At 62.2% G+C, this 229,538-nt stretch carries 210 protein-coding genes and 1 tRNA gene (2 of these 211 cut by a window edge); 67 read left to right on the top strand and 144 right to left on the bottom strand.

Annotation, left to right across the window (positions count from 1 at the left end; translation table 11 throughout):
- The 23 genes from purF to PAQ31011_RS16255 form a co-directional block, all read right to left on the bottom strand.
- Positions 1-1,315: the 5' portion of an amidophosphoribosyltransferase gene (gene purF / locus PAQ31011_RS16365; protein WP_150576807.1), read on the bottom strand. It extends 206 nt beyond the left edge of the window; the window shows 1,315 of its 1,521 coding nt (coding positions 1-1,315); the start codon lies at positions 1,313-1,315; the stop codon falls past the left edge of the window.
- Positions 1,316-1,370: 55 nt separating this feature from the next.
- The gene (locus PAQ31011_RS16360; RefSeq protein ID WP_150576806.1) at positions 1,371-2,315 is read right to left on the bottom strand and encodes a CvpA family protein; all 945 of its coding nucleotides are present in this window, start codon (positions 2,313-2,315) and stop codon (positions 1,371-1,373) included.
- Position 2,316: 1 nt separating this feature from the next.
- The gene (locus PAQ31011_RS16355; protein ID WP_150576805.1) at positions 2,317-3,291 is read right to left on the bottom strand and encodes an SPOR domain-containing protein; all 975 of its coding nucleotides are present in this window, start codon (positions 3,289-3,291) and stop codon (positions 2,317-2,319) included.
- 113 nt (positions 3,292-3,404) lie between these two features.
- Positions 3,405-4,703 carry a bifunctional tetrahydrofolate synthase/dihydrofolate synthase gene (gene folC / locus PAQ31011_RS16350; protein ID WP_150576804.1) on the bottom strand — a complete coding sequence of 433 codons (1,299 nt, stop codon included), beginning with the start codon at positions 4,701-4,703 and terminating at the stop codon, positions 3,405-3,407.
- Positions 4,704-4,925: 222 nt separating this feature from the next.
- Positions 4,926-5,801, bottom strand: a complete 876-nt coding sequence (accD, locus tag PAQ31011_RS16345) for an acetyl-CoA carboxylase, carboxyltransferase subunit beta (RefSeq protein ID WP_150576803.1) — start codon at positions 5,799-5,801, stop codon at positions 4,926-4,928.
- Positions 5,802-5,952: 151 nt separating this feature from the next.
- Positions 5,953-6,777, bottom strand: a complete 825-nt coding sequence (gene trpA / locus PAQ31011_RS16340) for a tryptophan synthase subunit alpha (protein ID WP_150576802.1) — start codon at positions 6,775-6,777, stop codon at positions 5,953-5,955.
- Positions 6,731-7,603 (bottom strand): DNA-methyltransferase, encoded by an 873-nt coding sequence (locus tag PAQ31011_RS16335; protein ID WP_150576957.1) that lies wholly within the window; start codon positions 7,601-7,603, stop codon positions 6,731-6,733. Before PAQ31011_RS16335 ends, trpA begins: the two co-directional genes overlap by 47 nt.
- A gap of 108 nt (positions 7,604-7,711) precedes the next feature.
- Positions 7,712-8,926: a tryptophan synthase subunit beta gene (gene trpB / locus PAQ31011_RS16330; RefSeq protein ID WP_150576801.1), complete on the bottom strand. Its 1,215-nt coding sequence runs from the start codon at positions 8,924-8,926 to the stop codon at positions 7,712-7,714.
- A 66-nt stretch (positions 8,927-8,992) separates the two neighbouring features.
- Complete coding sequence (locus PAQ31011_RS16325) at positions 8,993-9,667, bottom strand: phosphoribosylanthranilate isomerase (protein ID WP_150576800.1); 675 nt, start codon at positions 9,665-9,667, stop codon at positions 8,993-8,995.
- A complete protein-coding gene (gene truA, locus PAQ31011_RS16320) occupies positions 9,664-10,464 on the bottom strand; it encodes a tRNA pseudouridine(38-40) synthase TruA (RefSeq protein WP_150576799.1) in 801 nt (266 codons plus the stop codon). Before truA ends, PAQ31011_RS16325 begins: the two co-directional genes overlap by 4 nt.
- A 119-nt stretch (positions 10,465-10,583) precedes the next feature.
- Entirely contained in the window at positions 10,584-13,616 is a 3,033-nt protein-coding gene (locus PAQ31011_RS16315; RefSeq protein ID WP_150576798.1) for a motility hub landmark protein FimV, read from the bottom strand.
- A 200-nt stretch (positions 13,617-13,816) separates the two neighbouring features.
- Complete coding sequence (gene asd, locus PAQ31011_RS16310) at positions 13,817-14,947, bottom strand: aspartate-semialdehyde dehydrogenase (RefSeq protein ID WP_072617453.1); 1,131 nt, start codon at positions 14,945-14,947, stop codon at positions 13,817-13,819.
- Positions 14,948-15,007: 60 nt separating this feature from the next.
- A complete protein-coding gene (gene leuB / locus PAQ31011_RS16305; RefSeq protein ID WP_150576797.1) occupies positions 15,008-16,075 on the bottom strand; it encodes a 3-isopropylmalate dehydrogenase in 1,068 nt (355 codons plus the stop codon).
- A 33-nt stretch (positions 16,076-16,108) separates the two neighbouring features.
- On the bottom strand, positions 16,109-16,759 hold the full coding sequence (leuD, locus tag PAQ31011_RS16300) for a 3-isopropylmalate dehydratase small subunit (protein ID WP_150576796.1): 651 nt from the start codon (positions 16,757-16,759) through the stop codon (positions 16,109-16,111).
- Between the two features lie 119 nt (positions 16,760-16,878).
- Positions 16,879-17,007, bottom strand: coding sequence for an entericidin A/B family lipoprotein (locus tag PAQ31011_RS16295; protein ID WP_023596599.1), 129 nt, complete (start codon positions 17,005-17,007; stop codon positions 16,879-16,881).
- A 55-nt stretch (positions 17,008-17,062) separates the two neighbouring features.
- Complete coding sequence (gene leuC, locus PAQ31011_RS16290) at positions 17,063-18,472, bottom strand: 3-isopropylmalate dehydratase large subunit (protein ID WP_150576795.1); 1,410 nt, start codon at positions 18,470-18,472, stop codon at positions 17,063-17,065.
- A 284-nt stretch (positions 18,473-18,756) separates the two neighbouring features.
- Positions 18,757-20,058, bottom strand: a complete 1,302-nt coding sequence (gene gltA, locus PAQ31011_RS16285; RefSeq protein WP_150576794.1) for a citrate synthase — start codon at positions 20,056-20,058, stop codon at positions 18,757-18,759.
- Positions 20,059-20,087: 29 nt separating this feature from the next.
- A complete protein-coding gene (locus PAQ31011_RS16280; protein WP_039399170.1) occupies positions 20,088-20,360 on the bottom strand; it encodes an FAD assembly factor SdhE in 273 nt (90 codons plus the stop codon).
- A 10-nt stretch (positions 20,361-20,370) separates the two neighbouring features.
- A complete protein-coding gene (locus PAQ31011_RS16275; RefSeq protein ID WP_039368514.1) occupies positions 20,371-21,075 on the bottom strand; it encodes a succinate dehydrogenase iron-sulfur subunit in 705 nt (234 codons plus the stop codon).
- A gap of 12 nt (positions 21,076-21,087) precedes the next feature.
- Complete coding sequence (gene sdhA / locus PAQ31011_RS16270; protein ID WP_150576793.1) at positions 21,088-22,863, bottom strand: succinate dehydrogenase flavoprotein subunit; 1,776 nt, start codon at positions 22,861-22,863, stop codon at positions 21,088-21,090.
- Positions 22,864-22,866: 3 nt separating this feature from the next.
- The gene (gene sdhD, locus PAQ31011_RS16265; protein ID WP_150576792.1) at positions 22,867-23,232 is read right to left on the bottom strand and encodes a succinate dehydrogenase, hydrophobic membrane anchor protein; all 366 of its coding nucleotides are present in this window, start codon (positions 23,230-23,232) and stop codon (positions 22,867-22,869) included.
- Between the two features lies 1 nt (position 23,233).
- Positions 23,234-23,647, bottom strand: a complete 414-nt coding sequence (gene sdhC, locus PAQ31011_RS16260) for a succinate dehydrogenase, cytochrome b556 subunit (protein ID WP_039399176.1) — start codon at positions 23,645-23,647, stop codon at positions 23,234-23,236.
- 219 nt (positions 23,648-23,866) lie between these two features.
- The gene (locus PAQ31011_RS16255; RefSeq protein WP_425495111.1) at positions 23,867-24,727 is read right to left on the bottom strand and encodes a GntR family transcriptional regulator; all 861 of its coding nucleotides are present in this window, start codon (positions 24,725-24,727) and stop codon (positions 23,867-23,869) included.
- 350 nt (positions 24,728-25,077) lie between these two features.
- Between PAQ31011_RS16255 and PAQ31011_RS16250 the strand changes: the two genes are divergently transcribed.
- The 7 genes from PAQ31011_RS16250 to PAQ31011_RS16220 all read left to right on the top strand — a co-directional run bounded on the left by PAQ31011_RS16250 (position 25,078) and on the right by PAQ31011_RS16220 (position 33,961).
- Positions 25,078-26,061, top strand: a complete 984-nt coding sequence (locus tag PAQ31011_RS16250) for a malate dehydrogenase (protein ID WP_150576791.1) — start codon at positions 25,078-25,080, stop codon at positions 26,059-26,061.
- 228 nt (positions 26,062-26,289) lie between these two features.
- Complete coding sequence (locus tag PAQ31011_RS16245; RefSeq protein WP_150576790.1) at positions 26,290-26,664, top strand: hypothetical protein; 375 nt, start codon at positions 26,290-26,292, stop codon at positions 26,662-26,664.
- 47 nt (positions 26,665-26,711) lie between these two features.
- Positions 26,712-27,206, top strand: a complete 495-nt coding sequence (locus PAQ31011_RS16240) for a hypothetical protein (RefSeq protein ID WP_150576789.1) — start codon at positions 26,712-26,714, stop codon at positions 27,204-27,206.
- Between the two features lie 241 nt (positions 27,207-27,447).
- Positions 27,448-30,156, top strand: coding sequence for an aconitate hydratase AcnA (gene acnA / locus PAQ31011_RS16235; protein ID WP_150576788.1), 2,709 nt, complete (start codon positions 27,448-27,450; stop codon positions 30,154-30,156).
- 381 nt (positions 30,157-30,537) lie between these two features.
- Positions 30,538-32,034, top strand: a complete 1,497-nt coding sequence (locus PAQ31011_RS16230) for a DNA-3-methyladenine glycosylase 2 family protein (protein ID WP_150576955.1) — start codon at positions 30,538-30,540, stop codon at positions 32,032-32,034.
- Positions 32,031-32,618: a methylated-DNA--[protein]-cysteine S-methyltransferase gene (locus PAQ31011_RS16225; RefSeq protein ID WP_150576787.1), complete on the top strand. Its 588-nt coding sequence runs from the start codon at positions 32,031-32,033 to the stop codon at positions 32,616-32,618. Before PAQ31011_RS16230 ends, PAQ31011_RS16225 begins: the two co-directional genes overlap by 4 nt.
- Positions 32,619-32,782: 164 nt before the next feature.
- Positions 32,783-33,961, top strand: a complete 1,179-nt coding sequence (locus PAQ31011_RS16220) for a DUF2863 family protein (protein ID WP_150576786.1) — start codon at positions 32,783-32,785, stop codon at positions 33,959-33,961.
- A 62-nt stretch (positions 33,962-34,023) separates the two neighbouring features.
- Here PAQ31011_RS16220 and trmB read toward each other — a convergent pair whose 3' ends face one another.
- Entirely contained in the window at positions 34,024-34,710 is a 687-nt protein-coding gene (gene trmB, locus PAQ31011_RS16215) for a tRNA (guanine(46)-N(7))-methyltransferase TrmB (RefSeq protein WP_150576785.1), read from the bottom strand.
- Positions 34,711-35,221: 511 nt separating this feature from the next.
- Here trmB and PAQ31011_RS16210 point away from each other — a divergent pair.
- Positions 35,222-35,878 carry a BspC domain-containing protein gene (locus PAQ31011_RS16210; protein WP_150576784.1) on the top strand — a complete coding sequence of 219 codons (657 nt, stop codon included), beginning with the start codon at positions 35,222-35,224 and terminating at the stop codon, positions 35,876-35,878.
- Between the two features lie 124 nt (positions 35,879-36,002).
- Here PAQ31011_RS16210 and PAQ31011_RS16205 read toward each other — a convergent pair whose 3' ends face one another.
- From PAQ31011_RS16205 to yaaA, 3 genes are all read right to left on the bottom strand, one after another.
- Positions 36,003-37,631, bottom strand: coding sequence for a hypothetical protein (locus PAQ31011_RS16205; RefSeq protein WP_150576783.1), 1,629 nt, complete (start codon positions 37,629-37,631; stop codon positions 36,003-36,005).
- Between the two features lie 313 nt (positions 37,632-37,944).
- A complete protein-coding gene (locus PAQ31011_RS16200; protein ID WP_150576782.1) occupies positions 37,945-39,093 on the bottom strand; it encodes a M14 family metallopeptidase in 1,149 nt (382 codons plus the stop codon).
- A 65-nt stretch (positions 39,094-39,158) separates the two neighbouring features.
- The gene (gene yaaA, locus PAQ31011_RS16195) at positions 39,159-39,938 is read right to left on the bottom strand and encodes a peroxide stress protein YaaA (protein WP_150576781.1); all 780 of its coding nucleotides are present in this window, start codon (positions 39,936-39,938) and stop codon (positions 39,159-39,161) included.
- A gap of 58 nt (positions 39,939-39,996) precedes the next feature.
- On the opposite strand from yaaA, the gene PAQ31011_RS16190 reads away from it, so the two are divergent.
- Together PAQ31011_RS16190 and PAQ31011_RS16185 are read left to right on the top strand one after the other, a co-directional pair.
- Positions 39,997-40,509 (top strand): putative toxin-antitoxin system toxin component, PIN family, encoded by a 513-nt coding sequence (locus PAQ31011_RS16190; protein WP_150576780.1) that lies wholly within the window; start codon positions 39,997-39,999, stop codon positions 40,507-40,509.
- Positions 40,510-40,661: 152 nt separating this feature from the next.
- The gene (locus tag PAQ31011_RS16185) at positions 40,662-41,849 is read left to right on the top strand and encodes a pyridoxal phosphate-dependent aminotransferase (protein WP_150576779.1); all 1,188 of its coding nucleotides are present in this window, start codon (positions 40,662-40,664) and stop codon (positions 41,847-41,849) included.
- Positions 41,850-41,927: 78 nt separating this feature from the next.
- On the opposite strand, the gene PAQ31011_RS16180 is transcribed toward PAQ31011_RS16185, so the two are convergent.
- Positions 41,928-42,575 carry a glutathione S-transferase family protein gene (locus tag PAQ31011_RS16180; protein WP_150576778.1) on the bottom strand — a complete coding sequence of 216 codons (648 nt, stop codon included), beginning with the start codon at positions 42,573-42,575 and terminating at the stop codon, positions 41,928-41,930.
- Between the two features lie 429 nt (positions 42,576-43,004).
- On the opposite strand from PAQ31011_RS16180, the gene PAQ31011_RS16175 reads away from it, so the two are divergent.
- The 7 genes from PAQ31011_RS16175 (at position 43,005) to PAQ31011_RS16145 (ending at position 50,335) form a co-directional block, all read left to right on the top strand.
- A complete protein-coding gene (locus tag PAQ31011_RS16175) occupies positions 43,005-44,570 on the top strand; it encodes a 3-hydroxyacyl-CoA dehydrogenase (protein ID WP_174990156.1) in 1,566 nt (521 codons plus the stop codon).
- Positions 44,571-44,585: 15 nt separating this feature from the next.
- On the top strand, positions 44,586-45,365 hold the full coding sequence (locus tag PAQ31011_RS16170) for an oxepin-CoA hydrolase, alternative type (RefSeq protein WP_150576777.1): 780 nt from the start codon (positions 44,586-44,588) through the stop codon (positions 45,363-45,365).
- Between the two features lie 156 nt (positions 45,366-45,521).
- Positions 45,522-46,277 carry a histidine phosphatase family protein gene (locus PAQ31011_RS16165; RefSeq protein ID WP_150576776.1) on the top strand — a complete coding sequence of 252 codons (756 nt, stop codon included), beginning with the start codon at positions 45,522-45,524 and terminating at the stop codon, positions 46,275-46,277.
- 137 nt (positions 46,278-46,414) lie between these two features.
- Positions 46,415-47,524 (top strand): phosphotransferase family protein, encoded by a 1,110-nt coding sequence (locus PAQ31011_RS16160; protein ID WP_150576775.1) that lies wholly within the window; start codon positions 46,415-46,417, stop codon positions 47,522-47,524.
- 82 nt (positions 47,525-47,606) lie between these two features.
- Positions 47,607-48,836, top strand: coding sequence for an acyl-CoA dehydrogenase family protein (locus PAQ31011_RS16155; RefSeq protein ID WP_150576774.1), 1,230 nt, complete (start codon positions 47,607-47,609; stop codon positions 48,834-48,836).
- Between the two features lie 265 nt (positions 48,837-49,101).
- On the top strand, positions 49,102-49,794 hold the full coding sequence (locus PAQ31011_RS16150) for a glutathione binding-like protein (protein WP_150576773.1): 693 nt from the start codon (positions 49,102-49,104) through the stop codon (positions 49,792-49,794).
- 205 nt (positions 49,795-49,999) lie between these two features.
- The gene (locus PAQ31011_RS16145; RefSeq protein ID WP_150576772.1) at positions 50,000-50,335 is read left to right on the top strand and encodes a YegP family protein; all 336 of its coding nucleotides are present in this window, start codon (positions 50,000-50,002) and stop codon (positions 50,333-50,335) included.
- Between the two features lie 8 nt (positions 50,336-50,343).
- On the opposite strand, the gene PAQ31011_RS16140 is transcribed toward PAQ31011_RS16145, so the two are convergent.
- From PAQ31011_RS16140 to PAQ31011_RS16130, 3 genes are all read right to left on the bottom strand, one after another.
- The gene (locus PAQ31011_RS16140) at positions 50,344-51,363 is read right to left on the bottom strand and encodes an RICIN domain-containing protein (RefSeq protein WP_150576771.1); all 1,020 of its coding nucleotides are present in this window, start codon (positions 51,361-51,363) and stop codon (positions 50,344-50,346) included.
- Positions 51,364-51,425: 62 nt separating this feature from the next.
- Positions 51,426-52,484 carry a hypothetical protein gene (locus PAQ31011_RS16135; protein ID WP_150576770.1) on the bottom strand — a complete coding sequence of 353 codons (1,059 nt, stop codon included), beginning with the start codon at positions 52,482-52,484 and terminating at the stop codon, positions 51,426-51,428.
- 70 nt (positions 52,485-52,554) lie between these two features.
- The gene (locus tag PAQ31011_RS16130) at positions 52,555-56,502 is read right to left on the bottom strand and encodes an RHS repeat domain-containing protein (RefSeq protein ID WP_174990155.1); all 3,948 of its coding nucleotides are present in this window, start codon (positions 56,500-56,502) and stop codon (positions 52,555-52,557) included.
- Positions 56,503-57,109: 607 nt separating this feature from the next.
- Between PAQ31011_RS16130 and PAQ31011_RS26450 the strand changes: the two genes are divergently transcribed.
- On the top strand, positions 57,110-57,385 hold the full coding sequence (locus PAQ31011_RS26450; RefSeq protein ID WP_174990154.1) for a hypothetical protein: 276 nt from the start codon (positions 57,110-57,112) through the stop codon (positions 57,383-57,385).
- Between the two features lie 128 nt (positions 57,386-57,513).
- Here the strand turns inward: PAQ31011_RS26450 and PAQ31011_RS16125 are convergent, their stop codons facing one another.
- Positions 57,514-58,494, bottom strand: coding sequence for a hypothetical protein (locus PAQ31011_RS16125; RefSeq protein ID WP_150576768.1), 981 nt, complete (start codon positions 58,492-58,494; stop codon positions 57,514-57,516).
- A gap of 167 nt (positions 58,495-58,661) precedes the next feature.
- Positions 58,662-59,117, bottom strand: a complete 456-nt coding sequence (locus tag PAQ31011_RS16120; RefSeq protein ID WP_150576767.1) for a MaoC family dehydratase — start codon at positions 59,115-59,117, stop codon at positions 58,662-58,664.
- Between the two features lie 337 nt (positions 59,118-59,454).
- Between PAQ31011_RS16120 and PAQ31011_RS16115 the strand changes: the two genes are divergently transcribed.
- Entirely contained in the window at positions 59,455-64,143 is a 4,689-nt protein-coding gene (locus tag PAQ31011_RS16115) for a dermonecrotic toxin domain-containing protein (RefSeq protein ID WP_150576766.1), read from the top strand.
- 29 nt (positions 64,144-64,172) lie between these two features.
- Here PAQ31011_RS16115 and PAQ31011_RS16110 read toward each other — a convergent pair whose 3' ends face one another.
- The 23 genes from PAQ31011_RS16110 to PAQ31011_RS16000 form a co-directional block, all read right to left on the bottom strand.
- Positions 64,173-64,646, bottom strand: a complete 474-nt coding sequence (locus tag PAQ31011_RS16110; RefSeq protein WP_150576765.1) for a DUF1178 family protein — start codon at positions 64,644-64,646, stop codon at positions 64,173-64,175.
- Between the two features lie 80 nt (positions 64,647-64,726).
- Positions 64,727-65,317 (bottom strand): NUDIX domain-containing protein, encoded by a 591-nt coding sequence (locus PAQ31011_RS16105; protein WP_150576764.1) that lies wholly within the window; start codon positions 65,315-65,317, stop codon positions 64,727-64,729.
- A gap of 79 nt (positions 65,318-65,396) precedes the next feature.
- A complete protein-coding gene (locus tag PAQ31011_RS16100; protein ID WP_039403639.1) occupies positions 65,397-65,708 on the bottom strand; it encodes a DUF2818 family protein in 312 nt (103 codons plus the stop codon).
- A gap of 25 nt (positions 65,709-65,733) precedes the next feature.
- Positions 65,734-67,203 (bottom strand): NADH-quinone oxidoreductase subunit NuoN, encoded by a 1,470-nt coding sequence (nuoN, locus tag PAQ31011_RS16095; RefSeq protein ID WP_150576763.1) that lies wholly within the window; start codon positions 67,201-67,203, stop codon positions 65,734-65,736.
- 20 nt (positions 67,204-67,223) lie between these two features.
- Positions 67,224-68,705: an NADH-quinone oxidoreductase subunit M gene (locus PAQ31011_RS16090; RefSeq protein ID WP_150576762.1), complete on the bottom strand. Its 1,482-nt coding sequence runs from the start codon at positions 68,703-68,705 to the stop codon at positions 67,224-67,226.
- An 18-nt stretch (positions 68,706-68,723) separates the two neighbouring features.
- Complete coding sequence (gene nuoL / locus PAQ31011_RS16085; RefSeq protein WP_150576761.1) at positions 68,724-70,775, bottom strand: NADH-quinone oxidoreductase subunit L; 2,052 nt, start codon at positions 70,773-70,775, stop codon at positions 68,724-68,726.
- 13 nt (positions 70,776-70,788) lie between these two features.
- Complete coding sequence (gene nuoK / locus PAQ31011_RS16080) at positions 70,789-71,100, bottom strand: NADH-quinone oxidoreductase subunit NuoK (protein WP_023596640.1); 312 nt, start codon at positions 71,098-71,100, stop codon at positions 70,789-70,791.
- A 9-nt stretch (positions 71,101-71,109) separates the two neighbouring features.
- Complete coding sequence (locus PAQ31011_RS16075; protein WP_039399233.1) at positions 71,110-71,745, bottom strand: NADH-quinone oxidoreductase subunit J; 636 nt, start codon at positions 71,743-71,745, stop codon at positions 71,110-71,112.
- A gap of 80 nt (positions 71,746-71,825) precedes the next feature.
- Positions 71,826-72,317, bottom strand: a complete 492-nt coding sequence (gene nuoI, locus PAQ31011_RS16070) for an NADH-quinone oxidoreductase subunit NuoI (protein ID WP_046291526.1) — start codon at positions 72,315-72,317, stop codon at positions 71,826-71,828.
- A gap of 23 nt (positions 72,318-72,340) precedes the next feature.
- Positions 72,341-73,405, bottom strand: a complete 1,065-nt coding sequence (gene nuoH, locus PAQ31011_RS16065; RefSeq protein ID WP_039399237.1) for an NADH-quinone oxidoreductase subunit NuoH — start codon at positions 73,403-73,405, stop codon at positions 72,341-72,343.
- The gene (gene nuoG / locus PAQ31011_RS16060; RefSeq protein WP_150576760.1) at positions 73,406-75,718 is read right to left on the bottom strand and encodes an NADH-quinone oxidoreductase subunit NuoG; all 2,313 of its coding nucleotides are present in this window, start codon (positions 75,716-75,718) and stop codon (positions 73,406-73,408) included. It abuts the gene before it with no gap.
- A 29-nt stretch (positions 75,719-75,747) separates the two neighbouring features.
- The gene (nuoF, locus tag PAQ31011_RS16055; protein WP_150576759.1) at positions 75,748-77,040 is read right to left on the bottom strand and encodes an NADH-quinone oxidoreductase subunit NuoF; all 1,293 of its coding nucleotides are present in this window, start codon (positions 77,038-77,040) and stop codon (positions 75,748-75,750) included.
- Positions 77,037-77,537, bottom strand: a complete 501-nt coding sequence (nuoE, locus tag PAQ31011_RS16050; protein WP_039399242.1) for an NADH-quinone oxidoreductase subunit NuoE — start codon at positions 77,535-77,537, stop codon at positions 77,037-77,039. The genes nuoF and nuoE overlap by 4 nt, the downstream gene beginning before the upstream one ends.
- Positions 77,538-77,707: 170 nt before the next feature.
- Positions 77,708-78,961: an NADH-quinone oxidoreductase subunit D gene (locus tag PAQ31011_RS16045; RefSeq protein WP_150576758.1), complete on the bottom strand. Its 1,254-nt coding sequence runs from the start codon at positions 78,959-78,961 to the stop codon at positions 77,708-77,710.
- A 9-nt stretch (positions 78,962-78,970) separates the two neighbouring features.
- On the bottom strand, positions 78,971-79,570 hold the full coding sequence (locus PAQ31011_RS16040) for an NADH-quinone oxidoreductase subunit C (RefSeq protein WP_150576757.1): 600 nt from the start codon (positions 79,568-79,570) through the stop codon (positions 78,971-78,973).
- Positions 79,571-79,582: 12 nt separating this feature from the next.
- Positions 79,583-80,062 carry a NuoB/complex I 20 kDa subunit family protein gene (locus PAQ31011_RS16035; RefSeq protein WP_010807413.1) on the bottom strand — a complete coding sequence of 160 codons (480 nt, stop codon included), beginning with the start codon at positions 80,060-80,062 and terminating at the stop codon, positions 79,583-79,585.
- Between the two features lie 48 nt (positions 80,063-80,110).
- Positions 80,111-80,470, bottom strand: a complete 360-nt coding sequence (locus PAQ31011_RS16030; protein WP_150576756.1) for an NADH-quinone oxidoreductase subunit A — start codon at positions 80,468-80,470, stop codon at positions 80,111-80,113.
- 130 nt (positions 80,471-80,600) lie between these two features.
- Positions 80,601-80,685, bottom strand: a tRNA-Leu gene (locus PAQ31011_RS16025).
- 142 nt (positions 80,686-80,827) lie between these two features.
- The gene (secG, locus tag PAQ31011_RS16020; protein WP_150576755.1) at positions 80,828-81,196 is read right to left on the bottom strand and encodes a preprotein translocase subunit SecG; all 369 of its coding nucleotides are present in this window, start codon (positions 81,194-81,196) and stop codon (positions 80,828-80,830) included.
- A 100-nt stretch (positions 81,197-81,296) separates the two neighbouring features.
- Positions 81,297-82,064, bottom strand: a complete 768-nt coding sequence (tpiA, locus tag PAQ31011_RS16015) for a triose-phosphate isomerase (RefSeq protein ID WP_150576953.1) — start codon at positions 82,062-82,064, stop codon at positions 81,297-81,299.
- A 191-nt stretch (positions 82,065-82,255) separates the two neighbouring features.
- On the bottom strand, positions 82,256-83,269 hold the full coding sequence (locus tag PAQ31011_RS16010; RefSeq protein WP_150576754.1) for an NAD(P)H-quinone oxidoreductase: 1,014 nt from the start codon (positions 83,267-83,269) through the stop codon (positions 82,256-82,258).
- A 431-nt stretch (positions 83,270-83,700) separates the two neighbouring features.
- Positions 83,701-84,099: a response regulator transcription factor gene (locus PAQ31011_RS16005; protein ID WP_150576753.1), complete on the bottom strand. Its 399-nt coding sequence runs from the start codon at positions 84,097-84,099 to the stop codon at positions 83,701-83,703.
- 282 nt (positions 84,100-84,381) lie between these two features.
- Positions 84,382-86,355: a sensor domain-containing diguanylate cyclase gene (locus tag PAQ31011_RS16000; RefSeq protein ID WP_150576752.1), complete on the bottom strand. Its 1,974-nt coding sequence runs from the start codon at positions 86,353-86,355 to the stop codon at positions 84,382-84,384.
- 334 nt (positions 86,356-86,689) lie between these two features.
- Between PAQ31011_RS16000 and mutS the strand changes: the two genes are divergently transcribed.
- Both mutS and PAQ31011_RS15990 read left to right on the top strand, forming a co-directional pair.
- Positions 86,690-89,404, top strand: a complete 2,715-nt coding sequence (mutS, locus tag PAQ31011_RS15995) for a DNA mismatch repair protein MutS (protein ID WP_246179610.1) — start codon at positions 86,690-86,692, stop codon at positions 89,402-89,404.
- Positions 89,405-89,453: 49 nt separating this feature from the next.
- Positions 89,454-90,881, top strand: a complete 1,428-nt coding sequence (locus PAQ31011_RS15990) for a hypothetical protein (protein ID WP_150576751.1) — start codon at positions 89,454-89,456, stop codon at positions 90,879-90,881.
- 194 nt (positions 90,882-91,075) lie between these two features.
- Here the strand turns inward: PAQ31011_RS15990 and PAQ31011_RS15985 are convergent, their stop codons facing one another.
- A complete protein-coding gene (locus tag PAQ31011_RS15985; protein WP_039399261.1) occupies positions 91,076-91,603 on the bottom strand; it encodes an FKBP-type peptidyl-prolyl cis-trans isomerase in 528 nt (175 codons plus the stop codon).
- Positions 91,604-91,668: 65 nt separating this feature from the next.
- On the opposite strand from PAQ31011_RS15985, the gene PAQ31011_RS15980 reads away from it, so the two are divergent.
- Positions 91,669-92,889, top strand: coding sequence for a ribosomal protein uL16 3-hydroxylase (locus tag PAQ31011_RS15980; RefSeq protein ID WP_246179609.1), 1,221 nt, complete (start codon positions 91,669-91,671; stop codon positions 92,887-92,889).
- Positions 92,890-93,068: 179 nt separating this feature from the next.
- Positions 93,069-93,326: a hypothetical protein gene (locus tag PAQ31011_RS26445; protein WP_072617452.1), complete on the top strand. Its 258-nt coding sequence runs from the start codon at positions 93,069-93,071 to the stop codon at positions 93,324-93,326.
- Between the two features lie 114 nt (positions 93,327-93,440).
- Here the strand turns inward: PAQ31011_RS26445 and PAQ31011_RS15970 are convergent, their stop codons facing one another.
- The 10 genes from PAQ31011_RS15970 to PAQ31011_RS15925 form a co-directional block, all read right to left on the bottom strand.
- Positions 93,441-94,232, bottom strand: a complete 792-nt coding sequence (locus PAQ31011_RS15970; RefSeq protein WP_150576748.1) for an MBL fold metallo-hydrolase — start codon at positions 94,230-94,232, stop codon at positions 93,441-93,443.
- An 8-nt stretch (positions 94,233-94,240) separates the two neighbouring features.
- Complete coding sequence (gene bamC, locus PAQ31011_RS15965; RefSeq protein ID WP_150576747.1) at positions 94,241-95,383, bottom strand: outer membrane protein assembly factor BamC; 1,143 nt, start codon at positions 95,381-95,383, stop codon at positions 94,241-94,243.
- 51 nt (positions 95,384-95,434) lie between these two features.
- Positions 95,435-96,352, bottom strand: a complete 918-nt coding sequence (dapA, locus tag PAQ31011_RS15960; protein ID WP_150576746.1) for a 4-hydroxy-tetrahydrodipicolinate synthase — start codon at positions 96,350-96,352, stop codon at positions 95,435-95,437.
- Positions 96,353-96,394: 42 nt separating this feature from the next.
- Entirely contained in the window at positions 96,395-97,003 is a 609-nt protein-coding gene (locus PAQ31011_RS15955) for a class I SAM-dependent methyltransferase (protein ID WP_150576745.1), read from the bottom strand.
- Positions 97,000-98,202: a tryptophan--tRNA ligase gene (locus PAQ31011_RS15950; RefSeq protein ID WP_046291512.1), complete on the bottom strand. Its 1,203-nt coding sequence runs from the start codon at positions 98,200-98,202 to the stop codon at positions 97,000-97,002. Before PAQ31011_RS15950 ends, PAQ31011_RS15955 begins: the two co-directional genes overlap by 4 nt.
- 26 nt (positions 98,203-98,228) lie before the next feature.
- On the bottom strand, positions 98,229-98,894 hold the full coding sequence (locus PAQ31011_RS15945) for a site-2 protease family protein (protein WP_150576744.1): 666 nt from the start codon (positions 98,892-98,894) through the stop codon (positions 98,229-98,231).
- 97 nt (positions 98,895-98,991) lie between these two features.
- Complete coding sequence (locus PAQ31011_RS15940; protein ID WP_046291510.1) at positions 98,992-99,618, bottom strand: L-threonylcarbamoyladenylate synthase; 627 nt, start codon at positions 99,616-99,618, stop codon at positions 98,992-98,994.
- Between the two features lie 12 nt (positions 99,619-99,630).
- Positions 99,631-100,464, bottom strand: a complete 834-nt coding sequence (locus PAQ31011_RS15935) for a 3',5'-nucleoside bisphosphate phosphatase (RefSeq protein WP_150576743.1) — start codon at positions 100,462-100,464, stop codon at positions 99,631-99,633.
- Between the two features lie 196 nt (positions 100,465-100,660).
- Positions 100,661-101,551 carry an alpha/beta fold hydrolase gene (locus tag PAQ31011_RS15930; RefSeq protein ID WP_150576742.1) on the bottom strand — a complete coding sequence of 297 codons (891 nt, stop codon included), beginning with the start codon at positions 101,549-101,551 and terminating at the stop codon, positions 100,661-100,663.
- A gap of 134 nt (positions 101,552-101,685) precedes the next feature.
- A complete protein-coding gene (locus PAQ31011_RS15925) occupies positions 101,686-102,582 on the bottom strand; it encodes a ferritin-like domain-containing protein (protein WP_150576741.1) in 897 nt (298 codons plus the stop codon).
- 49 nt (positions 102,583-102,631) lie between these two features.
- Between PAQ31011_RS15925 and PAQ31011_RS15920 the strand changes: the two genes are divergently transcribed.
- The 3 genes from PAQ31011_RS15920 to PAQ31011_RS26440 all read left to right on the top strand — a co-directional run bounded on the left by PAQ31011_RS15920 (position 102,632) and on the right by PAQ31011_RS26440 (position 104,954).
- Positions 102,632-103,156 (top strand): gamma carbonic anhydrase family protein, encoded by a 525-nt coding sequence (locus PAQ31011_RS15920; RefSeq protein ID WP_046291507.1) that lies wholly within the window; start codon positions 102,632-102,634, stop codon positions 103,154-103,156.
- A gap of 267 nt (positions 103,157-103,423) precedes the next feature.
- Positions 103,424-104,359, top strand: coding sequence for an Hsp33 family molecular chaperone HslO (hslO, locus tag PAQ31011_RS15915; protein ID WP_150576740.1), 936 nt, complete (start codon positions 103,424-103,426; stop codon positions 104,357-104,359).
- 145 nt (positions 104,360-104,504) lie between these two features.
- Positions 104,505-104,954, top strand: coding sequence for a hypothetical protein (locus PAQ31011_RS26440; RefSeq protein ID WP_174990152.1), 450 nt, complete (start codon positions 104,505-104,507; stop codon positions 104,952-104,954).
- Positions 104,955-105,069: 115 nt separating this feature from the next.
- On the opposite strand, the gene ftsB is transcribed toward PAQ31011_RS26440, so the two are convergent.
- From ftsB to PAQ31011_RS15870, 9 genes are all read right to left on the bottom strand, one after another.
- On the bottom strand, positions 105,070-105,495 hold the full coding sequence (gene ftsB, locus PAQ31011_RS26960; RefSeq protein ID WP_150576739.1) for a cell division protein FtsB: 426 nt from the start codon (positions 105,493-105,495) through the stop codon (positions 105,070-105,072).
- Between the two features lie 73 nt (positions 105,496-105,568).
- Positions 105,569-106,852: a phosphopyruvate hydratase gene (eno, locus tag PAQ31011_RS15905; RefSeq protein WP_039399287.1), complete on the bottom strand. Its 1,284-nt coding sequence runs from the start codon at positions 106,850-106,852 to the stop codon at positions 105,569-105,571.
- A gap of 411 nt (positions 106,853-107,263) precedes the next feature.
- A complete protein-coding gene (kdsA, locus tag PAQ31011_RS15900; protein WP_150576738.1) occupies positions 107,264-108,118 on the bottom strand; it encodes a 3-deoxy-8-phosphooctulonate synthase in 855 nt (284 codons plus the stop codon).
- A 32-nt stretch (positions 108,119-108,150) separates the two neighbouring features.
- Positions 108,151-109,809, bottom strand: a complete 1,659-nt coding sequence (gene pyrG, locus PAQ31011_RS15895) for a CTP synthase (RefSeq protein WP_039399291.1) — start codon at positions 109,807-109,809, stop codon at positions 108,151-108,153.
- Between the two features lie 302 nt (positions 109,810-110,111).
- Positions 110,112-110,942 (bottom strand): alpha/beta fold hydrolase, encoded by an 831-nt coding sequence (locus tag PAQ31011_RS15890; RefSeq protein ID WP_150576737.1) that lies wholly within the window; start codon positions 110,940-110,942, stop codon positions 110,112-110,114.
- Positions 110,943-111,186: 244 nt separating this feature from the next.
- Positions 111,187-114,018 (bottom strand): DNA internalization-related competence protein ComEC/Rec2, encoded by a 2,832-nt coding sequence (locus tag PAQ31011_RS15885; RefSeq protein WP_150576736.1) that lies wholly within the window; start codon positions 114,016-114,018, stop codon positions 111,187-111,189.
- A gap of 44 nt (positions 114,019-114,062) precedes the next feature.
- On the bottom strand, positions 114,063-114,920 hold the full coding sequence (locus tag PAQ31011_RS15880) for a TatD family hydrolase (protein WP_150576735.1): 858 nt from the start codon (positions 114,918-114,920) through the stop codon (positions 114,063-114,065).
- A 206-nt stretch (positions 114,921-115,126) separates the two neighbouring features.
- Positions 115,127-115,852, bottom strand: coding sequence for a lipoprotein-releasing ABC transporter ATP-binding protein LolD (lolD, locus tag PAQ31011_RS15875; protein WP_046291499.1), 726 nt, complete (start codon positions 115,850-115,852; stop codon positions 115,127-115,129).
- Positions 115,845-117,098, bottom strand: a complete 1,254-nt coding sequence (locus tag PAQ31011_RS15870; protein WP_150576734.1) for a lipoprotein-releasing ABC transporter permease subunit — start codon at positions 117,096-117,098, stop codon at positions 115,845-115,847. Before PAQ31011_RS15870 ends, lolD begins: the two co-directional genes overlap by 8 nt.
- Positions 117,099-117,280: 182 nt before the next feature.
- Here PAQ31011_RS15870 and PAQ31011_RS15865 point away from each other — a divergent pair, with 182 nt between their 5' ends.
- Positions 117,281-118,360, top strand: coding sequence for a regulator (locus PAQ31011_RS15865; RefSeq protein ID WP_150576733.1), 1,080 nt, complete (start codon positions 117,281-117,283; stop codon positions 118,358-118,360).
- Positions 118,357-120,054, top strand: a complete 1,698-nt coding sequence (recJ, locus tag PAQ31011_RS15860; RefSeq protein ID WP_150576732.1) for a single-stranded-DNA-specific exonuclease RecJ — start codon at positions 118,357-118,359, stop codon at positions 120,052-120,054. Before PAQ31011_RS15865 ends, recJ begins: the two co-directional genes overlap by 4 nt.
- On the opposite strand, the gene PAQ31011_RS15855 is transcribed toward recJ, so the two are convergent.
- The 4 genes from PAQ31011_RS15855 to PAQ31011_RS15840 form a co-directional block, all read right to left on the bottom strand.
- Positions 120,032-120,634 carry a hypothetical protein gene (locus tag PAQ31011_RS15855; RefSeq protein ID WP_150576731.1) on the bottom strand — a complete coding sequence of 201 codons (603 nt, stop codon included), beginning with the start codon at positions 120,632-120,634 and terminating at the stop codon, positions 120,032-120,034. The two genes, recJ and PAQ31011_RS15855, sit on opposite strands and share 23 nt — an antisense overlap.
- Positions 120,635-120,645: 11 nt before the next feature.
- Complete coding sequence (locus tag PAQ31011_RS15850) at positions 120,646-122,781, bottom strand: TonB-dependent siderophore receptor (RefSeq protein ID WP_174990151.1); 2,136 nt, start codon at positions 122,779-122,781, stop codon at positions 120,646-120,648.
- Positions 122,782-123,011: 230 nt separating this feature from the next.
- A complete protein-coding gene (locus tag PAQ31011_RS15845) occupies positions 123,012-123,935 on the bottom strand; it encodes a helix-turn-helix transcriptional regulator (RefSeq protein WP_150576729.1) in 924 nt (307 codons plus the stop codon).
- Positions 123,936-124,049: 114 nt separating this feature from the next.
- Entirely contained in the window at positions 124,050-124,946 is an 897-nt protein-coding gene (locus PAQ31011_RS15840) for a LysR family transcriptional regulator (RefSeq protein WP_150576728.1), read from the bottom strand.
- A 218-nt stretch (positions 124,947-125,164) separates the two neighbouring features.
- On the opposite strand from PAQ31011_RS15840, the gene PAQ31011_RS15835 reads away from it, so the two are divergent.
- The 4 genes from PAQ31011_RS15835 (at position 125,165) to lysS (ending at position 128,637) form a co-directional block, all read left to right on the top strand.
- Positions 125,165-125,386 (top strand): hypothetical protein, encoded by a 222-nt coding sequence (locus tag PAQ31011_RS15835; RefSeq protein WP_150576727.1) that lies wholly within the window; start codon positions 125,165-125,167, stop codon positions 125,384-125,386.
- A 102-nt stretch (positions 125,387-125,488) separates the two neighbouring features.
- A protein-coding gene (gene prfB, locus PAQ31011_RS15830; protein WP_174990150.1) for a peptide chain release factor 2 occupies positions 125,489-126,593 on the top strand; the annotation gives its coding sequence in 2 pieces (ribosomal slippage) (positions 125,489-125,560 and positions 125,562-126,593; 1,104 coding nt in all).
- A 3-nt stretch (positions 126,594-126,596) separates the two neighbouring features.
- Entirely contained in the window at positions 126,597-127,076 is a 480-nt protein-coding gene (locus tag PAQ31011_RS15825) for an Ivy family c-type lysozyme inhibitor (RefSeq protein ID WP_150576725.1), read from the top strand.
- 16 nt (positions 127,077-127,092) lie between these two features.
- Complete coding sequence (gene lysS / locus PAQ31011_RS15820) at positions 127,093-128,637, top strand: lysine--tRNA ligase (protein ID WP_150576724.1); 1,545 nt, start codon at positions 127,093-127,095, stop codon at positions 128,635-128,637.
- A 96-nt stretch (positions 128,638-128,733) separates the two neighbouring features.
- Here lysS and PAQ31011_RS15815 read toward each other — a convergent pair whose 3' ends face one another.
- The 3 genes from PAQ31011_RS15815 to PAQ31011_RS15805 all read right to left on the bottom strand — a co-directional run bounded on the left by PAQ31011_RS15815 (position 128,734) and on the right by PAQ31011_RS15805 (position 131,873).
- The gene (locus PAQ31011_RS15815; RefSeq protein WP_150576723.1) at positions 128,734-129,876 is read right to left on the bottom strand and encodes a hypothetical protein; all 1,143 of its coding nucleotides are present in this window, start codon (positions 129,874-129,876) and stop codon (positions 128,734-128,736) included.
- 119 nt (positions 129,877-129,995) lie between these two features.
- Positions 129,996-130,598 (bottom strand): hypothetical protein, encoded by a 603-nt coding sequence (locus tag PAQ31011_RS15810; protein WP_150576722.1) that lies wholly within the window; start codon positions 130,596-130,598, stop codon positions 129,996-129,998.
- A 60-nt stretch (positions 130,599-130,658) separates the two neighbouring features.
- Positions 130,659-131,873, bottom strand: coding sequence for a glycosyltransferase family 87 protein (locus PAQ31011_RS15805; protein WP_150576721.1), 1,215 nt, complete (start codon positions 131,871-131,873; stop codon positions 130,659-130,661).
- 348 nt (positions 131,874-132,221) lie between these two features.
- Between PAQ31011_RS15805 and PAQ31011_RS15800 the strand changes: the two genes are divergently transcribed.
- Entirely contained in the window at positions 132,222-132,932 is a 711-nt protein-coding gene (locus PAQ31011_RS15800) for a glycine zipper 2TM domain-containing protein (RefSeq protein ID WP_150576720.1), read from the top strand.
- 142 nt (positions 132,933-133,074) lie between these two features.
- Here the strand turns inward: PAQ31011_RS15800 and iscX are convergent, their stop codons facing one another.
- From iscX to PAQ31011_RS15745, 11 genes are all read right to left on the bottom strand, one after another.
- Complete coding sequence (iscX, locus tag PAQ31011_RS15795; protein ID WP_039399317.1) at positions 133,075-133,269, bottom strand: Fe-S cluster assembly protein IscX; 195 nt, start codon at positions 133,267-133,269, stop codon at positions 133,075-133,077.
- Positions 133,270-133,319: 50 nt separating this feature from the next.
- Positions 133,320-133,661, bottom strand: a complete 342-nt coding sequence (gene fdx / locus PAQ31011_RS15790) for an ISC system 2Fe-2S type ferredoxin (RefSeq protein ID WP_039399319.1) — start codon at positions 133,659-133,661, stop codon at positions 133,320-133,322.
- A 22-nt stretch (positions 133,662-133,683) separates the two neighbouring features.
- Positions 133,684-135,561, bottom strand: a complete 1,878-nt coding sequence (gene hscA / locus PAQ31011_RS15785; protein WP_150576719.1) for a Fe-S protein assembly chaperone HscA — start codon at positions 135,559-135,561, stop codon at positions 133,684-133,686.
- 86 nt (positions 135,562-135,647) lie between these two features.
- Complete coding sequence (gene hscB, locus PAQ31011_RS15780; protein WP_150576718.1) at positions 135,648-136,178, bottom strand: Fe-S protein assembly co-chaperone HscB; 531 nt, start codon at positions 136,176-136,178, stop codon at positions 135,648-135,650.
- Positions 136,179-136,273: 95 nt separating this feature from the next.
- Complete coding sequence (locus tag PAQ31011_RS15775; RefSeq protein WP_174990149.1) at positions 136,274-136,504, bottom strand: DUF3565 domain-containing protein; 231 nt, start codon at positions 136,502-136,504, stop codon at positions 136,274-136,276.
- Positions 136,485-136,808 (bottom strand): iron-sulfur cluster assembly protein IscA, encoded by a 324-nt coding sequence (iscA, locus tag PAQ31011_RS15770; RefSeq protein WP_039399326.1) that lies wholly within the window; start codon positions 136,806-136,808, stop codon positions 136,485-136,487. Before iscA ends, PAQ31011_RS15775 begins: the two co-directional genes overlap by 20 nt.
- 29 nt (positions 136,809-136,837) lie before the next feature.
- Positions 136,838-137,245, bottom strand: coding sequence for a Fe-S cluster assembly scaffold IscU (iscU, locus tag PAQ31011_RS15765; protein ID WP_150576717.1), 408 nt, complete (start codon positions 137,243-137,245; stop codon positions 136,838-136,840).
- Between the two features lie 18 nt (positions 137,246-137,263).
- Positions 137,264-138,487 (bottom strand): IscS subfamily cysteine desulfurase, encoded by a 1,224-nt coding sequence (locus tag PAQ31011_RS15760; RefSeq protein WP_150576716.1) that lies wholly within the window; start codon positions 138,485-138,487, stop codon positions 137,264-137,266.
- A gap of 31 nt (positions 138,488-138,518) precedes the next feature.
- Complete coding sequence (iscR, locus tag PAQ31011_RS15755; protein WP_039399331.1) at positions 138,519-139,046, bottom strand: Fe-S cluster assembly transcriptional regulator IscR; 528 nt, start codon at positions 139,044-139,046, stop codon at positions 138,519-138,521.
- Positions 139,047-139,162: 116 nt separating this feature from the next.
- Positions 139,163-141,271 carry a site-specific recombinase gene (locus PAQ31011_RS15750; RefSeq protein ID WP_150576715.1) on the bottom strand — a complete coding sequence of 703 codons (2,109 nt, stop codon included), beginning with the start codon at positions 141,269-141,271 and terminating at the stop codon, positions 139,163-139,165.
- 221 nt (positions 141,272-141,492) lie between these two features.
- The gene (locus tag PAQ31011_RS15745) at positions 141,493-141,969 is read right to left on the bottom strand and encodes a low molecular weight protein-tyrosine-phosphatase (protein WP_174990148.1); all 477 of its coding nucleotides are present in this window, start codon (positions 141,967-141,969) and stop codon (positions 141,493-141,495) included.
- A 331-nt stretch (positions 141,970-142,300) separates the two neighbouring features.
- On the opposite strand from PAQ31011_RS15745, the gene PAQ31011_RS15740 reads away from it, so the two are divergent.
- Positions 142,301-143,005, top strand: a complete 705-nt coding sequence (locus PAQ31011_RS15740) for a lysozyme inhibitor LprI family protein (protein ID WP_150576949.1) — start codon at positions 142,301-142,303, stop codon at positions 143,003-143,005.
- 520 nt (positions 143,006-143,525) lie between these two features.
- On the opposite strand, the gene uvrB is transcribed toward PAQ31011_RS15740, so the two are convergent.
- On the bottom strand, positions 143,526-145,613 hold the full coding sequence (gene uvrB / locus PAQ31011_RS15735; protein ID WP_150576714.1) for an excinuclease ABC subunit UvrB: 2,088 nt from the start codon (positions 145,611-145,613) through the stop codon (positions 143,526-143,528).
- A 343-nt stretch (positions 145,614-145,956) separates the two neighbouring features.
- Here uvrB and PAQ31011_RS15730 point away from each other — a divergent pair, with 343 nt between their 5' ends.
- Complete coding sequence (locus PAQ31011_RS15730) at positions 145,957-147,156, top strand: amino acid aminotransferase (RefSeq protein ID WP_046291481.1); 1,200 nt, start codon at positions 145,957-145,959, stop codon at positions 147,154-147,156.
- A 251-nt stretch (positions 147,157-147,407) separates the two neighbouring features.
- Entirely contained in the window at positions 147,408-148,649 is a 1,242-nt protein-coding gene (locus PAQ31011_RS15725) for a polyhydroxyalkanoate depolymerase (protein WP_150576713.1), read from the top strand.
- 113 nt (positions 148,650-148,762) lie between these two features.
- Here PAQ31011_RS15725 and PAQ31011_RS15720 read toward each other — a convergent pair whose 3' ends face one another.
- On the bottom strand, positions 148,763-149,401 hold the full coding sequence (locus tag PAQ31011_RS15720) for a TetR/AcrR family transcriptional regulator (protein WP_150576712.1): 639 nt from the start codon (positions 149,399-149,401) through the stop codon (positions 148,763-148,765).
- 104 nt (positions 149,402-149,505) lie between these two features.
- Between PAQ31011_RS15720 and rsxB the strand changes: the two genes are divergently transcribed.
- Together rsxB and nth are read left to right on the top strand one after the other, a co-directional pair.
- The gene (gene rsxB, locus PAQ31011_RS15715) at positions 149,506-150,414 is read left to right on the top strand and encodes an electron transport complex subunit RsxB (RefSeq protein WP_150576711.1); all 909 of its coding nucleotides are present in this window, start codon (positions 149,506-149,508) and stop codon (positions 150,412-150,414) included.
- 123 nt (positions 150,415-150,537) lie between these two features.
- Positions 150,538-151,182 (top strand): endonuclease III, encoded by a 645-nt coding sequence (gene nth / locus PAQ31011_RS15710; RefSeq protein WP_150576710.1) that lies wholly within the window; start codon positions 150,538-150,540, stop codon positions 151,180-151,182.
- A gap of 134 nt (positions 151,183-151,316) precedes the next feature.
- Here the strand turns inward: nth and PAQ31011_RS15705 are convergent, their stop codons facing one another.
- Both PAQ31011_RS15705 and PAQ31011_RS15700 read right to left on the bottom strand, forming a co-directional pair.
- A complete protein-coding gene (locus tag PAQ31011_RS15705) occupies positions 151,317-151,910 on the bottom strand; it encodes a malonic semialdehyde reductase (RefSeq protein ID WP_150576709.1) in 594 nt (197 codons plus the stop codon).
- A gap of 171 nt (positions 151,911-152,081) precedes the next feature.
- Complete coding sequence (locus PAQ31011_RS15700; RefSeq protein ID WP_150576708.1) at positions 152,082-153,032, bottom strand: DMT family transporter; 951 nt, start codon at positions 153,030-153,032, stop codon at positions 152,082-152,084.
- Between the two features lie 167 nt (positions 153,033-153,199).
- Between PAQ31011_RS15700 and PAQ31011_RS15695 the strand changes: the two genes are divergently transcribed.
- Positions 153,200-153,631 carry a DUF1841 family protein gene (locus PAQ31011_RS15695; protein ID WP_039399351.1) on the top strand — a complete coding sequence of 144 codons (432 nt, stop codon included), beginning with the start codon at positions 153,200-153,202 and terminating at the stop codon, positions 153,629-153,631.
- Positions 153,632-153,762: 131 nt separating this feature from the next.
- Here PAQ31011_RS15695 and PAQ31011_RS15690 read toward each other — a convergent pair whose 3' ends face one another.
- Together PAQ31011_RS15690 and PAQ31011_RS15685 are read right to left on the bottom strand one after the other, a co-directional pair.
- Positions 153,763-154,164, bottom strand: coding sequence for a c-type cytochrome (locus PAQ31011_RS15690; RefSeq protein ID WP_150576948.1), 402 nt, complete (start codon positions 154,162-154,164; stop codon positions 153,763-153,765).
- 46 nt (positions 154,165-154,210) lie between these two features.
- Positions 154,211-154,525 carry a c-type cytochrome gene (locus PAQ31011_RS15685; protein WP_370855785.1) on the bottom strand — a complete coding sequence of 105 codons (315 nt, stop codon included), beginning with the start codon at positions 154,523-154,525 and terminating at the stop codon, positions 154,211-154,213.
- Between the two features lie 332 nt (positions 154,526-154,857).
- On the opposite strand from PAQ31011_RS15685, the gene PAQ31011_RS15680 reads away from it, so the two are divergent.
- The 4 genes from PAQ31011_RS15680 to PAQ31011_RS15665 all read left to right on the top strand — a co-directional run bounded on the left by PAQ31011_RS15680 (position 154,858) and on the right by PAQ31011_RS15665 (position 158,648).
- Positions 154,858-155,700, top strand: a complete 843-nt coding sequence (locus PAQ31011_RS15680) for an AAA family ATPase (protein WP_046291474.1) — start codon at positions 154,858-154,860, stop codon at positions 155,698-155,700.
- A 13-nt stretch (positions 155,701-155,713) separates the two neighbouring features.
- Entirely contained in the window at positions 155,714-156,889 is a 1,176-nt protein-coding gene (locus PAQ31011_RS15675) for a vWA domain-containing protein (RefSeq protein WP_150576707.1), read from the top strand.
- Positions 156,890-157,027: 138 nt separating this feature from the next.
- Entirely contained in the window at positions 157,028-158,224 is a 1,197-nt protein-coding gene (locus PAQ31011_RS15670) for a benzoate/H(+) symporter BenE family transporter (RefSeq protein ID WP_150576706.1), read from the top strand.
- 79 nt (positions 158,225-158,303) lie between these two features.
- A complete protein-coding gene (locus PAQ31011_RS15665) occupies positions 158,304-158,648 on the top strand; it encodes a DUF2322 family protein (protein WP_150576705.1) in 345 nt (114 codons plus the stop codon).
- A gap of 137 nt (positions 158,649-158,785) precedes the next feature.
- Here the strand turns inward: PAQ31011_RS15665 and PAQ31011_RS15660 are convergent, their stop codons facing one another.
- The 5 genes from PAQ31011_RS15660 to PAQ31011_RS15640 form a co-directional block, all read right to left on the bottom strand.
- Positions 158,786-159,628, bottom strand: a complete 843-nt coding sequence (locus PAQ31011_RS15660; RefSeq protein ID WP_150576704.1) for a class I SAM-dependent methyltransferase — start codon at positions 159,626-159,628, stop codon at positions 158,786-158,788.
- A gap of 116 nt (positions 159,629-159,744) precedes the next feature.
- Positions 159,745-160,281: a DNA-deoxyinosine glycosylase gene (locus tag PAQ31011_RS15655; protein WP_150576703.1), complete on the bottom strand. Its 537-nt coding sequence runs from the start codon at positions 160,279-160,281 to the stop codon at positions 159,745-159,747.
- Positions 160,282-160,286: 5 nt separating this feature from the next.
- Positions 160,287-160,883: a chorismate--pyruvate lyase family protein gene (locus PAQ31011_RS15650; RefSeq protein WP_150576702.1), complete on the bottom strand. Its 597-nt coding sequence runs from the start codon at positions 160,881-160,883 to the stop codon at positions 160,287-160,289.
- Positions 160,884-161,107: 224 nt separating this feature from the next.
- Positions 161,108-162,994, bottom strand: a complete 1,887-nt coding sequence (htpG, locus tag PAQ31011_RS15645; protein WP_150576701.1) for a molecular chaperone HtpG — start codon at positions 162,992-162,994, stop codon at positions 161,108-161,110.
- A 291-nt stretch (positions 162,995-163,285) separates the two neighbouring features.
- Positions 163,286-164,731, bottom strand: coding sequence for an aminotransferase-like domain-containing protein (locus tag PAQ31011_RS15640; protein ID WP_150576700.1), 1,446 nt, complete (start codon positions 164,729-164,731; stop codon positions 163,286-163,288).
- 280 nt (positions 164,732-165,011) lie between these two features.
- Between PAQ31011_RS15640 and PAQ31011_RS15635 the strand changes: the two genes are divergently transcribed.
- The 5 genes from PAQ31011_RS15635 to PAQ31011_RS15615 all read left to right on the top strand — a co-directional run bounded on the left by PAQ31011_RS15635 (position 165,012) and on the right by PAQ31011_RS15615 (position 168,925).
- Complete coding sequence (locus PAQ31011_RS15635) at positions 165,012-165,380, top strand: DUF2917 domain-containing protein (protein ID WP_150576699.1); 369 nt, start codon at positions 165,012-165,014, stop codon at positions 165,378-165,380.
- Positions 165,381-165,422: 42 nt separating this feature from the next.
- A complete protein-coding gene (locus tag PAQ31011_RS15630; protein ID WP_150576698.1) occupies positions 165,423-166,109 on the top strand; it encodes a VOC family protein in 687 nt (228 codons plus the stop codon).
- A gap of 69 nt (positions 166,110-166,178) precedes the next feature.
- Entirely contained in the window at positions 166,179-167,075 is an 897-nt protein-coding gene (locus PAQ31011_RS15625; RefSeq protein WP_150576697.1) for a DMT family transporter, read from the top strand.
- A 141-nt stretch (positions 167,076-167,216) separates the two neighbouring features.
- A complete protein-coding gene (locus tag PAQ31011_RS15620) occupies positions 167,217-168,407 on the top strand; it encodes an aminotransferase-like domain-containing protein (protein ID WP_150576696.1) in 1,191 nt (396 codons plus the stop codon).
- Between the two features lie 62 nt (positions 168,408-168,469).
- Positions 168,470-168,925 carry a RidA family protein gene (locus PAQ31011_RS15615; protein ID WP_039399369.1) on the top strand — a complete coding sequence of 152 codons (456 nt, stop codon included), beginning with the start codon at positions 168,470-168,472 and terminating at the stop codon, positions 168,923-168,925.
- Positions 168,926-169,081: 156 nt separating this feature from the next.
- On the opposite strand, the gene PAQ31011_RS15610 is transcribed toward PAQ31011_RS15615, so the two are convergent.
- Positions 169,082-170,359, bottom strand: coding sequence for an MFS transporter (locus PAQ31011_RS15610; protein ID WP_150576695.1), 1,278 nt, complete (start codon positions 170,357-170,359; stop codon positions 169,082-169,084).
- Positions 170,360-170,490: 131 nt separating this feature from the next.
- On the opposite strand from PAQ31011_RS15610, the gene PAQ31011_RS15605 reads away from it, so the two are divergent.
- Positions 170,491-171,411, top strand: a complete 921-nt coding sequence (locus PAQ31011_RS15605) for a LysR substrate-binding domain-containing protein (RefSeq protein WP_150576694.1) — start codon at positions 170,491-170,493, stop codon at positions 171,409-171,411.
- 32 nt (positions 171,412-171,443) lie between these two features.
- On the opposite strand, the gene PAQ31011_RS15600 is transcribed toward PAQ31011_RS15605, so the two are convergent.
- The 8 genes from PAQ31011_RS15600 to PAQ31011_RS15565 form a co-directional block, all read right to left on the bottom strand.
- Positions 171,444-171,896 carry a CopD family protein gene (locus PAQ31011_RS15600; RefSeq protein ID WP_039399375.1) on the bottom strand — a complete coding sequence of 151 codons (453 nt, stop codon included), beginning with the start codon at positions 171,894-171,896 and terminating at the stop codon, positions 171,444-171,446.
- An 11-nt stretch (positions 171,897-171,907) separates the two neighbouring features.
- The gene (parC, locus tag PAQ31011_RS15595; protein ID WP_150576693.1) at positions 171,908-174,244 is read right to left on the bottom strand and encodes a DNA topoisomerase IV subunit A; all 2,337 of its coding nucleotides are present in this window, start codon (positions 174,242-174,244) and stop codon (positions 171,908-171,910) included.
- A 254-nt stretch (positions 174,245-174,498) separates the two neighbouring features.
- Positions 174,499-175,455 carry a lytic transglycosylase domain-containing protein gene (locus PAQ31011_RS15590; RefSeq protein ID WP_150576692.1) on the bottom strand — a complete coding sequence of 319 codons (957 nt, stop codon included), beginning with the start codon at positions 175,453-175,455 and terminating at the stop codon, positions 174,499-174,501.
- Positions 175,436-175,843: a DUF4399 domain-containing protein gene (locus PAQ31011_RS15585; protein WP_150576947.1), complete on the bottom strand. Its 408-nt coding sequence runs from the start codon at positions 175,841-175,843 to the stop codon at positions 175,436-175,438. Before PAQ31011_RS15585 ends, PAQ31011_RS15590 begins: the two co-directional genes overlap by 20 nt.
- A gap of 162 nt (positions 175,844-176,005) precedes the next feature.
- The gene (locus tag PAQ31011_RS15580) at positions 176,006-177,985 is read right to left on the bottom strand and encodes a DNA topoisomerase IV subunit B (protein WP_150576691.1); all 1,980 of its coding nucleotides are present in this window, start codon (positions 177,983-177,985) and stop codon (positions 176,006-176,008) included.
- Between the two features lie 315 nt (positions 177,986-178,300).
- Positions 178,301-180,232 carry an ATP-binding cassette domain-containing protein gene (locus PAQ31011_RS15575; RefSeq protein ID WP_150576690.1) on the bottom strand — a complete coding sequence of 644 codons (1,932 nt, stop codon included), beginning with the start codon at positions 180,230-180,232 and terminating at the stop codon, positions 178,301-178,303.
- A 126-nt stretch (positions 180,233-180,358) separates the two neighbouring features.
- The gene (locus PAQ31011_RS15570) at positions 180,359-180,838 is read right to left on the bottom strand and encodes a GNAT family N-acetyltransferase (RefSeq protein WP_150576689.1); all 480 of its coding nucleotides are present in this window, start codon (positions 180,836-180,838) and stop codon (positions 180,359-180,361) included.
- Between the two features lie 151 nt (positions 180,839-180,989).
- Entirely contained in the window at positions 180,990-181,223 is a 234-nt protein-coding gene (locus tag PAQ31011_RS15565; RefSeq protein WP_046291456.1) for a hypothetical protein, read from the bottom strand.
- A 146-nt stretch (positions 181,224-181,369) separates the two neighbouring features.
- Here PAQ31011_RS15565 and PAQ31011_RS26435 point away from each other — a divergent pair, with 146 nt between their 5' ends.
- Positions 181,370-181,525, top strand: a complete 156-nt coding sequence (locus tag PAQ31011_RS26435; protein ID WP_174990146.1) for a hypothetical protein — start codon at positions 181,370-181,372, stop codon at positions 181,523-181,525.
- Positions 181,526-181,841: 316 nt separating this feature from the next.
- Here the strand turns inward: PAQ31011_RS26435 and PAQ31011_RS15560 are convergent, their stop codons facing one another.
- Positions 181,842-182,357, bottom strand: a complete 516-nt coding sequence (locus PAQ31011_RS15560; RefSeq protein WP_150576688.1) for a hypothetical protein — start codon at positions 182,355-182,357, stop codon at positions 181,842-181,844.
- A gap of 184 nt (positions 182,358-182,541) precedes the next feature.
- Here PAQ31011_RS15560 and PAQ31011_RS15555 point away from each other — a divergent pair, with 184 nt between their 5' ends.
- From PAQ31011_RS15555 to PAQ31011_RS15545, 3 genes are all read left to right on the top strand, one after another.
- The gene (locus PAQ31011_RS15555) at positions 182,542-182,742 is read left to right on the top strand and encodes a hypothetical protein (protein WP_150576687.1); all 201 of its coding nucleotides are present in this window, start codon (positions 182,542-182,544) and stop codon (positions 182,740-182,742) included.
- A gap of 165 nt (positions 182,743-182,907) precedes the next feature.
- Entirely contained in the window at positions 182,908-184,626 is a 1,719-nt protein-coding gene (locus tag PAQ31011_RS15550; RefSeq protein ID WP_150576686.1) for a glutamine--tRNA ligase/YqeY domain fusion protein, read from the top strand.
- A 215-nt stretch (positions 184,627-184,841) separates the two neighbouring features.
- Entirely contained in the window at positions 184,842-185,864 is a 1,023-nt protein-coding gene (locus tag PAQ31011_RS15545) for an urea transporter (protein WP_150576685.1), read from the top strand.
- Between the two features lie 307 nt (positions 185,865-186,171).
- Here PAQ31011_RS15545 and PAQ31011_RS15540 read toward each other — a convergent pair whose 3' ends face one another.
- On the bottom strand, positions 186,172-187,668 hold the full coding sequence (locus PAQ31011_RS15540; protein WP_150576684.1) for a cryptochrome/photolyase family protein: 1,497 nt from the start codon (positions 187,666-187,668) through the stop codon (positions 186,172-186,174).
- A gap of 91 nt (positions 187,669-187,759) precedes the next feature.
- On the opposite strand from PAQ31011_RS15540, the gene PAQ31011_RS15535 reads away from it, so the two are divergent.
- Positions 187,760-188,224 (top strand): hypothetical protein, encoded by a 465-nt coding sequence (locus PAQ31011_RS15535; protein WP_150576683.1) that lies wholly within the window; start codon positions 187,760-187,762, stop codon positions 188,222-188,224.
- Between the two features lie 292 nt (positions 188,225-188,516).
- Here PAQ31011_RS15535 and PAQ31011_RS15530 read toward each other — a convergent pair whose 3' ends face one another.
- The 9 genes from PAQ31011_RS15530 to PAQ31011_RS15490 all read right to left on the bottom strand — a co-directional run bounded on the left by PAQ31011_RS15530 (position 188,517) and on the right by PAQ31011_RS15490 (position 200,723).
- A complete protein-coding gene (locus tag PAQ31011_RS15530) occupies positions 188,517-189,026 on the bottom strand; it encodes an MgtC/SapB family protein (protein ID WP_150576682.1) in 510 nt (169 codons plus the stop codon).
- 36 nt (positions 189,027-189,062) lie between these two features.
- Positions 189,063-190,193, bottom strand: coding sequence for a DNA polymerase IV (dinB, locus tag PAQ31011_RS15525; RefSeq protein WP_150576681.1), 1,131 nt, complete (start codon positions 190,191-190,193; stop codon positions 189,063-189,065).
- A gap of 148 nt (positions 190,194-190,341) precedes the next feature.
- A complete protein-coding gene (locus PAQ31011_RS15520; RefSeq protein WP_425495110.1) occupies positions 190,342-191,142 on the bottom strand; it encodes a hypothetical protein in 801 nt (266 codons plus the stop codon).
- A 127-nt stretch (positions 191,143-191,269) separates the two neighbouring features.
- Positions 191,270-192,400, bottom strand: a complete 1,131-nt coding sequence (locus tag PAQ31011_RS15515; RefSeq protein ID WP_150576680.1) for a CaiB/BaiF CoA transferase family protein — start codon at positions 192,398-192,400, stop codon at positions 191,270-191,272.
- A gap of 113 nt (positions 192,401-192,513) precedes the next feature.
- Positions 192,514-193,797: a CaiB/BaiF CoA transferase family protein gene (locus tag PAQ31011_RS15510; protein ID WP_150576679.1), complete on the bottom strand. Its 1,284-nt coding sequence runs from the start codon at positions 193,795-193,797 to the stop codon at positions 192,514-192,516.
- Between the two features lie 3 nt (positions 193,798-193,800).
- On the bottom strand, positions 193,801-195,846 hold the full coding sequence (locus tag PAQ31011_RS15505) for an aconitase family protein (RefSeq protein WP_150576678.1): 2,046 nt from the start codon (positions 195,844-195,846) through the stop codon (positions 193,801-193,803).
- A gap of 136 nt (positions 195,847-195,982) precedes the next feature.
- A complete protein-coding gene (locus PAQ31011_RS15500) occupies positions 195,983-197,059 on the bottom strand; it encodes an ABC transporter substrate-binding protein (RefSeq protein WP_150576677.1) in 1,077 nt (358 codons plus the stop codon).
- Between the two features lie 222 nt (positions 197,060-197,281).
- Positions 197,282-198,265, bottom strand: coding sequence for a LysR substrate-binding domain-containing protein (locus tag PAQ31011_RS15495; RefSeq protein ID WP_246179603.1), 984 nt, complete (start codon positions 198,263-198,265; stop codon positions 197,282-197,284).
- A 658-nt stretch (positions 198,266-198,923) separates the two neighbouring features.
- Positions 198,924-200,723, bottom strand: coding sequence for an ABC transporter permease (locus PAQ31011_RS15490; protein WP_174990144.1), 1,800 nt, complete (start codon positions 200,721-200,723; stop codon positions 198,924-198,926).
- A 332-nt stretch (positions 200,724-201,055) separates the two neighbouring features.
- Between PAQ31011_RS15490 and PAQ31011_RS15485 the strand changes: the two genes are divergently transcribed.
- From PAQ31011_RS15485 to PAQ31011_RS15475, 3 genes are read left to right on the top strand one after another with little or no spacing between them, the layout of a single operon-like run.
- Positions 201,056-202,165 (top strand): ABC transporter ATP-binding protein, encoded by a 1,110-nt coding sequence (locus PAQ31011_RS15485; RefSeq protein ID WP_150576676.1) that lies wholly within the window; start codon positions 201,056-201,058, stop codon positions 202,163-202,165.
- Between the two features lie 59 nt (positions 202,166-202,224).
- On the top strand, positions 202,225-203,019 hold the full coding sequence (locus PAQ31011_RS15480; protein WP_150576675.1) for a thymidylate synthase: 795 nt from the start codon (positions 202,225-202,227) through the stop codon (positions 203,017-203,019).
- Positions 203,016-203,504: a dihydrofolate reductase gene (locus PAQ31011_RS15475; protein WP_039399412.1), complete on the top strand. Its 489-nt coding sequence runs from the start codon at positions 203,016-203,018 to the stop codon at positions 203,502-203,504. The genes PAQ31011_RS15480 and PAQ31011_RS15475 overlap by 4 nt, the downstream gene beginning before the upstream one ends.
- A 56-nt stretch (positions 203,505-203,560) precedes the next feature.
- On the opposite strand, the gene PAQ31011_RS15470 is transcribed toward PAQ31011_RS15475, so the two are convergent.
- The 5 genes from PAQ31011_RS15470 to PAQ31011_RS15450 all read right to left on the bottom strand — a co-directional run bounded on the left by PAQ31011_RS15470 (position 203,561) and on the right by PAQ31011_RS15450 (position 208,036).
- A complete protein-coding gene (locus PAQ31011_RS15470; RefSeq protein ID WP_150576674.1) occupies positions 203,561-205,000 on the bottom strand; it encodes a sensor domain-containing diguanylate cyclase in 1,440 nt (479 codons plus the stop codon).
- 206 nt (positions 205,001-205,206) lie between these two features.
- A complete protein-coding gene (gene speD / locus PAQ31011_RS15465; RefSeq protein WP_150576944.1) occupies positions 205,207-205,647 on the bottom strand; it encodes an adenosylmethionine decarboxylase in 441 nt (146 codons plus the stop codon).
- Position 205,648: 1 nt separating this feature from the next.
- On the bottom strand, positions 205,649-206,938 hold the full coding sequence (locus PAQ31011_RS15460) for an MFS transporter (protein WP_150576673.1): 1,290 nt from the start codon (positions 206,936-206,938) through the stop codon (positions 205,649-205,651).
- A gap of 6 nt (positions 206,939-206,944) precedes the next feature.
- On the bottom strand, positions 206,945-207,685 hold the full coding sequence (locus PAQ31011_RS15455; protein WP_150576672.1) for a coproporphyrinogen III oxidase: 741 nt from the start codon (positions 207,683-207,685) through the stop codon (positions 206,945-206,947).
- 75 nt (positions 207,686-207,760) lie between these two features.
- Positions 207,761-208,036: a radical SAM protein gene (locus PAQ31011_RS15450; protein WP_174990143.1), complete on the bottom strand. Its 276-nt coding sequence runs from the start codon at positions 208,034-208,036 to the stop codon at positions 207,761-207,763.
- A gap of 378 nt (positions 208,037-208,414) precedes the next feature.
- On the opposite strand from PAQ31011_RS15450, the gene PAQ31011_RS15445 reads away from it, so the two are divergent.
- Positions 208,415-209,149 carry a helix-turn-helix transcriptional regulator gene (locus tag PAQ31011_RS15445; RefSeq protein ID WP_150576670.1) on the top strand — a complete coding sequence of 245 codons (735 nt, stop codon included), beginning with the start codon at positions 208,415-208,417 and terminating at the stop codon, positions 209,147-209,149.
- Positions 209,150-209,249: 100 nt separating this feature from the next.
- On the opposite strand, the gene PAQ31011_RS15440 is transcribed toward PAQ31011_RS15445, so the two are convergent.
- From PAQ31011_RS15440 to pmbA, 6 genes are all read right to left on the bottom strand, one after another.
- Positions 209,250-209,963: an ABC transporter ATP-binding protein gene (locus tag PAQ31011_RS15440; protein ID WP_150576669.1), complete on the bottom strand. Its 714-nt coding sequence runs from the start codon at positions 209,961-209,963 to the stop codon at positions 209,250-209,252.
- Entirely contained in the window at positions 209,960-210,760 is an 801-nt protein-coding gene (locus tag PAQ31011_RS15435) for an ABC transporter ATP-binding protein (protein WP_150576668.1), read from the bottom strand. Before PAQ31011_RS15435 ends, PAQ31011_RS15440 begins: the two co-directional genes overlap by 4 nt.
- An 18-nt stretch (positions 210,761-210,778) precedes the next feature.
- Positions 210,779-211,654 (bottom strand): branched-chain amino acid ABC transporter permease, encoded by an 876-nt coding sequence (locus PAQ31011_RS15430; RefSeq protein ID WP_150576667.1) that lies wholly within the window; start codon positions 211,652-211,654, stop codon positions 210,779-210,781.
- A 13-nt stretch (positions 211,655-211,667) separates the two neighbouring features.
- Positions 211,668-212,549 (bottom strand): branched-chain amino acid ABC transporter permease, encoded by an 882-nt coding sequence (locus PAQ31011_RS15425; RefSeq protein WP_150576666.1) that lies wholly within the window; start codon positions 212,547-212,549, stop codon positions 211,668-211,670.
- Between the two features lie 127 nt (positions 212,550-212,676).
- Positions 212,677-213,828 (bottom strand): ABC transporter substrate-binding protein, encoded by a 1,152-nt coding sequence (locus PAQ31011_RS15420; protein WP_150576665.1) that lies wholly within the window; start codon positions 213,826-213,828, stop codon positions 212,677-212,679.
- Between the two features lie 218 nt (positions 213,829-214,046).
- Positions 214,047-215,405, bottom strand: a complete 1,359-nt coding sequence (pmbA, locus tag PAQ31011_RS15415; RefSeq protein ID WP_150576664.1) for a metalloprotease PmbA — start codon at positions 215,403-215,405, stop codon at positions 214,047-214,049.
- A 115-nt stretch (positions 215,406-215,520) separates the two neighbouring features.
- On the opposite strand from pmbA, the gene yjgA reads away from it, so the two are divergent.
- Together yjgA and mog are read left to right on the top strand one after the other, a co-directional pair.
- Positions 215,521-216,126 (top strand): ribosome biogenesis factor YjgA, encoded by a 606-nt coding sequence (yjgA, locus tag PAQ31011_RS15410; protein ID WP_150576663.1) that lies wholly within the window; start codon positions 215,521-215,523, stop codon positions 216,124-216,126.
- Positions 216,126-216,746 (top strand): molybdopterin adenylyltransferase, encoded by a 621-nt coding sequence (gene mog, locus PAQ31011_RS15405; protein ID WP_150576662.1) that lies wholly within the window; start codon positions 216,126-216,128, stop codon positions 216,744-216,746. Before yjgA ends, mog begins: the two co-directional genes overlap by 1 nt.
- 97 nt (positions 216,747-216,843) lie before the next feature.
- Here the strand turns inward: mog and orn are convergent, their stop codons facing one another.
- Positions 216,844-217,461: an oligoribonuclease gene (gene orn / locus PAQ31011_RS15400; RefSeq protein ID WP_150576661.1), complete on the bottom strand. Its 618-nt coding sequence runs from the start codon at positions 217,459-217,461 to the stop codon at positions 216,844-216,846.
- A gap of 102 nt (positions 217,462-217,563) precedes the next feature.
- On the opposite strand from orn, the gene PAQ31011_RS15395 reads away from it, so the two are divergent.
- Both PAQ31011_RS15395 and rsgA read left to right on the top strand, forming a co-directional pair.
- Positions 217,564-218,811 (top strand): M48 family metallopeptidase, encoded by a 1,248-nt coding sequence (locus tag PAQ31011_RS15395; protein ID WP_150576660.1) that lies wholly within the window; start codon positions 217,564-217,566, stop codon positions 218,809-218,811.
- Positions 218,808-219,749 (top strand): ribosome small subunit-dependent GTPase A, encoded by a 942-nt coding sequence (gene rsgA / locus PAQ31011_RS15390; RefSeq protein WP_150576659.1) that lies wholly within the window; start codon positions 218,808-218,810, stop codon positions 219,747-219,749. Before PAQ31011_RS15395 ends, rsgA begins: the two co-directional genes overlap by 4 nt.
- 111 nt (positions 219,750-219,860) lie before the next feature.
- On the opposite strand, the gene PAQ31011_RS15385 is transcribed toward rsgA, so the two are convergent.
- The 6 genes from PAQ31011_RS15385 to rpsP all read right to left on the bottom strand — a co-directional run bounded on the left by PAQ31011_RS15385 (position 219,861) and on the right by rpsP (position 224,216).
- Positions 219,861-220,799, bottom strand: coding sequence for a CobD/CbiB family protein (locus PAQ31011_RS15385; protein WP_150576943.1), 939 nt, complete (start codon positions 220,797-220,799; stop codon positions 219,861-219,863).
- A gap of 159 nt (positions 220,800-220,958) precedes the next feature.
- Positions 220,959-221,474 carry a CoA pyrophosphatase gene (locus PAQ31011_RS15380; protein ID WP_246179601.1) on the bottom strand — a complete coding sequence of 172 codons (516 nt, stop codon included), beginning with the start codon at positions 221,472-221,474 and terminating at the stop codon, positions 220,959-220,961.
- Positions 221,475-221,871: 397 nt separating this feature from the next.
- Complete coding sequence (gene rplS, locus PAQ31011_RS15375; RefSeq protein WP_039399440.1) at positions 221,872-222,261, bottom strand: 50S ribosomal protein L19; 390 nt, start codon at positions 222,259-222,261, stop codon at positions 221,872-221,874.
- 103 nt (positions 222,262-222,364) lie between these two features.
- Positions 222,365-223,135 (bottom strand): tRNA (guanosine(37)-N1)-methyltransferase TrmD, encoded by a 771-nt coding sequence (trmD, locus tag PAQ31011_RS15370; RefSeq protein ID WP_039399442.1) that lies wholly within the window; start codon positions 223,133-223,135, stop codon positions 222,365-222,367.
- Positions 223,136-223,195: 60 nt separating this feature from the next.
- Complete coding sequence (gene rimM, locus PAQ31011_RS15365; protein WP_246179600.1) at positions 223,196-223,837, bottom strand: ribosome maturation factor RimM; 642 nt, start codon at positions 223,835-223,837, stop codon at positions 223,196-223,198.
- 127 nt (positions 223,838-223,964) lie between these two features.
- Positions 223,965-224,216, bottom strand: a complete 252-nt coding sequence (rpsP, locus tag PAQ31011_RS15360; RefSeq protein WP_017234865.1) for a 30S ribosomal protein S16 — start codon at positions 224,214-224,216, stop codon at positions 223,965-223,967.
- 252 nt (positions 224,217-224,468) lie between these two features.
- Here rpsP and PAQ31011_RS15355 point away from each other — a divergent pair, with 252 nt between their 5' ends.
- From PAQ31011_RS15355 to PAQ31011_RS15335, 5 genes are all read left to right on the top strand, one after another.
- Positions 224,469-225,593, top strand: coding sequence for a PQQ-dependent sugar dehydrogenase (locus tag PAQ31011_RS15355; protein ID WP_150576940.1), 1,125 nt, complete (start codon positions 224,469-224,471; stop codon positions 225,591-225,593).
- A 183-nt stretch (positions 225,594-225,776) separates the two neighbouring features.
- On the top strand, positions 225,777-226,589 hold the full coding sequence (locus PAQ31011_RS15350; protein ID WP_174990142.1) for an META and DUF4377 domain-containing protein: 813 nt from the start codon (positions 225,777-225,779) through the stop codon (positions 226,587-226,589).
- Positions 226,590-226,598: 9 nt separating this feature from the next.
- The gene (locus PAQ31011_RS15345; protein ID WP_150576657.1) at positions 226,599-227,048 is read left to right on the top strand and encodes a TM2 domain-containing protein; all 450 of its coding nucleotides are present in this window, start codon (positions 226,599-226,601) and stop codon (positions 227,046-227,048) included.
- Between the two features lie 18 nt (positions 227,049-227,066).
- Positions 227,067-228,002 carry a Rossmann-like and DUF2520 domain-containing protein gene (locus PAQ31011_RS15340; RefSeq protein WP_150576656.1) on the top strand — a complete coding sequence of 312 codons (936 nt, stop codon included), beginning with the start codon at positions 227,067-227,069 and terminating at the stop codon, positions 228,000-228,002.
- A 227-nt stretch (positions 228,003-228,229) separates the two neighbouring features.
- A complete protein-coding gene (locus PAQ31011_RS15335; RefSeq protein ID WP_174990141.1) occupies positions 228,230-229,408 on the top strand; it encodes a PA0069 family radical SAM protein in 1,179 nt (392 codons plus the stop codon).
- Between the two features lie 9 nt (positions 229,409-229,417).
- Here the strand turns inward: PAQ31011_RS15335 and PAQ31011_RS15330 are convergent, their stop codons facing one another.
- A protein-coding gene (locus PAQ31011_RS15330; RefSeq protein WP_039399452.1) for an Lrp/AsnC ligand binding domain-containing protein crosses the window boundary here: on the bottom strand, positions 229,418-229,538 show its end. 368 nt of this gene lie beyond the right edge of the window; only the last 121 of its 489 coding nucleotides appear in the window; its start codon lies beyond the right edge, outside the window — the gene reads right to left on this strand; it ends in the stop codon at positions 229,418-229,420.

The following is a 229,538-nucleotide window of genomic DNA, read 5'->3' as shown; positions in this document are numbered from 1 at the left end:
CGACATCCTGATAGATCAGTTCGTCGGCACCGATGATGCGGGCGACTTCCTCGTCGCTACGATCATGGGCGACGAGTTCGCTACGCGTCGGCATGTCGATGCCGTACACGTTCGGGAACTTCACGGGCGGCGCAGCCGAGGCGAAGATCACCTTGCGTGCGCCGGCGTCGCGCGCCATCTGCACAATTTCCTGGCTGGTCGTGCCGCGCACGATCGAGTCGTCGACGATCAGCACGTTCTTGTCCTTGAACTCGACGCGCATCGCGTTGAGCTTCTGACGCACCGACTTCTTGCGCATCGCCTGGCCGGGCATGATGAAGGTACGGCCGACGTAACGGTTCTTGAAGAAGCCTTCGCGATAGTTCAGACCCAGACGCTTGGCGACTTGCATCGCAGCGGGACGGCTGGAATCCGGAATCGGCATGACGACGTCGATGTCTTTGTAATCGATCTCGCGGCGAATCTTCTCTGCGAGGTAGTCGCCCATGCGCAGACGGGCGTCGTAGACGGGCACGCCGTCGAGCACCGAATCCGGACGCGCCAGATACACGAGTTCGAAAATGCACGGATGCATCGACGATGCCGGCGCACATTGCTTCGACGTCAGTTCGCCATCGTTGCTGATGAAGATCGCCTCACCCGGCTTGACGTCGCGCTCGAACGCGAAGCCCATGCCTTCCAGAGCCACCGATTCCGACGCGATCATCCACTCGGTGCCGTTCGGGCCGTCGAAGCGACCGATGCACAGCGGACGAATGCCGTGCGGGTCGCGGAAGGCGAGCAGACCGAAGCCGGAAATGATCGAGACGATGGCGTACGAGCCACGCAGGCGGCTGTGCACCTTGCCCACTGCCTGGAACAGCGAGTCGACGGACAAACCGTCGCGCGAGCTTTCCTGCAGTTCGTGCGCGAGCACGTTGAGCAGAACTTCGGAGTCGGAGGTGGTGTTGATGTGGCGACGATCCACACGGAACATCTCGTCCTTGAGCTGTTCCCAGTTCGTCAGATTGCCGTTGTGGGCGAGCACGATGCCGTACGGTGCATTCACGTAGAACGGCTGGGCCTGTGCGGCGCTCGACGAGCCTGCCGTCGGGTAGCGCACCTGACCGATGCCTACCGTGCCCGGCAAGTCGCGCATGTTACGCGTGCGGAACACGTCGCGCACCATGCCGTTGCCCTTGTGCATGTAGAAGGACTGGCCATCCGTCGTCGCGATACCGGCGGCGTCCTGGCCGCGGTGCTGCAACAGCAGCAGACTATCGTAGATGAACTGGTTGACCGGGGATTTGGAGACTACACCGACGATGCCACACATGGCATGAATCCTTCAAAAAACATCGAAATCTGCATCAAACGGACTGTATTATCCGTCATTCGGAAACCTTGTGCAGGCCGGTCGATGGCGTGGACGATCCGTTCGATCCACCACTGCGCATTCCCCACCCCTGCTGCTGGCCGCCAGCGTCGCCAGCGCCCTGAGCACTCAATCCTGTCCCCGCGCCGCCCATCAGGTTCGACAATCGGGTCGAGACGGCCTTCGTAGCCCCGGCCTTTACTTCATTTGCCACTTCATTAACCACTTCCGCCGTCACACCGCGCGCCACCTGATCGATGGCGCCGTTCGATGCGCCGCTCTGTCCATTCTGTCCGCCCGACGGCTGGCCCGGGGTGACGGGCTGTACGCCCTGACCACCCTGCCCGCCCTGACCGCCTGAATCAGGCGCGCCGCGATAAGGTTCCATCTGTGGCAAGGGAATCGTCTTTCCCAATGGATTGACGCTCGGCACGGCGGCGTCCGGCTTGCGCAGGTAGTACTGCACCGGCTCCGGCAGATACGGCATCAGCCGCTCCAGTCCCGCCTCGACCCACGGACGCGTCACCGAATGCTGCCAGACCGGTTGCTGCGGCAACGTCGTTAACTTGGCGGCGACCATCAACAACATCAAGAGCAGAATGCCGCGAACGATGCCAAATAGCATGCCCAGCCCGCGATCGGCCGGACGCAGGCCGATCATGTCGGTCATACGGCCCACCAGCGCGCTGACGATCCCGGCACCGAACACCACCGCGACCAGTACCAGCAGAAAGCCCAGCGCCCCTTGCGTCAGTTCGCCGCCCGGCAGATCGGCCGGCAGCCAGTGAGCAACGCTCGGACCGAAGGCGCGCGCAACGAAGAACGCCACCACCCAGCCCACGAGGTTGAACAGCTCACGCACCAGTCCGCGCAACATGCCCAGCAACATCGACCCGACCAGAATGGCGATGGCCGCGTAATCCACTACGGTCAACAGACCGCTATGCACCGTATCGCCCAACTCAGCCCGCCTCGGCGACCTGCGCCGTCAGACCGGCGTCGCGGATCTTCTTGCCCGCCGCTTCGGCCGACGTACGATCCGGGAACGGGCCGGCCCGCAGCAAATACAGCTCACGACCGTCGACCGAACTCTTGACCATATAGCTCGGCACATTCACCAGCTTGAGTTTGACGAGCCACGCCTGCGCGCGGTCCTGCGTCGAGAACGCGCCGATACGCACCAGGAACTTGCCGTTCGAGGCGGTCTTCTGGGCGTTGTCGTGATTGTCCGGCTTGGCGGCTGGTTTGGCCGCCGTGTTGTTCTGCGCGAACTGCGCGATCGGATCGGCGACGTTGTTGTTGGGTTGCGCAGTCTTGGTCTGCGCCTTGGCCGTGTCATGCGAGTCAGGCTTTGCGGCCGGCTTCACGTCGGCGTGCTGCTCCGGCTTTTTGGTGTCGGCTTTGACGTCAGGCTTGGAGTCCGGCTTATGCTCCGGCTTGGCCTGCGCCACCTGCGGCTCGGGCACCACGCTCGGGGCGGGCGTCGGGGCCGGGGCCGGTATAGCGGCTGACGGCGGCACGGCAGTCGGGGCCGGCGCGGGCTTGGCGCTGTTCGCCAGCGTGCTGCTGTCGACCGCTTCCTCGCCCTTGTCGAGCGACGCGTCGGACGACGGCACAACAGCCGCCTGCGGCTTCACGCGCACGGGCGGCGAGTTGGCGTCTTTTCCGGGAATCTGAATGGCGATGTCGTCAGCCGTCGGCTTCGGCTCGGGCGCGAGCACCATCGGCAAAATGATGACGGCCGCGAGCACCAGCGCCAGCGCGCCCACCAGGCGGCGGCGCGCGCGTTGCTTTTCGGGTAGCAGCGGGTCGAGTTGCTCGTGCTCGCTGTACTCGCCCCCTCCCGCCGTACGGGTGCCGGTGCGGCCGCTCCTGCGGCTACCGCGCTTCGGGGGAACGGCTTCGGCGTCTTTCTTGCGGAAGGAAAACAATCCCATAGGCCCTTGGCTCAGGTCGAAACTTGCGTCGTTGGACTGATCATCGCGCATCCGGTGCGTCATGCGCATGACATTTCTCGTAAGCAAATGTCACGGCAAACGCGCTTTCGCGCTCAATGGCGTTGCAATTTGCGGTGTGACATCACACCCGCCACCGTGAAGAACGATCCAAAAACCACAATTCTATCATTCTCGCCGCACTGCTCGAGCGCGGCAGCATAGGCTTTCTCAGGGGATTCGAAGGTTTCGACCGAATGATCGGCATCTTCGACGAACCCGACCGCACGAAGCTTCTCTTCGAGCAGCGCCGGACTCGCGGCCCGCTCCGTCGGCAACGCGCACAAACGCCAGTGATCGACCTTGTCGACCAGATGCCGCAGCACGCCTTCGATGTCCTTATCAGCCATCGCACCGAACACGGCATACGTGTACGGAAAGAAGCCCATGCCGTCGAGGTTGTGACCCAGCGCCGCCGCAGCGTGCGGATTGTGCGCCACGTCGAGCACCACGGCCGGACGCCCCGGCAGCACCTGAAAGCGCCCCGGCAGCTCGACCGATGCGAGTCCGAGTCGAATGTCCTGCGCCGAGACCGGCAGCACGCCGCGCATCGATTCGAGCGCCGCGAGCGCCGCCGACGCATTGAGCAACTGATTCGCGCCGCGAAGCGCCGGATAAGCGAGTGCCGGGCGACGCATCTGGCGTCCGCCATAGCTCCACTGCTGCTTGTCGCCCTGATAGTTGAAGTCGCGACCGAACAGCCACAGATCGGCGCCGATGCGCTCGGCCTCGGCAAGCAGCGTCGCCGGCGGCATCGGGTCGCCGCAAACGGCCGGCTTGCCCGCGCGGAAGATGCCCGCCTTCTCGATGGCGATGGCTTCACGCGTGTTGCCGAGATACTGCTGGTGATCGATGTCGATGCTCGTGATGACGGCGCAATCCGCATCGATGATGTTCACCGCGTCCAGTCGCCCGCCCAAGCCCACTTCGAGAATGACGGCATCGAGACCGGCCGTCGCGAACATGTGCATGATCGCGAGCGTGGTGAATTCGAAGTAAGTGAGCGAGACCGGCTCGTCGAAACTCGTGCGGGCTTTTTCCACCGCTTCGAAATGCGGCAGCAGCGTGGCATCGTCGACGATCTCGCCGTTCACGCGCGCACGCTCGTTGAACGAGATCAGATGCGGCGACGTGTGGCAGCCGACGCGGTAACCGGCAGACAGCAGAATGGCTTCGATGATGGCGCAGGTCGAGCCCTTGCCGTTCGTGCCGCCGACCGTGAAGACGGGGCACGGGAATTGCAGGCCGAGGGCGTCTTTCACGCGACCAATGCGCGTGAGGCCCATGTCGATGCCCACAGGGTGAGCGGTTTCAAGATGGGCGAGCCAGGCGTCGAGAGTGGAGTATGTCGGCATGATGTGCTGGCAGAAAAACAAAAACGCGGACGTCACGAACGTCCGCGCTTCATATCCTGCTAAGTGATGCTTTCAGGCGCCGCGGGTGCAGCGCTTGCGTGGCGTTGCGTCATTCTACGCCGTTGCACCGCCCTTTGGGGCAACGCAACCGCGCGTGCAGCGTCATCGCCAGAGTGAGCACGCGCAAGTCATTTGAGACTCCCGCGCGCCTGGCATCCCGTATCAGGCAACGGCATCCGCCGGCTGACGCTGCATCAGCGCGATCAGACGCGCGATCTCGTCACGCATGTCGCGACGGTTGACGATCATGTCGATCGCGCCCTTCTGCAACAGGAACTCCGAACGCTGGAAGCCTTCCGGCAGCTTTTCGCGCACGGTCTGCTCGATCACGCGCGGGCCGGCAAAGCCGATCAGCGCCTTTGGCTCAGCGATCACCACGTCGCCCAGGAAGGCGAAGCTGGCAGACACACCGCCCATCGTGGGATCGGTCAGCACGGAGATGAACGGCAGCTTGGCGTCGGACAGCTTGGTCAGCATGGCCGTGGTCTTCGCCATCTGCATCAGCGAGAGCAAGCTTTCCTGCATACGCGCACCGCCCGAAGCAGTCACGCAGATGAACGGCACGCCCTGCTCCAGTGCGTTCTGCGCACCGCGCACGAAGCGCTCGCCGACCACCGAGCCCATCGAGCCGGCCATGAACGAGAACTCGAAGCACGCGACGACGACCGGCAGCGTGTGAATCGCACCGCCCATCACCACCATCGCGTCGGTCTCGCCGGTGTCGTCCATCGCTTCCTTGATGCGATCCGGGTACTTGCGGCTGTCCTTGAACTTCAGTGCGTCGACCGGCACGATTTCCTGGCCAAGCTCATAGCGGCCTTCGGGATCGAGCAGCGCGTTCAGACGCGCGCGCGCGCCGATTCGCATGTGATGGTCGCACTTCGGGCAGACATGCAGATTCGCTTCCACGTCGGCGCGATACAGCACGGCTTCGCACGACGGGCACTTGATCCACAGCCCTTCCGGGATGCTCTTGTTGCGCTGCGTCGGATCGGTTTGCTTGATCTTCGGGGGCAGCAGCTTGTCGAGCCAGCTCATAGTTTCTCCTTGCCAAACGCCCGCTCCCACAAGGGAACGGGCGTTTCCGGGGCATTTCAAGGCGACCGCATAATACGGTCGTTTCAATTCAGCGTTTTACCGGACGGATCTGCGTCGTGCGGCGCCATTCGGGCAAATTTCTGCCGCGAATTTACGCCGATTTGGCGCCCGAGTCGAGCGCCTGACGGATACCGCCGATAAATTCAGCCAGCGATTTTACCGCGTTCTGCCCCTCCAGATCACGCGGCGTGTTTTCCAGACGCTGCACGATGGCGCTGCCGATCACGACCGCATCGGCCACACTCGCCACTGCTCGGGCCGTTTCGGCGTCGCGAATGCCGAAGCCCACGCCCACCGGCAGGTCGGCGACCGCCTTGATTTGGGGGATCTTCGACGCCACGCTCTCGAGATCCAGACTCGCCGCACCGGTCACGCCTTTGAGCGAGACGTAATACAGATAGCCGCTGGCCTGACGCGCCACCGCCGCAATGCGCGCATCGGTCGACGTCGGCGCGAGCAGAAAGATCGGATCGATGCCTTGCGCACGCACGGCACCGGCGAAACCTTCGGCCTCCTCGGGCGGGTAATCGACGACCAGCACGCCATCCACGCCAGCCTTGGCTGCACGCTCGGCAAAGGCATCGAGGCCCATCGCTTCGATCGGATTGGCGTAGCCCATGAGCACGATCGGCGTGCGGTCGTTGGTCTGACGGAAGACGGCGACATAGCCGAGCACTTCGGCCAGGCTCACGCCACGGGCGAGCGCGCGCTCGGAGGCGCGTTGAATGACGGGACCGTCGGCCATCGGGTCCGAGAACGGCACGCCGAGTTCGATGACATCGGCGCCGTTGTCGGCCAGTGCATGCATCAGCTTGACCGTCCAGCCCGGCTCCGGGTCGCCGGCGGTAATGAACGGAATGAGGCCCTTTTTACCCTGCGCTTGCAAGGCTTGGAACGTCGCTTGAATGCGGGACATGATCGGAAAGTCTCTGAAGTCGTTGGTTTGCGAGCGCGTGGTAGTGCGCGTTCAGCTCGTAGCCGACGAAACGCCGGCCGTGCAGTGCGCAAGCCACGGCAGTCGTGCCGCTGCCCATGAACGGGTCGAGCACGAGACCGCCGGGCGGGCAACTGGCCAGCACCATGCGCTCGATGATATGCAGCGGTTTCTGCGTCGGATGATCGACGCGCTCGGGGTCTTGCCGGTGCAATCGCGAGATCGACCACAGATCCTTGGGGTTGTACCCCAGCTCCAGCCACTTGCTGCCTTCGAAGATGCGACGCGAGCGCGCCTTCTTCGTGGCGGCGTCGTACGGCACGCGTACGGCATCGAGGTCGAAGTAATAGTCCTTCGAGACCGCGAAAAAGCCGATGTTGTCGTGCACGGACGAGAATCGCCGCGTACTGCCGCCCATGCTGGGCACGCGGCGATCCCAGATGATCTCGTTGATCATCAGCATGCGCTGCTTGAGGAAGACGAACAGTTCCGGGGCGTACTGCCACGTGCAAAACAGGTAGAGCGAGCCGCGCGGCGCGAGCTTCGGAATCGCCGCTTCGAGCCAACCGTACGTCCAGCCGAGGAAATCCTCGCCTGAGCGTTTGTCGGAGTCGTTGCCGTAGTCCTTGCCGAGCCCGTAAGGCGGGTCGGCGAGGATCAGGTCGACGCTGCCGTCTTCCAGTTCGTGCAGATGGTGCAGGAAGTCCGCATGACGCAACGTGATGTCGCCCGGCGCCCAACGCGCGCGCAACTCGCCGGCCGCTTCCATGGCCTCGAGACGTGCGGCGGCGGCTTCGGTGGCGTCCATGGGACGCTCGGCCCCGAGGACGTCATTCTGTGCCTTGCGATCAGTCAGATCGGTCATGCTGGTTCTGTTGTCCTTAACCTTAGGATCGATGGAATCTCGCCGCGCCGCTTATTTGCCCGCAGACTTGCCCGCGGACTCCGGCTTGGCCAGCGCCATCACGGTGTGCATGTCCTTGTCGCCACGCCCCGAGAGATTGACCAGAACGATCTGATCCTTCGGCAGCGTCGGTGCAAGCTTGCACGCGTAAGCGAGCGCGTGGCTCGATTCCAGCGCGGGGATGATGCCCTCGATCCGGCAGCAATCATGGAACGCCCGCAGGGCTTCGTCGTCGGTAATGCCCACGTATTCGGCGCGCTTGATGTCGTGCAGCCATGCGTGCTCGGGACCGACACCGGGGTAGTCCAGACCGGCCGAAATCGAATGCGTCTCGGTGATCTGACCGTTGGCGTCCTGCAGCAGATAGGTGCGGTTGCCGTGCAGCACGCCGGGCGTGCCACCGATGATCGACGCTGCATGGCGACCGGTTTCGATGCCGTCGCCGGCCGCTTCCACGCCCACGAGCTTCACGTTCGGCACGTCGATGTACGGATAGAAAATCCCCATCGCGTTCGAGCCGCCGCCCACGCAGGCCAGCACGTAGTCCGGCTGACGTCCCGCGAGTTCGGGCATCTGCACCTTGCACTCTTCGCCGATCACGCTCTGGAAGTCGCGCACGAGCATCGGGTACGGGTGCGGGCCAGCCACGGTACCGATGATGTAGAACGTGTTTTCGACGTTCGTCACCCAGTCGCGCATGGCTTCGTTCAGGGCGTCCTTGAGCGTCTTGGAACCGGATTCCACCGGCACGACGGTCGCGCCCAGCAGTTGCATGCGGTACACGTTGGCGGCCTGACGCTTGACGTCTTCCGCACCCATATACACCACACACTCCATGCCGAAGCGCGCCGCAATGGTCGCCGTCGCCACACCGTGCTGTCCTGCGCCGGTCTCGGCGATCACACGGGGCTTGCCCATGCGACGCGCGAGCAGCGCCTGCCCGATCACGTTGTTCACCTTGTGCGCGCCCGTGTGGTTCAGGTCTTCGCGCTTGAGGTACACCTGTGCGCCGCCCAGTTCCTGGCTCCAGCGCTTGGCGTGATAGATCGGCGACGGACGGCCGACGTAGTGCTTCAGTTCGTAATGGAATTCTTCGAGGAAGGCCGGATCGTGCTGATACTTGGCATAAGCCGCGCGCAGCTCGTCGAGCGCGTGGATCAGCGTCTCGGCCACAAAGACACCGCCGTATTGGCCGAAATGGCCGCTGGCGTCAGGTAAATCGTACATGGTCGTCACTCATCGGTTGCCGGAGGGCGGGAGAGCTTGCCCCTGCGCCCACCCCGGCGGGTTGCTTCACTGTGCGTCGGCAGCGAGAACCGCTTGCACGAACGCCGTCATGCGGGCGTGATCCTTCACGCCCCGCGACGCCTCCACACCGCTCGACACGTCGACGGCATAAGGCGCCACCCGGCGGATGGCTTCAGCAACGTTGTGTGCGTTCAAGCCACCACTCAAAACGGCCCGACGCGCGATGTCTTTTGGAATAAGTGACCAATCGAAAACCTTTCCTCCACCGCCGTAGCCCTCGACCAGGGCATCGAGCAAGATGCCTTGCGCGGCGGTGTATGTATTGGCGAATTGTAGCAAATCGCCGCTGTCTTTCGTGTCCGGGCCGATACGCATAGCGCGCATGTACGGACGGTTGCCCGCCGCCACCGACAACGCCGCACATTGCTCGGGTGATTCGTCCCCGTGGAATTGCAGTGCGGTGAGCGGAACGGCGTCCACCGTACGGGCGATGTCGTCGGCACTCGCATTGACGAAGAGCCCCACGAGGCTCACATAAGACGGCACCCGGCGGGCCAGTTCAGCCGCACGCGCGAGGTCCAGATAACGCGGGCTCGGCGGGTAAAAGACGAAACCGATGGCATCGACACCCAGCGCCACCGCGTGGTCGATGTCGGCGGCCTGCGACAGGCCGCAGATCTTGATACGCGTACGAGACTTCACAGCATTCGGGGATTTCATGACTTGGCCCACGGCATCGGGAACGGCCACGCAGCCCAATTGGGCTCGGGTACGTCGAATCGCTCAGGATACCCGACGCGCGCCAGATACAGGCCGTCCGGCATGAAGGTCGGGGCGGCCTGACGGCGGTCGCCGCTCGCGAGCACGTGCGTCATCCAGTCAGCCGCCTGACGGCCACGGCCGATCGCGACCAGACACCCCATGATGTTGCGCACCATGTGATGCAGGAAAGCACTCGCGCGAAAACGGAACAGGAAGAAGTCGCCGTGCTGCTCGATATCGATGGCGTACAGGTGCTTGACCGGTGTCTTGGCCTGACATTCGGACGAACGAAACGCCGAGAAGTCGTGCTCGCCGACCAGCACCTGACTCGCCTCGCGCATCGCCTCGAGATCGAGCGGCGTATGCAGCCAGCCGCAACGGCCTTCTAGCAACGGCGAGCGCACCGGATTCGCGTACAGGACGTAGAAGTACGTGCGCTCGAAAGCGGCGAAACGGGAGTGGAAATCGTCCGGCATCGCCTTCGCCCACTGCACGGCGACGGTCTTGGGCAGGAAGGCGTTCACGCCGCGCACCCACGAGAACATCGCACGGTCCAGATCGGTGTCGAAATGCACCACCTGACCGATGCCATGCACGCCCGTGTCGGTCCGGCCCGCGACCGTGGTCGGCAGCGCTACGCCACCGAATTCCCGCAGCGCGGCCTCGAGCGCCTGCTGCACGGTGTTGCCGTGCGGCTGCGATTGCCAGCCGGAGAACGCCGTGCCGTCGTAGTGGATGCCCAGTGCGATTCGCATATGAAAAAGAAAAACGGGCGCTCAACCAACGAGCGCCCCAAACTACGGTCAATCAGTCTTGTTCGGGTCGAATCTCGCGACGCACCGGTTGACGCGTTGCGAGATGTGATGAACAGGGATTACTTGCCCAACTCGGCCAGACGCGAGCGCGCGACGGATTGCTGTGCGGCGTCGCCACCGGCAATCACTTCTTCGAGCAACTCGCGCGCGCCGTCGTCGTCACCAATCGTCTGGTAAGCCGTCGCCAGTTCGAGCTTCGTGTGGAATTCGTCGGGCACGCCGGGTTCAGTCGCAGCCGTGGCGCTCGGCCGGGTCTCGACCTGATGCGGGACGATGGGCTCAGGCGTATGCGGCGCTGCCTCGGGCGCGGCCGCCTGATGCTGCGGCGCTGCGGGCACTTCGGCGTAAGGCGTGTGCGGTGCCGACGTGTCCAGCGTCTCGTGTTCGACCAGCGCTTCCTCACCGGCCACGTCCGGGAGCGTCGGGGCGCTGACGAATGCCGGTGTCGCTGCGGGCTGGGCGTCGTCGCCCTTCAAATCCAGGCTGAAGTCCGACAGATCGAACGACATCGGACGCAACGACGGTGCTTCGTGCGCCGCATCGGTGTAGCTACGCGGCGCTTGCGTGGTGCTGGCGGCCTGCTGCATCGCGGCGTCGAAGTCGGCATCGCTCAACTCGCCATCGAGATCTTCCGGCGCGTCGCCAGTATCGGCCATATCCGTCATATCGCCGGAATCTGCCGCGTGGGCGGCTTCCAGACGCGGATCGCCCGGAGGGGCCATCGTGAACTGTACCGAGCCGATGCCCTTGCTCAGTGACGGCAAAGCGTCACTCGAAATCGTGCCGACGTTCGCCGGCTGGCCCGGAATGCCCAGATCGAGATCGCCGAGCATGCCCGCCACACCGCCTTCTGGCGTGGCATCCACATGCGCCACGTGCTCCGCATGCGACAGCGTCTCGGCGGCAACACCGCCGGTCGCGGCAGCCGCGCCCAGTGCTTCGAGCGATGTCAGGGCATCGTCCGCGTGCGCGTCGTGGGAATCCTGCGGTGCAGACGTCTGACCGGCTTCTTCGGCAAACGCCGCATCCCAATCGATTTCCGGCTCGCTGGCGGCTTCTGCCACCGGCTCCGGCTCGTGGGCAGCCACCGGCTCGGCGTGGGCTTCGAAGGCGTCAGACGCAGCTTGCGAAACGTGCGCTTCGTCCTCCGGATCGCCGAGCCCCTCGGCATGCGATGCTTCAGCCAGTTCGTCGGTCACCGGGGCTTGCTCGGCATCCCACGCATCCAGCTCGTTCGACGCAGCGGCCGTCGAATCCAGAGCGACTTCATCGTGGGCTGCGGCTTCCGTCTCCGGTGCCGACCACGTTGCGTCGGTGTCCGGATGCAGATGCTCGTCGGCCTCAGCCTGATTCGCGGCGTACAGCGCGGCAGCGCCTGCCGCCCCCGCAGCGGCGACGCCTGCAGCCGTCGCAACGCCATGCGACGTCGGCGCAGCGGCTTCAGCTGCATCAGCGGCTTGCGGCTTGTCATGCGAGGACGTCGACTCGACGTTGCCCCCCTGACCGTCACGGCCATCGTCATACGGTCCCGGCTGACCGACCGGCGGCTCGGCACGGCGACGACGCATCAGCCACCACAGGCCGAGCAACACCACCAGCACGCCGGCACCCGGCAGCACATACGGATTCTGCGTGACCGCGCGCCAGTTCATGGCGGCGTTCGGCGTCGGCTTCGACTCGGCCGCCGGTGCGCTGGCCGCTGCCGCAGACGCTGCAGCGGCATCGCTTGCCGGGGCGGCCACCGCCGTTGCCTCGGAGGCATTCGCGTCAGCCGATGCAGCCGAGGCGGCATCGCCCGCAGCAGCGCCGGACGCAGCCGCCGCCGTCACATTGCTCGCAGCGGCATCTGCCGGTTTAGCGTCGGCATTTGCAGCCGCATTCGTCGCCGGCTGGGTTCCTGCGGCCGCAGGTGCGGCCGTCTTGCCATCGGCGGATTTCGCCGTCTTCTCTTGCGCAGACGCCCCGGAAGCGGTGGCGGCCTGCTGCTCCAGATTAGCGACGGCCTGATTCTTCATCGCCAACAGCTTCTGGAGATCTGCTACGTTCTTCTGCAACTCATTCACCCTGCCCTGAGCCTCGGTCTGAGCCTTGCCCTGGGCGATTTGCTCTTCTTCGTTGCCGCCGGCACGGCCTGCCGTGCCTCCCTTACCGGGTCGCGACAACTTCAACTCATCGCGTGTGGCGGGGGCGGCAGCTTCCGGTGCCTTGCCCGCCTCGATCGCGCCCTGTGCACTGCGCCCACCGGCCGGTGCTGCCTGCTGCGCCGTGGAATCGGCCAGCCGCGCGCGATACGCGTCAAACTGTTCCCGCGCAGCGGACACGAACTTGCGTGCCTGCGCAGGCGGAATGCTCTGCACTTGCGCATCGGCGGGACGATTCAACGTCGCCCCCTGGCGCAAACGGTTGGGATCGTTGCCAATGAACGCCGAACGATTCGACTCGAACAGCGCGGTCATCATCTGGGCCAGCGTGGTGCCGCCTTCCCCGCCCGTGTACTCGCGGGCAATCGACGACAGCGAGTCGCCTCGCGTCACCGTGCGGGCGTTCTCGGTGCTTTCGCCCGAGGCCGCAGCACGTTGCTCAGCGCCGTTACCTGCGGGTGCCGGCGCAGCCGCAGCGGGCGTGGCTGAGCGAGACGTGGAAGCCGACGCGTCGGCACCGGCAGCAGAATTAGCCGCAGCGGCAGGCACAACCGCCTGCGGCTGTGCCGCGCTGGCCTCCGGAATGGCAGAGAGCGTCACGGCATTCGACTGACGGCCCGTGCGCCATTCGAGGACCAGCAACAAATCGAGGAACGACGTACTGACCGGCTCGGCCGAATCGACGTGCACGAGATACGTGCCGCTGTATCCGGCGTCGCGACCGCCCGTGGGCGTCACCGACACCGACAGCTTGTCGAGCGTGGGGTCGTAACGCAGTCCGGCCTGCTTGAAGGCGTCTCGCGGCGCGAGCTTCACCGACAACCCGTCGGCCTCAGCCTGCGAGACATTGCCCAGCACGATCACGGCGCGCAGCGGCTGGCCCGGACCCGAGCGAACCTGTTGCGGACCGAACTCGGCCGCGCCGGCGTTCAGGAGCCCGAGGCTCCACAAGACAGCCGCCGCCGCACTCAAGCGAAACGAATTGCGGGACGAATTTGCGCGCTTGCCGGTCGAGTATTTCCGCACTGTGTCTTGTCTAGCCTGTCAGTCGTTTGTCACTGGCCACGCATGCAATGCGAGTGGCCTCCCAAAGCGCGGACGGCGGCCTCGCGGGCCGCCGTTCTTCACGCCTTACCGATACGCTGCAACGCTTACGCGTCGAGCAGGATCCGCAGCATGCGGCGCAGCGGTTCAGCCGCGCCCCACAACAGTTGATCGCCCACCGTAAATGCCGACAGGTACTCCGGACCCATCGACATCTTGCGCAAGCGACCCACCGGGATCGTCATCGTGCCGGTCACGGCGGCAGGCGTCAAATCGGTCATCGACGCTTCGCGTGTGTTCGGCACCACCTTCACCCAGTCGTTCGCCTGGCCGATGATGTCGGTCAGTTCGTCTAACGGCACATCTTTCGTAAGCTTGATGGTCAGCGCCTGGCTGTGGCAACGCATCGCACCGATACGCACGCACAGACCGTCGACCGGAATGGCACGCGTGCCAGGGAAGCCGTCGCCCAGACCCAGAATCTTGTTGGTCTCGGCACCGCCCTTCCACTCTTCCTTCGACTGACCGTTGCCCAGATCCTTGTCGATCCAGGGAATCAGGTTACCGCCCAGCGGCACGCCGAACTGCTTCGTTTCGTCAGCCGTCAGTGCGTGTTGCTTGGCGAGGACCTTGCGGTCGATCTCGAGAATGGCCGAGTGCGGATCGTCGAGCAGCGCCTTGACTTCGGCGTTGATCGTGCCGAACTGCGTGAGCAGCTCGCGCATGTGCTGTGCACCGCCACCCGATGCTGCCTGATACGTCATCGACGTCAGCCAGTCGACCAGACCGTGCTGGAACAGACCGCCCAGACCCATCAGCATGCAGCTGACCGTGCAGTTGCCGCCGACGAAGTTCTTCGTGCCCTTGGTGAGCGCGTTCTTGATGACGTCGAGGTTGACCGGATCGAGCACGATGATCGCGTCGTCCTTCATGCGCAGCGTCGACGCCGCATCCACCCAGTAACCGTTCCAACCCGCTGCACGCAGCTTCGGGAAGATTTCTGTTGTGTAGTCACCGCCCTGGCAGGTAATGATGATGTCGCATTTTTTCAGCTCGTTGACATCATTGGCGTCTTTCAGCGAAGTTTCGTTCTTCGCCATCGACGGGGCTTTGCCGCCCGCGTTGCTGGTGCTGAAAAACACCGGCTCGATCAAGGCGAAGTCGTTCTCCTGTTGCATACGCTGCATCAGAACCGAACCGACCATGCCCCGCCAACCTACCAGACCTACGGTTTTCATTTATCCACTCTCTTATCGTTGCAATTGCGCCGAGGGGCGTCTCCCGACGCCCCGTCAACGTTATAGCGCAGCAACCACTGCTGCGCCCATTTCGCGCGTACCGACCTTGGTCGCGCCTTCCTGCCAGATGTCGGGCGTGCGCAACCCCTGCGCCAGCACCTTCTTCACGGCGTTTTCGATACGGTCGGCCTGTTCGGCACGACCCAGCGTGTAACGCAGCATCATGGCAGCCGACAGGATCGTTGCCAACGGATTGGCGACGCCCTTACCGGCGATATCGGGGGCCGAACCGTGCGACGGCTCGTACAACCCCTTGTTATTGGCATCCAGCGAAGCCGACGGCAGCATGCCGATCGAACCCGTGAGCATGGCGGCCTCGTCCGACAGGATATCGCCGAACATGTTACCCGTCACCACCACGTCGAAGTTCTTGGGTGCCTTGACCAGCTGCATCGCGGCATTGTCGACGTACATGTGCGACAGCTCGACCTCCGGATACTGCTTCGCGACCTCGATCATCGTGTCGCGCCACAGCTGCGACGTCTCCAGCACGTTGGCCTTGTCGACCGAGCAAAGACGCTTGTCGCGCTTGGCCGCAGCCTGGAACGCGACGTGTGCGATACGCTCCACTTCGGGCACGCTATAGCGCATGGTATCAAAACCTTCGCGTGCACCTTCGAAAGCCCCATCCGGCGATTGACGGAAGCCCTTGGGCTGACCGAAGTAAATGTCGCCGTTCAGCTCGCGAATGATCAGGATATCCAGACCGGCGACGATCTCCGGCTTCAGGCTCGACGCGTCGGCCAGTTCCTTGTACAGAATGGCCGGACGGAAGTTGGCGAACAGCTGGAGATGCTTGCGCAGCCCCAGAATCGCCTGCTCGGGGCGCAGCGCGCGCTCCAGCGAGTCGTACTTCCAGTCGCCCACGGCGCCGAACAGAATGGCGTCGGCTTCTTTGGCCAGCTTGAGCGTGGCGTCCGGCAGCGGATGCCCCGCCGCCTCATAGCCCGCACCGCCCACCGGCGCTTCTTCCAGCTCGAACTTCTCGCCAAGCGCGTTCAGCACATTGACGGCTTCCGTCACGATTTCCGGACCAATGCCGTCACCCGGCAACACAGCGATTTTCATGCAATCTCCTTGGATGTGCTCAGCGGCAGGGACTCAGCCCGGCAGGCGCGTTGCGAGCCACGGCTGCTTGGCGAGCCGCTCGGCCTCATAGGCGCGAATCTTGTCGGCGTGACGCAGCGTCAGGCCGATATCGTCGAAACCGTTCAACAGGCAGTACTTGCGGAACGGGGCGATGTCGAACTCGTAAGCGCGACCGTCGGCCGTCATCACCGCCTGCTTGTCCAGATCGATGGTCAGCTGATAGCCGTTGAACGCGGCCGTCTCGTTGAACAGATGGTCGACCTGCATCTCGGACAGCGCGATCGGCAGCAGCCCGTTCTTGTAGCAGTTGTTGAAGAAGATGTCGGCGAAGCTCGGCGCAATCACGGCACGGAAGCCGTATTGCTGCAATGCCCACGGTGCGTGCTCACGCGAGCTGCCGCAGCCGAAGTTCTTGCGTGCGAGCAGCACGGTCGCGCCTTGGAAGCGCGGCTGGTTCAGCACGAAATTCGGGTTGAGCGGACGCGTGCTGCAATCCTGCCCCGGCTGACCGACATCGAGATAACGCCATTCGTCGAACAGATTCGGGCCGAAACCCGTGCGCTTGATCGACTTCAGGAATTGCTTGGGGATGATCGCGTCGGTATCGACGTTTTCGCGATCCAGCGGTGCCACCAACCCCGTATGGACGGTAAATTTTTCCATCACGAACCACCTGATCAAAACAGTTCGGCTACGGCCTGCCGCGTGTGCAGCGGGCCGTCAAACCGGAAATTTGTAGGTGTGCGTGCGAGGCTTCCGCCCGCGCGACGCACACCGTCGCATCACTTCTTCGCGGCGTTTTCGAGCGCCGAGCCAGCGGCTTGCGTGTCTTTGCCGAGGCCCGCCATCGTGTTGCAACCCGCCACGCCCAACAGCAGCACCGCACCGATCAGCATCCACAGTTTCTTCATGGTCTTGTCTCTATCAAAGAAAATGTCCAACAACGGATAAATCGATGCTTGCCCGTCAGACGAGACGACGCACGTCGACGAAATGGCCTTCGATCGCAGCGGCTGCCGCCATCGCCGGGCTCACCAGGTGGGTACGTCCACCGGCACCCTGACGGCCTTCGAAGTTACGGTTCGACGTCGAAGCGCAACGCTCGCCCGACTCCAGACGGTCGGCGTTCATCGCCAGACACATCGAGCAGCCCGGCTCGCGCCATTCGAAACCGGCAGCCTTGAAGACCTGATCCAACCCTTCCTGCTCTGCCTGATGCTTGACCAGACCCGAACCCGGCACGACCATCGCCAGACGCACGTTCGACGCCACGCGTCGGCCGAGCTTCTTCACGACATAAGCCGCCGCACGAATGTCTTCGATGCGCGAGTTGGTGCACGAGCCGATGAACACCTTGTCGACGTTGATGCTCGACATCGGGGTGTCCGGCGTGAGCGCCATGTACTCAAGCGCGCGCTCCATGGCGCTGCGCTTGACCGGGTCCTTTTCCTTCTCGGGATCCGGCACGCGATCTTCGATGCTGACGACCATTTCCGGCGACGTTCCCCAGCTCACCTGCGGACGCAGCGTGTTGGCGTCGATCTCGACCACGTGATCGAACGCGGCACCCGCATCGGTATGGAAGCCGCGCCAGTAAGCTTCGGCCTGCTGGAACTCCACACCCGTCGGGGCGAACGGACGACCCTTCACGTAGTTGATGGTCGTATCGTCAACACCCACCAGACCCGCACGCGCACCGGCTTCGATGGCCATGTTGCACACGGTCATGCGGCCTTCCATCGTCAGCGAACGAATCGCCGAGCCGGCGAACTCGATCGTGTAGCCCGTGCCACCGGCCGTGCCGATCTTGCCGATGACGGCCAGCACGATGTCCTTCGCAGAACAGCCGCGCGGCAGCGTGCCTTCGACCTTCACGAGCATGTTCTTGCTCTTCTTCATGAGCAAGGTCTGCGTCGCGAGCGTGTGTTCCACTTCCGACGTGCCGATACCGAACGCCAGCGCACCGAACGCGCCGTGCGTCGACGTATGCGAGTCACCGCACACCACCGTCATGCCCGGCAACGTGGCACCCTGCTCCGGCCCGATCACGTGCACGATGCCCTGACGGACATCGTTCATCTTGAATTGGGTGATGCCGAAGTTATCGCAGTTCGCGTCGAGCGTATCGACCTGCAAACGCGAGACCGGATCGGCGATGCCTTGCGTGCGATCGGTGGTCGGCACATTGTGGTCCGACACCGCGAGGTTGGCGGACAAACGCCAGACCGGACGCTGCGCGAGTTTTAGACCCTCAAACGCCTGCGGACTGGTCACCTCATGCAACAGATGACGGTCGATGTAGAGCACGGTCGTGCCATCGTCCTCGGTATGCACGACGTGTGCATCCCACAACTTGTCATACAGCGTCTTGGCCATGATAAAAAACGCGGGGGCGAAATATAGTTCTGAGAACGCAAATTACGGTTCTGTGAACTTTTGATTATGCCATAGCGCTTTCGCGCCGGCGGAATACGAAATCCCCGGGAAACCGGGCGGTAAACGCACGATGAACCGGGGATTTGTGCGAATCACGGCAGCTTGTGCCGTGGATTCGAATATAGCGCAACGAGGGCTCGTTGCGGGCCGCACCGCCTTGCCGTTTCGGCAAGGTTGCGGTGCCGGCACGGCAAGCGGGGGCCGTGCCGGACGCCTCGACAGGCTTAGCGCTTGTCGATCGGCGCGACTTCGCGCGGCGTGTGGCCGATGAACAGCTGACGCGGACGGCCGATCTTCTGATCCGGCTCGCCGATCATTTCGTTCCACTGCGCGATCCAGCCCACGGTACGGGCCAGCGCGAAGATGCAGGTGAACATCGAGGTCGGGATGCCCAGCGCGCGCTGAACGATACCCGAGTAGAAGTCGACGTTCGGGTACAGCTTGCGCGACACGAAGTATTCGTCTTCCAGAGCGATCTTCTCGAGCTGCATGGCCAGCTTGAACAGCGGGTCGTCGTGCAGGCCCAGTTCATTGAGCACTTCGTAGCACGTCTCGCGCATCAGCTTGGCACGCGGGTCGTAGTTCTTGTACACGCGGTGACCGAAGCCCATCAGCTTCACGCCCGAGTTCTTGTCCTTCACCTGCTTGATGAATTCGGGGATCTTGTCCGGCGAACCGATCTGCTCGAGCATGTTCAGCGCGGCTTCGTTCGCACCACCGTGCGCCGGGCCCCACAGACATGCGATACCGGCAGCGATACAGGCGAACGGGTTCGCACCCGACGAACCGGCCAGACGGACGGTCGACGTCGAAGCGTTCTGCTCGTGATCTGCGTGCAGGATCAGGATACGGTCGAGGGCGCGCACCAGCACGTCGTTGACCTTGTACTCTTCGCACGGGTTGGCGAACATCATGCGCATGAAGTTCGCGCTGTACGACAGGTCGTTGCTCGGGTACACGAACGGCTGACCGATGCTGTACTTGTACGCCATGGCGACGAGCGTCGGCAGCTTGGCGATCAGACGAATCGCCGAGACTTCGCGGTGGTTCGGGTTATTGATGTCGAGCGAGTCGTGGTAGAACGCCGACAGAGCACCCACCGAACCCGTCAGCACGGCCATCGGGTGAGCGTCGCGACGGAAGCCACGGAAGAAGAAGTTCATCTGCTCGTGAACCATCGTGTGACGGGTCACCGTATCGACGAAATCCTTCTTTTGTTCGGCGTTCGGGAGTTCGCCCTTGAGCAGCAGGTACGAGGTCTCGAGGAAGTCGCAGTTGGTGGCCAACTGCTCGATCGGGTAGCCACGGTACAGCAGCTCACCCTTGTCGCCATCGATGTAGGTGATGGCCGAATTGCACGACGCCGTCGACATAAAGCCGGGGTCATACGTGAACTTGCCGGTCTGGCCGTACAGCTTGCGGATGTCAATCACATCCGGGCCCATCGTTCCCTGATAAATCGGCAGCTCTACGCTGGGCGAATCGTCGGAGAAAGATAGGGTGGCTTTAACATCAGACGGAGTCATATCGCTTCCTCAAAAAAATTCCAAAACCCCTACACGGCACGCAAAAGCGCCAGCAGGCGCTGCACGTCCGGCCCGTCCAGATCCGCCTCGGGCTCTTTACGCGCTAGCAGCAGATCCATCAAATCGTTGTCGCTCAAATCGAGCAGCTTTGTGAGGGCGCCCACATCCTCGTCAGTCAGCGACGCTTCGTACTTGGCGAAGAATCGTTCGAGGATGAGGTCGTTTTCCAGCAAACCGCGGCGTGCCCGCCAGCGCAGGCGGGCACGTTTGACCGGATCGGACTGGTGATTGGTATCCGGCATGATCGTTGGGTCAGACGGCGCGACGCACCATCAGCTCCTTGATCTTGCCGATGGCCTTCGTCGGGTTCAGACCCTTCGGGCACACATCCACGCAGTTCATGATCGTGTGGCAGCGGAACAGGCGGTACGGATCTTCCAGGTTGTCCAGACGCTCGCTGGTCGCCGTATCGCGGCTGTCCGCGATGAAGCGATAAGCCTGGAGCAGACCGGCCGGGCCGACGAACTTGTCCGGATTCCACCAGAAGCTCGGGCACGACGTCGAGCACGATGCGCACAGAATACACTCGTACAGACCATCGAGCTCATCACGCTGTTCGGGCGACTGCAGACGCTCCTTCTCCGGTGCCGGCTCGGGGTTGATCAGGTACGGCTTGATCGAGTGGTACTGGTTGAAGAAGTGCGTCATGTCGACGATCAGGTCGCGAATGACGGGCAGACCCGGCAACGGCTTCAGCACGATCTTGTTCGGCAGATCGTTCATGTTGGTCAGGCAGGCCAGACCGTTCTTGCCGTTGATGTTCATGGCGTCCGAACCGCACACGCCTTCGCGGCACGAGCGGCGGAAAGCGATGCCTTCGTCGATCTTCTTGAGCTTCACCAATGCGTCGAGCAGCATGCGCTCGTGACCGTCGAGTTCGACCTCGTAGGTCTGCATGTACGGTGCGGCATCCTTGTCCGGATCGTAGCGGTAGACTTCAAAAATGCGTTTCATGATCTTGCGAATCCCTTAGAACGTCCGCGCCTTGGGCGGAACCGAGTCGACGGTCAGCGGCTTCATCTGCACCGGCTTGTAATCCAGACGGTTGCCTTCGCTGAAGAACAGCGAGTGGCGCATCCAGTTGGCGTCGTCGCGCTCCGGGTAGTCGCTGTGTGCGTGCGCACCGCGGCTTTCCTTACGGGCTTCCGCTGCGATCATGGTGGCCTTGGCCACTTCGATCAGGTTGTCGACTTCCAGCGCTTCCATACGCGCCGTGTTGAACACCTTCGACTTGTCCTTCAGGTGGACGTGCGACACGCGCTCGGCCACTTGCTTGATCTCGTCCACGCCTTCCTTGAGCAGGTCCGACGTACGGAACACGCCAGCGTGCTTCTGCATCGTCGCGCGGATGTCGTTGGCGATGTCCTGTGCGTACTCGCCCGAGCTGGACGCTTCCAGACGGCCGAGGCGCGCCAGTGCGTTCTCGCCGGCATCGGCGGGCAGCGGCTTGTGGTCGCCGTGGTTCTTGACGAAGTCGACGATGTGGTTGCCGGCAGCACGGCCGAACACCACGAGGTCGAGCAGCGAATTCGTACCCAGACGATTCGCACCGTGGACCGACACGCACGAGCACTCGCCCACAGCGTAGAAGCCGTTGACGGGCACCGACGAGCCGTCCTTCTGCAGCACAACCTGACCGTTGTAGTTCGTCGGAATACCGCCCATCTGATAGTGGATGGTCGGCACGACGGGGATCGGTTCCTTGATCGCGTCGACGTTAGCGAACTTCAGTGCGATTTCGCGAATCGACGGCAGGCGCTTCATGATCGTCTCGGCACCGATGTGCGAGAGGTCGAGCAGCACGTAGTCGCCGTTCGGGCCGCAACCACGGCCTTCCTTGATTTCCTGGTCCATCGAACGCGACACGAAGTCACGCGGCGCCAGATCCTTCAGCGTCGGAGCGTAGCGCTCCATGAAACGCTCGCCGTTCGAGTTGCGCAGAATACCGCCCTCGCCGCGCACACCTTCGGTGATCAGCACGCCCGCGCCGGCCACGCCGGTCGGGTGGAATTGCCAGAATTCCATGTCTTCGAGCGGAATGCCTGCACGTGCAGCCATGCCCAGACCGTCACCGGTGTTGATGAACGCGTTGGTCGAAGCGGCGTACACACGGCCGGCACCGCCGGTCGCGAACAGCGTGCACTTGCCTTCGAGCAGGTAGACTTCGCCGGTTTCGAGTTCCAGCGCCGACACGCCGAGGACATCGCCCTCTTCGTTGCGGATCAGGTCGAGCGCCATCCACTCCACGAAGAAGTGGGTCTTGGCAGCGACGTTTTGCTGGTACAGCGTGTGCAGCAAGGCGTGACCGGTACGGTCAGCAGCCGCGCAAGCGCGCTGGACGGGCTTTTCGCCGTAGTTGGCCGTGTGACCGCCGAACGGACGCTGGTAAATCGTGCCGTCCGGGTTACGGTCGAACGGCATGCCGAAGTGTTCCAGCTCGTAGACGGCGTTCGGTGCCTGACGGCACATGAACTCGATCGCATCCTGGTCGCCGAGCCAGTCGGAGCCCTTGATGGTGTCGTAGAAGTGGTAATGCCAGTTGTCTTCGCTCATATTGCCGAGCGAAGCGCCAATGCCGCCCTGAGCGGCCACGGTATGCGAACGGGTGGGGAACACCTTGGACAGCACTGCCACCGACAGACCGGCCTTGGCCAGTTGCAGCGAAGCGCGCATGCCCGAACCACCTGCGCCCACGATGACTACGTCAAAGCGGCGGCGCGGCAGCGAATTTTTAATTGCAGCCATTCTTTACACTCTCCACAAAATCTGCGCGGCATAGCCGGCACAAGCCAGCAGCCAGACGATCGTCAGCGCATACAGCGCCAGTCGCACACTGACGGGCTTGACGTAGTCCATCCAGATGTCGCGAATGCCGACCCACGCGTGATAGAACAGCGAGAGCAGCGTAACGAACGTGGCCAACTTCATCCATTGATGCGAGAAGATGCCGGCCCAGCCTTCGTAGGAGAAGTTCTTGGCGGTGAAGAACCACACCAGCAGGATCACCGTGTACACGGCCATGATCACTGCGGTCATGCGCTGCGCAATCCAGTCGCGCAGGCCGTAGTGGGCGCCGACGACCAGGCGCTTGGAACCGATATTGTTCTGTGCCATCTTAGAACGCTCCGAACAGCTTGAGGGCGACGGCCAGCGTCAGCACCAGCGACACGGCCAGCACGACCACAGCCGAATTCTTGCCGCCTTCCTTGCTCACTGCGTCGTGATTGAAGTCCATGCGCAGGTGGCGCACGCCGGCACAGAAGTGGTGCAGGAAGCCCCACGACAACGCCAGGATGACGAGTTTGACAAACCAGTTGGAGGCGACGCTTCGAAGCGTTTCGAAGGTCAGTTCCGACGTGAGGCTCTGTTCGAACAGATACAGCGCGAACGGCAACAGAAGGAACAAGATGACACCGCTAATACGGTGCAGGATCGAAACGATACCAGCCGGCGGGAGACGGTACGAGACAATCTGTCCGATACCGATATTCCTGTAGACTGGCCGCTCTTTTTTTACCACTTCAGCCATGCTAGACCCCATGTAGTTACATCAGCCCCGGATTTTAGCGCCGATTCTAGTGCATTGCACCATACCGGTTCCAACCCTCCGGAAATTCCTGCCAACGGCGCACGACACGCCGCCCCCAAGCCTCGACTTTCGGGCATTTGCCGGCCACGACACCGGCGCATCCCCGAGAAAGCCGCCCTACCCTCTCAACGCAAATTCAAGTCAGATTCAACTTCGTCTTCAACTTAGTTCGTTCTGATAATGATGTTCCGTGGTGACATACCAGCCCCGGCGCACTTCCACCGGTTTGTCTCCATAAGTGTAGGAAACGCGCTCCACACTCAGAAGAGGAAAACCCTTCGGCACCTTCAGCAGATCCGCCGTCATGTCGTCTGCGGCCACGGCGCGGACTTTCTCCACGGCGCGGATCATGCGCGTCCCGAATTCGTCTTCGAACAGGCCGTACATCGGCCCCTTGTATTCATTGAGCTTTTCCGCCGTCAATCCGCGGAACAGCGACCCGGGCAGCCAGATTTCGTCAAGCACCGTCGGGCGGTCCGAGAAATCCATCATGCGACGAATCAGAATCACGCCATCGCCCGCACGCAGATCCAGCTGACGTGCGATCTCCGCCGGTGCGCGCATACGGCGGCACTCGATCAGGCGGCTGGGCGGGTGATGGGGTTCGCCCGAGTCGGGCGCGAGACGCAGAAACCGGAACTGCACCCGGTCTTCATGATGGGTGGCGACGAACGTGCCGCGGCCCTGACGGCGCACGAGCAGGTTCTCGGCCGCCAACTCGTCGATAGCTTTACGCACCGTTCCCTGGCTGACCTTGTAACGGCCTGCCAGATCGACTTCGCTGGGAATGATTTCGCCGGGCTTCCATTCGCCGGCTTGCAGGCTCTGGGTAATGAGTCCCTTGATCTGCTGGTACAGCGGACTGAAGGTCGGCGACGCTCCGGCGGTCACGCCACCCTGCACAGCCTGAGCAGCCGATGCAGCCGGGGGGACCTGAGCGACATCGCGCGCGCTGTCCGATCGCTGCGGCGCGTCGACAGGCGGCGTGGTGTTGGATGTGTCGCGAACGTTCGCATTCATGGCGGGGATTTGACCACAAATCAAGACCTTCGTCCATCGAATAACAGCAATAATCCTATGTCTTATATAAGACATAAGATAGAGTTGACATTCGTTCTGGCGACTCCTACACTGGCGCGGGCTAACAGGGGCCTGCAGCCGCAGCACGGCTATCTTATAAGATAAGAGAGTCCGGTGCTTCGCACATGTCGACGGCAGCACTCCCCGCGCAGCCCGCAAGCTTCCGTAGGTCAAGGAATTTTAGAAGCTTCATGTGACGCGGCGCTGTCAGCCTGGCAAAAACTGCCACCCGGACGGTGAGCCCATCCTGAGCTTCGGAGGATTATTTGTACACGTCTGGAGAGATTCTCATGGCAAAACCCGCAATGCGTGTCGCCGTCACCGGCGCCGCTGGCCAAATCGGCTACTCCCTGCTGTTCCGTATCGCCAATGGCGACATGCTCGGCAAGGATCAGCCCGTCATCCTGCAACTGCTCGACCTCCCGCAAGCTCAAGCCGCCGTCAAGGGCGTCGTGATGGAGCTCGAAGACTGCGCGTTCCCGCTGTTGGCCGGCGTGGTCGTGACCGACGACCCGAAGGTCGCCTTCAAGGATGCCGACGTCGCCCTGCTGGTTGGCGCCCGTCCGCGCTCGAAGGGCATGGAACGTAAGGACCTGCTCGAAGCAAACGGCGCAATCTTCACGGTGCAGGGCAAGGCCCTGGACGAAGTCGCCAGCCGCAACGTCAAGGTGCTGGTCGTCGGTAACCCGGCGAACACCAACGCCTACATCGCTATGAAGTCGGCCCCGAATCTGCCGAAGGAAAACTTCACCGCGATGCTGCGTCTGGATCACAACCGTGCCCTGTCGCAACTCGCCGCCAAGACCGGCAAGCCGGTCGCGAGCATCGAAAAGCTGGCCGTGTGGGGCAACCACTCGCCGACGATGTACGCCGACTACCGCTTCGCCACGATCGACGGCCAAAGCGTGAAGGCCATGATCAACGACGACGTGTGGAACAACGACGTGTTCCTGCCGACCGTCGGCAAGCGCGGCGCTGCCATCATCGAAGCCCGTGGCCTGTCGTCGGCCGCTTCGGCTGCCAACGCCGCCATCGACCACATCCATGACTGGGTGCTGGGCTCGAACGGCAAGTGGGTCACGATGGGTATCCCGTCGGACGGCTCGTACGGCATTCCGCAAGACGTGATCTACGGCGTGCCGGTGATCTGCGAAAACGGCAAGTATAAGCGCGTGGAAGGCCTCGAGATCGACGCCTACTCGCGTGAAAAGATGGACTTCACGCTCAAGGAGCTCGAAGAAGAGCGCGCTGGCGTGGCCCATCTGCTGGGCTGATTTCCCAGGAATACCCCGGGATCCGGCCCCGCGTGACGCCAAAAGCGTCGCAACGGGCCGAAACTGCGCCGGCGGCTACCCCCAGTGCCGGCGCCCCCCCCCCCGCCTCACGAGCAGCACCCGTACGTTCCTTGAATCCAGAGTGACGACATACCGCGCCCCGGTAGCACACTAACCTGCTACGGCGTTATGATCCCGCCACTCCCTCACGCATCATCGAGCGATTTCTTGGCCAAGCGAATGCAGCGTCCGATTGCCGCAAGCAGCGCACTGCCCCGGGTCTCCGGCGCCGGCGTAACGCCCGCGGCGAACGTAGTGAACGCCCTGCCGCCCACAGAACGCAGCGCCCTCATCCGCACCTCCTTGCGTTCGTTTCGCCAAGCACTCCGCCCGCAGCGCTTCCCGATTTCCAAACAGGATGGTTTCCATCCGAAGCGCTGTCAGACTCGGTCAGACGCCAATTTGGCCACCCTCTCAGCTTTGCGCACCGTAACACAGTTCAGCGCGACGCCGGTTTTTACCGCCGTCGCTTGTCGCGCTTGCGTGAAAGGAATTGAAAAAATTTGTGTGGTGACGTCGAACGACGCAGACTTCGTACGATAATCTGCGCTTTTGCAAACGTCGGTTCTTACCCTCTGGAGAGACTCACCATGAAGAAGCTTTGTCTGACTGCGCTGGTTGCCCTGTGCTCTGCTGCCCTCGTCCCGACGGCATTTGCCGCCGACGCCACCACGAGCAGCAAAACCACGACCAAGAAGGCCGCTCCGAAGAAGAAGGCCCCGGCCAAGAAGAAGGCCGCTGTCGCCGCAGCCCCCGCGCAACCGGACGAAGGCTCGGAACTCTGGAGCTGCAAAGAGAACAATAAGTTGTACATCAAGGGTGACATGAAGCGCGACCAGATCCTGACGATGTTCTGGGAAGGCCGTAACTACAAGCTGCCGCGTCAAGTGACGACGACCGGTGCGGACCGTTTCTATGACGCAGCAAGCGGCATGGATCTGGTCGTGATTCCGACCAAGGCCATGCTCTTCACGCACCGCGATGGCGGCAACCGTCTGGCTGACGAGTGCATGACGCAAGCGATGTCGGAGCAGAACAAGGCAGCACCGACGCAATCGAACGAGTTGATCAAGGTGACCAACTGAGCTGGCGCCGGGTCGATACCGGCGCAGTTCACGTGATGCGCCAGCCGCTTTCCTGTTGCACTGCTTTACTGCTGCACATTTGGTTTCACCGGAAGTCATCGGAAGTCTTCGCAGTACCCGGCACGCCGGACGCATGACCTACCGGCATCGTAGCGGGCACCCAGGCAGGTGCCTGCGCGATACCGGCCCCCACTAATAGCTTCACCACGCTTTGTTTTTCTGTATCACTCAAGGAAAGATCATGGCCCACAACCTCCACAAAACGCTTAAAGAGTTCAAGCTCGGCGGCAACAAGAAAGGCAAGTTCTACTCGCTGCCCCAACTGGGCAAGGCCCTGGGTGTGAATGTCGAACGCCTGCCGGTGTCGATCCGCCTCGTGCTCGAGTCCGTGCTGCGCAATTGCGACGGCAAGAAGGTGACCGAAGAGCACGTCAAACAACTGGCCAACTGGAAGCCGAACGCCGAGCGTACCGACGAAATCCCGTTCGTCGTGGCACGTGTCGTGCTGCAGGATTTCACGGGCGTGCCGCTGCTGGCCGATCTGGCCGCGATGCGTAACGTCGCCGAGCGTCAGGGCACGAACCCGAAGCGCATCGAGCCGCTGGTGCCGGTGGATCTGGTGGTCGACCACTCGGTCACGATCGATCACTTCCGCGAGAAGAAGGCGCTCGATCTGAACATGAAACTGGAATTCCAGCGCAACAACGAGCGCTACCAGTTCATGAAGTGGGGGATGCAGGCGTTCGACACGTTCGGCGTCGTGCAACCGGGCTATGGCATTGTCCACCAGGTAAACCTGGAATATCTGGCGCGCGGCGTGCACAAGAAGGACGATGTGTTCTATCCGGACACGCTCGTCGGCACGGACAGCCACACCACCATGATCAACGGTATCGGCGTGGTGGGCTGGGGTGTGGGCGGCATTGAAGCCGAAGCCGGCATGCTGGGTCAGCCGGTGTACTTCCTGACGCCGGACGTCGTCGGCGTGGAGCTGACGGGCCGTCTGCGCGAAGGCGTGACCGCCACCGACCTGGTGCTGACGATCACGGAAATGCTGCGTCGCGAGAAGGTCGTGGGCAAGTTTGTCGAGTTCTTCGGCGAAGGCACGTCGAGCCTGGCGCTGCCGGACCGCGCGACCATCGCCAACATGGCACCGGAATACGGCGCGACGATGGGCTTCTTCCCGGTCGACGAAAAGACGATCGATTACTTCCAGGGCACGGGTCGCACGAAGGCAGAAATCGATGCCTTCGAGTCGTACTTCAAGGCCCAGAACCTCTTCGGCGTGCCAAAGACGGACAGCATCGACTACACCAAGACGCTCAAGCTGGATCTCGGCACGGTCGCCCCGTCGCTGGCCGGTCCGAAGCGTCCGCAAGACCGCATCGAAATCGGCAACGTCAAGTCGACGTTCAAGGACCTGTTCACGAAGCCGGTCGCCGAGAACGGTTTCAACCTGACGCAAGAACAACTCGACGCGACGTACAAGACGGCTAGCGGCATCGACGTGAACAACGGCGACGTGCTCATCGCCGCCATCACGTCGTGCACGAACACGTCGAACCCGAGCGTGCTGCTCGCCGCGGGTTTGCTGGCGAAGAAGGCCGTGGAAGCCGGCCTGAAGGTCGCGCCGCACATCAAGACGTCGCTCGCCCCGGGAAGCCGCGTGGTCACCGAGTATCTGCACGCAGCCGGTCTGCTGGGATACCTCGAGAAGCTCGGCTTCGGCGTGACGGCTTACGGCTGCACGACCTGTATCGGTAACGCCGGCGATCTGACGGCCGAACTGAACGAGACGATTACGAAGAACGACATGGTCGCGGCCGCCGTGCTGTCGGGCAACCGTAACTTCGAAGCGCGTATTCACCCGAACATCCGCGCCAACTTCCTCGCCTCGCCCCCGCTGGTCGTGGCCTACGCCATCGCCGGCAACGTCACGCGCGACCTGATGACCGAACCGGTCGGCAAGGGTAAGGGCGGCCGCGAGATCTTCCTGGGCGACATCTGGCCGACCAGCGAAGAAATCCACAAGCTGATGAAGTTCGCCATGAACGCGAAGGTGTTCAAGGCCAACTACGACTCGGTGAAGGAACCGAGCCCGCTGTGGGCGAAGGTCAAGGGTTCGAAGGGTCAGGTCTACGACTGGCCGACGTCGACGTACATCGCCGAGCCGCCGTTCTTCGACGGCTTCTCGATGGAACCGAACGCCGACATCAAGCCGATCCAGGGCGCGCGCGCACTGGGCGTATTCGGTGACTCGGTGACGACGGACCACATCAGCCCGGCTGGCTCGATCAAGGAAACGTCGCCGGCGGGCAAGTGGCTGCTCGAAAACGGCGTGCTCAAGGCCGACTTCAACAGCTACGGTTCGCGTCGCGGCAATCACGAAGTGATGATGCGCGGCACGTTCGCCAACGTCCGTATCAAGAACCTGATGATCCCCGCAAAGGCCGACGGCTCGCGCGTAGAAGGCGGTCTGACGATTCACCAGCCGAGCGGCGAACAGCTCTCGATTTACGACGCCGCCATGAAGTACGTCGGCGAGAACACCCCGACGGTGGTGTTCGGTGGTGAAGAGTACGGCACGGGTTCGTCGCGCGACTGGGCAGCCAAGGGCACGCAGTTGCTGGGCGTGAAGGCGGTCATCACCCGTTCGTTCGAACGTATCCACCGCTCGAACCTGGTCGGCATGGGCGTTCTGCCCCTGCAATTCAAGGGCTCGGACAGCGTGGAATCGCTCGGCATCACGGGCGAAGAAACGTACGACATCGAAGGTCTGACGGCCGACATCAAGCCGCAGCAAGACGTCACACTGGTGATCCATCGCAAGAACGGCGAAACGCAAAAGGTGCAGGTCCTGCTGCGTATCGACACGCCGATCGAAGTGGACTACTACAAGCACGGCGGCATCCTGCCGTTCGTGCTGCGTCAACTGCTCGCGGCGGCTTAAGTTCGGTCGCTCTGATGTGACGCAAGGGGGGGCTGGATGGCGATGTGGATGCCCGCCAGCCCCCGAAAGACGAAACCCGGCCTCTGCGCCGGGTTTTTTCTTTGGTTTTCGTTTGGGGGGCGCTCTCGCTTTTGAAAACCCTCCCGCCCTCACCGCCTCCACCCTCCCACAACGCAGCGGGACAGACGCAAGGGAGCACTTCCCGGCGCTCCACTGAAAGTCGCTTCGGTAAGCGCTCCCTTGCGTCTGCCTGTATTGCCCAGGGCCACAAACCTCCCCCTCATCCTCATTTCTCCGATGTACTGTCATGTCCGAAAATGACTAGCCGGACGTCCGGCTCGCGCGTAGAGTGACACCATGTTTTCCCCCTCCCCCCACACCATGAAGCTCGATCCGGATGTCTGCTACAAAGCAGTCTCGGCACGCGACCGACGCTTCGACGGCTGGTTCTTCGTCGGCGTCTCCTCGACCGGTATTTACTGCCGTCCCGTCTGTAACGTTCGCACACCCCGCTTCGAGAACTGCTCGTTCTACGGTAGCGCCGCCGCCGCAGAAAAGGCCGGATACCGCCCTTGCCTCAAGTGCCGCCCTGAACTCGCGCCCGGCGGCGCACGCTTCGACGCCTCCCGCGAACTCGCCGACGCAGCCGCCGCCATGATCGACGAAGGCTTCCTCAATCACGCCCCACTCCCCGATCTCGCTGCCCGTATCGGCATCACAGAGCGTCACCTGCGCCGCATCTTTGCCGACGAGTTCGGCGTCTCTCCCGTCGAGTACGCACAAACACAGCGACTGCTGCTCGCCAAACGTCTGCTCACCGATACCGCGCTGCCAGTGACCGAGGTGGCGCTTGCCGCTGGCTTCGGTAGCGTCAGGCGCTTCAACGGGCTCTTCAAATCGCGCTATGGCTTTGCCCCCGGACGCCTGCGCCTGAGCGCACACAACGCCCGCATGGCCACCATTCCCGACGGCGATCTGGTCTTTCAACTCGCCTATCGCCCGCCCCTCGCCTGGCACGCCCTGCTCGACTTTCTCGGCGATCGCGCCATCGAAGGCGTCGAGTCACGTGAGGGTGACGTCTATACCCGCACGCTTAGCCTTCAACGGCAGGATGGGCAGACCGTCGCTGGCTGGTGCCGCATCTCGCCGCTCCCGAATCGTCACGCCTTGCAGGTGACACTCCCCCCCGCCCTCGCAGGCAGCGTGCCGCAAGTGCTCGGCAAACTCCGTCATCTGTTCGACCTCGGCGCGCGCCCCGATGTCATCGACGCTCATCTCGGCGCCCTCGCCCTCGCGACGCCCGGCCTTCGCGTGCCCGGCGCAGTGGACGGCTTCGAGATCGCCGTGCGCGCCATCGTCGGCCAGCAAATCACCGTCAAAGGCGCGCGTCGCCTGCTCGGGCGACTCGCCGAGCGATTCGGCACGCCGCTGCCGACACCCGTCCACGGTCTGACACACACGTTTCCGAGTGCCGCACAAATGCTCGCCGTGCCCGTCGACGCCCTCGGCGAAGCCGGTATCATTCGAAGTCGTATCGCCGCAATTCACGGTGTTGCCCAGGCGATTGTGGACGGCACGCTGCGGCTCGATCCGCTCGCGCCGCTGGACGCGACGATGGCGTCGCTCCTCGCCATCAAAGGCGTCGGCCCGTGGACAGCGCAGTACATCGCGATGCGCGCCCTCGGCTCGCCCGACGCCATGCCAGTGGACGATCTGGTGCTGCGTCAGGCGCTCGGCGTGCCCAACGGCCGCGCCGTCGCCACGCGCGCTGCCCAGTGGGCACCGTGGCGCGCGTATGCTGCATTGCACGTTTGGCGTGCTGCGGCACAGGGACCGGCTGGCCAGCCGGTCATGAATTTGCAGGAGGTGGTTGCATGACCCGCACGACGACACGCACGACAACGCATTACGAAGCCTTTTACGACAGCCCGCTGGGCGAGATGCTGCTGGTCGCCAATGGCGACGCGCTGACCGGCGTCTATTTCACTCAGCAAAAGTACTTCCCCGGAGACGGCGAGACGCGTCGCGACGGCGCAGGTATCAAGGTGCTCGACGCCGCCAAGGAACAGCTCAACGAGTACTTCCACGACGGACGCCGTCTGTTCGAATTGGATCTCGCACCGGACGGCACGCCGTTCCAGAAGAGCGTCTGGGACGAACTGCGCCGCATCCCGTTCGGCGAGACGCGCAGCTACGGCGATCTCGCCCATTCGCTCGGCGATGCGAACAAATCGCGCGCGGTCGGTGCCGCCAACGGGCGTAATCCGATAACGCTGATCGTGCCCTGCCACCGTGTGATCGGCGCAGACGGCACGCTGACGGGCTACGCAGGCGGCGTAGAACGTAAGCTGGCCCTGCTCTCGCTCGAAGGCGCAGCACTCGCCCCCGTCATCGGTGCCCGCGCCGCCACGACGCGTCATACGCGTCTCTCGGCCCCGGCGAATCTCGCATTCGACTTCTGATTCGGCGTCAAACGCCGCCGGCGCACGGCCCGTTTGGTGGCTGCCCATCGATGGCGATATCCCCTATCGCCATCGGAGTCGACGCGTTTGGTGACAGCGTCCCATCTATCGCGTTCACGCATGCCGTACAATCGTGAGTTCATGTGTTTCTGCTTTGCACGACTATGCGCTCACGCACCGCCAAACGACTGACCCCCGACGCCGAGAAGCTGGTCGGCCACGCGCTCGCGCTGGCCGCCTCGGGTAGCCGCATCGAAGACCGTTTCTGGGAAGCCCAGCTCGACACGCTGCTCACGCGCGTGCTGCGCACCGGCAACCAGCCGGCCATCGACGCCGCGCTCGACCATCTCCAGGCCAACCATAGCGAAGCCTATGGCGCGCTCGCCGATCTGATCGAGTCGCAAAGCGAATCCGCCGAACCCGAGGCCGACGGCCAGACGTGGGACGGCCTGCTCGTCGCCATCCCGATCCTCGCCTGGACGCGTTACGCCATTCCATCCGGCGCAGTGAAGGCCGACGCGCTCATGCCGGTTCGCGCCCATCTGCACGCGCACGTGCTCGCCGAGTCGGCACGCGTGGCCATTTCGCCGTACCTCTACAGCATCGACCAGCTCCCGCGCACGCACTGCGAATCGTGGAAGGTGACGCAGCAACTCGTGCAGGCCGCCGTCAGCAACGCTGAAGTCAAGCAGCCCGGCAACGACCTGCCGGAGACGGCCCCCATCCTCGCCGATCCGCGTTTCCTGCTGGCCGCCGTCGCCGTGCCGAAGGGTGCCGCCATGTTCCGCTGGCAGGAAGACGGTCCGCGTCACGCAGAACGCGGCCAGTGCCAGGAAGCCTGGTCGGCACAAGGCGGGCCGAATCTGAATGCGCTGCTGCCCGGCTGCGAGATCGAGTGCCTTCTGCCCGACGCTTACTACGCCAGCTGCCGCGAAGCCGACGAACGTATTCGTCCGCACACGATTCGTACCGCGCTGCGCTATCTGGAAGACGTTCTCACGCTGACGCCGCCGGAACTGCGCGCTGTGGTGGCCGGCTTCGGTGAACAGAATATCGACGAGTACCGCATCGGCTTCACGCAACGCGGCAGCAACGACGTGATCTACGGCGTGGTGTGGCCGCTCTACGGTCGCGAGAACGGTGAAGTCGAAGGCGGCGCGCTCGACGAAGTCACGGACCTGCTGAAGGCTTGTGGCGTGACCGAGATTCGCAAGCATCCGGGCCGCTTCGATCCGGAATACTGCGACGACTGCGGCGTGCCGCTCTATCCGGACCCCGTGGGCGAAGTCGTCCATGCGGAAATGCCGGAAGACGCCGAACCGAGCCGCCCGCACTTCCATTGATCGTGCGTCAATAGAAATCGGCCGTGCGTGATGAGCGCACGGCCGATTTGCTTTTGCGACGATTAGCGAGGTGCCAACGTCACCACACATCGATGCAACGTGTGCCCCGATGCCAGATACTTGCGCTCGAACGGCGTCATCGTCGCAGCACTGTCCTCCGGCACCCACGCCTCTACCTCCGGGTGCACGCCGCTCAGCCATTCCACGGCCAGCGCGAACTCCTCGATATAGATATCCCAGTTGCTGCGGCATTCGAGCACGCCGCCGAGCGCGACGACCGTCGGAAATACAGCGTGCGCATGCCAGCGACGCGCAAGCTGCCCAATCTTCGGCCACGGATTCGGGTAGAGAATGTAGTGCCGCGCAGGGCGAATGCCCGCGTCGTGCAGTTGCCGCCAGAAGTCCACGAGATCGGCGCGCACCCAAACAAAGTTCTCGGGCCATTCGCCGTCCCACCAATCTTTACCGCGCACAATGCGGCTCTCCGACTGATCGATGCCGATGACGAAGTGATCGGGAAAGGTCGAGGCGAGGCGCAGTGTGCTCTCGCCCACGCCACATCCGGCGTCGATGATCAGTGGGGCTGCGCCCGCGCTGCGCCATGCGGCAATCGCGGCATCGAAGGCGCCGGCGCTGTAGGCCGCAAGCGGCTTGCGAAAAATGGCGTCGCGGTGACGGTTCACCAGTTCCGCCAACTTGTCGTGCGGACCGGTCTGAGCACTGCCGACAGTGCGTGAGTTTGCGAACATGCCGAATAAGAAAATTGCCAAGGCAAACGGGGCGACGCGCGAACACCTATCGCATGAACGGCATGAATTGCACGATTCGCGTGAAAAGCCCGGAAATGTGCCGCTGTTCGAGCGATTGCGTCAGCGCCTGCGATGACACAATGCGCCCCCTGTTGCCGCATAAGCGCGGTAGAAGCTGCGAGAAACCTGCAAGAACGAGAGGCGTTTTCCATGCCGACGTTCACGTTTTGAAACGTCACTACGCAGCGTGGATGGCCCGCATTGTAGCGCGCTGTAACTTTCAAGCGCGACGCAATGACGTCTGCGGGCTTACCCGGCGGGCGTGAGCGGCTTTTTTTCGGTTAAGATGGATGCCGCTTCGCCGCTGTCTTTCAAAATGCGGTCAAGCTTCTTCGCGAGCGGCGCATGCCAGCGACTCATAAGATGAGGGAAACGCATGCCCGCATTGCTCTGCAATGCTCAGAGCCGGTTCACACACACGGCTCTTACGCCCCCGAGAATACGTCAAGCAATGTCGAATCGATTTTTTCAACGCGCCGCAGGCGTCGTGATGCGAGCCGTGCGCCAGGTCGCAGGCATCGCATCCATCGCTGCGCCGCTCTGCCTGTCGACCTTCACGGCCCCGGTACAGGCCTTCACCCTCGAACAGCATCGCGCGCTGGTCGAGCAGTTCATCAACACGCGTCATGCCGATCCGATGGTGGCCGACTGCGCTGCGCACGCGAGTTTCGTCGTCGCCACGCTGCCCGGCTACGAAAGTGTCGAGTACGGCGAGACGGCGCTCGATCCCGAGCACGCGAAAATCGAACCGTGGAACGGCCCGTTCGACGATCGCAAGCAACGGGTCGACGTCACGCAGATGGTCGAACTCGATGGCGTCGGCAAGCGCACGAGCGGCCAGACCGACAACATCCACATTCGGTGCGGATACGTCGATGGCCGCATGATGGGCTTCGACTACACATCGCCGCTCTCGCAGGTCGAGCAACCCGTGAAGCGTGCAGCCCGTGGCAACACGCGCGGTAAAGCCGCTCACGCCACGGCGAAGTCGGGTAAGAAAGGCACGACGGCCAAGTCGACGGGCAGCAAGTCGTCGGCGAAAGCCTCGTCTTCGAAGTCGACCAGCACGACCAGCGCGAAGAAGAGCACGACGAAAAAGAAGAACTGATCGCTGCGCGCCGATTCGTCGGCGTGAAACGTATTCAGGACGCGTAGCGCGAGAGATCGCGCTACGCTTTGTCACGTCTGTCCGCTCACATGGGCAAGCGCAACGACCGCCACGTCACGTCCCGCTACACACTGACGTTGTCAGACATGTATCGCGCCACCATGGCAGTTCCTGGTCGCCTCAACTTGCCGCCCAGTGTGACGTATTGCCTCAAGGTGTGCGGCGCAACGTGTCGCTTGTTCGCCAGTGCGTCTAACCCGCCTTCCGACGCAATTCCGTCCTTGCCAAGCGCCTCAATCTCCCGGAGCAAACTCGGCGTAACTCTGGCAGTGTGAGACGGATCGGGGCCGTAAAGTCTGACCCGCCCCGCAGGCGTCAGCACGCCTCGGCAGTTGATGTAGCGTCGTAACGCCTCGAATTTAACGTTGTTAGCTTTTGCCAAACCGGCAAGCCCGCCCGCCGCTTTAATCCCCTTTCGACCCAGCGCCTTGACGTCTCGCAACAAGTCGTTCGATATCCTGGCAACGCGACTGGGTCGCTCGCCCGTCAATACCCGCTTTCCATCCGGTCCCAGTTTTGCCTTACTGTTGATGAGGGTTCGCAGACTGCTGAGGAAAACGTCATGCCGCTTAGCCAGGGCAGGCAGTCCGCCTGCGGCGCGAATGCCGCTCGCGCCCAGGCGCTGAATGCTAAGCAGTATTTCAGCGGTCACCGGCCTCTTTCTTGCTCGGCGAGCCGGGTCGAACTCATCGAGTCTTGCACGCCCTAGGGTGGACGGTTCACCACGCATGGTAACGAGGCTCATTAAAGTGCGAAACGCGACCCCCTCCTCTCTCGCAATGGCTTGCAGCCCGCCTCTGGACTGAATGCCATTTGGCCCCATCTCTTTGAGCGCCTTCAACAACCCGGCGGTCACTTTGCCAGCACGAAACCGGCCACCTTCGCGTACTCTGATGCGCCCTTCCGCGGAAAGCAGGCCAGTACTGGAGATATAGGGCTTCAACGTACTCCGCGCGATACCGTTCGCCTTCGCTACCTCGCCGATCCCGCCCTTCGCTGCGATGCCACTCGCGCCAAGCGCCTCAATGCGAAGCAAAAGCGCTTCTGTCACTTTGACTCGATCCTGCCAACGCCGCGGTGTCGCTTCTCCGGTGCCGCAATGCTCGGTGGCGACAAAGCGTTCGTCTGCGCCGCCCACCGCGTCGTTGATCGTCATCGTGTCAGTGGCCGTCATCGCGGGCTCAAACCGCTGCGGCGCAATCACAGCGACCGGGCGTTGGACCTGAAGCCACGGCGAGATGCCCGACGACGCGTCATTCATCCTCCCCCAGTCGGATCGCGCACGTACTGTCGTCAGTGACGTTGAAAATTCGACGTGCGCGGAGTCACGGACCGCCGCCGCATCAGGTCCTAAATACGGCGTGAAAAGTCCGACGTCGCGACCATGCGTCTCGCCAATGCGCCGCTCGTGCGGGGACATCCCACCCTCATGGAACGCCTGTGGGGTCGGAGTAAGCCCGGGGCGCGTGACGCTTTGCAACCGCACCGACCACGAAGCGTCTATGGGACGCGAATCGTCAGCCTCGTGTGCCGCTCGGACTTTGTCCATGATTTGCATGAACTCGATAGGCGTGGCAACCGGAAGCGGCCTCGACGGGCAATGCTGCGGTGGATTGAGAGGGCTTTGGAAAACCGTCGATGCATCGACCGGATATCCCGTCGGCGTCGCCCAAACGGTTTGCATCGACGACATCGGCGTGGACGTATCGGGGGCCTCAAACGTCCCCCCATCGAACCCATCCGTGAGCAGATGGGCCTGCTGCAAGCTTCGCCAGGCGGATGAGAACGTAGAGAATGAAGTGCCGGGTGGCTCAGGTGCCAATTGAACGGGGGTACACCCGTTTGCCGCGTTGAAGTCGATAGGCATGCTGCTCCCTGACAGAGTGGAAAGTTAACGCGCTGCATTCCTGTTATCTGTCAGATATTAGTGACGCCAAGGGCACATCCCTGGCGTCACTTCATGCGTTTTGGGCGTTTCGACTGCTTTTGTTTCTGCCCCTGATTCGTTATGCCTGATCGGCTTGCATCTGCGCCCAGATCGCCGCGAGCATCGATGCGCCGAGGGCTGCGCTTCGCGCACCGCTCCAACCGACTTGCGAATCGGGCCGGTTGGCGTTGTCCTTGAACGGCATCTCCAGCGTGAGCGACAGGCAGCCGAAGCGATGCGCCACCCACTTCGACGCCAGCTTGAGCGATTCCATGCCGTGCTTGCCCGGGGGATAACCGAACTTGTCCTGGAAATCGAGGCTCGCCGCCTTGAAGCGCTCGCTAAACGCCTTCTCGCGCGCCAGCACCGCCTCCGTGCCCCACTCGACACCGTCGTTGCCCGCCAGGAAGACGTAGGGCAGCGCCTCGTCGCCGTGGATGTCGAAAAACATATCGCAGCCGGTCGCTTCGATGGCCGCACGCACGTGATGCACTTCAGGACTGCGCACGAGGTCCGGTTCGAGCCATTCGCGATTCAGGTTCGCGCCCGTCGCGTTGGTACGCAGATTGCCGCGCGCCGAGCCGTCGGGATTCATGTTCGGCACGACGTGGAACACCGCTTCGTCGAGCAGCGCCGTCGCCAGCGGATCGCCAGTCCAGTCGCCCGCGCCGAGCAAACGACGCAGCAGGCCCTCCACGAACCACTCCGCCATCGTCTCGCCGGGATGCTGACGTGCAATCACCCAGATGTTGCGCTTGCCCGCGCGCGGCTCGCCGACCGTGAGCAACGTCATATCGCGCCCGTCAACGGTCTGGCCCAGTGAGCGCGACCGCACGCGCGACGAATTCTGTGCGGTGCCGAGCAACGCCAGGTGACGCTCCTCCGCATACGGCTCGAAATACGCGAGATACACGCTGTCGTGTTCGGGCGTAAAGGCGACCGTCATCACCTGGCCGTCGTAAGACGTCGGCACGCGGAACCACGTCACGCGGTCGTACGACGCGACCGCACGATAGTTCTCCCAGCCGCGCGGATAGGACGTTTGTCCCGCATTATCGAAGACGATGCGGCACGGTGTACCGCCCACCCCCTGCACGCGAAAATGGAACCACTGCGCGAACTCGGCCGCGCCGTCTTGCGCGATGCGCACATGGATATCGTCGGCGCGCTCGGCGCTCACCACATGGATGGCGCCGCTGTCGAATCGGCTGCTGATTTGGACGGTCATGACGGGTCTCGCTGGCGAAAATGAAAAGCCCCGGGATCTTGCCCGGGGCGGGGGACTGGCTGGCGTCAGGCCACGCGACGGCGGAACACCCAGAGCGAATCGTTCGACACGCTGTCGTCGAACGCGTAGCCCTCGGTATCGAACGCCTTGAGTTGCTGCACGTCGGTCACGCCGCGCTCGATGGCGTAACGGGCCATCAGACCGCGCGCGCGCTTCGCGTAAAAGCTGATGATCTTGTACTTCCCGCTCTTCCAGTCTTCAAATACCGGCGTGATGACCGGCGCTTCGACCAGACGGCGTTTGACGACCTTGAAGTACTCCTCCGATGCCAGATTCACCAGCACCCGGCGCGTCTCGCTATGCTCGGCGAGCGACGCGTTGATCGTTTGCGTCACACGCTCGCCCCAGAAGGCGTAGAGATCACGGCCGCGCTTGTTCGCGAAGCGCGTGCCCATCTCGAGACGGTACGGTTGGAGCAGATCGAGCGGACGCAGCACGCCGTACAGGCCCGACAGGATACGCAGATGCTTCTGCGCGAAGTCAAGCTGCGTGGCGTCGAGCGTGCGAGCGGAGAGACCTTCGTAGACGTCGCCGTTAAAAGCGAGCACGGCTTGCTTGGCGTTGGAGGTATCGAAGCGCGGCGACCACTCGGCGTAGCGCGTAGCGTTGAGCGCAGCGAGCGGGTCGGAAATGCTCATCAGCGAGCCGACCTGTGCGGGGCTCAGTTCGCGCAGGCCTTCGATCAATTCGGCCGCGTCGTCGACGAACTGAGGCACGGTGTGCGTGCTCACGTGCGGCGGCGTTTCGTAGTCGAGCGATTTGGCCGGCGAGAGAACAATTATCATATCGGGTGAGGCGTTCCTGCCTGCGCAGGAAATCAACGTAAAACCGTCATTCTATCCAATGCTTCAAAACGCTGTTGCCACGCCCGCCGAGCGGGCCTTCGCCGAACATCTCGATACCCTCGCCACGCCGCCGCGCGTGGTGCTCGACACCAATGTCTGGATCGATCTGCTCGTCTTCGACGACCCGATTGCCCGCCCGGTGCGCGATGCGCTCGTCGAGCGCCGCCTCATGGGACTCATGGCCCAGCGCTGTCGTGACGAACTGGCCGTCGTGCTGACCTACCCCCAGTTCGCCTCGCGCGAGATCGACAACGACGCCGCGCTCGCGTGGGTCGACGCGCACACGCACCGGATCGTTGTCCCGGAAGATGCCGCACCGCCCGCACAACTGCCGCTCTGCCGCGACCGGGACGATCAGAAGTTTCTCGAAGCGGCACGCGACGGACACGCCCACTGGCTCGTCAGCAAGGACAAGGCCGTACTGAAGCTGCGTAGCCGGGTGGCACGTCAGTTCGGCTTTCGCATCGTGACGGCAAGCGCTTTTACGTCTTTGCTCATGGTGGCGCGCTAAACATTGGCGCATGTCTGATTCCGGCATAAGAAAATCCCGGGACGCGCGCTATCCAATGTCTTAAATCGTGGGGACGACGGCGATGTGCGCCCCGCAGGCCGGGCGCGACGGCGGTAGAATGGCGGCCTGATCACTGCTTCGTCCACCACGAAATGAACGCGCCTCACACTGGATCCACCACGCCTGCGCTGGTTGCCCCGCCGCTCGCGTCGCGTCTGCCGAACGTCGGCACCACCATCTTCACCGTCATGTCGGCGCTCGCTGCCGAGAAGCAGGCGGTGAATCTGGGTCAGGGCTTCCCCGATTTCTCGTGCGATCCGAAGATCGTCGACGCCGTGGCGCGCGCCATGCGCGAAGACCACAACCAATACCCGCCGATGGCGGGCGTGCCCGCGCTGCGTCAGGCCATCGCCGACAAGATCGGCAAGCTCTACGGACAGCACTACGACTGGAACACCGAAATCACGGTGACGGCCGGGGCGACGCAGGCCTTGCTCACCGCGATCCTCGCGACGGTGCACCCGGGCGACGAAGTGATCGTGTTCGAGCCGACGTACGACAGCTATGTGCCGTCGATCGAGCTGGCCGGCGGCAAGCCGGTGTTCATCACGCTCGAAGCGCCCGAGTTCCGTATTCCCTTCGACAAGCTGGCCGCAGCCATCACGCCGCGCACGCGTCTGATCCTGTTCAACACGCCGCACAACCCGAGCGGTACGGTGTGGCACGAGCAGGACCTCGTGAAGTTGTCCGAGATCGTGGCGGGCACCGACATTCTGCTGATCTCGGACGAGGTCTACGAACACATGGTGTACGACGGCAAGCGTCACGAGAGCGTGGCGCGACACCCGGAACTGGCGCGCCGCAGCTTCATCGTGTCGAGCTTCGGCAAGACTTATCACGTCACGGGCTGGAAGGTCGGTTTCGTGGCGGCACCGGCGGCCCTGTCCGCAGAGTTCCGCAAGGTGCATCAGTTCAACGTGTTCACCGTGAACACGCCGATGCAGGTCGGTCTGGCCGACTACATGCGCGATCCGTCGCCGTATCTCGAACTGGCGGGCTTCTATCAGAAAAAGCGGGATCTGTTCCGCGAAGGTCTGGCTGGCACGCGCTTCAAGCTGCTGCCGTGCGAAGGCACTTACTTCCAGTGTGTGGACTACAGCGCGATCAGCGATATGAGTGAAGCCGACTTCGCGCTGTGGCTGACGGGGGAAATCGGTGTGGCCGCGATCCCGGTCTCGGCGTTCTATCATCAGCCGCATGAATCCGGTGTGGTGCGCTTCTGCTTCGCGAAGCAGGACGACACGCTGCGTGAAGCGCTCGCACGTCTGGCGAAGATTTAAGCACGACGCAGGGTCGCCCAAACGAAAACGGCCGCCATCCCTCAGATGGCGGCCGTTTCGTTTTACGGTCCGACAGACTTACCCGGCCTTCTTCGCCTGCTGATAAGCCTTCTGTTCGGCACGCACGCGCTGGAACGACTCACGCTCGGCGAGTCGCTTCGTGTACGCCTTCCAGTCGATATCGGCGGCTTGCAGGAAGTCTTCACCATAGACGGCTTGCGTCGCCATCCCGAGAATCGGCAGATGGATGCCCGCCGCGATGTCGGCCATCGTGAACGTGTCGCCTGCAACGTACGGCGCGAATTTCGCGAGTCGCTTGAACGCGACGATATTCCGGCGCAGCAGCTTCTCCGTGCGGCTGCGCGTGCCTTCCGACGCCGTGCCGCCAAAGAACGCCTGTCCGTACACCTCGCGCACCACCAGCTCCAGATGCAGTTCCAGCATCGTGAGCAATTCGCGCTCCTTGGCTTGCTTCCACGGATCGCTGGAGAAGAGCGCCGGCGTCGGATGCGTCACCTCAAGGTAATCGCAGATCACCTGCGATTCCGACAGGAAACCTTGTTCCGTTTGCAGATACGGTACCTTGCCGAGCGGCGAGCATTGCAGCAGCGGCTCGTCCTGACACGGAATGGATTCGGACTCTTCGAAGGGCACGCCCTTCTCGTACAGCACAACCTTGACCTTGTTGTAATAGTTGCTTACCGGAAAGCCGTACAGCTTCAACATGATGTCTCCCATGTGAGTGAGCCGGCGCGCGCTCCCGCCGGTTACCGGAAGTGTACCGGCACGACTCCGCCATGCGTGAATTGAATTCAACCGGAGGCGTCCCGAATTCCGGCGCTCGGTCAGTGCGGGCACCCTTCCCTCCCGCCCGCCCTTCATCCATGTGAGCGACCGCCCAGCGGAACAAGCGCTGGCAACGGCGGCGAGATCAGCGACAATAGCCGCAACGCGTTTTGGGCATCGGTTTGCATCGCCCGGCGATTCGGCAGGAAATTCATTTCCCGACCGACCGGTCGGACGATAGAATGGCAAGTCGCGCGCACTCAGCCGCCTCAACAGCGCCCGGATTCAGCCTGTCTACGGCTGGCCCGGGCCCTGAGCGCCCACAAAATACCGATCGACGACATCGACACCAACTTCGAGACACTCCGAATGACTGCATCCCCCTCATCTTCTTCGTCCAACGTGGCGGCCGCTGCCAGCCAAGCCATCGAGGTGCTGGGCATCGTCGGTGCCGGCGCCATGGGGCGTGGCATCGCTCAGATCGCCGCGCAAGCCGGTCTGAAGGTCAAGCTGTACGACACCAACGCGAGCGCCGTACAAGCCGCGCTGGGTGCCCTGCGCGACACGCTGGACAAGCTCGCCGCCAAGGGCAAGATCGACGCGGCGAGCGTCGAAGCGACGATGGGACGTCTGCACGCGTGCAACGCGCTGGAGGATCTGGCGGACTGTCAGTTGGTCGTCGAGGCCATCATCGAAAAAATCGAGATCAAGCGCGACCTGTTCCGCGCGCTCGAAGGCATTGTTGCCGCCGACGCGATTCTGGCGTCCAACACGTCGTCGCTGTCGATTACGGCAATTGCCGCAGCCTGCGAGCGCCCCGAGCGCGTGGCGGGTTATCACTTCTTCAATCCGGTGCCGCTCATGAAGGTCGTCGAAGTCATCGACGGCCTGCGCACCGCACCGGAAGTCGGCGACGCCCTGCTGGCCCTCGGCCAGCGCATGGGCCACACGGCCGTGCGCTGCAAGGACATGCCGGGCTTCATCGTCAACCACGCCGGGCGCGGCATGAACACCGAAGGCCTGCGCGTGGCGAGCGAAGGCGTGGCGAGCTTCGCGGACATCGACCGCATTCTGCGCGAGCAGGCAGGCTTCCGCCTCGGCACGTTCGAACTCCTCGACCTTACGGCGCTTGACGTCTCGCACCCCGTGATGGAGTCGATCTATCACCAGTTCTACGAAGAAGCCCGCTTCCGTCCCTCGCCGATCACCGCCGTGCGCTTCGCGGGCGGATTGCTCGGTCGCAAGGTCGGCGAAGGCTTCTATCGCTATGTCGACGGCAAGCAGCAGGTGCCGCCCGAGGCGCCTGCGCCGGATGCACTGCCCGCGAGCGTGTGGGTAAGCCGAGCGGACACGCGCGGCTTTGCGGCCGCCGTCGAGTTGCTGGGCGCGACGGGTGTCACCATCGAAAGCGGTGAGAAGCCCTCCGAGACGGCCCTGATCGTTGTCACGCCGCTCGGTTTCGACGCCACGACGTGCGCCGTCGAACAAGGTCTGGACGCCACGCGTACGGTGGCCATCGACACGCTCCTTCCGCTCGCCGGCGCGAAGCGTCACACGCTGATGACCACGCCCGTCACGACGGCCGACGCACGCAACGCCGCCCACGCACTGTTCGCCCACGGCGGCACGCCGGTGACGGTGATCCGTGACTCCGCAGGTTTCGTCGCGCAACGCGTGATCGCCACCATCGTGAACATCGGTGCCGATATCGCGCAACAACGTATCGCGACGCCGGGCGATATCGACCGTGCCGTCACGCTGGGGCTCGGTTACGCCAAGGGGCCGCTTGCACTGGGCGACGCCGTCGGCGCACGCCAGTTGCTCACCGTCCTGCGCAATCTGCAATCGTTCTACGGCGACCAGCGTTATCGTCCGTCGCCGTGGCTCACGCGTCGCGCGCAACTCGGCGTGTCGCTGCTCACCGAAGAAGCGTGATCCGGAGACTGACTCATGGCTGCTGAACTGCTCGCCGAACGCATCGACCAGACGCTGGTGCTGACGCTGTCCAATCCCGGGGCGCGTAATGCCTTGCATCCGGACATGTACGCCGCCGGTGTCGAAGCGCTGGCCACGGCCGAGCGCGATACTTCGGTGCGCGCCGTCGTGATCACCGGGGCCGACAACTTCTTCTGCGCAGGTGGCAATCTGAACCGCCTGCTGGACAATCGTCAGAAGGATCCGTCGGTGCAAGCCGCCAGCATCGACGCGCTGGCCGAATGGATCGAGGCGCTGCGCGCGTGCCCGAAGCCGATCATCGCCGCCGTCGAAGGTGCCGCCGCCGGTGCGGGCTTCTCGCTCGCGCTCGCGTGCGATCTGCTGGTCGCAGCAGACAACGCCAAGTTCGTGATGGCGTATGTCAAAGTCGGCCTCACGCCCGATGGCGGCGGTTCGTGGTTCCTCTCGCAGGCCCTGCCCCGCTCGCTCGCCACCGAGATTCTGCTCGAAGGCAAGCCGGTGACGGCCGCGCGTCTTGCCAATGCGGGGCTCGTCAACCGGGTCGTCGCCCCGGGACAAGCCCGCGCCGAAGCGTTGAACTGGGCGACGGATCTGGCGCAACTGTCGCCGAACGCCGTCGGCCGCATTAAATCGCTCATCGCCAGCGGTGCCACCGAGACGCTGACCTCGCAACTCGACGCAGAGCGCGATAACTTCGTCGCCTCGCTGCATCATGCCGACGGTCTGGAAGGAATCAGTGCCTTCCTTGAAAAACGTCCGGCAAAATACCCCTGAAACGCGTACCCGCAGAGGGCGCAGCCGAACCACCGGCTTGCGCCCTCTCTCTATGCCCTGCCGCAGCGTCCGGTCCTCGCGCCTCAAGCCTCAAGCCTCATTAAGGCCCGCAAGCCCGCGAATACGCCGTCGGCCTTTGTTCAGGAGAACCCTCGCATGAGTTCACTCGGCCAACTCGGTACCCAGACCGGCCCGCTGACCTTCACGCCGTCGGCACGCCGCCGCATCTATCTGATGCGTCACGGCGACGTCACGTATTTCGACGACAGCGGCCACTCGATCGATGCCGACACCGTCCCGCTCAACGAACTGGGACGCACGCAGGCCAGCGCCGCCGGACGCGCCTTCGCCGCCGAGAACATCCGCTTCGACCGGGTCATCGTGAGCGGCTTGCCGCGCACGCGTGAGACCGCCGAGCGCGTGCTCGCCGAGACAGAGCAGGACGTCGAAATCGAAACGTGGCCGTGCTGGCAGGAGATTCGTGCGGGCAAGATCTCCGACCTGCCGCCTACTGAGCTGGCCCAAGCGTTCCTCAGCGCGTTCGACGGTCTAGTGCCGGAAGACACACGCTTCATGAATGGCGAATCGGTGCGCGAACTGCTCGATCGCGTGGTGCCGCCGCTCGCCGAGCTGCGTGCCGACCCATCGTGGGATACCGTGCTGCTGGTGTTGCACGGCGGCGTGAATCGCGCGATTCTGTCGCATGCCCTGCATCCGCTGGGACGCCTCTTCCTTGGCCAGCTCGCGCAGACGCCCGCCTGCATCAATGCGCTCGACGTCGGCGACAAACCACAGGATTGGGTGGTGCGCCTGATGAACTTTGCCCCGCCGCAGCCGCTGCATCGCGACAACCGGCTCACGGTGATGGAGAAGATCTTTGCGTCGTTCGTGCGGACGCGCCAGCGCGGCTGAACGACACGCGTCATTGTCATTCCGGGCCAGGACCTCCCCGGCCCATTACGTTTCATCGAACGTCGCCGGACAACAGCAAGAAGCCAGACCCACGAATCAGTCTCGATCAACGCAGCACCGGAAATGCAGGAGACAGCATGGCCGAGGAGCTTGTACAGGACTTTTCCGCATTTGCAGGCGAACGTGCGCTGGGCAGTCGTGCACCGTTCGACACCACCGCACTGGCGCACTGGCTGACGGCCAACGTCGACGGTTTCTCCGGGCCGCTGACGTTCACGCAGTTCAACGGCGGCCAGTCCAATCCCACCTACCGTCTCACCACGCCCTCGGCCGCTTACGTGCTGCGCACCAAGCCGGCCCCGGCGGCGAAGCTTCTCCCTTCTGCGCACGCCATCGAACGCGAATATCGCGTGATGGACGCGCTCGCCGGCACCGACGTCCCTGTGGCCCGCATGCGTGGCCTGTGCGAGGACGAAAGCGTGATCGGACTCGCGTTCTACGTCATGGATTTCGTGGACGGACGCGTGCTGTGGGACCCGTCGTTGCCTGACATGACCGCGACACAGCGCGGCGAGATCTACGACGAAATGAATCGCGTCATCGCCGCGCTACATCGTGTCGATTACCGCGCCGTCGGTCTCGAAACGTATGGCAAGCCGGGCGACTACATCGCGCGTCAGATCGCGCGCTGGAGCAAACAGTACCGGGCGTCAGAGACGGAACCCATCGACGCGATGGACCGGCTCATCGAGTGGCTGCCCGCGCATTTGCCGGTCGGCACGCCACACGCGCCCGAACGCACGACCATCGTCCACGGCGACTTCCGTCTCGACAACCTGATCTTTCATCCGAGCGAGCCGCGCGTGCTCGCCGTGCTCGACTGGGAGTTGTCGACGCTGGGCGATCCGATTGCAGACTTCAGCTATCACTGCATGGCGTGGCACGTCAGCCCCGGCGTGTTTCGCGGTATCGCCGGGCTGGACTGGACGGCACTCGGCATTCCGGACGAAGACGTCTACATCCGTCGATATAGCGAGCACACGGGCATCGTTCCGCCCGCGCAATGGCACTTCTATCTCGCGTACAACATGTTCCGCATCGCCGCGATTCTGCAAGGAATCATGAAGCGCGTGAGCGACGGCACGGCGGCGAGCCAGCAGGCGCTGGATGCTGGCAAACGGGCGCGTCCGATGGCCGAACTCGCGTGGACGTACGCGCAGCGCTCGACACACCTGCCCGGCACTTAACGCCGCACCTGACGCGCCTCAGACACCTGAGGCACCTCGATTTCGCCTTCGATTCAGCAGACAGCCACAGCACGGAGCCTTCATGAACTTCAGCTACAGCCCGAAAGTCGACGCGCTGCGCGCGCGTCTCTCGGCGTTCTTCGACGAGCACATCTTTCCCAACGAGCAGCGTTATCTCGAAGAGATCGAGATCGCCAGACGCAACGGCGACGCATGGCAGCCCTCGCAAGTCATCGAGCGTCTCAAACCGCTCGCACAAAAGGCCGGACTATGGAACCTGTTCCTCCCTGATTCCGGGCGCGGTGCTGGCCTGACCAACGTCGAATACGCGCCGCTGTGCGAAATCATGGGACAGGTGCCGTGGGCCCCCGAGGTCTTCAACTGCAACGCACCCGACACCGGCAACATGGAGACGCTCGAGCGCTACGCCACCGACGCACAAAAAGCGCAATGGCTGGAGCCGCTGCTGCGCGGCGACATCCGTTCGGCGTTTCTCATGACGGAGCCGGACGTCGCATCGAGCGACGCCACCAACGTGCAATGCCGAATCCATCGCGACGGAGACGACTATGTCGTCAATGGGCGCAAGTGGTGGTCGACCGGTGCAGGCGATCCGCGCTGTGCGCTCTACATCGTGATGGGCAAAACTGACCCCGACGCCCCGAAACACGCCCAGCAGTCGATGATCCTGATTCCGGCCGACGCGAAAGGCGTCTCACGCGTGCGACCGCTCACGGTCTTCGGTTACGACGACGCCCCGCATGGCCACATGGAAATCGTGCTCGACGACGTCCGCGTACCCGCCAGCAGCCTGCTGCTGGGCGAAGGACGCGGCTTCGAGATCGCACAGGGACGGCTCGGGCCGGGCCGCATCCACCACTGCATGCGGCTCATCGGCCTGGCGGAGCGTGCCCTGTCTCTGATGTGCCAGCGCACGCTTTCGCGCGTGGCGTTCGGCAAACCGATTGCGGCGCAGGGCGTCACGCGCGAGCGCATCGGCGAGGCGCGATGTCTGATCGAGCAGGCCCGTCTGCTCACGCTCAAGGCGGCCTACATGATGGACACCGTCGGCAACAAGGCCGCGCGGGCGGAAATCGCGATGATCAAGGTCGTCGCACCGAACATGGCGTGTCAGGTCATCGACTGGGCGATTCAGGCCCATGGGGCGGCGGGGCTTTCCGGCGACTTTCCGCTGGCGTATGCGTACGCGAGCGCCCGCACCCTGCGTTTTGCGGACGGCCCCGACGAAGTCCATCGCAACGCCATCGCGAAGCTGGAACTAGCGAAATATGCGGATATTGCCGCTGGATGAGGGCTGGATGCTGGAGGGACGTACCCCACTGACGGCGCGGACCGGGAAATCGCCGTGCACCGCCTGCCGGACACCACCAACCCTGCGTCCGGCAGGGAAAAACGTTCTGTGGTGTAATTTCCCGGCAGTTTTTCTCCGGGGGGACGGTGCCGCCCTCCCGGCCCATTTGCCATTTGCGCCATCACCGTGCCTCCGGAGCCGCCCGAGCGACCTGCGCACGACGTGATCCGCCGGCGTCGCTCGACGCCTCCCTGAGGAGCCGCAATTGATTCAGGTCTACTCCTGGGCCACGCCCAACGGCCATAAAGTCCACATCATGCTCGAAGAGTGCGGGCTGGCTTACCACGCGCACGCCGTCGATATCGGTGCGGGCGATCAGTTCAAGGACGCATTTCTCGCTATCTCGCCGAACAACAAGATCCCGGCCATCGTCGACGAGGACGGCCCGGACGGCAAGCCCATCTCCCTGTTCGAATCCGGCGCGATCCTGCTGTACCTCGCGGGCAAGACCGGCCGTTTCCTGCCGGACGACGTGCGCGGCAAGTACGAGACGCTCGAATGGCTGATGTTCCAGATGGGCGGCGTGGGGCCGATGCTCGGTCAGGCGCACCACTTCCGGATCTATGCGCCCGAGAAGATCGACTATGCGATCAAGCGCTACACCAACGAAGCGCGCCGCCTGTACGGCGTGCTCGACAAGCGCCTGGGCGACCATCCGTATGTCGCCGGTGACATGTACACCGTCGCCGACATCGCGATCTGGCCGTGGCTACGTTCATGGAAGAATCAGGGCGTGGAGCTGTCGGACTTCCCGAACGTGCAGAAGTGGTTCGAAGCGATCGAAGCCCGCCCGGCGGTGCAACGCGGCATCAAGGTGCTTGCGGACGCACGCAAACCGTTGCAGGACGACAAAGCCCGCGAAATGCTGTTCGGCGCGACGCAGTACGCTCGCCGCTAAAGTGGAATGACCGTCGAACGGCAGCGTCCCGGGCCGTTCGGCGGAGTGTCACTCAAAGTGGTTTACACTTCGAAACAAAGTGCGGTTTCGCCAAAGTCCTGACGGTGCTAATCTAGGCGCATTCCTCGACGCGGCGCTCTGCCGCCGTCACTTGCAGTTCACAGTTCCTCGCCGCTGGCCATTGGAAGATCCGGGAGATCCACAAATGTCAGGCAAGTTCGAACTCAAGCGCAGCCCCAATGGTGAATTCCACTTTCACCTGCTGGGCGACAGCGGACATACCATCCTTTCCTCCGAGACCTACAAGGCGCGCGCGTCGGCGCAGAACGGCATCGAGTCCGTTCGTAAAAACTCCGTCGAGGATCACCGCTTCGAGCGCAAGACGTCCACCTCCGGCCGGCCCTATTTCGTGCTCAAAGCGCGTAACGGCGAGATCATCGGTCAAAGCCAGATGTTCTCCACCGCCGAACAGATGGAAGACGGGATCACGCAGGTGAAGCGCGATGCGCCGGCGGCGTCGGTGAGCGATTTGTCGCATTGAGCCGGTGGCTAGTGCTTCGTCACTGGCTCAAAGGTCCACTGCATAGTTGCGCCGACCGCGTATTTGCATTCGATGGTGTTGATCTGGAACGGAATATCGCTCTCTGACGCACACCTTCCAGTCGTCGTCTTCAAGTATCCGGTGCTTTCCTCACGACCGAGGACGCTGGCGAGGTCCGTCGTTTGGCCCACGCCCACGACATATTGGTCTGTGATAATCGAACGAAGGGACTCTCGCCGCGCCCAGTCGAGCGGTGCCGCCGCCGAAACAACGCCCCGATTCTGGCTGAAGGTGACGTAAAACAACTGATTCACAGCATCGGTACACTGCGCGGTATGGCTTGGCCCAGTAGTATTGAGAATACATTTCCCACTGTACGCGTTCCGAATACGATACGGACCTTCCGGTATCAGATTCGTCACCTTCACGCAGGACACTGCTGTGGAAAGTGGCTCACCCACGGCTCTTGAGCCATTGGCGATCAATACATTGTTCCCTGCGCCGTCGGTCAGTCGCGTTCCGAGCGGCACTCCCATCGACGCTACGACGGACGTCGTCGCCACCGCACCGGTCGGCCCGCCACCCGCCGCAAATGAGACGACGTAACTGGCCCAGGCCTCACTCCCATCGCATCTCGGTGACCCCTCGATATCAATAATCATCCCCTCATGTGCTCCGATCACTTCGAAGGACGACAGGACGTTGTCCTCGCATGAATACGGAGAGGCGTTAAAGTTGACGGCAGCGCCGTCCTGAGCCGGGAACGAGCATTGCTTACCGTCACTGGTGCGACGCATGACGATGGTCGGCAGCGGATATGAGTGGACCCCGGGTGCCGTGTCAGGGCGTGGCGCTTCAACGGCCGGCCCAATCGGAAGAATCGACACGTCACCCGATGCTTTCGGCGCACCTGACTGAGCCAGCGCCGCGCCGCTGACTCCCATAGCACCTAAGCAAAATAGCAATCCCGCGAGCGCACTCCGTTTAATGCAACGCATCACGTTTTCAATCCGATCACGAGTAGACATGGCAGCACCTCAGGGTCAATGAACGCTGGCAATCGCACGATGCCACCGTGCGTGCGCTCCGGTTATCGATTGATCACTTCGAACGACACACGACTGGATTCCTGCTTCGCACCGTCACGAAATGCCACCTGATACTGAAAGACAAGCCGCGAGCCGTGTGCGAGCGGCGTGAGCCACGAGGCGGGCACCTTTGCCGTCACACCGTTCGCGGCTTCGTCCGCCGAGATCAGGTAATCGGTCTTCATGTAGTGCTGGTAAGGTTGCCCCGGACTGTCCGAGCTTTCTCCCCAGCACCAAAGCCACAGCCGCTGGCGCTCGAACGCCAGATACCACGGGGCAAGCTCGACGGTCAGCCCGTTCGGCAGCCGGTCCGGCTCGATGTGGCTGCCGCCGCCGAGATCAGGCAGTTGAGGCGGATGCATGTATTTCAGCTCGAACGGCAGGATTCTTAGGTTCAATACTTCGGAATCCGATGCCATTCCCTCTCGATTGACCGTGTAACTCACGGCCACAGTCGCGTCGATATTTGCCGCAATCAGAAACGGCACAATCTCGAAGGACATGAATTCGGGCACGTCGTCAGGCACAGTTTTCCACGGTGTATCGATGTTGCTGTCGTCGCTGACACCCTCCCAATGCACCTGCACATCCTGCCCTGCCTGCATGCCCGAGTACGCCACGTTCACAACGGTGCCGCGCAACGCATTGATGGGGTTTAGCGCGTTGTCGGGCGTATTCGGAAGCGTCGGTGGTCTGAGATCCAGCGCAGGGAACAGCGACACGAGCAACATCTTGACCATCGAGTCCCCGACAATTGCACCGTCAGCTCGCTCAACCCGGTAAGTGAAGCTGTGCTCCCCTTCCTCAAGCAGACGCAATTCGGCCCCCGGATACGCGACATCGATGGGCTTGTTTCTATCGTCTTCGGTAAATTCGTAGGTCATCGATGCAATGACCTCGCCGTCGATCATGCAATACAGCAAGTCTGTCGGGAGCACCGTCGGCGGGCTCGGCACCCGCGCCGGCAACGTGTCGTCGTGCGCCGCGAGATAGGCAGCCGTGATCCCGTCGGCTTCCACTTCGGGATCGACAATGAATGCCATGAGAGGGATCTTTGCCATATCGGTCACTCCTTGCTACGTCAATGGATGTTTAGTCGTCGCGTCGGAAATCGTCTCAACCGCGTCGCCATCACGTAGAGAATTGAATCGGAAGGGTTCCGTAGGGGTTGGAATAATTGAGATAGCCCTTGTTCATCAACCGGATGTCCTCTGCGACCATCATCAACGGCGCGGGACGTGGCTGCGGCAAGCCGCCGCCCGTTGGCATGATCGGCTGCGGTGCGAGGTAGTTATTGACGTTCGCGCCCACGTTGACAGCTTGTTCCGTTGCCAGCAGCGCATAGTCGCCAGCCGTTGCCTGTCCCTCGGCCTGCGTCAGGCTCTGCGTGTCGGGACTGCCGGAAGGGCCGGCATCGCGCGCCGTGCTTGAAGGTGTCTGCGGACGGCCGGCACTTCGGGGGCTGCCCGGATTTCGCGTCGTGTTCGTTTTTTTCCCCGCTCGGGCCGCCTTTCTTTGGTCCCTTTTGGCAATCGCCTGGAGCTTCGCGTTTGCCTTGCCGCCTTTTTGTGCCTCAGCCACTTTGTCCGTAAACCCTTTATTGACAGCTTTGAACCCCGGGATCGACGCGAAGAACGCAGCGACAGTCAGCGCTGATCCGATATGGCCCAGCATCACGGCCAGTTGCGACTCAGGATCGAGTGTGCGGGCAATCGTGCTGGTCATTGTCGATAGCGCCCCCGCAACACTGAGTCCAAACTTGATCGTCGCAAAGACGGACGCCGTCACTTTCACATTGCTGTAAATGGCCATGGCCTTCGCACTCGTCGCCGAGACGATGCCCAACTTGCCTGCCACTGCCTTTGCCGTCACCTTTGCCGCAATAGCGACCGCGCTGAACCCGCCGGGGACAAACACCGCGACAGCAATCGCAACTGTCGCCATCACAACGGCAATGCCGATGGCCAGCCACTTTGGGATGTGTCCGCTCGGGTCGATGGAATTGACAGGGTCCATCCGTGCATAACGATTGATCCCTCCACCGTCGAATGGCGAGTAGCTGTCGGGCACCAGGAATCGCGCGAGCACTGGCGAGTACATTCGCGAATTGCCCAGCCATAGCCATTGCGTCGCCGGATCCGCAATTTCACCGTCCTGTCCGGGCACACCGTCATGCCACGCGGCCTGCGCGCGATAGCCGGACGGCGAGTACAGCGCATCGTGACGTTGACCCTGCGCGTCGAAGCTTTGAAGCACCGTCGACTTCTGGTCGGTCGCGTAGACGCGCAGCGCCCCCGTCTCGTCTAGATCGCCGAGACCACCGGCCAGATAGGTGCGCGACAAGGTACCGCGAATTTCCGTGACCAGCTTGTGCTCACGAAAAATGCGTTTGCGCATCGGCTGCGAAGGCACCGCCACGTGACTTTGCTCGTCCATCCCGTTGTAGCGATAGGCCGCGCGCTCGACGTTATCGCGTGAGATGGAGACAACGTGATCGAAGGCATCGTAGACAACGTGATACCCGTCCTCCGCCTCGATCATCCGGCCGGCATCGTCGTAACGGAACGTCTGCGTGCCGCTGGCAGCACCATAATCCGAGCGTTCAAGCGAGGTGAGTTGCGTGGGGTCGGCGTCGTTGTCGTAATGGTAAGTGGCGATGCCCGGCGGCTTATCGGGGCCTTGGTGCCACGTGCTGATCCGCGTGATGTTATCCAGCTTGTCGTATTCCCACTGCTGCACCTGAATGTGCTGCGCCGGATCGTGCGGATCGGCGGGTGCATTGGCCCCAGTGGCGTAATACAAGTTCAGACGCGAGCGCTCGTCGTAGGAGAAATTTTCCTCAAGCTCCTTGTTTCCGCCAGACGATCGCGTGCGCGCGATGAGCCGGTCAAAGCCATCGTATTCCTGCGAAATCGAAAACACCGGATGGGATGGCGCAACAAACTCGCGGTGAATTTCTCTCCCGATGTCATCGTAGCTGAGCGTTACCGTCAGTCGGTCCTCGCCAGCCTGTGTCATCCGCTGCTCGGACAGGCGGCCTAGCGAGTCATAGGCGAACGCGACGCTCACTTCGCCGCACTGCACCTCCTTCAGCCGAGACGTGTCCTTGTCGTAGAGGTAGCGATGCACTTTGCCCGTTGCGTCGGTATAGCGGTCCGGACGCCCCATCAGCGTCCACACATGCTCTGCCGAGTGCGACGACTCCGCGTCCGTCCAGGTTTCCTTCAACAGATTGCCGACGCTATCGCGCTCGCACGCGTAATCGATAGGCGTCTGGCCGGGTCCCTGACTGGATGCCCTGAGCAACAACCCGGATTGCGGCTCGTATTCGTACGACATCTCCAGCGGGCCGGCAGTCCGCCTTTTCATTCGCGTCGTCAGCGAAGGATTGACTTCGTAGCCGAGGACGTCGCCCGTTGGCGTGCGCTCTTCTCGCGGATGGCTGCGATCGCCGTCGAATGCCCAGGTCGATCGTTGCGCGCCGACAGTCTGACTCACGACGCGCAACAAGCCATCGAACTCCCGCTGCCCGACGGAGATGTCATCGACGTGAACCGCCGTGAGTGCGTCCGTCAATGAGTGCGGTACGTAGTCATACGTGACCACAGTGTCATCGGGAAGGGTCTCGCTGACGAGGCGATCCGCGAAGTCGTAGGCGTATCGGGTCGTCCCGGTCCCCAGTTCGGTCACACTCGTTTGCCGCCCCATGCCGTCATAGGTCATGCTGGCGCGGCTCACAAGCGTCCCGTCGATCAGGAAACGCTCTTCCCGCTCAATTTCGTCAAAACGGTTACTCAGACGAACCTGCTCGCCGGAAACCACGCTTCCCGCAGACACCCAGCTTGTCTCCATCAGCGAGACAGGATTGAAGTCGACGTGCTCGGTGACGCCATCGGATCGCACCACCCTGTTGCGTTGCCCCCAGTCGTCGAAAAAGAAATTCAGCGTGTTTGCGATGACTTCGCCGTCGACGACGTCTCGCTGGATTTCCCGCACAGCACGGCCGAATTCGTCATACGTGACAAGTCGCACATCGTGATGGGTCTGACCGTCCATCTCCGGCGACAACTTCGTTTCTCGCACCAGAAGCCCGGTACCGTCGAAGTGCTGCGTGATGACGACCCCCGATGCGTTGCGCGTGGCGTGCGAGACGGTGCCGCCCGCTTGCGCCGGAAACGCGTAGCTGTGTTCGACCCACGCCTCGTATACCTGATCGCCGTTGACAGGCAGCGCGGTCTCTCGCGTGACGCGGCCCATCGCATCGTGCTGATACGTTACCTGCTCATCGGCGTTCTCGCGCCGAAGCTCCAGTCCGCTGAACACCGACCGGTGCACCGTCGCATGGGTTGCCGTGTCATCGAAATCCGTATGCGCCGACTCATCGATAATCAGTTCGTTGCCCACGACGTCGTAGGCAAATTGGGTCATCGTGGTCAGTCCGTTCACGGTTTCAGTTTTCCCGCGAAGTCGCCCATGCAACAGCGGCGATTGCAGATTGTCCTCGTAATCGAAGGTGATCGTGGCAAAGTCGCCGTCGGCGGTGCTTTGCCGCTGCTCGGTGCAGTGGAGAAACTGCGGCGCTGTCGGATCAATCGACGACATCAGGCCGTAGATGTATGTGACGGTCGTCGGCACCACGCGCTCGTCGGGTTCGGCGGGCTCCCGGGTGACGGTCCTTTCCTTGCGAGGCGTCAGCCATATCGGATCCGGCGGACACCCCGGTTCACCGGCGGGATCGTAGTATGTCGTTCTCTCGGCAATGCCGTCGGGACCGATGGACTCGACCTCGTTACCCCACTCGTCATAGCGATAGGTACTGACGACTTCCCGCGACACGCCGGCGCGCGTGTATCGCACCCTGTGCCGGGACACCAGCTCGACGATTGGACTCTGTTCGTACCACGACTTCCCGGGCTCGTCATGAAAGTCGTCCAGCGTTTCCTCTTCGCAATCCCCCTGCTTCCTGCGCTCGATACGCAACGCGTGGAACCGATCGTATTGGCGGTAGATCGTGATCAACGGGTTGCCGTCGGCATCGAGCTGCGACTCGGTGCAGTCATACCGGTAGTCGGTCAGCACCTTGTACAGCGCATCGGTACTGTCCTCCCAATGCACGCCGGCCTCGAATCCGAAATAGTTGCGCGTCGAATACGAATACGTCGAGATGCGCCTCGGCTGCCCGCCCCCCGGGTCCATGACGTAACGCTCGACGTACGGCACACGTGCCGGCTCACCGGGAGGATCCGTAGCACGCAGCGGCATGGCGTGCCCCGCCTCCTTGTAGACGATGCTCTCGACGCTTCCAGTGGGAGACTTCACTTCTGTGAGGAATGCCAGATTGGCGTCGGTATAGGGCGCATAGCGCAATTGCCATGCCGCGTTCTCCGTGACGGGCAAGGCAATCGACGACACAAGATCGCCAGACAGATTGAGTGAGAACGCGGCCATGTTCCCTTCCGACGTCGCCACTGAAATCGTGGCCGCCAGATCAGTACGTGTCACCCGAAGCAACTCACGTCCGTCATGATCCGTGATCGTGCTCAGCGCTGGCTTACCTTCGAACGGGGTCCAGGTGAGACGCATGGCGTGTCCCTGAGGCGATGTGATTTCCTCTGGAACGTAAGGCGAAAGCGGGTCGTTCAGATTGAAGCGCACCAGTCGCTCGCGGCGTCCGGAACGGTACGTGATGAGCAACGCGTTCTCGAGTCGCTCCACCTTGAAGGTCGACAGCTTCCTGTCCGGTAACTCAATGCCGGTTTCGGTGAGCAGTGCAAGATGCGTTTCCCCGCTAGACAGGATCAACCGCTTGCCCAACGGCGAGAACTGCGAAGTGCCCCACGACCAGCCGCGTCCGACACCGAGATCCACGTTCTGCATCGGATTGAACGACAGCGACAGCGCAACATCGGGCCCCGACATGGCGTTGATCGCAATCTCGGGCATGGCGATCCGGATGGAATAGGTGCCAGTGCGCGGATCGACGCCTTTTTCCAGAAAGCTCAGAAAACTCTGCGCCCCCGAATACAGCGCACTGCTGTCGGCTTGCGAGCGTTGATGCGGGTTTTCGGACATAGCCCCTCCTGCGTCAGGCTATTGGCCATCCAACGACGAACCGTCATCGGCTGCCAAACTGAGCTGCATTTCGTCGCACTTTTCGGTGATGCTCAATCTCACCCGGCTCAAGGTGCCGTACTGATCACGCATTTGATAGGTGATGTGCGGGCCGTTCGCGGCGCTCTGGTAGTTACCCAGCTTTAAGTCGTGGATGAACGCCACTGCGGCGCAGCCGGTGCGTGGCGACTCGTTATTGTCAAGACGGTAGGTGCCGATGAACTGGGGCTGGGAGTAGGTGAACGACTGGACCCGCTGATCGTCGGTCGGCGGGGCAGCAAACCCGCAAAAGGCTCCGGTCTTCGCGCTGACAGCAAGCCATCGGAAGGCACTGGCATATCCGTCTTCGCCGACCTGAATGTCCCGAATCTCACGACTCGCGCCGTTCACCGTCAATCCGAGGAAGTACACGGTGACCGATTTGCCATCGGCGACGTCGAACTTCATCGAATCGTTCCATTGCGTCTCCCATGCGGAAATCGGCTGTGGGCTGGCCTCTACGGCGAGCACTTCGACGTAGGAGTCGGAGCCGCTGACGTCTGTCGAGTAGACTTTCAAGCCGCTGTCCAGCTCGATGGACGCCGCAAGCCGCTTGCGCGCGTTGCTCTGGTCTGCCGTCTGCACATAGAACTGAAAAAACTCGCCCGCCCTCGATGAATCGCGCGCGGCTTTTCTCGTTCCCGGGTGGAAATCGTAGAGATTTCTTTCCTTCGAAGCCCCCCACGTGCGGGCGGGCACTGGCAACGATGAGTCGACCATGGGGATTTCCAGCTTGGTGATGCCGTCAACGATTCGCAAGGTAGCGATCTCGGATGGCGATAACTGCATGTCGGCAACGATCTCGACCAGCAACATGACCTGACATAACCCATTGTTGTAAAGGCGCATGTCGGGGGAGAACACGTCGACCAGAAACGTCTGGATAACCGTTGCAGTGCTTCCCGGGCTTTGCTTATTCATGGCGACTCCCGAACGGCGATGTCATCGCATGAATAGTAGGCGCGCAAAACAAAGGGGCAACTGTCAACGTTGACAGTTGCCCCGCGTGAAACTTAAGGGATCAGTTATCGAAACCCGGGCCGATGCGCAATGCAGCGCCCAGTAGCCGCTGGCTAGCTGCGTATCGCTCAGGCCGTGCGCTTCAGATACAACCCCGTCCCCCGAAAGCGGCACACTTCCTCACCGTGCTGATTCGTTGCTGTCCAAAGCTGACGCACGATGCCGCGATCCGGGCGGCTCTTGGACGCGCGCACTTCGAGCGTGCTGCTCGTGACCGTCACCGTGTCGCCGGGCCGCACTGGCTTGAGCCATTCGATCTGCTCCACCCCCGGCGAGCCCATGCTGGCCGAGCGCGAGAGTAGCTTGTCGACGTTCATGCGCATCATGATGCTGCACGTATGCCAGCCGCTCGCGACCAACCCGCCGAAGTGCGATTCGCGTCCTGCCGCTTCGTCGACGTGGAACGGCTGCGGATCGAACTGCCTGGCGAAATGGACGATCTCGTCCGCAGTGAAGGTGTATTCGCCAAGGTCGAACGTATCGCCAACCGCGAAGTCCTCGAAGTAGTACTCAAGCGTTGCCATGCCAACCTCCCGTTTTGCGAGTGATCGAGACGCGTGCAGCGATGCAGCGCGCGCAATGTGCTGTCGTCGCCTGACGTCTGAACCCTAGCGAGACGGCCGATGAAGGTCATTATGCATGACGGCCACGACGTTGCGCCCGCACTGCGATAAGCGCCCCACGCCCGGCAATGGATCGGCCAGTGCACAGGCGATATCTGGAAGTCCCCCCGCAACACGCCCGACCATCATGCCTACCGAAGTCCATGTCGCGCGGGTTGGCTCGTCATGCAGTGCTCTCTGCGCCACGTCATCGTATCCCTGCTGCGCGCCCCGCAGTACCGACCGGAGTCGCCTTCGAATGATTCGACCTCTGCCCGCCCCCCTCGTCCTCGCACCGGCATCGGCGGTCGCCGATCATCGCGCGCAGCCTTCAGACGCGCAGGCGAAACCGGCCGATACCTCCCCACCGCCTCTGGAAGCCGTGTTCGACATCTCTACGCGTCGCGACATGCACCGCTGGCGCGACGACCTCATGCCGCTATGCACCGAACATCGGGAGTTCGCGACCAGTCTGCGTCTCTTTCTCAACGGCGTTTCGCTCACGGAGATCGCAGAATTTCGGGGCTCGGGTGCCCAACGCCTTGCCGAGGTGCTCGATGCCGAGCCCGAACTGGCGGACGGCATCGTCGCGTCCTGGGAAAATGCACTCGCTCGGAAGCCCCCGGGCCAGTCGCTCAACGAACTCTGCGAACGGATCACCTCGCCATCGCACTTGCGCGACTTGCGGCGCTCTATGGAACGTTTGGCGTTATACGCATCGACACCCGAGATCGTCGAACATGACACGCCCGCCCCGGCCAAAGGCTGGGTCCAGCGCTTTTCTGACACGTTTCGCTGGCTGATGTTGGCCGGCTCCGGAAGCAGCGGAACGCTCACAGAAGTCGATTACGAGCGACGGGCACGTGAGCTGGCCGAGACCGCCACACGTCACGCACCGGCGCTGAACTTCCGCCAGCACGGCCTGTTGAGCACACTCACCGGTCTGCTGTATGCGCATGCAAGTCTTGCCCCGACCGTGCACGAGATCGCGCGCGCGAGCTGTATGCCGGCGCCTTCGCGCCCACCATCGTCCTCAGGGTCAGGCGAGTCGTTTCGCGACGTTATCGGCCAGACGATCGACGCGTGCCTGCTCGCGATTCGTGACGGTGCCAGCAGCGTCGCCGACGGGATACTCCGTTATGATCCGCTTCGCTTTCCCGTCGTGGCGGCCGACGTGCCTGCGCCGGCAGATCACACGAACGACCGCCAGGACACTGGCGCGATGCACCGCACATCGCATCATCGGGTCCGTCATGCGCGCCGCCATCTCGGCCATCGCTCGGCTCCGTCGACGCTCACACCGCTCGATCATTCGCCGACCGTGCATCGTGCGATCCAGTTGGCCAACGCGCTTCGCAGCGTCGACCGAATTCAGGAAGACGCGCGCGAAGGCGTCGCGCCCACGCTGGATCTGCATCGATTCGTCCGGGCGGAGCTCGTCGACGCCATCGGCAACACGACAAAACAAGGCGACCCCGACCACCTGTTCCTGAATCGCTTCAAGAATCCCCGCAACGTCTCCGACCTCGTCATTCCTTCAGGCAAGCATGCGCGCACTGATCTGATCGAATCGTTCACGCTTAGCGAAGCCGGCGTACGCTTTCTAACCGGGCAGCGCAAGATTCTGGAGACGCATTCGGAATACGGCATCTACGCACGCAATCAAACGCAGGGCGACTTCTACTTGCCTGAGGATGTCTTTCCTTCGATGAGTGTCACGCGTTTCCTCAAGGCCGCCCTCACCTTCGAGCATCAATGGTTTATCGCGCTGGAGCGGCTGGAGCACCCACAACCCGACGCACCTGAGATGGATGCGCGCTACCAGCGCACATCGACCTTGCTCGAAGCCTGCGCAGCCGTCGAGTACAACGCAGGAAGACTATCCGCGGACGGCCTCGTCCTCGCCCAGATCGCGGCGTTCGCGCCGGACGCCGCGCTTCGCACGTCCGAGCACAATACGTTTCTCGGCAACATCAAAGGGCGGACCATCACCGTCGACGTCGCGGGGTTTGGCTACTATCGGCCCGCAGGGGTGTTCGCCGTGTCCGAAGATCCCGTTCATATGACACAGAACCCGGGGCGAATTCTTGTTGTCGTACAAGGCAGCCCCGTGCCGCTCAGGGAGTATCCCTCGGAGGAAAGCCTTGAGCGCGACCTCGCCCGAGGGGTCGAATCAGACCTTTACTGCGAGCTGACGATCCGCCTCCCGCTACATGTGCAGGCCGGCTGCCTCGGAGATTCCAGGTGCCGCGTGACGATTGGCGAAACGCAGGCCGATCTGATCGAGACGGCACGAACGACCAGCTTCCTGGTCGTGCGCAGAGATTTCTCGCACAGCAGCCACCGACTACTTGCGACGGACCGCAGCGCCGAGTGGACGGCGTGGTTTGCCGGTGCCATGGACTGGGATTCAAGCGCTGGCGTCAAGAATGCGACGCTCGACACCCCCGTGCTTGCCGACGCGCAGACCATGCATATCACTCGCGACGACATCTCGTTGCTAGACCAACTGGGTCAGGTGCGTATGGAGGTTGCAGCCTCCCTGCCGGACGTCTATCGCGGTGCACACGACTATATGGCCGAGCTGATCACCGATCTCAGCGGTCAGAGCGTTTCGCCGTCGACAACGTATCTCCATGTCTATCGCAACCGCACCGACGCCACCGGTATTCCGCCGCAGGTCCATTACGTACTTGACCCGATTGAGTCGTCTTCGCTGACGCAGCGCCTTGCCGATATGGCCAGCGGAGAGACAAGCGATGCACTCGAAGCGGATGTCATCCTTCGATTTTCAAAAGATAGCGCCCCCGAGGGCGCGCGCGAACTGACGATTCCCGGGCTGACGCCGGAACGATTGCTGCGCGCCATCGACGTCGAAGTGTTCGTCAGTCATCAGTCGAACTTGTTCACGATCTTCTGGCGAGAGCACACGAAAGACCTCTATGCCTCGATCAAGGGCGCCTTCGTTGTCGAAACGTTTCTGCAGGCACGGAGCAAACGCCTTCCGGAGTGGGCCGCCGAGATTGCGCGCAAGGTCGCCGGCCTGTCGAACAAACGCTCACTGGGCCTGCAATCGATGAATCAACCGACGACGCCGGGCAGCGACATTCGCATGTTCTGGCTCTACGTCGGCTCGGCACAGTCGGACATTCAGGTGTTCTCGGATGCCTCGAAGCCCGGGTTACTCGTGTATGCCCCGCGCATACTGCCCGATCAACTGGTGGCGCTCGACCACGACGAGGCGCTGGCCAGATGGGTGAATCGAATGATCCGAGACCCCAGGACTCGCCCGCTTCTCGTCGATTCGTTCAGGAACTCCGATCGCCGGGACGCCGCAAGCAAAGGCTTGTTGCCGATCACGTCGCCCAAACCCAATGCCTCCGCGCGCCCCGCGGTGTCACGTGTCTCGTTCGACGGCGATCCCTTTACGGCTTACCTGAAAGCTTTCCGAGTACGTGCAGAGGAGGAAGCGCTGGACCATCTGCACGACAAACCCTTCTCCGTCATCGCCCCGTTGCTGAACGTCTTGGCGGCTGCCAACTTTGTGATGGGTATCGCAACGATCGCCGGGGCACCTGTGCCCGGTCTGGCGCTCGGGACACTCTTACTATCCACCATCAGCTTCGGATTCGGTGCCACGGCTACGGCATTCGGCGAAGCCGATACCCGCCGCGCCGGTTTGAACGCGATGGTGTTTGGGCTGACCGGTATGCCGGTCAGTTGGTTCATGAGCGCGGGGCTGGCGTCGCGGGTTCGCCTGGAGCCGTTCCTGAACGCCCTGCCCCTTCAACGGCTCCAGCAGCTCATGCCGAATCTGTACCGGGGAGAGCGTGGCATGGTGGCGCAATCCGGCGAGCACTATTTCAACGTCGAGTATCTTCCGTTGCGTGGCGGATGGCGCATGACAAATCCCGGCGACGATCGACTCGTCGGCCCACTGGTCTCGCAGCGCGACGATTACGATTGGGTCATCGACGAAGTCAGCACCTCCGGCGTTTCGGAGGTCAGCGTCGACCCTCGCGCCGTGTTCCATGAGGACGTCAGCCGCGCGTTCGTGGATGTCGAATATCGATCGAAACTCACGGCGCAGCGCAACGCGGCATCGGCCGCGCACAAGTCGGCCTTCGAAGCGGGCAGAAGCGAGGCGGAGCAAAGCCCTCTGCTTCGCTCCAAGGACGCCCGACCGGCCGCCCTGCTCAAACTGGATTTCATCGACCCGGGGAATCAGGACGCCAAGCTGCTCGGCATTCTCTCGCGCCGGATCGACGAGGCCGAACGGATCGAAGCCGCTGCACTGGCCACGAAAAATGCGAACTTCATCGCCAGCGAAATTCAGGCGATCGGCGGCGAATTCCACCCGCTGGCGCAAGCGGCCTACATCAGCAGCAACGCCGACGGCCGCACCGGCTTCTGTCTTCCCCTCGTGCGTGCGCTGGCCGTGGCCCAGCAGCAGGCGCGAACAACGCAGTTCATCGAGTTGGTGCAACGGGCCATCAAGTTGCCGCAAGCCAAAGAGGCGCTTGATTTACGCAATGTCCTGATCAAGCTGCACTCCAACGTGGACGCAACGGCGTCGGAAACCCCGCTCGGGCTGTTTACCATCGACGGCCTGAAGGATGTCATCGAGAACGGTCCGAGTTATGCCACCTACCTGATAAGCACCCGGGCCCACGCCATGTCGATATCGGTCGATGAAGCGGCCGTCGACTTCTACGACCCGACGTTTGGCATCTGCGGCTTCACATCGATAGACGACGCGTTCACAGTGTTTCGGAATCTGATGCACCGAGGCGATCTCGCGCGTCGGTATGGCGCGTTCGATACGGCTGGTGAATTGCAGTTTTCGGTCAAACGGCTGGACGTGATGAAGCTCGCCAACGTCGACGTTGGCAACAAGCCGCTCTACAAGTTGATAGCGCCGGACGCCACGTCGGCGGGGGACAAGTGACGGGAGGAATGCGAGGGATGTGCGCCCGCTTATTGAAGCGTTTCCTTGGCACCTTCCGGCAGCGGGAGCGACAGGATATCGATGCCCTCGTCCGCAAGTGCCTGCGCTTCGTCCGGGGAGGCCGTTCCCCGAATGTTGCGCTCCGGCGCTTCCTGATAATGGATTTTGCGCGCCTCTTCGGCAAACTGTGCGCCCACGTCTTCGGTGTTCGCCATGACGTGACGCACTGCTTTCATCCATAAGGTCTGCAACTGACGCTGCGCCTGGGCGACGTCGACCGGTGGCGCATCTGCGCGGGCTGCTGTGTTGCTCGTCGTGCCCGGCGCGGCGGTCGCGCCCGACAGATTCAGACGCGGCGCAGACGGCATGCGTACGACCGCCGTATCGCCGCAGACCGGGCAACTGACCAGCCCTCGCGACTGTTGCGACAGGTAGTCGTCCTCCGAGCCGAACCAGCCCTCGAAGGTGTGCTCATGGGCACAACGCAGATCAAAAACCTTCATGATGCAACGGATATGTCCCCGCCCCGCCGACCGAACGCATGGGCGGGACCAGGATCGAAAAATGACCGTAAGACGGCGAATCAGCGCAACGGCGTACGTTCACCGGGCTGCCAGACTCCCGATAATATCTTTTCCAGCCAAAACGCGCCGATAATCGATTTCACGTCCGTGACGCGCCCTTCGCGCACCCACTGAAGCAACTCCGTCGCGGGCATCTTGAAGACGTCGAGAAACTCGCCTTCGTCCAGCTTCTGCTCGCCCTTCGTCAGATCGCGTGCCAGCCAGATGTCGATGAACTCCGTCGAGTACGAAATCACCGGGTGAATGCGGGTCAGGTAGTCCCAGCGCTCGGCGCGGTAGCCCGTCTCCTCCAGCAACTCGCGCTGACCGCACACCAGACCGCCTTCAGCCTCGTCGAGCTTGCCGGCGGGCAGCTCCGTCATCACGCGCTTCAACGGATAGCGATACTGACGCTCCATGAGCACCTGACCGTCTTCGAACAGCGGAATCACCATCACCGCGCCCGGATGGGTCGTGTACTCGCGAATGGCCGTCTTGCCGTCGGGCAGACGCACACGATCGCGCTTGATGGTCAGGAACGCGCCTTCGTAGACAGTATCGCTCTCGATGCCGGTCTCAATCAGGTGCTGGTCGTCTTGCTGTTGGGTCATAAACCCTCCACGGCTGAAAATTGGCAAACCCAGAATACAAAACGCCGCCTCGGGGGCGGCGTCTTGCAAAGCATCCATCTCACGCGGCAGCCGCCGGTCGGTGGCGCCACAAATACCGGTAGACGAAGCCCGGAAACGCGAATACGACAAACAGGCTTGCCGTCACAGCGTAGAACTCCCAGCCCTGCGCGAACACGTTACCGATGCCCGACTCGATCAGGTAACCCAGCGCACCCACGACGAAGTACGCCACCACCATCTCGATCAGACGAAGCCACAGCGGTTTGACCGCCGACTTGCGTCCGAGAATACCGAACAGCCGCTGGTTCACGAACGGCAGGTTCGCGCCCAGCACGGCCAGCAGAATTACCAGCGTACCGCCTGCGGACATCCCCATCGTTCGTCTCCCCTGCGAGTTAGCTCGCCAGCGTCAGCTTGATCGTGCGCAGGCACCAGTCCATCAGCGAACCCGGCATCAGGCCCAGATACAGCATGGCCAGACCGTTGATGGAGAGCACGAAGCGCATCGTACCGCTGCCTTCAAGCGCATTGGTGTCGTCGGCCTTGTCGAAGTACATCAGCTTCACGACACGCAGGTAGTAGAACGCACCGATCAGCGACGCGATCACCGCGACCACCGCCAGCCACACCATACCGGCGTTCACGACCGCTTGCAGCACGGCCAGCTTGGCGTAGAAGCCTGCCAGCGGCGGAATGCCGGCCAGCGAGAACATCAACATCAGCATGACGAAGGCAAACCACGGGCTGCGTTGGTTCAGGCCCTTCAGATCCGAGAGGTTCTCGGCTTCGAAGCCCTTACGCGAGAGCAGCAGCACGATACCGAACGTGCCCAGCGTCGTCAGCAGGTAGATCACGCTGTAGAACAGCGACGAACCGTAAGCGTCGGCGATGCCGTCGATCTTGCCGCCCACCACGCCCGAGAGCATGCCCAGCAGCACGAAGCCCATGTGCGAGATCGTCGAGTACGCCAGCAGACGCTTGACGTTGGTCTGCACGATAGCCGTCAGGTTACCGATCACCAGCGACAGCACCGCCAGGATGATCAGCATCTGTTGCCAGTCGATCGCCAGCGGCAGCATGCCCTCCACCAGCAAGCGCAGCAGCAGCGCGAAGGCACCCAGCTTCGGCGCGCCACCGATGAGCAGCGTGACCGGGGTCGGTGCGCCTTGATAGACGTCCGGCACCCACATGTGGAACGGCGCAGCACCCAGCTTGAACGCCAGGCCGGCGACCACGAAGACCACGCCGAACACCAGCACGATCTTGTTCACAGCGCCCGAAGCGATCACTTCGAAGACCTTGGCGAGTTCGAGCGAGCCCGTCGCGCCATACATCATCGACATCCCGTACAGCAGGAAGCCCGAAGCCAGCGCGCCCAGCACGTAGTACTTCATGGCCGACTCGGTCGCGTTCGTCGAATCGCGCCACACGGCGGCGAGCGCATACAGCGACAGCGACATCAGTTCCAGACCCAGATACAGCGTCAGGAAGCTGTTGCCCGAGATCATCACCGACAGGCCCAGCAGCGAGAACAGGCTGAGGACATAGAAGTCGCCACGCGCAAGACCGCGCGCTTCCAGATACTTCTGGCCGTAGATGAACGTGACGAACGTTGCCAGACCACCGAAGGCCTTGAGCAGGTTCGACATCGGGTCGGCGACGAACACATTGCCGAACAGGTAATGCGACGCCGGGTCGGCGGCGTTGCAAGCCCACAGCACCGACACGACAGCCGACGTGATGCACGCCAGCACGTAGTTGAGCTTGCGCGTCTGGCCGAGGAACGCGTCGCACATCATGATCACGAGGATCATGAGCAGCAGGATGGCCTCCGGCAACGCAGGCAGCAGATTAATGTTTTGCATGATCTAGATGTCCTCCCCGATTACGGCAGCTTGGTCTGCGCCACGTGGGCGAGGAGGTTAACCACGGAGGTATGCATCAGGTCCGTAAAAGGCTTCGGATAGATACCCATGAACAACGTGAGAGCCGCCAGCACTGCGAGCATGAAGAACTCGCGCTTGTTGATGTCGACCAGCTCGCGCACATGATCGTTGGCGATGGCACCGAAAATCACGCGCTTGTACATCCACAGCGAGTAGGCCGCACCGGTGATCAGCGAGGTGGCCGCCAGCAGGCCCACCCAGAAGTTCAACTTCACAGCGCCCAGGATCACCAGGAATTCACCCACGAAGCCCGACGTTGCCGGCAGACCGCTGTTGGCCATGGCGAACAGCATCAGGAACGCGGCGAACTTCGGCATCGTGTTCACGACACCGCCGTAGTCGGCGATGTTGCGCGAGTGCATGCGGTCATACAGCACACCGATACACAGGAACATGGCGCCCGACACGAAACCGTGCGAGATCATCTGCACCATCGCACCCTGCATGCCGATTTCGCTGAACATGAAGAAGCCGAGGATCGCGAAGCCCATGTGAGCGATCGACGAGTAAGCCACCAGTTTCTTCATATCCGTCTGCACCAGCGCCACAAGGCCGATGTAGACGATGGCGATCAGCGCAAGCGCGACCATGAAGCCCGACAGGTAATGGCTGGCGTCCGGTGCGATCGGCAGCGAGAAGCGCAGGAAACCGTACGCGCCGAGCTTCAGCATGATGGCGGCCAGCACGACCGAGCCACCCGTCGGCGCTTCCACGTGGGCGTCCGGCAGCCAGGTGTGCACCGGCCACATCGGCACCTTCACGGCGAAGGCCATGAAGAAGGCCACGAACAGCAGTATCTGCACGTTCAAGGGCAGCTTCGCGGCGTACCAGTCGGTCAGCGTGAACGAGCCCGTTGCGTTGTACAGATAGATCAGCGCGACCAGCATCAGCAGCGAGCCGAGCAGCGTGTACAGGAAGAACTTGAACGCAGCGTACACACGGTTCGCACCACCCCAGATACCGATGATCAGATACATCGGGATCAGCGTGGCTTCGAAGAACACGTAGAACAGCATGCCGTCCTGTGCCGAGAACACGCCGATCATCAGACCGGAGAGGATCAGGAATGCGGCCATGTACTGCGCCACGCGTTCGGTGATCACTTCCCAGCCCGCGATCACCACGATCACCGTGATGAGGGCAGTCAGCACGACAAGCCACAGCGAGATGCCGTCGATGCCGAGGAAGTAGTTGATGTGGAAGCGCTCGATCCAGCTCGATTTCTCGACGAACTGGAACGAAGAGGCCTTGGCGTCGAAATTCGAGATCAGCGGCAGCGTGACCAGGAAGCTCAGCAGCGAGCCGATGAGCGACAGCGCGCGTGCGACGCCTGGATTGCGGTCGTTACCCACCGCGAGGACAACGATCCCCGAGATGATGGGCAGCCAAATGGCCAGACTCAGAAGCGGTAGCGATTGCATTGTTATTGGCTCCCCCTATTACTTGCCGTTCAACGTCACAAACAGCGTCAGGAGCCCGAGCATGCCGATGATCATGGCGAACGCGTAGTGGTAGATGTAACCGGATTGTGCGAAGCGGATGACACCGGCGAACCAGCCCACAAAACGTGCGCTGCCATTCACGACGGCGCCGTCGATGAGACCCTGATCGCCCGCCTTCCACAGGCCGCGACCAATCTTGAGCGCGCCCTTGGCGAAGACCACTTCGTTGATCTTGTCCATGTAGTACTTGTTATCGAGCAGGTTGTAGATGCCCGAGAACCGGTTCTTCAGCGCTTCCGGAATGTCCGGACGCTTGAGGTAGAAGAACGCCGCCAGAATGATGCCCAGCGCCGACAGTGCGATCGGCAGCGTGCCGAACGAGTGCAGCGCCATCGCCACCCAGCCGTGGAACTCGTGGCCGATCTCTTCCATCGCCGGGTGATTCTCGCCGACGAAGATCACGTCCTTGAACGCCACGCCTTGCTTGAAGAACTCGCCGAAGAGCATCGGGGCGATCGCAATGGCACCGATGATGACCGACGGGATCGCCAGCAGGATCAGCGGAATCGTGACGACAGCCGGCGACTCGTGCGGCTTCTGACCCGGGGCCAGACCGTGGTGCTCGTCGTGCGAATCCTCTTCTTCCTCGTGGTGCGCGTCGTGATGATCATGCGCATGCGCCTGACCGAAACGCTCCTTGCCGTGGAAGACCAGGAAGTACATACGGAACGAGTAGAACGCCGTGACGAACACGCTTGCGACCACTGCGAAGTAGGCGAAGCCCGAACCCGGCAGATGCGAGGCGGCGACCGCTTCGATGATCGAGTCCTTCGAGTAGAAGCCCGCGAAGAACGGCGTGCCGATCAGCGCCAGCGAACCCAGCAGCGACGTGATCCACGTGATCGGCATGTACTTCCACAGGCCGCCCATGTTGCGCATGTCCTGATCGTGGTGCATGCCCATGATCACCGAACCAGCGCCGAGGAACAGCAGCGCCTTGAAGAACGCGTGCGTCATCAGGTGGAAGATGGCGACCGGGTAGGCCGACACGCCGAGCGCGACCGTCATGTAACCGAGCTGCGAGAGCGTCGAGTAGGCCACGACACGCTTGATGTCGTTCTGGATCATGCCCAGGAAGCCCATGAACAACGCCGTGATCGCACCGATGATCGTGATGAACGACAGCGCAGTGTCCGACAGTTCGAACAGCGGCGACATACGGCTCACCATGAAGATACCCGCCGTCACCATCGTGGCCGCGTGAATCAGTGCCGAGATCGGGGTCGGGCCTTCCATCGAGTCGGGCAGCCAGACGTGCAGCGGGAACTGTGCCGACTTACCCATCGCGCCGATGAACAGGCAGATACAGGCCACGGTAATCAGGCGCCAGTCGGTGCCCGGGAACGACAGGGCCGCCACGTCGTTGGCCTTGGCGAACACTTCGCTGTAGTTCAGCGTGCCGGTGAAGGCCAGGATCAGGCCGATACCGAGCAGGAAGCCGAAGTCGCCGACGCGGTTGACCAGGAACGCCTTCATGTTGGCGTAGATCGCGGTCGGACGCGTGTACCAGAAACCGATCAGCAGGTACGAGACCAGACCCACCGCTTCCCAGCCGAAGAACAGCTGCAGGAAGTTGTTGCTCATCACGAGCATCAACATCGAGAACGTGAACAGCGAGATGTACGAGAAGAAGCGTTGGTAGCCCGGATCTTCCGCCATGTAGCCGATGGTGTAGATGTGCACCATGAGCGAGACGGAGGTGACCACGCACATCATCGTGACGGTGAGCGTGTCGACGAGGAAACCGATCTCGAGCTTGAGCTCGCCGATGCGCGCCCATTCGTAGACCGTGGCGTTGAAGCTCGCCCCGTTCAACACGTCGATAAAGGTCATGACCGACAGGACAAACGCGACCAGCACGCCGAGGATCGTGACCGTGTGGGCGCCCGCGCGTCCGACTTGCTTGCCGAACAGGCCGGCAATCATGGAGCCGACAAGCGGCGCCAGCGGAATCGCGAGCAGCAGGTTGGGATTCAATGTGGATGCCATAACAGCGTTCGCTTTAACCCTTGAGGCGGTCGAGATCTTCGACGTTGACCGTTTCGAGCTTACGGAACAGCGTGACCAGAATAGCCAGACCGATCGCAGCTTCTGCGGCGGCCACCGTAAGAATGAAGAACACGAATACCTGGCCGGCAATGTCGCCCAGGTAATGCGAGAACGCGACGAAGTTCAGATTGACCGCGAGCAACATCAGCTCGATGGCCATGAGCAGCACAATCACATTTCTGCGGTTGAGGAAGATACCGGTAATGCTGATCGCGAACAGAATCGCGCCCAACACCAGGTAATGCGCTAGCGACAACGACATCATGCTGTCTCCTTATTCCGCCGCCGGCTTGTCAGTGCCGGTGGATTGCTGCCGGGCTTCGGCGGGCATCGACACCAGACGCACGCGGTCGCGTTTCTTCACGCGCACCTGCTTGCTCGGGTCGGTCTGTTTGTGGTCCTTACGGGTACGCATCGTGAGCGCAACGGCTGCCACGACGGCCACCAGCAGGATCAGACCTGCCACTTCGAAGGCGAAGATGTAGTCGGTGTAGAGCGCAACGCCGAGCGCCTTGGTGTTCGACACGTCCGGTGCCGACACGGCCTTGACCGGGGCACGCGTGGCGCCGTAGCCGCGCATCAGCACGAGTGCTGCTTCGACGATCATGATCGCGCCGACGGCACTCGCCAGCGGAATGAACTTACCGAAGCCGCGACGCAGTTCGTCGAGATTGATGTCGATCATCATCACCACGAACAGGAACAGCACCATCACCGCGCCGACGTAGACGAGCACCAGCATGATTGCCAGAAACTCGGCTTCGAGCAGCATCCAGATCGCCGCAGCGTTGAAGAACGCCAGCACCAGGAACAGTGCCGACTGTACGGGGTTGCGCGAGGTCACGACCTTCAGGCCGGAGATCACGAGGATCAGCGCAAACACGTAAAAAAGAAAAGTTGTGAATTCCATAATCACCGGGTGTGCCGAGAATTAGCCAACGTCTGTTGCCGTACCGGGCGCGCTACCCAAGCACCGCGCCCTGCCCTGCTTTAACGGTACGGCGCATCGGCCGCCTTGGCCGCCGCGATTTCGTTTTCGTAACGATCGCCCACCGCGAGCAGCATCTCCTTGGTGAAGTACAGATCGCCACGCTTCTCGCCGTGGTACTCGAGAATGTGCGTTTCGACGATCGAATCCACCGGGCAGCTTTCTTCGCAGAAGCCGCAGAAGATGCACTTGGTCAGATCGATGTCGTAGCGCGTGGTACGACGGGTATTGTCGTCACGCACATCCGATTCGATCGTGATTGCCATTGCCGGGCACACGGCTTCGCACAACTTGCAAGCGATGCAACGTTCTTCGCCGTTCGGATAACGGCGCAGTGCGTGCAGACCGCGAAAACGCGGCGACAGCGGCGTCTTCTCTTCCGGAAACTGCACCGTCACCTTGCGTGCGAACGTGTAGCGCCCTGTGAGCGCCATGCCCTTGAGCAGTTCCAACAACAGGAAACTGCCGAAAAAGTCCTTGATTGCCCTTACCATGGGATTCCTCTACTCCGTTCGCCTCAGCCCCAGATGTTCCAGGGCGACATGATCCAGCCCCCAACCACGATCACCCAGAGGATCGTCAACGGCAGGAACACCTTCCAGCCCAGACGCATGATCTGGTCGTAGCGGTAGCGCGGGAACGTCGCACGCACCCAGATGAACACCGACAGCAGCAGGAACACCTTGAAAGCCAGCCAGAACACACCCGGGATGAACGACAGGAAGCCGAACGGCGCACTCCAGCCCCCCAGGAACAGCACCGAGGCCAGCGCCGAGATGATGATCATGTTGATGTACTCGGCCAGGAAGAACAGGGCGAAGCCCATGCCCGAGTATTCGATCATGTGACCGGCCACGATTTCCGACTCGCCTTCCACCACGTCGAACGGGTGGCGGTTCGTTTCCGCAATGCCCGAGATGAAGTAGACGACGAACATCGGCAGCAGCGGAATCCAGTTCCACGACAGCAGGTTCAGGCCCATGCCTGCGAACATGCCGTGCTCTTGCGAGCGCACGATGTCCGACAGGTTGAGCGAGCCGGCCGTCATCAGCACCGTGACCAGCGCGAAGCCCATGGCGATTTCGTAAGAAATCATCTGAGCCGATGCACGCATGGCGCCGAGGAAGGCGTACTTCGAGTTCGAGGCCCAGCCGGCGAGAATCACGCCGTAGACACCGATCGACGAAATCGCCATCGCGTAGAGCAGACCGGCGTTCACGTCGGCCAGCACTGCACCCGGCTGGAACGGGATCACCGCCCAGATCGCGAAAGCCGGCAACACGGCCATCACCGGAGCGATGGCGTAAATGCCCTTGCTGACTTGCGACGGCGTGATCACTTCCTTGAGCAGCAGCTTCAACACGTCGGCGATCGGCTGGAGCAAACCTGCCGGACCCACGCGGTTCGGACCGAGACGCACGTGCATCCAGCCGATGAGCTTACGCTCCCACAGAATCAGATACGCCACGCACAGCAGCAGAATCACGGCGACGACGAGAATGCGGACCAGCGCCCACACCGTCGGCCAGGCAACGCCCAGCAGCTGCGTGCCGTATTGATTGATGACTTCGTTCAGGCTCATTTACGCCTTCTCCACCGAAATTTCACCGAACATCGCGCCAAGCGCGGCGGATGCCGGCGTGGCTGCCGGTACGCGCACCACATTGGCGGGCAGCGTTTCCGAGCGAGCGGCCGGCAGCGTGACTACGGCATCGCCCTGACGCACGCGAACCGCGTCGCCCTTGGCAAGACCCAGGCTGTCGAACAGCGCAGCCGGCAGCGTTGCGCGCAGCGCAGCCTTGGCATCGTTGGTCAGTTGCAGCGACGGTGCACGGCGCACGAGGGCGTCGGCAGCGTAGATCGGCACATCGGCCAGACGCTCCAGACCCTGACCCGCAGCCTTCGGTGCAGCCAGTGCAGCCTTTGCGCGGTTGTCGAGCGACGCAGCCGAGAAACCGGCCAGCGCTTCGTCACGCACCTGTTCGGCGGTGTCCTGCTCGAAACCTTGCAGCTTGAGCAGATTGCCCAGCACGCGCAGCACCTTCCAGCCCGGACGCGTATCGCCCAGCGCACGCACCACACCGTTGAAGTGTTGCGGCAGACCTTCGGCGTTGACGAACGTACCGGCCGTTTCCGTGAACGGAGCGATCGGCAGCAGCACGTCGGCGTATTCGAGGCCGTGCTTGAACGGCGACAGCGAGACGACCATCTTCGCGGCGGTGAGCGCCGTGAGGGCTTGCTTCGCGTCGGCCGAGTCGAACTCCGGTTCGGCGCCCAGCAGCAGATAAGCCTGACGCGGTTGTGCGAACAGTGCCGCAGCGCCCTTCGCGTTGGTGGCCTTCACTGCATAACCGCCCACCGTGTTCGCGCCTTCCGTCAGGAAGCCCAGCTTCGCACCGGTGATGTCAGCGATCACTTGCGCGATGGCGTGCAGTTGAGCGAATTGCGGATGCTGAACCACTGCGTTGCCGAGCAGAATCGCGCGGCGCTCGCCGTTGATCAGCGAAGCGGCGATCGCCTTGGCGGCGTCGCTGGCGTTCACACCGGCGAGTTCTGCCGGGGCAGCAACACCCTTGGCAGCGGCTGCAGCCACGGCGATGCCTGCCAGTTCGCTCACCCACGCGCTCGGTGCGGCGATGATCTTGTTGGCGAGCTTCACCAGCAGATCGTCGTCCGAGCCGTGCAGCAGATTCAGCTGACCACCGGCCTTCACGGCCGAGCGCAGACGCGAGGCGAACAGCGGATGATCCTTACGCAGGAACGAACCGACGACCAGCGCGCTTTGCAGCGTATCGAGTTCGGCGATCGGCAGGCCGAGCCACGGAGCACCCTGGGTGCCGCCCGACACATCCGTCTGACGCAGACGGAAGTCGACGTTATCGCTACCCAGTGCGCGCACGAACTTCTGCAGCAGGTGCAGTTCTTCGATCGTGGCGTGCGGCGAGGCCAGTGCGGCAACGGCGTCGGCACCGAAATCGCGGATGATGTCCGTCAGACCGTGGCCGACGTACTCAAGCGCCGTCTGCCAGTCGACTTCGTGCCACTCGCCGCCCTGCTTGAGCATCGGCTTGGTGAGACGTTCGTCGCTGTTCAGGCCTTCGTACGAGAAACGGTCCTTGTCCGAGATCCAGCATTCGTTGACCGCTTCGTTTTCGAGCGGCACAACGCGCATGACCTTGTTGTTCTTCACTTGCACCACGAGGTTCGCACCCACGCCGTCGTGAGGGCTCACCGACTTGCGGCGCGACAGTTCCCACGTACGGGCGCTGTAGCGGAACGGCTTCGAGGTGAGTGCACCGACCGGGCACAGGTCGATCATGTTGCCCGAGAGTTCGGAGTCGACCGTCTTGCCGACGAACGACGTGATTTCCGAGTGCTCGCCGCGACCCAGCATGCCGAATTCCATGACGCCGGCCACTTCCTGGCCGAAACGCACGCAACGGGTGCAGTGGATGCAGCGCGACATCTCTTCCATCGAGATGAGCGGGCCCACGTTCTTGTGGAACACCACGCGCTTCTCTTCCTGATAGCGCGAAGCCGACTTACCGTAACCCACTGCCAGATCTTGCAGTTGGCACTCACCGCCCTGATCGCAGATCGGGCAGTCGAGCGGGTGGTTGATCAGCAGGAACTCCATCACCGATTGCTGTGCCTTCACAGCCTTCTCGGAGTTCGTACGCACGATCATGCCGTTGGCCACCGGCGTAGCGCATGCCGGCACCGCCTTCGGGGCCTTCTCGACCTCGACCAGGCACATGCGGCAGTTCGCAGCGATGGACAACTTCTTGTGGTAACAGAAGTGGGGAATATAGGTGCCGTTCTTCTTGGCAGCCTGGATCACCATGCTGCCTTCGGGCACCTCGACCTTTTGGCCGTCAATTTCGATTTCAACCATAGCGGTTCAATGCCAAGCGTCAAAAGGGATTAGTGAGCGCCGACCAAGCAATGCTTGTGCTCGACGTGGTAGGCGAACTCGTCCCAGAAGTGTTTGAGCATGCCGCGCACCGGCATCGCTGCGGCATCGCCCAGCGCGCAAATGGTACGGCCCATGATGTTCTCGGCCACCGAGTTGAGCAGGTCCAGATCTTCCTTGCGGCCTTCACCATGCTCGATACGATTGACCACGCGCCACAGCCAGCCAGTACCTTCACGGCACGGCGTGCACTGACCGCACGATTCTTCGTAGTAGAAGTACGACAGACGCAGCAGCGACTTCACCATGCAGCGCGTTTCGTCCATGACGATCACCGCGCCCGAACCCAGCATCGAGCCAGCCTTGGCGATGCTGTCGTAGTCCATCGTGGTTTCCATCATCAGCCCGGCCGGCACGACAGGTGCCGACGAACCGCCAGGAATCACTGCCTTCAACTTCTTGCCACCGCGCATGCCACCGGCCAGTTCGAGCAGTTCGCCGAACGGCGTGCCCAGCGGCACTTCGTAGTTGCCCGGCAACTCGACGTCGCCCGACACCGAGAAAATCTTGGTGCCGCCGTTGTTCGGCTTGCCCATTTCCAGATACTGCTGCGGGCCCGTGGCCAGCAGGAACGGAACGGCTGCGAACGTTTCGGTGTTGTTGATGGTCGTAGGCTTACCGTACAGACCGAAGCTCGCCGGGAAAGGCGGCTTGAAACGCGGCTGACCCTTCTTGCCTTCGAGCGATTCGAGCAACGCGGTTTCTTCGCCGCAGATGTACGCACCGTAACCGTGGTGAGCGTGCAACTCGAACGAGAAGTCCGTGCCAAGAATGTTGTTGCCCAGATAACCGGCTGCGCGCGCTTCTTCCAGAGCTTCTTCGAAGCGTTCGTACACTTCGTAGATTTCACCGTGGATGTAGTTGTAGCCGACCGAAATGCCCATGGCGTAAGCACCGATGGCCATCCCTTCGATCAACGAATGCGGGTTGTAGCGCATGATGTCGCGGTCTTTGAACGTACCCGGCTCGCCTTCGTCCGAATTGCAGACGAGGTACTTCTGACCCGGGAACGCGCGCGGCATGAAGCTCCACTTCAGACCGGTCGGGAAGCCTGCGCCTCCACGACCACGCAGGCCCGACGCCTTGACGTCGGCAATCACCTGCTCCGGCGTGATGCCCTCTTTCAGAATGCGTGCAAGCTGCTGGTAACCACCGCGCTTGACGTAATCTTCGAGGTGCCAGTTCTCGCCGTTCAGATCAGCAAGAATCAGCGGCTTGATGTGACGGTTGTGCAGCGACGTCATGCTTTCTCTCCTGCAGCGCCCTTGGCCGTCAGCTCGTTGATGAGCGCGTCGACCTTTTCTTCGTTCATGAAGCCGCACATGCGATGGTTATTCACCAGCATGACGGGAGCGTCGCCGCAAGCGCCCATGCACTCACCTTCCTTGACCGTGAAGAGGCCGTCGGGCGTGATGTCGCCATACTCGACGCCCAACTTCTCCTTCAGGTACTTAGCCATTTCTTCGCCACGCGTGAGCTGGCAAGGCAGGTTCGTGCACACGGTCAACTTGAACTTGCCCGTCGGGCTCGTGTTGAACATGGTGTAGAAGGTTGCGACCTCTTGCACCGCGACTGCGGGCATCTCGAGGTAGTCCGCCACGAATTGCATCACTTCGGGCGACAACCAGCCTTTTTCGACCTGCGCTACGGCAAGGGCGTGCATCACTGCCGACTGCTTCTGCTCGGCAGGGTATTTGGCAACGGCACGGTCGATTTTCTTCAGGGCTTCGGGAGAAAGCATTTCCGATCCGACTGTTCTCTAAAACGTTATCCCCGCTCGTGCCAGCGCGGGCGCGCCGATTTTCTCGACTGCCCACGCACGACTGGCACGGCTACTGGAACGGCAACGGTATCGACCTGCGAAACCCCGCCGAATAAAACTCGCGAACGCGCGAAGCGTCCGCTGCGCACTTAGCGATCGATCTCGCCGAACACGATGTCCTGGGTACCGATGATCGCCACAGCATCGGCAATCATGTGACCCTTCGCCATCTCGTTGAGCGCCGAAAGGTGGGCAAAGCCCGGCGCACGAATCTTCAGGCGATACGGCTTATTGGCACCGTCCGACACCAGATAGATACCGAACTCGCCCTTCGGGTGCTCGACAGCGGCATACGTCTCGCCGGCGGGCACGTGGAAGCCTTCCGTGAAGAGCTTGAAGTGGTGAATCAGCTCTTCCATGTTCGACTTCATTTCGACGCGTGACGGCGGAGCCACCTTGTGGTTGTCGGTGATCACCGGACCCGGATTCGCACGCAGCCACTTCACGCACTGGCGGATCAGGCTGGCCGACTGGCGCATTTCTTCCACGCGCACCAGATAACGGTCGTAGCAATCGCCTTCCTTACCCACCGGAATTTCGAAATCGAGGCGGTCGTACACTTCGTACGGCTGCTTCTTGCGCAAGTCCCAGGCAATGCCCGAACCGCGCAGCATCGCGCCGGAGAAGCCGAGCTGCATCGCGCGCTCAGGCGACACCACGCCGATACCCACCAGACGTTGCTTCCAGATACGGTTGTCGGTGAGCAGCGTTTCGTACTCGTCGACACACTTCGGGAAACGAACGGCGAAATCTTCGATGAAGTCGAGCAGCGAGCCTTCGCGTGCTTCGTTCATCTTCTTGATCGCGCGCTCGTTGTGCATCTTCGACGCACGATATTTCGGCATCGTGTCCGGCAGGTCGCGATACACGCCGCCCGGACGGTAGTAGGCCGCGTGCATACGCGCACCCGAGACGGCTTCGTACACGTCGAACAGGTCTTCGCGCTCACGGAAGGCGTACAGGAACACGGCCATCGCGCCCACGTCGAGGGCGTGCGAGCCGATCCACATCAGGTGGTTCAGCACGCGCGTGATCTCATCGAACATCACACGGATGTATTGTGCGCGAATCGGCACGTCGACGCCGAGCAGCTTTTCGATCGCCATGACGTATGCGTGCTCATTGCACATCATCGACACATAATCGAGACGATCCATGTACGGCACGGATTGCAGGAACGTCTTCGATTCGGCGAGTTTTTCGGTCGCACGGTGCAACAGGCCGATGTGCGGATCGGCGCGCTGGATGACTTCGCCGTCCAGCTCGAGCACCAGGCGCAGCACGCCGTGCGCGGCCGGGTGCTGCGGACCGAAGTTCAGGGTGTAGTTCTTGATGTCTGCCACAAGGCCACCTTAATGTTTCAGACCGGCGTAATGCTCTTCGCGGATGATGCGCGGCGTAATTTCGCGCGGCTCGATCGTCACCGGCTGATAGATCACTCGCTTCTGCTCCGGGTCGTAACGCATCTCGACATAACCCGACGTCGGGAAGTCCTTGCGGAACGGGTGACCGATAAAGCCGTAGTCCGTGAGAATACGGCGCAGGTCCGGGTGACCTTCGAACACGATACCGACCAGATCGAAGGCTTCGCGCTCGAACCAGTCGGCCGAGCTCCACAGATCGATCAGCGACGCCACGACCGGCAGATCGTCTTCCGGTGCGAACACGCGCACACGCAGACGCCAGTTGTGGGTGAGCGAGAGCAGATGCGACACGGCGGCGTAACGGGGACCGTCGTATGCGCCATCGCCGTAAGCCGAATAGTCGAGACCGGCAACGTCCATCAGTTGCTCGAACTTCAGCTCGGGATGATCGCGCAGCGTACGCGCCACTTCGAGATAGTCGCTAGCCTTGACGGTGAGCGTGAGCTCGTCGAGGGCTTCCACCAACTGCTCGGCCCGGGGGCCAAGCACGTTTTGTAGGGTGGTCTTGAGTTTTTCTAGTGTAGACATGGGCGGTAGCGGTTATTTACGCGCGATCGTCGCAGTCCGCTTGATCTTCGACTGCAACTGGATGATGCCGTAGACCAGCGCCTCGGCCGTCGGCGGACAGCCCGGCACGTAGACGTCGACCGGCACGATGCGATCGCAACCGCGCACCACCGAGTAGGAATAGTGATAGTAGCCGCCGCCGTTGGCGCACGACCCCATCGAGATCACCCAGCGCGGCTCGGCCATCTGGTCGTAGACCTTACGCAGCGCGGGCGCCATCTTGTTACACAGCGTACCGGCCACGATCATCACGTCCGACTGACGCGGGCTGGGGCGGAACACCACGCCAAACCGGTCCAGATCGTAACGCGCCGCGCCGGCGTGCATCATTTCAACGGCACAGCACGCGAGGCCGAACGTCATCGGCCAAAGCGAACCCGTACGCGTCCAGTTGATGAGTTTGTCAGCCGTGGTGGTGACGAACCCTTCGCGCAAAACCCCTTCGATGCTCATATGCTTACCCTGAATCCTTCTGCAATGCTGCCAGTTACGTTGACGGTCTTATTCCCAGTCGAGCGCACCGCGCTTCCACAGGAAAACGAAACCGACGAGCAGTTCAAGCAGGAAACCCATCATGGAGATAAAGCCCACCCAGCCGATATCGCGCAGGGCGACGCCCCACGGAAACAGAAATGCCGTTTCGAGATCGAACAGGATGAAAAGGATGGCGACGAGATAGTAGCGCACATCAAACTTCATGCGCGCGTCTTCGAATGCCTCGAAGCCGCACTCGTACGGAGAGAGTTTTTCGCTGTCGGGATTGTTGGGGCCGAGGAATTTACCGACGCCAATCAGTACCGCCCCAAGACCGCCACCTACCAGAATAAACAGCAGGACGGGATAATAGGTTCCGAGGTTCAACTCTACCCTCTTTCGGTTAGTTCAAAGAACCGCTCTCGTCGATGGTGTGGGGACCGGAAAGCGGATGAACGGTGAGCACAAAATAAAATGCCAGCCAAAGCATAAACGCAAGGCTGGCATCGTAGAACTGTGGTGCCGACGGCGAGACTCGAACTCGCACAGCTTTCGCCACTACCCCCTCAAGATAGCGTGTCTACCAATTTCACCACGTCGGCATTCATAGTCTGCAATCCGCTGTCACTTACGAATCGCTTCAAGACCGCTATATTAGCGCCCTTCGGCATTTTGTTCAATGCACAAATCGATTTTTTTTCAACTTTCTTTACAACGTATTACTTGTCACAAACGCGATGCGAATTACTTCGGCACGTCTTGCGGATTCGCAACCGAAGCGGGTGCCGGGGCACTTGCTGCAGCGGGTGCGGAAGCCGTTGCCGGCGCAGTGGCCGCAGGCAAATTACCAAGGACACCGATGTTTGATGCCGGCTTGTACGAACCCATATAAGTCAGGCCCAGCGTGGTCACAAAGAACACCGCAGCCAGTGCAGCCGTGGTGCGCGACAGGAAGTTGGCCGAGCCCGATGCGCCGAAAAGACTACCCGACGAACCGCTGCCGAATGCCGCGCCCATGTCGGCACCCTTGCCATGCTGCAACAACACCAGACCGATAATGCCCAGCGCGGAAAGCACCTGCACCACGATCAACAACGTTTTCAACAACCCCATCTCACCACCCGTATAGAAGAATCCAATTCATCCGATTCGCAGCGAAATTGATGCACTGCGTCATGACTATTTCATACCGTTACAACAAACGGTATCGGCATTAGCGCGACAGACCTGCCTCGCAAATCGCCAGAAAATCCGCTGCCTTCAACGCCGCACCGCCGATCAGACCCCCATCGACGTCCGCCATCGAGAACAGTTCGACCGCGTTGTCCGGCTTCACGCTGCCGCCGTACAACACCGCCACATCCACAACCGCCTCACCCTTCGCACGCAGCAGCGAACGCAGATGCGCATGCACTTCCTGCGCTTGCGCCGACGTCGCCGTCTTGCCCGTGCCGATCGCCCAGACCGGCTCGTAGGCAACGACGATCTGCGCCGCCTGCTCGACCGTCAGTGCCGCGAGCACCGTTTCGAGCTGACGCGTAACGACTGCCATCGTCTCACCGGCTTCGCGCTCGGCCAGCGTTTCACCGATGCACACGATCGGCGTCATTCCGGCATCGAGCACGCGCAGCGTCTTGGCCGCCACACTCGCATCCGTCTCGCCGTGATATGCACGACGCTCCGAGTGACCGACGATCACGAACTTCGCACCGAACTCGGCGATCATTTGCGCGGCGACTTCGCCGGTGAACGCGCCGTTCACTTGCGCCGACACGTCTTGCGCACCGAAGCCCAGCACCTGCCCCGAGAGACGGGTCTGGCATTGTGCGAGATAGGGGAACGGCACACAAACGGCCGCGGTCACGCCCGGTGCGCTGAGCACAGGCGAAGCCAGCAGGTCGCCCAGCAGCGCCTCATTGCCGGCCAGACTGCCGTGCAGTTTCCAATTGCCCACGACGAGCTTGCCAGCCTTACGGCTGATGGTGCGACCCGAAGCTGCGGTACCAGTTGTCACGCCTTATCCCCCAATGCGTATAGACGAAAAACCTCTCATTCTAGTGCGTCCGGGGCATGGGGGTCAATTTCACCGGTTTTCTAACGCGTGAATCCGCATCAATCGGGGTATTGATGCGGATTCACAGCATTGGGCCCGGCGAATCGGGCAGAACGCGCTTACCAGGTCAGCACGATCTTGCCGACGTGCGTGCTCGTTTCCATCAAGGCATGGGCTTTGTCCGCCTGTTCGGCCGGAAACGTTTGATAAATCACCGGACGAATCCTGCCCGCGGCGAGCAGCGGCCAGACCTTGTCGTGCAGGTTCTTCGCGATGGCCGCCTTGAACGCCACCGAACGCGGGCGCAGCGTCGAGCCCGTCACCGTGAGACGGCGACGCAGCAGCGCCCCCATATCCAGCGTTGCCTTGCTACCGCCCAACAGCGCGATGATGGCGATACGTCCGTCGAACGCCAGCGCCTGCACTTCGCGCGGCAGGTAATCGCCGCCCACCATATCGAGCACGACGTCCACGCCGCGATCCTTGGTGAGTTCCTTCGTGACGGCGACGAAGTCTTCCGTCTTGTAGTTGATGCCGCGCTCGGCACCCAGCGTCTCGCAGGCACGCGCCTTGTCTTCGGAGCCGGCAGTGGCGAATACGCGATGGCCGAGTGCGACGGCCAGTTGAATCGCCGTCACGCCGATCCCGCTCGTGCCGCCCTGCACCAGCAGCGTCTCCTTCTCACCCGCCTCGGTATCACCGAGACGCGCGCGATCGAACACATTGCTCCAGACCGTGAAGAACGTTTCAGGCAACGACGCCGCCTCGACATCCGACAGCCCGTCGGGCACCGGCAGCACCTGCGCCAGCGGCGCGGTGCAATACTCGGCGTAACCGCCGCCCTGCACCAGCGCGCACACTCGCGAGCCGACCTTCAGGCCCCAGCGGTTGTCCGCGCCTTCGAGCACGCCTTGCGCGCCTTCCACGATTTCGCCTGCCACTTCCAGCCCCGGCAGGTCCGATGCACCCGGCGGCACCGGGTACTGCCCGATGCGCTGAAGCACGTCCGGGCGGTTCACGCCCGAGGCGCTCACCTTGATGAGCACTTCGCCCGGCTTGAGTTCGGGACGCGGGCGCTCGGTAAGCTTGAGCACTTCCGGTGCGCCGTACTGGGTGATCTCGATGGCCTTCATCGTGTCTGTCCTCGATTCCTTGAGCGGACTCGCCATGCAAGCGAAGCGCCGCCCATGCTTGTTGGGGTGTCGACGGTGACGCGCAGACATTCGGACCGACGCTTTGCGCGCGGCTCGTCCGTCATGACACGCACCCTCCGTGAGAATTTTGTCGAGCCTGCACCTTATCACCGACTGCGCCATCGCGTTGGCTGTGAATGCAAGCGCAGCGTAACGGCCGAGCCATTCCGAATTAATCGGGACGTGGGGAAGCGGTGTCGAACGAACGGAAGGCGTCGCAGACGTAACGACAGCGCAAGGGAAACGTAGAAACGTAAGGGAGGCGCCCCGAAGACGCCCACGTGACGGGCGCGCCGCAACGATCATCACGACCGCGCGCGACGCGCCGGGTTGACTTGCCTAGTGAGGACCCGCTTCGCACCGAATACGTCTCAGGCGACGCCCTCGCTCCCCTCATCGATCAGACCGTGCCGGATGGCGTAGCCGATCAGTTCCGCGCTGTCGCCAAGCGCGAGCTTATCCAGAATATGCGCGACGTGTGATGCGACCGTCCGCTCGCTCAGATGCAGCGCGTGGGCAACCTCGTTGACGGCCAGGCCGTCGACCAACATATGAAACACTTCGTTTTCACGAACCGACAGACTGCAATGTCTCGCATCGTTGTCCCGCGCATCGGTTTCCGAGCGCGTTCGTGGTCTGCGATGCAAGGCCCGCGGTGGATCATGGCGCGCGCCCTCACCCGCCGCCTTGCCTGTCCGGCCGGCGTCGCGCCACCCTGCGTCGGAAGCCGCCCGCGTGACTGCACGGCCTCGTCCGCTTTCCAGTTTCATGCCCGCCTCCTTTTACGAAGACTTTCGAAGACCTTCGTAGACTTTTGAAACCTCCTGAAGACATACCCACACCCGACCGGCAGTGGCATCGAGAACGACTACCGAGCACATCGCCGACGACGGGCGTCGCTCATTGTGCGTCAGACAATCGACGCCCGTAACTTCAGGGAAGATGATCGCCAGCGCGCTTTCGATTGCCTGCGCCTAATGCAAGGAAGTGACAAGGAAGCGGTCGACACAACGGCGCGTCACCCCCAGTGAGCGCCCGCTTACAGAACCCTCTTATGGTGAGCGTTCGGCGCTGCCGTTACTGAGCACGAACCGCCCGCGCCCGCCGTGCTTCGCCTCGTAAAGGGCGCGATCGGCCGCTTCGAACAGCATGTCGGGCGTCTTGTCCTCGTTGCGCGCCACCATCGCCACGCCGACGCAAGCGCCCACTGACACCTCGCCGACCGAGAGCATCATCGGTCGCGACGCCGCATCGAGAATCGCCATCGCCGCGCGCTCGACGTCAAGCACGTCCTGCACGTCGCGCATGATCACGGCGAATTCGTCGCCTCCGAAGCGGGCAATCACATCCCCCTCGCGCACGCTCGCGAGCAGTCGTTTGGCGAGACGCCGAAGCAACTCGTCGCCCAGCGAATGACCCCACGTATCGTTGACCAGTTTGAAGCGGTCCAGATCGACGAACAGCAGCGCCTGTGCGCCCGCCCCTTCGCGTGCACGACGCACCGCGCCCGACAACGCCTGATCGAAACCCTTGCGATTGAGCAGCCCCGTCAGATGGTCCGTATGCGACTCACGACGCCAACGCCGCTCGTTCGAGCGCTCGACGGTGATATCGCGCACGAACACGTGAACGCCGGCCAGCACGTTATGCGTCGCCCACTCGGGCTGATAGCTCACTTCGAAGCATCGATAGGCCGTGTCTTCGCCGAAGTCCCACACGAACGTGGCTGCCTCGCCAGCGAAAGCGCGCGCGAGATGCGGCGCGAACTCGCGATACAGCGACGGCCCGAGCAACTCGCGTGCCGTCACGCCCAGAATACGTTCGCGCGAACGCCGCAGCCGCACCTCGCAGGCGCGGTTCACGAAGGCAAACCGCTCGTCGCCGCCGAGGAACGCCACGAGGTACGGCACCCGATCTGCGACTTCCTGCATCCGACGCACGTTCGCGCGCGCCGCTTCACGCGACATCTCAAGCGCTTCCGTGCGTTCGCTCAGTTGCTCCATCATGCTGCGGAACGTGTTCGCCAGCGCACCGATTTCGTCGGCGCGCTGCACGGGCAGCGACTGCACCGCCCGCATGTCGCCCGCGCTGCGCTCGACCAATTCGCGCAGCGTGTCGAGCGGACGCAGCAAGCGCCGCGCCACCCACCACATCACGAGCGCGGCAATGCCGATCGCGGCGATGGCGAGCAACACCACCTGACGCCTGACGTGGGAAATCGGATCGAACGCTTCCGCACCGGGCAGCACCGCCACAACGTTCCAGCCCGTTGTGGCCATCGGGGCGCGCGCCACCAGCGGATGCATATGGACGATGTCGTTCGAGCCGGCGTCGCGCACGCCGCACATCGTCTGCACCGGGCCTACGGGCGTGAGAATCTTGGTGACGTCCGCCTGAATGACGTAGCGCGGCGGATTCTCGTTTGTGATCAGACAGTAGCGCCCCGTCTCACCGACACGATTGCTGGCGAGATCGACGATGAAGTTCTGCCGCAGGAGATTCACCGCACCGCCAACGACGGCGATCACCTTGCCCTGCGCGTTCGTCACGGGCACCGCGAGGACAATGCCCGGCGAGGCGGTGATCTTGCCTGCAATCACGCTGGACGCCGATTGCGGCGCGCCCGCCAGCAACTGCCGGAAATAGTCGCGGTCGGCGATATTGATGGGGGTGGCAGCGAAGGTGGAGTCGTAGAACAGATGCCCGTCGGGCGCGGCCACGAAGATCGTGTTGAACGTCTCCGGCATCGACACCGAGAGCCCCACGAAGGTCTCGAACTGCTCGGGCGTCATGTTGGCGGGGTCGCCAATATTGCGCGCCATGCGGTGCAGTTCGATGAATTTGGCGCGCAGCTTGTCGTCGAGCTGATCGGCCGCGAGCTTCACATGCGTGTCGAGCTGCGCCTGCATCGAGCTTCGCAACTCCCCATAGACGAAAAACTCGATCCCGACGGCCAATCCGACGATCAATATCATCGAGACGAGTGCTGTCGCCGCTGCGACCCGTCCCTTCAACGACTTCACCATGCTGGCCCGTACGAGAGTAGCTTTTGTCTTGCTTTCGCTTATTTTTGCGAGAGATTACCACCCGAAACGGCACATTTTCGGGAAACTTGAGAAATATTCGATGCCTGATTGACGCCTGCAAGGGACATCCTCATTGGCAACGATGAGTGACATCCATAGGAGATGGATAACGGCGCAACCCGAACCCGTCGTAAAATTGCGCATCCAACGCGCCACGATGGTGCAAGCCGGCAGAACCGACGAGGTCTGACCTGCCGATCCACCGAGAGAAGTGCCGGGCGGAAATCCCCGCCGGCGCGCATCGTGACCCGACTTGCCCGACCCGAATTCATTCATGACGAGCACCCAAGCGACTCCCGCGGCACCGGCCGCAGCCACTGCGACACCCGCCATGACGCCGATGATGCAGCAGTACACGCGCATCAAGGCCGAGCATCCGAACATGCTGGTGTTCTACCGCATGGGCGATTTCTACGAACTCTTCCACGACGACGCCGCCAAGGCCGCGCGTCTGCTCGACCTCACGCTCACCGCCCGCGGGCAATCCGGCGGCCAGCCGATCCGCATGGCCGGCGTGCCGCACCACGCCGTCGAGCAGTACCTCGGCAAGCTGGTCAAGCTCGGCGAATCCGTCGCTATCTGCGAACAGATCGGCGATCCCGCGACCTCGAAGGGGCCGGTCGAGCGCAAGGTCGTGCGTATCGTCACCCCCGGCACGCTCACGGATGCCGCCCTGCTCAGCGACAAGGTCGATCAATACCTGCTCGCCGTGCAGATGCCGCCCGCGCGACGCGCAAGCGTTCGCATGGCCGGTCTCGCGTGGCTGTCGCTGGCCAGTGGCGAGCTGCGCCTGATGGAAGTGGCTGCCGACAAACTGCCGCGCGAACTCGAACGCATCCGTCCGGCGGAAACGCTGGTGCCCGATAGCGCCGTCGAAGCCTTCGGCAACTTTTCGCTCGGCACCACGACGCGCGTGCCCGACTGGCATTTCGACACCGCCGCCGGCACGCAACGACTGCGCGACCAACTGGGCGTTGCCAGCCTGACGGCGTTCGGTTGCGACGGACTCGACCCGGCGCTGGGCGCCGCAGGCGCGTTGTTGCAATACGCAGCCGCAACGCAAGGTCAGTCGCTGCGACATGTGCAAAGTCTGAACGTGGAGCGAGAAGCGGCCTATATTGGCCTCGACGCTGCCACGCGCCGCAATCTGGAACTCACGGAAACACTGCGCGGCACCGAATCGCCCACCCTGCTCTCGCTGCTCGATACCTGCGGCACGACGATGGGCAGCCGCCTGATGCGTCACTGGCTGCACCATCCGATGCGCGATCAGCAAGTGCCGCAGTCGCGCCAGTTGGCCATTGCGACGCTGCTCGAAGGCCCCGGCACATGGCGCGCCCTCAATAGCGAACTGCGTCACGTCGCCGACGTCGAGCGGATTACCGCACGTCTGGCACTGCTGACAGCGCGTCCGCGCGATCTGTCGAGCCTGCGCGATGCGCTGCGCCGCCTGCCCGAGTTACACACCACTTTGCGCGCGGTCGAAGCGCGCTCGCCGCTGCTGGCGATCCTGCACGAAGACCTCGCGATTCCGGACGATGCGCTCGCGCTGCTCACGAGCGCCGTCGCCGAAGAGCCGGCGGCCATGCTGCGCGACGGCGGTGTCATCGCGCGCGGTCACGACGCCGATCTCGACGAGCTGCGCGACATTTCCGAGAACTGCGGTCAGTTCCTCGTCGATCTGGAAACGCGCGAGCGTGCGCGCACCGGCATCAACAATCTGCGCGTCGAGTTCAACAAGGTGCACGGCTTCTACATCGAAGTCACGCGCGGTCAGACGGACAAAGTGCCCGACGACTACCGCCGCCGTCAGACGCTCAAGAACGCCGAGCGCTACATCACGCCGGAACTGAAGACGTTTGAAGACAAGGCACTGTCGGCGCAGGAGCGCTCGCTCGCGCGCGAGAAGATGCTCTACGACGCGCTGCTGCAATCGCTGCTGCCGCATATCACCGAGTTCAAGCGCATTGCGCAGGCGCTCGCGCAACTCGATGTGCTGGCGTCGCTCGCGGAGCGCGCCGAGACGCTCGGTTGGGTGAAGCCCGAACTGGTGCAGGATCGTGTGGTCGACATTCGTCAAGGTCGACACCCCGTCGTCGAACAACAGGTCGAGCGCTTCATCGCCAACGATTGCTCGCTGGGCGATCCACGTCGTCTGCTGCTGATCACCGGCCCGAACATGGGCGGTAAGTCGACGTTCATGCGTCAGACCGCACTGATCGCGCTGCTGGCGTATGTCGGCTGCTATGTGCCTGCCGAAGCGGTGCGACTCGGACCGCTCGACGCGATCTTCACGCGCATCGGCGCATCGGACGACCTCGCCGGCGGGCGCTCGACGTTCATGGTCGAGATGACCGAATCGGCGGCGATTCTGCATACGGCCACCGAGCAGAGTCTCGTGCTGATGGATGAAATCGGGCGAGGAACGTCCACCTTCGACGGCCTCGCACTCGCCTGGGCCATCGCCCGTCATCTGCTCGGCCATAACCGTTGCTACACGCTCTTCGCCACGCACTATTTCGAACTGACGCAACTGCCCGACGAGTTCCCGCAATGCGCGAACGTCCACCTGTCGGCGGTAGAACACGGCGAAGGGATCGTGTTCCTGCACGCGGTACAGGATGGCCCGGCGAGCCAGAGCTACGGCTTGCAGGTGGCGCAACTCGCAGGCGTGCCGATGCCGGTCATCCGCGCGGCACGCAAGCATCTCGCGCTGCTCGAACAGCAGGCGCTCGATCCCGCCGCGCCGCAGCTCGATTTGTTTGCGCCGCGCGCGGCCGTTGAGCCTGCCGAAGAGGATGTGGACGACGACGCTATCGCACCCGTTGCAAGCGGCGCGGGTGCTCGCGACGTTCCCGCCCTCGACCCTGCGTCGGAAGCGGCGCTGGCGCGTCTGGCAGAAATCGATCCGGACGATCTGCGTCCGCGCGACGCGCTCGATCTGCTGTATGAACTGCGAAGCCTGATGCGCGGCCGCAAGCACGACTGACGCCACGACCGCACTCGCCGATATGTCGAACCTTCGTCGCCCACACGTCATGCATGACACCTGTACCGGCCTGCTGGCCGCGTGTCTCGTGACGCTTGCACTGGCGATCGGCCCGACATCGGCGATGGCGACCGCGGGTGGCGCGAAAGCGTCGCCCCGGACTGCGGCGAAGACACAACCCAAGGCACCGGCCAAGCCGCCGCCCTTCGAGTTCGCAGTGCTCGGCAATACGCCGTTCAACAGCACCGAGGTGCCGGTCACGCGCAGCGTGCTGGCAAGCATCGGCGACACCCCGGCGGCGTTCGTCGTACACGCAGGCAATCTCAAAAGCGTTTCGGAATCGTGCCGCGACGACCTCGTCACGCAGCGCCTGAGTCTGCTGGCCAGTTCGCCCAAGCCGATGATCTACGTGCCCGGCGCGAACGACTGGGCCGATTGCGAACGTGCAACGGACGGCAGCTACAACCCGGTGGAGCGGCTCGACTTCCTGCGCGATCACGCCTTCGACGACGACGCGCTACTGGGCCCCGGCCCTGTCGGCTACGCACAGTTCGACCTCACGCGACAGAGCGACATGGCACGCTTTCGGCAGTATCACGAGAACGTGCGATGGTTTTATCGCGGCGTCGTTTTCGTCGGCGTGAATCTTCCGGGCAATAACAATAACTATCGCTCGGCTGGCGGACGGAATGGCGAGTACGAGGATCGGGTGATCGCGACACGCGTCTGGCTGCAACACGCACTTGTCTACGCCCAGCAGAAGGGCGCGCTCGGTATGGTCGTCATCGCGCAGGCCGATCCGGAGTTCGAGTCGGTGCGCAGCGGCGGACTGGGCGGCATTTTCTCGGATCGCGCGGGACGTCGCGGCGTGGACGGCTACAAGGATTTCCGCACGCAGTTGCAACGACTGGCGGCGCGTTTCAAAGGGCCGATTCTGCTGATCGACAGCGGCAAGACGATGCGTCACTCGCAACCCTTGCGTGATGCCCATGGGGCACCGGTGAAGACGTTCACGCAGTTGAGCACCTTCGGGTCTCCTACGAACAATCGATGGGTGCGCGTGCACGTCGATCCTCGAACGTCCCAGCTATTCCGCTTCGAAAGCGCGCTCCTGCCACCGAACAGCACGGCTGCGCCGACGGCCAACGGTCAGCGCAGCAGCGGTGCAACAGCCGCACAAAGCGCCGCCTTGGGGACGGGAACGGGGATGGAAGCGGGGCGAACGACGACTGGAGGCAGCGTGTTTCCACCGGCTGCGGCACCCGGGACTGCGCCTGCGGGCCATGCCACGCCGCCGGCGACACCTGCATCGACGTCCACCGCAACGCCCGCATCCGCGCCTTATTCGGCGCTCTACCCGGCCTCTGGCCTGACGAGCAACACGTCCATCAGTCTTGACCCGAACGAGGGTGTCATGCCGATCGGCCCCGCAATGCTCCCGAAAGCCACGTCTCGCAGCACGACGCACGGCAATTGAAGCAGTTCACGTCGTAGATTCGGCTCAGGCCTGCGCTTCGGCGCTCGTCACCCGCCCACGCATTACGCAGATACACATCCTGGAAATGCAAACGCCGGACAGGCGCATCGCATATCGCGATGCACCTGTCCGGCGTTCTTGCTCATACTGCTCGCGGGCTTCGCGTCACGGGGGACGCTTGGCGGGTACCGCGATTAATGCAGCGTGGGCGCGTCGTCTTCGTCCTCGTCGACGATCTCGAGACCCGATGCGCCATGCGCATGCTGGTGCTCGATTTCCTCTTCGGTGGCCTGACGCACGTCCGTCACCTTCAGTTCGAAGCGCAGTGCCATGCCCGCGAGCGGGTGGTTGCCATCGAGCACGACCTTGTCATCGGCAACGTCGGTCACCGTGTAGATCAGCGTATCGGCCTCTTCGTCGCCATCTTCCGGCGTGCCTTCGAACTGCATGCCGACTTCGAGCGGTTCCGGGAAACGGCCGCGCTCTTCGATCTTGATCAGCTCGGAATCGTAGTCGCCGAAGGCGTCCGTCGGTTCCAGTTGCAGTTGGGTTTCAAAGCCGACGTCCTGGCCATCGAGCGCTTCCTCGATCTTGGGGAACGTGCCATCATAGCCGCCGTGCAGATAGACCATCGGCTCGGCGCCGCTTTCTTCGATCAGGTTGCCCTGAGCGTCCGACAACTTGTAAGTCACCGAGACGACGGTATTCTTTTCGATCTTCATCAAACTCTCCGAAAAACAGCCCGCATTATACGCGCTGCCGTATGACAGCGGCCCGGCTCCTACGCATGACGACATCTCCCTCCCTATTGCCGTTGCTCGGCGGCCTCGCTCCCGACGCTTTCATGAAGCGCTACTGGCACAAGCGCCCGTTGCTTATCCGCCAGGCGATCCCGGGTTTTTCCGCACCGCTCTCGCGTGAAGCACTGTTCGCCCTTGCGGCACAGGACGATGTCGAATCCCGCCTGATCACCCACGCGCGCAAACGCTGGCAACTCGATCACGGGCCGTTCGACGCCGACGATCTGCCACCGCTCACGCGCAAGCAATGGACGCTTCTCGTACAGGGCGTGAATCTTCACGCGCCCGCGGTCGACGCCCTGATGCAACAGTTTCGCTTCATTCCCGACGCGCGTCTCGACGATGTGATGATCAGCTACGCCACCGATGGCGGCGGCGTCGGCCCGCACCTCGATTCATACGACGTGTTTCTGCTGCAAGCACACGGCAAGCGCCGCTGGCGCATCGGGCCGCAACGCGACACGACATGGCTGGAAGACGTGCCGCTGCGCATCCTGAAAAACTTCGAAGCCGAAGAGGAATGGGTGCTGGAACCGGGCGACATGCTGTATCTGCCGCCGGGCTACGCGCATGACGGCGTGGCCGAGGGCGAGTGCATGACTTACTCCATCGGATTTCGCGCGCCGCTCGAACAGGAAATGCTTCAGAACTTCCTGTATTACCTCGCGGAAAATGCCGCCGACCTGCCGTTTGCACGCCATTTCGCTGGGCGATACGCAGATCCGAAGCAACCCGCCGTCAAACATCCGGCGGCACTGCCCGATGCGATGATCGACACGCTCATTTCGCAGCTCGAACGTGTGCGCTGGGGCCAAAAGGAAGTCGAAGATTTCCTGGGTCGCTGGCTCAGCGAACCGAAATCGCACGTGTTTTTCGATCCGCCCGAGAAGCCGCTTTCGACGTCACGTTTCGTGCACGAAGTATCTGCACGAGGCCTGACGCTCTCGCCGAAGACGCAATTGTTGTATCGACGCAACCGGTACTTCGTCAACGGCGAACCACTTGAAGTGCCTGTCACTGCGCGCTCTACGTTACGAACCCTTGCAGATCAGCGCGAGCTAAATGCAGTGGAATGTGCGAATTTCGAGCAAAAAGACCAAGAAATCGTTGAAATTCTGTACGATTGGTATGCTTCGGGATGGCTGCTGCTTGGACCCGACGCGAAAGGCGTGCGAAAGTTGCGCGCCGTAAGGAAAAAAGCGGGGTAAAACCGCGAGATTGACGTGACGCGTTGGGGAAAACCCAATATAATTTCTCGCCAAGCAGCTTGCATGACCAAGGGTAATCCTCAATTGCCAATGTCTCGCAATCGGCTTTGCGCTGGCAAGAGCGTATTACCGTAACTAATATTCACTTCGCTTGTCTTCTACCATAAAAGGACGTGATCATGAAGAAGTCTCTCCTCGTCGCTTCGTTGTTGGCTATCGCCCTGACCGCCTGCGGCAAGAAGGAAGAAGCCGCTGCTCCGGCTGCTGACGCTGCCGCTTCGGCTGCTACGGCTGCTTCGGACGCCGCTTCGGCTGCTGGCGCTGCTGCTGACTCGGCTGCTTCGGCTGCTGGTGCTGCTGCTGACACGGCCGCTTCGGCTGCTGGTGCTGCTGCTGACGCCGTTGCTTCGGCTGCTGACGCTGCTGCCAGCAAGTAAGCTCTCACTGCCGCAAGGCAGTTGAGCAAAAAAAGCCGGTCTTCTGACCGGCTTTTTTACGTCTGTACTTTTTACATCTATACGCTTCACATCCGCACGCTGCGAGACACCTCGCTAGCACATCAGCCAGTCGAATCCCCCCGCCTGCGTTGCCACGAGGATCTCCGTCGCCTCCGTGCCGATGACAGCGGTCATCGCCGCCATCGCGAGCTCCGGCGTATTGTTCTGCTCGCTCAAGTGCGCACAGACCACACGCTGAAGTTTTGCACGGTCGATCGCCCCGAGAATCTCCGCAGCCGCATCGTTCGCCAAATGGCCATAGGTGCCGCCAATGCGCGCTTTAAGCGACGGCGGATACTTGCTATTGGCCAGCATCTCGCGATCGTGATTGCATTCGAGCACCAACGCGTCGCAACCGCCCAGCGTGGCGATGACATGCGCCGTCGGACACCCGGCATCGGTCAGCACACCCAAGCGGCGTGCGCCATCGGAAAACACGAATTGCAAAGGCTCGCGCGCGTCGTGCGGCACCGTATAGGGATGCAGCTCCAGGCCACCTACCGTGAGCCGCTCGTCGGAACGACACCATCGTACGAGCGCGGTGCTGTCCTCGACAGAGAGCGTCGTGGCGACCTTGACGGCCTGGCCCGTTCCCCAACTCATAATGAGCGGGATTCGATACTTGCGAGTGAGGGAAAGTGCACTGCCGATGTGGTCGGCGTGTTCATGCGTGATGACGATGGCGTCGAGCGACGCCACGTCGATCGAGCGTGCCGTGAGGCGACGCTCGACCTCTCGCATCGAGAAACCGCAATCGAGGAGAATGCGTGTCGTGGAGGCACCTTCCGACGCCTCCACCAGCAGGGCATTGCCTTCGCTGCCGCTGCCTAGACTGGCGAACCGCACGCCCCGCCTTAACGGAGCTGGTTGCCGATCACGCTGATGATCGTCTGAGCGATCTGCGAGTTGTCGACGTTACCCTTGTCGTCGAGCACCTGCACGCGAGTCTGGCTATCGCCGCGACCCTGCACGTTCACGCTGTACTTCTTGGCCTTCTTCTGATCCTGCACTTCCTTCGCATGGAACAGGCTGTAGAAGAAGCCGTTGTCCTTCGCCAGCGATGCCGGATCGACATAGCTCACGAAGTACAGGCCCTTCGCGCGGTCACGATCGTCCACGGTGAAGTTACCGCGGTCGAGCGCCACGCCGACACGACGCCATGCGCGATCGAACGGCTCGTTGATGTCGAGGTACGAAGCATCGGCCGTCTTCACGACCTGGCTGGTCGGACCGCTCGCCTTCGCGCTTTCGACTTGCGCCTTGGCCTGATCGGCCTGCGCACCGAAGCGTTGCATCAGCTTCGTGAGCATGATGGCTTCGAGACCCGGATCATTCGGTGCCGGCTCCCACTTGGTCGTGTCCTTCTGCGAGTTCGTGAACACTTCCACCATGCGACGATGCGTGATGTAGATGTCCGTGCCGCCGTTCGGATCACGTTCGACGCGCGTACGGAAACGATCGCGTTCGCCCGTCGAATACAGACCGTCCAGCACCTTGCCCAGCAGATCGCGGATGATGTCCTGATTCAGCTTGGCGCGGTTCTCCGCCCAATCGGTTTCCATCACACCGGTATCGGACGAGTCGATCGTCAGCACGAAGCCGTTTTCCTGCCAGAACTCGCGCAGCGTCGGCCACAGTTCGCCAGCCGGCTTCTGAATCACGAGCCAACGCTCGTTGCCGTCGCGCACGACCTTCATGCCCGGCACGTCCGGCAGCACCGTATCCGTCGGATTGGCGGCAACGACCTTCTGCTGCGTCTCGTAGGTCGACAGCGTGGCGGTACCGCCCGGCGTCACATACTTACGGTCAGCGGCCTGAATGTTCGTCAGATCCGGCGGGACGTCGAGCGAGGGGCCGGTCTTCGAGCTCTTGTAGTCGACCTTGTCCGAAGACAAGGCGCTCGACAGCGAGCTGCATCCAGCGACGAGGGCCAACGAGGCAATAGCGGCCCATGCCAGCACGGGACGAGCTACGGAATTACTGACGATTCGTTTCATGAGTCGCAAAAAAATGGGTGGGCAATCGAACCCGGGTGCCTGAACGACAGCTTAGACAACGGCGATGTTGGCCGACTTGAGGGCTTCGAGCACCGTGTCCTGATACGGCTGCGCAAGCGGCGTGAGCGGCAGGCGGATGCCCGACGCGATCATGCCCATCTTTTGCAGCGCCCACTTCACGGGGATCGGATTGGCTTCGACGAACATGGCACGATGCAGTTCGAACAACTTGAATTGCAGTTCACGTGCCTTGGTCACGTCGCCAGCCAGCGCAGCAACGCACAGATCGTGCATTGCACGCGGTGCCACGTTGGCGGTGACCGAGATATTACCCTGACCGCCCATGAGCATGAGCGCAACAGCCGTCAGGTCGTCGCCGCTGTACACGGCGAAGCTCTTGGGAGCGCGCCGGATCAGGTCGATGCCGCGATCCAGGTTGCCCGTGGCGTCTTTCACGCCAACGATGCCAGGCACTTGCGCCAGACGCAGCAGCGTATCGTTGCTGGCGTCTGCCACGGTACGGCCGGGCACATTATAGAGGATGACCGGAAGCTCAACGGCTTCGGCAATGGCGCGGAAGTGCTGGTACTGGCCTTCCTGCGTCGGCTTGTTGTAGTACGGCACGACTTGCAGCGACGCATCCGCACCGACCTTCTTTGCATGTCGGGTCAGCTCGATGGCTTCGGCCGTCGAATTGCCGCCGGTACCGGCGATCACGGGCACCTTGCGCCCACGCGACTGGCCGGCTTCTGCGGTTTGCTGGACGGCGATCTCGATGAGTTCGCAGTGCTCTTCCACGTTCACCGTCGGGGACTCGCCCGACGTGCCGACGATCACGATACCGTCCGTGCCTTCGTCGACGTGCCAGTTGATCAGGTTACGCAGTGCTTCACGGTCAAGGCTGCCGTCCTCTGCCATCGGGGTGACAATCGCGACGATACTGCCTTGAATCGGAGTTTGGGTAGTCATGGTTGATCGAACAATTCAGCGATAAGGGTGGATTGTAGCGGATTACGCTGTCGCCTCGTACAAGGGCGCGCCGGGGTTTTCCCCGGGGACGGCAGCACGTACGGCACATAGGCGCTGCACACACGCCGCGCGCGGTGCAGGCAGCGTGACATCCTCGTAAGCCGCAACACGCAGGCCCGCCGTACGCGCGACGTCGAGCAACTCGCCCGGCGCCAGCAGAAACAGCGGATTGGACGGTTTCCCGTACCTTTCGTTTCCTTGGGCAAACGTTTCGTAAATCAGCACGCCGCCAGGTGCCACGCTCGCGGCGATCCGCGGAAACAGCGGGCGATGCAGATAGTTTGTGACGATGACGGCATCGAACGTCGCATCTGCCGCCAGCGGCCACGGCGCCCCTTCCAGATCGGCATTGAGCGTCGTCACGTTCGCCAGCGTTGCCATCGTGGCAAGCGCCGCTTCGTCGCGATCGACGGCCGTCACGTGCGCACCTTGCTCAGCGAGCCAGCGTGCATGACGCCCGTGACCGCACGCAAGATCGAGCACCCGCGCGCCCGGCGCGATCAGATGCGCCCAGCGCATCAGCCACGCAGACGGTGCACCGGTGCCGTGCACGGCACCCGAAGCAGCGGCGGTCACGACGTCAGCCGTCATGAATACTGGAGCCCCATGGCTTCACGCACGTCGCGCATGATTTCCTGCGCCGATTTGCGGGCCTTCTCGCAGCCATCGGCAACGATAGCGCGCAGCAGCGACGGATCGTCCATGTACTTTTGCGCGCGCTCGAGCATCGGCTGTTGTTCACGCAAAATACCTTCGATGACCGGCTGCTTGCATTCGATGCAACCGATGCCCGCACTGCGGCAGCCCTTCTGAACCCACTCACGCGTGTCGTCGTCGCTATAGACCTGATGCAACTGCCACACGGGGCACTTGTCGGGATCGCCCGGATCGGTACGACGCACGCGCGCCGGATCCGTCGGCATCGTGCGCACTTTCTTGGTGATCGACTCCGCGTCTTCGCGCAAGCCGATGGTGTTGTTATAGGACTTCGACATCTTCTGACCGTCGAGCCCCGGCATACGCGATGCCGGTGTCAACAGCGCCTGCGGCTCCACCAGAATCAGCTTGCGTGCGCCTTCGAGATAACCGAAAAGACGCTCGCGATCGCCCATCGACAACGACTGCGATTCGGACAGCATGGCACGCGCCTGCTCCAGCGCCTCGTCGTCGCCCTTCTCCTGATACGCATTGCGCAATTCGAGATAAAGCTTCGAGCGCTTGCCGCCGAGCTTGCGTGCAGCCGCGAGCGCCTTCTCTTCGAAGCCCGCTTCGCGACCGTATAGATAGTTGAAGCGGCGCGCGATCTCACGGGTCATTTCCACATGCGGCACCTGATCTTCACCCACCGGCACATGCAGCGCGCGATACAGAAGAATGTCGGCTGCCATGAGCACCGGATAGCCAAGGAAGCCATACGTCGACAGGTCCTTCTCCTTGAGCTTCTCGATCTGCTCCTTGTACGTCGGCACACGTTCGAGCCAGCCCAGCGGCGTGCTCATGCCGATGAGCAGCGCCAGTTCGGCATGCTCGGGCACCTTGCTCTGGATGAAGAGCGTGGCCTGATTCGGATCGATCCCTGCGGCCAGCCAGTCGATCAGCACGTCCCATACGTTCTGTTCGATGACATCTGGCGTCTCGTAGTGCGTGGTGAGCGCATGCCAGTCGACCACGCAGAAGTAGCACGGATACTCCGACTGGAGCTGAATCCAGTTCTTGAGCACGCCGTGATAGTGGCCGAGGTGCAAACGACCGGTCGGTCGCATGCCGGAGAAAACGCGTTCGGGGTACATGGTCTAGTTATGAGTCTGCAAAAACTTCAGGAAGCCAGCGACAGCAGCGGCGTGAGCATCCACACGATCACGTCACGCCCCCACTGAATCAGCGGCCACAGCCAGACACGGCCGAGCACACCGCTGACAACCAGCGCCATCACGATGAAAAAGCCGTAAGGCTCGATGCGTGAGAGCGTATAGGCCGCGCGCGCAGGCAGCAGCGATACCAGTACGCGTCCGCCGTCGAGCGGCGGCACAGGAAACAGGTTGAACATGCACATCACGAGGTTCACCACGAGACCGGCCTGCGCCATCATCATGAAGAACGGCTCGCGAACGCCCGCGATCTGGAGCCCGACGCCGAGCAAAGCCCAGAGGATCGCCTGAGCGAAGTTGCACAGCGGGCCGGCCAACGCCACCCAGATCGTATCGACGCGCGGGTTGCGCAAGCTGCCGAACGCGACCGGCACCGGCTTCGCGTAACCGAACAGGAAAGCCCCGCTCGTCATGAAATAAAGCGCGAGCGGCACGAGGATCGTGCCGATCGGGTCGATGTGCTTGAGGGGATTGAGCGTGACGCGCCCCATCAGAAATGCCGTGGGGTCGCCGAAATGCTTGGCGACATAGCCGTGCGCAGCCTCGTGCAACGTAATGGCGAAGAGGACGGGAAGCGCGTAGACCGCAATGGTCTGGATCAGGTCTGCATTCATAGCCGGCTATTGTAACAAGCAGACCTGCACGCCAGTATTACCCACCCTTACAAAGATTTTGGGACCCCAGCAGGCGGGTGCGGCGACATCCACGCCATCACGACAAACCGAATGGGGTCAACGATCCGCGTCCGCGGCGCAACACCTCCGGCGGCGTCACCGTCAGATCGACCACCGTCGACGGCTCCTTGGGGCACGCCCCACCGTCGATGACCAGGTCAAGTTGCTTCTCGAGCCGCTCCCGGATCTCCTCCGGGTCGTTCAGCGGCTCGGTTTCATCCGGCAGAATCAACGTCGTGGCCAGCAGCGGCTGGCCTAATTCTTCGAGCAACGCCAGCGTGATGGCATGCTCCGGCACACGCAGGCCGATCGTCTTTCGCGACGGATGCGAGAGCCGTCGCGGCACCTCTTTCGTCGCCTCCAGGATGAAGACGTAAGGCCCCGGCGTCGTTGCCTTGATCAGCCGGTACTGCCGGTTGTCGACGATGGCGAATTCGGCCAGCTCGGACAAATCGCGCACCAGCAGCGAGAGCATCTGCTTCTCGTCGAGTCCGCGAATACGGCGCAGGCGGTCGACCGCCTGCTTATCGTCGATATGACAGGCAATGGCGTAGCTCGAATCGGTCGGCAGCGCCACGATGCCCCCCTTGTCGATGATCTGCGCCGCTTGCTTGATGAGACGTGACTGAGGATTTTCCGGGTGAATCTGGAAGAATTGCGACATGTTGGCGGTAAGTTACTGCCAGCGGCTCCAGACCGGGGTGAGATCGTCGGGCAACGGTGGCAGCTTGCCGAGCAGCGCGCGGCTCTCGGTCGGTCCATGGAAATCCGAGCCGCGCGACGCCAGAAAACCGTACTGACGCGCGACATCGGCATACTCGCGGTACTGATCCGGCGTATGGCTGCCGGTCACCACTTCAATCGCTTCGCCGCCCAGTTCGCGGAACTGATCGAACAGCGCGCCGAATTCCAGCTGCGTGAATTTATAGCGTCCGGGGTGGGCAACGACGGCAATGCCACCTGCCCCGCGAATCCACTTGACGGACTCTTCGAGCGTGGCCCATCGGTGCGGCACGTAGCCCGGACGTCCCTCCGAAAGATACTTTGCAAAAACGTCGGAGACCGACGCGCATTTGCCGATTTCTACCAAAAAGCGCGCGAAGTGCGTGCGAGAGATCAGATCGGGGTTACCGACGAAGCGCAGCGCGCCTTCGTAAGCATCGGGAATGCCGGCGGCCGCCAATTGCTCGCTCATCAGTTGCGCCCGCGCCGCACGACCGCCGCGCGTTGCCGCAAGGCCGTCGATCAGCGTCGGATTGTCGGGATCGATGTTCAGTCCGACGATATGCACCGTGCGGTTGGCCCACGTAATCGAGATTTCGACGCCGCTCACGTAACCCATGCCCAGCGCTTCGGCCGCCGCCCGCGCTTCGCGCTGGCCGCCGATTTCGTCGTGGTCCGTCAGCGCCCACAGGTCGACGCCCGCCTCGAAAGCGACCTGCGCCACTTCGGACGGCGTCAGCGTGCCGTCCGACACCTTGGAATGACAGTGAAGATCCGCGTTGAGCATGATAAGCCGCCGGGTGATGGCGCAATCCGGGATCTCGGGGACGTCGGCGGCCCTGCCGCCCGCCCCCCCTCGCCCCTGATTGCCCTTCTGGCACCGGCGTATGACGTGGTAATGACGCCCTCATTCTACCGCTCAAGTGCACGCGACGCGAGTTGCCACGTGCGGCCCGAACACGTCCCGCTGCGCTGACCGGCCCTTAGTCTCGGCAGAAATCCTCGATGAGGCGCGCGACAACTTCCGGCTGATCGTGATGCAGCATATGCCCTGCGTCGTCGACGAACGCCTCCGTCAAATTCGGAAAGACCTCGAACCGTTCTCGAAAGACATCCGTACCCTGCGCCCCGGAGAAATGTTGCAGCACGTCCGAATCCGTCGCCTCGACGTGCAGGACGGGCGCGCTCACGTTGCTCCACACCGCCATGGCTTCGTCGAGCCGGTACGGATACGGATTGGCCATCTTGTGGGCTGCATCGGCAAGCAGATGCCACTGGCCGTCGCTCGCCTGACGCGCCCAGCGCGGCGCAAGCCACGCTGCCCGCTCCGGCGTGAGGCGCGGGTTCGTCTTGCGCAGGCGTGCCGCCACATCGTCGAGCGTCGCGTACGGACGCAACGTCGGCTGCGTCTGCACATCGTCCAGCCAGCGGCTCAGCTGACGGATCGCTGCGGCCGGTGGCGACGGCGGCAAGCCGAAGCCTTCGAGATTCACGAGACGCCGCACTCGCGCCGGACGCACACCGGCGTACAGACAGGCCACGTTACCGCCCATGCTGTGGCCGATCAGATTGATGGCTTCGCCGGGTGCCGCGTAGACGTCGACGAGCGCATCGAGATCGGCGATGTAGTCCGGGAACCAATAACTGCCGGCGCGTCCGTCGGCGACGGGCCAGTCGGTAAGGCCAAAGCCGCGCCAGTCGGGCGCGAGCACGTGCCAACGCTGCGCGAGCGTCTGCGCGACAAACTGGAACGATGCCGACACGTCCATCCAGCCATGCAGCGCAAACAGTTTCGGCGCGCCGGGCGTGCCCCACTGGCGAACGTGGTGGCGCAAGCCGCGCACCGTCAGAAACTCGGATCGGGAATCGGTCATATCGGTCACATCAGTCATGACACCGGCAGAAAGTGAATATCTGAACGAATGAGGAACGTCGAGTATATCGACGGACATCGCCACCTCGGTAGCGGCGTCAAAAAGCGGAACGCGCTTTCACGTGGACGCCGCTCTCACTCACCGGCCTGAAGCGCCGCGAGTTCGGCATCGTCGAAGCCGGCCGCTCGGCGGGCTTCGAGATTGAACGGCCCACGAAGGCGTGGCGCGCCGTACTGTGCGGCCAGCCGTGCGTACGTCTCGACCGGCTCGCAGCCCGCACGCTCACAGCCCCAGCGATACCAGCGGTTGCCGATGGCGACGTGCCCGATTTCGTCACGCAGGATGATGTCGAGAATCGCCGCACCGGCCTTGTCGCCGGCGCTGGAGAGTTTGGCCTTGATGGGCGGACTGGCGTCCAGACCGCGCGCTTCGAGCGTTCGCGGCACGAGCGCGAGACGTGCCAGCCAGTCGCCGGACGTGCGCCGCGCCATGTCCCAGAGACCGTCGTGCGCCGGGAAGCAGCCGTAGTCGTACTGATCGCCCAACGTTCTCAGGTGCGAGACGAGCAGCGAGAAGTGATACGCCTCCTCCGCCGCGACCTGAAGCCAGTCGTCGTAATAGCCGGTCGGCAGGTCGTCGAAGCGCCACAGAGCGTCCAGTGCGAGATTGATGGCGTTGAATTCGATGTGAGCGAGCGCGTGCAACAACGCGGCGCGCCCGTCCACCGATGTCACCGCCCGCTGCTTCAGTTCTCTGGGCGAAACCAGTTGCGGTGTGGCCGGACGTCCAGGAATTCCGGCCTCATGCTCACCGTCGACAGACACAAATCGACGCGCCGGATGCCAACGCGCCGCCCCATCGCGAACGGCGTCACGCAGCGCCGTCACGCCCGCGGCCTTCTCGAACGGATCGCAGACGCGCAGCAGTTCGAGCGCACGTTCGCGGGCGCAGGCAGAGGGAATTTCGACGGATTTGCCGGAAACGGCTTGGTGCGCGGCATCGGCGCCGGGCGCAGGAGTGAAATCGGCCATGACGTTACAATAGCGGTTTCGTCGATTTTAACCGCGAACCGAAGCCGCCATGCCGATCTATAAACTTGGAGACAAGACCCCGCAGATCCACGAGAGTGCTTTCGTGGCCGACACCGCCACCATCATCGGTGAGGTGATTCTTGCGGAGAACAGCAGCGTGTGGCCGGGCGTGGCAATTCGCGGCGACAACGAGCCGATCAAGGTCGGCGTCGGCACCAACGTGCAGGAAGGCGCCGTGCTGCATGCCGATCCGGGCTATCCGCTCACGCTGGCCGATGGCGTCAGTGTCGGCCATCAGGCCATGCTGCACGGCTGCACCGTCGGCGAGAACTCGCTGATCGGCATTCAGGCCGTGTTGCTCAACGGTGCCGTCATCGGCCGCGACAGCCTGGTGGGCGCAGGCGCGCTGGTGACCGAGCGCAAGACGTTTCCGGACCGTTCGCTGATTCTCGGCGTACCCGCCAAGGTCGTGCGCGAACTGACCGATGAAGAAGTCGCCAATCTCAAGCGCAACGCCGACGTCTATGCAACGCGCCGGCAGGTTTTCAAGGAACAACTGGTGCGCATCGGCTGAACGCACGTCCGGCAGCGGCGCGCGCGGCCAGTCGGGAGCGCGAGCCTTCGCTGCCGACGTGTTGAAAATGCGGCGCGCGCCCCCAGATATCGCAACATTGACGCGCCAATCGTCGGCGATTGCGCGCTGATGGGTCAGCCAGAACGAGCGAATGCAGAAAGACTTGTGCGCTTAATGCACGAGAGGGCAATGGATGCCCACGAGGCATCGCTCTCCCGTCGACCCTCAGCCCCAACCGCCGTTGCCGCATTTTTCAGGAATTCGACCGTGTCCGACCAACTTCAGAAATTCATGTTCGACGCCGCCCCCGTGCGCGGCGAATACGTCAGCCTCGACGCCACCTGGCGCGCTGTGCTGGAACGTCACGACTACCCGGTGGCCGTGCGCCACCTGCTCGGTGAAATGATGGCTGCGGCCGCCCTGCTGACGGCGAACGTCAAATTCGACGGCGCGCTGGTCCTGCAACTGCATGGCGACGGCCCCGTCACCATGGTGGTCGTGGAATGCAATGCCGACCTCACGATGCGCGCGACCGCGAAATACAGCGGCGAGATCCCGGACGACGCATCGCTCAAGTCGATGGTCAACGTTCATGGCCGCGCCAGCTTCGCCATCACGCTCGATCCGCGCGTGAAGCAACCCGGCCAGCAGCCGTATCAGGGCGTGGTGCCGCTGTCGGACGAACATGGTCCGCTGCCCGACATAGCGTCGGTGCTCGAGCACTACATGCACCATTCGGAGCAGCTCGATACGCGTCTTTGGCTGGCCTCGGACGAAAACCACGCGGTCGGTATTCTGTTGCAAAAGCTGCCGGGCCACGGCGGCACGGCCGGCACCGGTGCCGAACATGCCCCCGAAGTGGATGAAGACATGTGGAATCGCGCCTGCCAACTGGGCAACACGCTCAAGCGCGACGAAATGCTGAGCACCGACCGCGAGACGATGCTGCATCGCCTGTTCTGGGAGGAAACGGTCCGTGTGTTCGACCCGCTGCCCACAGCGTTTCGCTGCACTTGCTCGCGCGAACGCGTGTCGAACATGCTGCGCACGCTGGGCGAAGCGGAAGTCATGAGCGTGTTCGACGAACGGCCCAGCGTCGAAGTGGCTTGCGAGTTCTGCCGTCAGACGTATCATTTCGACAAGGTCGATGCGGCCCAGCTGTTCACCGCACAGCCTCACGCCGCACCGGCCGGGCAGCACTGAAACACAGATTCCCTACGGCGCGCGGAACGCCCCGCGCGCCAGGGACTCTGAGTTCACATCCGGCGAGATGCAGGGCCGCCCCTCATCGGACGCCGTTGCCCCTCGTCCACGGATAGGACGGACCACACCGGGTTATCGCGCCATCATGCCCCGAACCACCTCCGAAGCCTCCCCCACCAACGCGACACACGCCGCGCACGCTGCGCGCTCATGGCGAGCCCCGGCTTGTGCAATGGCGCTGTTGGCACTGACACTTGCCGCTGGCTGTGCGCAGTTGCAGTTGCCTCCGCCCGACGCGCCTTCGGCACGGCTTCCCGAATCGCAGGAAGGGGCACCGGCTATGACGGATGCGCAAAAGCTGGATCTGACGCGGCTGAACAAGCGCATCTACGACGAGCAGGAATCCACGATCGAGCGTGAGCGTGCTCAACGCGCGCTGGACGACGCCATCCGCAGCTACAACAGCAATGCCTATTTCTATGGCGGTTGGGGTGGCTGGGGCGGCCCAGGATGGTATGGGCCGGGATGGTACGGCCCTGGTGGGTATGGTGGATATGGCCCGCGATCCTCGGTCGGCATAGGTATCGGCTTCTGAAGGCAGGTTCCGAAGGTCAATAAAAAAAGGCGCTCCCGAGGGAACGCCTTTTTTGTACTACGTCTGCGCGAAACTGCCGGGAACAACAGCAGCGCCCCGTGAGGATCAACGAGGATCAGTGATGCTGCGCCTTGTGCGCCGACTGCGTCTTGCCCTTCGTCTGCGACGGCGGGGCCGGCGGCGCAGCAGCGACCGTCTTGTGAGCCGGTTCGGTCGATGACACGAGCGGTGCGTCGGCACCGGATGCACCTTGCGGCACGCCAGCACCATCCGCACCGACGAATTGCACGAACAATTCGCCGTCCTTGACCATCCCCAACTCGAAACGAGCGCGTTCTTCGATCGCCGACGTGCCGTCCTGCAGATCCTGCACTTCGCCGGCAAGGCGATCGTTACGTTCTTTCAACTGCTCGTTCTTCTGCTGTTCGGCGCTCAGCTCGTCGCGCAGTTCGTGCACGTACAACCAACCACCGTGGCCGAACCAGAGCGGATACTGGATGACAACCAACAACGCCACCAGTACCAAGGTCACCATTCGCATGCTTTCGCCTGGCAAGAATTCCGGGAAGACGGGCCTGACAACCATCAGGCCCTAACGTCCCGGGGAAACGGAATTAGCGCAGATTGTAGAACGTTTCCTTGCCCGGGTACGAAGCGATATCGCCGAGATCTTCTTCGATGCGCAGAAGCTGGTTGTACTTGGCGATACGATCGCTACGCGAGAGCGAGCCGGTCTTGATCTGACCTGCATTGGTGCCCACAGCGATATCGGCAATCGTCGAATCTTCGGTTTCGCCCGAACGGTGCGATACGACAGCCGTGTAGCCAGCGCGCTTGGCCATTTCGATGGCGGCGAACGTCTCGGTCAGCGTACCGATCTGGTTGATCTTGATGAGGATCGAGTTGGCCACGCCTTGATCGATACCTTGCTTCAGGATCTTCGTGTTGGTCACGAACAGGTCGTCACCGACCAGTTGCACCTTCTTGCCCAGCTTGTCCGTCAGGATCTTCCAGCCGGCCCAGTCGTCTTCCGACATGCCGTCTTCGATCGAGACGATCGGGAACTTGTCGCACAGGTTGGCGAGGTAGTCGGCGAATTCTTCCGAGGTCAGCGACAGGCCTTCACCGGCCAGTTCGTACTTGCCGTTCTTGTAGAACTCGGTCGAGGCGCAGTCCAGCGCGAGCAGCACGTCGTCGCCCAGGCGATAGCCGGCCTTTTCGACAGCTTCCTGAATGGTCGCGAGGCACTGTTCGTTCGATTCGAAGTTCGGTGCGAAGCCGCCTTCGTCGCCCACAGCCGTGCTCCAGCCCTTCTCAGCGATCAGCGACTTGAGTGCGTGGAAGATTTCGGTGCCGCAGCGCAGGGCTTCACGGAAGCTCGACTGACCGACCGGCATCACCATGAATTCCTGGATGTCCAGGCTGTTGTTGGCGTGCGCGCCACCGTTGACGATGTTCATCATCGGCACCGGCATTTGCATCGCGCCCGAACCGCCGAAATAGCGATACAGCGGCAGACCGGCTTCTTCGGCGGCCGCTTTGGCGACAGCCATCGACACGGCCAGCATGGCGTTCGCACCGAGGCGCGACTTGTTGTCCGTGCCGTCGAGTTCGATCAGGGTCTTGTCCAGGAAGGCCTGCTCGGCAGCGTCCAGGCCCATGATGGCTTCCGAAATCTCGGTGTTGATGTGCTCCACAGCCTTCTGCACACCCTTGCCGAGATAGCGCGACTTGTCGCCATCACGCAGTTCGATCGCTTCGCGCGAGCCGGTCGATGCGCCCGACGGCACTGCCGCACGGCCCATCACGCCCGACTCCAGCAGCACGTCGCACTCGACCGTCGGATTACCGCGCGAGTCCAGCACTTCGCGCCCGATGATATCTACGATTGCACTCATGTATTCCTCGGTATCTATAAGACAAAAACGCTAAAGGGAACCAGCTTCGCGCCGCGATCCTGCCCGCCACCTGCCGCTTCCACGCCGAGCGCTGACCGCGAACCGGCAGCGCGCCGAATCCTGACGTGGAGACCGATGCCGCGCGTGTGCGCGCACCGGTGGGCAAAACGTAGACGGGGGAACAACGGCGCCTCGAAATGAGGCACGGCGGCCTGTGGGGTGACTTCAATGTCGACGGTGCACTCGGCGTGCTGCACGCGGACCTCTCCTCCGGGGACTCGCCTTCGCAACGGCCATTGACGACCGCTGCGCGACAAGCTTAACGACTCGACGCCATGCTGCCAAGGCGTCCGGCCGCTATACCCGTCCTGTGGGCGTGCTGATAGTGGCCCCAGGACGGTGTGTCTCATTTCAGTTGAAATTGTTTTCCAGGAACTCGCCCTGCTTCACCGCCGCGTCAATCGTCTTGAGCGTGGTGAGCAGTTCGCGCATGCGTCCCAGCGGCACGGCATTCGGTCCATCCGAGAGTGCACACGCCGGATCCGGGTGCGTCTCCATGAAGAGCCCCGAGACGCCGACAGCCACCGCGGCACGCGAGAGCACCGGCACGAATTCGCGCTGACCGCCCGAACTGGTGCCTTGTCCGCCCGGCAACTGCACCGAGTGCGTGGCGTCGAACACCACCGGCGCGCCGGTCTCGCGCATGATCGCCAGCGAGCGCATATCCGAGACCAGGTTGTTGTAGCCGAACGAAACGCCTCGCTCGCAAGCCATGAAGACGTCATCGGGAAGACCGGCTTCGCGTGCAGCGTCGCGGGCCTTGTCGATGACGTTGATCATGTCGTGCGGCGCGAGAAACTGCCCCTTCTTGATGTTCACCGGCTTGCCCGACTGGGCGCAGGCGCGGATGAAATCGGTCTGGCGGCACAGGAAGGCCGGCGTTTGCAGCACGTCGACGATCGGCGCGGCAACCGCGACATCCTCTTCGGTGTGCACGTCGGTGAGCACCGGCACGCCGAGCTGGCGGCGCACTTCTTCGAGGATCTTCAGGCCTTGTTCGCGGCCCGGGCCGCGATACGACTTGCCCGAGCTACGGTTCGCCTTGTCGAACGACGACTTGTAGATGAACGGAATGCCGAGCGCGCTCGTGATTTCCTTGAGCTGCCCTGCGACGTCGATCGTCATTTGCTCCGACTCGACGACGCAGGTACCCGCGATCAGGAAAAACGGCTTGTTCAGGCCAACATCGAAACCGCACAGTTTCATGGGAACTCCTTGTTTCTCGCTCGCTGCGCGTCTCAGGCGGCCTTCTTGCGCGCTTGCTGACCGGCCAGCGCTGCTTCAACGTAAGCCTTGAAGAGCGGGTGACCATCGCGCGGCGTCGAGGTGAACTCGGGGTGGAACTGAACGCCCACGAACCACGGGTGCACCTGCTGCGGCAGCTCCATCATTTCCGGCAGATTCTCGGTCGGCGTGCGTGCCGAAATCACGAGACCGGCGGCTTCGAGCTGCGGGACGTAGTGATTGTTGACTTCGTAACGGTGGCGGTGACGCTCGTTGACCGTCTCGCCATAAATGCGCGACGCCAGCGTTTCGGCCTTGACCGGCACACGTTGCGAGCCCAAGCGCATCGTGCCGCCCAGATCCGAGTCTTCGGTACGCTGCTCGACCTTGCCGTCGCGATCCTGCCACTCGGTGATGAGAGCGACGACCGGATGCGGCGTTGCCGGTTCGAATTCCGTGCTGTTGGCGTCGGCCAGATTGGCGACGTCGCGCGCGAATTCGATCACGGCCAGCTGCATGCCGAGGCAGATGCCCAGATACGGCACGCGGTTTTCGCGGGCGTAACGGATCGCCTTGATCTTGCCTTCCGTACCACGACGGCCGAAACCGCCCGGCACGAGAATCGCGTCCAGATGCTTGAGCGCATCCGTGCCGTCCTTCTCGATCTGCTCGGAATCGATGTACTCGATATTCACGCGCGTTTCCGTGTGGATAGCCGCGTGACGCAGCGCTTCGATCAGCGACTTGTACGACTCGGTCAGATCGACGTACTTGCCGACCATACCGATCGTGACATCGTGCTTCGGATTCTCGACGGCATGCACCAGACGCGTCCACATGGACAGGTCAGCCGGCTTGGCTTCGATCTTCAGCTCGTCGCAGATGATCTTGTCCATGCCCTGGTCATGCAGCATTTGCGGAATCTTGTAAATCGTGTCGACGTCCCACACCGAAATCACGGCGTCTTGCGGGATGTTCGCGAACAGCGAAATCTTGGCGCACTCGTCTTCCGGGATCTGACGATCGGCGCGGCACAGCAGCACGTCCGGCGAGATACCGATTTCGCGCAGCTTCTGCACGCTGTGTTGCGTCGGCTTGGTCTTGAGTTCGCCGGCCGTCGCAATGTACGGCACGAGCGTCAGGTGCACGAAGGCCACGCTGTTGCGGCCCAGGCGCAGGTTCATCTGACGCGCGGCTTCGAGGAACGGCAGCGACTCGATGTCACCGACCGTGCCGCCGATTTCGACGATGGCGACGTCGGGATGGCCGTCCCACGTCGAACGCGCACCGCGCTCCACGAAGGCCTGAATTTCATTGGTGATGTGCGGAATGACCTGAACGGTCTTGCCGAGGTACTCGCCTCGGCGTTCCTTACGGATCACCGACTCGTAGATCTGGCCCGTCGTGAAGTTGTTCGCACGACGCATCTTCGCGCTGATGAAGCGCTCATAGTGACCCAGATCGAGGTCGGTTTCAGCACCGTCCTCGGTCACAAACACCTCGCCGTGCTGGAACGGGCTCATCGTGCCCGGGTCGACGTTGATGTAGGGGTCAAGCTTGAGGAGGGTGACTTTGAGGCCACGCGATTCGAGAATCGCGGCCAGAGATGCGGCAGCAATTCCCTTACCAAGAGAGGAAACCACGCCGCCCGTGACAAAAACGAATTTGGTCATCGCAGTAATTGCTCGCGGGAAAGCCGGATTATACCCGAAACCCGCCCCGTCCTCGAGGGGCTGCGCGGCAAATTTTGGCCTTGACAGGCACCCTGCGCGGCGTCCCGTCACGACCGGCGCGCCCCGGCACGAAACTCTGCGATCTCAGACTCGGGGCAGCACAAACCACCACCGGCGCTGCCGAATGTGCGCATTCACGCGCATTAGCGCGCATTGACTCGCCTCTCCACCGGCCGCCGCTCAGTTGCTGAGCCCCCCCCCGAGGCATCGTCGCGCGGCGCACGGCGTGCCACGCGCAACATTTAGGCGGCCAACGGACGGCGATGCTCTCCACGCAATTCCGCGAGCATGTCGCTGATGGCTGCCGCCGTGTCCAGCGGGCGCTCCATCGGGAAAAGATGGGTGCCGGGAACATAACGCAGGTGCGTGCCGACAATCCGGCGCGTCGCCCCGATCCCGGCCTGACGCAACTCCCGAGACTCGGTCCCCGCGAGGAAGCCGACCGGCACCGGCACGCCTCGCAGTGCGCGCACGGCGAGCAAAGGCGGCAACGTCAGATAGATCCGATATTCGATCTCGCGCGCAAAGGCGAGACGCCGGGCTTCGCCCTCCCCCGTCGGCAACGTCCCGCAATCAATGTAATCGCGCAGCACGTCCGGATCCCAACTGGCGAACGCCGGTTTGCTCGCAAAATGCTGCCACGCGCTTTCCCAGTCGGGCCATTGATCGCGACGTTTCTTGGTCACCCCCGCGGGCGACATCCGTTCGTAAAGCCCCGTCAGCATGCCCAGACGAAGCATCTGTGTGCGCCAGCCCGGCGTAACGATAGGCGAATCCACCATCACCACACCCCGCACGCACTGTGGGGCTTTGAGTGCCGCCATCAGACTCAGGAAGCCGCCGAGCGAATGCCCCACGAGCCAGACCGGCTCGCCCCGATACTGACGCTCCAGCGTGTCGACCAGTTCGTTGCGCAAATATCGCCAGCCCGGCGTCACCGGATAACGCGGGTCATGCCCGATTCGATCGATGGCACGCACGTCGTATTCGTCGGCCAGCGCACCGAGCATCTTGCGATAGACCCCGGCGGGAAAGCCGTTGCCGTGCGAGAAATGGATGATGTCTCTTGTCATGGAATTCGTTGTCTTGGCGAGCGTGCGTCATGCGCCATGGGACGGCGGCACACGTTGGCGCACGTTGGCGCACGTTGGCGCACGTTTGTGCATTCGGCACGAGGATCAGGCCGCATGACATTCACCGGACCATTCTAGCGAACCGCTCGTTGAGTACCCGTAGAGGTTTCCGTCGAATTGCCACTCTGCGCCGTCACGAAAAAGTGCCCGGAAAGCCCCCACATACAGCTCAAGCTGCCGCTTTTCAGGACGAATCGGGCGACATTGCGTGCCAGTAGCGCCGGTAACTCGCACGATAGGCCTGCGCCGTCATGCCGTCTGGCGCGCTGGAAAACCGAATGCCGCCATGCGTCACGCTCTGCCAGAGCGTCGCGCCCGCCGCTCGATAACGGGCGACCACGGCCGGTTTCGGATGCCCGAAACGGTTTCGGTACCCCGTCTGAAACACCACGTGCGTCGGAGATACCGCGCTCACAAACGCCGAGGTCGACGATGTCGAACTGCCGTGATGCGGGGCGAGAAGCACGTCCGAGCGAAGCGCCCTCCCATAGCGGGCCACCATCGTGCGTTCCTGTGCGCTTTCTGCGTCGGCCGCGAGCAATGCACTGTGCCGTCCGTTCTCAATGCGCAGCACACAGCTCACACTATTTGGCCCCGACCTCCCGCCCCAGCCGTTACGCAACGCCGCCTTGTCCGGATGCAGAAACCGAAACGTGATGCCTTCCCACTGCCACTGCTGCCCGGCAAGACAGGTGCGATGCGTTGTCGACGCGCGCCGAACCCGATGCCCATCGGGCAAGGACGACAGAACTTGCGCCCCTGGAAACGCCCGCAACACGCTCAACGCGCCGCCAAAATGGTCGTCGTGGGCATGGCTGACGACCAGCCGGTCGAGTCGCGTGATCCCCATCGAGCGCAAATACGGGACGATTACACGCCGCCCCGCGTCACTGCGTCGCCCCAATGGCGGGCCGCTGTCGAACAGCAGCGTTCGCGTCGCGGTTTCGACCAGCACGGCATTGCCCTGACCGACGTCGAGCATGGTCACCCGAAACTCGCCCACCGACGGCCGTTGCGGGGACGTCAGCGCCGCCGGCCCCATCAGCGCAACGCCGGCGAGTCGTATGCTGATCACCCACTTCCGAGCTGCGGGAACCCACTGCGGCATCGGCATCAGACAAACCACCACGCCAGCCACGGCCGCCGTCTGTGCCCATAGTGGCGCGACCGGTGCCCGCCAAACGGCCCAAGGCTGTGCCGCCAGCGTGGCCAACCAGTCCGCCAGCCAGACGACCACCGTATGCGCAACAACGAGCGCCCAGTGCGCAAGACCGGAAGGCAGCAATAAGCTTGCGAGCGCCAAAGGCGTAACGATCAGCGTCATGACCGGAATAGCGACGGCGTTCGCCAATGGCCCAAGCAATGGCACCGCACCGAACCACGCGAGCGTCAACGGGATCAGTCCGATGGTGACCGCGTACTGCGCGCGAGCCGCCGTCGCTAGTCGGCGGCCAAAAGCGATGCCCCAGCGCCCGCTCGACTTCGAGAGCGCCCGGTCGCTTCGCCTCGCGGCCATCACGAGCGCCGCCACCGCGCCGAACGACAACCAAAGGCCGGGCGTGACGACGGCCCACGGATCCAGCGCAACGACAATTGCCAATGCCCATGCCAACGCGTAAGACGGCGCAGCGAATCGCCCTGAGAGCAATGCCAGCACCACAATCGCGACCATGCCAACGGCTCGCCTCACAGGCACACCCCAACCTGCAATCGCGCCATAAGCCACCGCCGCCAGCAACCCTGCAACAGCGGCCGCCTTCGGCGCTGGCCACCACAATGGCAAGCGCCATCGCGCGAAGCTTGCTCGACGCCACAGCCCGCCCACCATCGCAGCCATCGCCCCGGCGACCAGCGAGACATGTAACCCGGAGATCGCCAGTAAATGGCTCACGCCTGTATCGGCGAACATTTGCCAATCGTCATCCGCGATATCGCCGCGCTCGCCGAGCACCAGCGCCATCAGCACGCCGCCATATCTCGCCGACGGCTCAAGCGCGGCGCGCAAATCGTCTCGCAATCGCTCACGCCACGCCGCGAATCCATACCCCGGCAACGGCCCCTCGTGCAGGCGACGTGGGCGTGCCGCACTTGGGAGCGCACCTTTGCCAAACGATGTCCGTACGTACCCCGACGCCCGAATACCTCGGATCAGCGCCAACAATTCCGCATCGAAGCCGTGCCAATTAGCGAAGCCGCGCGGTGCCTTGAGACGAACCGGCATTCGCCATCGCTCACCTGCACGAGGCAACCGCGACCCTGCCCCCTTTGAAGCGCCCTTCGACGCATCGCCTACACCTACACCTAAGTCGACAGCACTGCGCCGTGCGAGATTCCCGCCGAAGGGGGAACGCATTGGCCAGACCAACTCGATGTGCTTCGGCACGTGCACCGCACCACATGCCGAGTCATCGCCGCCAACGTGTCGTGTCAGCGCAAGCGATGCCGCGTCAGCATCATCATTGCCGCATACTGACGAAGCGCCACATGCGTCGCAGCCGCCGAGCCCCACACTGCCCCGCCCAACGGCGTAAGCGTTCTCGACATCAAAGACGAACCGCACACCGTCGTCTGTAGTGACGGGCAGCCCCGTCACCACGCCAGTCACCAGCACGTCCTGCCCTTCAAGTGCAGCAGGCAAGCTGTCCCCGAGCCGCAGTTCCGCGCGGTACGCCGCCCAGGCGTATCCACCAACACCGGCACTCAACGCGAATACCGTCACGGCAGACCATCGTTGCCAGACTGAATTTGCAGACGCTCCGGCAATGACCGGAGGGCATTCGGCACCGCCACCAGTCAGTGCGGCCTTGCCGTCACGACAGCGATTCTCGATCTTCGCCCTCCACGGTCGTGCGTATGAACTGGGACACCCCGCCGCCCAAATCACACGCAGCGCACCCGCGACGAATACACACCCGGCAATGCCGACCACCACGGTGAATCCTTGTCCCGTCGGCAGCGCAGAGGCTTGTTGCAGCCACCAGACACCCGCCACCCAGGCGAGCAGCACCATTCTCATGACGTCACCACGTCATGTTTCGACCGTCGCGCGACGCCTCGGCGTCAGCGCGATTGCCCGGAAGTGTTGGGGGACATCAGAGAGAAATTCGCGGCAGGTCCGTCGCCCGGCACCATCGCCATGGCACCGGACAAGCGCGGCAGCACTCGCCAGGCGTTGGCGCACGTCGCTTGAGACAACACCTCAGGTGCAATGCCTCGCAGCTCCGCCAGCACCTGTGCGATGCGCGGCAATTCCACAGGGCTATTGCGCTGCTTATAGCGCCATTCCGGAGCAATGTCGGGCGCATCCGTCTCCAGCACGATGGATTCCAACGGCATATCCACAGCCAAACGACGAATCTGCAACGCGCGATCAAACGTCATCTGCCCACCGAATCCAAGGCAAAAGCCACGCTCGACGAACATGTCCGCCTGCTGACGACTGCCATTGAACGCGTGCGCGATGCCGCCTCGCGGCGTGAAGATTCGAAGCTGTTTGAGCAGCGCGTCCTGCGAGCGACGCACGTGAAGAATGACCGGCAGATCGAAATCGCGTGCGATCTTCAGTTGCTCGACGTAAAAGAACTGCTGGCGATCGGGGTCGAGCGTCCTGACGAAGTAATCCAGTCCGATCTCGCCAATGCCGACGAAGCGCGGATCGCCCATGGCAAGCTCGACCGCCCGGCGCAGCGTCGCGATGTCCTCGTCGCGTGCGCGCGGCGTGTAGAGCGGATGAATGCCCAACGCATACACGCCTCCGGGAATGGCGCGGGCGGCAGCGCGAGCCGCGTCGAACGTCGCGCATTCGACCGCAGGCACGACAAGCCCGACCACCCCGGCAGCGACGGCGTCGGTAATCACAGTAGTGCGGTCGGCGTCAAACTCGGCCGCATCGAGATGGCAATGGGTATCGATCCACATGGTCAGGTGTCCTTAGGCGTCAATTCTACGGGGCGATGACAAGGCTCGCACGTCGTCTTTGTCGTGACCATCGGACAACACCGCATCATGGTCTAGGACGTTGCCGAAAAACGCATTCGCGCACCGTCCTGAAAATGCAAAACGCCGGGGAAATCCCCGGCGCTTATCTGTCCGTCATGACCGGCAACCGCCAGCCTTTCACGAACTTACGCAGATTCCAGCACCCCTTCGCGAAGACGCAAGGCCCGATCGCAACGACGCGCCAGATCGATATCGTGCGTGACGATCACAAAGCTGGTCTTGAGCGTCTCAGACAACTCCAGCATGAGCTCGAAGACGGTCTCAGCGGTATGCCCGTCGAGGTTACCGGTCGGCTCGTCCGCCAGCACGCATGCGGGTTGCGTTACCAGTGCCCGCGCCATCGCCACGCGCTGACGCTCACCGCCCGACAGCTCCGACGGACGATGCTTCATCCGCGAACCCAACCCGACACGCTCCAGCATCACCTGTGCCGCTGCGCGTGCCTGCTCGGTCGGCAGGCGACGGATACGCAGCGGCATCGCCACGTTATCCAGCGCAGAGAACTCGGCCAACAGATGGTGAAACTGATAAACGAAGCCGAGCGACTGATTGCGCTGCGCCGTCTTGTCGCGCTCGCGCAGCGACGAAAACGGCTTGCCGAGCAACGACACTTCGCCACGCGACGGATCGTCGAGCCCACCCAGCACGTGAAGCAAAGTACTCTTGCCGGAGCCCGACGCCCCAACGATCGCCACCTTCTCACCGGGCGCAACGTCAAGGCTCGCCCCGTTGAGCACCGTCACGTTCAACTGACCTTGCTTGAACGTCTTGTGCAGATCGCGAGCCCGCAACACAGGGCCGTCATAAGCCAGATTCGGCACGGGGGCCATCGATTGATTTGCGTTACTCATAGCGCAGAGCCTCCGCCGGTTTGACGCGCGAGGCACGCCAGCTCGGATAGATCGTCGCAAGCGCCGAGAGGATGAAGGAGATCACCCCGATACGGATCACGTCGGACGATTGCAGATCCGAGGGCAATTCGGAAATGAAGTAGATGTCTTGCGGCAGAAAGTGAATCCCCAGCAAACGTTCGATGAACGGCACGATCGTCCCGATATTCACCGAAATCAGACAGCCGAGGCCGACACCGAGCAACGCGCCGGCGAAGCCGATCGTCACGCCCTGCACGATGAAGATCTTCATGATCGAGCCGGGCTGCGCGCCCAGCGTTCTCAGAATGGCGATATCCGCGTACTTGTCGGTCACCGTCATCACCAGCGAGGACACGAGGTTGAACGCCGCCACCGCGATGATGAGCGTCAGGATGATGAACATCATGCGCTTTTCGGTCTGCACCGCCACGAACCAGTTCTTGTTCTGCTGGGTCCAGTCGCGCACCCACATGTTGCCGGAGAGCGTCTTGGCCAGTTCGCGCGCCACGAGCGGTGCCTGCTCCATATCCTGAATTTTCAGACGCACGCCCGTCGGGCCGTCGAGTCTGAAGAGTGTTTCCGCGTCATGCAGGTCAATGAGCGCCAGCGAACTGTCGTATTCGTAATGCCCCGCCGTGAAGATCGCGACCACGGTGAACTGCTTCACGCGTGGCAACACGCCGGCGGGCGTGATCGTGCCCTGAGGGGCCACCAGCGTGATCTTGTCGCCGATGCTCACGCCCAGCGCTCGCGCCAGCTCTCGCCCGAGCACGATGCCGAAGCTGCCCGGCGTCAGGTTGGTCAACGTACCGTCCGTAATCTGCTTGCCGAGGTCGGAGACCTTCGCTTCCTCACTCGGGACGATGCCGCGCAGGACCACGCCGCGCACGTTATCGTCGCGCGTGAGCATGGCCTGCTCACCCACATAAGGCGCTGCCGCAATGACGTTCTTGTTTTGCAGCGCTTCGGCGGCCGTACGCTGCCAGTCCGGCAGGTTGCCGTCGACCGCGAAGACCTCGATGTGCGCCAGCACGGAGAGCATGCGGTCCCGAACTTCCTTCTGAAAGCCGTTCATCACCGAGAGCACCACAATGAGCGCCGCCACGCCCAGCGCAATGCCGGCCATGGAGATGAAGGAGATGAAGGAAATGAAACCGTTGCCGGATGATCGCTTGCCGGTGCGCGTATAGCGCCAGCCGATCTGCCATTCGTATGGGAATTTCAAACGGATTCCTGATTCTTGATAAGGATCGATCGGAGCGTACCGGCGCCGGTTTGCACCCGCGCGGGTCCAGTACCCAAACTCCGCCCCCGGCCCCTGCCCGGCGCGGTGAATGGTACGTTCCGTACCTGACGTCAGGGTCACCCAACTGCCAGCGCGAAGTTTGCCATACAATTCGCCTCGACATGGATACACCTGCCCTGCACTTTCTCTTGCCGTTCGCGCTCCCCGCGTCGGCCCATTTGCCCGCACTGCTGGCCGAATTGGAGTTGCCCGCGCTCGAAAAGTTGCTCGCGCGCGGCGTTCAGTCGGCGCAGGACGTGCCGGAAGACCCGTTTGTCCCCACGCTGCCGCACGAACGCTGGCTCGCCGACGCTTTCGGGCTGCCCGGCGGCCCCGCGCGCGCGCCGCTCGCGCCGTTCATGCTGTTTGACGACAGCGGCGCACTCGACACCCGGTTCTGGTACTGCGCGCAACCCGCCCACATCCACATCGCCACCGACCATCTCGTGCTGACGGATCCGGCCGAACTGGAATTGAGCGCGGAGGAATCTGCGGCCCTTTTCACGACAGCACACGCGCTGTTCGCCGAAGAAGGCGGCGAGTTGATCGCACCGCGCCCCGACCGGTGGTATCTGAGCGCCCCCGCGCTGGGCGACCTCCTCGCGGCGTCGCCCGCGCGCGCCGCCGGACGTAACGTCGACATCTGGCTGCCGCAGGGCAAGGCCGAGTTGACGTGGCGCAAGTGGCAAAACGAAGTGCAGATGGCCTGGTACGACCACCCGGCCAATCAGGCCCGCGAAGCACGCGGCTTGCCGCCCGTGAACGCCATCTGGCTGTTCGGCGGCGGTCAGCGTATTGCGGCGCCCCGCATGAATCGTCCGTGCGTCACGGTATTGGCCGACGCCCCCGCTACGCGCGGACTGGCGAAACATATGCAGATCGCACTGCACCCCACCTCGGCAGGTATCGACGCCGCCGACGGCCGCACCCTGGTGCAGATCGACACCCTGACATCCTATTTCCTGGTGGAAGACTGGGCACGCTGGCGCGACGCCCTCGTCGACCTCGACCGTCGCTGGCTGGCGCCAGCGCTGGAGCGTCTGCAAAAAGGGCAAGCGCGAGAAGTCGCGCTCACGCTGTGCGGCGACAGCCACTCCGTGACCCTGCGCGCCCGTAGCGGCGACCTGCGCAAGTTCTGGCGTCGCCAGGGGCTCACCGCACGCATGGTGCCGCTGGCCCGGCTGGGCGAGGAAGTGGCATGACCGACATCGTCACCCGTCTCGTCGACGAGACGACCGCCGATACCCTCTCGCGTGACGGCGTCCACCCCGTGCTGGCCCGCCTGTTCGCCTCGCGCGGTGTGGTCGAAAGCACCGAGACCGAAACCGCGCTCGCTCGCCTGATTCCGCCCACGCAGCTCAAGGGGGCGCAAGAGGCGGCAGTCTTCCTCGCAGACGCCATCGCCGCGGGCAAACGCATGCTCGTCGTGGCCGACTACGACTGCGATGGGGCGACGGCTTGCGCCGTGGCCGTACGTGGACTGCGCATGTTTGGCGCGAACGTCGAATATCTGGTGCCAAACCGCTTCGAATACGGTTACGGCCTCACGCCGGAAATCGTGACGCTGGCGGCGCGTGGCAAACAAGGCCCGCCGGATGTTCTGATTACCGTCGACAACGGCATCGCCAGCCTCGATGGCGTGGCCGCCGCACAACTGCTCGGGATCGAAGTCGTGGTCACCGACCACCACTTGCCCGGCAGCGAACTGCCTAACGCGCGCTGCATCGTCAATCCGAATCAGCCGGGCTGCGAGTTCCCCAGCAAGAATCTGGCTGGCGTCGGGGTGATGTTCTACGTGCTGCTGGCGCTGCGCGCCGAGTTGCGCGGACGTGGCGCTTTCGACGCGCGCGAACAGCCGCGGCTAGATACGTTACTGGACCTCGTGGCACTGGGCACCGTTGCCGACGTGGTCAAGCTCGACACCAACAACCGCATTCTGGTGGCACAGGGCCTCTCACGCATGCGCGCCGGACGGATGCACCCCGGCATCAACGCGCTCTTTCGTGCGGCCGCCCGCAATGCACGGCAGGCCGGCAGTTTCGATCTCGGCTTCGGTCTGGGCCCACGCCTGAACGCTGCCGGACGTCTCGCGGATATGTCGCTCGGCATCGAATGTCTGCTGACGGACGACGACGCCCGCGCCTGGACGCTTGCGCAGGAACTCGACGCAATGAACCGCGAGCGTCGCGAAATCGAAGCCGGCATGCAACAGGAAGCGCTGGCCGATCTGGCGCGCTTCGATCCACGCGCCGCGACCACGCTTTGCGCGTTTAACGAGACGTGGCACCAGGGCGTGATCGGTATCGTGGCGGCCCGCCTCAAAGAGAAGTTCTACCGTCCGACCATCGTGTTCGCCCCGGGGGACGACGGTCAGATCAAAGGGTCCGGGCGCTCGATCCCCGGTTTCCACTTGCGCGACGCGCTCGACCTCGTCACCAAACGCGAACCCGGTCTGATCGGCAAGTTCGGCGGTCACGCGATGGCCGCCGGTCTTACGATTGCGGCCGACGCGTTACCGCGTTTTCAGGCGGCGTTCGAAGCGGTCGGACAGGAATGGCTCGACGAGAAGACGCTCTCGCGCGTCATCGAAACCGACGGCGATATCGGTGACGACTGCTTCGTCCCGCCCTTCGTCGCCATGCTCGACGCCCAAGTTTGGGGACAGGGCTTCCCGCCCCCAGTTTTCTCCGGCGAGTTCGACGTGCTCTCGCAGGCCATCCTGAAAGACAAGCACCTGAAGCTGCAACTCGGACGAGGTCGCATGCGTTTCAACGCGATCTGGTTCAATCACGCCGACACGTTGCCAAGCCGCGCGCAGTTCGCGTATCGCTTAGCTGCGGACACCTTTAATGGCGTATCGCGCGTGCAGATGATCATCGAGCACGCTCAGGGCTGAACACCAGCTTCGCCGAGACGTGCTTCGGCCCCATCACACGCTGCCCTGTCAGCACGATCGTGCGCATGGCCTCCGCCCAACCCTGCATAGACGCAAGCGCCACCTCGGCATGAACGACACTCGTTCCCGCTGAGCTGGCGCGTTGCGGGGCCTTGCCCGCCGGCCACGCACGACGCAACTCGTCGTCGACCGGCGTGTCGTAAAATCCGCCGCTCATCGTGACGTCGAACGCCAGCGTGTCGTTCGCCTTGCCTGTGCAATACGCCATCCCCGTCACCCCGAATCGATGCTCGCCCTCGGCGATCAGGCCGGTGACCTGAAACAGTCGCGACGACGTCCCCTCGCGTGATGTCAGCACCAACTCGATCGGCAACGGCCCCTCCCCCTCCAGTTGGTACGTACCCCGCAATACGGTGCTCGCGGATGTCTGATGACAGACGTTCTCCACGGCAATCGGCTGGGCCTGTGCTGGCGTCTGTGCCGATGCTATCGGCAAGCCGATCAGCCACGCCCCCGCAGTGAGCGTTGCCGCCCACGTCAAACTGCGCAAGGGGCGCATCGGAGTTGTCGAGTGACTCATGAAAATGCTCCTTAGTAGTCGGCTCGCACCGTCAACATGACGCTACGCGGTGTGCCGTAATGGTTGTTCCAGCTGGTGTTCGACAGGCTCTGGTAATAGCGGCGATCGAATACGTTGCTCACGTTCAGCGCCGCCGAAAGATGCTTGTTGTAGCGATAGCCCGCGCGCAGATTCACGGTGGCATACCCGCCCTGACGCAGACGAATACCGTTGGATGTGGACGATGTCTCGCTCTGCACGTCGACGCCGCCGCCTACGCTCCAGCGACGGCCGTCGAACGGCAGGTCGTAGTTCGTCCACACACGAAACAGGTGACGCGGCGCAAAGTCGGCGAACGACTGACCTTGCGAGGTGGCGTCGGTCAGGTATTTAGTCGTGTTGAAGGTGTAGCCCGCGAATACGTTCCATGCGTCCGTGATCTGGCCGTTCGCCTGCATCTCGACGCCCTGACTCTGCACCTCGCCGGACGCGATGTAGCGACACGTCGTGCCTACGCAAGGAACGCTGGGGTCGGTCTGTGCGCGGTTCTTCTGACGAATGCGGAACATGGCGAGCGAGACATCCATCGCCCCCTCGAACAACTGCCCCTTGATGCCCGCCTCGTAACTCGCGCCAGTGATCGGCTTGAGCAGGTTGTTGCCTGCATCGAGTACCGTCTGAGGCTGGAAAATGTCGGCGTAGCTTGCGTAGAGAGACCATGTGTCGTTCAGGTCGAACACCACACCACCGTAGGGAGTGGCCTTCGCGCCTGTGCGGTAGCTGCTTGCCGGCGCATGCTGATCCCACCACGAAACGCGCGCGCCCAGCACGAGCGTGAGCGGCCGTGCGAGACGGATGCGGCCCATGGCGTAGGCACCGTTTTGCACGGTGCGTGTCGGTGTCACGTTCGAGAACGGCCCCGTGGCGGGTTCCGCGACGCTGTTGGGGTCCCATCGGAAGATGTTGACGGGTCTGCCGCCGATCGACGGAACCAAGGCCGCGCTGCGTTGCTGCGTTGTCGCCTCCAGCCGTTGCAGGCCGAACAGCAGATGGTGCTCGCGCCCCAGCACCCGCACAGGTCCGTCGACCTGAAGATCCACGCCCGTCTGCGTGTTGTCGAACCGGTAGGCCGCGCCGGTCAGTTGACTGCCGGTCCCGGTTGTCGGGTTGATCGCCCCGAACGCCACGCCGTACTTCAGATCGCCACCGGCATCGAGATAGTTCGCGGAAAGCTTCGCTGCCCAGCCGTTGCCGAGTTGCTGCTCCAACGTGCCGAATACGCGCGTCTCGGACCAGTCGAAGGTGTCCCACGACGAGCCAAGGAACGTAGAACGCGGTAAGTGGAGATCGCCACCGGTGGTCGAGAAAGGCACGCCCGCAAGGTTCGGAGTCGACGTCGTACGTTGATATTGAACGCCAACGCGAAGCAGCGTCGTCGATGACAGGTCGGCTTCCGTCACGCCGTAGACGGTCGTCGCATGCTGACGGCCAACGTCGTAATACATGCGTTGCCGGTCATCGGACACCGCAACCCGCGCACGCAGCGATCCGCTCGGATTCAGCGGCCCGCCGATATCGGCCTCTTCGCGATAGCGATCCCAACTACCGAGCGTCACGGCGGCCGAAGCGGCAAACGTCTTCCCCGGACGCTTGTGCACGAGGTTGACCAACCCGCCCGGATTGCCCGTGCCATGAAACAGACCGGTCGATCCGCGAATGATCTCCACGCGCTCGTAGGGGGTCATGTCCTGCGGTCCCGCCGCCGTGTTCGCCATGAGCACGGGAACGCTGTCCTGCTCGAAGGCGTCGAGTTTGAAGCCGCGTGAGTAGTAGGCGGTCGTCAGCAGGACATAGGGCTGAACGGTAATGCCGGGGACCTTTTGCAGTACGTCCTCGACGGTATGCGCCCCCTGCTGCGCGATGAGCTTTTCGTCGACGACGGTCACCGTCTGCGGAATGTCACGCACCGACGGCGCAATCCTCCCCAGCAACGAGCCTTGCGTAGCGGCGGCGCGCGCATCACGCGCGGCGGTGTCAGTGACTTGCGTCACCGGCAGCGCAGCGGCGTCGGGTTGCGTTGCTTGATCGGACGTTTGTGCCGCATGTGCAGACGCAGCAGACGCAGGCGATGCCACTTGCGCGTACGCTGGCACCGTCCCTGCCGCCACGGCAAACGCCGCGATTGCGACGGCGCGCCGTACCCCGGGCGTTACCGTCAAAAGCGTAGTTGACGGGTATTGCGCCTTATCGGCGCTGAAACGATTTGTTTTTTTGGAAGACATCGGCAACACACCAACGAGACTGAAATTCGATCTCGTTATCGTGCCGATGACCGCATTACGTCACTCGCGTTTGCATCACCAACGGTGCCGATGGCATCACAAAGTGACGCGCTCCCTCAGCCGCGCAGCGTTGCGGATTCGCGCGTCAGGGTGTTGGGCAACATACCGAAACGCGCACGAAAGACCTTGGCGAAATGCGAGTCCGTGTAGCCGCACTGCCACGCCGCTTCGCTCACACTGATGCGCCGCGCGCTCAGCAATTCAAACGCTGTCGCAAGCCGACGCTCACGTACGTAACCATGCACCGTCGTGCCGAACTGCTGACGAAAACCCGCGCACAGCTTGTTGACGTTGATCCCGACTTCTCGAGCGAGCACGGGCAGCGATGGTGGTGCTTGAAGGTGATCGTTGAGGACGTCGCGAGCAGCGAACACGGCACGACGCGTGACCCGGTCGCGATGGGATTCCATGTCCTGCGTATAGGCAGCACATCGCGCCAACGCTTCGAACGTTTGTCCGATCAGCGCAAGGCGTTGCCAGCAGGTGTCGTCATCGCTGCCGTCTGCGTGCAGCGACGTCATCGCACTGGCCCAACGCCATTCATCGGCACTCATCGCACGCGTCAACACGGCGCTCGTCCCACACCAGGCACCTTGCACGCCGCGCATATCCGACGTGTTGGCAGCGCTTTCGCGCCAGCCCCGCGTGAGCGCATGTGCGTCCAGCCCACACGCTGAGATGAGATAGCGCTCGGAGAGCCGCAAGCTGAAGTAGCGCAACGCATTCGATTCGCCGTAGAGGTTATCGATGTCGAGCGGCGTGTCGCCAAAGCACACGTTCACGCTCCCCGCCCCCGCGTGGAGTAGCGGTGTACCGCCGGCGGCCCACTGCAATGCGCCGTCGAGCAAAAACACGATCTTGATATCTCCGCCCGCCAGCGACTCGCGCACCGAAGCGCCTGCCTGCGCCTGCTGTATGCCACGCACCACCGACAACCCGTCGAGATCGACGGCGTGCCGCCACGGCTGAGAAGTGACCATTTGCGAAATGTCCAAATCAAATGCTAATGAGACACATTATCATTTGAGCATTCACTTTACGCAAATGGGGTAACCGCACTTCCCGTATCGCGAGAAGTGCACAAGGTTACGTATCTACGCGGGCTGCGCCTCTGCAACGTATTCACGCATCACGCGCAGGAACGCTTCGCGTGCCGGATGCACCTCGACGCCCCGATGGCGCACGAAGAAGTTCGGCACCGCCGCGAGATCTTCCATCGCATGGCCGACGATGTTCGCTTCCTGACGGTAACGCTGATAAATCCCCCGCGGTACCAGCGAATAGCCGACACCCGCACCGACACACGCCACGATGGTTGCGTAGCTGCCATAGCTGAGGATGCGTCCCGGCGTGACCGCATTCGCAGCGAGCCACTGCTCCATCGTGCCGCGATACGGACAGCCCTGCGGCCACATGAGCAACGTCGCCCCCGAGAGATCGGCGGCTTCTTGAACCCGCCCAGCGCGCGCCGGCGCGACCAGCACAATCGGCTCCCGATAGATCTCGTCGGCCACAACTGACATCTGTGCCTGTGCTTCCAGACACGCCGTGCCCGCAATCAGGGCAGCGTCGACGCGACCGTGCTGAATTTCGTCGAGCAGATTCAGCGACGTATCCGTCACCAGATTCAGACGCACTTTCGGATAGGCCGCGTGGAACCGTGCGAGCACGGCGGGCAGTCGAGATGTGGCAGACGATTCGATCGCGCCCAGTGAAAAGTCGCCGGACGGCTCGTTTGCCGGATTGAGTGCCGCACTGGCCTCGCGCGACAACGCCAGAATCCGGTCGGCGTATCCGAGCAACGTACGTCCGCTGGGCGTGAGTTGCAGACGGCGCCCCTGACGGTGGAAGAGCTTCACGCCCACCGTGTGTTCGAGCGAGCGGATGCGGGCCGTCACGTTCGACTGAACGCAGTGCAACGCCTCGGCGGCCCCCAGCACGCTGCCCTCGTCCACGATGGCCTTGAAGGTCTGAAGTTGCAGAAAGTCCATGGGGAAGCTCCGGGGGCAGAAAGCAGGCACGAATTCACACGATGCCGAATGTTAAGCGAGGCGCGTCGTCACTTCAATAATAGTGAACAAAATCAGCTAAACAATTCACTTTTTTAGCGCATAGGAAAGGAATAAGCTTCGGGTTATCCCTAATGCGACGTCAGCCACGACATCCCGTCTCCGGCCAGCCCGCCGCACCTTGTGAAGGAAGTCACATCATGTACCGCCCTCTGTCCGCCGCCGCCAACCTCAACGCCACCGCCCCGGTTGTTGCTGCGCCGGTCACGCCGCTCGGCCTGTTCTTCCGCGCTGTCGATCAATGGCGTCTGCATTACGAACAAAAGCTTCAGGTCGAAGCGCTTGCCTCGTTCGACGATACGTCGCTCGCGGACGTCGGCTACGCGCGCGATGCGTTCGGTCTGCGCCAGACGTCGCGCTGAGCTGTTGTCCGAAAGTCGTCAAAAACCCCCGAAAAATGGGGGAAACGGGGGCTTCGCTGCGTTATAATTCCGGTTTTCCCGAATTTGCAAACGCCCTAGCTCATGGAAGCCGAACGCCTCAACGCCCTCGAATCCCTGCTCGCCGACCTGCGCACCCGCGTTGGCGAGCTCAGGGGGTATCTTTGACTTCGATGTCAAGCAAGCTCGCCTGACGGAAGTCAACAAGGAACTCGAAGACCCCAACATCTGGAACGATTCCAAGCGCGCCCAGGCACTGGGCAAGGAAAAGAAGGCGCTCGACAGCGTGGTCACCAACCTGACCGAGCTCGACACCGGCCTTTCCGATACGCAGGAATTGTTCGACATGGCCCGCGACGAGGGCGATGAAGATTCGCTCGTGGCGCTCGAAAGCGACACGCAGGGTCTCGCCGCACGCGTGGGCGACATGGAGTTCCGCCGGATGTTCAACAACCCGGCCGACCCGAACAACTGCTTCATCGACATCCAGGCCGGCGCTGGCGGTACCGAAGCCAACGACTGGGCCGGCATGCTGCTGCGCCAATACCTCCGCTACTGCGAACGCAAGGGCTTCAAGGCCGAAGTGCTCGAAGTGTCGGACGGTGACGTCGCCGGTATCAAGAGCGCCTCGCTCAAGGTCACGGGCGACTACGCCTACGGCTATCTGCGTACCGAGACCGGTGTCCACCGTCTGGTGCGCAAATCGCCATTCGACTCGTCGGGCGGCCGTCACACCTCGTTTGCCAGCCTGTTCGTCTATCCGGAAGTGGATGACTCGATCGAAATCGACATCAACCCGGCCGACGTGCGTACCGACACGTACCGTGCCTCGGGCGCAGGTGGTCAGCACATCAACAAGACCGACTCCGCCGTGCGTCTGACGCACATCCCGACCGGGATCGTCGTCGCTTGCCAGAACGACCGTTCGCAGCACCGCAACCGCGCCGAAGCGTGGGACATGCTCCGCTCGCGCCTGTTCGAACACGAAATGCGCAAGCGTCGCGCGGAGCAGGACAAGCTCGAATCGAGCAAGACCGATGTGGGCTGGGGTCACCAGATTCGCTCGTACGTGCTCGACCAGTCGCGTGTGAAGGATTTGCGTACCAGCGTGGAAACCGGCAACACCGGCAAGGTGCTCGACGGCGACCTGGACGACTTCATCTCGGCGAGCCTCAAGCAGGGAGTGTAAGGAATGGCGTTTGTCCGCACGCTAGCCGTGTGGGTGGTGAGTGCGCTGTGTCTTCAGCGCGCCGCCGTGGCTGCCCCGGCGAGTACGCCGGGTGCACCGGGTGCGAGTCCCGACACGGGACCGTACCTGCATGAACTGCTCAAGCGCCCGGACTTCTCGGGCGCTTACGCACGCATCGTTGCACCGCGCAATGTACCCGCGTGGGTGCGTCAGGGGGGAACGTCGACGCCGTCTCAACGAGTGAGCGTCGCCGGCAAGCCCTGGCTGCTGGTGCAGAGCTGCAAGCCGCACGACTGCCCTAGCGAGTACGTCCATATTTTGTATGAGCCGCGCTCGCAGTCGATCGCGGCGCTGTTTGTGCGGGACCCGAGCGCCGCGGCCAATGCCGGCCCGCACCAGGATCGCACCGAACTGATCTGGCTGGGCGCGCCCGATGGCTCGCTCAAGAATGCGCTGCTCCACACGCTGCGTTTTACCGAATAACTTCATCGTTCGCATCATGACCGATCAAAACACTCCGGCCGACTCGGCCAATCAGGCCAACGACCTGCCGCAGGACGACAACAAGCTCATCGCCGAGCGTCGCGAGAAGCTGGCGGCGATCCGCGCTGGCGGCGTCGCGTTCCCGAACGACTTCCGTCCCGAGCAGCACGCCGGCGATCTGCAAGCCCGCTACGAGGGCGTGGAAAACGAAGCGCTCGAAGCCGAACCCATCGCCGTGTCGGTCGCCGGTCGCATGATGCTCAAGCGCGTGATGGGCAAGGCGGCTTTCGCCACCGTGCAGGACGGCAGCGGTCAGATCCAGTTCTTCGTGAGCCGTGACGACGTCGGCGTCGACTCGATGACCGCCTTCAAGGGCTGGGACATCGGTGACATCATCGCCGCCACCGGCACGCTATTCCGCACCCGCACCGGCGAACTGTCGGTCAAGGTCAAGGAACTGCGACTGCTCGCCAAGGCACTGCGTCCCCTGCCGGACAAGTTCCACGGTCTCGCCGATCAGGAAACGAAGTACCGTCAACGCTACGTCGATCTGATCACGTCGCCGGAAACGCGTAACACGTTCCGCGCCCGTGCGAAGGCCATCGCATCGATGCGTCAGTACATGACGAACGCCGACTTCATGGAAGTCGAAACGCCGATGCTGCACCCGATCCCGGGTGGCGCTGCGGCCAAGCCGTTCATCACGCATCACAACGCGCTCGACATGCAGATGTACCTGCGTATCGCGCCTGAACTGTATTTGAAGCGCCTGATCGTCGGCGGCTTCGAGCGCGTGTTCGAAATCAATCGTAACTTCCGTAATGAAGGCGTGTCGCCGCGTCACAATCCGGAATTCACGATGATGGAGTTCTACGCAGCCTATACGGATTACCGTTGGCTGATGGACTTCACCGAAGCGCTGATCCGCCAAGCAGCGACCGACGCGCGCGGCACCGCGACCATCGAATATCAGGGTCGCGAACTCGACCTGTCCAAGCCGTTCCATCGCCTGACGATCGTCGAAGCGATCCGCAAGTACGCGCCGGAATACACCGACGCACAACTCGCCGAGATCGACTACGTACGCGGCGCACTGGGCAAGTACGGCGTGAAGGTCGACGCCCCGCAGTTCAAGAACGCCGGCCTCGGTGCGCTGCAACTGGCACTGTTCGAAGAGACGGCCGAGAGCCAGTTGTGGGAACCGACGTTCATCGTCGATTACCCGGTGGAAGTCTCCCCGCTCGCACGCGCCTCGGATACGCTCCCGGGCATCACCGAGCGCTTCGAACTGTTCATCACGGGCCGTGAAATCGCCAACGGTTTCTCGGAGCTGAACGATCCGGAAGATCAGGCCGCACGCTTCCGTGCGCAGGTCGAGCAGAAGGACGCCGGCGACGAAGAAGCCATGTACTACGATGCCGATTACATTCGCGCACTTGAGTACGGCATGCCCCCGACGGGCGGCTGCGGCATCGGCATCGATCGCCTGATCATGCTGCTCACCGACAGCCCGAACATTCGCGACGTGCTGCTGTTCCCGCACCTGCGCCGCGAAGACTGATCGGGACGGACAGGCGGCGCAGGATCTCGCGCCAACCGTCCGCTCAGTCCGTACGGCAGAAAAAAAGCCGCAACCGTTTCGGGGTTGCGGCTTTTTTCATCGCCATGCGTAAGTTAAGGGTTGCGAATTCCACGAGTGATCATCGGTTTTGGGTGCCGAGCCATCGGATTCGCTCGTCGTCGTATCCACATCTGCAGGCAGCTCTGTCGTGGACATGTTCGTCGCCGCTTCCGTGCAGGCTGCGCGACGACGCGTCAGCGCATCCTCCCCTTCCCGGCCAATCAACGACTTCCGCCAGTCGATCCCCGCACACTCGACGAGAAAGTCATTGATCTCGATGGCCGCCACTCGTGCAACTTCGCCCTCCTTCCCCATGCGCTCGACCGATCGAGTCACGTTCGAAAGACAATCGACAAGGCCGCCCGCGTGCATGTGAAACGCCACGATGCGCGCGCAGATGGTGTCCGCAACGTTCCCCGCCTCGCGGGTGGCAAGATGCGGCAAAACGGCGCGACCCACCGCACAAAATAGCTCTGTGTTCGGGTCTGAGGCCCACACGGATTCGTCGATGATCGGCATGACCGCGCGCCACGACGGGGCCAACGCACGCCACCCCAGGTCATACTCAAGCGCCGCCATCGTGCCCGGGGCGAACCCCGGCTCCCGGATGTACACCGACGGCAGCGATAACGCCTCGACGGTTGCAAATTCACTGGCGTCCACGTTTGGACTCGTGGCCCGAGGCAAGTCCGAGACCATTTCGAAGTTGGCCTCCAGGGGCGAATGGACGTCAGTGCGCCCCCGCTCCCCCGCGCCAACGCCCAGGCACGCCATGCGTGCCGAAATATCCAACGGCACATCGCCCGCATGAGCGTTGGTCGGACATCCATCCGCAGCACGCGTCGCGTCGAGCAGTTCCATCCAGAGCGCGCCGACCCGGTTCTCGTCCAGAAACGCCACACGATCCGGTTCGGAATGCAAATGCATGATAGTGCGACCGTCGACCTGCACTTCCACTGGGGACGCTTGTGGCAGGAGCGTCCGACACGGTGCCCGCAGCACAGGCTCCACGACGGCACTCAGGATGCGAGCGCCATCGAAATCGGTCGCCAGGGCGGAATGCGAAAGACGCTCGGAGGCAATCGGCGAAACGGCCGGAACCCCACCGCTGATTGAATCGAGCGTCGGAGCGGCATAGGCGCTTGGGGCATGGCCAGGTACTGATGGCAAGGCTGGCATACGTAGTCTCCGGTGACGGCAGCGAAATGTGCCGTCAATGAGTCTATGTAGCCGTCGATGTCACGTTTTGGCGTCAAGAGCCGTGGCTATGTGAAACGAGTCAATACGAAAAACCCGTTTCAGAAAGCCGGACTTCCACGATACGCGGACGGCCAGTCGCCATCGAGACGCAACCAGCTACGCGAGATAGGGAGCACTGCACCGTTCGACGCCCCCTCGATCAATTGACGTAGCGCCAGCGATGAGAGCGTCTTCGTGTCGGTAGGAAACGCCACAACGAACGTTCGGTTCACGGCGACGGCCGCAAACTCCGTCATCTCAAAGTGCTCCACCATCGACTGATAGAGATTGCCCAGCACGAGCGCACCGGCAGGTGCCATCCAGTTGCCGCGCGAGCCGCCGATCATCGTACCGTCGTCCAGGCGCGCAATACCGAATTCGAAGTGGCGCGCGGTCCATGCACGCGAAAGATTGGAGGCGGCCTGCGCAAATACCGCTTCGAAAGTCAGGCCGGCCGCTTGCAGATCGTTACCGTGCAGGCGTCGAAGTCCACTCGGGCTATCGAGTACGAGCGTAACGAAGACATCGTCAGAAAATGGCTCAGTGACATCCCCCTCGGGATCGTGCGCATCCACCCACGCACGTTGCACGACGTACGGATAGATATGCGGATGGCTGGCCGCATCAAGCGGCGTTTCAAGAGCAGGTAGCGTATCGATCATGACGGTGGGACAGGTCGATGAGAATGACGTTCACAGACAATGCGTGCCATTATGCGCGCGTCACGTCAGACGCGGATGCGTCCATCGACACGCACGCACCACGATCAGCAGCATTAATGCCGGAAGTATCCACACGCCCCACTGCCCCATCGGCGTCCACAGCACAGCGAGGTACGCTTGCAAGGGCAGCGCCCATGCAACGATCAGCAACAAGTTTTCCAGCCATCCCCATGGTCTGCGCGAAGCGGCCGGATGACGTGACCCCGATGGCGCCGGGTCGATCGACGTGGCGAGGCATAGCAACGGCACAATCAACCACGCCAGCTCGTAATACAGCAAATACGGCTGGACGAGTAACGTGGCAATCACCGCGGCCGCCACGCGCAGCGGCAACGGAGCCTGCCTCACCCACAACCATGCCGTGAACAGCACGGATGGTACCGCCACGAGTCCGTACAACACGTACGCCGCAGGCAGCGTCGCGCCCTGCAATCGCGCCATCGCGAACACCGTGGGCATCGCATGCCAGATGTCCCCCGCGCCCTGCTGAACGACTTCTGCGTTGAACGTCGCCACCGCCGCAAAGAACGCCTCCCACAATGCCCATCCGCCCCACAGCAGCGTCAGGACGCAACAAACGCCCCCGGTCAGCACCATCGCGCCTAACGCTCGCCATTGCTTGCCGCATAGCCACCACAACGGCAACAGCACCGCGAATTGCGGCTTTATGACGAGCAAGCCAGCACATACGCCCGCTAACAACGGGCGCGCACCCGACTGACTCAGGGCGACGGTCATCAGCAACAACGTCATGATGGAGTTCTGACCGACCAGCACGGCCACCCAAAGACCGGGGAAAGCCATCACTACGAGCCACGGCCAACCGGCCCATCGTCGCCATTGCATCACCGCCAACGCAAACAACACGACACTCACGGTGACGTATATCGCGTAGGTCCACGAATAAGGCAACCATGAGAGCGGCTGGATCAGCCATTGGAATGTCGGTGGATAGAGCCAATGCCCGAGTTCGGTGTACGCAGGAAAGAACTGGAGTTGTGCGGCGTCGAGCGTTTCCGGATGAAATGCCGACATCGCGCCGAGATGCGTCGTCAGCCAGGACACCGTCCAATAGACACGCAGATCGTGTCCGAGCGGCGGCATGCTGTGCTCGCCACCGCCGTCGCTCGTCAACCAACTGACGGCCCATGCACCCAGCGCAAGCCATTGCACCAGCATCACGACGACGGCTGCGATGACGACCCCGCGTGACAACGTGGTAGCCCCCGAAGCGATGCTTCGTTGCCGGAGTGCCCCAGTTGACGTCACCGTCTGTCGATTCACCTATCGCTTCCCCCACGACTTGTTTCTTTTGTTAAGTCCGCCCCGCCAGACTTGTGGGACATGCACCGTCAAACGCAGAAAATATCCATATTTTTCATAAACTTAGGACAACACCAAGGGTCTATCAATACGCTTCGCAGTGATGCACATCTTACATCGCGTTACAAAATGAAACGGATGCCGCGCTTGCCGTGACGGAAACTTTTCTCATGCGAAATCGCCCGTGCACGCCAGCACGCAGAAGGGGATTCGCTCTTACCGCACGATGGAGAAAACAACATGGATAACGATCTGCAACCGCGCCGCATGCATCCTTTGGTCGCTGCCGCTGCCGGCAGTATCGTCGTAGTCAGTCTGCTGGGGGTTGCCGCCATCACCGGCGTGCTGCCGGTGGCCAAGAGTACGGACGGCCCTGCGTCGTCAGGCAACAGTTCGCAGTACGCATTGACGTCGCCGCAATCGCCGTCGCTCTCGGCACAATCGCAATCGCAACCGTCGACGACGGCCACGCAACAGCAAGCGCAGCAGCAAGCCCAGCAACAGGCCCAATACGCGGCTCAGCAACAGGCCGCTGAGCGCGCCCCAGCTCCGCAACCGACGTATGCGCAACAAACGGCGGCACCGGCACAACCGACACAGCAACAAGCCGCCGCGTGCTCTACGTGCGGTACGGTGCAATCGGTGCAGCCGATCCGTACGGAAGGCCACGCTTCGGGGCTTGGTGCTGTAGGCGGGGCCGTGGCCGGCGGTCTGCTCGGCAATCAGTTCGGCGCAGGTAACGGCCGTACGGCAATGACGGTGGTCGGCGCGCTCGGCGGCGGTCTGGCCGGTAACGAAGTCGAAAAGCGCGTGCGCTCGGACACCGTGTATCGCGTCTACGTCCGCATGGATACCGGCAAGACGCGTTACTGGACCTATCAGTCCGCACCGGGCGTACAGCCGGGTGACCGCGTGCGTTTGGAAAACAACGGACTCGTACGCGCAAGCTGAGACTTCTCGGCGGCAAGTCGCCATGCCGCCGCCCGCGCGTGAATGCGTCTCGCAGAAACACAAAAGCCGCTCTCCTGAGCGGCTTTTGTTTTGGGATGCGATGACTTGCAGCGCATCCTTTCGTCTCTCACGACACTCCGACTCAGTCGGCTTCGTCGATCCATGCCAGTTGAATGGCTTCCAGGATCTTTTCGCCGGAGCGGTCCGGCGCATCGTCGAAACCATCGAGCGCGACCACCCACTTGTGCAGGTCGGTGAACCGCACATATTGCGGGTCGACATCGGGATGCGCTTCGGTCAGCGCAATCGCGATTTCCAGGCTGTCGGTCCATTTCATGGGAAGGCTCCTTTGTTATCTCGTCACTGCGCGAGGCCAGATGGCGTCGATCAGTGATTTTCCTTGGCGTGGTTGATCGTGTACTTCGGAATTTCGACCACCAGATCGGTGTCGTCGGGCATCAGCGTCTGGCACGACAGGCGCGACGTCGGCTCCAGTCCCCAGGCCTTGTCGAGCAGATCTTCCTCTTCGTCTTCTGCGGCTTCCAGCGACTCGAAACCTTCACGCACGATCACGTGGCACGTCGTACAGGCGCACGACAGCTCGCAGGCATGCTCGATCTCGATGTGGTTATCGAGCAGCGCACGGCACACGGACGTGCCCGGGGCAACCTCCAGCACAGCGCCCTCCGGGCACAACTCGACGTGAGGCAATACAACGATTTGCGGCATGGCTTTGAATTCCGTGTGTGTCTTACAGTTTGTCGATATCCGCAACGCGTCGGCCAGCCAGCGCGGCACGGATACTCTTGTCCATGCGGCGTGCGGCGAACTCGTCGGTGGCGTGCGAAAGCGTTTCGGTGGCCGTCTTGATGGCGACTTGATCGTCACCACTGGCCTTCTGACGCAGATCGGCCAGCAGCGCGTCGATCTGCACACGCTCCTCGGCATTGAGCAGTTCAGGATCGGCTTGCAGCGCGCTGTCGATGGCGACGAGCAGACGCTCGGCTTCCACCTGTTGCTCACGCAGCGCGCGGGCGCGCATGTCCTGCTCGGCCGAGCCGAAGCTGTCCTGCAGCATGCGCGAGATGTCCTCGTCGGCGAGGCCATAGGACGGCTTGACCTCGATGGACGCTGCCACGCCGGAGTGCATTTCCTGCGCGAAGACAGACAGCAGCCCGTCGGCGTCGACCTGATACGTCACCCGAATGCGCGCCGCGCCGGCCGTCATCGGCGGAATGCCGCGCAGCTCGAAGCGCGCCAGCGAACGACAGTCCGACACAAGCTCACGCTCGCCTTGCAGCACGTGAATGGCCATGGCGGTCTGACCGTCCTTGAACGTCGTGAACTCTTGTGCGCGCGCCACCGGGATCGTGGCGTTACGCGGAATGATCTTCTCGACCAGACCGCCCATCGTCTCGACACCGAGTGAGAGCGGAATCACGTCGAGCAGCAGCCAGTCGTCGCCTTCAGCCTGGTTGCCGGCCAGCAGATTGGCCTGCACGGCGGCGCCCAGCGCCACGACCTGATCCGGATCGAGGTCAACCAGCGGTTCGCGACCGAAGAAGCTCTCCACAGCCGCCCGCACTTGCGGCATGCGCGTCGCACCGCCCACAAGTACAACGCCCTTGACGTCTTCCGGTCCCATCCCCGCGTCACGCAGCGCCTTGCGCATCGGGCCGATCGTGCGTTGCACAAGCGGTGCGCCCAGCGCCGTGAACTGTTCACGCGTGAGTTCCAACGACAGGTTGCGGTCCCCGGACAACGTCACGCTGAGGGTCGCTTGCTCGGTATCGGTCAGCGCTTCCTTCACGGTACGTGCGTGATCCAGCAAACTGCGTACGTCTTCGGGCGTCAGCGACGCCGTTTCGATACCCGCGCTCTGCACTGCCCAGCGGTAAATGGCCAGGTCGAAGTCGTCGCCGCCCAGCGCCGAGTCGCCGCCGGCCGCGAGCACTTCGAACACGCCCTTCGTCAGACGAAGGATCGAGATGTCGAACGTACCGCCGCCAAGGTCGTAGACCGCGTAGAGTCCTTCCGCTGCGTTGTCCAGTCCATACGCAATCGCAGCCGCCGTCGGCTCATTGAGCAGACGCAGGACATTGAGACCGGCCAGACGCGCGGCGTCCTTGGTCGCTTGCCGTTGCGCGTCGTCAAAGTACGCGGGCACCGTAATCACGGCACCGACGAGATCGTCGCCAAGCGTATCTTCGGCACGCTGACGCAGCGTCGCGAGAATCTCGGCGGAGACTTCCACCGGGCTCTTCACGCCACCTGCGGTATTCATCTGCACCATGCCCGGCGCATCAACGAAGTCGTACGGGGCGTTGTCTGCGTGGGCCACGTCCGCGAGACCTCGGCCCATGAAGCGCTTGACGGAGACAATGGTGTTGCGCGGATCACTGGCGGCCGACGTCTTGGCGTCGTACCCGATCTGCGTGCGGTGACCGCCCAGATAACGGACGACGGACGGCAGTAACACGCGGCCCTGATCGTCGGGGAGGACTTCGGCCACACCGCTGCGCACGGAGGCGACGAGCGAATGCGTCGTGCCCAGATCGATGCCCACGGCGAGTCGCCGCTGGTGCGGCGCGGGGGACATGCCGGGTTCGGAAATTTGCAGAAGGGCCATGACTTTGCAATACGGGCGACGCGTGAGCGCGTCCACCCTGTTCTCAAGCAGTTCTCAATGACATGTGACGGCGCCGCACCGGGCCGTCACGCGTTTTCCAGCATTTCGATGCGCTGCGCGATATCTTCCTCGGCGCGCGCAATGAACATCAGTTGTCGTACGGCTTCCGCCGCAGGCTGCCAGGCCGCGCTGTCGAGCCAGTCGCCCAGCTTCGTCAGGCGTACGCGACGGTCGTCGCGCAAAGACTTGGCGAGCGCGTCCAACGCGCCGATGTTGCGGGCAGCGACCGCGTCGTCGATCGCTTCGCGCCACTCCATCTGCTGCATCAGGAAATCGGGGGCCATCGCGGTATTGTTCTCCGCGCCCACGTCGATCCCCTGCAACGTCAGCAAATAGGTCGCACGCTGCAACGGGTCACGCAGCGTGCGGTACGCGGCATTCGCCTGCGCGGCCCACTGCATGGCCACGCGACGCTCAGCATCGCTCGCACTCGCAAACCGGTCCGGATGCACGCGTGATTGCACCGCACGATAGGCCGTCTCCAGCGCTTGCGCATCGAGTGCGAAGCCCTGCGGCAGATCGAACAGCGTGAAATAGTTGTCAGTCAATGCACTCATCGCGCTCCGGGCTCGCATTCGGCCCGTAAAAAAAGCGGCTCGCGCCGCCTTGTTGCCTACGCTACTACGCCCCGCTTGCCAGACCGACCCGCACTTCACTCGTCGACTGGCTCGCCGCGCTCGCATTTGCGGCACGGCAACTCGCTGCCCAGCATCGCTTCGCGGCCTTCAGGGCTTTGGGTCCATGTCCGGATCTGCCACGGAGGGAGATGCCGGACATGTTGCCCATGCCCGCATGCGAGTCGCGCGACCCACTGGCCTTCGTCGTCTTGCCGAAAACCGATGATCTCGCGCAGCGGTACAGCGTCAGACGCGGAACGACTCACCGCAGCCGCACTCGTCCTTGACGTTCGGATTGTTGAAGCGGAATCCTTCGTTCAGGCCTTCGCGCGCGAAGTCCAGCTCAGTGCCGTCGATGTACGGCAGACTCTTCGGATCGACGATCACCTTCACGCCGTGGCTTTCGAAGACCGTGTCTTCACCCGCCACGTCGTCGGCGTACTCCAGCTTGTAGGCCAGGCCCGAGCAGCCGGTCGTCTTCACGCCCAGCCGCAGGCCCACGCCCTTGCCGCGCCGCGTCAGATAACGCGTAACGTGCTGCGCGGCCTTCTCGGTCAATGTAACGGCCATCTTGCCTGATTCCTTATTCGTCGCGCTGCTTACGCAGCCTGAGCCGCATCGGCCGACTGGCCGTGCTTCTGCTTGTAGTCGGCAACCGCCGCCTTGATGGCGTCTTCGGCCAGAATCGAGCAGTGAATCTTCACCGGCGGCAGGGCCAGTTCTTGCGCGATTTCGGTGTTCTTGATGTCGAGCGCCTGATCCAGCGTCTTGCCCTTGACCCACTCGGTCACCAGCGACGACGAAGCAATCGCCGAGCCGCAACCGTAGGTCTTGAACTTGGCGTCTTCGATCACGCCGGCTTCGTTCACGCGAATCTGCAGCTTCATCACGTCGCCGCAGGCCGGTGCGCCGACCATGCCCGTACCAACGGCGTCGTCGCCCTTCTCGAACGAACCGACGTTACGCGGGTTTTCGTAGTGATCCAGAACTTCCTTGCTGTACGACATGGCTAACTCCTTGAATACTCAGTGTGCGGCCCATTGGATCGAGTTGAGATCGACCCCGTCCTTGTACATTTCCCACAGCGGCGACAGATCGCGCAGCTTGCCGATCTTGCTCTTGAGCAGTTCGACCACGTAGTCGACTTCCTGCTCGGTCGTGAAACGACCCACCGTGAAGCGAATCGAGCTGTGCGCCAGTTCGTCGTTGCGGCCCAGAGCGCGCAGTACGTACGAAGGCTCAAGCGAGGCCGACGTGCACGCCGAACCCGACGACACCGCCACATCCTTGATCGCCATGATCAGCGACTCGCCTTCGACAAAATTGAAGCTGATGTTCAGGTTGTGCGGGACACGTTGTTCCATGTCGCCGTTCACATACACTTCTTCCATCTCCGTGAGGCCCTTGAGCAGACGGTCGCGCAGCATACGCACGCGCTCGTTCTCGGTGGCCATCTCTTCACGCGCCAGACGGAACGCCTCGCCCATGCCCACGATCTGGTGCGTCGCGAGCGTGCCCGAACGCATACCGCGCTCATGACCGCCACCGTGAATCTGTGCCTCGATACGCACGCGCGGCTTGCGACGGACATACAACGCACCGATACCCTTCGGGCCGTACGTCTTGTGCGCAGAGAACGACATCAGGTCAACCTTGAGTGCTGCCAGATCGATCGGCATCTTGCCGGTCGCTTGTGCAGCGTCAACGTGGAAAATGATGCCCTTTTCGCGGCAGATCTCGCCGAGCGTGGCGATGTCCTGAATCACGCCGATTTCGTTGTTCACGGCCATGATCGACACGAGAATCGTGTCCGGACGCAGCGCTGCCTTGAAGACGTCCAGATCCAGCAGGCCGTCGTCCTTGACGTCGAGATACGTCACTTCGAAGCCTTCGCGCTCCAGCTCACGCATCGTGTCGAGCACGGCCTTGTGCTCGGTCTTCACGGTGATGAGGTGTTTGCCCTTGCCTTGATAGAAATGCGCCGCGCCCTTGATGGCGAGGTTATTCGACTCGGTCGCGCCCGACGTCCACACGATTTCGCGCGGATCGGCGTTCACCAACTTGGCAACTTCCTCGCGTGCCTCTTCCACCGCCTGCTCCGCGGCCCAGCCGAACGAGTGGCTGCGCGATGCCGGGTTGCCGAACTGCTCACGCAGGAAAGGCAACATCTTGTCCACGACGCGCGGGTCAATCGGCGTCGTGGCGCTGTAATCCATGTAGATGGGGAGGTTGAGGGTGTCGTTTTTCATGGGGTGCTCCAGGATCGTGCCGTGGCGCCTGTTATGAACGGGCCATATCAAAGACCGAATTGGGGATACGCGTCGTCATCGTCTGGTTGTTGTTACCAGACTCGCGCGTGTCGCGCAGCACGGCCTGTTGGGCCTGCTTGCTGCGCTGCTGCTCGACGAGGTCACGCAGGGAAACGGAATCGAGATACTCGACCATCTTCTGGTTGAGCGTCGCCCACAGTTCGTGCGTCATGCAGTGGCCGCGATGGCCGTCCTGGCCCTTCTCGCAATTGCCCTTGCTGCCGCACTGTGTGGCGTCGAGCGGTTCGTCGACCGCAATGATGATGTCAGCGACCGTCACCTCTTCTGCGCGGCGCGCAAGACTGTAACCACCGCCCGGACCGCGCACGCTCTCCACGATTTCGTGGCGGCGAAGCTTCCCGAACAGTTGCTCCAGATAAGAGAGCGAAATTCGCTGACGCTGACTAATGCCCGCAAGCGTCACGGGACCCGCGTCCTGGCGCATGGCCAGGTCGATCATCGCCGTGACGGCGAAACGGCCTTTCGTGGTAAGTCTCATGATGATGCAGGGGATTAATCTCGACTATTTTCGTCAAGTATAAATTCCCTACGAATTTAGTCAAGTACTTCTGGCCCATTTTTTGCGAAAGTTCCCTCGTCCGCTTGTGAAAATTCTTATTTTTCGGGACGAGCTTCCGGCCGGGGCGAGCCCAGAGGAAACAGCAGCACCAAGGGATTGCGCAGCACGGCGCGCCAGATGGCGCGGTGGATTTGCCGACGGTCGCCCAGTCGCAGTGGACGCGATCGAAGCGCCATGTGGAATGCTAACGCAAAACTGACACCGACGTTGAGCAGCCCCATGGCCGCCACACCGGCAAACGCCAGCCACAGCGCCGAGTCGTGCAGCACCGAACCGCCCAACACACCGATCGAGGTTGCGATGGCCCCGGTCGACAGGGTGACGTGACGGACCTCGAAGGGCAAAGCAAACGCCGTCAGCACAGCCGGCACGAGCCCCAGCATGAAGCCGAGCATGAGATTGCCCAGCACCGGCGCAATGTGGCGTCGGCACCAGTCGGCGAGTCGCGCCGCCCCCTGACGTCCAAAAACGAAACGTAGGCGGCGGTTGTACGCAAGGACATCGCCAATGCCATGCAAGGCGAACCAGTTATCCGCCCAACCGGAAATCAGGCTGGAACACCACAACAGCACACCGGTCAGCGCCGCAAAGAACGGCGTTACGCCGAGAATCGAGAACGAATTCAGCGTAGCGTGCGCTTTTTCCGGTGAGATGGTGTTTGCGCCGAGCGCCGCCGACACCGCCCATTGCACCAACAGGCAGAACGGGAAGACCATCGCTAGATTGCCGAAGATGGCCGCCGCCTGCGTACGCACCAGCGCAATCACCTCACCGGCGAACGCGTCCATCCCCGCCGGCGTATCGACGTCATCGAGCTTGCTGGCGATGGCCGGTGCCGTCATGGCCGGTTGCTTGGTGGCCAGCGTGAAGTGGCAAAAGTGCATGAACAGGAAGCACAACGCGTAGTTGGCCCCGGCAAAGAAACCTTCGACCACGGTCGGAAAGTGGGCGCCGGCAATCATGAACTTGATGTAGACGGTCACGACTGTCACCAGTCCGCCACCGCAAGCCATCTTCAGCATCGAGAAATACTCGCTGCGATTGCGTGCGATGTAATGCTCGCCGGTTTCCGCACTACGCTCGACGACCTTGCGCGCGAGCAAGCCGAACGACGTCCGCGCCAGCTCGCCCACGCTTTGGCTCGCCCGGTTGGCTCGCACCAGGTCCGCGAGCAAACGCACACGCGCTGCGGCCTTATCTCCGCGATCTCCATAGGTCAGCCACGCCTCCAGCAAACGTTCGAGACGACGAATCCGCGCCTTGGCGCGCTCGACCTGAAACACGATATCGACGCTGACGCCGTTCTCGTCGAGGTGCGCATACACGTCACGCACCGCGCGGCCGCAATCGTCCAGCAGTGCGCGAAATACGTTGATCTGCTGCACGAACAATTGCGACGGCGGCGCACCGTGCGCGAACTCCTGACCGGCATCCTCAAGCGCCTGCATGGCACGGCCAAGCCGATAAAAAGGCGAATCGGTGACACGGGAATACGTAAGACGCGAGCGCACCGCCTGCGACAGTCCCGTCGACGCGATCTGGTCGACAAGGTGGTGCATGGCGGCCAGCAGATCTTCGGCGAACGGATTCCAGTCCGCTTCGGCGTCTTCTGCCTCGCCGTGATGAAGCAACGCAATCAGGTCGCCCAGCAACTCGGCCGGCATGGCGGCGATCCAGTCTGCGGCATCGCCGTCGGGAAACATGAGGGAACACAACGCCGAGAGGTCCCGCCGCGTCGGAGGCGGCGGAATCAGCGCCTTTTCGATGCGCTCGGCCAGCGCACTCCAAAAGCCGGGCCGCACCGGCATGCCTGTGTCGCAGAGCAGCGAAATGGCATCGCTTTCGTTGATGACGCTACGCAACGTGCGCGCCACCGACAGTCGCCACTGCGGATTGCGCGCCAGCATTTGCAGCAAATAGCGCAGGCGCGTATGCGGCCGGTATCGAGCAGCCTCCCCTTCCTCGCGCACCTCATTGACGATCGCGCCGCGCTTTTGCACCCAATGCGCCAGCTCGATCAACCATTGGTTGCGTACGGCCAGCGGCGCGGTGGGATCCGCGTGCGCGAGCAGTTCGTCGAGTTGATGGCCAGCATGGCGCGAGGCGCGCCACTTGCGCCAGTACGAAGTGAGCGAATTGAACATGGGTCGGAAAGTGCGTAGTCAGCTACAGCGACAGAAACAGAAGGGGCACGGGAGTCACCGGCACTTCTGGCATACGACAAATCGCACCGCCCGGCCTCATCCCGTCAGAGAGGGCCGAATGATAGCCCTATTGCGGCGACTCGCGAAGCCATCGCGTCACAGATCACGGCGCACACCCGTAATTCCCACTTCCCCATGAGGATGCGCGCGCCTGCGACCGATCAGTCAGCCTGTCCCAAACGCACGAGCAGGCCGTCAAGACCGTCTTCAATATAGTCGAGCACGGTCTCGAACCCTTGCGCGCCGCCGTAATAGGGATCGGGCACTTCGGTCGCGTCATGACGCGTCGCAAAATCCATCAACCGGACGATCTTGTGACGAAACGCTGCGGGACTGCGCGCCATGAGCGCCGAGACGTTCGCGTCGTCCATGGCCACGATCCATTCAAAGCGCTCGAAATCGCTCGCTTCGACGCGACGCGCCCGCAGTGCGCTTAGATCGTAGCCGCGCCGCTTCGCCGCCGCCTGCGTACGCTCATCCGGGGCATGACCGATGTGATAACTGTGCGTCCCCGCCGAATCGACCTCGATGAGATCTGACAATCCCGCTTTGGCGAGTCGATCGCGAAAAATGCCGTCGGCGCTCGGGGAGCGGCAAATATTGCCCATGCAGACGAACAAGACGGAGGTTTTCTTCATTTAATTTAAATCGAAATACAACAAAAATTCGTATTTCGATCCATCCTTAAGTTTCTTGAATCCGGTAGAAATGTATTAAAGTTGCGATCATCATTCACACGGGGAAGGACATCGACTCACCGGAGTCGATGTACCACAATATAAAACGATGAATAAGTACTGGAAAACTTTCGCAAGCGTGTGCGTCACCACCATCGCGCTGACGGCCTGCCAAAAGGAAGCGCAAAAAGAACCAACGCAGCCTCAGACGCCAGCCCCTGCGGCGAATATCCTACCTCCGACGCCAGCTCCGACTCCGGCTCCGCCGCCACAGCCGCGTCACAACTATGCACTGAACCAAAATGGAACATATGGCTATGAGCCGGCGTTGAGCGAAGATGACATCCGCCAAGGCCGCGCCACAAAGGCCCTTGTGATGGTTCGATATGTCGGATTACGCGAAGGCAATTACGTTTTGCTGATTATCGATCAAAACAATCCTGCCATCGCGACCAGAATCACATGCCAAGCGCCGTGTGAATTCGCTCAGTCTCAGGTCATGTCAAACGATTACGTGCTCAAGACAGAAACCGTTCGCGTCACACCCAGTTCGCTCTTGAGCGCCATGATCGACGATGCAATGGCAGGTCAACTAGTTGCGTACGGAAGCCGTCAAAACAGTCCCGCAGCAAGTATCGCGACGAACAATACTGGCTCCGCGAGCCTCGGAAGTACGCAAGGCCAGCCCGATACACCCGTCGACGCGGGAGGACAATTACAACAAGCGAGCTTTGATTGCACGAAGGCCAAGTCAATACCGGAATACCTTATCTGTCATGACCCGCAGCTCGCTGCGTCGGATCGCGAACTCGCCAGCATCTTTCAACAAGCGAAGCTTGCCGTTCAAGATCAGGCGGCCTTTACCGAACGCACTCGTAAGCAATGGAATTATCGCGAGAAGAACTGTCGGGATAAGGACTGCTTGATCGCTTGGTACGCGTATCAAAAGAACACACTTACCAAGATTGCGCAAACCGGAGACGTGAGCGCCCAGTAACGTAACGCTCACTCGATGACACGAGCCTGCTTGTAGGGTGGGCAGCGCCGACACCGCGCCCGCCCGAGCCCTCCCGAATGAAGCTTACGAAAGCCGCCAGCCAGCTCCTTGTCTCTGTCTCACCATACCGCTGGCGAATACCGGCGAATTCGATAAGGAGCATTGCACTGCAGGGCTGAGCCCGGGTCTTGACCCAAGCGACCGATATCAAAATTCAATTTGACCCGTTTTTCCCGGAACTGACGATTCAGGATCCGAAGGTGTGATTCCCCCTAAGGTGCCCCCAAAGGACGATTGTCGAGCGGCCTCCCGACTTCACGGCTGATATTGTGCCGTCATCGCCCAGCTTGAGAGTCAAATCGGTCGAGTCGCCCCCACTCCGGCGTCAACTAACCCACAGAATGTAACCCAACACGCTCGATCAGGATTGATGGCTATTCTTCCGAATTAGCTGCAGCAGCCTCAAAGCGCAGACAAGCAGCTCGGGGCCCGCGTCGTGAGCTGCTGCTCCGAGCTTCGCTCACACCTTCGGGCCCAATTCCGCTTCGCTGGCACCGTCGGTACCGAACACCAGCGCCTTGACGTGCAGCAGTTGGTCCCGCACCTTGGCCGCCTTCTCGAACTCCAGGTTCCGCGCGTGTTCCTGCATCTGCTTTTCGAGCTTCTTGATCTCGCGAGCCAACTGCTTCTCGGACATATCCTGATAGTGCGCCTGCTCTTTGGCCTCCGCCATTTCTGCCTTGGCGTCTTCCGGATCGTAGACACCGTCGATGATGTCTTTGATGCGTTTCTTCACGCCCTGCGGCACGATCCCATGCGCTTCGTTGTGCGCCATCTGTTTGGCGCGACGACGCTCCGTCTCGCTGATCGCTCGCTTCATCGATTCGGTCATCTTGTCTGCGTACAAGATGGCCGTACCGTTCACGTTACGTGCGGCCCGCCCGATCGTCTGAATCAGCGAACGCTCGGCACGAAGGAAACCTTCCTTGTCCGCATCCAGAATCGCGACCAGCGACACTTCCGGAATATCCAGCCCTTCGCGCAACAAGTTGATACCGACGAGTACGTCAAACGCGCCTAGACGCAAGTCACGGATGATTTCTACGCGCTCAACGGTATCGATATCGCTGTGCAGATAGCGGACCTTTACCCCGTTGTCCGACAAATACTCGGTCAACTGCTCGGCCATTCGCTTCGTGAGCGTCGTCACGAGGACGCGCTCGCCCACCGCCACGCGCTTGTTGATTTCCGAGAGCACGTCGTCCACCTGCGTACGTGCCGGACGCACATCGATCGTCGGATCAATCAGCCCGGTCGGACGCACCACCTGCTCCACAATCTGCCCGGTACGCTTGGCTTCGTAATCTGCGGGTGTGGCCGAGACGAAAATCGCCTGACGCATCTTGCGTTCGTACTCGGCAAACTTCAGCGGACGGTTATCCAGCGCCGACGGGAGACGGAAGCCGTAGTTGACCAGATTCTCCTTACGCGCCCTGTCGCCGTTATACATGCCGTTGAACTGGCCGATGAGCACGTGGGACTCGTCGAGGAACATCAACGCGTCCGGCGGCAAATAGTCGACGAGCGTGGGCGGCGGCTCGCCGGGCGCTGCGCCCGACAGATGTCGCGAGTAGTTTTCGATGCCCTTGCAGAACCCCAGCTCCTGCAACATCTCCAGATCGAAGCGGGTACGCTGTTCGAGGCGTTGCGCTTCGACCAGCTTGCCATCCTTATAGAAGAAGTCGAGACGCTCACGCAGTTCGTCCTTGATCGTTTCGATGGCGCGCAGCACCGTATCTCGCGGCGTCACGTAATGTGAGGACGGATACACCGTGAATCGCGGCACCTTCTGACGCACGCGCCCGGTGAGCGGGTCGAAGAGTTGTAAAGAGTCGACTTCGTCGTCGAACAACTCCACGCGCAGCGCCAGCTCGGCGTGTTCTGCGGGGAAGATGTCGATGGTGTCGCCGCGTACGCGGAACGTACCGCGCCCGAAATCCGTCTCGTTGCGCGTGTACTGCATCGCGATCAGTCTTGCGATGATCTCGCGCTGCCCCAGTTTGTCACCCTGACGCACCGTCAGGATCATCTGGTGGTACTCGCTCGGATTCCCGATACCGTAGATGGCGGACACCGTGGCGACGATCACCACATCACGACGTTCCAGCAGGCTCTTCGTCGCCGACAGCCGCATCTGCTCGATGTGCTCGTTGACCGACGAATCCTTTTCGATGAACAGATCGCGCTGCGGCACGTACGCTTCCGGCTGGTAATAGTCGTAGTACGAGACGAAGTACTCCACCGCATTTCGCGGGAAGAACTCGCGGAACTCGGAATACAACTGCGCTGCCAGCGTTTTGTTCGGTGCGAACACGATCGCCGGACGTCCCATGCGGGCAATCACGTTCGCCATGGTGAACGTCTTGCCCGAGCCGGTCACACCCAGCAGCGTCTGAAACGCGAGTCCGTCGTCGATCCCCTCCGTCAGCTGGGTGATGGCCGTGGGCTGATCGCCTGCCGCAGGAAACGGGCAATAGAGCTGATAAGGCGAGTCGGGGAACGTCAGGAACTTGCTTTCGTCGAGATCGGTGTCAGCCGCAGGGGTCATGGCGGGGGCGCGAGCATGAGGGACGTAATCCGGCATTTTAGCGCGTCGGACGATTCCCTGAGTCCGATGGGTGACAGCCATCCCAACAGCCATCCCATCGAACCACCGCAAGCAACGCCGTCGCAGCCTGCGGGAGGCACGCGTGAGTCGCGTACCCCGCGATTTCGTCAATTTCTGGCAATGCGTGGCAGTTTTCGTGCCGAAAAGGCACGATTTCGTGCACGGCGGGCCTGTGTTTACCACAAGCGCAGGTAATCTTCGCTAAAATAGCCCGCTGGGCCGAACCTGCGTAAGTTGCGGCCGACCCGCTGCATTTTCCTACTACCTGCCTCGAGCCGTCGAAATGACTCTCTTTTCCGCTGTCGAACTCGCCCCGCGCGACCCCATTCTTGGTCTGAACGAAGCCTACAACGCCGATCACCGCACCGATAAGGTGAATCTGGGTGTCGGCGTGTATTTCAATGCAGAAGGCAAACTGCCCCTGCTCAAGGCCGTGAAGGCAGCGGAAGAACAACGCGTGGCGGCTGGCCTGCCGCGCGGCTATCTGCCGATCGAAGGCATTGCTGCGTACGACAAGGCCGTCCAGGAAATGCTTTTCGGCAAGGAATCGCCGGTGCTGGCCGAAGGCCGCGTGATCACCGCTCAGGCGCTGGGCGGCACGGGTGCACTGAAGATCGGTGCCGATTTCCTGAAGCAATTGAACCCGAACGCCACGGTCGCCATCAGCGATCCGAGCTGGGAAAACCACCGCGCACTGTTCACGACGGCTGGCTTTAACGTCGTGTCGTACCCGTACTACGACGCCGAATCGCACGGCGTGAACATCGCCGGCATGCTGGACATGCTCGGCAAGGAGCCGGAAGGCACGATCGTCGTGCTGCACGCCTGCTGCCACAACCCGACCGGCGTCGACCTGACGATGGATCAGTGGGCGCAAGTTGTGGAAGTCGTGAAGGCCCGCAAGCTGGTGCCGTTCCTCGACATCGCCTATCAGGGCTTCGGTGACGGCATCGACGCCGACGCCGCCGTGGTGCGCCTGTTCGCCTCCACCGGCCTGAACTTCTTTGTCTCGAGCTCGTTCTCCAAGTCGTTCTCGCTGTACGGCGAACGCGTTGGTGCCCTGTCGATCGTGACGGGCAGCAAGGACGAATCGACCCGCGTGCTCTCGCAGCTCAAGCGCGTGATCCGCACCAACTACTCGAACCCGCCGACGCATGGCGGCTCGGTCGTCGCCGCTGTGCTGGGCAACGCCGAACTGCGCGCCCTGTGGGAAGAAGAGCTGGCCGAAATGCGTGAGCGTATCCGCGCGATGCGTCTGGCGCTGGTCGAAAAGCTGCGTGCTCACGGTGTGGAGCGCGACTTCTCGTTCGTGATCAAGCAACGCGGCATGTTCTCGTACTCCGGCCTGACGGCCGATCAGGTCGAGCGTCTGCGCGAAGAGTTCGGCATCTATGCCGTGAGCACCGGCCGTATCTGCGTGGCCGCGCTCAACGACAAGAACATCGACACCGTGGCGTCCGCCATCGCGCAAGTGCTGCGCTGATCGTTTGACGGTTTTGCCGCGGTCGACGATCGCGGCTGCCGTACGACAGAAAACAAAAAGGCCCGCCCACCGGCGGGCTTTTTTGCATCGGAAATTGTTGCATCGCAGCAGCGATAGTTAATAACAATGATCGGAATAAGCTAAGACTATCGATCCGATGCAGAAATGCCATATATCAGGGTTATGCTGCGTTGCACACCCGCGATAAACGGTTGCATAATTCCCCCATCATCCGCCTCAGGGCACACAACATGCTGTATCAGATTCATGAGTACAACCGTGCGTGGCTGAATCCCCTCACCACGTGGGCAAAGGCGGCGGCGACGACTTTCGTCAACCCGGGCAGCCTGCTTGCCATGATGCCGGGCGCGCCCCGCATCGCCGCCGGATACGAATTGCTCTACCGGCTCGGCAAGGACTACGAAAAGCCCGAATTCAACATCAAGGCAGTCGAAGTCGACGGTCACAACATTCCGGTCGTGGAAATGACCGCGATGGAGAAGCCGTTCTGCCGTCTGCTGCGTTTCAAGCGATACGCCGACGACGCGAGCGCCGTAGGGCAACTCAAGGACGACCCGGTCGTGCTGGTCGTCGCCCCGCTCTCGGGTCACCACGCCACGTTGCTGCGTGACACCGTCTCTACGTTGCTCAAGGACCACAAGGTGTACATCACCGACTGGGTCGATGCGCGTATGGTGCCGCTCGATGCGGGGTCGTTCCATCTGGACGACTACGTTGCGTACATCCAGGAATTCATCCGCCATATCGGCGCTGAAAACCTGCACGTCATTTCGGTCTGCCAGCCGACGGTGCCTGTACTCGGCGCGATCTCGCTGATGGCGTCGAACGGCGAGAAGACGCCCAAGACCATGACGATGATGGGTGGCCCGATCGACGCTCGCAAGAGCCCGACGTCGGTCAACTCGCTTGCCACGAACAAGTCGTACGAATGGTTCGAGAACCACGTGATTCATGCGGTGCCCTCGAACTATCCCGGTGCCGGACGCCTCGTGTATCCGGGCTTCCTGCAGCACGCCGGCTTCGTCGCCATGAATCCGGATCGCCACCTGAAGTCGCATTGGGACTTCTATCTGGATCTGATGCGCGGCGACAGCGATGACGCCGACTCGCACCGCCGTTTTTACGACGAGTACAACGCGGTGCTGGATATGGCGGCCGAGTACTATCTCGACACCATCAAGACCGTGTTCCAGGACTTCAGCCTCGCGAGCGGTACGTGGGATGTGGCCGGTCAGCGCGTGCGTCCGCAGGACATCAAGACCACAGCGCTCTTCACCATCGAAGGTGAGCTGGACGACATCTCCGGTAGCGGGCAAACGCAAGCTGCGCACGAGCTTTGCACCGGCATCCCGGCCAAACGCCGCGCGCATTTCACCGCGCCGAAGTGCGGGCACTACGGGATTTTCTCGGGCAGCCGTTGGCGTAACGTGATCTATCCGCAGATTCGCGACTTCATCGTGAAAAACGCCTGACCGTCATTCGGCAATCCTGACGGACATACGAAAACCGCCGTGAGGGCTTCGGCTCTCACGGCGGTTTTTGTTTCCGGTCTTCACATCGGATGCCGCTAGTTGCGGCTATCCGCTTATCGCGTGCGCAGTGAATCCAGCAGCATCTGCGTATTGAAGGACGAGTACGTTTTGCGCGACTCTTCGCTCATGACATCACGCCCCATCACGATGGAAAGCGTATGTCGATTCGACATCACGTAATACCCCATCGCCGAGATCGTCACGTACAGATCGACCGGATCGACGCCCTGACGAATTTCGCCACTGGCCTGACCGCGCTGGAGCGTCTGCGCGAGCAGTTCCACAATCGGCGAGACCTGCTGGCGAATTTCCGTCGACTGACGCATCGACTTGGCTTCGTGCAGGTTTTCGTTATTGATGAGCTGAATCAGCTCCGGGTGATCGGCGTAGTAATTCCAGACGAAGTGGGCGAGTTCGGCCACAGCGTCGAGCGGCGCAAGCAGATCCAGCTTCAGCGCGTGTTCGGCGCGGTTGAATTCGCCATAGACTTCTTCGAGCACGGCCAGATAAAGCTGATCCTTGTTGCCGAAGTAGTAATAGAGCATTCGCTCATTGATGTCGGCTCGGCGTGCGATGCTGTCCACGCGAGCACCACTGGAACCACGTTCCGCAAATTCCTCGATCGCAGCGGCAAGAATGCGCTGGCGGGTGCGTTCCGGGTCACGTTTGATCTTGGTTTCTGATGTTGTCATGATCGGCCGGTCGTTCTCATCGGGCGGAATTATGGCACAACGGTTTCAGTGTTTCTGCAAAATGCAGGATAATTCTAGTTTCCGCCGAATCCCCCACAAAAGACGTGTCCGAAGTCAGCGCGCTCGCCCAGCGCATCGATGCCCTATTGCCCCAGACGCAATGCACCAAATGCGGTTACGCAGGTTGCCGTCCGTATGCCGATGCTATTGCGAGCGGGCAAGCCAGCTATAACCAATGCCCGCCGGGCGGGGCCGAAGGTGTCGAGCGCCTTGCGAAGCTGCTCGGCCGTCCCGTCATTGCTCTCAACCCGGAGAACGGCGTTGAACGCCCTCGCCCCCGGGCCGTGATCGACGAATCGCTCTGCATCGGCTGCACCTTGTGCATTCAGGCCTGCCCGGTCGACGCCATTGTCGGCGCGGCAAAACTGATGCATACGGTCATCGAAGACCGCTGCACGGGCTGCGATCTCTGCGTCCCCCCCTGCCCCGTCGACTGCATCGACATGGTGCCCGTGACCGGCGCGCGTACCGGATGGGACGCGTGGTCGCAAACACAAGCCGATGAGGCTCGCACCCACTTTGAGGCCCACCAAGCGCGTCTGGAAAAGGACAAGGCGCAGCGTGAAGCCCGTCTCGCGGCACGCGCTGCGCGCGTTGCACCGGGACCGCAGAGTGCGCCCGCCGCCGATAACGCCCCGCCGCAGGTCGTGGCACCTCGCACGGAGGCTTTGTCGGTTTCGAATGATGGAACCACAGGTGCGATGCCCGCTGTCGACGAAGCAGCAACGGCGGCGGCACGCAAGCAAGCCATCATTCAGGCTGCGCTCGAACGTGCTCGTCAGAAGAAGGCCGCGTTGGCCGCCGAAGGCTTGGGCCCCAAGAACACCGAGAACGTGTCTGCGGCCGTGCAGGCGCAGATCGACGAAGCGGAAGCTCGCCGTAAGCGGCTGGGGCTTGAGGCAAGCGGCGACGCGCCAGGCACCGGCACAGACAACGCCAAAGATAACGATTGATGTAGGGCCCATTCGCAAGCAGTGCGAAGCCTGGACGCTTCGAACGGGTGCCTAACCGGGCACCGATGAGCTTCCCGGCTTCCCCGATAACAAGACAAACGCCACGCCACACGCGCCCCTGCCATGAACGACGCCAAACGCCGTGCCCTGTTCGAGACGCTGCAACAGCTCAATCCCACACCGACGACGGAGTTGGAATACACGTCGCCCTTCGAGTTGCTGATCGCGGTGCTGCTCTCTGCACAGGCAACCGACGTCTCGGTGAACAAAGCGACTCGCAAGCTTTACGCCGTGGCAAACACGCCCGCAAAAATGATTGCGCTCGGTGAAGCAGGCGTATCCGATTTCATCAAGACGATCGGGCTGTATCGCACCAAGGCCAAGAACGTCATCGCCACCTGCCAATTGCTGCTCGACAAGCACGGCGGGGAAGTTCCGCGATCGCGAGAAGCGCTCGAAGCATTGCCGGGCGTTGGCCGCAAGACCGCAAACGTCGTACTGAATACCGCATTCGGTGAGGACACGATTGCCGTCGACACGCACATTTTTCGCGTCGCCAACCGCACGGGACTGGCACCCGGCAAAGACCCCCTGGCCGTCGAACTGGCCTTGGAACGCGTGACACCTCGCGAATTCAAACACGACGCGCATCACTGGCTCATCCTGCACGGCCGCTACGTATGCAAGGCACGCAAGCCCGAGTGCTGGCATTGCGCCATCGAACCGCTCTGCGACTTCCGGCCGAAGACGCCTGCGCCGAAAGCGTGACACGCCATTAGCACTCGCCGGTATCAGCCACGGCGGCGGCACAAACGACAACGGGCGGCCCGATATCGGGACCGCCCATTTTGTTTGTACGCCTTACGCGTCGAGTGACGCCGTGAAGCGCCCCCCATCTTGCGTCAGATGATGCGCGCTGCTTCGTCGAACGACAAACGCGGGTTGCGGGGGAATAGCTTGTCCTGATCGCCGTAACCCAGATTACAGATGAAATTCACGCGCCATTCGGTGCCGGCAAAGAACGTATCGTTGACCTTCTGAGCGTCGAAACCGGCCATCGGACCGCAATCCAGACCCAGTGCGCGTGCGGCCAGAATGAAGTAGCCGCCTTGCAGCGAGCTGTTCATATGCGCTGCGCCTGCAGCCTTGGCGGCGTCGCCCGAGAACATCGGCACCATCTTCTCCGCACCGTTCGGGAACAGCTTGGGCAGGTGCTCGTAGAACTTCAGGTCATACGCAATGATGGCCGTCACCGGTGCCGTACGCGTCTTGTCCACGTTACCGGGTGCCATGCACTCGATCAGCTTCGCCTTCGCCTCCGGGCTCTTCACGAAGACAATGCGGGCGGGCGTCGTGTTGGCCGACGTCGGGCCCCACTTCACCAGATCGTAGAGTTCGCGCAGCGTCTCATCGGTGACTGGCTTGTCGAGCCACACATTGTGCGTGCGGGCATCGGTAAACAACTGGGCAATGGATTCTTTGGCAATGATGCTCATAACAAATGACCTCGGGTGTTGAATGGCAAACGAGCGCCAACCGAATGGCAAAGGGTGCGGATAAAACGGCTACGGCGGATGAATCGTAGGCGAAGCGGATGACTCACCGGCGATGCGCGATTGTACCGTCGCCGTTCGACCGGCGCAGACACGCCAAAAATGCCTGCGAGATCAGGTGTTTGCCGATGTCCCGCGCGCGGACAGCCAGAGCACGCCCGCCAGAATGAGTGCGCCGCCCGCCCACTGTCCCGCCGTGAGCGTTTCACCGAGCAGCATGGCCGCGAGCAGCACCGTCACCACGGGTTCCAGCGTCGAGAGCATCGAGGCGCGTCCCGCGCCAAGACGCTGCAAACCGGCGAAGAAGGTCAGAATCGCGATGACAGTAGAGCAGACGGCAATCGCGGTGAGCGCCGCCCATCCACCGATCTCTGCGGGCCAACGCAACGGGAGCCCCTGCGAACTGCGTACCGCCGCCAAGAGACCGAAAGACACCGTTGCCGCGAGACAAACGAGCGTCGCCGTCGCCCGCGCATCGACACCCCGCGTCAAACGTGCGCCCACGATGATGTATCCCGAATAGATCAATGCGGCGGCGACCGCCAGCGCCATGCCCAGCGGCTGCCCCTGGCCGCCGCCGACGGTCAGGGCCGTCCCCAGCGAGCAGAGGACCAACGCGCCGAGTTTCACCGACGTGAGCCGTTCATGCAGGAAAACCGCCGCCAATAGCGTAACGAACACCGGATAAAGGTAGAGCAGCAGCGCCACGAGCGACGCCTGTGCATACTGCAACGCGCCAAAGAAACACAGCGATTGGCCGACGTAACCGATGCCACCCATCAGCGCGATATGCAAGGATTGGCGGCGCGATGGAAAGCGGACCCGCTGTATCCGGCACCAGAGGAGCAATAGCATTGCCGCGACGAAGAAGCGGAACAGCAGCATGGCGAACATGTCGGCCCCGGAGGCCGTGGCCGCGCGCGCGAAAATCGCCATCGCCCCGAACGCCGATGCCGAGATGGCGATCAGGGCGATGCCGCCCCACGCGGACGGCGGGGTGTGGGGCGCAGCGGGCGCGTCGCCCGGTGCAGTGCTTGCGGCGGGGGTACGGGGGCTTTGCGACATGATTACGCGATTTGAGGGACAATACGGCGTGTTTTAAATGCGTTACCGGCGCGTTCGGTCCACCACCGGCGCGCCAGGCGTCTTTCGGTCTCGTGCGAACGGATTCGCCATTGTAGCCACGGCAAGGCGCGCCGCAAGACGCCTCAAAAGAACCCCACGGAGTCCCCATGTTCAATCCGAGCCGCGACGAAGTCCGGCAATTTTTCTGCACCACCTGGCAAAAGCAGCGTGACGGCAATATCCTGACGCCGCTCGAAACCATTGCCGCCGACTGGATCAACGAACACCCCGAGTACCACGACGCGCTTGCCGATACCGAAGACGCCAGCGCTCGCGATTACTCGCCGGAAGCGGGCCAGACTAACCCGTTCCTGCATTTGTCCATGCACCTGGCGATCAGCGAGCAGGTCTCCATCGATCAGCCGCCCGGCATCCGCGCCGCGTACGAAAAGCTGACCAATCGCCTTGACTCGCCGCACGAAGCACAGCACCGCATCATGGAGTGTCTGGGGCAGACGCTGTGGGAAGCCCAGCGCAGCGGTCAGCCGCCCGACTCGGACGCCTACCTTCAGCGTATCGAGCAGCAGGCATCACGCTAAGCCCCCTCTAGTGGCTGCGGCAGTGCGCAAACGACGCACCGCGGCATTCGCCCCCACGGGAACGACAGCACGAAAGCAAACGACGGTTACCTTCACGGCAACCGTCGTTTTTCATGCAGACGTCAAAACCCTCACTTCTTCGTCACTAAATCGCCGGGCAGCGACTCGATGTAAGCCGAGATGTCCTTCAGTTCTTGCGACGTGAACGGACGCACCTTGCCGTCCTTGCCCAGCGTCGCCGGATTCGACATGACCTGCGTCTTCATGATCGCGTTGCTGCGGCCATAGACGAGGCTCGTCTCATTCTGATACGCACGCAGCGCGTTATAAATGTAATCGGCGTACTGCCCCGCCAGCTTCGGGTATTCCGGGGTGATCGGCGCGTTCAGGTTCGCGCCATGGCAACTGACGCACATGCCCTTGTCGACGAGCGCCTTACCGTTGGCGATATTGCCGGCGGCGACGGCATTGCCGCTCATTGCGGCGAGCATCGCGCCCAGCGTCAGGGACACCGCCGCAGCGGCCTTTGCCATCGAATGCATCGAATGCTTCATCGTGTTCTCCTCAGCCACGCACGTTTTACTTCTGGGGATTGACCGGCGTCGACGCCGTCTGCGCCGCGTAGTACGCGGCGATGTCGACGATGTCCTGTTCGGTCAACGTGGCTGCGATGCCATGCATCGTCTGGAACTTGCGGTCGCCCTTCGCGTACTCCTTCAGGGCGTTTTCGATGTACTTGGCGTTCTGTCCGCCGATCTTGGGGACGTGATACACCTCGGGGAACGCGGTGCGATAGTCGGCAATGCCGTGGCAACCAATACACATGGCTACCTTGCTCTTTGCCGCCTCCATATCAGGCTTGAGTTCGGCCGCATGAAGGGCGCTGACCGACATGAACGACGTGCTGCCAAGCGCCAGCGCCATCATCGTGAGGAACTTTTTCATGGTCTTCTTGGGAACGTTTTTGGTTGGAATACCGGCCCGCAACACGCAGATCGACGTCCCGGCTCCAAGGCGGTCGACCTGTGAAAAAAGCAATCGATTGTAACCCACACCCTCCAAGGCGCAAACTCGGTGCTGACCCGCACAGTTCTCCGAAGTTTTTCCGCAAGCCATTGATGTCAATGCACATTTTCAGCGCGCAAGCGAGCCATATGCGCAATGTCTTATACTGAACTTTTTCCCTGCCCGGCCGGTTGGCCGGCTGTTTGCGGACGGCTCTGACAATGCGCTTTGAAGGCTCTTCCCAATACGTCGCCACCGACGACCTCAAGCTCGCCGTGAACGCGGCGGCCACGCTGCAACGACCGCTGCTCATCAAGGGCGAACCCGGCACCGGCAAAACCATGCTTGCCGAGGAAGTGGCTGCCGCCCTCGATATGCCGCTGCTGCAATGGCACGTGAAGTCCACCACCAAGGCACAGCAGGGGCTCTACGAATACGACGCCGTCTCGCGTCTGCGCGATTCGCAGTTGGGCGACGAGCGCGTGCGCGATATCGCCAACTACATCGTGAAGGGCGTGCTCTGGCAAGCGTTCGAGGCCGACCAGCCTGTCGTGTTGCTGATCGACGAGATCGACAAGGCCGACATCGAATTCCCGAACGACTTGTTGCGTGAGCTCGATCGCATGGAGTTCTACGTCTACGAGACGCGAGAACTGGTGAAGGCTCGCCATCGTCCGCTCGTCATCATCACGTCGAACAACGAGAAGGAACTGCCCGACGCCTTCCTGCGCCGCTGCTTCTTTCACTACATCAAGTTCCCGGAACCGGCGACGATGCAGTCGATCATCGACGTCCATTTCCCGAACATCCGTCGCGAACTGGTCAACGCTGCGATGGCGACGTTTTTCGAAGTGCGCGAGATCCCGGGCCTCAAGAAAAAGCCGTCGACGTCGGAGCTGATCGACTGGCTCAAGCTGCTGATGGCCGAGGAAATCGGCCCGGAAGCGCTTCGCAGCGCCGACAACAAGCTGGCCATCCCGCCGCTTGCGGGCGCTTTGCTCAAGAACGAGCAGGACATGCACCTGTTCGAGCGCCTCGTCTTCATGAATCGCGCCAACCGATAAGCGCGCCGACGTCATGCTGATCGACTTCTTCTACACCTTGCGCGCGGCAAAACTGCCGGTCTCGGTCAAGGAATACCTGACGCTGCTCGAAGCGCTTCAGCGTCAGGTCATCGCGCCCTCGCTCGACGAGTTTTACTACCTGGCGCGCCTCTCGCTCATCAAGGACGAGAAGCACTACGACAAGTTCGATCAGGCGTTCGGTGCGTACTTCAAAGGCGTGCAACAGATCGTCGACGCCTCCGGCGAAGTGCCGCTCGACTGGCTCAAGAAGCGGATGCAACGCGAGTTGTCCCCCGAGGACAAAGCGCGTATTCAGGCGCTGGGCGGACTCGACAAGCTCATGGAGCGTCTGAAGCAACTTTTCGACGAACAGAAGGGGCGGCACGAAGGCGGCAGCAAATGGATCGGCACGGGCGGCACCTCACCGTTCGGCAACGGTGGCTTCAACCCCGAAGGCATCCGCATCGGCGGCGAAAGCAACGGCAATCGCACCGCCGTCAAAGTATGGGACCAACGTACGTACCGCGACTACGACGACACCGTAGAGCTGGGCACGCGCAACATCAAGGTTGCACTGCGCCGCCTGCGTAAGTTCGCACGCGAAGGGGCGGCCGAGGAACTCGATCTCGACGACACGATTCGCTCCACGGCGGCCAATGCCGGCTGGCTCGATCTTAAGCTGGTGCCCGAGCGTCACAACAACGTGAAGGTGCTGATGCTGCTGGACGTGGGCGGGTCGATGGACGATCACATTGCGCGCACGGAAGAGCTCTTTTCGGCCGCGAAATCGGAGTTCAAGCATCTCGAGTTCTACTATTTCCACAACTGCGTCTACGACTATCTCTGGCGGCAGAACCGCCGGCGTCACAACGAGCGATTCGAGACGTGGGACGTGTTGCGCAAATATCCGGCCGACTACAAGCTGATCTTCGTGGGCGACGCAACGATGAGCCCGTACGAGGTGCTGCAACCGGGTGGCTCCGTCGAGTACAACAACAAGGAAGCCGGTGCGGTCTGGCTGCGCCGCTTCATCGACCGGTTCCCGCGTCACGCGTGGCTGAACCCTGAGCCGGAAGCCATTTGGCAATATCGTCAGTCGATTTCGGTGATCCGTCAGCTCTTCGCGAATCGGATGTATCCGATTACGCTGGCGGGGCTGGAATCGGCCATGCGGGTGCTAAGCAAGTAACAAGCAAATAAGCTCGCAAGACGCCGCTTCACGGGAAGCTCAGCACCGTCCGCACACAACGGCGCACCGCACAATGCGGCACGATGCGACATGCAGCACATCACAACTACAACGCAACCAAAGAGACAGCACGCCATCATGACGTCGAGCACCACTCCCCTGCCCCCGCTGCGCCCGCTGGCGGACACGTCGCCGTCGGCCATCGTGGCCGGCTTCGTGGCGATGATGACCGGCTATACCAGCTCGCTCATCCTCATGTTCCAGGCCGGACAGGCCGCCCATCTCACGCCGGCGCAGATTTCGTCGTGGATCTGGGCGCTGTCCATCGGCATGGGATTGACGACCATCGGGCTATCGCTTCGCTACCGCACGCCGGTAGTGATCGCATGGTCGACGCCGGGCGCAGCGTTGCTGATCACATCGCTGCCGGGCGTGCCTTACGGTGAGGCCATTGGCGCGTTCATCGTCTGCAATGCACTCATCGCAATCTGCGGGCTGACGGGGGGCTTCGAGACGATCATGCGACGCGTGCCGCCCGCATTGGCGTCAGCGCTGCTGGCGGGCATTCTGTTTCGCATCGGGCTCGAGATTTTCGTCGCCGCGCAGCACCAGACGGCACTCGTACTTTCGATGTTCTTCACGTACCTCATCGTCAAACGAATCGCTTCGCGCTACGCCATTCTGCTGGCACTGATCGTGGGCACGGCCGTTGCCGGCGGACTGGGTCTGCTCGATTTCAGTCACTTCAATGTGTCGCTCGCAAAACCGGTATGGACCACGCCGTCATTCTCGTTGTCGGCGACGATCAGCATCGCGATCCCGCTGTTCGTGGTGGCCATGGCATCGCAGAACGTTCCCGGACTCGCCGTGCTCCGTGCGGATGGTTATAACGTCCCGGCATCGCCATTGATTTCGACAACGGGCATTGCGTCGGTGCTGCTCGCACCGTTCGGCTCGCACGGCATTCATCTGGCGGCCATCACGGCGGCCATCTGCACAGGACGCGAAGCGCATGAAGACCCCGCCAAGCGCTATACGGCGGCCGTGTGGTCAGGCGTCTTTTACCTGATCGCAGGGACGTTCGGCGCGACCATCGCTGCGCTGTTTGCAGCATTTCCGAAGGCGTTGGTCGTCTCCATTGCAGCACTGGCGCTGTTCGGCTCGATCATGAACGGACTGGCGAATGCCATGCACGACACGAAGCAACGCGAAGCCGCGCTCATCACGTTCATGGTGACCGCCTCCGGCCTGACGCTACTCTCCATCGGGTCCGCCTTCTGGGGACTGATCGCTGGCGTGGTGACGCTGGCGATTCTGCAATGGCGACGTGCCTGATTCCGCACGGGCCGGGGTGATACCATTCGGCCCGCAACGATTTCAATTCATCTGACGTAACCGCAGGAGCAGTACAACCATGGCAGTCATCGAACCGACCCCGGTGTTCAAGGAAAACCTCGCCCAGATGGCCTCGATCGGCAGCATCGACGGCATCGCGCGCATCGACCTGCGCAATGCGGCCGGCGCCGTTGTGGGCACCATCGAAAATGCACCGGGCAAGCAAGGCTCGCTCGCCGTCTATCACTACCTCAAGCAAGCCTTCGGCACGCTCGACGCCAAAGCTGCCGAGCATGCGCTGGCCGTCTTCGGTGAGCACACGGCCGACGCGCGCAATCGTCCGGGCGCGCACCCGAACGTCGACCGTTTGCTGGCGATCGTCGCCGGTGGCGAAGCACTGACGATCGACGAAGTCGCCGCCTGACGCGCGCATGCGTACGGTCCCGGCGCTCGGGACCGCACACCGCGCAAAAGAAAAAGCCAGCCTCTCGGCTGGCTTTTTTGTATCTGCCGCAAACTGCGGCTTCTACGGTACAGCGATGCGTAGCTACGCAGACAACGTCAGACCGTCAGTACCGGACCGCCATCGCCGTTCTTCTCGCGAAGTTGCTTGACCCAACGCTTTGCGGGCAAGCCGGTCGCGGCTTCCACCACCTTGGCGCGCGCTTCCACGTCCTTCCATTCGACCGACAGCAGCGGGCCGTTGAAGGCCAGCACGATGACGTTGCCGTCATGCACTTCCGGGAATTCGATCACGCGGTTGTCGAACGCCTGACGCAGACGACGGATGTTCTTCGGATAGCTGTCGTGATCGCCGAAGAGGTTCATCGTCAGCATGCCCGGCTCGCGCAACGTGGCACGGCACGCCTTGTAGAACGCCGGAGTGTCATGGACCGGGCCGCGCGCGGTGGCGTCGTACAGGTCGATTTGCAGGACATCCACAGCGCCATGATTGGCGGAATCGGTGACGTAGTCCCACGCGTCCGCTTCCAGCACTTTCAATCGACGCGAATCGCTCGGCAGATCGAACATCGTGCGGGCGGCGACGACCACGGCCGGGTTCAGCTCAACCGCCGTCACTTGCGTGCGCGGGAACTGCTTGGCCGAGAACTTCGTGATCGAACCAGTGCCAAGGCCCAGTTGCACAACGTGCTTCGGCGCACGCATGAACAGCAACCACGCCATCATCTGCTGCGCGTATTCGAGTTCGATACGATCCGGCTTGGACAAACGCATCGCCCCTTGCACCCATTCCGTACCGAAATGCAGGTAACGCACGCCACCGATTTCAGAGAACGTCACCGGCGCGAAACGCGGCTTGTACGTGGGACGCGGTGAACGGGCGGCACGGTCGTCAGCGACGAACGCTTCGGCTTCGATGGATTTGCGTTTGATGAGGGTCATGTGTCCTTCAGTATTGCTCGGGATATTCCGATGGGTTCGCATTGTACCGGGTTCACGCGCTTTGCCTGTCGGCGACGGCGTTCGCCCTACCGCAAGCGCGGCGTTTCACGCCACCCTCAGCGAGTGGACGAGACGTCCGGCATTCCCAGCCAGTCACGCAATACAAGCCACGCGTCGCGTTTGGTCGCGAACGGGATCGTATAGGCAGGACTGCTCGATGGCAGCAGCACGACCGGCAACGGCACGTTGCCTTGGGCGAGTGCACGCTGACCGATGCGCGCCGCCGTGCCGCCATTGAAGGCGACGGCCCGCAGCGACGGCAAGGTGCCGATCAGGCCTGCCAGGTCGCTGCCGGCGTGCAAGCGGATGTTGCTGTCGAGACTGCCTTCACGACGCGCCTCCGCCACCACATCCCAAAGCCCCACCCCATGCATACGGAGCACGTCGAGGCGTGCCTCATAGGGGAGCGTCGGCAGGGGTTCGTCGATGACCTCGCCCACCAGATGCCAGAAACGATTCTGTGGATGCGCATAGTACTGCTGGTGCGCGAGCGAAACCTCACCGGGCAAACTGCCGAGGATCAGGACACGCGTGTTCGTGTCCACCACCGGCGGGAAGTTGCGTTTGAGTGGGGGCGCAGACGGCGTCGGCATAGCGCTCAATCGTTCACCGTCTCACCATGCAGGGCCTGCAAACGTCGCCAGAAGCGCGGAAGAAACGCCTCGGTGACGAGTAGCGGTGCCCCATGGCGCAGGAAGACCGAACGACGCGCCCACAGTCGTGCACGTGGGTTCGCACCGACGAGCGGGTCGCGCGCATCGCGTCGCGCACGGCTGTGCAGCAGGTGACGCGGGCCCAGGGGGCTCGACACCAGCACGGAACGCGTGACAGTGGGATCGTGATAGAGCAAATCGGCGAGCGGACGAGTACGCAGACGACGCATCGCCTGCCAGATCGAACGGCTATGTGTGAGCGGCGTGACACTGTGCGCCACGACGACCGGCTCGTCATCGACCAGAAGGATGACGTCGCGCGCCCACATCGGCGTACGCAGCGGCACGCCGATCGCACGGCATTGGTCTGCATCGGCGGGCATCACCCGTTCGGCCACCACCCGCACGCTCACCCGGCCGAGCGTGGACAAATGGCGCGTGAGCGCGCCGCCCCGGGTCAGCCAGTCCTTATGACGACGCGACAGCGCCGGTGCCGGGACAGCCTGCCAGCGCCGCCCGCTTACATCGAATCGGAAAGTCATGGCTCGGCATTATAAGGGGGCAACGTGTCGACGCGCCGCTCACGCGGTCACCGCCTGCCGCACACAGCGCCCCCCGCAAACAAAGGCCCCACCGACCTTCGAGGGATTCCGCCGGACAAGAAAAAGCCCCCGCGACATTTCGTCACGGGGGCCTCCATCGCTACGCGGACAACGTTACGCAGACGGCGTTACGTCAAAACAGTCCCGCCGTTTGCGCTACGCAATCAACGAGCAGACAGCAGCAAGGCGTTGGTACGCTTCACGAACGCCGCCGGATCCTCCAGATTGCCACCTTCGGCCAGCAACGCCTGTTCGAACAGGAGTTGCGTCCAGTCGGAAAGGTCCGCGCTCTCTGCCGTGAGACGCTTGATCAGCGCGTGCTCCGGGTTGATCTCGAGGATCGGACGGAACTCCGGCATCTTCTGACCGGCCGCCTTCATCAGACGTTGAAGCGTGCCGCTCATGTCGTTCTCATCGGACACCAGACACGACGGCGAATCGGTCAGACGGAACGTGACCCGCACATCCTTGGCCTTGTCGGCGAGCACTTCCTTCATCTTTTCGACGAGCGGCTTGAGGTCGTCGCTGGTCTTTTCCTGCGCTTCCTTCTCACCTGCGTCTTCAAGCGCGCCCAGATCCAGATCGCCGCGCGCCACGCTCACGAGCGCCTTGCCGTCGAACTCATGGACGTAGGAGAGCATCCATTCGTCCACACGATCGGTCAGCAGCAGCACTTCCACACCCTTCTTGCGGAACACCTCAAGGTGCGGGCTGTGACTTGCGGCCACCCAGTTCTCTGCCGTCACGTAGTAGATCTTGTCCTGACCTTCCTTCATGCGGCCCACGTAATCGGCCAGCGATACCGTCTGCTCGGCCGAATCGTTGTGCGTGCTCGAAAAACGCAGCAGCTTGGCGATGCGTTCGCGGTTGGCCTGATCTTCGCCGGTACCTTCCTTGAGCACCTGACCGAATGCGCTCCAGAACTGCGTGTACTTATCCTGCTGGTTCTCTGCCAGATCTTCCAGCAGACCGAGCACGCGTTTCGCGCACCCTTCGCGGATGGCCTTCACGTCGCGGCTTTCCTGAAGAATTTCTCGCGAGACGTTCAACGGCAGATCCGCCGAATCGACAACCCCGCGCACGAAGCGGAGGTAGTTCGGGAGGAGTTGCTCCGCGTCGTCCATGATGAAGACGCGCTTCACGTATAGCTTCAGGCCGCCTTGCGAATTGCGATCCCACAGGTCGTACGGCGCATGACCGGGCACATACAGCAGTTGCGTATATTCGCTGCGCCCTTCTACGCGGTTATGCGTCCACGCCAGCGGCGCTTGCATGTCGTGCGCAATGTGCTGATAGAACTGCGTGTACTGCTCGTCGGTGATTTCGCTCTTGCTGCGGGTCCACAACGCGCTCGCCTGATTGACGGTTTCGTCCGTCTCTGCGGGGACCATCGCCTGCTTTTCTTCGTCCCACGACTCGCCGCGCATCACGATCGGCAGCGAAATATGGTCCGAATACTTGCGGATGATCGACTGCAATTGCCACGACGACAGCAACTCGTCTTCGCCCTCACGCAGATGCAGCGTGATGGCGGTGCCGCGCGGCGCGCGTTCGATGGTCTCAACCGAGAAGTCGCCCTCGCCGGCCGACGACCAGCGCACACCCTCTACGGCCGGCAACCCGGCACGGCGCGATTCGACCGTCATACGGTCGGCGACGATGAAACCCGAGTAGAAGCCCACGCCAAACTGGCCGATGAGCGCAGCGTCCTTCTGCTGATCGCCGGACAGGTTCGAGAAGAATTCCTTGGTGCCGGACTTGGCGATGGTGCCGAGGTGCGCGACGGCTTCATCGCGGCTCATGCCGATGCCGTTGTCCTCGATGGTGACGGTGCGGGCGTCCTTGTCGAACGACACGCGAATCTTGAGTTCCGGATCCTGCTCGTACAGCGCTGCGTTGTTGATCGCTTCGAAGCGCAGCTTGTCAGCGGCGTCCGAGGCATTGGAGATCAGTTCGCGCAGGAAGATTTCCTTGTTGCTGTACAGCGAATGAATCATCAGTTGCAGAAGCTGTTTGACTTCTGCCTGAAAGCTCATGGTTTCTTGCGCCATGGTCGGGAACCCTCATGAATCGGTGAGATGAATGGAATGTCCGGCGTGTCAGCCTGGACCGCCGCCGGGCACACTTGCGCGCGCGCTGCCGCAACGGCGGTACAGGTCGGAACATAGGGACGGGCGGCATGCATTTCAAGGCCGCCAGCAAGGTTATTTCAGCGCTATTTTGCTGACGAATGGGCAAAGTTAGCGGAAAAAGCGGCAAGACCCGGCAAAAGCCCAAAGCAAGGGCACAAAGACGGGCGTACCGGCGACTGTTGCTGCCGCTTTAAGTTGGTTCATGTCGGCTTATGCCGCCAACTCCAACTGTCGCGAAAGGAACGACAACATGGACGGATCACTGCAGCACGCGATGTTCATGCGCATCCACGTACTGGGGGCCTGACGCGGCGAGAACAACGCCCCCGGCGCAAACAGGAAGCCAGCCTCGTGCCCGGCGGCCGCAATGGCGTTGGTATCGATGCCGGTATCGGCCCAGAAAAACATGCCGGAGGTCGGCTCACCGAACATGCGCAACCCCATACGCTCCAGATTGCGCCGCGCGCCGTCGCGGACCTCGTCCAGACGGGTACGCAACCGCTCCACGTGACGCCGGTAGTGCCCTTCGGTCAGCGCCTTATAGACGATGCGCTCGTTGATCTCCGGCGTGGTCGATCCCGAGAGCATCTTGTGGTCGACGAACGTCTTCGCCAACTCGGGCGAACAGGCGACGAACGCTACACGCAGGTTCGCCGCAAGCGTCTTGGAGAAACTCCCCAAGTAGATCACGCGCTTGAGCTGATCGAGACTCGCCAGACGCGCCACCTGCTGATGCGGCGGACACAGATCGCAGTAAATGTCGTCTTCCAGCACCATGAAGTCGTACTGCTCCGCGAGACGGAGAATCTGGAATGCGCGGGCGGGCGTGAGCGAGGTGCCCGTCGGATTCTGCAGAATCGAATTCAGAATGAGCAGCTTGGGACGGTGCTGCTGCACAAGCCGCTCCAGCGCCTGCATGTCGAGCCCGTCCGGCGTGTAGGGTACGCCGATCGTATTGGCCCCTTGCGACGCAATGCGGCCGAACACGACGAACCACGCCGGATCGCCGACAAGCACCGTATCGCCAGCACGTACGTACAGCCGTAACAAGAAGTCCACAGCCTGCGTAATGCCCGACGTCAACACGATCTGATCGGGCCGAGCGCCAATTTCAAGTTCCGCGAGTTGCGTCTGGAGTTGAACGCGCAGCGGCAGAAAGCCGAGCGGATTGCCCGCCTGGAGCAGATGCGCGCTCGACTGCCGGCTCATCGAACGCATGGCAGACGTCATCATGTCCGCATCGAGCCACGTCGCAGGCAGATACCCCATGCCCGGGCCACGCTCGGGGGCCACCTGATGCAGCATGCTGCGCACGAGCCAGGCAACGTCGAGCGGCCCCTGCGTGACCATCGGTGCAGCCGCATTTTGCGGCGGCATGACCGGTCGCTCGCGCACGTAGAAACCGGACCCGCGCCGGGCTTCGAGATACCCCTGCGCCACCAGCCGCTCATAGGCCTCGACAACGGAGAAACGCGAAACGCGTTTGTCTTCCGCCAGCGAGCGGATCGACGGCATACGCATGCCCGGCAGGAAAACCCGCTCCTCGATGCGTAGCCTTGCCCAGTGCACCAACTGATCGACAAGCGTCATTCGCGCGGTGTCCAGCGCAGCGTTGTCCGCAAGAATCAGCGGAGAAATGCGGTTCGTTGTCGTCATCGTCATTCACCTGTGTCGCGCCCCGGCAGGCTACGCGAGATGCGCATCACGCGCGGGTCGTGCCCACGCGTGCCGATTTATGGAGCGCTGCGATCGGCGCTCCCCGCCCAGTTGACAGTCCAATCCGTATCGAAGTGTCTGCCCCTACCGTTCATGGAGCGCCACTCTACGCTAGCCAGTTTCCCTGTCAACTCATAACTGTACCGAGAACTACCTCACCATCTGTATCGGTACTGTACCGGAGTTAACCGATAAAGTGTCCTCTCAACTGGAGACCGCCATGCGTGAAATCCGACTCTTCGAACTGGACCGGGAACAGACTGTCGTCTGGCAGGGCCCGGCTGCCGAACCGCCTCAGTCGCTGCAAGTGTTACAGGGTCTGCTCTGGCTGACCGTGGAAGGCGAGCCGACCGACCATTGGCTGCGGGCAGGCGAAAGCTTCGAAATTCGCGGCGGACAGCGTGTGTGGCTGGGCACCTGGCAAGAAGGCGCGCGCATGCGCGTGAGTCAGCCCGCAAAGACGCTCTCGACGTCCGGCGGCGGTAGCGTACTAGGTACCGGATTGCGGCTGGTGTGGCGCCACCTTGCGGTGCGCCTGGCCAGCACTGCAGGCCCCGGAAGACGCGGCGTCGGCGCGCAGGCAGAGTAAGCTATCGTTTTTTGTCGTCCGTCTTTGCTGCCTGAACCGAACATGACCGCACCTCACGCCCTGAAACTGGACCATCTTGTCGTCGCCGCAGAAACGCTGGAAGCGGGCGAAGCGCACGTCATCGAGCAACTCGGCCTCACGGACGTCGTGCCGCAACGCGGCGGGAAGCACGCACGCATGGGGACGCACAACAGTTTGCTCGGTCTGTGGGGCGGTGCCTATCTGGAGATCATCGCCATCGATCCGGAAGCGCACGCACCGGACCGTGCACGCTGGTTCGGACTCGACGACGACACCGTTCGGGCGCGTCTCGCTCGCGGCCCGTATCTTGCGCACTGGGTGGCGCGCGTCGATCGTCCCCGCTCGCTGCCGCGCTGGCAGGCACAGTATCCGCAACGCCTCGCCCCCGTGATCGCAATGCAGCGCGGCGCACTGACCTGGCAGATCGGTGTGCCCGACGACGGCAGCCTGCCGTCGTGGCAAGGTGCGGGGCAGGGATTGCTGCCTACGCTGATTCAGTGGGATTCGCCGCAACATCCGGCGGATGCGTTGCCGTCCGCGGATTGCGCCGTCACCACGCTGCGTGGATTCCATCCGCAGGCGACGGTGATCGCAGAACAATTGCAGTGGTTGGGTGCCGATGCCCTCGTCAACGTCGAAGCGACGCTGGTCGAGCCGTCGCTCGCTGCAGAAATCGAAACCCCCAACGGCCCGCGCACCTTGCGTTAGGCCGCAACCGATCCAAACGCCCGGCACAGAGCATGGCGGGCGGAAAACATAGAACCACGAGGCGACACCATGAATTCGCGCGAATCCCGAGGCATGCTGGTCGGATTGATCGGCGTGCTCATCTTCAGTCTGACGTTGCCCATGACGCGCATCGTCGTGGCGGAAGTCAATCCGCTGCTTAACGGACTGGGGCGCGCGCTGGTGGCGGCCGTCTTCGCGGGCGCACTGCTCTGGTGGCGCAAGGAACCGTGGCCGACGTGGCCGCAGGTCAAGAGTCTGGCCATCACCTCGCTCGGCGTGATCGTCGCCTTCCCCGTCTTCTCCGCGTGGGCCATGAAAACGATCCCCGCATCTCACGGGGCCGTGCTCAACGGACTGCAACCCTTCTTCGTCGCGATCTACGCTTATTGGCTGGGCGGCGAACGTCCTTCGCGTGGCTTCTGGGTGTTCGCCCTGCTCGGCAGCGCCCTCGTCATTGCTTTTGCACTTCGCGCCGGTGGTGGGAGCCTGCATGCCGCCGACGGACTGATGCTGCTGGCCGTCGTCATTGGCGCGCTGGGTTACGCAGAGGGCGGCAAGCTCGCACGCGACATGGGCGGCTGGCAAGTGATCTGCTGGGCGCTCGTCGTCTGCGCGCCGGTGTTGCTGGTGCCGGTCGGCTGGCTGGCATGGCAACAACCGTGGCCTGTCAGCGGCAAGGCCTGGGGCGCGTTCGCCTACGTCACCCTCTTCTCGCAGTTCATCGGCTTCTTCGCCTGGTATGCCGGTCTCGCCATGGGCGGAATCGCGCGCGTGGGCCAAGTACAATTGCTTCAGATTTTCTTCACGATTGCGTTGTCCGCGCTCTTTTTCGGCGAACAAGTCGATGCGGTCACCTGGCTGTTTGCCGCCGGTGTCGTACTGACCATCGCACTCGGCAAGAATATGAAGATCGGCGCCTCGCGACTCACGGGCAAACCGGTCTGACGACGCATCGCGGCGCATGCGATCCCTGCGCCGCGATGCGTCAGCCCCCTGACGTTGCGCCTGCCTTCACGCGCCCGGCACCCGCAACGCTCGATACTCGCGGCCGCTCAGAAAAGGCCGCACTCTCATAGCGAGATCATCATGCACGATTGGCAATATTCCGAACGCGCCCGCAATCTGACCAGCTCGGCCATTCGCGAAATTCTCAAGGTGACGGAACGCCCGGACGTCATTTCATTTGCTGGCGGCCTGCCCTCCCCCGCCACGTTTCCCGTCGCAGAAATGCGTGCCGCCGCGGATCGCGTCCTGACCGAATCGCCGCAAGCCGCGCTGCAATACAGCGCGACGGAAGGCTTCGCGCCGCTGCGCGAATGGGTCGCCAAGCGCTACTCTCGCGACGGCCTGACGGTCGCGCCGGAGAACGTACTGATCACCACCGGCTCGCAGCAAGGTCTCGATCTGATCGGCAAGATCTTCATCGACGAAGGTAGCCGCGTCCTTGTCGAGGCACCGAGCTATCTGGGTGCGCTGCAATCGTTTTCGTTGTTCGCACCGAAATACGTGCCGGTGCCGACCGACGATCACGGCCTTCTGCCCGAGGCACTGACGCCGGAACTGGTGGCGGGCGCGCGCTTCCTGTACGCCATGCCGAACTTCCAGAATCCGACGGGACGCCGACTGCCGATGGCACGTCGCGAAGCGCTGGCCGCCATCGCCAAACGCGACGGCCTGGCCATCATCGAAGACGATCCCTATGGCGAACTGGACTACGAAGGCCAGCGTTTGCCGAGCCTGATGTCGCTCGCGCCCGAGCACGTGCTGTACATGGGGTCGTTCTCCAAGGTGCTCGCCCCCGGCCTGCGACTGGGCTTCATCATCGGCCCCAAGACGGTGATCGCCAAGCTCGTGCAGGCCAAGCAGGCCGCCGATCTGCATACCCCCAGCCTGACGCAGCGCATCGCGTACGAAGTGGTCAAGGATGGCTTTCTCGACACGCACATCCCGTCGATTCGCACGCTTTACGCCGCACAGGCGCAGGCCATGCTCGCTTCGCTGAAGAAGCACATGCCGGCCGACGCCACGTGGACCACGCCCGCAGGCGGCATGTTCATCTGGTTGACATTGCCCACAGGCATCGACACCATGCAGTTGCTGGAAAAAGCGATCGCACAGAATGTCGCGTTCGTGCCCGGCGCGCCCTTCTATGTGGGGACGCCGCAATCGAATACGCTTCGACTGTCGTTCGTCACGGTGCCACCCGAGAAAATCGAAATCGGTGTCGCTCGCCTTGGCGCGCTGATCGCCGACGCGCTCACGCGCCGCGCCGCCTGATCCATCATCGGACTCGATGATCCGGGATTTGAACCATTAACGAATTTGCAAGGAAGCCGTACATGTCCGTCTACGACAAACTGAAGCAACTGGGTATCGAACTGCCGTCGTCCGCTGCCCCCGCCGCCGCTTACGTGATGGCCGCACAAACCGGCAACACCGTGTTCCTCTCGGGCCACCTGCCCAAGAAGGACGGCAAGATCTGGACCGGCAAGCTCGGCCAGGACGTCAGCGTCGAAGACGGCAAGGCTGCGGCGCGCGCCACCGCCATCGAACTGATCGCCACGCTGCACGCCCACACGGGCGACCTGAACAAGGTCAAGCGCATTGTGAAGCTGATGAGCCTCGTGAACTCGACGCAGGAATTCACCGAGCAGCATCTGGTGACGAACGGCGCATCGGAACTGTTCGGCGAAGTCTTCGGCGACGCCGGCAAGCACGCCCGCTCGGCCTTCGGCGTGGCACAGATCCCGCTGGGCGCGTGCGTCGAAATCGAACTGATCGCCGAACTTGCCTGACGGCATCGAGGCCTACATCGGCTACCGTTTGCATCAGGCGAATCTGCGTGATGTAAGTCGCGGCTAAGCCGACGTTCTCAGATGCTTGCGTCTGAAACGACAACAGCCACCCTCGGGTGGCTGTTGTTTTATGCGGCGCAGTTATCGCGAAATCAACTATGCGATGGCGGTTGGCTTGCCGGTTCCGTACGCACGTCGCATAGCGATCGCAACGCCCAGCGACAGCACCACGGCCATCGACAACAACGCGACCACGCCATGCCAGCCGTGCGACTTGAGCATGACGCCCGAGAAGCTGCCCAGCAGGCTGGACCCCAGATAGTAGAAGAACAGATACAGCGCGGAAGCAATCGCTCGCCCCTCCGTGGCACGTCGGCCGACCCAACTGCTGGCCACGGTGTGTGCACCGAAGAAGCCGAACGTGAAGATCGCCAGACCGATCACCACGCCGGACACCTGCGACGCAAGCATCGTGAAAAGCCCCGCCATCGCCAGCGCAACGAGCGCCCACAACAGGCGCGGACGCCCCACGCGGTCGGACAGAGGCCCTGCGATGAACGAACCGACGACACCGATCAGATACATCGTGAAAATCGCGCCGATGGCCGCATGCGGCAGATGAAACGGCGGTGCCGACAGATAGAACCCGAGATAGTTGTAGACGCTGACGAAGCTGCCCATCATCAGGCCGGCGAACAGGTACAGACCGAGCAACGCCGGGTCGCCCAGATGTCGGCGCGCATGCCCCAGCGCCTCACGCACCGTCATATGACGCGGGGTAAAGCGCCGTGAATGCGGCAGGCTCCGGGCAAACTCAAGGCCCATGGCGAGGCACACGAGTCCGATCAACCCCACCGACACGCGCCACGAGAACATGTCGGCAACAAACGCCGCCATCACCCGCCCTGCCATCCCGCCGAGAATGTTGCCGCCGATGTAGAGCCCCATCGACATACCGAGCGAGCGCTGATCGATTTCCTCGCTCAGATACGCCATGGCAATCGCCGGCAGCCCCGAGAGCGCAAGGCCCTTGAGCGCCGCCAGAATCACAATGGTTTCGAAGTTCGTCGAGAATGCGCTGGCGAGCGTGAGGACGGAAGAACTGAGCAACGCAATCGTCATCATCCGCTTGCGGCTCACGCGATCGGCCGCGACACAGGTCACGAGCAAACCGAGCGCCATCATCATCGTGGCCGCTGACACGGACCAACTGGCCTGCGCCGGGCTAATGCCGAACGTGGTCGTCAGCAAGGGCAGCAGCGATTGCATGCAGTAAAGCTGCGCGAACGTGGAAAACCCGCCGAAGAACAGCGCCCGGCTGATGACAGCGTATTCGCGCGTGCCGCGTGCAACACCCGCCGGCAGTTTCGCGGCAGACGCACTACCGGCGGACGCGCCGCCGGAAGACAAAGGTAGGGAGTTGGTTGATGCCATGACGCTGGCTCGCCTCGCGCGAACCAAGGGTGAAATGTATACGACGAATGATAGGTTTGCCGTTACCTCGCGTCCAATATATATTTAAGCCTCATTTCTATATATAAAACAGATCAATCGAGGCCTAAGGTATGGAACTGCGTCATCTTCGTTACTTCGTGACCGTTGCCGAGGAACTGCATTTCAGCCGGGCTGCGCAGCGGCTTAACATCGGGCAGCCACCGCTGTCGATGCAAATCCGGGCGCTGGAAGACGAACTCGGTGTGCCGCTCTTCGAGCGCTCGCAACGTCGCGTCTTTCTGACACCGGCCGGACGCGCGTTTCTCGTACGCGCGCGCCAGATTCTTGCCGATGCCGAAGCTGCTCGTCTCGAAGTCCAACAAATCGCCGGGCTCGATGCCGGGGAGTTGCGTATCGCGTTCACAACGTCGGCCCCCATGACGAACCTGATGAAGCGCGTGCTGACGACGTACCGACAACGCTATCCTCGCGTGACGCTGACGCTCAGCGAGGCACCGTCGGAGGATCAACGGGAAGCGCTCATCGAACGGACGTTGGACATCGGCCTGCTCCGTCAGGCAGAGAACGCACCGCCGGTGGCGGGGCTCAGTTTCGAGACGTTGATCGACGAAGCACTGGTCGTCGTGCTTCATCAGGGACATGCGCTGGCAAAGCACGCCAGCGTGTCGATTGCGGATCTGGCCAACGAAGCGTTCATCATGCATCCCAACGGCGTGGGAACGGCGGTCGACGGACAGATTCGGAGAATGTGCGAGCGCGCGGGTTTCACACCGCGTGTCGTTCAGGAGGCGCGCGAGTCGACGACCATCGTCGCCCTCGCGGCAAGTGGATTGGGTGTCGCCGTACTGCCGGCCGCCGTGCGTTGCATTCAGATCGAAGGCGCGCACTTCATGGACTTCAGCGAACCAGACGCGCACTCGGCGCTGCTACTGGGCAAGCGTCGCGACGACAACAGTCCGCTCGTGCAAGCGTTCGTCGCCCTGTGTCATGAAGTGGCCGGGACCGTCAACGACGAAACCCGGCCAGTCTGAATCACGGCAATCGCCAGGATCAGCCGCCAAGATCAGCCGCGAAGCGACGCCGCCAATCCGATCACAACGATCCCCAGCACGAGATTCAGAATCACGAGACGACGGATCCCGTTGACGGCCGCCGCACCGTCCGGCCACGACTGCGCCTGCACGGCGCGTTGCAAACGCGGGAACAGTGCGAAGCGAATGTGGCCGAAGACGAGCATCATCAGCACGCCGACCCCCGCCATGGCATGCACGGGCCAGCGGGCATGCAGGCCACCCATGCCCATCATCATGTGCCCGCCGGACAGCAGGATCAGCACGATGGCAACGCCCACCCATGTGAAGAAGCGTGTGAGTGCAGCCTCCCACAACGGCAGACGCTGCTGCGGCGAAAGCTCCGACGACGCAGGCCGCAGACAGGCCAGCGCGAAGAACATGCCACCGATCCAGACGGCCACGCTGACCAGATGCAGGAACAGACTGAAGGCGTAAACGCTCATGCGGGACTCCGTCAGGATGCCTTCGGCGCGGCCGGCAACACCGGCTCGAGCGAACGCGGTTTGAACGTCGCAAACTTCACATTCGGCGAACGACCCTTGCGCGCACGCTTGCCGATGTTCGGTGCGAGCGATGCGCCCGACAACGTCTCGGACTGAATCTTGCCGCCACGCACTTCGCCGTACACCGTCACGCCTGCCTCACTGATCGGCACGACCGACACCAGCGTCTGCTTCGCTTCGAGACCGATCAGCGTCACACCGCGTCCACCGCCCGTCAGCGCCTTCATTTCGTCCATGCCGAACACGAGCAAACGCCCGTCGCTCGACAGACATGCGACCGCACTGGCACCCTGCCAGATCGGCGTCGGGGCAAGCGGCTCGGCGCCGTCGTCGATGGTCATGAACGACTTGCCTGCCTTCACACGGCTCACCATATCGCCGAGCTTGGTCGTGAAACCGAAGCCGGACGACGTCGCGAGCAGCAGCGGCTGATCGCCGGACGCCGCGTAGTAATGCATCAGACGCGAACCCGACTCCAGTTCGATCAGCGACGTCAGCGGCACGCCGTCGCCACGGCCGCCCGGCAGCTGGCCCACCGCGACCGAATAAACGCGTCCGTTGCTGCCCCACGCGATCAGCGGATCGACGGTGCGGCATTCGAACGCGCCATACAAGGCGTCGCCCTGCTTGAACGAGAAACCTTGAGCGTCCAGTCCGTGCCCCTTAAGCGCACGCACCCAGCCCTTGGCGGACACCACAACCGTCACCGGTTCATCGACCACGCGGGCTTCCGCGACCGCACGCTTCTCTTCCTGAATGAGCGTGCGACGATCGTCGCCGAACTGCTTCGCGTCGGTTTCGATTTCCTTGATGATCAGTCGCTTCATCGTGCTTTCGTTGGCAAGCAGATCTTCGAGCTTCGCCTTCTCATCGCGCAACGATGTCAGTTCCTGCTCGATCTTGATCGCTTCCAGACGCGCCAACTGACGCAGACGAATTTCCAGAATGTCTTCCGCCTGACGCTCGCTCAGCTTGAACGCGCTCATCAGCGCAGCCTTCGGCTCGTCGGACTCGCGAATGATACGAATGACTTCGTCGATATTCAGGAAGACGATCATCCGGCCTTCCAGAATATGAATCCGGTCGTCGACCTTGCCCAGACGGTGGCGCGTGCGACGCGTGACCGTTTCGAAGCGGAAACCGATCCACTCGGTGATGATGTCGCGCAGCGACTTCTGGCCCGGACGGCCGTCAGCGCCCACCATCACGAGATTCACCGATGCGCTCGACTCCAGGCTCGTATGCGCGAGCAGCATCGTGATGAATTCCTGCTGATCGATGCGGCTTGATTTCGGCTCGAACACCAGACGCACGGGTGCGTCTTTACCGGACTCGTCGCGCACGGCGTCGAGCATGGCCAGCATCGACTGCTTGAGATTCTGCTGCTCCGGCGTGAGCGACTTCTTGCCGAGCTTGACCTTCGGGTTGGTCAGTTCCTCGATCTCTTCGAGTACCTTCTGGCCCGACGTATTCGGCGGCAATTCATACACCACCGCCTGCCACTGGCCGCGCGCCATCTCTTCGATCTTCCAGCGCGCGCGCATCTTGAGGCTGCCGCGCCCGCTCTCATACGCGGCGCGAATCTCGGCAGCGCTCGAAATCAGTTGACCGCCGCCGGGGAAATCCGGTCCCTGCACGTGAGTCATCAACTCAGCGTCGTCCATCTTGGGATTGCGGATCAGCGCCACGGCCGCAGAGGCCACTTCGCGCAGGTTGTGCGACGGAATTTCCGTGGCGAGACCCACGGCAATGCCCGATGCGCCGTTGAGCAGCACAAACGGCAAGCGTGCCGGCAAGAGGCGCGGCTCTTCGGTCGAACCATCGTAATTCGGCACGAAGTCGACAGTGCCTGCATCGATTTCGTCGAGCAGCAGCTTGGCGATCGGCGTCAGACGGGCTTCCGTGTAACGCATGGCCGCCGCGCCGTCACCGTCGCGCGAGCCGAAATTGCCCTGACCGTCGATGAGCGGATAGCGCATCGAGAAGTCCTGCGCGAGACGTACCAGCGCGTCATACGCGGACTGATCGCCGTGCGGGTGGAACTTGCCGAGCACGTCGCCGACGACGCGCGCCGACTTGACCGGCTTGGCATCGGACGCGAGGCCCATTTCGTTCATGGCGAACAGAATGCGGCGCTGGACGGGCTTCTGGCCGTCGCAGACGTCCGGCAGTGCCCGGCCCTTGACCACGCTGATCGCGTAGTCCAAATAAGCGCGCTCGGCATACGCGCCGAGCGTTAGCGTGTCGTCATCCGACGGTTGCGTAAAGAGATCTTCTACTTGTTCCATAAAACCTGTGGGTTTGCTGCGAACGTTTGACGAGAGTTCGGGTGGACGTTGACCGCGAGATCATACCAAGCTCGCCGGCACATTTCGGCAAAAACGCGTCCGAATGGCAAAGCGAGACGTGATTTCGGAGCGACGGCCATCGAAATTGCCGGGATTCCACGCGGATTTCGGAGAATTCTGAGCCGAACACCGAGAGACACTCAGGACTTCGGAGGCGAATCCGAAGACGCCGCGAGGCGACGTCAACCGACGCCTCAGTCCGTGGCCGGTGGTGCGGACAGGGGCGATGCAGCCGAGTCGCGTATCGTCGCGTTCGGCATGTTAGCAGGCACAACGGGCAGGCCCTGCGGCGCGCCCAGAATGACGTGGATGCGGCCATCGCGCGATCCGTTGACGCGCGCGTTGCCGATCTTTCCGCCGCTCCCGCTCGCACGGATGACACCATTGCCCGGCACGGCATCTGCCCCCTCCGGGTTGAAGCGTCGATAGAGTTCAAGCACTGCAGCGACGTAATCACGCGTCTCTGCATACGGCGGGATCTGATCGGCGTGACGTGCGACAGCCCCCTCACCCGCGTTGTACGACGCGAGCACCAGTTCGAGACGATCGGGATATCGCGCCTGCAGATCGCGCAGGTAACGGGCACCTGTCAGCACATTAGTACGCGGATCGGTGAGTTTGTCGGCGACGGTGCGGCGCGCATCGGCCCGCAGGCCATAACGCTCGCCGGTCGTCGGCAACACCTGCATCAACCCAACCGCACCTTTGGGAGAAACGGCATCGCTATCGAAGCCCGACTCGGCGGCGATGACCGCCTTGAGCAAGGCGGCATCGACGTGAAACTTCTGCGCGGCCTGCGCGATGACGGGCGCGAGCTTTTTCAGATTGGGATGTCGAGCCAGCGCGTCGTAAAGACGCGAGCGGTCTGCACCGGTAACGACCCCGCCCTGCTGCTGCGCGCGCAGGTCGACGCTGCCACCGTTAGCGCCATTACCCACCACGAGGCGATAGCGCGCATCGAGCTTGCGTGCCGCCAGATGCGCGACACCGTTCTCGTCGACGTAGCCATAGAGTTCGGCGTGCGCGAGAGGCGTCGCGGCAAGCAGCATCGCTGCCAGCGCGGGCCCTGCGAGTTGCCGCAGTGAGAACTTTCGGCGCAGCACCTGCAGGCGCCGCGCCGTCGAAACCTGGTTATTGCTGACCTTTGACATGCACCGTGATCGTCTGGCTCATGGCCGGACCGTATGAGCGATGTGCACCGTCGGCGAATTGCATCGTCAACTTGTGATCGCCCGGCGTCAGATTGACGCTCGTTTCGGTCTGACCTTTGCCGAAATGCAGGTGGCTGTCGTCGGTAGGAACGACCTGACCTGCCGGAATCGAATCGCCGTCGATGATGAGATGGTGATGACCGGTATTGGGCGATACCTCGCCCGCCGGTTTGATCGTCATGCCTTCGACGCCGAACTGGACCTTTACCGGATTGGACACCGTTGCGCCGTCCGCAGGGGCAACGAAGAAGACGCGCGGCTGGGCCGACTGTGCCAAGACGGTGGCGCTTGCGCTGGCAAGCAACATCGGCACGAAAATGCAACGCATAGAACGCAACATAACGCGACTCCCGGAAGGGTGAAGGGTGGATTATCCCACTATGTGAGCGCTCACGCTGGTTTGCCCTGCGTGAGCGCGACTTCGCTACGATTCAAGTACTGTAGATGCAGTCCCGACGCCGTGCCCTCGGTCCTTCCCGTGTTGTCAGGCTCAGATGTCGGCTTCCACTTCATTGCCCTTGGCTTCGAGCCAGCTACGGCGTTGTGCCGCCTCGCCCTTGCCCATGAGCATGTTCATGCGTGCCACGGTTGCGTCGAAATCCAGATGGCCGAGCGCCACCGGGCTCAGACGACGCGTATCGGGATTCATCGTCGTTTCCCAAAGCTGTTCGGCACTCATTTCGCCCAGGCCCTTGAAGCGGCTGATCGACCATGCGGTTTCGCGCACGCCGTCCTTGCGCAGCTTGTCGAGAATCGCTTCGAGTTCGCCTTCGTCCAGCGCGTAGAGCTTCTGTGCCGGCTTCTTGCCACGTGCAGGCGCATCGACGCGATACAGCGGCGGACGCGCCACGTACACGTGCCCCGTCGCGATGAGTTGCGGGAAGTGACGGAAGAACAGCGTCAGCAGCAGCACCTGAATGTGCGAACCGTCGACGTCGGCATCGGAGAGGATACAGATCTTGCCGTAACGCAGATTGGACAGATCGGGCGTGTCGTTCGCACCGTGCGGGTCGACGCCGATCGCGACCGCGATGTCGTGCACTTCATTGTTGGCAAACAGGCGATCGCGCTCGGTCTCCCATGTATTGAGAACCTTGCCGCGCAGCGGCAGAATCGCCTGAAACTCCTTGTCGCGGCCCATCTTCGCCGAGCCGCCGGCCGAGTCGCCCTCGACCAGGAACAGTTCGTTTCGGGTGATGTCTTCCGTCTCGCAGTCGGTCAGTTTGCCCGGCAAAACGGCCACGCCAGAACTCTTTTTCTTCTCGATCTTCTGGCCGGCGCGCGTACGGGCTTGTGCCTGACGAATCACGAGTTCTGCGAGCTTCTTGCCGTGCTCGACATGATGATTGAGCCACAACTCCAGCGCGGGACGCGTGAACGATGACACGAGTCGCACGGCGTCGCGACTGTTCAGACGCTCCTTGATCTGCCCCTGGAACTGCGGATCGAGCACCTTCGCGGAGAGCACGAACGACACGCGGGAGAACACATCTTCCGGCAACAACTTCACGCCCTTGGGCTGAAGGTTGTGCAATTCGATAAAGCCGCGCACCGCCTGGAACAAGCCTTCACGCAGCCCCGATTCGTGGGTGCCGCCGGCAGGCGTCGGAATCAGGTTGACGTAGGACTCGCGGACCTGCGCACCATCTTCCGTCCAGGCCACGACCCATGCAGCGCCTTCGCCTTCGGCAAAGCTGTCTTCGTCGCCCTCGGCAAAGCGCTCGCCTTCGAAGAGCGGAATCAGCGGCTCTGCACCGCCCAGCGACTCGACGAGATAGCCCCGCAGGCCGTGCTCGTAGAACCACGTCTGTTCTTCGCCGTTCTTTTCCTGACGCAGCGTGACGCGCACGCCCGGCAGCAGCACCGCTTTCGAGCGCAGCAGACGTTGCAGTTCGCCCAGCGGCAATGCCGGGCTGTCGAAGTACTTGGCATCCGGCCAGACGGTCACGCGCGTGCCACTCTTCTTCTCGCCGCGCTGCGACGCACGTGAATGAAGCGCCACGTTGACGTTGCCGCCGTCAGCGAATTCGAGTTCCGAAACTTGACCGTCGCGCCAGACCGTCACGGCCAGTCGGGTCGCCAGCGCATTCGTCACCGACACGCCAACGCCGTGCAAGCCGCCGGAGAAGGTATAAGCGCCGCCAGCGGCCTTATCGAACTTGCCACCTGCGTGCAGGCGCGTGAACACGATTTCGACCACCGGCACACCCTCTTCCGGGTGAATGCCGACAGGAATGCCACGGCCATCGTCCTCGACGCTGACCGAACCGTCTTTGTTCAGGGTGACGAGAATCTGCTTGCCGTAACCGCCCAGCGCTTCGTCCGAAGCGTTGTCGATGACTTCCTGAATGATGTGCAGCGGATTCTCGGTGCGGGTGTACATGCCCGGGCGCTGCTTGACCGGCTCAAGGCCCTTCAGGACCTTGATGGACGCTTCGCTGTACTGGGCAGGCGTATTTTTTTTCGACATAGCGTGACTGAATTGGGGTACGACGCCCGGCGCTTATCCACATTTCCTGTGGACAACCACGGGGAAAACCCATTAACACATGACAAAAGTGACGCCGGATCAACGACTTGTGTTGCGGCGCCCACATAATGGGCACTTCGAATGGCACTTCGGGTGCGCACGATGCCTGCCGACAGACGGCGGGCCCATCGCGCCCGATGAATCGCGGCCTATTGTACTGTCACTCGCACTGCGCTCGAATGACATGGACCATTGGCCCAATGAAACGCGGCCGGAAAACCGGCCGCCAACTACGTTGTTACGACGTGAGCGTGCTCACGTGTTTTCGCCGCGCTGCTTGGCTTCAAGCACTTCCCAGCGTTCGAGCGCTTCGAGCAACTCCAGTTCAATGGCTTCGAAACGTTCGGACAGCGCCGCACCCGCAGCCGGATCTTTCACAAAGATCGAACCGTCTTCGATCTTCGCTGCGGCATCCTTCTGCTCGTTTTCAAGCGAGGCAATGCGCTCCGGCAATCCGTCCAGTTCACGCTGCTCCTTGTAGCTGAGCTTGACGGTGCGGTTCGTGCCACGCTTGGGCGCTGCTGCGGCTTCCCTGGGCGCTTCGTCCACAGGCGCCCGCTGCGCAGCCAGCGCCGCCGAGCGTTCGCTCTGCACTTGCCAGTCGGTGAAGCCGCCCACGTATTCGCGCCAATTGCCATCGCCTTCGGCCGCGATCACCGACGTCACCACATTGTCGAGGAACGTTCGGTCGTGGCTCACGAGGAACACGGTGCCGGAGTATTCCTCCAGCAGTTCTTCGAGCAGTTCGAGTGTCGGGATGTCGAGGTCGTTGGTCGGTTCGTCGAGCACCAGCACATTGGCCGGACGTGCGAACAGACGCGCCAGCAACAGGCGATTTCGCTCACCGCCCGAAAGCGACTTCACCGGAGAGCGGGCGCGCTCGGGCGAGAAGAGGAAGTCGCCGAGATAGCTCATGACGTGCTTGCGCGCGCCATTGATTTCGATCCAGTCGCTGCCGGGGCTAATGGTATCGAGCAGACTGCGTTCGGGATCGAGCTGCGCGCGCATCTGGTCGAAGTACGCGACCTGGAGGTTGGTGCCGACGCGAATCTGCCCGCTGTCCGGCGTGATTTCGCCGAGGATCAGCTTGAGCATCGTCGTCTTGCCTACGCCGTTCGGACCGACCAGGCCGACCTTGTCGCCACGCATGAGCGTCGCCGAGAAATCACGCACGATGGTGCGTCCACCGTACGCCTTCGTGACGTTGGTGAGTTCAGCCACGATCTTGCCGGACTTCTCGGCCTGTGCCACGTCCATGCGCACATTGCCCTGCTGCTCGCGACGTTCGGCGCGCTCATTGCGCATCGTCTTCAGCCGCTCGATACGCGACACGCTGCGCGTGCGGCGAGCCTCGACGCCCTTGCGAATCCACACTTCTTCCTGCGCGAGCAGCTTGTCGAACTTCGCATTTTCCACTCGTTCGATTTCAAGCTGTTCGGCCTTGCGCTCCTGATACTGCGTGAAGTTGCCGGGATAGGAGAGCAGACGTCCGCGATCGAGTTCGACGATGCGCGTGGCCACCCGGTCGAGGAAGCTGCGATCGTGGGTGATGAACAGCAGCGCACCGCGATAGCCGACGAGCAATTCTTCGAGCCAGCGGATCGCGTCGAAATCGAGGTGGTTGGTCGGCTCGTCGAGCAGCAACACTTCCGGTTTAGCCACCCATGCCTGCGCAAGCGAGACGCGCTTTTGCATCCCGCCGGACAGCGCGCCTACGCGCGCGTGGCCGTCGAGTCCGAGTTGCGCGATCGTCGTCTCAACGCGGGTCTTCAACTGCCACGCATCGGCGGCATCCAGCGACGATTGCAAGGTGTTCAGACGGGCGAGCAGCGCGTCGTGTTCTGCGCCTTCCGGTGCCACCGACAACGCTTCTGCGGTGCGGTCGTATTCGGAGAGCAACACGTGCGACTCGCCGAGGCCGAGCGCCACCGCATCGAATACGGACTGCTCGGGATCGAACTCGGGCTCCTGCTGCACGTAGACGGTGTGCAAACCGGCCTGACGGGCCACCAGGCCATCGTCCGGCGCGGTGAGGCCCGCCACGATCTTGAGCAGCGAGGACTTGCCGGCGCCATTGCGTCCGATAAGCCCGACGCGCTCACCGGCTTCGAGCGAAAAATCGGCATTGTCGAGCAATGCCAGGTGACCGAACGCCAATTGGGCGCCGGTGATGGAATACAAGGCCATGTGTCGGGAAACGCGTGAACTACGATGGGAGGTATTGTAGTGCCGGGCGCGATGGCCCGGCCGATATTGCATTTTGCTGCGGCGATCAGCGTGCGATTGCGCGATCCGCAAACACGCTTTCGGCCACTACTGCGGCTGCACTGCGGGGCGCACCATTTCAATATGCATGATGCCGTCTTCGTCATACGGCTCACTCGCCTTGACGAAACCGAACCCGCCATAAAACGCCTCAAGATGCGCCTGCGCGCCGATGCGCACCGCAGCGGTCGGCCATTGCGCTTCGGCAATCGCCACTGCCCGCGCCAGCAGCTCTCGACCGAGACCGGTGCCACGGTGCGAAGCGGCGGTAATCACACGTCCGATCGACGCTTCGTCGTAGGCCAACCCCGGCGGCAGGAGTCGCACATACGCTGCAATTCGCAGGTCGCTTGCCGGGTTCGCGCTGTCGCGCACTTGCGCGACCAGATGCAGGCTATACGGATCGCGACCGTCGATATCCTGATACGGGCACTGCTGCTCGACGACGAATACCGCGCTGCGTGCGGCGAGGATTCGGTAAAGCAGCGCGCTGCCCAGTTCATCGAACGACTTGCACATCCATTCCATTACCGACTCTCCAGCCATTGCAGTGCGAAAGGCCGGACTATAGCACCGTCGCAAAGCGACGATGCCAGCATCTCGCACATCAGATATGGGGGAAGAATCGGGAAAGCTCGGGAAAATTCTGGACGAGGTAATGCGAAAGCGGCCGTCGACCTTATTGGTAGTAGACGATGCCCTGTTCGATATCCGCGCGAGCATTGCGTTCGGCGTCGTCGAGGGCGTTACCTTGCGTGGCAAAACCGTAGGCGCTCTGAACCTGATAGGCGCCCACTTTTTCCATGCCGCGCTGTGTCGGGCGGTGAATCTCGTAGAACGCGTCCCAACGGGCGTTGTCTCGCTCGACTGCATGGACGCTGTACTGGAATTCTTGGTATTGCGATGTTTTCATTTTGTATCCTTCTTTACTGCAAAAAATTTGACTAATAACTATCCCTCTCGAATCGGCTTACGGTGATGAGAGTGCAATTTCGCACAAATGTTTCCGTGAAGTGCACGCAGCCTATCTGCCCAATATGACGGTAATGCGACATAAGCATGACTGACATACGACAGATGGCGCTGCTGAACGTCGCACACGGCAAAGGACCGGGTGCGTTCCGTCATGCGCACGCAAGGCGCAATTCGGGTGTTCTGTGCGACTTCCTGTTTCGGGGATCGACGGCCAGCCGTTTTGTCGTAACGGCGGCGTGAACGTCTAAGCGTTCGAGGTGACATGTGTCGGCACATCGTGCGACACATCTGTAGTGATTTTCGTGCCACACGTAGGCCGATGATGCCGGGCGGGTGGAACACCTGCCGGGCGCTTCATGCCACGGAAGACTGCCTTGCGCACATCCGAAGATGACGGACGCACGAATGCAGTTGACGCATCATAACAGAAAAATCTGTTACGCGCTCAAAAGTGCGTTCACTCGACATATCGACCGGACGACGGCACGACGCGCGGACCGCCGTCGGTCTGGCCGCTGCCCTGTCCCTAAAGGGTTTGCGGGGCAATAATAAGGCTTCAGGCGGTCTCAGCCCGCTCCTCCATCTGGCGTAACACCCAGTACATGTACCCCGCGAACGCACCGAAGATGATGTGCCCCGCCAGCATCGTCCAGCCACGCGACTCGGTGAACCACGGAAACATCTGCGTCATCACATAGAAATTGACGACGTACACGACCAGCCCGAAGACGCCACCTGCAATCGACACCGTGACCACATCCGAATCCAGTCGGAACGGCGCAATGATGGCCCCGAGAACCACGCCGAGCACGACACCGATGGCCGCATGCACCATCAGCGCCATGGCGACGATCGACACGTCGAACGTTGCGGGCTGCGAGAGGATGCCAGGGCCGAGCACGATGGCGGCCACCATGCGGGGCGGCACCCACGGGCTCTGCCCCGAGACGAGCAGCACCATGAGCATTTCGACAGCGGAAAAGAAAGCGCAGGCGACAAAGCCGGCGACGGCGGCCGCCGCCCAGTCGGGCGAGCGGTGGGTATAGCGATGCGAGCTGAGATGCAGTTCCATGACGTCCTCCCATGAGGGGGCCCCATAGCGAGATTAGCGAGATGGGTCCCACCGGCGCGACCGGCAGTGTTTTCAGGATAGGACACAATCCGGGAACCGTTGGGAAGCCGGGCAAAGCCGCCTGCCCGTCTGCCTATACTGCCGGTACGCCCTGCAATGGGTGGGGCGCTTCGGGAGACATCTCATGGCTAACTCGTCAGGCTTTCTTGCTCTGCTCGTCAGCATCGTGCTCATCGGCTTCCCTGTATGGCGAATTCTCACCCGGCTCGGCTTCTCCCCCTGGTTCACGGTGCTGGCGTTCATTCCGGTCGTGAACGTCGTCTCCCTGTGGCTCCTGTCATACGCCAGTTGGCCGATCCAGCGCACCACGGTGCAAACGACCTGATGACCTGATGCCGTGATTCGGGCCTGCGCGGCCCCGAATCCATCGAATCCGAACCTGGACGACCGGCATTACGGTGTGATGCCGCGTCGACGCCCGATCAGACGCTCGCCCGTGGTGCAATGCGGTACGGTAGAATATTCGCCAAACTCCGAACACTGGACAGGCATGAGCACAGAGCTGAACGCGGCATCCAATTTCATCCGCAACATCATTGACGAAGACAACCGCTCGGGCAAATGGGGCCAGCGCGTCGAAACGCGCTTCCCGCCGGAGCCCAACGGCTATCTGCACATCGGTCACGCCAAGGCGATCTGCGTGAACTTCGGCATGGCGCGTGATTACGGTGGCGTGTGCCACCTGCGCTTTGACGACACCAATCCCGAGAAGGAAGAAACCGAATACGTCGACTCGATCATCGATATGGTCAAGTGGCTCGGTTTCAGCTATCAGACGCCGCAGAAGGAACACCTCTATTTCGCCAGCGACTACTTCGAGCAGCTTTATCAGGCGGCCGAGATCCTGATCCAGCGCGGAAAGGCCTACGTCGACAGCCAAAGCGCCGACGACATGCGCGCCAACCGCGGCACGCTCGTGGAGCCGGGTAAGGATTCGCCGTTCCGCAATCGCTCGGTCGAGGAAAACCTCGACCTGTTCCGTCGCATGCGCGCGGGCGAATTCGCCGACGGCACGCACGTGCTGCGCGCGAAGATCGACATGGCATCGCCGAACATCAACCTGCGCGACCCCGCCATCTACCGTATCCGTCACGCGCATCACCACCGCACGGGCGACGCATGGTGCATCTACCCGATGTACACCTACGCTCACCCGCTCGAAGACGCCATCGAGAACATCACGCACAGCCTGTGCACGCTGGAGTTCGAAGATCAGCGTCCGTTCTACGACTGGGTGCTCGGCGAGCTGGCCGAGGCGGGCATGTTCTCGCGCCCGACGCCGCAGCAGATCGAATTCGCCCGTCTGCAACTGACGTACGCGATCACGAGCAAGCGCAAACTGCGTCAGCTGGTCGACGAGAAGTACGTCGACGGCTGGGACGATCCGCGTATGCCCACGCTTGTTGGCCTGCGCCGCCGGGGCTTCACGCCCGAGAGCCTGCAATTGTTCTGCGACCGCATTGGCGTGGCCAAATCGGCGTCGTGGATCGACATGAGCATTCTCGAGCAAGCCCTGCGCGACGACCTCGACCCGAAGGCACCGCGTGCCACGGCCGTGCTCGATCCGCTCAAGCTCATCATCGACAACTATCCGGAAGGCCAGCAGGAAGACTGCCACGCCCCGGTGCACCCGCACTTTCCGGAGCGCGGCATGCGCACGTTCCCCATCTCGCGCGAGCTGTGGATCGAGCGCGAGGACTTCCAGGCCGAGCCGGTTAAGGGCTTCTTCCGTCTGTTCCCGGGGAACAAGGTGCGCTTGCGCTACGGTTATGTCGTGGAATGCACGGGCTTCGATACGGATGCAGACGGCAACGTCACGGCCGTGCATTGCAACTACTTCGAAGACAGCCGTTCGGGCACGCCCGGCGCAGACAACTACAAGGTCAAGGGCAACATTCACTGGGTCAGTGCATCGCACGCGCTGGCGGCGGAAGTGCGCATCTACGACCGTCTGTTCCTCGATCCGAACCCGGACGCCGGCGAAAAGAACTTCCTCGATGCCCTCAACCCGAACGCCAAGCGTGTGACGCAGGCCTATGTCGAACCGGGCATGCTGAACTTTGCGCCGGACGATCGCGTGCAGTTCGAGCGTCACGGCTATTTCGTGGCGGATCGTCACGATTCGGCCCCGGGCAAACCGGTGTTCAACCGTATTGTCTCGCTCAAGGACAGCTGGGCAGTGAAGCCAGCCAAGGGCGGCGGCAAGTAAAGCCGCTCAGCCGTCATCCACAAAAGCCCGCGCCCTCAAGCGCGGGCTTTTGCATTTTGGCGGGCAACGGGCCAAGGCGTCTCTCGGGCCGTCGGAATCCGCAATACCGACTATAACGAGGCAACGCTCACGGCTATCGGGGTTCGGCGTAATCTCGCGCCCAAGGCTCAGCGTCGCGCTTTGTTCGCTCGCTGCATTCGCTCGCTCCATTCGCAATGTCGCGACAGGTAGCGGTCGCAGTGTTCGATTGCGCGCTGGTTATCCGCCTCGCCCGATCCATCGCCACCATCATGTCCCTGCCCCGTCATTCGTCCGTTCCGGCATCGCCTGCTTCAATGAGCACGCCTTCGCCCACCGTTCAACATCATTGGCTGATCGGCGAAATACGCGGAACGATGGCCAACTTCGCGCAAATCTACTTCATTCCGTCGGCAGGCATCGGTGCGTTGCTGCTGGCCGTGCTGGCCCTCTCCGATCTGGCGGCTGCCGTGACCGGACTGGTTGCCAGCGTCGCCGCATCGGGTGTCGCCATCGCGATGCGCTTGCCGCATGCGCAACGTCACACAGGCCTGTTCGGCTACAACGGCGCGCTGACGGGGATTGCCTTTGGTGCCCTGTGGCAGCTGGACGCGATGTTCGCCGCGTGGATGGCGGTCTGTGTCGCCCTGACGGTCATGGCAACGGCCGCCCTTGTCCGACGCGGACTTCCCACCCTGACGGGACCGTTCGTCGGGGTCATGGCACTCACATGGGCCATGCTGCCGTGGCTCGAACTCGTGCCACGCATCGGTTCAAACGCTTGCGATGTGGGCTCGCCGGGCTTCGTGTTCTGCTCCGTGGGACAGGTCGTCTTCGTTGCACCGCTGGTGCTGGGCCTGCTGACGTGGTACTTGCTGGCGCTCTGGAATGCCCGTGCGACCGTGTGGGCGCTCGCGTCCGGGGGGGTGGTCTGGGGGATTTTCGTCGTTGTGGCTTCTAGTTGGCCGTCATTGGCAGCGCAGGCGGGCGGTGTCGGCATCAATGCCTTCCTCGCCGCCCTGGGTCTTGGCGTTTTTGCACGCCGCCCCACAATGCGGCTCACCGGTGCCGCACTCGCGGCGGTGATTTGCGTGATTCTGGGCGGTTGGCTAACCCCGCGCGGATGGCCGTACTTCACGTTGCCGTTCAATCTGGCCGTGTGGATCGTGCTGGCGGTGACGGCTAGGGCGCGGCCGGACCGACGCGCTGACGACGCATAAAAAAATACCCGGAACGCTGACGTTCCGGGCACTCGCTCAACGCGAACCCCGTGGTTCGAAGCTACCGTCTGTGCGGCGAAGGATTTTCTCCAAGCTTCCCCGTGTGGTTTTGGCCTGCCCTTGCTCATTTCAGAGCATTTTGAGCACATCGCTATTGTTTTACTGCTTCCTCCCTGACGCCCACTAACGCCCCCCGACGTTGCGAACCGATACCGAAGCCCAGGCCTCTTGCGTGCCATAACCGTATAAACGGCCGACAATCGAAAAAGTTGACCGGGGTATACACGTATCGGGGTGAACCGGGGACTTAATCCTCATCGTCACTGCCTGCCGGCCGGGACGAGACCGTCGGCGTCTTGACGACCGCATATCTCGCCAGCGTCTCCTTACGGGCCACGTCGTGGGCCACCACCGGTTGCGGGTAGTCGCGTCCGAGCGCCACGTTGGCGTCGGCCAGCGTCTGGGCATCGGTACGCCAGGGTGCGTGGATGGCCTTGTCGGACAGGTTCGCCAGTTCGGGCACGTACTTCCGGATAAAGCGCCCTTCGGGGTCGAACTTCTCGGACTGGGTGATCGGATTGAAGATGCGGAAGTACGGCTGGGCGTCGCACCCGGTGGAAGCGGCCCATTGCCATCCGCCATTGTTCGCGGACAAATCGAAATCGTTCAGGTGACGCGCGAAATACGCCTCGCCGCGGCGCCAGTCGATGCCAAGGTCCTTGACCAAAAAGCTGGCCGTCACCATGCGCAGTCTGTTGTGCATATAGCCGGTCTGGTTGATCTGACGCATGGCCGCGTCCACCAGTGGATAGCCCGTGCGCCCCTCGCACCACGCCTTGAAATCGGCATCGGCTGCATCGCCCGTGGCCCACTCGATGGCATCGTAAGCCGGCTTGAACGCGTGACCGACGACCTCCGGGTGATGATGCAGGATCATGAAATAGAACTCGCGCCAGATCAGCTCGCTTAGCCATGTTTTCGCGCCGTTGCCCGCGTCCCCGCCCTTGAGCATCGCGGCGTGCGCCTCCCGGGCCAACGTGCGGATCGACACCGTACCGAAGCGCAGATGCACGGACAGATAGCTCGGACCACGGACCGCAGGGTAATCGCGCCGTTCGTGATAGTGCGCCATGCGCGGCAGGAAATCGTCCAGCAACTGCCTTGCGCCCGACTCGCCCGCAGCAATGGCCATACGGCGTGTGTCGGGTACTTCGAAGCCCAGCGATGCCAGCGACGGCACCTCCCCGGGTCCATGGGACGGCTTCGCGAGCCGCTGGGAATCCGTCTTCCGACCGTGCGGGGCAAGATCGACCGGACGCACCTGCTTCAACCAGGCACGCGAGTAGGGGGTGAAAACACTGTAAGGCTCTCCCTGCGCCGTCAGAATCTCGCTCGTGTCGAAAATCACCTGGTCCTTGACCGCCTCGAAGGCAATGTCCAGGGCTTCCAGCGAGCGGGCGACCGATCGATCCCGTCTGACGGCGTCCGGCTCGTAATCCCGCCCGGCAAAAACAGCCTGTACCCCGAGCGACTTCGCCAGCGCGGGAATCTCCTTGGTCGGGTCGCCATGCCGAACGATCAACCCGCCCCCCATGCTCGCCAACGTCTGCGCCAATTCGCTGACGCTGTCGTGGATGAATGCGACGCGACGGTCGTCTCGCGGTAATCCGCCGAGAATCGTCGTATCGAAGACGAACACGACGGACACTTCGCCGCAGGTCGCAAGCGCCTGTGCCAGCGTCGCGTTGTCGGTGCAGCGCAGATCGCGCCGCAGCCATACCAGCCCTTTTTGAAATTCGCTCATGTCTGATTGGCGCAGCAGGGACGCGCCGGATCCGTCAAATCCCGTACCATAGCGAGATCGTGGACTTTACGCCATCGGCCTCGATTACCTCATGACTCGGAAGTTTCCGATTTTGGCCTTTCCCCGCCGCGCAGCCCCGGTGCTGTGTTCCCTTGCCGCTGTCGCGGTGCTCGCCGCTTGCGCCGCCCCGTCGGGCCCTCATGCGCACACGAACACCGCGTCTGCACAACGCCCCGCGGCCGTCGATCCGGCCACGTTGCGCGAGCGCCATCTGGCCGCCGCAGACGCGGCTGCGGATCAGTACCGCACCTGTCTGTATGGCCACGTCGCGCGCTACGTGAACCTCGTACCCGACCCGATTCGACTGGCCGACGAAGCCGCCACCGAATGCGCGCCGATTACCCAGCGATTCCATCGCGAACGTCAGGCGGCCATCGTGACGTACACGACGCCTGCGGATGCCGCACAGCAAGCGGATGCCGCGACACTCTCCTTACAGACAGACGGGTTGCGGGTGGCGCGCGCCCGAGCGACGGAGTTGCGCGCGCTTCAATGAGGCAACGCGCGGGGCTTCACGCTTCAAACACTCGGACGAGAAAAGCGGCACGAGGGGCGCGTTGATTACGTAGTCACCCGAACGTGCTTTCCCTAATCGGGCAAGCCCCGATTGGCGAAAGATGGTCCGGTGACCAAAATGAAATCGCCCTCTTACGTCCTTTTGGGGGTACTGCGACAACGTCATTTGCCCGCTTCGGCGGGCATTTTTCTTCGGTATCCGCAGGAATTTGCCCATGACGTCGAGGGCGAGGAGGCAACGATGTGTGTCTTCTGCACCAACCGCGTGGATGTCACTTGCCGTCGTGCCCATGCCGCGCCGACGCGTCCTCGTTCTGCGAGTCCTTCGCCGGTTCGTCGTGCCCCAGCCAGCGGTGCGCGAGCGATTCGATACGCCCGCCGATTGCCAGCACGATAAGGAGCAACACCATCGCGACAAGGGCGATATGCCAGCGGCCCAGCCCACAGATAATGCCAATGCCTGTGGTGCTCCACAGTGCCGCCGCCGTGGTAAAGCCGTGCACGGAGGAACCGCGACTCGGCCGGATGATGCACCCGGCCCCAAGGAACCCGATCCCCGCCACAATACCCTGCACCACCCGGCTCACGGACGAGCCGTCATAAGGCAACGCAGTGCCCGGAAACGGCACGACCGCCAGCACGAACAACGCGGAGCCGAACGACACAATGGCGAGCGTTCGCAAGCCCACCGACTTGTGGTGCAAATTGCGATTGAGCCCGACCAGTCCGCCGAGAATCAATGCCGCCGTGAGCCGCAACGTGACTTCGATGATCTCCGCCATCCCTCACCTCGCTCGTCTACGCGATCTAAGTTTCCGCTAAGTTTCCGTTGATGCATTATCACCCGATGCAGACGGCGTGAGGGACGCGCTCTCGTCCCAGTCGTCAAACAGGCGCAACTGACGTGCCGCCTGCGCTTCGAGCAAACGTACCCCAACGCCCATTAACCGCACCGGACGCCGCTTACGCCCCACAGCTTCCGCCAGCAGCTCCCGGCATTGCGCCGGATCGACACCCAATGCGCCTGCCTCGGCAGTCGTGCGCGAGAAATCGGCAAAACGAATCTTGACGAAGACCTTCGCAATCGCCAATGGCTCGCTGCGACGTGCACGTCCGATTCGCTCGGACAACTGATCAAGCAACGGTGCCAGCGCCACTTCGCACTCTGCCAGTGTGCGCAGGTCGCGCGTGTACGTCGTCTCGACGCTGATCGATTTTCGCTCGCGATCCGGGCTGACCTCCCGCATGTCGATCCCGCGACAGCGCTCGAACAGCTTCTGCCCGAACACGCCGAAACGCTCGGTCAGATCGGCCAGCGAATGGCTGCGCAGATCACCGCAGGAATCGACGCCCAGCGCCCGCAACTTTTCCGCCGTCACCTTGCCCACGCCAAACAGGCGCTCGACTGGCAGTACGGCGACGAACGCGTCCACCTCGGCAGGCTTCACGACGAACATGCCGTCAGGCTTACGCCAGTCGCTGGCGATTTTGGCGATGAATTTGTTGGGAGCGACGCCGGCCGACACGGTCAACCCGACTTCATCGGCGATACGCGCACGGATCTCGCGCGCAATCAACGTGGCCGAACCACCGCAGTGCTGACTGTCGGTAACGTCGAGATAGGCCTCGTCCAGCGACAACGGCTCGACCAGATCCGTGTAATCGCGATAGATCGCCATGATCCGCTTCGACGCTTCCTGATACCGATGCATCGACGGCGGGATGATGCGCAAGTCGGGACACAATTTGACGGCCTGCGCGGACGGCATGGCCGAACGCACCCCAAAGGCGCGTGCTTCGTAATTGCAGGTTGCCACCACACCGCGCTGATCCGGCTGGCCGCCAACGGCTAGCGGTATTCCACGCAACGACGGGTCGTCCCGCATCTCGACGGAGGCGTAGAAACAGTCGGCGTCGCAATGGATGATCTTGCGCTGAGAGGCGGTCATGGTGGCAGGCGAAAACACTGTGCAAATATACAGCATTTGCGCAATTTTCGCGCTCTATCCGTAACACCACCGCATCCGGGCATCGGACTCTCCCGCCCTCCTGCGCCGCCCTGTTACGCCAACCCGGCTCGACGCAGGTCACCATACATCAACGCACCGGCAAAAATTGCAGGAACTGCGCCCCCAGCAAGTTCTGTACGTAACCGATCCCCGCGCGCCGGTATTTCTCGTCCAGCATCTCAGCCAACAGGTCGAGCCGCCCGATGATCTTGCCGAACTCCCGTTCGAAGCTCACGTTGCGCACATCGGCCATTTCATTGGCCAACAGCAGCGGCTTGCCTGCCATGTCGCGGCGGCTCCCCAAAAGCCACGCCGCAATCTCCACGTTGCGCGCTGCATTGTAGATACGCTGCGCATCGAGCCCGTCGCTCAGATAGAACACCGTCGTGCCGCCATGTGCCGTGATGATCGTGTCCGAGAGACTGAAGACGAACGCCGCCACACGGTCACCGGTGAATGTCGGATCAAGCGACAGCGACAAGGCCCGGACATCGCGTAAGTCTCTCAGATCCGCCAGTGTGCGACGCCCCTCAATCGCGCCACGTAGTTGCGCCATGGCTTCGGATTGCGTAGCGGCACCGCTCTTGCGCCATTCGCGGGGGTTGCGTTTGTAGAGCTTGTCGGCCAGAAGGTACAGGCCCTCCAGATTCGCTCGCATGCCCAGCGTCGCCATGCGATTGATATCCGTTTGCGCCAGATCGGCCGTCGTCATCGAGGTCGAGCGGACCTTTCCGTGATCCGCAGGCGCGTCCTGGTACGACACACATCCAGTCAGAATCGCGATCGTCGACACGGCACAGAGAACGGCAACCGGCGCAAGCCGTCGTTGCACGAGCGGGTGAGTCTGCGTCGGTGATTGGGGTAAGTCGATCCGTCGGGTCATGGGCATGTCGTTATCGATCAGCAACGACTCTACGCGATGGGCCTGCGGACTTCGCGTCTCCCGACGTGGAAAAATTGTGACATTCGGTAACGTGCCTGCAACCGTCTAGCCATCCACCTGGCGACAATCGATGTCATGGCAGCAGCGCCTCACGCAGCTGCGCAAACAGCGGATGCTTCATCGCCTCCTCCAACCGGAGTACCGGCGTCACGCAGCAATCGGCTTCGGCGAAACGCGCGACCCAGTCGGCTTGCGTCGCGCCCGCAAACACCACCATCAGCTCAGCGCGCAATGCGAGCGCATCGTCTCCGCCGACCACCTGTCCGAGCGACCAGTGCCGCGTCTTCCAGTCACTGCGGCCAAGCACGTCGCACAGCAATTCCCAGAACTTCAGTTCGAGCGCACCGACCGCCATGTACCGGCCGTCCTTCGTGCGATAGACCTGATAGCACGGCACGCCACCGTTAAGAAGGTCCTTTCCGGCACGCGACACGTGCCCCTGACGATGCATCGCCACCGCCGGCACGACGTTCGAGCGGAACACCTCGTGCGTCATCGAAATGTCCAGCCATCGCCCGCGCCCGGTGCGTTGCGCGGCAACCAGCGCGGCAAGCACTTCCTGCACCGCAGCCTGAGCGCCGCCGTACAAGTCGCCGATCTGAAAGTTGGGGACGATGGGGGCGTCCCCCGCATCGCAAAGCTGGTCGAGTACGCCCGCGTACCCGATGTAATTGATGTCGTGCCCGGCCGCTTGCGCCATCAACCCTTGCTGGCCGTATCCGGAAATCGACGCCATCACCAGCGATGGACGGACACGCGCCAGCGCCTCGTGCCCAAACCCCAGACGCGCCATCACACCGGGGCGGAACCCTTCAAGCAGTACATCGGCAAGCGCAACGTGGTCGAGGAAGGTCTTCCGATCCGCGTCGCTTTTGAGATCGAGGCGTTCGACCGTCTTGCCGCGATTGAGCAGTCGCCAGAAAGCGCTTGGCGGCGATTCGTCTTCGCCCAGCATCATTTCCCGGGCGTAGTCGCCCGCCCCCTTGTCTTCGATCTTGATGACGTGTGCCCCCATTTCCGCAAGACGCAGCCCGGCGAGCGGACCGGGTAACAGCCGCGTGAGATCGAGCACGGTCACGCCCGATAGCGGCTTATCGGGCAGTTGGGACTGCGATGACAGCGCAGAGGGAGGAGATGATGCAGGCGACGACGAAGACAATGCAGACGATTCGCGAGAATGAGCGGTGTCGAGCGGTTCGGTCATGACAGTCCGTGTGGCGTATTGGCGGTAGACGTCCATACCGTACCGCGCACCACCCTTCGGCCGCAACCAGACAACACGCCGACTTCTCTCGGAAAGCTCCTATTTCAGCGCGTTCAGCGTTGATTTGCGCTGTCCTTCCAAAAAACGGGACCGGCGGCATCGCCCGCGCCGGATGCATCGTCCGGCGTCGATCCGTCCTCCGGTCCCGCCACCACCCCCTCGTTCAACAGGCGTTCGATCTGGCTATCGAGATACCCCAGATCTCTCAGAATTTCGCTTGTGTGTTCGCCCGCCGCCGGCAACGCACGGCGTGCGGGCAACCGTTGTCCCGACATCGTGATCGGCAGCAACGGCACTTGCGTTTGCTCACCCGTTTCTGTCGTCAGATCGCCCAGGCCGCCGCTGGCAAGCAAATGCGGGTCGTCGAACAGCGCGGCGGGCTCCACGATCGGCGCGAAAGGCAAACCATGACGCTCGAACGCCGCCGCAAGATAGCTAGCATCGAACCCCTGCATCATTTCGCGCAGCATCGGGAGCAACCAGTCGCGCGCTCTCACGCGGTCATTGTTCGTGGACAGTCGCGGGTCGTCCGCCAGATCGTGACGGCCGAACACATCGCAGAAAATGCGCCACTGCGTATCGCTGACGACAGCGAGGAATATCTGCACGCCGTCACGCGCAGCGAAGACGTCGTAAATACCCCACGCGGACACGCGCGCTGGCATGGGGTCGGGTGCCACACCGGTCACTGCGTACTGTTGCATATGCTGCGCCGCAAGCAGTACGCAATTCTCGAAGAGCGCACCCTGCACTTCCTGCCCGCGTCCCGTGGTCTTTCTCTCGTAGAGTGCGGCCAACGCAGCCAGCGCACCGAACACGCCGCCCATGATGTCGTTGACCGATGTCCCCGCACGCAACGGTTGGCCCGGCGGTCCTGTCATGTACGCCAGCCCCGCCATCATCTGTACGACCTCGTCCAACGCAGTGCGCGTAGCGTAAGGCCCGGGCAGAAACCCCTTCAGCGAGACATAGACCAGCGCCGGATTCAGCCGCGACAACGTGGCGTAATCCAGTCCGATTTGCCGCATCCGCCCGGGCTTGAAATTCTCCGTCACCACATCCGACGTACTGACGAGCCGCAGTATCAGCTCTCGCCCTTCGGGCCGCGTAACGTCCACGACCAGACTCCGCTTGTTGCGGTTGAAGGCGCGGAAAAATCCCGCGCCGGTCCCCAGCAAATGACGCGTGGCGTCGCCACCGATCGGCTCCACTTTGATGACATCGGCCCCGAGGTCGCCCAGCACCATGCCGCACGCCGGCCCCATGACCATGTGTGAGAATTCCACGACACGAATGCCTTGTAACGGCATCGGTGCCGCAGAGGTGACATCCGGCATCGGCTACCCTCCCCTGCCCGCGTGTGGTGCCGCACCGGTACCTCGGCCCGTCGCAGAATGCGCAGCGGGATGAGAGACCGGATGAGACGCAAATCCGTCGCGTTGTAATTGATCGAAGCCCACGATATATCCCGCCAAAGCGCTCGCCGCCACGGTGGCCGGGCTGCCGAGCCACATCTGCCCGGGTCCCGAACGTCCGGGGAAATTGCGATTCTGGGCACTGATGACCACCTCGTCGGACGTTTTGGAAACGCCCGGTCCAGCATTGACACACGCACCGCAGCCGGGCGAGAGCATCGTCACACCCGCTGCTTTGAAAACGTCCGCGTACCCCTGCGCTTCGCACCATACGCGCACGTCTTCGCTGCCGTATTGCAGGTAGAAGCGCACGCCGTCCGCGACGCGATGCCCTTGCGACAGTCCCCACGCAAGCACGTCATGACAGGCCCGCAAGTCGTCGCGCTTGCTGCCGGTGCACGACCCGCCGTAGGCGATGTCGATGACCACCTCTGTAGACAAATCCGCCAGCGCAACGCCGTTGCCCGGATCTCCGGGACTCGCCACCATTGCGCCGAGCGAAGCGCAATCGATCTCGATGACATGGGCATACGATGCTTGCGGATCACCTGCCATCCAGGCGTCGAGCGTGACCTCGATGCCGCGCCGCTCACGCAGGTAGCGGACAGTCTCTGCGTCAGGCACCACGAGTCCGGTGAGCCCGCCAATTTCGGCCACCATGTTGGTGAGCGTCGCGCGCTCGTCGGTGGACAGATGCGCAACGGCTGCGCCGGCGAATTCGATGATCTGTCCGATCGCGCGTCCGTCGCGGATATAGGGCAGATGAAGCAGGTGCAAGGCCAGATCTTTCGCGCCGACGCCTGTCGGCAAGCGCCCTCGCAGGTGGACAAGGCACGTACCGGGCACGGCGAGGCGCGCGTCCCCGGTGAGCCACGCATTAGCCATTTCAGTCGCGCCGACACCGAATGCGAACGCACCGATGGCACCACAGTGCGGTGTGTGAGAATCGGTGCCGACAATCACCTGCCCCGGTAGCGCGTAGCGCTCAAGCATCAACGCATGGCAGATGCCCTCCGAACCGCCGCCTGCGGCGCGTCCATGCAGTCGCAGCCCATGCTGGGCGCAAAACTCACGCTGGACGGTACCAAGACGGCGTGCGGCGTCCACGATTTGCGGGGGACGGCTGCCATCGGCGGAGACGGCGTCGAGATGCGTCAGATGATCCTCAAAGCACAGCACCGAAGCGGCGTCGCGAAGCGCAGGTATCCCGTCACCGTAGGCGTGACGCAGAAAACTCACCGCCATCGGTGTCACGTATTCATGCGAGAACCGCCAATCTGCGGGGACGAACACCGCATCTCCTGCCCGTACGCGCGGTACGCCCAGCGCTCGCGCAATGATCTTTTCTCCGTAAGTCATCGCGCCAGGTGCATGCACAGGCTGCGGCGGTACGATGTCCCCGGACAACCTTCGCTGCGTATAGCCGAATAGCCCACCGCTACGCACGATGGCCTCGGCCAGTGGATCGCAATCTTCGAGAAAAGCTTCGATGGGGATGGCTTCGCCGTCCTGCAAACGTTCTGCCAACGTGACGTCGGTCGACATCAGCAAACCGAGGTTCTGACAGTTCTGTGCGTAAATGCGCTCGAAGCTCTCGGCGATCACGATGCGGATACCGGCGCACCGTTCTGCGAACGGGCTGGCTTCGCGCGACGACCCCTTGCCACGGCGCAGCCCTGACACGGACAACGAAAAACCGCCTTCGCGCACCGCCTTCTGCGTGACGGGAAACACACCGGCCGCATCGCTCGAATCGTCATGGCACCGCAACCCTACGTAGAGGTAATCGCCAAGCGATTCGTCAAACGCCAGACAGGCGCGCGCCGGCGTCATTTCGTCAGTGGAAATCTGATCGCGCAGCGTGCCGGCTTCGGCTCGCGTCAGTGTTTCGCCCGTCAGTTGACGGGTCATGGCTTCTGCGCTGGCGCTCAACCACAGCACCCGGCCGTTCAGTCGCACGGTGGCTTGCATGAGATCGCTCCTCGAATGTTCCCGCATGGGTTCACCCATTTCGATCGCAAGTTACGTGCCGACGCAGCGTGCGGCAGCAAGGAATAAGTGAAGTCATTTCGTCCAAACGCACGTTCGTCGAATAGCGGGATAGCACTCAGGGATATTGGCGATTCGCCTGCGTGGCAAACGTGTTGGTCCAGGTGTCGCCTAACCGGATCTGGGCCGGCTTGACCTCCGGTGTGAACGACGCCAGCGCTTTCAACGCAGTCGCCGGACCATCGGCGGGCATCATGCCGTCCGGGGAAAAAGCTTCGCGACAGTTCGCGAACGCCTTCAGATAGAGCGTCTTGTCACCGAGGAGATAAGGCTCCGGCACCGTCTTGAGCAATTGCGCTGCCGTTGCGTGTTGCAGCCATTTGTCCGCACGTACGATCGCGTTGGCCAGTGCCTGCACCGTACGTGGGTTCTTTTGGATGAAGCTCTGCGGTGCGTACATCACCGCCGCAGGCATCGGACCACCGAACATTTCGCGGGTGCCAGCCTGCGTACGCGTGTCGATGAGCACCTTTACGTCGCCCGACTCCTGCAGCAACGTCATCATTGGGTCTACGTTGGAAACGGCATCGATCTGCCCGTTACGGGCCGCCGCGATCACCGTTGCGTTGCTGCCCACGCCAACGATCGAGACGTCGGTCGGTTTGAGGCCCGCTTTGGTCAGGGCCACGCTCACCAGCATATGCGTACTCGACCCCGGTGCGCTGACGCCGACACGCATCCCTTTCAGGTCCTTCACGGACTTCACTTCGCCCGCCTTGGTCTTCACTACGCCAAGGACCAATTGCGGCGCAGCGCCCAGCACGACGAACGCCTGGTAAGTCAGCCCTTTGGTCTGCATGAGCAGCGTGTGTTCGAACGCGCCCGTGCCGACATCGGCGCTTCCGCCAACGACCGCCTGAAGCGCTTTGGAACCCCCGGCGAAGTCGTCGATCGTGACATCGAGGCCTTCATCCTTGAAGTAGCCCAGTTGTTCGGCAATCGTCAGGGGCAAATAGTAAAGGCCGGGCTTCCCGCCCACGGCGATGGTGATCTTCGGTTTTTCGAGGGGTTGAGCCGGTGCAGCGGAAGCCCCTGCACTCAGGCTGAGTGCTATGAGGCCCAGCGCCATCAGCGTGAGAACAAGAATCAGACGTCCCACGGCTTCGCGCACACGGCGCGCTTCGGCATGTGTCATCGCGTGTCTCCTCTCGCACGATGCGAGATACGGCGCGCCCCGGCTCGTCGGCCGGAATCGCTATCGGCCCCCAGAGCATCCGTCGGCCTAGAGGCGACGGCAAGAGGTGTTTCGGCATGCCAGACATCGCGGTTCACGATGTTTGTCGTGTCAACGCCCCCTTTGATGCGATCCCATGAGGGTTTGCCCCGACCATCGGAAGCGTCCTCGTCGTGCAACGGTTCAGGCGCGCTCCGTTCCCTCTGCGCCCCCGCAATCGTCCGCTATCTCCGCTCCCCCCACTGTTCCCGATGTTCCCGTTACGTTACGTGCGCACAAGTGGTCGACCAGCATGCGCGACGCCACGGGCAACGCATCGTATCGACGCACGCACACGACCAACCGCCGCTCGGCCCAGGGATCTGTCAGCGGCACAATGCGCAAAGCCTCTCCGTCCGGTACCTGCGAGTAGATGCCGACGGCCTCGCGCGGCGCGATCGCCAGGCCAAGCTGGGCCCGCACCATGCGGCACACCGCTTCAAACGTCGAGACGTGGATTCGGAATTTGACCGTCTTGCCCTGCTCGGCGGCGAGACGTCGGAAGACGGTGTACATCGCGCTGTCCGGATGCACACCGATCTGATCGAAGTCGAGGGTTTCGATGAACGCGAGCTGCTCGGCGCAGGCGAGCGGATGATCCCGGTGAAGCACAGTGATGATCTGATCGTGGCGATAGGGGAAGACTTCGACGTCGCGCGTATCGACCGCGTCCCAGCAGATACCGATGTCGGTCGCACCGTCCGCCACACCCCGCACCACTTGCGCGCTCGTGTGTTCTTCGAGGTCGACCTTCACTCCTTCGTGGCGACGCAAAAATGCGCCGAGTTCGTCGGGTAATGTTTCGACAATCGAGGAAACGTTGGCGAAGATGCGGATGTGGCCACGTACGCCACTTGTGTACTCGGACAGGTCACCCTGCATCTTCTCAAGACTTCGAAGCACGTTGCGTGCGTGATGCAGCAACGCCTCGCCCGCCGGCGTCGCCCGCACCCCCCACTTATGCCGTTGGAGGAGCGCCGATCCGACCAGCGATTCGAGATCGTTGATCCGTTTGCTGACGGCCGAGGGCGCAATGAACTCACGCTCGGCTGCACGGGCAATGCTGCTCTCTTCACAGACAGCGACAAACAGCCGTAACGAGACAAGATCGATCCGCCATAGCGCCATGCCGGTCTCCCGAAGGCACTGCATTGCCAGCGATTTTGCGGCCCGGGTGACAAAAATGCCACTCGGGGCCGCCCCTGACGACACCGGAAAACAACACTTATCCGGCGACCAACGCCCGCCAATCGACGTCTACCTACGTCAACGCATGCCGTCGACGCCGTCAAGGCGCATGCCGAAGCGTTCGAAAGCGTGCGCAAAGTCTCTGGGGGGATGGGGTTCGGGCATGCAACGGTGTGTGAAGTCAATGACACAAAACCGACACCGGACCAAAAGGTTGCACGCCACCATCGGACGTCTTGCGTCCGGTGAAATGTCCTCGCGTCGGTCCCTCCCAGGACAACCGCCTAGCGCATCGCTCCGGTCAGCAATACGGCGCTCCAGCCGCCGTCAGCCGTATTGAGCGGTGCCACCTCGGGCGGCGGTGCCAACGCCAAGGCCATGAACAGCCAACATTTGCAAATGACGATCGCAATCATTTTTGTTGACGCTCAATCATCCCGGCTTGGTTGCCGGAATGATTTGACTATAGTGCGGCGCTATCGGGGCGGCAACTGTGAAACGTCTCTAGATTTGATAAAAATGCCGGGCGGACGATCGTTCCGCACCTGTTTTCGACGCACAGCATTTTGCGTGAAGAAACCGGCAGACCGGTTGACCGTCAAGTGCGACGCGTAATCGCCCGGGCCAGCACCAGCACCGGCAGCAGTCCCACCAGCACCAGCGTCAGGGCCGGGACGGCGGCTTCGGCGAGCCGTTCGTCGGCGGCGAGGTGGCTCGTGACCACGGCGAGCGTATCCATGTTGAACGGACGCAACGCGAGCGTGGCCGGCAGTTCTTTCATGACGTCGACGAACACCAGCAGAGCAGCCGTCAGTACGCTGCCTCGCAACAGCGGCAGATGCACGCGACGCAGCATCGACCAGCCGCCCACGCCGAGACTGCGCGCACTCGCGTCGAGATTGGGCGCGATACGGGCAAATCCGGCATCGACGCTTTGCAGTGCCGCTGGCAGAAATCGTACGAGGTAAGCGTAGATCAAAACGCCGCTCGTACCGGCCAACACCAGACCGTTTGCCCCGAGCACCGTACCCATCCATGTGTCGAGATGCAACACGGGGGTGAGAATGCCCAGCGCGATAACCGCCCCGGGAATCGCGTAGCCCACGCCTACGAGGCGTACGGCAATACGTGTGATACGTCCGGGCGCAAGTCGCTGGGCGTACCCCAGCACGATGGCAAACACGCACGCGACCGCCGCCGCCATCGCCGCCAACCGCACCGTGTTGTAGACCCACTCGCCATAGCGTGGCCAAGGCACCTGATCCAGTTCCGAGACAGCCAGGCGCAGCATGATAATCGCCGGCAGCACAAAGCCCACAATCAACGGCAGGGCGCAACCTGCGGTAGCCAGTACGCCTCGCCACCCGTGCAGTGTCGTTCGGCGTGACGTCGTCGGCGCACGCCCCGGGGCCCCGTAATACCGTAATCGCGTACGGCTGCGCGCTTCGGCCGTCAGCAAGATCAGAACTGCAAACAGCAGGCATGCCGACAGTTGGGCCGCCGCGACGCGGTCGCCCATCGACAGCCAGGCGCGGTAGATGCCCGTCGTAAACGTCGGCACCCCGAAGTAGACCACTGCGCCGTAATCGGCCAGCGTCTCCATGAGCACAAGGGCGATGCCCGCCACCAACGCCGGACGCGCGAGCGGCAGCGCCACGCGAAAGAACGCTTGCAACGGCGTGCATCCCAGCGTACGTGCTGCCTCAAAGAAGCGCTGGCTATGTTCCGCAAATGCCGTACGTGCCAAGAGATAGACGTACGGATAGAACGCCCCCGCGAAGACCCATGCTGCGCCATACCACGAACGAATCTCGGGAAACCACGTCACGCGATCAACGGCCAGCATGCGACGAAGCGCACTTTGCACCGGTCCGGCGAACTGAAGGAAATCGGTGTACGCGTAGGCAGTGACATACGCGGGCATGGCCAGCGGCAGAATCAACGCCCACTCCAGCACACGACGGCCGGGAAATGCGTAGTGAACGACCAGCCATGCGGTACCGACACCCATCGCCAGCACCCCGCCGCTCACGGCCAGCGAGATGCGTAGGGAGTTGAGTGCGTATTCGGGCAGCACCGTGTCGAGCATGTGGGCAAGCACAGCGCGCGTGTCGGCATCGCCCGCCCCTAACGCTGCCACGATGCCGAACATCGGCACAAGCACGATCAGGGCGGGAATCCATGCCATGAGCCGCCAACTGAAGACACCGGCAGAGCGCCAGCCGCGTCTACGTCCGCCGGCATGCACTGATCTGCCGGACGACGGCGTCTGCGCGGGTGCGACGGCGGCGTTGGCGACCGGCGTGGCGAATGCCTGCGAATCTCCGGAGAACCGGTCGGAAAACGCATCGGGTGACACAGAATCGGAAGCGGCGCGTGACTGGGGCGTCGATGACATCGGGAACGGTCGGGATCGGGGTCGGGAAAAGTGGTGAATGTGGCGGTGAATGCGTGGACGATGGAAACCGAATCTACGTCTTCGGCCATCGTCCGCCAGCCTCAGCGTACTAAAAGCGCACCATTAAAGTGCGCAAAGTACGTATTGCCTGAGGGAACCGCGAGGTATTCTCCGGTCTAAAGCGTTGTCATTACGTTGTAAATTATACGCATTCGCAACTGCGACTCTGACGCGGCCACGCACGGAAAGTGCCCGCGCTTTGCGCAAAGCCACCGTTCGCTCACCTTTCCTCCCCCGCGACCCAGTCCCGACCTACGTTCGTTCCGACGCCAATGCCACTGCCCTATTTGCTGCTCGACCACATCTCCGTCAGTTACGACACCACCGGCCAGACGCATATCGCCGTCCGCGATCTGTCACTGTCCTTGGCTCGCGGTGAGATCGGCTGCCTGCTGGGTCCGTCGGGATGCGGTAAGACGACGGTGCTGCGCGCGGTGTGCGGTTTCGAGCCGCTGGCCGGGGGGCGGATCGTGCTTGACGGCCACGAAGTCGCCAACGCGCAACTGAGCGAGCCACCAGAACGGCGTCACGTCGGCGTGGTGTTCCAGGACTACGCGTTGTTTCCGCACCTGAACGTTGCGCAAAACATCGGCTTCGGCATTAGCCGCATGGCGCGGGGCGAGCGTCAGACCCGAGTCGAGATGCTGGCCGAGCGGGTCGGTCTGGCCGGCGCGCTGAAGAAGTATCCGCATGAACTCTCGGGAGGACAGCAGCAACGCGTGGCGCTTGCCCGCGCGTTGGCCCCCGCGCCTGCACTGCTCCTGCTCGACGAGCCCTTCTCGAACCTCGATCTCGACCTGCGCGAGCGCCTGGCCGTGGAGGTTCGGGAGATCATTCGTGCCAGCGGCGCGACGGCAATTCTCGTCACGCACGATCAGCACGAAGCCTTCGCAATGGCCGACCGCATTGGCGTCATGCATGCGGGTGCCATCACGCAATGGTCCGCCGCGCGTGAGCTCTGGCGGTCCCCGGCGAATCGCGTCGTTGCGGACTTTATCGGGCGCGGCGCGCTCATTCCCGGCACCTTCCGGGGCAACGCCGATGGCGGGGGCATCTCACTGGAAATCGGGGAAATTTCCGTCTCGCCCACGCTCGCCGACAAGCTGATCCGAAGCGCCGCCCGTGACACTTATCCCGTGAATGTCGACGTCCTGCTTCGCGCAGACGACATTGCCCACGACCCCGCCAGTCCGTTCGAAGCCACACTCGTACGCCGTGCATTTCGTGGGGCCGATCAGTTGTATACGCTGCGTCTAGCGTCCGGCATCGAAGTGGTCGCGCGCGTCGACGGCGAACTGGCGCATGAGCCCGGCGACCGTGTCGGACTGCGCTTGACGGTGCAGCATCCGGTGGCATTCGCGGCCGCTCAGGCCGCCGTCTGACGGCCGGCAAGTACAACGTCACTCAGAGGCTGGTAAAATCCGGCAAAACGGATGGGCCTATGAAACAGTACCTAGACTTCATGCGCCATGTACTTGAACATGGCACAGACAAGACCGACCGCACGGGCACGGGCACGCGCTCGGTGTTCGGCTATCAGATGCGCTTCGACCTGCAGGAAGGGTTCCCGCTCGTCACCACGAAAAAAGTGCATATCAAGTCGATCGTGCACGAACTGCTGTGGTTCCTGCAGGGCAGCACCAACGTGCGCTATTTGCAGGAAAACGGCGTCTCCATCTGGAACGAATGGGCGGATGCCGAAGGTGAACTCGGCCCTGTCTATGGCGCGCAATGGCGCTCATGGCCGACACCCGATGGCGGTCACATCGATCAGATCACGCAGATCGTGGACCAGATCCGCTCGACACCGGACTCGCGCCGCCTGATCGTGTCCGCATGGAACGTCGGCGAGATTCCGCGTATGGCGCTGCCCCCGTGCCATGCGTTCTTCCAGTTCTACGTTGCCGACGGCAAATTGTCCTGCCAGCTCTATCAGCGTAGTGCGGACATCTTCCTCGGAGTGCCGTTCAACATCGCCAGCTACGCACTGTTGACGCACATGGTGGCGCAGCAAACGGGGCTGGGTGTGGGCGACTTCATCTGGACCGGTGGCGACTGCCATCTGTACAACAATCACCTCGAACAGGTGCAGACGCAGCTCGCGCGTGAGCCTTTCCCGTTACCGAAGCTGGAGATCGCGCGCAAGCCCGACTCGATCTTCGATTACAAGTTCGAGGACTTCCATATCACCGGGTACGAAGCGCATCCGCACATCAAGGCACCGGTGGCCGTATGACGATACTGACACTTGTGGTCGCCCGCGCCGAGAATGGCGTGATCGGGCGTGACAATCAATTGCCGTGGCGTCTGCCGGAAGACCTCGCCCACTTCAAGCGCACCACGCTGGGCAAGCCCATCGTCATGGGACGCAAGACGTTCGACTCGATCGGCCGTCCCCTGCCCGGACGTCGCAACATTGTGGTCTCCCGCAATCCCGACCTGAAAATCGACGGCTGTGAAGTCGCGGGCTCGCTGGTGGATGCCATGCGACTGTGCGTCGGGGTGGAGGAAATTTGCCTGATCGGCGGCGCGCAGTTGTATGCCGAATCGCTGGCCAGCGCAGACAAGGTCGTCGTGACGGAGATCGCCAAAGCGTTCGAGGGCGATGCGCACTTCCCCGACCTCCCCGCCGCCCAATGGCGTGAGACGGCACGCGAAACACATCACTCCCCTGCGCCGAACGATTTCGATTATTCGTTCGTCACTTACGAGCGCGTCTGACGCGGCTCGCTTCGGTGTCTGTCCCGATCAAGGCAGACACCCACTCTCCCAGTCACTCACGCGCTCAGATTGGCGCGCGGCACATCGGTAGCCGAGCCGGCATCGTCACCGCTATCTGACGGCAATCCCTGCGCAACCTGAATTCGATCGCGACCAAGACGCTTGGCTGCGTAGAGTGCTTCGTCCGCGAACGCAATCAACCGATCGGGCGTGTCCACGGCAATCCCCTGCTGGGGTACGTGGGTTGCGCATCCGACACTGACGGTAACGCATCCTTTCGGCCCCGGGCCGGGCTTCGCCAATGCACGGACGCTCTCCGTGACCCGCGTCGCCACGAACAGCGCGCCACGCTCGTCCGTGTCGGGCAACACGACGACGAACTCTTCGCCGCCGTAACGCGCGACGAGATCGGCCGGCCGATGCGTCGCGCGCATCAGCGCGAGCGCGACCTGCTCAAGACACTCGTCGCCCACCGGGTGGCCGTAGGCGTCGTTGTAGCGCTTGAAATGGTCGACGTCGACCATCAGCAGCGAAAGCGGACGCCCCGCGCGGCGCGCCTGCTCGTAATCGCTGGGGAATCGGTCGTTGAAATACCGGCGGTTGTAGATGCCGGTCAGCGCGTCGCGATTGCTGTATTCGATGAGGCGCAGGTGCGCCCGGGTGAGTTCGCGGTACAGCCGTGTGACTTCCCACACCAGTACGCAGACCAGCAATCCCGGTGCCGACATGCTGAAAAAGCGCGCGAGATACCAACCCAGCGAGAACCGAACCGTACTCATCAAGCTGAGCACTGTATCCGTTACGCAGGCGAGCACGGCAAGCGCCACCCAGAGGTCGAGTACCGTTCGCAGCCTACCGATGCCCAGCACTGCCCCCAGCGCAACAAGGTTCAGCACCAGCAGCACGATACCGACGCCACCGCTGGAAAACTCGCCGGGGGACGTGACTGGCGATAACGCGGGAGGAAGGGGTACGGTCAATGCCGTCAGACAGAGCAGGACGCCGACGGTGAGCGGAATGCCGATATAGAGGCCGATGCCTTTACCCGGTGAGGGCAACTGTGTGATGGATTGGGGAGCAAACACGCGTCGCGAGATCATGGCGATCAGGACGAGCGTGGGGAAGCCTGCGTGCCAGAAAACCCAGATCCACCCGGAGGTCGTCGGCCTTGCGCCGAAGAGTCCGCCCGGCGCAAAGAGCCCTGGATAGGTGAGCAACTGCATGGCGACGGTGAGTGCCGTAAAGGCATAAGCGCCCGCCAGCAAGCCGAAGACTGGCAGACGTGCCACCTGGAACTGTCCGCAGAGCAAGTACGCCACAATGGTGGCCGTCGTGAACACCGTCAGCCCGCACATGGGCAGGAACGGCGCTACCGCGGGCAGCAAAGCCGTGGCTTGCGGTGCCGCGAGTATCAAGGCCGCGAGGATAGCGATCGCCAGACAGCCGGCAAATGCCCGCTGCCCTCGCGATGCACGCTCCATCAGAAAGCCGTCCATGAAGGCTCCTTGCTCCCTCGCGAGTCGGTGTCATGGTGTGGTATTGGAAAGACACGCTCCGATCCGGTGTCGGCAAACACCGATCAGAACCAGCGATTCGGCAAGCATGCACTAAATTCCCGTGGATGCCAACGGTCGAGAACGCGTGGCCCACCGGTCGCCCAGACCCGCGAACTATCAGTCCCTCATGACGTGAACGCTCCGATCTACACGCCGCATTGCATGTGCGACCGAGGTTCTCCGCGCGCAAAGGAAGTTATACGCAAGGCGCAATGGGGAAACGCCTCGCACAACGTGCGCAGAATTTCATTGGGAACACAGGTGTCACCGCAAGTGAAGGCGTCAAAAAACGCCTTGCCTTCGACGGGATACGTGTGCAAGGAAACGTGGGATTCAGCAAGGAGGATCAATACGGTCACTCCGACGGGATCGAAGTGGAAATCGACCGTCCTGATTAACGTTGCGCCCGCTCGCTCCACGCCCAGCTCAAGGAGCGAGCGCAGGTACATGATGTCGTCCAACGAACCAGCGTCGAGCCCATGGATGTCCGCAAGAACGTGGTGACCATGAAAGCCATGAATCGCAGGAAGTCGGCCTGACGTCCCGGCGCTCGGGGGAGTCACGTCCCCCCGCGATGACACCGACATATCACTTGGCATCGACCACCTCACAATGTGCGCCAGTGCGGCGCGCGACCAGCCATACCCCTAGCACGCTAGCCGCGACGACAAGCAGCCCGCTGCACATCAATCCGCCCGACAACCCACACATACCCACAAGAACCCCGGCCAGCACAGCGGAAAGCGCCTCACCGGTGTTAGCCAGCGTAGAAAACACGCTGAAGTTCGTTCCGACGCTGGAAGCTCGCGAGTGACGCTGAATGAGTGACGCCAGTACGATGTCCACGCAGGCCCCGGCAACGCCCATGACAACCGCAACCGATAGAAGCCAGAACACCCCTTGGTGAAGCGGCAGAAGTGCCAGGATACCGCCGTAAATCGCCCAATAACAAAGCAGCCTGACGGCACTCAGACGCCGGACCCTTCTCGCAAAAACCGAGGCCCCCGCAATCGTTCCGCCCGCAATCAGGCTTGCCACCAATGCGGCCGTACTTTCGGACCCACCCACTTCCAAGGCCCATGCAGGAATCATCACTCTAAGCGCTGCGCCGACGAAGAGAATGCAAATCGACGACATCACAATCGCGCTGAAGAGCGGCGGGCTTACACCGATTTCGCGACATGCCTGCCACCACATCACCCAAGCGCGCTGCACTCGCGCGACCCAATGCGACGTCGGCTGGTCGGCCGTACCGGCACTCTCGGGTGCTGGCACAAAGGCACCGCGTGCCTCTGGCCGAATGCTCATCAGGATCCACCAGGCGACGCCGTATGTGAGCGCGTCGAAAGCGATGACCCACGTCAACGACCCCGCCCAAAGCAACACGCCGGCAAGCGCAGGTCCAATCGCGCCCCCCACTTCGATAGATATCTGCGTCATGCCGTTGGCGAAGACCAGACGTTCGGCGTCTACCAATCGGGGGACGCTCGCTTGAAAGGCTGGTTGGAATAGCGTCCTGAAGGTTGTCATGACGCATCCGGCTGCCGCGAGCCCCCAAGGCGTCAGGGCGTTAAGACCAACGGCGACGGCAAGGGCCACGGTTACCCCCCCTCGTGCCGTATCGCAGAAGAGCATGACCCGCCGTGCATCTCTTGTATCCGCAAGTCGCCCTCCCAATGGACCCGCTATGAGATACGGGAGAAAGCGCAGAAAATAGATCCACCCGACCGAATGCAAATCGCCGTTTGTCACGGCGAGCGCCAATAGCACGAAGGCGAGTTCGTGCGCTCCGTCCCCGGTTTTGGAAATCAAATCGGCTAGCAGGACTCTGGCGAACAGGGGTTCATCGCGAACGAATGCGATCAGGGAGAGAGACATACGCCGTCAATGCCGAAAGCGGAGTTCGCTGATGTCCATAGCGCGCTCCCCCGGTGCCAGTTGGCTCACCACGAGGCGATTCAACACGGCGCGCTCGCGTTTGGGCATAAGGTACACCATCATGTTGACGTACCAGTGCCAGCCCAGACGTGTCAGATCGTAGGTACGAGCCGACTCCCGAACGAACCCGGCTTGGATCAGACCGTGCAATCGTTCAACGACGTCCTCGGGGACGCGCGCGAAGTCCACACGCTGCTTTTCGATAGTGCCGTGATAGGGCAATCGCAAGATAATCGGACGCGCATGATCAAGCGTTGTGTCGTGTTCACCGATGACGACAGGAAGATCGCCGCGAGCGAGGACCTCGTGATACATCGACCTGGAATGCGTATTTGTCATGAAGTGTCCAAACGTCGCACTGACAGCGTTGACACCGAAACCCATCAGATCGCAATCGTCATAGCCATAAACATGCTCGTGATAGACGAACGAGTATTGGTCGCTGATGACCGTATCACGCGAACATGTGCCACGAACATAGCCGTGGCCATTGTGTGGAGCGAATCCCGCATGTCTCAGGAATTCGTCGGCCAGCACGCGCATAGAAAACTTTCGTGAGGCCGATGTCGGCAGATACCCGGCTTCGGCGAGTTTGCGATGAAGCGTAACCTGCGTCATCACGTTGTCGATCGGGTAAACATCGATATTGGACGTGCCCAACGCGACCGCTTGCTCCAGATCGCTCAACAGCATGGATTCGTCAGAGCCACTCATCCCGTAGAGCAAATCGAACGATTGTCGGGAAAAGTTGGACTTGAGACATTACGTTGCAGCGTGGACTTGCTCAAGCGTTGCCGTCAAGTCAAACATCGCTCGCCATTCCGATTGAAAGGTTTGCAAGCCGAAGCGCGGGTGCGTAACACCCGCTTCCCGCATGGCTTCGGCCTTTTCCGGCGTCAAGCTCTTGACCTCGATTTCAAACGAGTATTCCTCAACTTGTGATAAATCGAAGTGATATCGAATACGCTCGCCGATGCGCCGGATCTGATCGGGTGAAAGCAAGCTCGGGGTTCCACCACCGAAGAAGATGGCGCGCACAGGCACCGCGCGTCATCAATCAGATGAGATGCGTCCTGTAATGACTTGAATCGGCCCACGTCCCATTTGCCGCAGAATCTGGCGACATCGCGAAGCGCAGAGTCAGATTAACGACATGTCCGCGCCACACCAATACGTATCGAATACGGAACGGGCACGGGGTACGCGATTGCCGCATGACGAAAGCCACGCCATGAGGAATTCTCCGATTGATCACGTCACGGCCCAGCCACCGGAAGTCGCAGAAGCCCCATCAATCGAGCCATTGCGGCGGTTCGCGGCGAGCGAGCACTTCTTCCCGGAGGTGGGCACGACCCCTATTGGTGTTCAATGAAACGTATAGCGCCCAATTGCTAAACGCGTTCACCTGAGGTCAGCATGTCCATCGAGATTTCCCACGAATTACGCACGCTCTTTGACGGTGCTCCCGGATGTTGGGGCTGCAAAGATGAAAACTCGTCGTTCGTCTATGCAAACGAAACCTATGGCCGACTCCTGGGGTTTTCGTCACATCTCGATGTCATTGGCCGTTCGGATTTCGACATGCCGGGCAAGACCGTCGAGTGCGCGCCGGATTTTCAGACGCAAGACAAAGACGTCATGTGCCATCGGAGTGCTCGCCGGATTTTTGACTGGCACCCTTATGGTGACGGAAACTGGCAGGCTCACATCTTCACAAAGACCCCGTGGGTCGACGGCGGCGACAGGATCGTCGGCACCATCTTTCACGGTGAGGATCTGTCTCCGTTTCCCGACTGCCAGTTGTTGGGCACGTTGCTGTCTCAGCTTCGCAATGGAGGACGACATGGATCCGCGCACCAGCAGGCCAGCTATCTGATTTCAGCAAGCGACACGGTAAATCCCGCGCTCAGCCCGCGGATGCACGAAGTCCTGTTCTTTACCGTACGAGGTTGGAGCGCAAAACAGATTGCGAGGGTGTTGGCCTTGTCGCCGAGAACTGTCGAGTCACACATCGACACGCTACGCAAAGCATTTCAGACGGACAATCGAACCCAACTCATTGAGGCAGCGATGGCCGCCGGATATTTCACAAGCATTCCGGCTTCGCTGTTCAACCGCCAGCTATCCATCATGCTAAGTCAAGGGGTGTAATAGTCGAAAAAAACGCCGACGAACCCTGGGAGATTCATCGGCGCTTATTTGCTCACGTCACACGAATGCATCGAACGTGACGAGATTTGTTAGCCTTACTTCAACCACCCAAATACGCCTCCAGCACCCGCGGATTGCCCAGCAGATTCCGGCCAGTGTCTTCGAGCACGACCTTACCCGTCTCCAGCACGTAACCGTGTTGCGCGATCTTCAGCGCCTGACGCACGTTCTGCTCGACCAGGAAGATGGTCAGGCCGTCGGCGTTGATCTCTTTGAGCGTCGCGAAAATCCCCTGAACGATGATCGGCGCGAGGCCCATCGACGGCTCATCGAGCAGCAACAGTTTCGGGCGCGCCATCAACGCACGACCGATCGCCAGCATCTGCTGCTCACCGCCCGACAGGTTGCCGGCCATCTGGTCGATTCGCTCGGCGAGTCGCGGAAAACGCTCCAGCACCTTGTCCAGATCGGGCTTCACGTTCTGCTTGTCGCGGCGCGTGTAGGCCCCGAGTTCGAGGTTCTCGCGAACGGACATCGTCGTGAGCGTGGCGCGTCCCTCAGCCACCTGCACCAGCCCGCGTTGCACGATCTTGTTGGGTGCCAGCCCGCCAATGTCCTCGCCTTCGAAGAGAATCGTGCCGTCCTGCTTCTTGATGAGGCCGGACAACGCCAGCAGCGTGGTGGACTTACCCGCGCCGTTCGCGCCCACGAGCGACGTAATTTCGTGCTCGCGCAACGCAAAATCGACGCCCTTCACAGCCTCGATATGCCCATAGGCCACTTTCAGGCCCTTCACTTCGAGCAGCGCGCTCATGCCTTGTCCTCCGCGCCAGCCGCCAACGCAGCTACATCGTCGTCGTCATCGCGGCCCAGATAGGCTTCGATAACCTGCGGGTTGTTCTTGATCTCGTCCGGCTTGCCTTCGGCGATGATGCGTCCGAAGTTCAGCACCGCGATACGCTCACACAAGCCCATCACGAAACGCATGTCGTGCTCGATCATGAAGATCGTGTAACCGCGCGCCTTGATGTTCTCGATCTCGCTCATCAGATCGACCTTCTCGCCAGTATTCATGCCGGCGACCGGCTCGTCGAGCAGCAGCAGCTTGGGCTCGGTCGCCAGCGCACGCGCCAGTTCGAGCTTGCGCTGGTCGCCGTACGAAAGGTTGTCGGCAATGTCGTACGCCTTGTGGTCGAGCTTGACCCACGACAGCAGTTCGTGGGCACGCTCGCGAGAGCGCTTCTCCATGTCGCGGAAGCCCGGCAGCGAAAGCAGCAAGCCCGCCGGACCGTACGAGAGGTGACGGTGCATGCCGACCACCACGTTCTCGATCAGCGTCATCTCCTTGAAGATGCGGATGTTCTGGAACGTGCGGGCTACGCCGCGTTGCGTAATCCGGTGCGGCTTTTCGCCAACCAGACTCTCCCCGTTGAACGTGATGCTGCCGCCCGTCGGCTGCAACAACCCCGTGATCAGGTTGAAGACGGTCGTCTTGCCCGCACCGTTCGGGCCGATCAGGCCGAAGATGGTGCCCTGCGGCACCTCGATATTGACGTCCTGCAGCACGTGCAGACCGCCGAATCGCTTGGAAATATTGGAAAGCTTAAGCATGTCGTGTTCCCCGTCCGCTTACGTGGATGAGGCCGAACGCGTCTTGCCGGCACGGAACCAACGGCGAAAACGCATCGGATCCCAGATGCCCTTGGGCAGGAACAACACGATCAGCACCAGAATCAGGCCGTTGACCACCAGACGGAAGTCGTTGAAGGCGCGCAGCAATTCAGGCAGGAGCGTCAGAATCGTGCTGCCGAGCACCGGCCCCACAAGGCCATTGATACCACCGAGGATCGCCATCGTCAGAATCTCAACGCCACGATCGAAGCCGAATTCATTCGGTCCGATGAAGAACGTGAGATGCGCATTGAGCGCACCGGCAAGACCGGCCAGCACCGCGCCGAGCACGAACGCCAGCATCTTGTAACCCGTCACGTTGATGCCCATGAGCCCCGCGGCCGTCTCGTCTTCCTTGATTGCCTCGAACGCACGGCCAACCTTGGAGCGACGCAGACGCCACAGCACGGCAAGCGCGATCACGACTGCACCCGCCACGTGCCACCATTGCGTGAGTTGCGGAATGCCGTTCAGACCGAGCGCGCCGCCCGTCAGATCTTCCGTATTGAGGATGAGCACGCGCACGACTTCACCGAAACCCAGCGTCGCCATCGCCAGATACACGCCCGACAGACGCAGCGTCGGCTTGCCGATGATGAATGCAACAAGCGCCGGTGCCGCCATGCCGCCTGCCAGCGACACCGCGAACGGCGTGTCGTAATTCATCGTCAGCAATGCCGCCGTGTACGCACCGATCCCCATGAACGCGGCGTTGGCCATGGCCAGCATGCCGCACGAGAGCGTGAGATAAATCGACAGGGCCAGCAGCGCATTGGTGCCGAGAGTCAGCACCAGATTGCTATATACCGCCCAGAAATTATTGAACCAGTCCATTGCGCCCCCGTGATTACGCTTTGCGTTCGAGCACTTTGCCGAACAACCCCTGCGGACGCACCAGCAGGATCAGGAACAAGAGGCCGAACGCCACGGCATCGCGCATGTTCGAGCCGATGTAAGCCACCGACAACACTTCGGCGAAGCCGAGGAACAAGCCGCCGATCATCGCGCCGCGAATATCGCCCATGCCGCCGAGAATGATCACCGCAATGCCCTTGTGCAGCATGGGTTGGCCCATGAGCGGGAACACGGCGTTGGAGTACAGGCCGATCAGCACACCGGCCATACCGCCCAGACCTGCGGCCGCGAACGACGTGGCGAGGAACAGCCCTTCGACGTTGATGCCGAGCAGGTACGCCGCTTTCGGCGACTCTGCGATCGCGCGCAGCGCACGTCCCAGTTGCGTCTTCTTGATCGTGGTGATGAGTACGGCCATCAGCGCGAACGAAATGAAGATGATCGCGAGTTCGAGCACCGTCATGTGGACGCCCGCCACCGTCAGCGTGTCCTGCGAGACGAGGTCGTACGGGAAGCGCAGGTTCTCTGCACCGAAGATGCCCTGCACACCGTTGTTGAGCAAAATGCCCACGCCAATGGTGGCAATCATCGGAATCAGGTGAGGCGCACCGCGCTTGCGCAACGGCTTGAGCACGAGCACGTCGATGAGCAGACCGAGCAGGCCCGACACGATCACGGCCGTCACGATTGCCGCCCACAGCGGCAGGTGCAGATGCACGACGGCTTGCAGTGCCGCGTAGGCACCGACCATGAAGACCGCGCCGTGCGAGAGATTGATAACGCCGAGGATGCCGAACACGAGTGTGAACCCGAGCGCGAACAAGGCGTACACGCACCCGAGGGAGAGCGCGTTGACGAGTTGCTGTTCCAGCATGGTGTGTATTCCAGCCTGAGGGACGGAGGCACGCGTCGCGAGGGGGTGCGACGTGTACCAGAAACGCCGATGGGCGTAGCGCCTTTCGGCCCTACGCCCATGCGGACTTCTTCAAGTACTGCCGGGCTTACTTCTCGATGACGTACTTGCCGCCCTTCGTCACGCTGACGATCGGCGCTTGCTGTGCATCGTAACCGGCCGGCTTGCCGCCCTTGCCCATTGCCTGACGGAACGCGAACTTGCCGGTCGCGCCATCATGCGTGACCTTCGGCAGCGCATCGCGCAGTGCCTTGCGGTCGGCGTCGAGGTTGCCGGAGATCTTCACGTTCTTGATTGCGCCCGCAGCGATGTACATCGCGTCGTACGACTGTGCCGCGAACTGGTCCGGGGCCACGTTGTACTTGGCCTTGTAGGCCGCGATGAACTTCGTGTTGGCCGGCGTGTTGTTCTCGATCGACCACGGGCTACCCACCCACAGGCCATCCGAGCTGCCCTTGGCCAGATCGAAGATCTTGACCGAGTTCATGCCGTTGCCGCCGATGAACGGCACATTGATACCCAGTTGACGCGCTTGCACCATGATCGGTGCGCCTTCGGCGATCAGCGCCGACAGCACGATGGCGTCCGGGTTCGAGGCCTTGATCTTCGTGAGCTGCGCCTTGAAGTCCACGTCGCCCTTGGCGAACGTTTCGGTCGTCGTGACCGGGATCTTCAGGTCTTCGAGCGCCTTCTTGAAGTTGTCGTAGCCGCTCTTGGTGAACACGTCGTCGTTACCGTACAGCACGGCAACCTTCTTGATGCCCGTGTGCTTGGCCGCAACCTTGATGGTCTCCGGCAGCACGTCGGCTTCGGTCACCGAGTTACGGAAGATGAAATCGCCGATGGAGGTAATGCCGTCAGCCGTGTTGGACGTGCCGAACGCGACCGTCTTGCCGGCTTGCGCGATCGGATCGGCGGCTTGCGCCGAGTTCGACAGCGTCGGGCCGAAGACCATGAGCACCTTGTCCTGGAAGATCAGCTTCTTGAAGACGTTGATCGCCTCTTCCTTCTTGCCCTGCTCGTCTTCGATCTGAAGCACGAGCTTGTTGCCGTTGATACCGCCTGCGGCATTGATCTCGTCAGCGGCAAGCTGGAAACCGTTCTTGATGGCCGCGCCGTATTGCGCAGCGCCACCCGACAGTGCCTCGGCCACACCGATCTTCAGATCGGCTGCGTGGGCCGCAGCCACCATCCCCGTCGCGACAAGTGCGCTCAGCAACTTGGTCATGGTGCTTTTCATGAGTCCTCTTCCTCCAATACCTAGTCTCTAGTTATGAGAAGGCGCGCCTTATGAGCGCGCCCATTACCCTAACTACCGTGTCCGTTCTTAAGCCACGGCTTAAGAAAACTCCTAAGCATATCGCAAACGGCTTGTGACGGACACGATAATTGAGCATTTGCCCCGCAATGGCGCACAAATGCAACGCGTTTGTGGCGCCATAACGGATTTTTGCAGCATCAATGACCGGCAATGGTCATTTGTTCAATCAGGATTGACCCGACCTCCTTCGTGCCACGCACCAGCGTGTCCGCGCCGATGGCCACGATCTGCCGGAACATATCGTTCAGGTTGCCGGCGAGCGTGATCTCCTCGACCGGGTACTGAATCTCGCCGTTTTCGACCCAGAAACCGGACGCGCCGCGCGAATAGTCGCCGTTCACGTAATTCACGCCCTGCCCCATCAGTTCGGTCACCAGCAGGCCAGTGCCGAGCTTGCGCAACATGGCGCGGAAGTCGTCGGTCGGTGCCGTAAGCTTGCTGTACATGCGCAGGTTGTGCGAGCCGCCGGCGTTACCCGTCGTCTGCATACCAAGCTTGCGGGCCGAATAGGTCGACAGGAAGTAGCCCTGGACGACACCGTCGCTGACCACGTCGCGTGCACGCGTTTTCACGCCTTCTTCATCGTACGGCGCACTGCCCATGGCGCGCGCCACGTGCGGATCTTCGTGAATACCGACGTGATCGGCAAATACCGGCTTACCCAACGTGTCGACGAGGAACGTCGCCTTGCGGTACAGCGCGCCGCCGCTCACGCCCTGCACGAATGCGCCGAGCAGACCGGCCGCTAGCGGTGCTTCGAACAGCACGGCGCACTTGCGCGTCGACAGCTTGCGGGCGTGCAGGCGCGCCAGTGCCCGCTCGGCAGCGTATCGGCCCACGGCTTCGGGCGACGCCAGGTCACCGGCCGCACGCTTCGACGAATACCAGTCGTCGCGCTGCATGTGGCTGCCCGAGCCCGCGATGGGCGAGACAGACAGGTAATGGCGCGAATACGGGTATCCGGAGAGGAAGCCGCGGGTCGTGCCGAGCAGGAATTGGGAGTGCTGAGCAGAGACGCCCGCCCCCTCGGAGTTCTTGATCATCGGGCTGACGTCCAGCGCAGCCTTCTCGGCGCGACGGGCCAGCTCGACCGCTTCGTCGGCGGTGATGTCCCACGGATGGAAGAGCGACAGGTCTTGCGGGTGCATTTCGAGCAGTTCGGACTCCGCAAGCCCTGCGCAGTCGTCTTCTGCCGTGAAACGGGCGATGTTGTACGCCGCGTCGACCGTGTCGTGCAGCGCCTTGCGGGAAAAATCGGACGTGCTTGCGTTACCGCGGCGCTGACCGATGAAAACCGTCACGCCGACCAGCTTGTCGCGATTACGCTCGATGGTCTCGACCTTGCCGCGCCGCACCGAGACCGACAGGCCGTCGCCCTCCGAGATCTCCGCCGCAGCGTCCGTTGCGCCGAGCGAACGGGCGTACTGCAACACGTCGCTGACGATTTCCTTGAGTTGATCCTGGGTATGCGTGAAGTGCTGGGTCGCTTGGGACATCGGCGCGATTCGGTCAGTGGCTAAATAGGAACCGCCATCTTAGCGCGAGTTGTGCGCCGTCGTGCGGAGGTCTGGCAACTATTTGGACGCCGCGCGTCGCGTTACAATAGCGGCTATGACGCACATCAACCGCTTTAACCGTATCGCCCACAGCGAGCTTTCCGACGAAGGCCCGAGCAAATCCCAGCGCAAGCGCGAGTCGCATGCCTTGCAGGATCTGGGCGAAGAACTGGTCAACCTGGCCAAGGACGCGCTCGCCCGCGTGCCGATGCCCGAAAACCTCGAACGCGCCGTCCGGGACTGCCGCACGATCACCGCCCACGAAGGCCGACGCCGTCAAATGCAGTACGTGGGCAAGCAAATGCGCACGCTCGATGAGCAGGAAATCGAGGCCATTCAACGCGCACTGGACGTGATCAAGGGCGTTTCCAAGGCGGAAACGGCCAAGCTGCACGCGCTGGAGCGTTGGCGCGAACGCCTGCTGGCCAAGGACGAGGCGCTGACCGAACTGCTCACGCAACATCCGGACGCCGATGGCCAGCAGCTTCGCACGCTCATTCGCAATGCGCGCCGCGAACAGGCTGCACAAAAGCCGCCCAAGGCCTTCCGCGAGCTGTTTCAGGTGCTGAAGGATCTGCTCGGCACGGGATCGACTGCGTCCGAAACTTCGGACGATGCCGATAACGATCTGCCGGAATTCCCAACCCGTGAGGATTATTGATGGTCGCCCGCGCACATCCGGACGAACTTCGCGTAGGGCTTGTCTCGATCAGCGATCGAGCGAGCCAGGGCACCTATGAGGATCAGGGCCTTCCAGCCCTTCAGGCCTGGCTGGGCAGCGCGCTCACCTCGCCTTGGGTGGCGGAAACACGCCTGATTCCCGACGATGCCGATGGCATCACCGCGACGCTGATCGAACTCGTCGACACGATGCAGTGCGATCTGGTGCTGACGACTGGCGGCACGGGCCCGGCACGCCGGGACGTCACGCCGGAAGCGACGTTGCGCGCGGGTACCAAGGAAATGCCGGGGTTCGGCGAGCAGATGCGCCAGATTAGTCTGCGCTTCGTCCCGACGGCGATTCTGTCGCGTCAGGTGGCCGTGATTCGTGAGACGCCGGCTCATGCCGCGCTCATCGTCAATCTTCCCGGTCAGCCGAAGTCGATCAAGGAAACGCTCGAAGGTCTGCGCGATACCGATGGCAAGTCGGTCGTCCCCGGCATCTTTGCGGCCGTGCCGTACTGCATCGATCTGATCGGCGGTCCGTACATCGAGACGAACGAAGCCGTCTGCAAGGCTTTCCGTCCCAAGAACGCGATTCGAGCGCCGAAATCCGCTTAATCGGGTTAATCCGCCAGGACGGCCGCGCCCCTTCTTTCTACGAGTCAAAACAAAACGCCAGCGAATTCGCTGGCGTTTGTGTTTGGAGACCGCGCAATCAAGCCGAAGCGCCGGGCACCGTCGTCTTCAGGAAGTGCTCGCGGTAGTACACGAGCTCGTCGATCGACTCATGAATATCCGCCAGCGCCGTATGCGCGGCGCGCTTGGTGAAGCCCTTGTACACCGTGGGCTCCCAGCGACGGCACAGTTCCTTGAGCGTACTGACGTCCAGATTCCGGTAGTGGAAGAACGCTTCGAGCTTGGGCATGTAACGCGCCATGAAACGACGATCCTGGCAAATCGAATTGCCGCACATCGGCGACTTGTTCGGCGGCACATACTGATTCAGAAACTCGATCAGTTGCGTCTCGGCGGACGCCTCGTCAACAGGCGATGCCTTCACACGGTCGATCAGTCCCGAGCGGCCATGAGTCGACTTGTTCCAGTCGTCCATGCCGTCGAGCACGGCGTCCGACTGGTGGATGGCGAAGACCGGGCCCTCGATACGACGCGTCAGCGCCGAATCGGTGACGACGACCGCCACTTCGATAATGCGGTCGCTGTCAGGCTGCAAACCGGTCATTTCCATGTCGAGCCAGACCAAATTGAATTCGGCGCGCGCAAGCGTCTTTTCGGCGTCGGCAGGCGTAGGATTTTGGGATGGAGTGGAGGACATGATCGGAAGACTCTGGAAAACGCATCGGATGGCGACCGGCACGGCGCCCCGCCGGTCGAAAGAACTTATAATTCTCGCATACTTCAGATTCTTCATAAGCGCATGTTCACTTATCTCTTCGTGATCTTCCTGCTGGCGATGGTCATGACCAAGCTCTGGCTGGCCGCCCGACAGGTCCGCTACGTGGTCGCCCATCGCGCCACTATCCCCGAGCGCTTCGCCGACACGATCACGCTGACCGATCATCAGCGCGCGGCCGATTACACCGTCGCCCGCACCCGCCTCGGCATGGCCGAGATCTTCGCGCAGGCGGTGTTGCTGGTCGCCTTTACGTTGCTCGGCGGCCTGAATCTGCTGCACATCGGTATCTCCGAATGGCTTGGCGAAGGCTACGTCGGGCAAATTGCCCTGATCGCCGCCGTGCTGCTCATTTCGGGCGTCGTCGACCTGCCCTTCACCTACATTCGTCAGTTCGTCATCGAGCAACGTTTCGGCTTCAACCGCATGTCGCTCGGGCTGTTCATTGCGGATATGGTCAAAGGCACCGCCGTGGGTGTGGTGCTCGGGTTGCCGCTGCTGTTCGTCGTGCTGTGGCTGATGGACCGCGCGGGCCCCTTGTGGTGGGTGTACACGTGGGTTGTGTGGGTTGCGTTCAATTTGTTCGTCCAGTTCATCTTCCCGCACGTGATCGCGCCGATGTTCAACAAGTTCGAACCGTTGTCCGATGCCTCACTGGCGCAACGTATCGAAGGGCTGATGCAGCGTTGCGGTTTCGCGGCGCGCGGTCTTTTTGTGATGGACGGGTCGAAGCGTTCGGCGCACGGCAACGCCTATTTCAGTGGTTTTGGCCGAGCCAAGCGCATCGTCTTCTTCGACACGCTGATCGAGCGTCTCTCGCCTGCCGAGATCGAAGCTGTGCTCGCGCACGAACTGGGACACTTCAAGCGTCGTCACATCACCAAGCGCCTGGTGGTCGCCTTCGCGTTGTCGCTCGCCTTCCTGGCGCTGCTCGGCTGGCTGATCGGACGCACGTGGTTCTACACCGAACTGGGCGTCATGCCGTCGATGACCGGCAGCAACAATGCGCTCGCGCTTGTGCTCTTCTTCCTTGTGTTGCCCGTGTTCGGGTTCTTTGCCAGTCCACTGAATAGCCTGACGTCGCGCAAGCATGAGTTTGAAGCCGACGCCTTCGCTGCGAGTCAAACGCAGGCGGGCGATCTGGTGAATGCACTCGTGAAGTTGTATCAGGACAACGCGTCGACGCTCACGCCTGATCCCGTCTACACGGCGTTTTACTACTCGCACCCTCCTGCGTCGCAACGCATCGACCGTTTGCTGGGGCATGCATGAAGCGCGGCGTGAAAGGTAAGGCTGCGCCCGTCGAGACGACCGCGCAGGAACGACGCCATGGCCGTGTGGCCGCAGCGCACGGCCGCCACTACGTTGTCGAAGCCGACGATGGGGAAACGGTGCTGTGCTTCCCGCGCGGCAAGAAGAGCGAGATCGCTGTCGGCGATGAGGTCGCATGGGCGCGCACGGGTGATCAGGGTGTCATCGAGGAGATTTTGCCGCGTCGCAACCTGCTCTACCGTTCGGACCAGTTCAAGAGCAAGCTGTTTGCCGCCAACATCGACCAGTTGGTGATCATGCTGGCGACGGAGCCCTATTTCAGCGAAGACCTGCTCGGGCGCGCGCTTGTGGCTGCCGAAGCGAACGAATTGCGTCCGCTGATCGTGCTGAACAAGACGGACGTGACAGCCGCACTGCCCGCCGCACGAGAACGTCTTGCGCCGTATCGCGCGCTGGGTTACGAAGTACTGGAACTCTCCGTTCGTGCAGATCCCGACGCCGCCACCGCCCTGCTGTTGCCGCGACTGGCCCATCAGTCGTCGTTGCTGCTCGGTCAGTCCGGCATGGGGAAATCAAGTCTTGTGAACCTTGTCGTCCCCGATGCCGACGCCGCAACGCGTGAGATCTCCACGGTGTTGAACTCAGGCAAGCACACGACGACCTTCACACGAATCTTCCATCTGCCCGAAGGCGGATTGCTGATCGACTCGCCCGGCTTTCAGGAATTTGGGTTGCATCACCTGAAGGAAGGTGCACTTGAACGTGCTTTTCCCGAGTTTCGTCCGCTGCTCACCGGGTGCCGGTTCTACAACTGCCATCACTTGAAAGAACCGGGCTGTGCAATTCTCGAGGCTGTCGAGGACGGGCGCATTTCTCGTCAACGTCACGCGCTTTATGCACAACTCGTTCACGAGTCGGAGCAGCAGATCCCCTATTGAGACGGCGTACTGACAGACGTCGTAACTCACAGCAACAAAAAACCCCGCCTCAGCGGGGTTTTCTTTTTACGTTATCGCGACTTGCGCCTAAGCGTCAGCTAACCGGCCCAATCAGCCCAACCATACGGCGAGCGTCAGCAAAAGCAATAACAACATCCACAGCAGCACGGCTCGCCAGACCAGTCCGACGGCCGCCTGCAAGGTCCGCGGCGTGCACTCGCCACCGACCGGCAGAACGGCGTCATCCCCCTGGTTGAGCGCGTCGACGCTCGAGACCTCGGCGAGCGGGCCCGTCAGTCGCGCGCCGAGCGCGCCGCTACCCGCGGCCAACAAAATGCCTTCGTTCTCGTTCGGCCACTGCTTGGCAAAGTGACGCCAAGCGTAGATGGCATCTTCGAAGTTCCCGACAATCGCAAAGCCGATAGCGGTCAGACGCGCCGGCACCCAGTCGATCACATAGAACGCCTTGCGTGCAAACGCACCGAAGGCCGGGCTGCGATCGGGGGCTGCTTCGGTCCATCGGCGCGAGAGATACTCGGCGAGACGATACAGCACAGCCCCGGCCGGACCCACCGGCATCAGGAACCAGAAAAACACACCGAACACGTGACGATGCGAGGCGATCACTGCGTGCAGCAGCGTGTGACGCACAATCTCGTCTACCGGCATATCGACGGTGTCGATGCCAATCCATTGACGCAGGATTTCGCGCGCTTCATTCACGTTGTCGTTATTCAGCGCGACGTGGATATCGGTGAAATAGTGGCTGAACTGCCGGAACCCCATCGTCAGGTAGACGATGAGCACATTCCAGGCGAAGCCAAGGAAAATATTGACCCGCATGAGCAGGTAATAGACGACACCGACAACCAGGACGAACGGCACCACCACGACCAGCCACGCGAGGACACCATGGCGCGGCTGTCCGGCATCGAACGACTGCGAGGTATGGGTCGCGTGGGAGCGGATCAGGTTGTAGATCGGGTTTTGCGTGGAGAGGGCACGCACCTGCTCAAAGATCAGCGCGAGGAGTACCGAGAAGAATGTCATGCGTGCGATCAGATCACCGGACGGAATGGTGTAACGATAGCACAGCTTCTCGCAAATGCCCGCCCCGCGTGCCTTCGCGACGCACTTGCCTGTCAATTCAAGCAGGCAATTTGCAGAATCGAATCGACTTTCGCGCTACGTCCGCAGCGGGATCCGCAGTCAGGCCCGCAGAAGTTGATAGAAATTTCTAAGCATGCCTGCCGTTGCGCCCCAGATGAAGTACTCGCCGCCTGCGGGCTTGGGGTACGGCATCGCATAAAAACGACGCTCGCCAACCTGATAGTTGAAAACGCGAATCTGGTGATGCGCGGGGTTCATCAGGAAATCGAGCGGCACTTCGAAGATCTCGTCCACTTCGCCCGTATCCGCGACCAGATCGAACGGCGGCTTGACCAGACCGACGACCGGCGCGACGCGAAACCCCGTGCCCGTCACATAATCCGGCAGGCTGCCAATGACCTCGACCGCTCCGGCGTCTAGTCCGATTTCCTCGCGAGATTCGCGCAGCGCGGTCGCGATCGGCGTCGGATCGTCCGGCTCGCGGCTCCCGCCCGGAAAGCTCACTTGTCCGGCGTGCGTACTTAAATGCTGCGTGCGCTTCGTGAGGAGTACGGTCGTGCCATGCGGACGCAACACTAACGGCACCAGCACTGCAGCGGCTCGCGGTGTGAACATCGTGGGGGATATCAGATCGCCGACCCCCGACTCAGGAGTCCAGATTGGCGGACTGGCAAGACGGTCACGCAACGCTGAGGGGGTCAACCGCTCTGCCGGCACCGGCTCCCCTTCCCCCGTCGAGACGATGGGTAAGGCTTCAGGATGCAGGATGAGAGGTGGCGCCACGTAGACCTTTGAAGATGAAGAACTTCGCTATTTTAGCGAGGATGCGCAAAGCGCGTGCGCACGAAGAAAATGCCATTCCCCCGGCAATTCACGGCATACCGAGGTTATGACGCACCGCCGCATCGCAATCGACGCCGCGCCGAAACGAAAAAAGCACCCCGAGGGGTGCTTTTTCCATGCGGCTTTGCTGCGCCCGGCCACGAGGTCGCCGGGCGTAGCAGCGTCCGACTTACTCGGCAGCAGCGACGGTCTTGCTCTTGAACGTGAGCTTTTCCTTGATACGTGCCGACTTGCCCGAACGCTCACGCAGGTAGTACAGCTTCGCGCGACGAACGTCACCACGACGCTTGACTTCGATGCTGGCGATCAGCGGCGAGTACGTCTGGAACGTACGCTCAACGCCTTCACCCGACGAAATCTTACGAACGATGAAGCCCGAGTTCAGACCACGGTTACGCTTGGCGATCACGACGCCTTCGTAGGCCTGAACGCGCTTGCGGGTACCTTCAACCACGTTCACGTTAACGATCACGGTGTCGCCGGGGGCGAACTCGGGGATCGTCTTGTTCGCGGTCAAACGCGCGATTTCTTCTTGCTCGATCTTAGCGATCAGATTCATTTACCACTCCTTGTGCCATCGTGTCGGCGTTATATACCGGCGAGCCGGCCCCGACAGAGGATGGGTTCAAACCGAATGCCGTCCCCATGACGACATCCGCTGCCTACTTGGCCGACGTATCGGCCCGCAGGCTTGTCAGCCACGCCTCATCGGCACGGCTGAGCAATCCGTTGGCACGCGCACTCTCGATCAGATCGGGACGCTTGTGCCAGGTATTGGCCAACGCCTCACGGCGCCGCCACTTTTCAATCTCTGCGTGATGCCCGCCCAACAGCACATCGGGCACGCGCACGCCTTCGTATTCTTCGGGCCGCGTGTAATGCGGACAATCCAGCAAGCCATTCACAAAGCTGTCTTGCTCTGCCGACTGTTCGTCGTTCAGCGCGCCCGGCAGTAGCCGGATCAGCGAATCCATCAGCGCCATGGCGGGCAACTCCCCACCCGACAGCACAAAATCACCGACACTGACTTCTTCGTCGACCACGCGGTCGATCAAGCGTTGATCGATCGCCTCGTAACGACCGCACAGCAGAATCAAGCCCTGCTCCTGCTCGCGCAGCTCGACCACCCGGCGATGCGTCAGCGGCTTACCTTGCGGCGACATCAGCAACACGCGACCACGCGGGACACCGGCTTGCGCCTGAGCGGCCTTTGCGGCTGCGATTGCATCATCCAGCGGCTTGGCCAACATCACCATGCCCGGACCACCGCCGTAGGGGCGATCGTCGATCGTGCGGTAATTGTTATGCGTGAAGTCACGCGGATTCCAAAACCGCAGACCGTAGCGCGACTGCTTGAGCGCCCGGCTGGTGACGCCCCAGTCGGTCAGTGCCCGAAACATCTCGGGAAAGAGCGTGACGACGTCAAACTGCATCAGACCGGTTCCGTCCAGAGGTGCCCGGACGCAACAACGACCAGGCGGTCAATCGGTATCTCAATAATCGAGACCCCAGTCAGCCACAATGCGTCCCGCCTCGGTGTCGACGGTCTGGACGTACTGACCAACAAACGGGATCAACCGCTCAGCGGTTTTCGCCGGATGGTCATCGGCAGCAGGTACGTCATACACGACGCGCAAAACGGTGTGTACGCCGTTATCCAGTAAACCGACAACCTTGCCGAGCGATTCATCCTGCAAATTCGTCACCTGGGCGCCGATCAGGTCGACCCAGTAAAACTCGTCTTCGCCGGCCGACGGGAATGCACTGCGCGGCACCCAGACCTGAAGGCCCTTGAGCGCCTCGGCGGACGTCCGGTTCTCACTGCCGCGCAATTGCGCAACAACGGTTCCCGAATGCCCCCGACTGTGCAGCACGTTGGCCTTGGTGTAGGCCGACTCGCCGGGACGACGGAAATACCAGCAATCTGCGGATAACAGGCCTTCGCCGTCACCCGTGTGCGGCTGCACCTTGATCCAGCCGCGAATCCCGTAGGCATCGCCGATATAACCGAGCTCGACGAGATCGTCGGGCACCTCGGTTACCGGGGCGAGCACCTGCTCGGCGCGCATGCCGGAGGCGCGACGCGCTTCTGCACCGATTTTCAGCGGTACACGCTCACGTGCGGAACGAACCATGCAATCCAACCTTGTGACGAACACACGGCGATGCTTGCCCCAGATTGCTCGGGAGCATGCACCGCCGTTCAATTCTCATGCCATCGGCAAACCGACAGCAATGCGTACCACTCGACTATCTGAAAGCTTAGGCAGCAGCCTTGGCGCCTTGCTTGATCAGACGAGCCACGGTCGGCGACAGTTGTGCGCCAACGCCTTGCCAGTACGTCAGACGGTCTTGAGCAATGCGCAGACCTTCCGTGCCTTCGGCAGCGACCGGGTTGTAGAAGCCAATACGCTCGATGAAGCGGCCATCGCGACGGTTACGCGAGTCGGTTGCAACGATGTTGTAGAACGGGCGCTTCTTCGCGCCGCCGCGAGCCAGGCGGATAACGACCATATTAAATCCTTGTGAATCCAGAAGTGTTCGGACAGAAAACGCGTGATTATAGCGCAAAACCCTCGTCAAAACAAACACTTCGCCAAAGGGAAAGTACGCCTCGTATCGGCCCCTCTATATTAAGGGGCTTGGGCGGCGGTGCCGCGCCCCGATAACCGCTGGTCTACAATGCACGCATCCTTGGTGTGAAGCGAGTCCTGCATGCGACGATTTCCCGACGGATACTCACTCTCCTTCCTCCTGCCATGGCCCATGCGGATTGCCGCGCGGACGGTCATGCTTATCTGCGCTGCGCTGGCGTGCGCCCCGCAATTGGCGACGGCGCGCGACGCCCTTCCCATCGAGCGTCTCTCGCTTCCCCAAGGCTTCTACGTCGAAGTCCTTTCCGATCAGGTTCCCGGTGCTCGAGGCATGGCACTCGGCCCGAAAGGCACGTTGTTTGTCGGCAGCCGGGCCCAAGGCAACGTCTACGCCATCACGCTCGATCCATCTCGCGCCTATGCGGCCAAGGTCCGCACCGTGGCGTCAGGCCTGAACATGCCGGTCGGGGTCGCGATGCGCAATGGCGCTTTGTATATCTCGGCCGTGTCGCGCATCGTCAGACTGGACGACATCGAAGACCATCTCGACAACCCAGGCCAACCCGCCGTCGTCTACGACAAACTTCCCACAGAAAGTCACCACGGCTGGCGGTATATCGCCTTCGGCCCGGACCAGCGTCTATATGTAGGTGTCGGTGCCCCCTGCAATGTCTGTAAGCGCGACGAAATTCGTTACGCGATGATCGGCAGCATGAAGCCCGACGGTACGGACTGGCGGGTCGTCGCGCGCGGCGTGCGCAACACCGTGGGATTCGACTGGCAGCCGGGCACCAATACGCTATGGTTCACAGATAACGGTCGCGATCTGCTCGGCGACGACGTGCCCGACGATGAACTCAACCGACTGACGCGCATGGGAGAACATTTTGGGTTCCCATACTGCCACGCAGGCAATATCCCCGACCCCGACTTCGGCCGCGAAAAGGCGTGTCGCACTTTTTCACCCCCCACGGCCAAACTGGGTGCCCACGTGGCCGCCCTCGGCATGCGCTTTTACACGGGCAAGCAGTTCCCGGACGACTATCGCGGCAGTATCTTTATTGCGGAGCACGGTTCGTGGAATCGGAGCCGCAAAGTGGGATACCGGGTCGTTCGCGTGGTTCTGGATGCGAAAGGCAATGTCAGCAAGCAGGAAGTTTTTGCGCAGGGATGGTTAGGTGACGACGACGCCGTGTGGGGTCGCCCCGTCGACCTGCTCACCCTGCCGGACGGCTCGCTCCTGATCAGCGATGACCATGCCGGAGCGATATATCGAATCACGTACCGAAAGCCATGAGGTCTCGCGATGACGCATTTCATGTCAATGGGAAATATCACAAGGCCTACGCAAGGAACTGACCCCTGGCCTGCCCGGTCAACGATGCATGGTATTCACGGCACCGCTAGAACACATCGCCCCACGTTCAGCGCGACGCTTTCGCCGTCCCTGCCCTCTCCGCAACTACGCCCATACAACATCATGACTCAACGCCTACTCTCGTTCCTGCCTTCCTCCTTGACGTCCTATCTCGTGACGCTCCTTGTGCCTGCGGCCATGCTGGCCGGTTGTGCGGCACCATCGGGTGGTGGCGCCAATACCGCGTCGGGCGCGCCGGATAACACCGCAGCAGCGACTGCCCCTGCGGACATTCTCGGCACCTGGCAATTGGTGAAATGGGAAGGCACGAGCGACGCCCCGAACCTGCCCGAAGGGCGCGCCATCAACCTGACGTTCAATGACAAGGGGGCCTACTCCGGCACCGGCGGCTGCAATCGCATCTTTGGGCAATACACAATCGGCCCCGGCAAGGGACAGGTCAGCATCCAAACTCCGGCTGCCACGCGCATGGCCTGCCCGGATTCGATGGCTTTCGAAGACCGCTACCTCAAGACGCTCGCCAGCATGACCCGCTTCGAACGCCGTGACACGCAATTGATCCTGAGCGCACCGAACGGTCCGACACTCACCTATGCATCCCAAACGTTGCTCAATCGCACGGTGGCAGGCGCGAGCGGTGCAACGAAGACGGAAGATCGCATTCTCGACGTCGATTCGCAGATGGCGGACTGTGTTGGTGTGGCACCGCGCAAGTGCCTGCGTGTACGAACCGCCGACGACTCCGGCAAATCGCAATGGGAACTCTGGTATGCCCACATCGATGGCTTCGAGTGGAAGCCCGGCGTAGAATACCGCGTGAAAATCCACGGCGAACCTGTCGCCAATCCGCCCGCTGACGCGTCGAGCATGCGCTGGACACTCGTCGAAGTCATTCGGGAAACGCCTGCTCGATAACCATTCCAAATGAACGCAGTCGCTTACAAGTCCAAGACCCTGACCGCCGGTCTCGCCATGCTGTTCGGCACACTCGGCCTGCATCGCTTCTATCTCTACGGCATGCGGGACTACTTCGGCTGGGCCCACATTGTGGGCTCGGCATGCGGCGTAGCCGGCTGGGGACTTCTGGTGACGAGCGAACTGCATTCCCTCGCGGGTTGGATACTCACGATACTGGGTGCCATTTCGCTGTTTTCGGCGTTTCTCGCCGCGATTGTCTACGGATTGCGTCCCGACGAGCGCTGGAACGCGCAGTTCAACACCCACGTCTCGAACAAGTCGCACTCGGGCTGGATCGCGGTCATCATCGTCAGCGTGTCGCTGTTTGTGGGCGCCATGCTGATGATGGTCGGGTTCGCCGTCGCATTTCAGACCTACTTTGAAATCCACGACACGCCGAATCGCTTGTCGCAGTAAAGACCGATCGGACCGATCGTGACACCCACTCCCCCTGCCCCCTCCCATCGACCGACGCTGGGCTTCATCGGCGCCGGCCGCGTGGCGCGTGCGCTCGCTCAAGCCGCGACGCATGCCGGCTACGAAGTCACGATCATTGCTAGCCGGCATATCGAAAGTGCGAGACGCATTGCGACGGCCTTGCCAAATTGCGAGGCCCGCGCCATCGAACGGCCGGAGGACATGAGCGACGTCTTTTCGCGAGCCGATCTGGTCTTTCTGACGGTACCTGACGACGCCATAACGGCTTGCGCTGCGCACCTCACGCCGCGAGCGGGTCAGGCGCTCGTGCATTGCAGCGGTGCGTCCGAGGTCGCGTTGCTCACGCCGGCAACGCACCATGGCGGGCAAATTGGCGGCTTCCATCCGCTTTTTCTTTTTGCCGGGCTCGATGACGATGCGACCCGCTTGCAAGGGTGCGCCATCACTATCGAGGCCGAAACGCCGCTGAACGACATCCTTCAGCGTCTTGCGAGCGATATCGGCTGCCGCCCCTTGTCGATTCCGGCGGGCGAGCGCATGCGATATCACGCGGGCGCCAACTATGCCGCCAGCTTTTTGCTCTGCCTGCTCGACGAGGCGACGCACCTCTGGAAGTCTATCGGCATGCCGGAGGGCGATGCGCAAGATGCTATGTGGCCGCTGGTCATGGGCACGCTCAGCGCCGCGCGCGAGCGCGGGCTCTCTGGCGCGCTTGCCGGACCGGTGTCGCGTGGCGACGCCAATATCGTTTCCCGCCACGTCGAAGCGCTCGCAGCCATGGGGGGTAATCACGCGACGCTTTACTCGCTGTTGACCCTGCGCGCCATTCATCTGGCTCGTCTGCGTCCGAATCCGGACACCGCCGCCCTCGACGACATTGCACGGGCGATCGCGCCCTTTATCCCGCCGGTCACGCCCGGAAGTCATACATAGACTCAGCCAAGCCTCGCAAAAGGCCCACCCTATCGCCGCTGCCCCGATCGTCAGCGCCGCCGGGCCGACGAGAGCCAGCGGGATGCCGCTCGCCCTATTCACCCTATTCACCCCACACGTCATATCTCTTTTCCACCCAAATACTGTATAAAAACACAGTATAATGACAAGCATTCCCTGCGTCCGTCCGCCGTCAGTGACAGGGACAGCTATTCAGGAGATGAGTCATGGCATCCTCATTCGTGCCGCCCCCGTCGCGCAAGGGCCGAGGCGCCACCGCCAATCTCGAATCGCGCTTTTCAACCTTCCGTCGCGAGAGCGATGAGACCCGTCATGAATCGGACTCAGCCCAAGAATGCGAAGTCAAATTCGTGACCCAGGTCGCTCTGGAAAATGCGCGAACGATCATCTCCCGCAACACTTCAGCGGACATCCCTTTCGATCGCTCGATCAACCCCTATCGCGGATGTGAGCACGGCTGCACCTATTGCTTTGCGCGCCCGACGCACGCTTACCTGGGACTCTCGCCGGGCCTGGACTTCGAGACCCGCTTGTACGCGAAACACAACGCGGCGGAGCGCCTTGACGCCGAATTGCGCAAGCGCGGCTACCAACCCGCATTACTTGCGCTGGGCGCAAACACGGACCCTTATCAGCCCATCGAGCGGGAATACGGGATCACACGTAGCGTTCTGGAAGTGCTGGAGCGTTTTGGGCACCCTGTCGGCATCACCACCAAATCGGCGCTCGTCACGCGCGATATCGACATTCTTTCGCGCATGGCCGAGCGAGGTCTGGCACGGGTCTTCATTTCGGTGGGGACGCTCGATGCGGATATCGCCCGCAAGATGGAACCTCGAGCGAATACGCCGTCGAGACGTATCGACGCCATCCGCAAGCTGACGGACGCAGGCATTCCGACAGGCGTCATCGTCGCGCCAATCGTGCCAGCACTGACCGATTTCGATATTGAGCGAGTGCTGACAACCGCAGCCGAAGCCGGCGCAACTTACGCTGCTTACGTGATGTTGCGGCTACCCAGAGAAGTGCACGATGTCTTCGTAGAATGGCTGGAGGCCAATTACCCGTTGCGGGCACGCCACGTCATGAGTCTGATCGAGCAGGTGCGTGACGGAAAGCACAACAGCTCGGAGTTCGGTACGCGGATGAAAGGCACCGGATTACACGCCGAATTGATTCGGCAGCGCTTTCACCTGGCCGCGCGTAAGTTGGGGCTCAATCAGGCTAGACCACCGTTGCGAAACGATCAGTTCCGCGTCCCGGAATTACCGCCACAAGCCAGCGACGGCAACGGGTCGAATCACGGGCGTCGCGCTCGTCCCGACCGGCAAACTACGACCAGCGAACCAGCGAACGCCGCCGATCCGCAAATACCGCTTTTCTAGACAACACGCTCACTCGTCAACATGAACGGTGAGCGTTTCCTTTATCTCCTCCATGACGACGTAGCTTTTCGACTGCACGGCGCCGGGCAGTTGAAGAAGAATGTCGCCCAGCAACTTCCGGTATTCGGAC

The organism is Pandoraea aquatica (assembly GCF_902459565.1).
Taxonomy (GTDB): Bacteria; Pseudomonadota; Gammaproteobacteria; order Burkholderiales; family Burkholderiaceae; genus Pandoraea; species Pandoraea aquatica.
Note: the sequence above shows the minus strand (reverse complement) of the source record. Positions and strands in the feature narration are given on the sequence as shown.

What these genes read in the sequence shown, in the direction of transcription:
- PAQ31011_RS16355 (WP_150576805.1), bottom strand. Translation starts at nt 3,291, where the DNA reads ATGGGATTGTTTTCCTTCCGCAAGAAAGACGCCGAAGCCGTTCCCCCG.
- folC (WP_150576804.1), bottom strand. Translation starts at nt 4,703, where the DNA reads ATGCCGACATACTCCACTCTCGACGCCTGGCTCGCCCATCTTGAAACC.
- accD (WP_150576803.1), bottom strand. Translation starts at nt 5,801, where the DNA reads ATGAGCTGGCTCGACAAGCTGCTGCCCCCGAAGATCAAGCAAACCGAT.
- trpA (WP_150576802.1), bottom strand. Translation starts at nt 6,777, where the DNA reads ATGTCCCGCATTCAAGCGACGTTCCAAGCCTTGCAAGCGCAGGGTAAA.
- PAQ31011_RS16335 (WP_150576957.1), bottom strand. Translation starts at nt 7,603, where the DNA reads ATGGACGCCACCGAAGCCGCCGCCGCACGTCTCGAGGCCATGGAAGCG.
- trpB (WP_150576801.1), bottom strand. Translation starts at nt 8,926, where the DNA reads ATGTACGATTTACCTGACGCCAGCGGCCATTTCGGCCAATACGGCGGT.
- PAQ31011_RS16325 (WP_150576800.1), bottom strand. Translation starts at nt 9,667, where the DNA reads ATGAAATCCCCGAATGCTGTGAAGTCTCGTACGCGTATCAAGATCTGC.
- truA (WP_150576799.1), bottom strand. Translation starts at nt 10,464, where the DNA reads ATGCGAATCGCACTGGGCATCCACTACGACGGCACGGCGTTCTCCGGC.
- asd (WP_072617453.1), bottom strand. Translation starts at nt 14,947, where the DNA reads ATGAAAACCGTAGGTCTGGTAGGTTGGCGGGGCATGGTCGGTTCGGTT.
- leuB (WP_150576797.1), bottom strand. Translation starts at nt 16,075, where the DNA reads ATGAAAATCGCTGTGTTGCCGGGTGACGGCATTGGTCCGGAAATCGTG.
- leuD (WP_150576796.1), bottom strand. Translation starts at nt 16,759, where the DNA reads ATGGAAAAATTTACCGTCCATACGGGGTTGGTGGCACCGCTGGATCGC.
- PAQ31011_RS16295 (WP_023596599.1), bottom strand. Translation starts at nt 17,007, where the DNA reads ATGAAGAAACTGTGGATGCTGATCGGTGCGGTGCTGCTGTTGGGCGTG.
- leuC (WP_150576795.1), bottom strand. Translation starts at nt 18,472, where the DNA reads ATGGCCAAGACGCTGTATGACAAGTTGTGGGATGCACACGTCGTGCAT.
- gltA (WP_150576794.1), bottom strand. Translation starts at nt 20,058, where the DNA reads ATGACTCCGTCTGATGTTAAAGCCACCCTATCTTTCTCCGACGATTCG.
- PAQ31011_RS16280 (WP_039399170.1), bottom strand. Translation starts at nt 20,360, where the DNA reads ATGCCGGATACCAATCACCAGTCCGATCCGGTCAAACGTGCCCGCCTG.
- sdhA (WP_150576793.1), bottom strand. Translation starts at nt 22,863, where the DNA reads ATGGCTGCAATTAAAAATTCGCTGCCGCGCCGCCGCTTTGACGTAGTC.
- sdhD (WP_150576792.1), bottom strand. Translation starts at nt 23,232, where the DNA reads ATGGCACAGAACAATATCGGTTCCAAGCGCCTGGTCGTCGGCGCCCAC.
- sdhC (WP_039399176.1), bottom strand. Translation starts at nt 23,647, where the DNA reads ATGGCTGAAGTGGTAAAAAAAGAGCGGCCAGTCTACAGGAATATCGGT.
- PAQ31011_RS16255 (WP_425495111.1), bottom strand. Translation starts at nt 24,727, where the DNA reads ATGAATGCGAACGTTCGCGACACATCCAACACCACGCCGCCTGTCGAC.
- PAQ31011_RS16250 (WP_150576791.1), top strand. Translation starts at nt 25,078, where the DNA reads ATGGCAAAACCCGCAATGCGTGTCGCCGTCACCGGCGCCGCTGGCCAA.
- PAQ31011_RS16240 (WP_150576789.1), top strand. Translation starts at nt 26,712, where the DNA reads ATGAAGAAGCTTTGTCTGACTGCGCTGGTTGCCCTGTGCTCTGCTGCC.
- acnA (WP_150576788.1), top strand. Translation starts at nt 27,448, where the DNA reads ATGGCCCACAACCTCCACAAAACGCTTAAAGAGTTCAAGCTCGGCGGC.
- PAQ31011_RS16230 (WP_150576955.1), top strand. Translation starts at nt 30,538, where the DNA reads ATGAAGCTCGATCCGGATGTCTGCTACAAAGCAGTCTCGGCACGCGAC.
- PAQ31011_RS16225 (WP_150576787.1), top strand. Translation starts at nt 32,031, where the DNA reads ATGACCCGCACGACGACACGCACGACAACGCATTACGAAGCCTTTTAC.
- PAQ31011_RS16220 (WP_150576786.1), top strand. Translation starts at nt 32,783, where the DNA reads ATGCGCTCACGCACCGCCAAACGACTGACCCCCGACGCCGAGAAGCTG.
- trmB (WP_150576785.1), bottom strand. Translation starts at nt 34,710, where the DNA reads ATGTTCGCAAACTCACGCACTGTCGGCAGTGCTCAGACCGGTCCGCAC.
- PAQ31011_RS16210 (WP_150576784.1), top strand. Translation starts at nt 35,222, where the DNA reads ATGTCGAATCGATTTTTTCAACGCGCCGCAGGCGTCGTGATGCGAGCC.
- PAQ31011_RS16205 (WP_150576783.1), bottom strand. Translation starts at nt 37,631, where the DNA reads ATGTCGTCGATGCAAACCGTTTGGGCGACGCCGACGGGATATCCGGTC.
- PAQ31011_RS16200 (WP_150576782.1), bottom strand. Translation starts at nt 39,093, where the DNA reads ATGACCGTCCAAATCAGCAGCCGATTCGACAGCGGCGCCATCCATGTG.
- yaaA (WP_150576781.1), bottom strand. Translation starts at nt 39,938, where the DNA reads ATGATAATTGTTCTCTCGCCGGCCAAATCGCTCGACTACGAAACGCCG.
- PAQ31011_RS16190 (WP_150576780.1), top strand. Translation starts at nt 39,997, where the DNA reads ATGCTTCAAAACGCTGTTGCCACGCCCGCCGAGCGGGCCTTCGCCGAA.
- PAQ31011_RS16185 (WP_150576779.1), top strand. Translation starts at nt 40,662, where the DNA reads ATGAACGCGCCTCACACTGGATCCACCACGCCTGCGCTGGTTGCCCCG.
- PAQ31011_RS16180 (WP_150576778.1), bottom strand. Translation starts at nt 42,575, where the DNA reads ATGTTGAAGCTGTACGGCTTTCCGGTAAGCAACTATTACAACAAGGTC.
- PAQ31011_RS16175 (WP_174990156.1), top strand. Translation starts at nt 43,005, where the DNA reads ATGACTGCATCCCCCTCATCTTCTTCGTCCAACGTGGCGGCCGCTGCC.
- PAQ31011_RS16170 (WP_150576777.1), top strand. Translation starts at nt 44,586, where the DNA reads ATGGCTGCTGAACTGCTCGCCGAACGCATCGACCAGACGCTGGTGCTG.
- PAQ31011_RS16165 (WP_150576776.1), top strand. Translation starts at nt 45,522, where the DNA reads ATGAGTTCACTCGGCCAACTCGGTACCCAGACCGGCCCGCTGACCTTC.
- PAQ31011_RS16160 (WP_150576775.1), top strand. Translation starts at nt 46,415, where the DNA reads ATGGCCGAGGAGCTTGTACAGGACTTTTCCGCATTTGCAGGCGAACGT.
- PAQ31011_RS16155 (WP_150576774.1), top strand. Translation starts at nt 47,607, where the DNA reads ATGAACTTCAGCTACAGCCCGAAAGTCGACGCGCTGCGCGCGCGTCTC.
- PAQ31011_RS16145 (WP_150576772.1), top strand. Translation starts at nt 50,000, where the DNA reads ATGTCAGGCAAGTTCGAACTCAAGCGCAGCCCCAATGGTGAATTCCAC.
- PAQ31011_RS16140 (WP_150576771.1), bottom strand. Translation starts at nt 51,363, where the DNA reads ATGTCTACTCGTGATCGGATTGAAAACGTGATGCGTTGCATTAAACGG.
- PAQ31011_RS16135 (WP_150576770.1), bottom strand. Translation starts at nt 52,484, where the DNA reads ATGGCAAAGATCCCTCTCATGGCATTCATTGTCGATCCCGAAGTGGAA.
- PAQ31011_RS26450 (WP_174990154.1), top strand. Translation starts at nt 57,110, where the DNA reads ATGAGCAACGCGTTCTCGAGTCGCTCCACCTTGAAGGTCGACAGCTTC.
- PAQ31011_RS16125 (WP_150576768.1), bottom strand. Translation starts at nt 58,494, where the DNA reads ATGAATAAGCAAAGCCCGGGAAGCACTGCAACGGTTATCCAGACGTTT.
- PAQ31011_RS16120 (WP_150576767.1), bottom strand. Translation starts at nt 59,117, where the DNA reads ATGGCAACGCTTGAGTACTACTTCGAGGACTTCGCGGTTGGCGATACG.
- PAQ31011_RS16115 (WP_150576766.1), top strand. Translation starts at nt 59,455, where the DNA reads ATGATTCGACCTCTGCCCGCCCCCCTCGTCCTCGCACCGGCATCGGCG.
- PAQ31011_RS16110 (WP_150576765.1), bottom strand. Translation starts at nt 64,646, where the DNA reads ATGAAGGTTTTTGATCTGCGTTGTGCCCATGAGCACACCTTCGAGGGC.
- PAQ31011_RS16105 (WP_150576764.1), bottom strand. Translation starts at nt 65,317, where the DNA reads ATGACCCAACAGCAAGACGACCAGCACCTGATTGAGACCGGCATCGAG.
- PAQ31011_RS16100 (WP_039403639.1), bottom strand. Translation starts at nt 65,708, where the DNA reads ATGTCCGCAGGCGGTACGCTGGTAATTCTGCTGGCCGTGCTGGGCGCG.
- nuoN (WP_150576763.1), bottom strand. Translation starts at nt 67,203, where the DNA reads ATGCAAAACATTAATCTGCTGCCTGCGTTGCCGGAGGCCATCCTGCTG.
- PAQ31011_RS16090 (WP_150576762.1), bottom strand. Translation starts at nt 68,705, where the DNA reads ATGCAATCGCTACCGCTTCTGAGTCTGGCCATTTGGCTGCCCATCATC.
- nuoL (WP_150576761.1), bottom strand. Translation starts at nt 70,775, where the DNA reads ATGGCATCCACATTGAATCCCAACCTGCTGCTCGCGATTCCGCTGGCG.
- nuoK (WP_023596640.1), bottom strand. Translation starts at nt 71,100, where the DNA reads ATGATGTCGTTGTCGCTAGCGCATTACCTGGTGTTGGGCGCGATTCTG.
- PAQ31011_RS16075 (WP_039399233.1), bottom strand. Translation starts at nt 71,745, where the DNA reads ATGGAATTCACAACTTTTCTTTTTTACGTGTTTGCGCTGATCCTCGTG.
- nuoI (WP_046291526.1), bottom strand. Translation starts at nt 72,317, where the DNA reads ATGGTAAGGGCAATCAAGGACTTTTTCGGCAGTTTCCTGTTGTTGGAA.
- nuoH (WP_039399237.1), bottom strand. Translation starts at nt 73,405, where the DNA reads ATGAGCCTGAACGAAGTCATCAATCAATACGGCACGCAGCTGCTGGGC.
- nuoG (WP_150576760.1), bottom strand. Translation starts at nt 75,718, where the DNA reads ATGGTTGAAATCGAAATTGACGGCCAAAAGGTCGAGGTGCCCGAAGGC.
- nuoF (WP_150576759.1), bottom strand. Translation starts at nt 77,040, where the DNA reads ATGACGTCGCTGCACAACCGTCACATCAAGCCGCTGATTCTTGCTGAT.
- nuoE (WP_039399242.1), bottom strand. Translation starts at nt 77,537, where the DNA reads ATGCTTTCTCCCGAAGCCCTGAAGAAAATCGACCGTGCCGTTGCCAAA.
- PAQ31011_RS16040 (WP_150576757.1), bottom strand. Translation starts at nt 79,570, where the DNA reads ATGTCTACACTAGAAAAACTCAAGACCACCCTACAAAACGTGCTTGGC.
- PAQ31011_RS16035 (WP_010807413.1), bottom strand. Translation starts at nt 80,062, where the DNA reads ATGAGCATCGAAGGGGTTTTGCGCGAAGGGTTCGTCACCACCACGGCT.
- secG (WP_150576755.1), bottom strand. Translation starts at nt 81,196, where the DNA reads ATGGGGTTGTTGAAAACGTTGTTGATCGTGGTGCAGGTGCTTTCCGCG.
- PAQ31011_RS16010 (WP_150576754.1), bottom strand. Translation starts at nt 83,269, where the DNA reads ATGAAGGCCATCGAGATCACCCAGTACGGCGCACCGGAAGTGCTCAAG.
- PAQ31011_RS16005 (WP_150576753.1), bottom strand. Translation starts at nt 84,099, where the DNA reads ATGAAACTGGAAAGCGGACGAGGCCGTGCAGTCACGCGGGCGGCTTCC.
- PAQ31011_RS16000 (WP_150576752.1), bottom strand. Translation starts at nt 86,355, where the DNA reads ATGGTGAAGTCGTTGAAGGGACGGGTCGCAGCGGCGACAGCACTCGTC.
- mutS (WP_246179610.1), top strand. Translation starts at nt 86,690, where the DNA reads ATGACGAGCACCCAAGCGACTCCCGCGGCACCGGCCGCAGCCACTGCG.
- PAQ31011_RS15990 (WP_150576751.1), top strand. Translation starts at nt 89,454, where the DNA reads ATGCATGACACCTGTACCGGCCTGCTGGCCGCGTGTCTCGTGACGCTT.
- PAQ31011_RS15985 (WP_039399261.1), bottom strand. Translation starts at nt 91,603, where the DNA reads ATGAAGATCGAAAAGAATACCGTCGTCTCGGTGACTTACAAGTTGTCG.
- PAQ31011_RS15980 (WP_246179609.1), top strand. Translation starts at nt 91,669, where the DNA reads ATGACGACATCTCCCTCCCTATTGCCGTTGCTCGGCGGCCTCGCTCCC.
- PAQ31011_RS26445 (WP_072617452.1), top strand. Translation starts at nt 93,069, where the DNA reads ATGAAGAAGTCTCTCCTCGTCGCTTCGTTGTTGGCTATCGCCCTGACC.
- bamC (WP_150576747.1), bottom strand. Translation starts at nt 95,383, where the DNA reads ATGAAACGAATCGTCAGTAATTCCGTAGCTCGTCCCGTGCTGGCATGG.
- dapA (WP_150576746.1), bottom strand. Translation starts at nt 96,352, where the DNA reads ATGACTACCCAAACTCCGATTCAAGGCAGTATCGTCGCGATTGTCACC.
- PAQ31011_RS15955 (WP_150576745.1), bottom strand. Translation starts at nt 97,003, where the DNA reads ATGACGGCTGACGTCGTGACCGCCGCTGCTTCGGGTGCCGTGCACGGC.
- PAQ31011_RS15950 (WP_046291512.1), bottom strand. Translation starts at nt 98,202, where the DNA reads ATGTACCCCGAACGCGTTTTCTCCGGCATGCGACCGACCGGTCGTTTG.
- PAQ31011_RS15945 (WP_150576744.1), bottom strand. Translation starts at nt 98,894, where the DNA reads ATGAATGCAGACCTGATCCAGACCATTGCGGTCTACGCGCTTCCCGTC.
- PAQ31011_RS15940 (WP_046291510.1), bottom strand. Translation starts at nt 99,618, where the DNA reads ATGTCGCAATTCTTCCAGATTCACCCGGAAAATCCTCAGTCACGTCTC.
- PAQ31011_RS15935 (WP_150576743.1), bottom strand. Translation starts at nt 100,464, where the DNA reads ATGCTCAACGCGGATCTTCACTGTCATTCCAAGGTGTCGGACGGCACG.
- PAQ31011_RS15930 (WP_150576742.1), bottom strand. Translation starts at nt 101,551, where the DNA reads ATGACCGATTCCCGATCCGAGTTTCTGACGGTGCGCGGCTTGCGCCAC.
- PAQ31011_RS15925 (WP_150576741.1), bottom strand. Translation starts at nt 102,582, where the DNA reads ATGGCCGATTTCACTCCTGCGCCCGGCGCCGATGCCGCGCACCAAGCC.
- PAQ31011_RS15920 (WP_046291507.1), top strand. Translation starts at nt 102,632, where the DNA reads ATGCCGATCTATAAACTTGGAGACAAGACCCCGCAGATCCACGAGAGT.
- PAQ31011_RS26440 (WP_174990152.1), top strand. Translation starts at nt 104,505, where the DNA reads ATGCCCCGAACCACCTCCGAAGCCTCCCCCACCAACGCGACACACGCC.
- ftsB (WP_150576739.1), bottom strand. Translation starts at nt 105,495, where the DNA reads ATGCGAATGGTGACCTTGGTACTGGTGGCGTTGTTGGTTGTCATCCAG.
- eno (WP_039399287.1), bottom strand. Translation starts at nt 106,852, where the DNA reads ATGAGTGCAATCGTAGATATCATCGGGCGCGAAGTGCTGGACTCGCGC.
- kdsA (WP_150576738.1), bottom strand. Translation starts at nt 108,118, where the DNA reads ATGAAACTGTGCGGTTTCGATGTTGGCCTGAACAAGCCGTTTTTCCTG.
- pyrG (WP_039399291.1), bottom strand. Translation starts at nt 109,809, where the DNA reads ATGACCAAATTCGTTTTTGTCACGGGCGGCGTGGTTTCCTCTCTTGGT.
- PAQ31011_RS15890 (WP_150576737.1), bottom strand. Translation starts at nt 110,942, where the DNA reads ATGACAAGAGACATCATCCATTTCTCGCACGGCAACGGCTTTCCCGCC.
- PAQ31011_RS15885 (WP_150576736.1), bottom strand. Translation starts at nt 114,018, where the DNA reads ATGAGAATGGTGCTGCTCGCCTGGGTGGCGGGTGTCTGGTGGCTGCAA.
- PAQ31011_RS15880 (WP_150576735.1), bottom strand. Translation starts at nt 114,920, where the DNA reads ATGTGGATCGATACCCATTGCCATCTCGATGCGGCCGAGTTTGACGCC.
- lolD (WP_046291499.1), bottom strand. Translation starts at nt 115,852, where the DNA reads ATGAGTAACGCAAATCAATCGATGGCCCCCGTGCCGAATCTGGCTTAT.
- PAQ31011_RS15865 (WP_150576733.1), top strand. Translation starts at nt 117,281, where the DNA reads ATGGATACACCTGCCCTGCACTTTCTCTTGCCGTTCGCGCTCCCCGCG.
- recJ (WP_150576732.1), top strand. Translation starts at nt 118,357, where the DNA reads ATGACCGACATCGTCACCCGTCTCGTCGACGAGACGACCGCCGATACC.
- PAQ31011_RS15855 (WP_150576731.1), bottom strand. Translation starts at nt 120,634, where the DNA reads ATGAGTCACTCGACAACTCCGATGCGCCCCTTGCGCAGTTTGACGTGG.
- PAQ31011_RS15845 (WP_150576729.1), bottom strand. Translation starts at nt 123,935, where the DNA reads ATGGTCACTTCTCAGCCGTGGCGGCACGCCGTCGATCTCGACGGGTTG.
- PAQ31011_RS15840 (WP_150576728.1), bottom strand. Translation starts at nt 124,946, where the DNA reads ATGGACTTTCTGCAACTTCAGACCTTCAAGGCCATCGTGGACGAGGGC.
- PAQ31011_RS15835 (WP_150576727.1), top strand. Translation starts at nt 125,165, where the DNA reads ATGTACCGCCCTCTGTCCGCCGCCGCCAACCTCAACGCCACCGCCCCG.
- PAQ31011_RS15825 (WP_150576725.1), top strand. Translation starts at nt 126,597, where the DNA reads ATGGCGTTTGTCCGCACGCTAGCCGTGTGGGTGGTGAGTGCGCTGTGT.
- lysS (WP_150576724.1), top strand. Translation starts at nt 127,093, where the DNA reads ATGACCGATCAAAACACTCCGGCCGACTCGGCCAATCAGGCCAACGAC.
- PAQ31011_RS15815 (WP_150576723.1), bottom strand. Translation starts at nt 129,876, where the DNA reads ATGCCAGCCTTGCCATCAGTACCTGGCCATGCCCCAAGCGCCTATGCC.
- PAQ31011_RS15810 (WP_150576722.1), bottom strand. Translation starts at nt 130,598, where the DNA reads ATGATCGATACGCTACCTGCTCTTGAAACGCCGCTTGATGCGGCCAGC.
- PAQ31011_RS15800 (WP_150576720.1), top strand. Translation starts at nt 132,222, where the DNA reads ATGGATAACGATCTGCAACCGCGCCGCATGCATCCTTTGGTCGCTGCC.
- iscX (WP_039399317.1), bottom strand. Translation starts at nt 133,269, where the DNA reads ATGAAATGGACCGACAGCCTGGAAATCGCGATTGCGCTGACCGAAGCG.
- fdx (WP_039399319.1), bottom strand. Translation starts at nt 133,661, where the DNA reads ATGCCGCAAATCGTTGTATTGCCTCACGTCGAGTTGTGCCCGGAGGGC.
- hscA (WP_150576719.1), bottom strand. Translation starts at nt 135,561, where the DNA reads ATGGCCCTTCTGCAAATTTCCGAACCCGGCATGTCCCCCGCGCCGCAC.
- hscB (WP_150576718.1), bottom strand. Translation starts at nt 136,178, where the DNA reads ATGAGTGCATTGACTGACAACTATTTCACGCTGTTCGATCTGCCGCAG.
- iscA (WP_039399326.1), bottom strand. Translation starts at nt 136,808, where the DNA reads ATGGCCGTTACATTGACCGAGAAGGCCGCGCAGCACGTTACGCGTTAT.
- iscU (WP_150576717.1), bottom strand. Translation starts at nt 137,245, where the DNA reads ATGTCGTACAGCAAGGAAGTTCTGGATCACTACGAAAACCCGCGTAAC.
- PAQ31011_RS15760 (WP_150576716.1), bottom strand. Translation starts at nt 138,487, where the DNA reads ATGAAAAACGACACCCTCAACCTCCCCATCTACATGGATTACAGCGCC.
- iscR (WP_039399331.1), bottom strand. Translation starts at nt 139,046, where the DNA reads ATGAGACTTACCACGAAAGGCCGTTTCGCCGTCACGGCGATGATCGAC.
- PAQ31011_RS15750 (WP_150576715.1), bottom strand. Translation starts at nt 141,271, where the DNA reads ATGTTCAATTCGCTCACTTCGTACTGGCGCAAGTGGCGCGCCTCGCGC.
- PAQ31011_RS15745 (WP_174990148.1), bottom strand. Translation starts at nt 141,969, where the DNA reads ATGAAGAAAACCTCCGTCTTGTTCGTCTGCATGGGCAATATTTGCCGC.
- uvrB (WP_150576714.1), bottom strand. Translation starts at nt 145,613, where the DNA reads ATGACCCCTGCGGCTGACACCGATCTCGACGAAAGCAAGTTCCTGACG.
- PAQ31011_RS15730 (WP_046291481.1), top strand. Translation starts at nt 145,957, where the DNA reads ATGACTCTCTTTTCCGCTGTCGAACTCGCCCCGCGCGACCCCATTCTT.
- PAQ31011_RS15725 (WP_150576713.1), top strand. Translation starts at nt 147,408, where the DNA reads ATGCTGTATCAGATTCATGAGTACAACCGTGCGTGGCTGAATCCCCTC.
- PAQ31011_RS15720 (WP_150576712.1), bottom strand. Translation starts at nt 149,401, where the DNA reads ATGACAACATCAGAAACCAAGATCAAACGTGACCCGGAACGCACCCGC.
- nth (WP_150576710.1), top strand. Translation starts at nt 150,538, where the DNA reads ATGAACGACGCCAAACGCCGTGCCCTGTTCGAGACGCTGCAACAGCTC.
- PAQ31011_RS15705 (WP_150576709.1), bottom strand. Translation starts at nt 151,910, where the DNA reads ATGAGCATCATTGCCAAAGAATCCATTGCCCAGTTGTTTACCGATGCC.
- PAQ31011_RS15700 (WP_150576708.1), bottom strand. Translation starts at nt 153,032, where the DNA reads ATGTCGCAAAGCCCCCGTACCCCCGCCGCAAGCACTGCACCGGGCGAC.
- PAQ31011_RS15695 (WP_039399351.1), top strand. Translation starts at nt 153,200, where the DNA reads ATGTTCAATCCGAGCCGCGACGAAGTCCGGCAATTTTTCTGCACCACC.
- PAQ31011_RS15690 (WP_150576948.1), bottom strand. Translation starts at nt 154,164, where the DNA reads ATGGCAAAGGCCGCTGCGGCGGTGTCCCTGACGCTGGGCGCGATGCTC.
- PAQ31011_RS15685 (WP_370855785.1), bottom strand. Translation starts at nt 154,525, where the DNA reads ATGTCGGTCAGCGCCCTTCATGCGGCCGAACTCAAGCCTGATATGGAG.
- PAQ31011_RS15680 (WP_046291474.1), top strand. Translation starts at nt 154,858, where the DNA reads ATGCGCTTTGAAGGCTCTTCCCAATACGTCGCCACCGACGACCTCAAG.
- PAQ31011_RS15675 (WP_150576707.1), top strand. Translation starts at nt 155,714, where the DNA reads ATGCTGATCGACTTCTTCTACACCTTGCGCGCGGCAAAACTGCCGGTC.
- PAQ31011_RS15670 (WP_150576706.1), top strand. Translation starts at nt 157,028, where the DNA reads ATGACGTCGAGCACCACTCCCCTGCCCCCGCTGCGCCCGCTGGCGGAC.
- PAQ31011_RS15665 (WP_150576705.1), top strand. Translation starts at nt 158,304, where the DNA reads ATGGCAGTCATCGAACCGACCCCGGTGTTCAAGGAAAACCTCGCCCAG.
- PAQ31011_RS15660 (WP_150576704.1), bottom strand. Translation starts at nt 159,628, where the DNA reads ATGACCCTCATCAAACGCAAATCCATCGAAGCCGAAGCGTTCGTCGCT.
- PAQ31011_RS15655 (WP_150576703.1), bottom strand. Translation starts at nt 160,281, where the DNA reads ATGCCGACGCCGTCTGCGCCCCCACTCAAACGCAACTTCCCGCCGGTG.
- PAQ31011_RS15650 (WP_150576702.1), bottom strand. Translation starts at nt 160,883, where the DNA reads ATGACTTTCCGATTCGATGTAAGCGGGCGGCGCTGGCAGGCTGTCCCG.
- htpG (WP_150576701.1), bottom strand. Translation starts at nt 162,994, where the DNA reads ATGGCGCAAGAAACCATGAGCTTTCAGGCAGAAGTCAAACAGCTTCTG.
- PAQ31011_RS15640 (WP_150576700.1), bottom strand. Translation starts at nt 164,731, where the DNA reads ATGACGACAACGAACCGCATTTCTCCGCTGATTCTTGCGGACAACGCT.
- PAQ31011_RS15635 (WP_150576699.1), top strand. Translation starts at nt 165,012, where the DNA reads ATGCGTGAAATCCGACTCTTCGAACTGGACCGGGAACAGACTGTCGTC.
- PAQ31011_RS15630 (WP_150576698.1), top strand. Translation starts at nt 165,423, where the DNA reads ATGACCGCACCTCACGCCCTGAAACTGGACCATCTTGTCGTCGCCGCA.
- PAQ31011_RS15625 (WP_150576697.1), top strand. Translation starts at nt 166,179, where the DNA reads ATGAATTCGCGCGAATCCCGAGGCATGCTGGTCGGATTGATCGGCGTG.
- PAQ31011_RS15620 (WP_150576696.1), top strand. Translation starts at nt 167,217, where the DNA reads ATGCACGATTGGCAATATTCCGAACGCGCCCGCAATCTGACCAGCTCG.
- PAQ31011_RS15615 (WP_039399369.1), top strand. Translation starts at nt 168,470, where the DNA reads ATGTCCGTCTACGACAAACTGAAGCAACTGGGTATCGAACTGCCGTCG.
- PAQ31011_RS15610 (WP_150576695.1), bottom strand. Translation starts at nt 170,359, where the DNA reads ATGGCATCAACCAACTCCCTACCTTTGTCTTCCGGCGGCGCGTCCGCC.
- PAQ31011_RS15605 (WP_150576694.1), top strand. Translation starts at nt 170,491, where the DNA reads ATGGAACTGCGTCATCTTCGTTACTTCGTGACCGTTGCCGAGGAACTG.
- PAQ31011_RS15600 (WP_039399375.1), bottom strand. Translation starts at nt 171,896, where the DNA reads ATGAGCGTTTACGCCTTCAGTCTGTTCCTGCATCTGGTCAGCGTGGCC.
- parC (WP_150576693.1), bottom strand. Translation starts at nt 174,244, where the DNA reads ATGGAACAAGTAGAAGATCTCTTTACGCAACCGTCGGATGACGACACG.
- PAQ31011_RS15590 (WP_150576692.1), bottom strand. Translation starts at nt 175,455, where the DNA reads ATGTCAAAGGTCAGCAATAACCAGGTTTCGACGGCGCGGCGCCTGCAG.
- PAQ31011_RS15585 (WP_150576947.1), bottom strand. Translation starts at nt 175,843, where the DNA reads ATGCGTTGCATTTTCGTGCCGATGTTGCTTGCCAGCGCAAGCGCCACC.
- PAQ31011_RS15580 (WP_150576691.1), bottom strand. Translation starts at nt 177,985, where the DNA reads ATGTCGAAAAAAAATACGCCTGCCCAGTACAGCGAAGCGTCCATCAAG.
- PAQ31011_RS15575 (WP_150576690.1), bottom strand. Translation starts at nt 180,232, where the DNA reads ATGGCCTTGTATTCCATCACCGGCGCCCAATTGGCGTTCGGTCACCTG.
- PAQ31011_RS15570 (WP_150576689.1), bottom strand. Translation starts at nt 180,838, where the DNA reads ATGGAATGGATGTGCAAGTCGTTCGATGAACTGGGCAGCGCGCTGCTT.
- PAQ31011_RS15565 (WP_046291456.1), bottom strand. Translation starts at nt 181,223, where the DNA reads ATGAAAACATCGCAATACCAAGAATTCCAGTACAGCGTCCATGCAGTC.
- PAQ31011_RS26435 (WP_174990146.1), top strand. Translation starts at nt 181,370, where the DNA reads ATGACTGACATACGACAGATGGCGCTGCTGAACGTCGCACACGGCAAA.
- PAQ31011_RS15560 (WP_150576688.1), bottom strand. Translation starts at nt 182,357, where the DNA reads ATGGAACTGCATCTCAGCTCGCATCGCTATACCCACCGCTCGCCCGAC.
- PAQ31011_RS15555 (WP_150576687.1), top strand. Translation starts at nt 182,542, where the DNA reads ATGGCTAACTCGTCAGGCTTTCTTGCTCTGCTCGTCAGCATCGTGCTC.
- PAQ31011_RS15550 (WP_150576686.1), top strand. Translation starts at nt 182,908, where the DNA reads ATGAGCACAGAGCTGAACGCGGCATCCAATTTCATCCGCAACATCATT.
- PAQ31011_RS15545 (WP_150576685.1), top strand. Translation starts at nt 184,842, where the DNA reads ATGTCGCGACAGGTAGCGGTCGCAGTGTTCGATTGCGCGCTGGTTATC.
- PAQ31011_RS15540 (WP_150576684.1), bottom strand. Translation starts at nt 187,668, where the DNA reads ATGAGCGAATTTCAAAAAGGGCTGGTATGGCTGCGGCGCGATCTGCGC.
- PAQ31011_RS15535 (WP_150576683.1), top strand. Translation starts at nt 187,760, where the DNA reads ATGACTCGGAAGTTTCCGATTTTGGCCTTTCCCCGCCGCGCAGCCCCG.
- PAQ31011_RS15530 (WP_150576682.1), bottom strand. Translation starts at nt 189,026, where the DNA reads ATGGCGGAGATCATCGAAGTCACGTTGCGGCTCACGGCGGCATTGATT.
- dinB (WP_150576681.1), bottom strand. Translation starts at nt 190,193, where the DNA reads ATGACCGCCTCTCAGCGCAAGATCATCCATTGCGACGCCGACTGTTTC.
- PAQ31011_RS15520 (WP_425495110.1), bottom strand. Translation starts at nt 191,142, where the DNA reads ATGCCCATGACCCGACGGATCGACTTACCCCAATCACCGACGCAGACT.
- PAQ31011_RS15515 (WP_150576680.1), bottom strand. Translation starts at nt 192,400, where the DNA reads ATGACCGAACCGCTCGACACCGCTCATTCTCGCGAATCGTCTGCATTG.
- PAQ31011_RS15510 (WP_150576679.1), bottom strand. Translation starts at nt 193,797, where the DNA reads ATGCCGGATGTCACCTCTGCGGCACCGATGCCGTTACAAGGCATTCGT.
- PAQ31011_RS15505 (WP_150576678.1), bottom strand. Translation starts at nt 195,846, where the DNA reads ATGCAAGCCACCGTGCGACTGAACGGCCGGGTGCTGTGGTTGAGCGCC.
- PAQ31011_RS15500 (WP_150576677.1), bottom strand. Translation starts at nt 197,059, where the DNA reads ATGACACATGCCGAAGCGCGCCGTGTGCGCGAAGCCGTGGGACGTCTG.
- PAQ31011_RS15495 (WP_246179603.1), bottom strand. Translation starts at nt 198,265, where the DNA reads ATGGCGCTATGGCGGATCGATCTTGTCTCGTTACGGCTGTTTGTCGCT.
- PAQ31011_RS15490 (WP_174990144.1), bottom strand. Translation starts at nt 200,723, where the DNA reads ATGTCATCGACGCCCCAGTCACGCGCCGCTTCCGATTCTGTGTCACCC.
- PAQ31011_RS15485 (WP_150576676.1), top strand. Translation starts at nt 201,056, where the DNA reads ATGCCACTGCCCTATTTGCTGCTCGACCACATCTCCGTCAGTTACGAC.
- PAQ31011_RS15480 (WP_150576675.1), top strand. Translation starts at nt 202,225, where the DNA reads ATGAAACAGTACCTAGACTTCATGCGCCATGTACTTGAACATGGCACA.
- PAQ31011_RS15475 (WP_039399412.1), top strand. Translation starts at nt 203,016, where the DNA reads ATGACGATACTGACACTTGTGGTCGCCCGCGCCGAGAATGGCGTGATC.
- PAQ31011_RS15470 (WP_150576674.1), bottom strand. Translation starts at nt 205,000, where the DNA reads ATGGACGGCTTTCTGATGGAGCGTGCATCGCGAGGGCAGCGGGCATTT.
- speD (WP_150576944.1), bottom strand. Translation starts at nt 205,647, where the DNA reads ATGTCGGTGTCATCGCGGGGGGACGTGACTCCCCCGAGCGCCGGGACG.
- PAQ31011_RS15460 (WP_150576673.1), bottom strand. Translation starts at nt 206,938, where the DNA reads ATGTCTCTCTCCCTGATCGCATTCGTTCGCGATGAACCCCTGTTCGCC.
- PAQ31011_RS15445 (WP_150576670.1), top strand. Translation starts at nt 208,415, where the DNA reads ATGTCCATCGAGATTTCCCACGAATTACGCACGCTCTTTGACGGTGCT.
- PAQ31011_RS15440 (WP_150576669.1), bottom strand. Translation starts at nt 209,963, where the DNA reads ATGAGCGCGCTGCTCGAAGTGAAGGGCCTGAAAGTGGCCTATGGGCAT.
- PAQ31011_RS15435 (WP_150576668.1), bottom strand. Translation starts at nt 210,760, where the DNA reads ATGCTTAAGCTTTCCAATATTTCCAAGCGATTCGGCGGTCTGCACGTG.
- PAQ31011_RS15430 (WP_150576667.1), bottom strand. Translation starts at nt 211,654, where the DNA reads ATGGACTGGTTCAATAATTTCTGGGCGGTATATAGCAATCTGGTGCTG.
- PAQ31011_RS15425 (WP_150576666.1), bottom strand. Translation starts at nt 212,549, where the DNA reads ATGCTGGAACAGCAACTCGTCAACGCGCTCTCCCTCGGGTGCGTGTAC.
- PAQ31011_RS15420 (WP_150576665.1), bottom strand. Translation starts at nt 213,828, where the DNA reads ATGAAAAGCACCATGACCAAGTTGCTGAGCGCACTTGTCGCGACGGGG.
- pmbA (WP_150576664.1), bottom strand. Translation starts at nt 215,405, where the DNA reads ATGTCCCAAGCGACCCAGCACTTCACGCATACCCAGGATCAACTCAAG.
- yjgA (WP_150576663.1), top strand. Translation starts at nt 215,521, where the DNA reads ATGACGCACATCAACCGCTTTAACCGTATCGCCCACAGCGAGCTTTCC.
- mog (WP_150576662.1), top strand. Translation starts at nt 216,126, where the DNA reads ATGGTCGCCCGCGCACATCCGGACGAACTTCGCGTAGGGCTTGTCTCG.
- orn (WP_150576661.1), bottom strand. Translation starts at nt 217,461, where the DNA reads ATGTCCTCCACTCCATCCCAAAATCCTACGCCTGCCGACGCCGAAAAG.
- PAQ31011_RS15395 (WP_150576660.1), top strand. Translation starts at nt 217,564, where the DNA reads ATGTTCACTTATCTCTTCGTGATCTTCCTGCTGGCGATGGTCATGACC.
- rsgA (WP_150576659.1), top strand. Translation starts at nt 218,808, where the DNA reads ATGAAGCGCGGCGTGAAAGGTAAGGCTGCGCCCGTCGAGACGACCGCG.
- PAQ31011_RS15385 (WP_150576943.1), bottom strand. Translation starts at nt 220,799, where the DNA reads ATGACATTCTTCTCGGTACTCCTCGCGCTGATCTTTGAGCAGGTGCGT.
- PAQ31011_RS15380 (WP_246179601.1), bottom strand. Translation starts at nt 221,474, where the DNA reads ATGTTCACACCGCGAGCCGCTGCAGTGCTGGTGCCGTTAGTGTTGCGT.
- rplS (WP_039399440.1), bottom strand. Translation starts at nt 222,261, where the DNA reads ATGAATCTGATCGCTAAGATCGAGCAAGAAGAAATCGCGCGTTTGACC.
- trmD (WP_039399442.1), bottom strand. Translation starts at nt 223,135, where the DNA reads ATGCAGTTTGACGTCGTCACGCTCTTTCCCGAGATGTTTCGGGCACTG.
- rimM (WP_246179600.1), bottom strand. Translation starts at nt 223,837, where the DNA reads ATGGTTCGTTCCGCACGTGAGCGTGTACCGCTGAAAATCGGTGCAGAA.
- rpsP (WP_017234865.1), bottom strand. Translation starts at nt 224,216, where the DNA reads ATGGTCGTTATCCGCCTGGCTCGCGGCGGCGCGAAGAAGCGCCCGTTC.
- PAQ31011_RS15355 (WP_150576940.1), top strand. Translation starts at nt 224,469, where the DNA reads ATGCGGATTGCCGCGCGGACGGTCATGCTTATCTGCGCTGCGCTGGCG.
- PAQ31011_RS15350 (WP_174990142.1), top strand. Translation starts at nt 225,777, where the DNA reads ATGACTCAACGCCTACTCTCGTTCCTGCCTTCCTCCTTGACGTCCTAT.
- PAQ31011_RS15345 (WP_150576657.1), top strand. Translation starts at nt 226,599, where the DNA reads ATGAACGCAGTCGCTTACAAGTCCAAGACCCTGACCGCCGGTCTCGCC.
- PAQ31011_RS15335 (WP_174990141.1), top strand. Translation starts at nt 228,230, where the DNA reads ATGGCATCCTCATTCGTGCCGCCCCCGTCGCGCAAGGGCCGAGGCGCC.